We start from the raw sequence: 230,686 nt of genomic DNA, 5'->3' as shown, positions 1-230,686 counted from the left end.
CCTGATCCAGTAGCTAAGAACGCTTGTCTTAATTGATAGCCTTGCGCATCATATTTGTATGGCGCTAACCAGCCATAGAAGCGATTTAGTTGATATTCTTGTAAAATGTGTGCTTTAAAGAATTTTGTATGAGTAAAAAAAATATAGGTTAATGTAACGCCAACTGCAAAAATACCAGAAACTAACCCGAAAATAAAACGCCAACGTATACCAGAAACTAATATCATTGCTGCGAGCATAGCTGAAATTACCATTGTGTTTCCTAAATCAGGTTCTTTTGCAATAAGTAGTAGTGGCGGCAAACTTGTTGCGCATATTTTTCCGAGTAATAGAAAATCGTCTTGTATTGTTCGGTAAAAATATTTCTCATTATGATTAGCTATAATTCGTCCGATGACGATAATTAAAAACAATTTCATAATTTCGGAAGGTTGGAAATTTCCGATGCCTGGGAGCCTGTACCAAGCGGTCGCACCTTTAATTGTAACGGCACCTGGTACTTGAAATTCTAGTCCAATAAGTAGTACCAATGCAAAGCTATATAAATACCAAGCAATTTTTTGATAACGATCGAAATCGATAATCATAATGATACCAATGGCTATGAATCCAATGAAGTACCACTGGATTTGCTTTAATACAAAATTTACATGTTGTAAAAATGGTGGTAAAGAGGCTTGTGCACTTGCAATTGCAAAACAACTAACAATCCCAATGGCAAATAAAATGAATAGCAATACGTAGTCTATTTGATATTGAGAATTTGAATCTTTCAATGTGTGTATTCCTTTCTATCGCCTAGTAAGTATATGGATCATGTCATGATAAAAATAATATACAAGCAGACTATGCATACATTTATTCCACTATTTGTGGGAAGTCATACATCACACGGAAGGAGTAGTGCCTACCGTGTGATGGACTATATGGCACGGAGTTCTTTTGTAATGATATTTAAACAATGGGAGAGACGGGCATGTGTATCGGAAGTTGGAATGAGATCTGGGAATAATCGGTAAAAATTCGCAGCATCATCGTGCCATTCACAAGCTTTTAACAGACTCGATTTATAATGGGTGCTATCTTGTAAGAAACCATATTTTTTGGAGGTTAAAACGAGATGTGAAAAATCTTCACAGCCTTCAAGGAATTTGTGATGTACTTGCTGTCCCGTATGAAGGCGGAATGAACTTAAGGGCTCCGTTATATACATCGCATCACCTTTTGACAGTAAACTGATCCAAGAGGCCATATCAACACTACAACCATATTTTCTACCATTTAAAGTGCCGAAAGGTTCTGCTAATAGATGTTTTCGAAAGAGTACAGTCGTAGGTTCACCAATAATGTTTTGTCCCAATATAAGCATATGGTTTCCAAAATCTGTCCCGTTTAGTAGAGTATCTTCATCATATAACCTTTTCATGGAGGGATGTTGTTCAATAATCTCTCCATCATCATTAATCCAAGTCCGATAAGATGTAATAAGCGCGAGATTTTGATCTAAGTCTTTTTGGAAATAAAACATCATTTTTTCAATTTTATTATTATAAAATATATCATCGTCCATTAAGAAATTTATGTACTCTCCATTTGATTGTTCTAAAAGCATAAGGGCGTTATGAAATTGTCCTAAAGTAGAGGGGTTTCGAATGTACGTTATATGTTTATGCTTATGTAAATAATCTCTGTATATTAATTTTTCTGTTTCATTATTTGTACTATCGTCTCCTACAATGATTTCAATATTGGAATACGTTTGTGCTAATGCACTTTCTAGAGCAATTTTAAAATAATGTGGTCGATTATAGGTGGGAATAAGGATGGAAACGAGCGGCAGATTTTTTATATTATTCATATACAACTACCTTTCAGAAATTTTCTGTGTAAGAATCATATCTTGATAACTTGTATGTTCAGTTCTGCCACACCATGAGCCATAATGGGGGGGAGTCTGTATTTCTAGTCCATACTTATTTAATAGGGTAAGAATATCTTTCTCAAGATAGGCAACTGCGAAATTCGGGATATCTTTATTTAGAACATAACAATTGTCAATTTGATGGTAAAAACCTAACGGACTTAGTCCTGCATTTAAGTAATAGGAAGATTCAGGATTAATTAAAAAGAAAGTAATAAAACATCTCCCATCCTTTTTTAAAACTCGAGAAATTTCACTTAAGTAATGTTCCAATTCTTTCGGAAGGAGGTGGGTAAATATAGACGTTAAAAAAATAAAATCAAATGATTCATCTTCATATGGAAACTTGTATTGGGAAGCATCTTCTTTTCCATCAGGATTATAGAATTGATTATATATATCGACATGTTCAAAATGGAAATTGTTACGTCGTGTTGAAATGTTGTTTTTGCACCATGTAATTCCCTTATTGAATAAGTCAAATCCATAATAAGTACCATCATCGCTTAAATACTCCATTAATGGAACCGCCATCCGGCCAATACCGCAACCTATATCTAACACTGTTTCATTTGGTTTTACATTTCCAATTTCAATAAAATACTGCATAAACTCTTTTCCAACTTCTTCAAAGTCACCACCTACATATTGAACGAGTTCTGGAGGTGGAATTAATGTGAATTTTTTCTCATTTTCGCTCATACATTCACTCCGTCCTTATAGTAAAGTAGGGGATTTCTATTGTATATAAGTTCATCAGTTATAGTGAGGGGAACTTTACACAATTGGTTCTTATGAATAAGTAGTGTAAAGTTCCTCTCAAAAAAATAAACTTGTATTCTATTCTTTTCGCCAATAAATACCAAAATCATCAATTTTAGTAATAGGAGCTTGTAAGTTTCTTTCATTTCTGAAATCTGTTACAGCTTCTGCGCATGTTACTAATCCGTAGTCATCAATAATAATAAAGCCACCTGTTGACACTTTATCGTATAGGTTTACAAGACTATCCATCGTTGATTCATACATATCGCCATCAAGACGAGCAATTGCAATTTTTTCTACCGGTGCTGAAGGCAATGTATCTTTAAACCAACCCTTTAAAAATTTCACTTGATCATTTAATAAATCATATTTTCTAAAGTTCTCTTGCACTGTTTCTAAAGAAACCCGTAAGTAATCGAATGTATGCAAATAATCACCGTAATCTTTCGGGTATTGTTCTAAGTTAGGTGCTGGTAGACCTTCAAACGAATCGGCAACCCACACAGTACGATCTGTAATGTTGTTTGCTTGTAAAAAACCATTCATAAAAATGCACGATCCTCCGCGCCATACACCAGTTTCAATAAAATCACCTTCTATATTTTCACGGACAACAGTTTCCATAGCTTCGTGTAATTGATTCATACGTTTTCGGCCAATCATACTATGTGCTGCCCTTGGCCAATCTTTGCCACCTTGACGCTCACTTTCTGAAACGTTAGGGTCAACGATTTTTAAATTGTGATTTTCTACGTACTGCTTAAGAAATAAAGGAAGCGGAACAGTAACTGGTTCATATGATAGCTCTTTAGATATATGTAACGAAGCAGGTAAATATGGTTCGTACTCTAACCATATTTCAAATAAAATTGTTTTCTTTAATAATTCAAGATAAAGCTGAACAGCTGATTTATTTTCCATATAAGTGCCTCCTGCGGAATGTCATACAACATTATGACTATGTAGAAAAGAGAGATTTAATGATTGAATTTACAAATGAAAAAGCAGTAAGACTAATATCAGTCTTACTGCTAAGTACAAAATTAAGCGATTTTCTCAATAATAATTGATGCACTTGTACCAAGAGCTAGTGATAATCCAATTCCTGTAACAATTGCTTCAACGAGTGATGGAGTTGTCGTAATTTGTGTAATGGCTTGGATAACGATAGGAGCTCCAAGTGAAATTAAGCTCGTGCCTGTACCTGGTACAGTATTACCATTAACTTGAATTGCAAGACTTCCTAATAAACCTACTGCCGCTGTATAAGCAATAACAGTAATTTTATAGAACCCAGTCTCACTAATTACGAAAGTATCAGGATCCATTTGAGAAATTGCTGTACCAAACTGAGATCCAACAGTATTAAATGGTACTGGATCGTTAACGCCAAGAGCTAAAGAAACTGTAGCTGAGTTAAAGGCATACAACCCTGCTGGAAGTCCTAATCCAGAAGGTCCAGTCGGCCCAGTCGGTCCAGTAGTACCAGTCGGCCCAGTAGTACCAGTTGGCCCAGTAGCACTAGTAGCGCCAGTCGCACCAGTCGGTCCCGTTGGCCCAGTCGGTCCGGTCGCACCAGTCGCACCAGTCGCACCAGTCGCACCAGTCGCACCAGTCGCACCAGTCGCACTAGTCGCACCAGTCGGCCCAGTTGGTCCAGTCGGCCCAGTCGGCCCAGTTGGTCCAGTCGGCCCAGTCGGCCCAGTCGGTCCTGTTGGTGCAGTCGGCCCAGTTGGTGCAGTTGGCCCAGTTGGTCCAGTCGGTCCCGTTGGTCCGGTAGGAAGGGTAAACGGCGGTATTGGTGGTAATGTTGGTCCTACAAGATTAGGGTCAAATGCACTAGCTGATAAAGATTCATCGGGATTTAATCCATCTGAATAATTATTATTTGACATAAATTCACCTCCATAAAGCGTTCATTATATAGTAGATGCAAAACCGGAAGAAAATGACACGGACATTTGAATTATTGAAAAGAAATCTTAAACTGCTTGTGCAAGTTAAAAAAATGGAAAGTTTATTGTATGTATAACATATGATTGATTTGGAAGAGGGTGATTATGTTGAACAAGCAAGGAATTACAATTAGTTTATGTATGATTGTTCGAGATGAGGAAGATACAATCGGTCGATGTTTAGACTCAGTAGAAAAAATTGTTGATGAAATTATTATAGTGGATACAGGTTCCATTGATCGAACGAAAGAAATTGTAGCTCAATATACCTCTAACATATATGACTTTCCGTGGATTAATGATTTTGCGGCAGCTAGAAATTTTTCTTTTTCGAAAGCAACGCAAGAATATATATTATGGTTAGATGCTGATGATGTGTTATTAGAAGATGCTCAAGAGGCATTGAACTTATTAAAAAGAGAATTAGATCCTAATGTGGATGCTGTTTCGATGCCTTATCATCTTGTAATGGATTCTAATGGTAAACCTTTATACTGTACAAAAAGATATCGGCTTGTAAAGCGTGAAAAACAATTTCAATGGTTTGGAAAGGTGCATGAGTATTTAGCTATTTTTGGTGAGATTTTTAATAGTAATGTTGCGATTACGCATAAAAAAGAAAAGAAAGTAACGAACCGCAATTTAAAAATTTTTCAAGATGCTGTAGCAGCTGGAGAAGAATTGAGCCCGAGAGATTTGTTTTATTACGCGAATGAATCTATGGATAATCAAAAATATGATGATGCAGTTCTACTATATGAAACATTTCTTAATCAGGACGAAGGTTGGTATGAAGAGAAAATTTATGCATGTGGTAAATTAGGAGATTGCTATGCAAAGCTTGGATCATGGGAAAAGGCAATTGAATCTTGCGTGAAGTCGTTTCGATATGATGTTCCTAGAGGAGAGAATTGTACAAGAATAGGATATATATATATGGAACAGCAAAAGTATAACGAAGCGATATTTTGGTTTAAACTTGCAACGGAAGTACCAATGGCGACGGAGAGTCCGTTTCATAGCCCAGCGAGCTATACATGGCTTCCTTATTTACAAATGTGTATTTGTTATAGCAAGTTAGGTGAGCAAGATAAAGCTTATTATTACAATGAATTAGCAGCTTCTTATGTTCCGAATAATGCTGCAATTGAATATAACCGCAAATATTTTCGGAGTGTTTTTGATAAACAATATAAATCGTTATAGGCAGCTTTTTTTTAGAAATGGCTCATCGCGATTCTAACTCTAATAGATTAGCTATATAGTAAAGTATCGGCAATGTAACTAGTACTGGTTACATCTATAGAACTTCATATGAGGTGTATATTTCAAATTCAATTTGCATAAGGAGTGTGTAAAATGAATTCCCCAAAAAATTCTTTATACGAAGAAAAGTCTGGGCATTATTATAATGCAGTGAATCCGAATTTATTAAAGCACATAAAAAAAGAATGGAAAGAAGTTCTTGATATCGGTTGTTCGAGTGGTGCACTTGGAGCTGCCATAAAAGAAAATGGCACACGTGTATCTGGAATTGAGGCATTCCCAGAGGCAGCAGAACAAGCAAAAGAAAAACTAGATCATGTTGTTTTAGGCGATATAGAAACAATGGATATGCCGTATGAGGAGGAGCAATTTGATTGCGTTATATTTGGTGACGTATTAGAGCATTTATTTGATCCGTGGGCGGTAATAGAAAAAGTAAAACCGTATATAAAGCAAAATGGTGTGATTTTGGCTAGTATACCGAATGTTTCACACATTTCAGTATTAGCTCCCTTACTTGCTGGAAATTGGACGTATACAGAATATGGTTTATTAGATAAAACACATATTCGCTTCTTTACATTTAATGAAATGTTACGAATGTTTTTAAAAGCAGGCTATTCAATTAGTAAAGTAGATCGTGTATATGTTGATCATAAAATGTATGAACCGCTTATTGAGGAATTATATGGCATTTGTAAAAAATATCGTCTTGGAAGTGGCTTCATGGCTGAGACGGTTGTATTTCAATACATTATTGAAGCAGAAAAATCACAATTATGAGTGCAGCAGATAAAACAATATTATTTGTTACGTGTATAAATGATCGGAAAATGTATGCACAATGTGCACGACATATATTACAATTGCCAGTTCCTCCAGGATACACGATACAGTTTATGCCGATTCGGAATGCGAAAAGTATGACGAGCGGATATAATCAAGCAATTTCGCATCCGGCAAAATATAAAGTGTATATACATCAAGATGTTTTCATTGTAAATGTAGGTTTTTTATATGGATTACTTCAATTGTTTCAAGAACATGAACATCTTGGAATGATTGGTATGGTTGGAGCCCAATATGTTCCTCCAAATGGAATATGGAATGTAGGCAGAGGAGTTGTTGGAAAAGTCATTGGTTATATGAATGATTTATTTTATATGGCAAGTCAAGAAAAGCCGTATCATGACTCAAAAACATTTATGCCTGTAGAATGTATTGATGGTTTATTAATGGCAACACAATACGATATTCCATGGCGGGAAGACTTGTTTGATGGGTTTGACTATTATGATGTGTCTCAATCGTTTGAATTTAGAAAAGCGGGCTATACAGTTGGGGTTCCTGTACAGCGTGATGCGTGGTGCATTCACTATCATATCGATGTGGATATGACCAACTATGAAAAGTATAGAAAGATATTTGTAGAGCACTATATGTCAGATGTAAATCAAGACGAATAGAGGAGCTACAAAATGAAAGAACATACAATATTAGTCGTTGTTTGTATAAATAATGAAGAGCTATTTGAACAATGCGAGAGACAAATAAGAAACCTTTTTGTTCCCCCTGGTTATGTCGTACAAATTTTTCCGATACGAGATGCGAAAAGTATGGCGAGTGCATATAACCGAGCACTTTCATATCCCGCGAAGTATAAGGTTTATATACATCAAGATACTTATCTTATTAATCGAGAGATGTTTTATACACTCATTTCTCTTTTTAAAGATAACGAAAAACTAGGTTTAATTGGAGTGGCTGGTGCTCAGTTTTTGCCGAGCAACGGGATATGGTGGGAAGGGAAAAATTTAGTAGGGAAAGTGATTGAGTACAGGAGACAGAATTATCAATTATTAAATTTAGATCAAGTTTTTTATGGGAATCAACCATTTTTGTCAGTTCAGGCAATTGATGGTTTATTGATGGCAACGCAATATGATATTCCATGGCGAGAAGACTTATTTCAAGGATTCCACTTTTATGATGTGTCGCAGTCTTTAGAGTTTCAAAAGGCTGGTTATTTAATTGGTATCCCTAATCAAGCAAATGTATGGTGTATTCACTACAACGGGGATGAGTTTGATGCGGATACATATGAGAAGGATCGGAAAGTGTTTGTAGAACATTACAAAGATATATTATCTCCATCATAAGGGAGAGATGCAGGGTGAAAGGAATTATTTTAGCAGGTGGAACTGGGTCGAGATTATATCCCATAACGAAAGTAACGAATAAACATTTGCTTCCTGTTGGACGTTATCCAATGATTTATCATGCGGTATATAAGCTAAAACAATGCGAGATTACAGACATTATGATTATTACAGGTAAAGAGCATATGGGAGATGTTGTTAGTTTTTTAGGAAGCGGTCAAGAGTTTGGCGTGTCCTTTACGTATCGTGTGCAAGATAAGGCTGGCGGAATTGCGCAAGCATTAGGGCTTTGTGAAGATTTCGTTGGGAATGATCGCATGGTAGTTATATTAGGAGATAATATCTTTTCTGATGATATTCGTCCGTATGTTGAAGAGTTTGCAAATCAAAAAGAGGGTGCGAAAGTACTGCTGCAATCTGTAGATGATCCGGAGAGATTTGGCGTAGCGCATATTCAAAACGACAAAATAATTGAAATTGAAGAAAAGCCGAAAGAGCCGAAAAGTTCCTATGCAGTCACAGGAATTTATTTGTATGATTCGAAAGTCTTTTCTTATATAAAAGAATTAAAACCTTCCGCAAGGGGAGAACTTGAAATTACAGATATTAATAATTGGTATTTAAAACGAGGGGTACTTACTTATAATGAAATGAGCGGTTGGTGGACTGATGCGGGAACTCATGTTTCTCTTCAAAGAGCGAATGCGTTAGCACGGGATATAAACTTTGGTAAACAGTTTAACGGAGAATAGGTGAAAATATGAAAGTTATAGAAACAAACTTTACCGACGCAAAATTGTTGGAACCGAGGTTATTTGGAGATGATCGTGGCTTTTTTACTGAAAGTTATAATAAGAAGGTGCTAGAAACATTAGGGGTTACGCATTCATTTGTACAGGATAATGTTTCGTATTCAGCGGAAGCGGGAACGATTCGCGGATTACACTTTCAAAAAAATCCGAAAGCACAAACGAAACTTATTCAAGTTATGCAAGGAGCAATCTATGACGTTATCGTCGATTTGCGAAAAGATTCCCCAACGTTTAGGCAGTGGAGAGGATATATTTTAAGCGCGGATAATCATCGGCAATTATTAGTGCCAAAAGGATTTGCACACGGTTTTTGTACACTTGTTTCGCATACGATTGTTATGTATAAAGTAGATGAGTATTATAGTGCTAATCATGATTCAGGGGTACTTTGGAGTGATAAAGAATTAGCAATTCCATGGCCGGTAACAAGTCCTATTCTGTCTGACAAAGATCGAATATTGCCATCGCTTCAGGAATGTGAAGATAGTTTTTGAGTAGGAGAGTTGTTTATGAATATATTAGTAACAGGTGGAGCTGGATTTATTGGAAGTAATTTTGTGCATTATATGTTACAAAGCTATGAAACATATAAAATTATTAATTTCGATGCATTAACATATAGTGGAAATTTAAATAATGTAAAGTCTATTCAAGATTATCCGAATTACTATTTTGTAAAAGGGGAAATTCAAAATGGAGAGCTGCTGGAGCATGTTATTCAGGAACGTGATGTGCAAGTCATTGTCAATTTCGCAGCTGAATCACATGTGGACCGTAGTATTGAAAATCCGATCCCTTTTTATGATACAAATGTAATTGGGACAGTCACCTTATTAGAATTAGTAAAAAAATATCCGCATATTAAACTCGTGCAAGTATCAACGGATGAGGTGTATGGATCTTTAGGAAAAACAGGGCGATTTACCGAGGAAACCCCGTTAGCTCCAAATAGTCCATATTCTTCAAGCAAAGCGAGCGCTGATATGATAGCTTTATCTTATTATAAAACATATCAATTACCAGTTATCGTAACGCGTTGTTCCAATAACTATGGGCCGTATCAATATCCTGAAAAATTAATTCCGTTAATGGTTACGAATGCGCTCGAAGGAAAAAAATTACCGTTATATGGCGATGGATTAAATGTAAGAGATTGGCTACATGTAACGGATCATTGTCGTGCGATTGACGTTGTTTTGCATAAGGGACGTATAGGAGAAGTATATAATATAGGTGGAAATAATGAAAAAACAAATATAGATGTTGTGGAACAAATTATTACTCTCTTAGGAAAAACGGAAAAGGATATTGAATATGTGACAGATCGTTTAGGACACGACCGCCGTTATGCGATTGATGCAGAGAAAATGAAGAATGAATTTGATTGGGAACCGAAGTATACGTTTGAGCAAGGGTTACAAGAAACGGTGCAATGGTATGAGAAGAATGAGGAATGGTGGAAACCATTAAAAAAGTAAGGGGCATATAAATGAGAGAACGGATTATCATAACAGGAGCAAATGGTCAATTGGGAAAGCAACTACAAGAAGAGTTAAATCCTGAAGAATATGACATATATCCATTTGATAAAAAGTTACTAGATATCACAAATATATCCAAAGTGCAGCAAGTAGTACAAGAAATAAGTCCACATATCATTATTCATTGTGCAGCGTATACGAAGGTTGATCAAGCTGAGAAAGAACGAGATCTTGCTTATAGAATAAATGCAATAGGAGCTCGAAATGTAGCAGTTGCCTCACAATTAGTAGGGGCAAAGTTAGTTTATATTAGTACGGATTATGTATTTCAAGGTGATAGACCGGAAGGGTACGATGAATTTCATAATCCGGCGCCGATAAATATATACGGGGCTTCTAAATATGCGGGAGAGCAGTTCGTCAAAGAGTTACATAATAAATACTTTATCGTTCGTACGTCATGGTTGTATGGTAAGTATGGCAATAATTTTGTGAAAACGATGATGCGGTTAGGGAAAGAAAAAGATGAAATATCAGTTGTAGCGGATCAAGTTGGCTCTCCTACGTATGTGGCAGATTTAAATACGATGATTAATAAGCTTATTCACACTTCTCTATACGGTACGTATCACGTATCCAATAGAGGTTCATGCTCTTGGTTTGAATTTGCAAAGAAAATATTTTCGTATGCAAATATGAAAGTGAATGTGCTACCTGTTTCAACCGAAGAATTTGGGGCTGCAGCAGCAAGGCCGAAATATTCTATTTTCCAACACAACATGCTACGATTAAATGGTTTTTTACAAATGCCTTCTTGGGAAGAAGGATTAGAACGTTTTTTTATAGAAACAAAAAGTCATTAACAATTTTCAGTTAATGACTTTTTTGTTTGCCTTTAAGAGGTTTTATGTTACTATAATTATAGTATCAGGTACTAATAACAAGTATAAGTATTTCTGGGAGGATATATCATGGAACTATTACAAGGGAAAACATTTGTTGTTATGGGCGTTGCGAACCAAAGAAGTATTGCATGGGGAATTGCTCGCTCTTTGCATAATGCAGGTGCAAAATTAATCTTCACATATGCAGGAGAACGTTTAGAGAGAAATGTTCGTGAATTAGCGGATACATTAGAAGGACAAGAATCACTTGTATTACCTTGTGATGTAACAAATGATGAAGAACTTACAGCTTGTTTTGAAACAATCAAGCAAGAAGTTGGTACAATTCACGGTGTTGCACACTGTATTGCTTTTGCAAATCGTGACGACTTAAAAGGTGAATTTGTAGATACTTCTCGCGACGGATTTTTACTTGCACAAAATATTAGTGCATTCTCTTTAACAGCTGTAGCAAGAGAAGCGAAGAAAGTAATGACAGAAGGCGGAAATATTTTAACGTTAACATATCTTGGCGGCGAGCGCGTTGTGAAAAACTATAACGTTATGGGTGTTGCGAAAGCTTCATTAGAAGCGAGCGTGAAATATTTAGCGAACGATTTAGGCCAACATGGCATTCGCGTTAACGCTATTTCTGCAGGTCCAATTCGTACGTTATCTGCAAAAGGTGTAGGCGACTTTAACTCAATCTTAAGAGAAATTGAGGAGCGCGCACCACTTCGTCGTACAACAACGCAAGAAGAAGTTGGGGATACAGCAGTATTCTTATTCAGTGATTTAGCACGCGGCGTAACAGGAGAAAACATTCACGTTGATTCAGGGTATCATATCTTAGGATAATTATAATATGAACTGTTAAAGGACAATCTCTACATGTTGAGATTGTCCTTTTTATTTGTTCCTGGAAAGAACGATTTTTAACGAAAGTTCTTACCATGTGATGAATATAACTATAATAGTACACGATTTATTCAGCTACGTATGGAAGTGGGAGGGACGAGTGTGAAGAATAAAAATAAAAGTTCAACAGTTGGAAAACCGTTGTTATATATTGCGCAAGTAAATTTGGAACTTGCTGCACCGAAAATAAAAAGAATTATTTTAACAAACTTTGAAAATGAGGATCAAAAAGAGGAAAGTAATAGAAACGAAAATGTTGTAAGTAGTGCGGTGGAAGAGGTAATAGAAGAACAAGAAGAGCAACAAGAGCAAAAAGAGCAACAAGTAGAAGAGAAAATAGAAGAAGAAGAGGGACTGGAACAGAAACAGAAAGAACCAGTGAGAACTGTCCCGTATAATAAATCATTTAAGGATATGAATAATGAAGAGAAAATTCATTTTTTATTAAATCGCCCTCATTATATTCCGAAAGTAAGGTGCAGAATAAAAACAGCTACAGTCTCATATGTTGGATCAATCATATCGTATCGTAATGGAATTGTAGCGATTATGCCGCCAAATAGTATGCGAGATATTAAATTATCTATAGAGGATATCCAATCAATTAGTATGGCCGGCTTTTAAATATGTAAAGGTGGTAGAAATCTTCTACCACCCCAATAGTTTTTTAGTTTACTTCACTTATTAGATAGAAACGTCGCGTAAGCATTGAATAGCACAGAAACAGCTTAAATCAACAGTAATACAAGTAGATGTCGATACTAGTCTTGCATTTGGTACAGCTAAAAACGTACAAATTGGGTCATCAGTAGGTGGTACAGGAGAGCTATCACCTAATACTACACTTAATACACGTAGTACAGCACAGCTATCATCATCTACACTTTCCACACGGAAAATTGGAGATCGGCAGCTAGTAAGGCTTGCGGATGGCGCGAATGCTTCAAATGGTGCTCCAGCTTTTGTGTATAAAATAAAAGGACGTGTATTTGCTACTGATGCAGTGTTGTGTGCACCTAAAAATGGAATTTCACAACCAGATCCACACGTAGTAGTAGAACAATCTTGTAGTTCATTGATGAATTTTACAACGTCAACTACACAATGAGAAGAGCTATGGTGTTTATTTTCGTTACAACTCATTAATGTCACTCCTTATCTTCTTGTTTGTATTTACATTAATAAGATATTGGAGTCGAGGAGATTTGGTCACAATCTCAAGACCTTTTTTTTTAAATAGGCGAAAGAAGATAAGGGAAGGTGGAATTATGCTGTTTACAAGTTGGCTTTTATTTTTTATTTTCGCGTTAGCTGCTTTTAGGCTCACCCGTTTAATTGTTTATGATAAAATTACAGCTTTTTTGCGAAGACCGTTTATTGACGAATTAGAGATTACAGAGCCGGATGGAAGTGTATCAACTTTTACAAAAGTAAAAGGTAAAGGATTAAGAAAGTGGATTGGCGAATTATTAAGCTGTTATTGGTGTACAGGTGTATGGGTTAGTGCTTTTTTATTAGTGTTATATAATTGGATCCCTATCGTTGCAGAACCGTTACTTGCGTTATTAGCTATTGCAGGAGCAGCAGCAATCATTGAAACGATTACAGGATATTTTATGGGAGAATAATATATTTTCATACTAAGAGAAAAAGCGGAGTTTAAAAGAATGAGGGAACGGAAATAAAGAGTTGTTCATATAGTAAATAGACAGAATTGACAGTAGAGGAGATGTTTGCTGTGAGCAATAATCCAAGGCAAAATTCATATGACCTGCAGCAATGGTATAATATACAGCAACAGCACCATGCACAACAACAGGCATATCAAGAACAATTGCAACAACAAGGGTTTGTGAAGAAAAAGGGATGTAATTGTGGGAAAAAGAAGAATACAATAAAACACTATGAAGAATGAAACACTCATGTTACTGTGAGTGTTTTTTATTATACATAAAAAGCGGTATTTCAAAGGTGAAATACCGCTTTTTACTAGCTAATTTGTGCAACCGTTAATGCTGCAGCACGAACGTCTACAGTTCCTATTAACTCAACTGGTACAATTCGAATTAAGTCACCAGGGTTTAAGTTAATAAGAATAACACCGCTGGATACGTCTACTTCGCCAGTACCAATAACGTTAGAACGAACTGCTGTACCTGATCCAGGAATAATGTTAGCTGGCGTACCTAATGATAAGAAGAAACGACCAGCTTCTGGTGCAGTAGGTACATTATCAAGACTAATTGTTAATGTATAACTGATTTGATAAATACCAGCTCGTAGAATTCGAATGCCATCTCCGACACTTACCGTATCATTTATTACAGGAACAGTAATATTTGGGTTTGGACTGACGCTAGGTAATAGTAGTGGTGTAAATAGTGAAGCGAACTGAGGTGCAGACGCGTTGAAAGCAAAACCGAATGCAGGTAGTGTACTAGCTGGTTTCGCCTCACAATCGATTTTCGTAAATTCGCAATCAGAAGAGAACATGTTTTTCACTCCTTTATCTGTTTCTACTTTCAGTTAATGAAAGGGACAGGTTCTATGTTCTAGACAAGTTCCCAATTTTATGAAAAATACATAATAATACCTTTTAAGCATGGATTGGGTGGCAGATAATTCTGCCACCCAATCCATGCTTAACTCATTATTTAGTTTTAAATCGTAACATCACGCAAGCATTGAATAGCACAGAAGCAACTTAAATCAACAGTAAGACAAGTGTTAGTCGATATTAATCTTGCATTTGGTACAGCTAGGAATGTACAGATTGGATCGTCGGTAGGTGGTACAGGAGAAGTATCACCTAATACTACACTTAATACACGCAATACAGCGCAATCATCATCATCTATACTCTCGACACGGAAAATTGGAGATCGGCAGCTAGTAAGGTTTGCAGAAGGTGCAAATGCTTCAAAAGGTGCTCCAGCTTTTGTGTATAAAATAAAAGGACGCGTATTTGCTACGGATGCGCTATTATGTGCTCCTAAAAATGGAACCTCGCAACCAGATCCGCATGTTGTCGTTGCACATTCTTGTAGTTCATGTATAAAACGAACGACATTAGATACACAGTTGAAATCAAAATCATGTTGATGATCTTCGTTACAATTGCAGCTCATTATGTTCACTCCTTCTCGTGAGTTCTGACATACACTATTACAATATGAGTGGGATATGGTTGATATTACGTTAATTCTTATGATAAAAAGAGGGAATTTATATAGGAGGGATGTACATATTGCAATATAAAAAAAGACATCCTTATTTCGTGGATGTCTTTTCAGGTAAATCTTTTCGCACAGTATACAAAAAGCGAGATATATCTAATTTTTTTCCTCTAAAAAATTGCGGAGAGGAAATGTACAATTCTTCTTTCGCACGTGTAATTGCGACATAAAGTAGTCGGCGTTCTTCTTCTAAAGCTTCAGAAGTCTCTGTAACACGATCATTTGCATCTTTTAAAGAAGAAGTATGAGGCAGAATACCATCGCTCGCCCCGAGTAAAAAGACACATGGAAATTCAAGGCCTTTTGCGTTATGAATAGACATAAGCGAAACAGCATCTTTTTGCGGCATTGTTTTTAATGCTTCCATTTCTTTTTGCCCTTGAATGGCTTCATCAATAAATTGTAAATAAGCTGGAATGTCGGTGAAACGAGTTGCAGACTCCATTAATTCTTCTAACATTTCTTCTTGTATATCTTTATGCATCGTAAAGGAAGAACGATCGTTACTTTGTAAGTACTCTAAATATTTTCCTTTACCATGAATAATTTCTTTTAATGCTTTTTTCGGTTCTAATTCTTTTATAAATTTAATAAAATCGATACGCTCATTTACCTTTTTCACTTGAAAAGGTTTTAAGTTCGGATTTAATAATAAGAAATGAAGAAGAGAAGGGAAACGGCCTTCACCATATTTCCATTGTTCACGTTCAATAAATGAAATACAATCATCACGCCCGATATACATCGTTGGCAATATGTTTGAAAGTGATTCTAATCGAAATGGTTCAATTACGAGTCGTAAATGATCCAATACAGGCTTAATTAACGAATGTTCATAAAATGACTGACTCGCACCGTGTTTAATAAACGGGATTTTATGAATGGTAAGCTGATCAAGTAACGAACGGCTTACAGAATGTGTGCGATACAGCAAACAAAAATCTTTATAGCTTCGTTCACTGCTATCAACCTTTTCTTGAATGAGCTGCAAAATTTGATTTGCTTCATCAAGAGTTGTAGCCGGTCTTGCATAAAAAGGTTGTACGCCTTCTTCACGAACAGAATATAGTTCTTTATCAAACCGTTCTTGATTTAGTTTGATAACTTCATTTCCAAGTCCGACAATAAAAGGATTGGATCGATAATTCGTATTAAGGGCAATAATCGTAGTATTATCAAATTCTTTTGGAAAAGATAAAATAATTTGGTGACTTGCCCCTCGCCAGCCGTATATCGCTTGATCGTCATCACCTGCGATAAATAAATTATTTCTTGGCGAAGCTAACAATTTTACAATTTCATATTGAGCATACGATGTATCTTGGAACTCATCTACTTCAATATAGTGGAAACGTTGTTGTAATTGGGTAAGCAAAGGAGCGTTATTTTCTAACATATAATATGTTTCTAATAAGATGTCATCGAAATCAATATAATTATATTGTTGTTTCACTTCTTCAAAACGCTCGTATACTTCTTTAAATTCTTGTTCAACGGGTGTTTTTGCTTTTACATCTTTCGGACGATTTAATTTGTTTTTCTCAAGTGAAATCATCGCGAGCATCGTTTCAGCATCATAATCGTCTTTTAAACGCAATTCTTTTAAAATTTTCTTTATCATAATTTGTTTATGTTTTTCGTTTGCTAAAATTTGCTGATTATATCCTTGACTACGAAGCAATTTTAAAAAGACAGAGTGGAACGTACCGGCAACAACGTAGCTACTTGCCGCATGATTCATACCCGGTAAATTTGCTACACGATTTCGGATTTCTTCAGCCGCTTTTTGTGTAAATGTAAGTAATAAAATATTTCTCGGATGAACTTGTTTTACATTTACTAAATAACCTACGCGAGTTGTTAAAACAGATGTTTTCCCGCTTCCAGCACCAGCCAGTGTAAGAACAGGGCCTTCTGTCGTTCGTACGGCTTCTAATTGTTTTTCGTTTAAAAATACATTTTGCTGTTCGAGAGCGCGAAAATACGCTGCATCTGCATCTTCTTCCATAATTAAATGGGTAGATGTTTTTGGAATATGATATGTTGCACGTGGAATATCAGCGTGCGTTAATGATTTTTGTGAAAATTTTTCTTGTGTCATATATTCACCTTCAAAACTATAGCATCAACATTTAACTTTAGCGGAAGAAAAAGAAAATAGCAATGTAAAAAACAGGAGGGGATACCTCCTGTTTTCAAATTACAATTCTTTTATCATAACGATGTGAGGAATATTTGCTTCCATAAATACATCAGAACTCGTTACATATCCAAGTTTCTTATAGAAATCTTCTGCATGTGTTTGGGCATGCAGCTTCAATTTTGGTAGCGAGTTTTCCTTCGCATACGCTTCAAGTGCATCCATAACAATTTTTCCAATGCCTTTTTTACGATGGGAAGCTAGTACGCAAATGCGTTCCATTTTTCCTATTCCATCAATGGTGCGAAAACGTCCAGCACCAACGGGAACATCATTATCATATATAACAACGTGTATGGAAGTTTCTTCAAACTCATCATACTCTTCTTCGGCAGAAACTTGCTGTTCCTTCACAAATACTTGCTTACGTACAGAGAATGCATCTCTTAGTTGTTCGTCCGTTTGTACGATCTGTGCATGCAAATTAGTTGTTCCCCTTTCCAAGGCGGAATGTTTCGTGTACAGTCCATGTTCCGTTTTCTAATTGATATAGAAGGTGGAAGCGGTCAATTGGTTGTTCGTAATAGAAATCTTTCATACGTAATCGACCTAGTACATCAGCATGCTCTGCATCTGATAAGCCTTGTCCAATTGTTAAATGAGGTACAAAAGCGTATTCGCGTTCTTGTGTGAACAATCCGCTATGCATTTCCTCATTTAAGAAAGTAAGTTCAGGTGTTTTTTCTACTTTAAAGTAAAGAACATTATTAACAGGTGCGAATGAACCAACTTTTCCAACATGAAGGGTGAAAGGGTTCGTTTTACTTGCGATTGTATGTAACTCGTTTACAATCGATTCTAATTGTTCATCTTGCGTCTCAAAGGGTGTTTTCAATGTAATATGTGGCGGAACTAATGCGTAGTGCGGATCATAACGTTTACGCAATCCGTTCGCTTTATCTTGAATCATTTTAGATGGAAAAATTACAATGCCTAATTTCATGTTCCAATTCCTCCCTTTGTAAGTCTAGTTAGATTTTGAGAAAATAACTCTCTTAATCTATTATATCAAATTATTCTGAATACTGCTCTCTATTATTTCATTGATAGTATATGAGAGAAAGCTTTCGGTAAATCAGTTTGCCAATATTTCCAAGTATGATTCCCTTCAAACTCCTCGTAATGCGTGATGAAATTTCTATCTGTCAGAAGCGTATTTAGCTCACGGTTCGGCCCTACGAAATCAGATACTTGCCCATCAGTGCGTTTTACAGCTGTTTCTTCTGTCCCAATGACATGATAAAGCTCTAGCGCCTCTGGATTTTTGAATTCTTTTGCTAAGTTCATCACTGTTTCATCCACAAATGGTGATTGCATAACAACTTTACCAAATGTATGCGGATACATAAGTGCAGTCATAAAGGAAACTGTTCCGCCAAGAGAATCACCAATTAACACGCGACCTTTACCCATTTGATATGTTGGATAGTTTTCATCAATATATGGAGCAAGTTCATGAGCAAGGAAACGAATATAAGCAGCGTTTTTTACTTCGTTTGGGAAATATTTTTCTTTACGATCGTGTACATTTTTATATGGAATACCGACAATAATTGTACGGTCAATTTCTTCAGTTTCACGAAGGCGCTCAATTACACGGTGTGCTTTCCCAAGCTGAAAATAATCTCTGCCATCTTGTGCAATGACAACTGTATGTTTGTGCAGCGGTGTGTAATTTACCGGTAAGTAAACGAGAAGTGTAACATCTTCTTGAAGTGATGCACTATAAAATGAAATCTCTTCAATTCTCCCAATTGTTTGATTCATGTAGATCCCCCTAAATAAAAATTTACTGTAATAATTGTAAGAGCGACGCTTGTAGTGAAAAAGAAAGAAATATTCACTAATAGGTGCTTTCATTTCTATTTTACCATAATGGTACGAAGAATCTAAAAAATTAGTATTTAAGTTAGGGAAGAAAACGGATATAATGAAGTGGGATTTTTGACAGGTGAGAGGGGAGACGGAATTTGAAACAAGAAAGGTCAATCGCGCTACCATTAGCTATTTCCATTATAGCCATTTCATTCGCAGCAGTTTTTGTAAAGATGTCCTCGGCACCATCTTCCATATTAAGTATGTATCGATTATGGATTATCGTACTTCTTATGCTGCCTATCGTTTGGAAAAAACGGGAAGAGTTTAGTAAGATTCAAATAAAAGATTGGGGATTTTTAATTGGATCTGGTTTCTTTTTAGCACTTCATTTTCTTTTATGGTTTGAATCTTTAAAGCATACAACAGTTGCGAGTTCGACGATTATTTTAGCGCTTCAACCAATCGTATCTTTAGTTGGTGGTTTTTTCTTATTTAAAGAAAGAACAACATACTCAGCCATTGCGACAATGGGAATTGCGATATTAGGTGTAGTGTGTATTGGTTGGGGAGATTTAGGACTAAGTGAACAAGCAATTTATGGAGATATATTATCCTTTTTAAGTGTAATAGCAGTTGTCGGTTATTTATTTATCGGCCAAACGACAGTAAAGAAAGTATCACACTGGATTTACAGCTTTACAGTTTTTGCATTCGCAGGTATTTTTATGGGAATGTATAATATAGTACTGCAAGTGCCTTTTACAGGTTATACGAAGTGGGATTGGACCGTTTTTCTTTTACTTGCGGTCGTGCCGACAGTGTCACATGTCATTAATAATTGGTTATTAAACTACGTAAATGCAACAACAATATCGATGAGTATTTTAGGGGAACCAGTTGGAGCATCTATACTAGCGTTCTTCTTACTTGGGGAAAGATTAAATGTAATGCAAATAATCGGTAGCATACTCGTATTGTTTGGTGTATCTGTTTTCTTATTGCAGCAACAAAAAAGAACAGCAAAAAATGTCGTAAACGAGCCTGTTTATACACAGGAATTATAATGTTAAGAGAGAAAAGAGAAGTTGTGATACTTCTCTTTTTGTTTTATAGAAATACGGGCGTAGAAGGGGGAGGGAAATGGAGTTTCCATCAAAAAAAGATACATGGTTATATCCGATTTTTTTCGTTGTCATGGGAGCGTGTTTTGCTCCAATTTTGTAGACTTTATTCATAGTAAATTCCTCCTTAAAGTAAAAAAAGGACAAACCTCGCCCGAGTTAACTGGGCGTAAGGTTTGTCCTTCACGCTACGTACAATAGAGTATAAACAATGGAAACAAATTTTCTATCTATATTCTAACATATAATCCATATAAAATACTATACAAATTTCAAACTGCATAGCAAAAAACAACAAGACATATTTAAAATTTCACGCACCGAATGATTATTAAAAAACATACATAAAACAAAGACATAGGGGCTTTTTAGTTTTTTAAGTATTGTTATTATTTGTCTCTGAAAGGTCCAAGAATTATGAGTATGTGCAAGGGCATATTCTTTTTATAGGGGGCTCGACGCATCATCCAAGCTAAGGTTTTAGAGTACCTTATACATACAAACTCTGTTCTCTAAAGGTAGTTAATTAAAGAAATTAGTACAAAAATTAGTTTTGGAGATTTGTTTTCATCTTTTCGGGGGCAGTGGAGATACGTGTAAAAATGGGTCATAAACTTACTTTTATTTCCGGTAGAGGACCCGTTTTATTTTTAAACAGGGATATGCAATACCTTAAATTCACTATTTAAAATCCAAATTTTGGTATATTTTTATTAGAATTATGATAGAAATAAAATGTAGTATAAAACTTTTGGATAGGGATGCAAAATTATAGTTGATAATTTTTTTTAACAACACTTTCCTCTATGTCATTTGCAATTACTGAGTGTTCAGCGGTTATGTAATCTCTCAACAAGTCCTAATTATTACCAAGATTAACAAACCCACCTTAATGATATTTCTACCTAAATACTTTTAACAGTTAAAGTTAAACTCAAATTCTATAACATTAACCAACCCAGTTTAGAAATTTTAGATAAAACATATAAGGTAGTAATTAGGGCTTAATTCCATGATAGAGGTGAGGTGAAGAACGATAATATTTTTATTCAACTTCTAAAAAGGAGAGGAAGAATTTGAAAGTTCTAAAAATTAATACGTTACTTTGTACGGTTCTGTTATTAATTGCTTCGACGGTATATTCATCCAAAATAGTGGCTGCCAAAGGGGATCAAAAAGAAGTGGTTGTATTTGAAAAAAAAGAAATAAGTGATGAAGAAGTTCTACTTTCAAGGGCATCAGAAGGAATTACTGATAATGCTCAGATTGAAAAGAGATTAGAATCATTAGTTACTATAACAAATGAGAGCGGAACCATGATTCCGTTATCCAATTCAGATTTTAAAAGTACTACTGAAAGCCTTAAAAGCATTGTAAATGCTAACGGTGAAGTAGTGGATAGTTATGTAACTACATTTTTTGGAGAAGTATCAATTATTCCAAACGCAAGTGAGGTGCGTAACTTTGCTGATCATGGAGGGGGTGAATTAGACTCCACTTTATCAGTTTATTCGCATTCTCGTCTATATTATGACATTACCACAATTAATGGGAAGCAACATTATGATTTAACTAAAGTAACAGGTTATTGGACATTACAAGATGCTACAACTGGGATTAAAAATACAAAGGTTAGAATTGGGCAAACAGGATTATCTGAAGCTGGAGGCAATATAAATAGTGGTCAATATAAGGATTATTCAACAGGAACTTCCTTTTCTATAATTCCCCCACAAACCTGGTTGCCAATATTCCAAGGGAAAGGTAACAAAATAGGTGCATACCAAACATGTACAATTACGGAGGGTTCTCAATCATGGAATGTAGGTTTTTCTCATACTTTGTGGTAACTGTTTACAAAGAATAAGTTATTGGAAAAATGACTTATTCTTTTCAGTATATTTTGTTACCTCGGATTCACAAATTTTACCACAAGCTATGACGAAGAGGTGATACGATGAAATCGTCAAAATTCATTGGATTATTATTTTGTATTTCTACTTTTATGTTATTGGTTGGATGCAATCAAAAAGTCCTCAGTTTTAAAGGGGAAAGCGAAAATTGGATTGTTTCGTACAAAACACAGATTTTAGAGGATAGCGAAGATGGTGCTTATGTTGTGAAATACAAAGGAGAAAATCCAGAGAAAATAAAAGTATTAAATATTGTAATTAATGATGGAGAAAGCGATTTTAATGGTGATGGAAAGGCATTAGATGAAAATAATGCACTATCTATTCCAAAAAAATGTACTGATTGTTTAACAACAAGAGAAGACAAGGAAATGATAATTGACATAAAGTGGGATGGTCATCATGAAAATATTACTCTGAAAAAAAAGAATTAATATAGCTTTCTAAACAAATTCCATGTATATGGTATAACATTCAAAGGAATATAATAGTAAAATCTTTTGAAATCTGGGGGGGATAAAAATGTATAAAAAAGTAAAGTTATCTGTCCTAAGTATTATTATAGCACTATGTACATTTGTTCCATCAACTTTTGCTGCTGGAGGTTCTGAGTTAGAAAATAAAGAGGTAATTATTTTTGAAGCGCAAGAAATTAAAGATAATAACGCTCTTCTTTCAAGAGCGAAAGAAGGAGTTACTGATAATCTTGAATTAGATAAAAATATGAACACCCTAATGGAAGTTAAAGATAAGAATGGGAAAAAGGCTAATTTCTCCAAAAAGGATGTCCAAATTACATCACAAAAGCTTAAGGCTGTAAAAAAAGGAACAAAAGTTGTAGAAAGTTATGTTACAACAGTTTTTAGTGAGGCTACGTTTGAAAAGTCAAATGAAAGTATTTCCAATTTAGGTTATGATACAGGAAAAGGAGCACTAGATTCAACTCTTTCAGTTTACTCTTATTCGAGGGTTTATTATGAGATCGTAAAAGGTGGATCGGGAAATATTAATCACTATGATATAACGAAGGCAACTGGATATTGGACATTACAAGATGCTACAACAGGTATCAAAAATACAAATGTAACTCTCCAACAATGGGGGACGTCAACTATCGGCGGAAACCATTATGTTAACCATTCTAAGAAATTTGATGTGGGCACTTCTTTTAGTGTTGTAGCCGATGCTAATTGGGAACCAGTAATAAAGGCGACAGGATCAGTAGTTAATGCAGTCATGCGCTGTACTATAACGGAGGGATCTAGTTCATGGAATGTAATTTTTGTAAATGGTGTTATTTAAATGAAAAAGTAGGTCCGGCACGATAAATCAAATAACTTCTTGTTTAATGATGAAAATGAAATTAAAGAAAAGTGTGAGCTGAAAAATGTCTTAGCAATATCCGAGTTTTTCCAGCTGAGCCCTAAAACATAAAACAGGTCGTAACTAGAAATAAAAGTAAGTCTGTGGCCGTTTTTACACGTATCTCGGCTGTACCCCATTTATATCAATATAAAATCATTGTAGTAGGGTTTAGAAGCTCCCAATGCATTTTTGACAGACTATTGGGAGAACTACCTAGATGTAAATATCCCTGGTGAGGAGTTACCTGACTTGGACATAATGCAAATCTTTTCAGATTACACTCCAAATTTTGATAAAAAGAATTATCTAGAATGCGAAAAATTATTCACTAATATCGCTCCATATTTTAATGCAAAAGACAAGAATGACTCTACGGATATCGGTTATTTAGCAATGTTTATTGATGAAATTAGCAGAGCTTTAAATGTGAAATTTAATTTGGATCAAAACGTGGATGAGTTTGTGTGCGATTATATTGTTCAATCTATTAAAAAAGCAGTTTAGTATTCCATTGTTTAACGTGGGGAGCAAAGTGTTGGCGGCACCCCGTTTTGTGAAGACTTCTTATAAAATATACAACTAGATTAGTGTTTATTGGAACTGCTAAACAAGGAGCAACAGAAGTAATGCAATTTGCATTATATATGCAAGGAAAGAGAGAAATCATCATTACATTAATGAAAAGGAGTATACGGATTGGGATATTTTAACCCCGAATTAATGAAAAATAATCTAGACCAGGAAGAAGCAATACAAATTGTAAAAGACTATTTAAAGAGATTAGCAGAAACATATGAAGATAAAGAGTATGCAGCAGAAATTATTGAACGTATTTACAATGAGGATACTACTTGCGAGGATATTGACTTTATTTTGGAATGTAAAAAGTTAAAATAGGTGTACTATTTCCCGAAAAGAGATAACTTTAATAATATTTTTCGTTAATACCATTGCAGAATCAAAAAAAGAAGCGAGAAATATTGACTGGTGCTCAGGTGGCATCGATAAAAATGACTAAATATAAGTTGTAGTCAATGTATTCATCTAGAAACGTAAAAAAAGACACTATGGAAAGTGCATAGCCATCAACTTAAGAAAATGAATAAAATAATAAAATTAGGGCACCCTTTCATGCAGTACTGCATGAAAGGGTGTTTTAATTTATGGTTATAAACAATGACACACCAGTTGAGGAACTACGCATGCTTGGTGAAGAATTTCGAAATAAATTTTCTATTCATCACTTACAGGAACTTGCGTATCAAACAGGTATGATTCAACGAAAACGAAAATTTCAGGTACAAAACCTTGTATCACTCTGTGTGTTTTTAGGACAAACAATCAGTTCCGAGTCTTTAGTTAGTCTTTGCACAAAATTAAATGAGGCCACCGGTACTTGCATCTCAGCGGAAGCACTCAATAAGCGTTGGAATGAGAAAACGGTAACTTTTCTAAAAGAGTTATTTCTATATGCCTTCCGGCAAAAAATTTGTCCCACACAATCGCTAGCCAGTCGTTTTGCACGAATTCGCATTTTGGATTCAACATCTTTTCAGCTTACTTCTTCCTATGCCGAAGTTTTTAAAGGATTTGGCGGTGGAGGGTCCGAATCAGGTGTAAAAATTCAATTGGAATACGAACTACTGTCAGGAGAATTTTTAGGACTGACCGCAGACCACGCAACTAGCAACGATGCAAAATTTGGACAAGAACGCACGAAAACTTTACAAGCTGAAGACCTCGTACTTCGCGATCTTGGGTATTATGATATTGGTGACTTAGAGAATATTGCACAGTGCAAAGCTTACTATATATCTAGGATTCGTTGGAACACGCAAGTGTACCAAAAAGGGGAAGATGGAAATTGGATTTTATTAAATATAGAATCCTTAACGAAGAATTTAGGCGAAGGAGAAACGCTAGAATTGCCAGAGGTATACATCGGATTAAAGTGCAAGCACCGAACTCGCCTTATCTTATATCGTTTAAAGCAGAATGAATGGGAGAAATGCTTAGAACATCATAAAAAAATGAAAAAGAAAATGCCAAAGTCTGCGAGTAAAGTAAATCTATTAGTTACCAACACTTCGTCAGAGAAACTGCCAGCCACAGAGGTGTATGCTTTTTATTCATTACGATGGCAAGTAGAAATTTTATTTAAAACATGGAAATCTATATTTCGTATTCATGTAAGTAAAAGAATGAAACTAGAACGATTTCAATGTCATTTGTATGGTCAACTCTTGCGCTTATGTTTAGTTGCAAGCATTACTTATCAAATGCGAAGGCTTTTATGGGAGAAACAAGGAAAAGAAATGAGTGAGTTAAAATGTGCTTATATGGTGCAGATTTATCTAAAAAAAATACACACCGCACTTTTTTATCCTGTCTAACATACTGTTTCAGTGCTCAGCAGGCTCTTTCAAGATATCAGTAAAAATGGGAGAAAAGCACGGCGGTATAAAAAAGAACACCGTTTGAGATCCTAGGCTTAATAGGTAAATCAACGGATCAACTTCCAATGGCTTCATAAAAAAATAGATACCATAGGAAGTTCTATTTGAGTATGTCCAAAATACAGGATTTTATTCAAAGATTGCACAAAGAAGTGCCTCCGATGCTAAAAGCATCAGAGGCACTTCTTTAAAGTTGATGGCTATGGGCTTCGTAGCCACTCTTTTACTTTGGGTTTGTCATATAAGGTTGTACGTGAATGATACATAGATCACGGAACTTTCCTTCAGCAGTTGTAACAATTACGACTGCCCTACCTGCACTTTTTCCAGTAATCGTTACTGTGTCACCTTTTGGATACAGTGTGATAACATCAGCATTCATATTCGTCCAAATAAGTTCTTTATTCGTTGCCTGCATTGGCAAAACGGAAGCTGATAACTCAGTGCTTTGGCCAGTTCTTACTTTTAACTTATTTTTCTCCATATGAACACCGATGACTGAAATAACAGAAGGAGCAATTGAAATTTTAGGTGGATTAGGTTGTATGTTCAAACAAGACGCAGAAGTATTGGTGATAGGTGAAAATTTTCGTGTTTGTTGTTGCTGGAAAGCTGCTAACATGTTGGAGTCCCCTTTCTGTATAAGTGCTGATAGTACTACTATAAAGGAGTAGTGTTACGTTTAATTTAACGAAACATAAAGAAATTGTTAAATTCGAGCAGAAGATTGTCGAACATTGATAAATTGCAAATTTAATTAGTTCTTACCAATCGGGCAGTTATTTCCCACCTAACGCCTTCGTATTCGCCGAATTTTGAGGTGTGGGTCTTATTGCCAACAAATAGCGGGATAAAAAGAAAGCTCTGCTATCATAACAGCAGAGCTTTTTCTTTATAGATTATCACTATGTTGTTTTTCGAAATCCTCAAATTGCTCTTCAATTTCTTTTGAAGGCTGTGTTAGTAAACTAACAATTACGATTACTAGTAAACTAATAGTGAAACCAGGAATCATTTCATATAAGGATTCTTTTAAGAATTTGAATTGAGTCCAAATAATGACTGTAGCGGCACCAGAAATCATACCAGCAAGTGCGCCCCACTTCGTCATACGTTTCCAATATAAGCTTAATAAAATAGCAGGTCCGAATGAAGAGCCAAATCCAGCCCAAGCGTATCCAACAAGAGCTAAAATCGTATCATTTTGTTTAAACGCTAATGCACATCCAACTAATGCAATAACAAGTACAGCCATACGGCCGACAAATACAAGCTCTTTATCAGAAGCAGAACGTTTAAAGAAAGTACGATATAAGTCTTCAGTTATAGCACTAGAAGTAACGAGTAACTGAGATGAGATTGTACTCATAATCGCTGCTAAAATAGCGGCTAATAAAAATCCAGTAATAAGCGGGTGGAATAAAATTTTTCCCAGTTCAAGGAAAATTGTCTCTGGATTGGATAGTTTTAATCCTTTGTCTGAGTAGTATGCAATACCGATAAGACCAGTAAACATAGCTCCGACAACAGAGAAAATCATCCAGCTCATACCAATTCGTCTTGCACTTTTAATTTCTTTTACAGAAGAAATCGCCATAAAGCGTACGATAATATGTGGTTGTCCAACATAACCAAGGCCCCATGCGAATAATGAAATAATACCTAATACAGAAGTGCCTTTAAAAATGTCTAATAATGTTGGATCAATTGATTTAATTGTGCTAAATGCTGGACCAAGCCCATTTACATTCATAATTGTAACAGTAGGAACAAGAATAAGAGCAATTACCATAATGATTCCTTGCACGAAGTCTGTCCAACTTACTGCTAAGAAACCACCAAATAACGTGTAAGCTACAACAACGCCTGCAACAATGAATAATCCAACATGGTAGTTCATACCAAATGAATTTTCAAATAATACAGCGCCTGAAACTAATCCTGAAGCTACATAAAAAGTAAAGAAAATCATAATAACAAGTCCAGATACTAAGCGTAGCATATGGGATTTGTCTTGGAAGCGATGTTCCAAAAATTCTGGGATAGTAATAGAGTTGTTTGCAATTTCTGAGTAGGTACGTAAGCGAGGAGCGACATATAGCCAGTTTGCGTATGCGCCTAGTGTTAGGCCGATCGCAATCCAACTACTACTTAATCCAACGCTAAACATTGCACCGGGTAAGCCCATTAAAAGCCAACCACTCATATCGGATGCTCCAGCACTTAATGCCGTTACTGCAGGGCCTAGTGTACGCCCGCCAAGCATATAATCTGTTAAGTTGGACGTTCGTTTATAGGCAAAATAGCCAATTACTAACATCCCGAGCATGTAAATAGAGATAGAAGTTAAAGTTAACATCTGCGTACTCATGTAGTTCCCCTTCCTTTTGTCATGTCTTTTGATGCGTTATGCATATTTATCCCGCATTAACGGGCAGTAAAACTCCCACCTTAAAATCGGCTGGGCAAGGAAGTTAGGTGGGAGATCAACTGCCCGTAAATGCCCGATTGGTTCAACTAATAATCAGTGGGGGATGAACAAAATCCCCACTGATTAAAGTTTCACTTTATAATCTATCATGATTATTCTGAAAAATCCATACAGAAATATGAATTTTCAGAAATGTAAGCGTTTTTTGATGTCATTTTACTTTTTTGATATATAATATTCATACAAAAAACCTTATTTTTAATAGAGTATTTATTATATTTACATAAAAAGAGGTTGTTTTGTCAATATAATATTGAAAGGAGAGAAAAATAAAATTTTTTAAAAAGTATTGACTTGTGAAAAAAGTTAGGTCTATAATGAGTGCAACTTAAAAAAATGCAAGCGTTGATGAAGAAGAGTACACATGATGAACATGTCAGAGAGCTGATGGTTGGTGCGAATCAGTATGGAATTGATGTGGAATGGGCTTCGGAGCTTCCAAACCGAAACGAAAGAAGTAGGCTTTGGCGACATGATCTCATCGATACAAGAGACACGTATTGTTTTTGATACGGTAAAGTGCGTTACGTTCGTAACGAATTAAGGTGGCACCACGGGAGTACCCGTCCTTTCTATAGGATGAGTACTCCCTTTTTGTGTATAAAAAATTAAATAGATGAAATCGTTTAAGTAAGAAGAGTACGTATATTGGAGACGTTACAGAGAGCCGGGGATAGGTGGGAGCCCGGTGCGGTGCTATATACGGAATGGGCTTACGAGAGGTATGCTGAACAATTATTTTCAGTAGGCAACCCGGGTTCCGCCGTTACAAGGATAAGGTATATATTTTGTACCTGAACAAAGCGGGATGCTTTTGCGTCCAACATGAGGTGGTACCACGGTAAATTTATCGTCCTCTACATATTTTCGATATGTAGAGGACTTTTTTATTTTTCAGGATGAGGTGAAAGGCATGATGACAAAAGAGGAATTTATAAAACAGAAAGAACAAAGAAAAACATTTTTAGTAATCGCTGAAGAAGAAGGAGATAGCATTACGCCAATTTCTTTATATAGACGTATGAAAGGTAAAAAGAAATTTTTATTAGAAAGCTCACAGCTTCATCAAGATAAAGGGCGTTATTCTTACTTAGGTTGTAATCCATATGGAGAAGTGAAAAGCGTTGGTACGGAAGTGGAACGAACCATTTACGGCAGGGCAGAAAAGTTGCAAAGTAACGTACTACAAGTGTTAGAAGAAATAATCGCCCCCTCACAAGTAGACAGTCCATTTCCATTTTGCGGAGGAGCAGTTGGTTATATTGGCTATGACGTCATTCGGCAATATGAAAACATTGGAGCAGATTTACATGATCCATTGAATATTCCAGAAGTACACCTTTTACTGTACCGTGAGTTTATCGTGTATGACCACTTACGCCAAAAGTTGTCGTTTGTATATGTATGCAGGGAAGATGATTCAGCAGATTATGAAGAAGTATACGAAAGGCTGCGAGTATACAAAGAGGAAGTGCTACAGGGAGAAGAATCTGAAGTAACTGAAATAAGATCAACATTATCATTCACTTCTTCTATAACGGAAAGAGAATTTTGCGTGATGGTAGAAACGGCGAAAGAACACATCGGGGCCGGGGACATATTTCAAGTTGTATTATCTCAGCGTTTGCAAAGTGAATGTATTGGTGATCCATTCGCGTTATATCGAAAACTTCGAATTGCCAATCCATCACCATATATGTTTTATATCGATTTTCAAGATTATGTTGTACTCGGTTCTTCGCCAGAAAGTTTGTTATCAGTAAGAGAGGATAAAGTGATGACGAATCCAATTGCCGGTACGAGACCGAGAGGGAAAACGAAGCAGGAGGATACGGAAATTGAAAAAGAACTGTTAGAAAATGAGAAAGAGCGAGCGGAGCATATGATGCTTGTAGATCTTGGGCGAAATGATATTGGTAGGGTGAGTGAAATCGGCTCAGTTACGATAGATAAATATATGAAAGTAGAAAAATATTCTCATGTTATGCACATTGTATCTGAAGTTTACGGAACATTGCGAAAACGAATGAGCGGATTTGATGCATTAGCGTATTGCTTACCAGCGGGGACGGTATCAGGTGCTCCGAAAATTAGAGCGATGGAAATTATAAATGAGCTAGAGAATGAAAAAAGAAATGTGTACGCCGGTGCAGTTGGATATGTTAGTTTTTCAGGAGATCTTGATATGGCGCTCGCCATTCGAACGATGGTCGTAAAGGATGAAAAAGCATACGTTCAGGCAGGAGCGGGTATCGTTTACGATTCAGATCCAGTAGCTGAATATGAAGAAACATTAAATAAAGCGAGAGCGCTATTGGAGGTAATGAAATGATTGTCCTGATCGATAATTATGATTCATTCACATATAACTTGTATCAACTATTAGGCGAATACGAAGAAGAAATTGTTGTCGTAAGAAATGATCAAATAACGATAGAACAATTAGAAGAAATGAACCCAAAAGGAATTGTGCTTTCACCAGGACCAGGAAAACCAGAGGATGCTGGGATTTGTATTGATGTCATCCGTCATTTTTATAAGAACGTTCCTATATTAGGTATTTGCCTTGGTCATCAAGCGATTATATCAGCATTTGGAGGAGAGATTGTAAGAGCAGAACGCATTAAACACGGAAAAACATCGCGTGTGAAACATAACGGAACGTCAATCTTTTCATATGTGACGCAGCCGCTAACAGCGATGCGCTACCATTCTCTTGTTGCAGCACAAACGAGCTTGCCACAGTGTTTTGACATATTAGCGACAGCGATGGACGATGGAGAAATAATGGCAGTTCGTCACAATTATTATCCGCTCTTCGGATTACAGTTTCATCCGGAATCAATCGCAACAGAAGAAGGCGGAAAGTTAATACGTGCCTTTTTAGGCGAAGTGAAAGAGGAGGAAAGAGTATGAATAACTATCTTCGTAAATTGGTGGAGGGACAACATTTAACAGAAGAGGAAATGTATAAAGCAGGGCTCCTTTTATTAAATGAAAACATATTGGAAAGTGAAATTGCAGCTTTCTTAGTCTTACTGAAAGCGAAAGGTGAAACGGCAGAAGAAATATACGGTCTCGTTCGAGCTCTTCGCGAAAAGGCATTACCGTTTTCAAATCATATACAAGGCGCGATGGACAATTGCGGGACGGGTGGTGACGGTGCCCAAACGTTTAATATTAGTACAACATCGGCATTTGTACTGGCAGGAGCTGGCGTAAAGGTTGCAAAACATGGGAATCGTGCTGTTTCTAGTAAAACAGGAAGTGCAGATTTATTAGAAGAACTCGGTGTAAATATTAGTAGTACGCCAAACGAAATTGATTATTTATTAGAGCATGTCGGAATCGCATTTTTATTCGCACCAGCGATGCATCCAGCATTAAAGCGCATTATGAAAATAAGAAAAGAATTAAACGTTCCGACGATCTTTAACTTAATTGGACCGTTAACGAATCCGGTGAATTTAGAAACACAATTTGTCGGCATTTATAAACGAGATATGTTACTACCAGTTGCGCAAGTACTACAGAAACTAGGAAGAAAACAAGCACTTGTCGTAAACGGAAGTGGGTTTTTAGATGAAGCATCATTGCAAGGAGAAAATCACGTAGTCCTTTTAAAAGATAATGAAATAGTAGAAATGAGTATTGATCCAGAAAAGTATGGTTTTTCAAGAGTGAAAAATGAAGAGATTAGAGGAGGGAATTCAAAAGAAAATGCAAAGATTACGGTCGGCGTATTGAGCGGAGAAAAGAGTGTTTATCGCGATACCGTTTTATTAAATGCAGGTCTAGCTCTTTTCGCAAATGGAAAAGCAAAGACGATTGAAGAAGGAATAACACTCGCAGCACATAGCATTGACTCTGGAAAAGCATTAGCGAAACTAAACTTATTAATTGCAGCAAGTAACGAAAAATTAGAAAGGGTGAATTAAAGTGGGGACTATTTTAGACAAAATTGTAGATCAAAAGAAAAAGGAAGTTGCGGCATTATATGAAACATATACACCAGTAAAAGAAAAAAGAAAAACGCGCTCACTTGTAAAGGCTCTAGAGCAATTTACTGTCATTGCAGAAGTAAAGCGAGCATCACCATCAAAAGGAGATATTAATTTACATGTTGATGTACGAAAACAAGTGAAGACATATGAAGAATGCGGCGCTGGTGCAGTTTCTGTTTTAACAGACGGTCAATTTTTTAAAGGGTCATTTTATGATTTACAAACGGCAAGAGAAGAAAGCAGCATTCCGCTTTTATGTAAAGATTTCATAATCGATAAGATTCAAATTGATAGAGCGTATGAAGCTGGTGCAGATATTATTTTACTAATCGTAGCGGCGTTAACGAAAGAGAAATTAAAAGAGTTGTATAGCTACGTACTAAAAAAAGGATTAGAAGCGATTGTTGAAGTTCATGATGAACATGAATTAGAAATTGCAATTCAATTAAATCCGCACGTTATCGGTATTAACAACCGTAATTTAAAAACATTCGAAGTTGATTTAAGTCAAACAGAAAAGCTTGGAAAACGATTAAATGAGGAGAAATTACTTTGGATTAGTGAGAGCGGGATTCATTCAAAAGAAGACATGATCCGCGTTAAACGAGCGGGGGCAAAAGGTGTACTAGTTGGAGAAGCGCTTATGATATCGTCTTCTATTCATACCTTTTTTGAAGATTGTAAGGTGAACATATGAAAGTGAAAATTTGCGGGATCACTGATATGGAAACAGCAAAACGTGCTTGCGAATACGGAGCTGATGCAATCGGATTTGTTTTTGCAGAAAGTAAGCGGAAAATTACTCCAGGGCTAGCGAAAGAAATCATTCAGGAACTTCCAGCCAACGTGTTAAAAATCGGTGTTTTCGTAAATGAATCAGTAGAAATAATCCAGATAATTGCAGATGAATGCGGGTTAACACATGTACAACTACACGGGGATGAAGATAATCATCAGATTAGAAGATTGAATATTCCGTCTATAAAAGCGCTCGGAGTAACTTCAGAGGCTGATATGAGAAATGCTCAAGCATATGAAACGGATTATATATTATTTGATAGTCCGAAAGAAAAGTTTCACGGAGGAAATGGAAAGACATTTTCATGGGAACTACTTGGGCATATGCCAAAAGAATTGCGAAAGAAAACGATATTAGCTGGTGGATTAAACGCTCTTAATATAGAAGAAGCAATTCGAACTGTTCGGCCATACATGGTCGATGTGAGCAGCGGAGTAGAGACAGAAGGAAAGAAAGATGTAGAGAAAATAAAACAATTTATTATAAAAGCGAAGGAGTGTTCCAAATGAACTACGCATATCCAGATGAAAAAGGACATTACGGTATATACGGAGGACGATATGTTCCAGAAACGTTAATGCAATCTGTACTAGAACTAGAAGAAGCATATAAAGAAGCGATGCAAGATGAAGCATTTCAAAAGGAATTAAATCATTATTTAAAAACGTACGTCGGAAGAGAAACACCGCTATATTATGCTGAAAATATGACGAAGTATTGCGGTGGTGCAAAGATTTATTTAAAACGTGAAGATTTGAATCATACAGGAGCTCATAAAATTAACAATACAATCGGTCAGGCACTACTTGCAGTGCGAATGGGCAAGAAAAAAGTTGTCGCTGAAACAGGAGCTGGACAACACGGAGTTGCAACAGCTACTGTATGTGCTCTTCTCGGATTAGAATGCGTCATTTTTATGGGAGAAGAAGATGTAAGACGTCAAAAATTAAATGTGTTCCGAATGGAATTACTCGGAGCGAAAGTAGAAAGTGTAGCGGCAGGTAGCGGTACATTAAAAGATGCGGTAAACGAGGCGCTTCGTTACTGGGTTTCACATGTGCATGATACGCACTACATTATGGGATCTGTTCTCGGACCACATCCATTCCCGCAAATTGTCCGTGATTTCCAAAGTGTAATTGGAAATGAAACGAAAAAACAATATGAGGCGTTAGAAGGAAAGTTACCAGAAGCAGTCGTTGCTTGTATTGGCGGTGGTAGTAATGCGATGGGGATGTTTTATCCGTTCGTACACGATGAAGAAGTTGCTCTTTACGGCGTAGAAGCAGCTGGAAAAGGCGTTCATACAGAAAAGCATGCAGCAACTTTAACGAAAGGAAGCGTTGGCGTTCTCCACGGATCAATGATGTATCTTCTGCAAAACGAAGAAGGACAAATTCAAGAAGCACACTCTATTTCAGCAGGACTTGATTATCCAGGTGTTGGTCCAGAACATAGCTTGCTCAAAGATATTGGCCGCGTTTCTTATCATTCCATTACTGATGATGAAGCGTTAGAAGCATTTCAATTATTAACGAAAAAAGAAGGGATTATCCCGGCGCTAGAAAGCTCGCATGCTGTCGCATACGCATTAAAATTAGCACCGCAAATGAAGGAAGACGAAGGACTTGTCATTTGTTTATCTGGCCGCGGTGATAAAGATGTAGAGAGTATAAAACGTTATATGGAAGAGGTGTAAAAAATGGGAGTAGAAAAAATGAAAGCAGCATTTGAAAATGGTAAGAAAGCATTTATTCCGTACGTAATGGGCGGAGATGGTGGCCTTGAGAAGTTAAAAGAAAGAATTCGTTTTCTAGACGAAGCGGGAGCAAGCATCGTTGAAATTGGTATCCCGTTTTCAGATCCAGTCGCAGATGGCCCAACGATTCAAAGAGCAGGGAAACGAGCGCTAGATGGCGGTGTAACATTAAAGGGCATTTTTCAAGCGTTAGCAGAAGTAAGAAAAGAAGTACAAATTCCTTTTGTACTCATGACATACTTAAATCCAGTACTTGCATTCGGAAAAGAACACTTCATTGAGAGATGCTTAGAAGCAGGTGTGGACGGTATTATCGTTCCAGACTTACCGTATGAAGAACAAGATATTATTGCACCGCTTCTCCGAACTGCAAATATCGCTTTAATCCCACTCGTTACCGTTACGAGCCCAATTGAGCGAATCGAGAAAATTACGAGTGAATCAGAAGGGTTCGTCTACGCTGTTACAGTAGCAGGCGTAACAGGCGTACGTCAAAACTTTAAAGAGGAGATTCATAGTTACTTAGAAAAAGTAAAATCACATACGCATTTACCGGTAGTGGCAGGGTTCGGTATTTCAACGAAGGAACATGTAGAAGAAATGATTACAATATGTGACGGGGTTGTCGTTGGAAGTAAAATTATTGAACTGTTAGAAAATGAAAAACGAGAAGAAATATGTGAATTCATACAGGCAACAAAACAAAAAGAAGAGGCATAAGTCTCTTCTTTTTGTTTTCCATAATAAATGTTAAAATATACAGAAAATACATATAATTTAGAGGGTGAGAAAGCATGCTAAGACGGAAACTATTATATCTACTTCTAACTGTACCACTATACGCTTGGCTCATTAGCATGACAAAAATAGAATTGATGGCTTTATTTTTAGGATATGTATTCATCTTTTCCAACTTAAATCGCATTCAAGAGCAATCTATTTTAGAAATATGTATATTTTCGATTAGTATAGAATTATTTAGTATCGTTTCGATTGTATTGTTAAATGAATTATTCCGATGGATCCACTCATTTGAATTAATGAAATTTGGGAATGTTGTATTGCAAGTCATATGTGCTTATATTGTGTTTGTTGTGTTAGACAAAATAATTGGGCAGCAGACAGTTTTTCAGGATAATAGAAAATGGGAGTGATTAAAAAAGGAGCCGTTCGGTTCCCTTTTTTGTATCTGTTGCAAAAACAATTGAAAAAAATCATATCTGTTATATAATAGTTAAAAATTGTATTTTAAACGAAAAGAGATGATAACATGGCCATATTGTTGGCACTTATCCCAATTATGATGATTTTCATTTGTTTATTTTTATTGAAACAAACGTCATTAAGGTCTTCTTTAATTGCTTACGTTGTATCTGTTGGAATCGTTTTACTTTCGCCAACATTTCAATTAGGGATAAGTGAAACTGTGCATGCAACGATTAAAGGTTGGTTAATTTGTTTTATTGTCGGGTACGTTTTATTTTTCGGTATTTTTTTATTTCACCTCATGAACAAAATGGGGTACATCGACCAAGTAGCGCGTTTTTTAGAAGAAGTGACGCAAGATCGTTTATTACAAATGCTTCTTATGTGCTTTGGTATTTGCCCACTAATTGAATCGGTAAGTGGATTCGGAATTGGTTTTATGGTTGCAGCACCTATTTTTCTTTCATTAGGTTATAAACCGTTCCAAGCTGTACTGCTCTCGTTTATCGGCTTACTAGCTAGTTCATGGGGGGCAATGGCAACTGGTACGATTATCGGTTCGCAACTTATCAATATGCCGCTTACAACACTCGGTACAAATACAGCGCTATTAAGTATCCCGATGTTTGCTTATTTCGTCATTCTTTCTTTACACGTTGTTGGCGGCTGGCAGGCGGTTATTGAAAAGTGGAAGGAAGGATTCGGTTTCTTTCTATTATTTTCTCTCGGAATCTATCTTTCTAACGCATACGTAAGTGTTGAACTAGCAGGTATACTAAGTTCTATCATTACGATTACATTTGGCTTTCTTATCATTAAATTAAAAGGAAAAAGTGGGCAAAATCTTATAACAGAGCATGCGGCTGCAACGGAGAGAGAAGTATCTATTATAAAAATTATTAGCCCTTATATATTTCTAACAGTTTGTATTTTACTTTCTCGCCTCGTTCCAGCATTACATGATTTGTTCAGATCATATGCGGTTCTTGATTTGAAATCATACTCTTACAAACTAGAGTTACTATATTCACCAGGATTTTGGCTCGGTATGACTTGCTTATTTACTATTATTTTCTTCCGCATCCCGTCTAATATTATTAAACAATCACTCTCACAAACGATCAAACAATGGATTCCTTTTGCGATTACGACGACAATGTTTATCGCCATTTCAGAATTAATGGGTGCATCTGGCATGCATTCATTACTTGCAAAAACGGCTGGTGAAACATTTGGAACATTTTTCGTTTTCGTTGCTCCGTTCATCGGTGGTATCGGTGGCTTTTTAACAGGTAGTAATGCAGGCTCAAATGCGATGTTCATAAAACTACAAATGCAAACGGCGCAAAATGTAGCACTCCCGTGGCAATACGTCACAACATTGCAAAACACCGCATCATCAGTAGCGACGATCGCTTGCCCGTCACGGATTACACTAGGTGCGTACTTATGTAATATCCCGTATCGCGAAAATGAACTATTAAAGAAGACGACGTTAATGATCTTTGGTGCGGTGTTGCTTATAGTGGTAGAGGTTGTTGTTTGGTATATGTTGAAAAATTAAAAATCCTCCTGACATAGGAGGATTTTTGTTATGAGTGGATAATGTTTTAAATATGAAAAGCTTCTACTAAATGAATAGGAGATGAAATGTATGCCCCTAAAAAACTACGGCGTGTTAAAAGGTACAGTTATACAATCTAAAATCGGAAAAGGGAAAACTCCTCATTATCAAGTTCATTTACAAGGTGAAGCAGAAGTAGATTATCGTATTGCAATTAACGTAAAGTCGCAAAGTTATCCGTCAGAAGTTTTATATTTTGCAAGCGACAATATTCGGTCAGAAGCGATTCATATTTTACCAACATTACCATTTGGTTTTACAGAAATAAAAAACAATGAACCGAAAGTAGCTTTAGACTACGTAAGAGGTAATTTATTTGATTCCAAGCAAATGATTCCTTTACCTGCTGAAAAAGCAGGAGTGGATAATGATTTAAATGAAAAAATAGAACGTTATATAAAACAAGCAATAGAAGAAAAAGCAATTATTTACGCGTTCGGTGAAAGATGGGGACCAGAAGAAAATACACCCGATTCTTACTTTCATTTCGAACCAGGAAACGGGATACACGATATTCACATGAATCAAGGGAATGTAGAAAAATGGAAAGGTGATAATGGTATATGGCAAGACGGAGGAATACTCATTCACTTTGAAAAGGAAGAAGAATGGATTGGTATCTTTCTTGCATTCCAATCACAGTCATGGTGTACCGATGAAGAAGGGCATGCTCGTGTGCCTGTTGAGCATTGTGATTATAAGGGAAATAACTGATGAAAAGAGCTAGTTCGATATGAACTGGCTCTTTTCGTTGTAAATAAGATATATGGCAACCAGTATTTTATCTTATAATATTAAACCATTCTTTATAAGATGTTTCACTGTGCGCTCCCTCAATTCTATTTTTTTCTTTCCCGTTTCTATACTCAACGATTGTAGGGACTGCTTCTATCCTAAAATTATCCCATTCCTCTATAGGGTATTCCCCTAAATTTATTACTTTCATTGGGATATTTTTATCTTTTGCCATTGGTACAATAATTGGGCTAACTTGCTCACAGTATAGGCAACCTTCCTTATAAAAATATATAACATGCTTTTCATTATTAATTAGGTCTGCCTTTAGTTGTTTAATTGAAATCGAATTTTGATAATAATTCCCGTCCTGTATCTTACTAACTTCAAGTTCCTGATTTTTATTCCCTTTTTGCACAAAAAATATACCAGACAGAATTGAAATGATTACAAGACTAAACAGTATCATTTTTTTCATCGTTACACCACTCTTGCTAAATATATTGATTCCTTTTGAAAAATGAAGAGCCACCCATAAGTGAATTTCTAGGAAGCTCCTCATTTATTAATCATATATCATACATTCACTCACTTGTTCTATTTTTGAATATATAAAATAAAACATTTAAAACACCCAAAATAAATATAGTAAATATCATATATAAGCTTGTTCCATCTATCTCAACTTGGTATTCATCTACTATAAATCCAGACATTACATATAAGAGACCCGCTATCAATATACAAATCCCAGAAATACTAAATACATATAGAGTATTGATTTTTTTACAATTTATCAAAATTAAATACGAAAGAGCTATTAAGATACCAATCAGCACCTTAAATACGGGTCTTAATTCTGTGAAAATTTGAATATCCAAGTATATTCCTCCTAAAATAATATAGATTTAACTTGGATTGCAGGCTGCTAAAAGCGTCTGTGGATAACTTACATTTGGCCTACTTGGTTCAATATTCCAAGGGTTTTTCTTACTACCAATGGTATCATGATGACAATCATACTGTTTCTTTAATCCTGATTCATTCTTCCATTTACTATTTCCAGAATGAACAGCTTTTAACTTAACCCAACTATCATGCCTTCTAGAAAGAACTTCTGCATTGTTTTTTCCAGATGTTAAATATGGTTTATGCGTAATGCTTAGTGATATCATACCATCGCGCGTTATCCACTTAGCACCTGAGAAATAATCTTTGTAATATTTTACACTTGCTTTCATAGCCACTGTAACTGGTTCCTTTGCTTCACTAGCTTCCACATGTAACTGCAACACATTCCCTTTAGAAACTTCTGCATGGATTGTAGCACCTAGTTCAGATTTTATTTGTGGCGTATATAATAAAGCAATTGATTCATTTTCTTTATTATAAACGTTACCAGCCCCATTGAAGTTGCCATATTCATCTTTAATAAGTTGAATATACTCTCCATCTTGGAAGTCAAATGGAATTTCAATAGTAGCGTTCGTATCTTCAGGCGCTAAAGTAATTGTTTGCTCAATACTATTACCCTTCTTTTCGATCTTATAATCTAGTGTATCACCTTTAGAATAAGTATTTACTGATTTTGGTTGCAAACTAGGCCTTCCTACTCCAAATACATTTCCTTCCTCAGCTACTAATTGGTTTTCTCCAACCCATTTATCAATAGATTCTATATCGATAAATTTCTGATTTGTATTTTGTACTCCTGCATTTACTTCATTATTAAATGTTGCAAATGAAGTAGCCAATACAACACCTGTTGTAAAAACTTTTAAACTTTTCATACAATCACCTTCTCTTTTCTTTTTTAGTTACATTTGTATATTATAATTAATGGATTTTAATTACAAGTCTAGTTATTTGTGCGTTTTTTCGATATAATTTTATTGTAAACATTTAGAAATTTAATGAGGTTTATAATTAGTTATATTTAAATAAGTGGTAAAACGAATATAGAGCGGAAGGCACCTTAGGGTGTCTTTATTTGCATAAAAACCCTCATCATCCTATGGGAATGACGAGGTCTTTAATATATATCCAATCTCTTCAATAATTTGTATTTTGAAATTCAAGAAAGATATTGATGTGCTTTTACGTAAGTAAATAGTTTTCTCTTGAGCTTATTATTGGTGTATAGAATAGTATTTGAAAGGAAGAATTTAATATTTCCATTAGGTGAACAGCCCGTTTATTCTTAAGAATTTAGTTGGAATAGTTGCTCATGTACAAAAGCTAGTTATTAGTGGTGAAATAAAGAATATAGGAGAAAAATTCATTAATCATCTTGAGAGAATAAGAAGAGGGCGTTCAAAAAGAACGCCCTCTTCTTATTTTATAAAACGAAAAACTAACGAGTGTAGAAAGACAAGAGAACAGCAGTGCCACACTAGAAAACGCAATGAGATACATATTATATTTCATAACCTGTCCAATTAGCTGATTACTGTCGTATTGAAACAGTCCTGCTATTATGTTGAATAAAAATAACACGATAAACATGACGACAACACCGTCTATTGATCCTTTAATGTCTGGTTTACTTAAAGCGATATGTGCGGAAATGCAAATGGCGATAAATAAAAATAACCAAAAGGAAGGATTCAATAAATTGCCGATTGTAAATAAGCTTTTCAATAATACAAACGTCGACAAGAGCATGTTTTGAATCATTTCTACATTAATAGAAGTAGAAGCAATCGTTTTTTCGAGAGTTGTATGAAATAAAAAATATGATTCTGGTACGAAATAGCGCATTAAAAGGATTAATGCAGTAATACCAGAAATAATAGGCCCAATGCCGATAAAGAAATTCCCAATTCGTTGATACACACTTTTTTGATTGTATTGATGTTGTATATAACCTAAGGCCCCTTGACTTGTATCTGTTGGGAAGAACTGAGTCGCCACAATTTTATGACGGAACAGTACGCACATAATGGCATGTCCAAGTTCGTGAATCGGAACACCGATCCAAGCCGTTAATAGGAATCCTTTTCTTCCAAAAGCTCTCGACCAATACATGCGTGTGAGAGATTCTAAATAGCCTAATAGAAATCCAATTACAATGATAACGCCAATTAAAGATAATAATTGGATTACGCTTGTAAGGAGTATTTGAAAAATTGAGTTTACCAATTCCATTGCCAGTCATCCAATCTGTTAGAAACATTATTTATCCGACTTTAATGGGCAGTAAGACCCCCACCTCAAAATTCAGCGAAAGCAAAGAAGTTAGGTAGGGGATCAACTGCCCATAAAAGTCCGATTGGTTCAACTAATAATCAGTGGGGGATGAAGAAAACCCCCACTGATTAAAGTTTCACTTTATTCTGTTTCATAATAGCATTTTTTTTCAAGATTGCTAGCACATATATTTTCTTTCGGAAGGAGGATTTCAGAATCTTTTTCTTGTAGTCATGTTTTATGTACAAAGTCATATATTGAATTTGTAACACCCTATATGGTATCTGCTTAAGGGGGGAATGCGAGAATGAAATGTCTGGCGTGTCATACAGAAAATAGAGCAGAGGCAAAGTTTTGCGGGAATTGTGGACATTCGTTAACGGAGGGGGCAGTAGCGAGTAGTTCACAGGAAGAAGGTGAGCAACAAGTACGCATAGCACAAGCGAAGGAAACTCGTCCGAATGAAACGGTAGAGAAAGCGAAGCGATTTGTGGGTGGGTATTTTCAGTTTTTTAAACATGCTTTCAAAGCACCGACAGCGATTATGAAAAGCGGCGCTATTGAAGTGCGAAATGGAATTGTAAGTCTTGTTCTTATTTGTTTTTTAGGAGCATGTATTTTTTATAGAATGATGAGTGCAGCATCAGCAGTTACGAGAACATTTGCACCAGATATATCTACTCCCACGTTTTTTGGAGAATCTATAACGGTCTTTTTCTTTTTATTAATTTTAACTTTATTTGTCGGATTTATTATTTTTGTAAGTGGTAAGATGATGAAATCATCTTTTTCGTTTCTTGAAGTATTTGGTATATGGGGAACGATAGCGACGCCGGCTATTGTCATATTAGTTCTTTCTTTTCTGTTTAGCTTTTTATTAATCTTTTTCTTACCAATCTTATTAGGGCTGGCTACAACGTATATGTCAATTAGTATAATTGTCGCTATAGTAAAGCTAGATAACGGCGGATTAGACCTTATTTATACACTTCTTATCGCAAATGTTTTAATTGGAATTGCAACATTCATTGTACTGTGGTCTTACATTAGCACGATCATTCAAACCTTTACACAGGGATTCACTGGCTTCTAACGAAAAGGTGGTTGAATGTATGTACAAAGTATGGAACTTAGTTTGAAGATGGTTTGCAATTTTATCAAAACCTCGGTATGTATATAATGGTTTCATCTTTCCTGATAGTGATATCCGAAAATTAACGAGTGGGGACTTAACATACTTATCGAAAGAACAATTGAAAATAGAGAGAAACGAAATATACGCAAGGCATGGACATATTTTTCAAAACAGTCTTGGTATAGAGAAAACAAATATTATACAGGAAAGTTAACGGATATTGAATCTTATAATGTTGAACTCATTAAATCAAGAGAATAGAACACGATAAAAAGGTACAGTGCATAACTGTACCTTTTTATCGTTATTTATCTGAACCAGGATCCCTTGAGAAAAAGATGTGAAAGAGAAATGTGACTTTACTGGATCCTCCTGATGTACTAGCCTGTATATGTGATAAAGGACCAGACGTTAGGGCTGCCTCGGAATGGGGTGGTACGACTATTTTGAGCGCATGATCTGATTCTGGTGAAGCAATAACAGTAATTGTATCATCAGAGAAGTTTATAATTTTAACAGAACCGACTGGAAAGATGGACTTGCCAGCATGTGATGCTGAAGCGAATTGGGTAGCTTTCCAAATATCTTGCGCAAATGTATCATCGTTAGATAACCAAGCACGAGCGCTATATATTGTTGCATTAATGGAAAATTCTTGGTCAAGTGAGACGGCGGGTTTCGGTTCTTTTGGTTCTTGCGGTTCATCTGGAAGCTGGGCGAGAAGGCCGGCGCACATATATTTCACCTACTTTCAATAGTAACTGTTATAGCATATTAAACATGTTGTTTATAAGGCACGACAGTTACCTATTTAGGCATAGGTTTGTGCACCAAATTTGAAGATGAAATTCTCTTTCTTTACAATGGAAGTAGGTGTTATTTCTATAAAATATGGAAAACGTAAAGAGTATGTAAAAAAGAAGGAGTGGTAAAGTGAACTATGTCATTATTGGCGGAGATGCAGCTGGTATGAGTGCAGCTATGCAAATTGTTAGAAACGATGAAAATGCAAATGTTGTAACTTTAGAAAAAGGTGAAATTTATTCATACGCTCAGTGTGGATTACCGTATGTCATTAGTGGTGCTATCGCTTCAACTGAAAAGTTAATCGCGCGCAACGTAAAGACGTTTCGTGAGAAATATGGAATTGATGCGAAAGTGCGTCATGAAGTAACGAAAGTAGATACGGAAAAGAAAATGGTGTACGCAGAGCATACGAAGACGAAGGATGTCTTTGAATTTCCATATGATCGATTATTAATTGCGACTGGAGTGCGTCCTGTTATGCCAGAATGGGAAGGACGGGAATTACAAGGCGTTCATCTTTTAAAAACAATTCCTGATGCTGAGCGCATATTAAAAACGCTAGAAACGAATAAAGTTGAAGATGTAACGATTATTGGCGGTGGTGCCATTGGACTTGAGATGGCAGAAACATTCGTCGAACTTGGTAAGAAAGTAAGAATGATTGAGCGAAATGATCATATAGGTACAATTTACGATGCAGATATGGCGGAATATATACATAAAGAAGCAGATAAGCATCATATTGAAATTTTAACGAATGAAAATGTAAAAGCATTTAAAGGAAATGAACGAGTAGAAGCAATCGAAACGGATAAAGGTACGTATAAAGCAGATCTTGTTTTAGTGTCGGTTGGAGTGAAGCCAAATACTGATTTTCTTAAAGGGACAAATATACGTAAGAATCATAAAGGAGCAATCGAAGTAAATGCATATATGCAAACAAATGTGCAAGACGTATATGCAGCCGGTGATTGCGCAACACATTACCACGTTATAAAGGAAATTCATGATCATATCCCGCTCGGAACGACTGCCAATAAGCAAGGGCGACTTGCTGGACTGAATATGCTTGATAAACGAAGAGCTTTTAAAGGTACGTTAGGCACAGGCATTATTAAATTTATGGATTTGACACTCGCAAGAACAGGGTTAAATGAAAAAGAAGCAAAAGGGCTACACATTCCGTATAAAACGGTCAAAGTAGATTCTACAAATATGGCGGGCTATTATCCAAATGCAAAACCACTTTACTTGAAATTACTATACCGTTCTGACACGAAACAATTATTAGGTGGACAAGTAATTGGAGAAGAAGGTGTAGATAAACGGATTGATGTGATCGCAATGGCACTCTTCAATAAAATGAGCATTCACGATTTAGAAGATGTGGACTTAAGTTATGCACCACCATATAACAGCGTTTGGGATCCAATTCAGCAAGCGGCAAGACGAGCGGAATAGCACTTTTTAAGTGCTATTTTTTTGCAAAGGGAGGTACACTTTTTTAGCGAATATTAAAGAGGGAGAAACAGTTATATATGGGAAAGGGGATCATTAAAAATGTTTGCAACACTTCAAACTGTTCAAGAATCAGAAAAAGAAATATTGCGTAATTTATATGCACTATATCTGCATGACCTCTCTAAGTTCACACCCAATATAACAATTGAAGCAAATGGATTTTTTGAATACGAAGATTTACATATGTTTTGGGGAAATGATGGAATCACTCCGTATTTTATTAAAAGTGATAATGAGATTGTAGGATTTTTATTACTACTGGAACGTCCATTCTTAAAGAAGGAAAATGACTTTAGTATTCATGACATTTTCATATTGAATCAATACAAGGGGAAAGGAATCGGTAAACAAGTTATTAAAAATGTATTAAAAGAGAAACGAGGGCAATATTTCGTTATCGAACTTGTGAAAAATGTACCAGCCGTTTCTTTTTGGAAGAAAGTATATAGGGAGCTAAACATCGAATTTGATGAGAAAATACAGTTAATCGATGATGAAGAATGCCTCGTGCAAACGTTTAAAATACAATGAGATTGGTGCTCCTAGTATATTACTTTGAAATTTAACTTTATTTTGAATATACCGTTCACCCTTGAAAACATAGTACGTATCGCTTATATTGTCATATAGTATTTAGTTTTTAAACAAAGCAATGAACGAACCAGGGGGCACAGTATGGCAATTAACATGAAAACAATCGAAGAATGGATTGCTGAATCAAACGCAAGACATGAAGAAGACTTTGGACACGTTATTGAAGAGATGAAAGAAGTATGCGTCGGACTTGATAATGCGACATTAATTTATACGAAAAATGTATTTTGTTTCGGTAAGAAAGTAGAAGTATTGTTCTTCTTCCAAGACCATGTCGTGATTGGACAAGAAAAAGAAGAGTATATTGAGATTGAAAAATTAAAGTATGATGCTATTACACATAGTAACTTAAAAACAAACGATAAAAATACAACGTTAGAATTAAAGTTTGCTAACGGACAAACTATCCATTTAGATAGTTTAAATGATAACTACGGTACGAAAAATTGGTTATTTGCGAGACAAATTAAGAGTATTTTTAAGTTAATCTAGTAAAAAAGCAGGCCTCAAAGGGTCTGTTTTTTTACTTGGTCCCTATTACACAAAGGTATCCTCTTTCTTCATAACATTTCACGCTTGTAAATCCTGTTTTATAAAATTGGTTTACTAATTCTTCATTCGTTTTGCATTTCTCCATATGATATTGAATTTTGAAAGTTTCAGCCACTAATAAAAAGGATCCGTTTGGCTGTAGGACGCGGAATACTTCTTTTATATCTTGTTCCACATCAGGCCAGAAGTAGTGTGTTTGAAAAGCGGTAATGAGATCGAAGAAGTTCGTATGATAGGGAATAGAAGAAACGCTTGCTTGTTGAACAATGACTTTTTGTTTTTGAACATCCTTTATATTCGTCTGTATCGAATTTTTTACAGCTTGATAGGAGTAATCAATCCCGTATATTTTTCCAAGTGGAGTTCGTTTTGAAAGAGTGTGTATCGTTTTACCGCCGCCACAACCAATATCTAATATAATTGCCTCTTTCTTTATATATACTTTTTGTAATGCCCAATTGGTTAGTCTCGTATGTGCACTGTTCATAATACAAAGCATGGAAGAACCAATTGTCCCCCGAGGATTTTTTGCTTACTGGATTAATCGTTGTAAAATGTTCAAGTTAAACTCTCCTTTTATGTAAGAATATATACTCACTTCTCTTTTTATTAAGTAAGTCCTTTAAAAAAAGCACGCCGATGAGCGGCGTGCTTCTAAATACGCAAATCCCCTTTTAACCAATTCCTCGCTCGATACGCTCCAACAGGAATTTGAATAAGTGACGTTTCATTCCCAGCATCTATTCCGTACAACTGATCACATGAATTTGTATCAAAACTAAGTAAAGGATGCCCGCCCATCCCCATTGCGGTCGCTGCAAAAACGAGTTTGTGAACGAGTATACCTGCCTCCATTTGATGAATACGGTACCCTCTATAGCCTAATGCATTTGTATAGTAATCTTTCTTTCCGACTACATGTAAGCAAAGTGGTACTTGAAAAAGGTTTACGTTATCCATCGTCATACTAGATTGAAGGGGATAACGAAGGTCCCCATATCGAAGTGATTGTATGGAATGTGTTTTACTGTTATAAGTGTAAGCGCCGTTTTCTATATCTTTTACGTTATAGAAACATCCATATAATGAGACGCGCACATTTTCATTTACATACGTACCATCAATGTCGTTGTAATAAGGGAAGGAGAGGCTCGCTTCTTGTAGTAAAGTAGCGAGCTCGGCTGCATCCCATTTTGTAAAAATAAAGTCAGCATCAGGGGAATACCGTTTTCGGCAAAGTTGTAAGAAATCATAAGATAAACGCTCTACTTTCGGCAGTTGTACAGCGTGCGCATGATGTTGATAGTGCTCTTCATGAGCTAGTGTTTGGAACTGTGCTGTCGATTCGATCATAGAAGCTTCATTTATTTTTGTTATCATCGGATACTCATTTACATGCTTTGAGCGAACGAAATGTTCATGTGCTAAAGGCGGAATTTGTTGTAATAGCTCATGAGAAGTAATTGTTTTATGTTCACGGTAATCATTGTGAAACCAATTCGTTTGTGGTTCTGTACTGAAAGGAACGACAGCATACACGCTTTCTTCTCCTTCTGACAGTCCGAGTAAATGATTGATTGCACGGTCTAGAAACTGAAAATATACACCATTTGTGTAACCAAATTGTTTGGCACATTCCAGTAATTGGCCGATGAGAACACCGCTATCTAATCCTTGAAGCCGATACGAAAAGTTATTGTATTTAAAGTAGTTTTTCCAAAACATAGTGGATACGAATGCAGCACCAAAACAAGATTGTATGTTACAACGATTGCCGAGTGCTTCTGTAATATAAGAATCGAAATTTCCTTCGCGAAGTAAAATAAGTCGGTGATGCGCGGCGTCGTAATGGTAAATGCCGTCTGGATAATCGTCAATTTTTAAATATATATACAATTCATTTGGATACAAAGCGCCGCCGGAAGGGATAGATCTTCGAAATAAAATTTTCTCGCTATTTAGCTGACATAACTGGGTTAAACCAAATGAACACCAAAGATAATGACCAATCTCTTTCAAAGTAGGTGTAGTAGAAGAGTTAGGTAAAGATAATGGGATTTCTAAAGAGAGAGGGATAATAGGTAAGTTTCGATATAATTTATAAGGAAGCGGTGCATCTTCCCAGTCTATTTCATGATTTGGCATAATTTCATCGATAGAGAAATGGAGATGATGTAAAAAAGTATCTAGTTGCATGAAATCCCCTCCTTTACTATGGAAACGGGTGCGGATGTGGATTTAATTGTTCAGTCGTTAAAGGTTCGTCTGTATATCCAAGTGTCATCGGTACGGTATATACTCGATCTAGCCCTGTAAGTCGAGTGAGATGGTGACCAAATGTCATCGGTAGCATGCCTGGAATAATGACTTTTACACAATGTAATCCGTTTTTTTCTATAAGAGGTACTGTTTGATCGACAACGATTACTTCAAGTCCAGATTGCTGCAGGCGGTTTAAAAGTTGATTAAGATCGGATGTTAAATCCAGATCAACTGATTGTAATCCGTTCATTTCTTGGAACGATTGCACCGGAGCATCCCCGCGTAAAAGAAAGTGAAGACGTTCTTCTGCTTCTTTCAATCCGTACAGCATACTATGGTCTTCCATTTTATTTACGAGATAAGGGTCTTGTAAGCAATTTTCGTAGTGCTCTCTTTTTTGTTCGAGTTCATCGTCTGTTATAAGTAACATACCTGCTATTTCGTGAATGGCACTCTTTAAAGCACGGACTGGGTCCAAATGAGAGCCTCCAGCACAAACGACATTCATTCCATTTTCACGCGTATTTTTCGCAATTACCCATAAGCTCGGGATACCGTGTTCCATCGTTGCGTTAAAAGCATGCAATTCATAACCGGTAATCGTGTACAGCCGCTGAATCATTAATTGTAATTCTGTATCATTTGCTGAACTAAGATCAAGGCGGGGAAGAGGTAATTCGGCATACCAAGTGAGCAAAAAGGCGTCACGCTCTACAATTTCTAAAATGCCGTGAAAAATTGCTTCTTCTAAACTACCACCAATGGCACAGCCATTTGATGTTTCATATACGTAAGCATCTCGATGACCGAGGCTATAATAAGCGATTGATTCAGGAACTAAAATTGGCCGGTTTTGTGACAATGAATATCCCCATACCCAGTTTTGTTCATAGTCAGGATCAAACGGTTTAAATGGAAAACCATCACGATTATAGTGTTCATTTGTATGTACACCGAGCGTAAGGGGATTTAGTGCATGATCCTCTACATCATGAAAACTACCATGCACATTTGTCTTTTTCCCTCGAGGTGACATACCACAATATCGCTCTAAACCTTCTAAAATAGCAGTTGCTTCACTTATTGCAAATGAAAGAGTTCGGCCTGCAACCCCTTCATTTCCAAACATTAATGGCATGTTTATAATAACGTCAGCAAATGGTAATAAAGAATGCTGCATTTTTCCGTTCAACATACCGACTCGGTAATCTAAATAGTCCTTCGTTAAAAATGTGTTTAGTTCATGAATGGAACGACAGCGATATGTTGCATCACTTGTTTTTAAGCTCGGTTGTAATGAAATCGCTGCTGCATCTGCCGTGTCATCAGGCAAATTACTACATACAGGACAGAGCGGATCTGGAAGAAAAGAATGCCGCGTACATTGCAGTGTTTGTAAGTTTAGTAAAATGAGTTCATTTTCTAAAGAAGAATGAGTATGAGTTAATATTTTCTCTGTTTCTGCGCAAATAAGATGGCACATTTGCAGAATGCCATTTTGGGTGGCACGTACATCACGCCTCGTTACGTTTTCTTCTTTTACCACATATTTTCGTTGTAACTCCCACATTTCTTTTTGATCAAATCCAGCGATAAAGCGTCGTCCATCGGCACAATGAGTGCATCCCGCTGCAGGAGGGTGAATATAAGGCCCGATAATCCCTTCACCAAATGAAGTAAAACCACGTAGCCACGGAATATGATTTGACCGGAAAGTTAGCTCAGCGTCATGATGAATAGTAGAAGGAGAGCCGTCGTGTAATACGAGAGCGAGGTCGATATTTTCAGGGAGTTCGTCTGCAATTGTATGTTGGCGAATGATGGAATATTGTTTGTATAATTGATCATGTACATAGTCTGCAAGAATGCCATCCCCTATAAGTAATATATTTTGAGTCATAGACCGTCCTCCTTTGCAATTAATACCCCGTACACACCATCTAAGTTTTCTTTCAAAAATGATTCAATCGCTAAATCAAACACGAATGGATAAAAATGATGTTCTTCTAAATGTTGCAGGGCAAGCTGTAATGATTGCACACCTGGAATTTCTTTTTCCGCTTGTATTTCCACTCTAAAAGAATCCGTGTCATATAAAATAATAGAGGATTCAGGCAAAATATTAGTGCTGTAAGGAGTCTCTTCATTTTGAATATGAAGAAGCGATAGTTGTAGTGCGTTTCGTAACGCTAACGTCATATTAATATTAGATGCACCGTACCATCGATCATGTATACCAACCCAAACGACTGGAAAGCTGAGAATATCTTCACCCATTGCGATTTTAGGTGTTTCATGAATGGTAGCGAGGGCATCGTAATAAAATCTACAATGTTTATCATGAATTTCGGTTAAGTCGACCGTCGTAATTTCTTCTAGCATATGTGATTGTCGTTCATACAATTTGTGATTTAAATGTTGTTGTAGTGCCCGGTATACACCCTCTGTCATCGTTTCTCCAGCGCCAATACCGATATCGTTATGTTCAGGGATAAGGCGGTGCATAATTTCTGCTACGTATGTTTCAATTCCTACTAAACCAGCTTCTCGGCGTGCTTCGTTATGAGTCAAGCCACTGCAAGTTATAAGAGGCAGGAGAGAAGCTGGGCCATCTGATAGCGGTGTAGCTACTTGAATATTACATTGTGATAATGGTAACTGATATAAATCTTCTTCATCCCATACATGGAATATACCAGTTTCTTTAGAAGTTAATGAATCGAAAAAACGGAATAAATCAGTTGAGGTATGTTGGTTAGACCGATGCTCAAGTTTTTCAGAAAGGTTTTCTATCGTATCAATTGTAAAACTTTCATCAGTGGCGAGAGGATGTTTTATAAAAGGATGCCATGTTCCTTCAAGTGTTTCATAATTTAATAAAAAGAATTGCGGATTCTTTTCTCGATGTGAATCATCAGCAACATGTTTAAATAATTCAAAAACGATTATATTTGCTAGCATGGCGGATGTAATAGGAGAGAAGGCGGCTGATGAATGTTCATTTTGTAAAGTCGTTTCATGTAGCCGATGCCATGCGGACTCCCAGCATTCTTCACGATTAGTTGTTACGACAGGACCAGCTAAACCAACTGTTGATAAACAGACAGCAGGTATGAAGTTCTTTCCTATTTCCTTGCAAATCGCATGAACTGCTCTTAGTCCTTCGATATCTCCATTTTGCGAAACGTATAAAATCCAGTCGAAAGGCTCGAACACTTCATGCAGGGGACGATCAATTGTTGTATCTATTTCTTGAACAAGTACGGCATCATCTACTTCATGCGCAAGTTCTACTAGCTCGTGAATACGGTCGTAATTCGTTTCTTCATAATCTGTCACAAGGTAATGAAAGGTAGGTAATCCGGATTCTAATAAAGAAGAAACTAAGGAAGTAAGCATATCTCCAGAGCCGATTATAAGTACATTTGCATTGCGGTACGTTTCAAATTTTAAAGCGCCTGAATGAGAATCTGCTTCTAGAAATTCAATTTGCGAAGCATATCTATCAAGTAACGCACTGTTTAATTCATGAGGTGCATCTTGACTTACATCACGGACAAACCCATTTGTATATAAAATCTCTCCAATTTCAAATACACGATTTTGATAGGGGAGAGGGAGACCATCCGTTATTTCTGCTAAAGAATAATTACCGTTAAACATTGGCATTAATTTTTCAATCCAGTTATAAATTCCGTCACCGTCCATACGAAATGAACTGGCGTTATTTCGAAAATAGACACCCCCGTTTGAGTCGGGGAGGAAGAAAGTATCTTTATTTGCTTTTAGTTTTGCATGTGCTGGAAGGTTACTCATTTTAATCCTCCTTACTTTTTAGGCATACATTATTACCTTATGTCATGCGATTTGTCCCGTATGAATGCAATAAAAAAAGCTGTAGAATGATATATTCTACAGCCTGTAATAGATTATAAATCTATCAACCTTCTAATAATAATGATTTTGGATCTTCAAGCATATCTTTAACAGCAACAAGGAAGCTAACCGCTTCTTTACCATCAACAATACGGTGATCGTAAGATAAAGCGATGTACATCATTGGGCGGTTTTCCATACGTTCGTTATCGATTGCAACTGGACGTACTTGGATTTTGTGCATTCCTAAAATACCAACTTGTGGGCTGTTTAGGATCGGTGTTGACATTAGAGAACCGAACACACCACCGTTTGTAATTGTAAATGTACCACCTTGTAGTTCTTTTAATGAAAGTTTGTTATCACGTGCTTTTTTACCTAATTCACGAATTTCGCTTTCGATTTCAGCGAAGTTTAATTGGTTCGCATCGCGTACAACTGGAACAACTAATCCATCTGGAGCTGCTACTGCAATACCGATATCATAGAATTTTTTAATGATAAGCTCGTCGCCTTGAATTTCAGCATTTAATAATGGGAATTGTTTTAATGCTGCAACAACTGCTTTTGTGAAGAATGACATGAAACCAAGACGTACATCATGTTTTTTCTCGAAAGCATCTTTACGCTCTTTACGTAATTCCATGATTGCAGTCATATCAACTTCGTTAAATGTTGTTAACATTGCAGATGTTTGTTGAACTTCTACAAGACGTTTTGCAATTGTTTGACGGCGGCGGGACATTTTCACGCGCTCAACTGGTTTTTCGAATTCAGTTTTTGCAACTGGAGCAGGAGCTGGACTTTTTGGAGCAGCTGGTGCTTCTTTTGGTGCTGCAGCATGAGCTTGTACATCGTGTGGTCTCACACGTCCAAGTGGATCTGTGCTACGTACGTCGTTTAAGTCGATTCCTAATTCACGAGCCATTTTTCTAGCAGCTGGTGATGCGATAGGACGGTTTGTATTTGGTAAACCTTGTAAAGTTGCAGTTTGTTCAGCACTTGGTGCCGCAGCTTTTGGTGCTTCAGTTGTTTCTTGTTTTGGTTGCTCAGCCAACGGTGCAGGTGTACTTACTGCAACTGGTGCTCCGTTTGCGTCTAAAATTGCGATAGTTGCGCCAACTTCAACTGTATCCCCAGGTTCGCCTAGTAACTTCGATACAATACCTGAATCTTCTGCAATGATTTCTACATTGACTTTATCAGTTTCAAGCTCAACAACGCTGCCACCTTTCTCAACTTTGTCGCCTACGTTGATAAGCCATTGTGAGATAGTTCCTTCAGTAATAGATTCTGCAAGCTCAGGTACTTTAATTTCGATCATTTTAAATGTCCTCCCCTTATTTGCCTAACGGTGTGTTTTTTCTTCTTTTGTCTTCGGTAATCTCCATTTGTTAGCCTGACCTTGGGCAGAATATCTGCCCAAGGAACAAGCTAGAAATCTTCATTGTTACTTTTTAGTTGCTGAAAACTTCAATTTCTAGTTTATCTTGACGGAAGTTATACTTCACGTCTAAAGCGTGTGAAACAATTAGTTCTTGCTCAGCTTTGTGAGCGAATGGATCGCCGCCAGATGGGCTAGAGCGATCTGGGCGTCCAATATAACCTGTTTTCACTTTATCTCCAGCTAGTTCGAACAGAATTGGAGCCATGTAATGCCATGCGCCCATATTACGAGGTTCTTCTTGAACCCAAATAATTTCTTCTAAGTTTTTAAAGCGTTTAATAATAGATTGAACTTTCTCAGCAGGGAATGGGTACAGCTGTTCAATACGAACGACATGAACTTCATCTAAGTTGTACTCATGTTTACCAGACTCAATTTCTGCCGCTAAGTCAATCGCCATTTTACCTGTGCTTAAAACAAGACGTTTTACTTTGTTTGGTTTTGTGCCAAGGTTTTCTTGTTCTAAAGCAGGTTGGAAACGTCCTTCGCTTAACTGACTAGCAGTTGAAAGCGTAAGTGGGTGACGTAATAAACTCTTTGGCGTCATCAATACTAATGGTCGAACAGCTTCTGTTCCTAAGATAGATGCTTGACGACGTAAAATATGGAAGTATTGTGCCGCGCTCGTTAAGTTTGCAACTGTCCAGTTGTTTTCAGCAGCTAACTGTAAGAAACGTTCAGGACGCGCACTAGAGTGCTCTGGTCCTTGACCTTCATAACCGTGTGGTAATAGAAGAACTAAACCAGATTTTTGACCCCATTTCGCTCTTCCAGCTGAAACATATTGATCAAATAATGCTTGCGCAGTATTTGAGAAGTCACCATATTGCGCTTCCCACATAACAAGTGTTTCTGGTGCGAATACGTTATAACCATACTCGTAACCAACAACAGCAGCTTCTGATAACGGACTGTTATGAACAGAGAATGAAGCGTTGATGTTTGGTAAGCGATGTAATGGTGAATATGTTTCATTTGTATCAGTATCGTGTAATACGATGTGACGATGCGCGAATGTACCACGCTGTGAATCTTGACCAGTTAAACGAATTGGCGTACCTTCTTGTAAAATAGAAGCGAATGCTAATGACTCAGCAAGTGCCCATTCAATTTTACCGTTCTCTTCAAGAGCGTCTTTACGGCGCTCAAGAATTTTCTTCACTTTCGGATATACGTTAAAGCCTTCTGGCCAAGAGAGTAGACCTTCATTAATTGCACGAAGTGAGTCAAGCTCAACACCAGTATCAATTGGCTGAATACCTTTTGCAACGACATCTGGCACTTTAACGTGAATTGTTGCATCGCTCGTATCAGCTGGCGGTACTTGTGCATAGTCAGATTTTAATTGCTCTTGCGTAAACTGTGTAATTGTTTCAATTTCATCTGCATTTAGAACACCAGCAGCTTGTAATTGATCTGCATAAATTGCTCTTACAGTTGGGTGATTTTTAATCTTTTTGTACACTTGTGGTTGTGTAACTGCTGGGTCATCCATTTCGTTATGACCGTAGCGGCGGTAACCAATTAAATCGATTAAGAAATCTTTTTTGAACAACATGCGATATTGAATCGCAAGATTAGCAGCAGCAAGACAAGCTTCCGGATCATCAGCATTGACGTGAACAATCGGAATATCGAAACCTTTTGCAAGGTCACTTGAATATTTCGTAGAACGAGAATCATAGCTATCAGTCGTAAAACCAACTGCATTGTTTGCGATAACATGAATTGTTCCGCCTGTTTGATATGCATTCAATCTGCTTAAGTTGAGTGTCTCAGATACAATACCTTGACCAGGGAATGCAGCATCACCGTGAACTAAAATTACGAATGATTTTGAAGTATCTTGTTCTGGAAGACCAGATTTTTTACGATTTTCTTGAGCCGCACGTGCGAAACCTTCTACAACAGGATTCACGAACTCAAGGTGACTTGGATTATTTGCTAATGTAACGCGAGTACTAACTTCTTCGTTACTAACGACTTGTTCTCTACCTAAATGATATTTTACGTCGCCAGTCCAACCAGAGTTTGCTACTGCGCCTTCTATTTTTGCATGTTTGAACTCAGCAAACATGTGACTATATGGTTTTTCTAATACGTGTGCAAGTACGCTTAGGCGACCGCGGTGAGCCATACCAATCATGACATCTTCTACGCCGTTTTTAGCACCTTCTAGCACAATTTCATCTAGAACGGGTACAAGCATATCAACGCCCTCGATAGAGAAACGCTTTTGCCCAACGAATGTTTTATGCAAGAATTGCTCGAAACCTTCAACAGCTGTTAAACGTTTTAAAAGAGCAGTTCGTTTTTGATTTGATAGTGGTTGACGCAATGAATTTGATTCCACCATTTGATGCAACCACGCGCGTTCTTCACTATCTTGTATATGAGAAAATTCATAAGCTAAAGTTTGTGTATACACTTCTTTTAATCTATGAATTACATCAAGTGCAGTGTGAATACCTTCTGGTGCATCTTGCCATACTGTTTTTGCTGGAATCGCTTTCAAATCAGCGTCGCTCAGTTCGTTCATTGCTTTCTCAAGAAGAGATTGTCCATTTGCAGCATCTTCCATCGGATTGATGTGAGCCAACGTATGCCCGAAAGAACGAATCTGTTCAACAAGCTGAACGACTTTAAGAATTTTTTCAATGTTCCCTGTGTTTTGAGGAGAAAAATGTGTTGCTGTGTTGTCCCCTGTTACGACATCATCTTGAAACGAAGGAGCTCCAAAAATTTCAAAAAGCTCTTGTAATTCCGGATCAACAGAACCTGCTCCAGTTACGTAAAGATCATACTGTTCAATAACATAACCAAGGTTCGGACCGTGGAACTTGGCCCAAGGGTTTGTCGTTGTATTCTTCCTCGTCATTTGTTTAAACCTCCCAATGCATATAATCCTTTTTCCATACAAAAAGGTGCATTTTGCTCTTTTCAATAATTGATGAACCAATAATCAATGTAAATGTTTTTCTTTACTCTTATGTTATTACAATAATTTACATAATACCAAACACTATTACTTATCTGTTTTGTAAAAAAACATTCACAATAACTTATCACCCAAGTTAATCTTTCATGTTATAAAGTAATTTTACAGAAAAATAGGGTGGATATATTTGGTATACCTATACAAATAACTAAAATTGTTGCATGTAAATATAAGTATAATAGTTAGAATGTTTCGATAAAAATAAGTTCGAATTATGTATATTGAAATAATAAGCGCTTTCATTGATATTATACAACAATATAACGGAATATAGTATAAAAAATAAAAAATTATGAATTTATCGTAAACTTTATTTAGATAGTGTTAAATATTGAAAGGAAAGTGAAGGATTTCTACAAAAAAAGTTGCTAAACATAAAAAATGCTTTATAAACAGTTAGTTTCTATAAATATGACGAAAAACACCGTAAAACCAATAACACATTTCGCCGAATAAAGGGATAAATGAAATATTTTAAAAGGATAAAACAAATATGGAGATATTAAATTTTAAAAAAAGAGAGGAGGAGATATAGTAACTGTTAGTTACAGTGTTCCGTATTTTGTTTCAAAATAGACGTGCTGAAATTAAAAAGTTTCTTCTATATAAATAGAACGAAAAATAAACAAAAGATGTAAAGGAAGCTTGGCGTAAAGTTTGCTTTACGTATATACTCGTTATAAGGAAGGAGGGAGAAATTTCCTTGGAAAATAAAATGGTCGAATACCGAAAAAAATTTGGACTATCTCAAGAAAAATTGGCTGAGAAACTTGGCGTTTCCAGACAAACCATCATTTCAATTGAAAAGGGAAAATACGATCCGTCACTTCCGTTAGCATTTGAAATCGCGAAAACATTTCAGACAACGATAGAACATGTATTTATTTATGAAGGAAAAGAAGGGGAGGAATAAAGATGAACTATTCACAAAAGTACTTCGTTATTATGGGAATTATTTTTCTATTCATGAGTGGATTTATGATATTAACAGGTATAATGACGCATTCCGCACCGCCAGAAGCAACTTATCCATTACTTGGTATGATGATTATGTGTTTTTGCTTAAGTTATTTACACCCACAATTTAAAGAAAAAGACGAACGTATGAAACTCATTCGTTATAAAGGGATGTTCGTGACCTTTTTTGCGTTAACAGCATATTATCTTCTTTTCTCTATCGGCTTAAACTTAAAAATACTTACACTATCTGCTACTGAACTATTGAATATACTTATGGCACTCACGATGAGTACCGTCTTTATCTCATTTGTTGTTTTGGCCAAAAGATATTAAGATGGAAAAGAGAAAGGAAGATTAACAGATGCAAATGATGTATGCTTTTGGCATTGGGCTTGTATTATTTTTAGCCGTATTCTTATTTATTCGGAAAGACGTGCAAGGCGGGACGTTAACGAAAAGAGGCTTTTATAAAATGATCGGCTGTTTAGTTGTTATGTTTATAGCGATTATCGTAATGATCGTTTTAATAAATCGGTCACTATAGAATGTAAAAATGTAACCTTACTTGAGTAAGGTTTTTCTTTCTAATTTAAAATCTGAAAATTCCTACTAAATCTATTTACTACATATAATTGATATTATATAATTTAATAAAATGATAGATAGGGAGAATAGTATATGAATAAAAAAACTATCTTCTTTTTATTAACATGTCTATTACTTGTAGCTAGTACTACTTATATAATATGTAACAAACGAGAACAAGTGCCACCTATGTTAGTATGGGAGGGACAGGAATACTACGTAACGCATGAACCTGCCAAAGCAGAAGAAGTTGGGCAAAGGCTAGGCGAAGTAACAAAGAAAATTGAGATAAGTAAAAAGTCTACTAAAAACAGTGAATCGAACACACTACAAGAAAAAACAGAAGTATTCACAATGATAGAAGAAGAAAAAGGTCCTCACTCACCTTTAATCATAAAGGAGCCTGATGGTGAGGGATATAGAATTGTGAGGCCAATGTTAAAAGTACTATAAAGTGAAAAGGAGATTCCTATGCAGACAGTAACTTCATATCCATGGTCGTTAAGAAAAATGTTTGTCTTTTTCCTTTGTTTTATCCTTCCTCCTATCGGTGCGATTTACATTGTAATGAATAGAGGGGCGCTACAAAAAAGAGACTTCATTTTATATGTATTATTTGCTGCTATTAATATATCACTTTGGTTGTCGCTTATGATCTTTGATCGGAGTATGTGGATGGTAGTAGGGCATTATGTGCTTGGGGCAATTGTGATTGTTTTTTCAAATATAAATAAGAGATAACCCAGCAATCTTAAAGTTGCTGGGTTTTATTTTGCTATTTATAATGAAGAAACAAATTTTTAATAGAGAGTAGTGAGCGTTATGAGATGGAAAGAGGGAACGTTTGAAAAAATAGAAACAAATGAATCAGCTATTGAGAAAATTTTAAACACGTTTAAGGAACAAAACTTAAATGGTGGCGCAATAATAAGCTGTTTTAAAGTACATAACGAAAATCTTTTCAAAGAAATACCACATTTGAAAGATGGATACGATCACTTCTTTAGAAGAATCTTCAACTCTTTAGATATAATGCATAACTTAGAAGAGTTAAAAATACATACGTCAGAAAAATATAAGTTTCAATTTCAATATAGAAGCGCAGTAATGCTTGATGGGAGTATTGCATTTCAAATCATAAGAGGAGGAGCATATAAGTGCTTTCCGGATAGAATGGTAATGGCGAAGCAATTAGCGAGCGATGTATGTCAATGCATGTTCCAAGATCGTTATGAGGATATTATAGTGTTCGAAAGTCATGCTCCTTGGACAGATTGGTTTTATGATGTTGCGTGGGATGTTACTTGGATGGTGTTAGATAGTAAGGAGTGTAAAATGTGGCTCATTTGTGCTACGGATACGGATTGATAGAAGAGGGGCCTTGTAGGAAAGCTGCAAGGCTCTTAATATTTTGGGGATAAATAGAAAATAAATCATATAAATGCTATACTAAAAAATGTTTGTAATGTCAGTTTCATACTATTGTATAATGCTGACTTACTAGAAAAGATAAGAGGAGAATGAGCGTGCAAAAGATAAAGAAACTATTACTGTTAATGATGGTAGTAGGATTAACAGTAGGTGTTTTAGCAGGGTGTGCAAATCCGAAAGATACGACAGAAGAATTTTTAACAGCGATACAAAAAGGTGATATAGAAAAGGCTCGTACATTTGTTGAGAGTGACAAGGAATTTAACAAACTAAATGAAAAAACAGATGATGCTGAGGCAAAAGCAATGCTAAGTGCAATTACAAAAAACTTTAAATTTGAAAAGCTAGAAGAAGTATCGAAAAAGGATGACAAAGCAGAAGTGCAAGTGGAAATTACATCTGCTGATCTATCCGTTGCTGTAACAAAAGCAGTGGGAGAAGTTATGCCAATGGCTTTCGCTAGCGCATTTAGTGAAGACAAAGAACAATCTGAAAAAGCAATCGAAAAAACAATGACATCAACTATCGTCAAAAACTTAGCGGATAAAGATGCAGCAATGGCAACTCGCAAAGTTACATTGAACTTAAAGAAAGACAAAGATGGTGACTATAAAATCGTTGCAGATGATAACTTGAAAGAAGTATTATTTGCTAATACGAAGTCGTTGGAGAAGATGTTTGGTGGGAAGTGATTGACTTACATAAAAAGAGAAACCATATCACGTAGAAGGTTGATATGGTTTCTCTTTTTATGACCCCGGAGAGGCTCGAACTCACGACCTCCACCCTGTCAAGGTGGCGCTCTCCCTGCTGAGCTACGGGAAAAACGTTGATTTAAAGGCATTTTCACGGGTTTGTATAAATGGAATTCTATTAAAAAAGCAATGGTTATTGTAAATTCTGTGACCATTTGTGACCACAAAATTTATGTTCTTAACTATCTGTATAATGGTAAAGGGAATGAGGTAACTCATTCCTTTTTTTGGGTAGTGGGGGCTATTTTTCACATTTTACAGCCCTCTTATTAAAGAAGGGATATATAGCCCCCTAATTCACACGATATTATGTATAATTCATATTCGATACGAATGAATTTTGAAATTGGGAGCTTGTTATAAAAAGTCTTTAATGAAATCTAAAAGAAGATAAAATAATTCTCTATTCTTCTTTTGAACTCTTAAGCATTATATAATAAGGATATAAACATAAATTTCATAATTAAAAAGAAAAGGAGGGGAAGAAGTGAAGCATAAATCAAAATCAGTCGGTTATATGTTAGCTTTCTTTCTAGGGGGACTGGGTGCGCATGCATTTTATTACAAGAAATATATCAGAGGAACTTTATATCTCCTTTTTTGTTGGACGTATATCCCTGTTTTCTTAGGGTGGTTTGATATGTTTTTTATAAAAAAATGGCATAAACAACTAGAAGATAATCAAGATATAAGTAGTAACACAGAGCTTTCGCCAACTTTATCAGAAGTGATAGAACAAGAGGTGACACAAGCAATAAAACCAGTGATTGATAATGCTAGAAATAATTTAATATTTTACAATGAAGAAGATATTGTACTCCCTAAATATAGGCACCTGCAGACCTCAAAAGAAATTTTGGCGGATATCGAACGGATAAAACATCCAAAGAGAGAGGTTCATTCAAGAAATGGAATTTCTATCGAAGTCACTTTTTCTCATTCTCGTGAAAGTTTTGTGCAGGATTCATTAAGATATGCAGGAGAGAGTGGGGGGATATGTCAGGAAGTCCCATTGCAAGCGTATTGGACGACATTTGATATGCTCAATTCAAAACAAAGAGACTGGTATTTTTACTGGAGGGACCAAGTATTAAAAGGGAATTACATAGAGGTTGACTTAAGTTATGTGTTTTTGTTTACCTATGAATTATTAAACTATTCATTTAACCCAAATGCGTCATTTAATGTCAGTATGTTGGTGAGGCTTTATGAAAATTATGTAGAAAGACTTCCGAAATTAGAACGTTATTTAAAACAGTGGATAGCAGACATGTTATATGAGTTGGGAGAACAAGCATTAGCTGAAGAGTGGTCTGTAGAAAGAGGGGATATTCCCCCGTTATATAACCAATTAAAAGAAAAAGCAGACCAACTTTCAAAAATATCGATTACATCATGGAAGCCGTATGTTAGAAACTATAGAGAAACTGTCTTTTATAAAGAACATAAAAATAAAGTATTCAAGATATTTAAAGAAAGTATACCTTTACTTCAACGAATATATAAAGAAGAAAGGAACGATTTAATTAGCCGATGGTTTCAAACAAAAAAGGAAAGAGAAATTAGACGTTTATTTTCTTCTGCTGTAGTAGGACGTGGCTATAATGAAATTCATATTGGTGTGGAGCGAATAAGACCAACTGAAGAACTATATAATGAAGTAACGGCTTTGTTCCGTCTATCTGAAAATGTAGCGAGAATTTTGAATGGTGAGAAGCGGGAGATAAAAGTTGAAGAGGGATTTCTGCCGGAAGGGTTTAAAAATATGATGATGGAGCATTTTTCTAGAGCAGCTAAAGAGACTAATAAGAGATTCAAGGTGGTCCAAAATGCCGAACATCAAGAGGAAGATGGTGAGATACCATTACCTCCTCAGGAGACGGTTGAAAAACAAGTAGAATCGACTAAACCTACAATAGAATTTAATGTAGAGAAAATCATACAACTACAAAATGAAACAGACGAACTTATTAATACAATCGATTCAAGAAATGAAACAGAGGATGAGCCAATAAAAGGGGTTATGGAATCTGAAACGAAAGAAGCGGTTCGGTTGGACACGGAATGTGATTTGGATGTACAGGTAATTGCAGAGAAGGATGAATCTAGTTTGGAGACAAATTTATTGTCGGCACTAGGAGGAAACATTGATGTTGAGGGGGAAGATGAATTCATCGAATCCCTAACGGATATTGAAATTGAGTTTTTAAGTCGATTTGAAAATGGTCAATATCGACATGAAGAAGCGATACAGTTTCTAAAGCAAAGAGGTATCATGATTGGAATGTTCCTAAACGAACTTAACGAAAAAGCAAATGAATATTTAGGTGACAATTTTCTTGAAAATCAAGGTGATGAAATTGTTGTTTACGAAGAATACGAGCATATTATGGAAAAGGTAAAGGAGTTACAAGTACATGAATATTAAAAAAAGAGACTCCTCGGCAATTTTAAACTCTCTTGCAGGCGGGGTTGTTCCAAGTCGGGGATTACAATATATTATGGTAGGGCGCTCTGATGAAGCGAAACAAATCCTTAGTGATTTAGATAATATAAAAAAAGGGTCATCTTTCATGAAAATATTTATTGGACCGTTCGGAAGTGGGAAAAGCTTTATTCAAGCGCTCATTCAACAAATTGCTTTTAATGAAAAGTTTGTTGTAGCGAAAGCAGATTTCACACCAGAAAGAAGGTTATATGGAAGTGAAGGAAAAGCAGTAGCAACTTACACCGAATTGATGAAGAATTTAGCTACTTCCACTGTTCCAGAGGGCGGAGCTTTACCAACTATTTTAGATAAGTGGATTAGTGAGGTTCAAATGAGTGTAGTAAAAGAGAACGGTTATGGCTCTATTGAATTTGATAATCCAAGCTTCATCAAAGATGTAGAAAAAAAAATTACAAGTGTTGTTTCAAAAATGGATGAATTAGTGGGAGGTTACGATTTCGCTAGGGTGTTATCGTTATACTTCAAAGGATTCGTTGAAGATAATAGCGAGCTTCAACGTTGTGCCCTGCGGTGGCTTCGAGGTGAATACAATACAAAAACAGAGGCTCGTTCTGATTTAGGGGTTCGTGATATCATATCCGATGGCAATTACTACGAATATATTAAAGTGTTGTCGCAATTTGTAAAGCAAATTGGCTATGCTGGCCTAGTTATTAATCTGGATGAGGCTATTAATTTATACAAAATTACACATCCTCAAACAAGAGATAAAAACTATGAAACTATTTTAAAAATTTACAATGACACGTTACAAGGAAATGTGGAAGGATTATATATTACTCTTGGTGGAACACCCGAGTTTCTAGAGGATGAGCGTCGGGGATTATTTAGTTATGGTGCATTGAAACGGAGACTTCAACCAAATCGTTTTGAAACAATAGAGCACCGTGATTTATCACAACCTGTAATTAGATTAACACCATTAAAGCATGATGAAACGTTTGTATTATTGCAAAAAACGAGGGATATACATGCTGTTCATTATGGGTATGAGAGTGATATAACAGATAATGAAATCATGAATTTTATTCGGGAAGAGTACGCTAGACCTGGTGCGGAAGAACATCTGACTGTTGGTGATGTCATTAAGAACTTTATTAGTGCCCTAAATATTCTTCATCAAAATCCGGGATTCAATCGAGCAGAATTATTCGGTGAAAAGGAAGCAGAAAAGCCGTTAACAGATGTTCGTTCTCGATTTTCTAGAGTGGAAGGGTAGGTAAAGGGAATGAGTAGTTCATTTCAAATGCTTTCTAAAACCATGCAAAAAAAAATTTGGGACATGAAATGGGAAAAGTTCACACCTGTTCAAAACAAAACTATTCCTGCCATTATGGAAAGTACAAAAGATGTAATTGTTTCATCTGGGACTGCTTCTGGTAAAACAGAAGCAGCTTTTTTACCTATTCTTTCTTTAATAGAAGAAGGGGCAGAGACGCAGTTGAAGGTGCTTTATATCTCACCCTTAAAAGCTCTTATCAATAATCAATTTGAACGTATTGAAAAGCTGTGTGAACATAGCCATATTCCAATCCACAAGTGGCATGGAGATGTTAGTCAAAGTCGAAAAAATAAATTTATTAAGAACCCTGGGGGCATCTTGCAAATTACGCCAGAATCGGTTGAAAGTTTATTTATTAATCGTACTGAACATATCAGACATTTGTTCAAAGGACTGGAATTCATTGTAATTGATGAGATTCATTCATTTATAGATACGGAGCGGGGAGTTCAACTACGTTCACTAATGTCTCGTATAGAACAATACACAGAACAAAGACCGAGAATCATTGGACTGTCAGCTACAATAGATAATTTCAATTTAGTTAAACAGTGGGTGAATTATAAGGATAGTGATAATGTAGAAATTATTGAGGTAAAGGGGAATAGTAAGGAGCTTCTCTATTATCTAATGCACTTTCAAACAGAGGAGGACCGCAAGAAACCTGTTGAATTGTTTGAAGATATAAGAGAGTTAACGAAAAACCAAAAAGCAATTATATTTTGTAATAGTAGGGGAGAGGTAGAAGAAGCAACTGTTTTTCTAAATCGTTTAGCTGAGAGAGACGGCATGGGGGAAACCTATTATGCTCATCACTCATCAATTGATAAAAAAGAGCGGGAATATGTTGAAAAAAAAATGATTGAATCAAACATACCGAAAAGCATAATTGCAACAAGCTCACTTGAACTTGGAATTGATATTGGTGATGTAGATATAGTCATTCAGATTGATAGCACATTTACGGTATCCTCCTTAAAACAACGATTAGGTCGTTCTGGTAGAAAAAAAGATGCCAATCAAATGCTTCAACTGTATTCTACTGAAACGGATAGTTTAATTCAATCCCTAGCCGTAATGGAACTTATATTGGATAAATGGATTGAACCAGCCAAAGGATACTCAGCCCTGTATGATATTTTGTTTCATCAAATTATCTCCATTTGCCAAGAGACCAATGGAATTACGTTAGAAAGCCTCATTGCCAAGATTAAAGCAAACCATGTATTTCACAGTATTGAGGAATATATAACAGAAAAAATCATTCTTCATATGATTGAGCATGAGCATCTTGAAAGGATAAAAGGAAGAAATGAACTAATTGTTGGAATTGAAGGAGAGAGAATTCTTAGAAGTAAAGACTTTTACGCTGTATTTTTGACCCCAGAAGAATTTACTGTTTTAGAAGGAATTAAAAAAATAGGTATGCTAGATAAAATGATGGTGGTAAATGTAGGAGATAATATTATACTGGCAGGTAAGTTATGGACTATTAAAGATGTTGATTTTGATAAAAACAAGATATATGTACAAAAGGCTGTAAACGGGAAACCTCCTAGATATTCGGGCGGAGGGATTAAAATACATAAACGGATTGGCGAAAAAATGATGGAGATTTTATGTGCCAATAATGAATTTAGTTATGTAAATGAAGATGCATATGAGACGATTTCTGATGTCAGAAAGCCTTATCATGCATATAAAATTCATCCAAACGAGCGAGTAATTTGGGATAGTAGCGGGGAAATTGTGTTTGAAACTTATACAAGTTCTAATATTTCTCGAAACTTAGTTTGGGCACTTCGTTCGTTAGGTCTGCCTGTTAAATCAATGGATGGAGTGGGAAGAATCACTATTGAAGGGTTTTTTTGTGATTTTAATGAGGTAATCAATCAAGTTAAGGAAATGAAATGGACTGCTGAAAAATTGATGGATGCTACACTTGAACAAGAGTTCTTTGTATCAAAATATTCTCCGTATCTGCCTCGGGATTTACAGAGTGAATTACATATCGCTAATGAAATTGACATTGCAGGGATGATGGAGTACTTGCAGTCACATTCTTTTAAAGTTATACGTTTGTAATTAGAAGTAAGGTAATAATAGAGACATTGACAAACACTTATTTTCACAAAGGAAGACAAATGCCTATAAGATGAGCATCTGTCTTCTTTTTATTTACTGTATTATGTGCTTTGAAACATAGGTATTCAATTTTTCAACAACTGTATATAGTGGCTCTTTTTTGCTTTGAAGAAAAACATATGGCAAAGTGTCTTGGTTCATACTGCATAGAATATTCTTGGTGTATTTTGATGGATGTTTATTTTAATAAATTAATTACGAGTATTCTGGAAAGCTATGAAAAGAATAGTGTCATTTTAACCGACGGAAAAAGAGGAAACCAAAATGTAGCAGTTGTTAACGAAAGCGGTATTTACTCGTAAATACTGACAAACCAATAACCACAAACAAAAACATTTAAGAAGTGGATTACTAATAGAGTACTTTAGTTTATAACAAAAGATATCTGTGAAGTGTTGGGAATCAAAACTACAACTGTTGCTATTAAAAATTAGATGCAGATGAGGTGACTAAGTTGAACTTAGGTCGTCAAGAATAGTTGAGATGTTACGAACAAGCAAGTTAGAGGAGAGTGATTCCTAGCAACTGATGATGTGGAAAACAACTCAAGATAGGAAATGACTTGATTAGGGAGGAACTTCATACTATAAAGGGGGTAGTTTTAATCGGCACCCTTGGAAGAAATCAACGATATTATTAATGAGATTGCTTTTATCTACTAGTGATAGGGATTAAAAAGACAGAGTTGGACTAATTAAAGACAAGAACTGACTAGTTTAGATGGTAACAAAAAAGTTGATGTCACTATTAATGACGGTAACCAATTCCGCTTAAAGTACGGGATTGGAGAGATTATAAAGTCATTTTCTAGATTGGAAAAGGATGAGTTTACTAATAGTAAACTCACAGATACTACGGGTTAGAAATCAAGGTATACCTATCGTTAACGAGAGTGGTCTGTACTCACTGATGATGGAAAGTGCAAAGTATAGAAGAAACCAACTTTGGATAGGTAATGATTCAATAGATTTGACCTGCAGCATACATTAGACGTAGCAGTTCAAAATTGTGAGATTACATTAATTAATGAGTCTGGTTTATATGCTTTAATCTTGGAAGGTAAATTGCAAAGCGCTAAGAGCTAAGAGCATTTAAGAAATGGGTAACTTCAGAAGTATTGCCGAGGAGTTACAAAACTGGACAGTAACGAAAAGGGTGTCATTTCAAATGATACCCTTGGAAGAAGGTAGAAAGTGTTACACATTAACGAGTATGGTCTTTACAGGATAGTCTTCATATCGACGTATCCTCAAGCAAAAGCGTTTAAGAAGTAGGCTATAAATGAGGTACTACCTTCTATCAGAAAACACAGGAGCTTCTACATGAACGAATTACAAGTATTTAATAATGAGGAGTTCGGAGAAGTTCGAACGGTCACGATAGAGAAGGAAGCTTGGTTTGTAGCAAAAGATGTATGCGACATTCTAGATATTAAGAACCCTAGGACATCTACAGCCTTGCTAGATGATGACGAAAAGGGAGTACATACTATGGACACCCTTGGAGGAAGCCAAGAATTTGCAGTCATTAACGAATCTGGATTGTATTCGCTAGTTCTAAAGAGTCGCAAACCACAAGCGAAAGCATTCAAAAAATGGATCACATCAGAAGTGTTGCCGATGATTCGCAAGACTGGCGGTTACTTAAATAACGATGAGATGTTCGTCAACACATATCTGGCTCATGCAGATGAAATGACAAAGACATTATTCAAATCAACATTAGAAACGGTGCGTAAGCAAAACGAAAAGATTGCGGTGCTTCAGCCAAAAGCTGAATATCACGACAATGTACTTGATAGTACAAATACATTTACCATTACAGAGATTGCTCATGATTTGAACATGACAGCTCGTAAATTAAATTTCTTACTCAACCAATTAAAGGTGTAACGAAAAATTGGAAGTACATGTGGATTGTATGCGGCCCACCAAGATAAAGTGATTGCTAAGCCAGTAGAAGAAGAGAAAGAGGTTCGAAATAAATATATCGAAACATTAAACAAGAAGGGTATACATTTAAGAGGGGTTGAGAAAATACCTCTACTGATTAGCTGAGATAGTCCCTCGTTTCAATTAAGTAATCTATTGATGCATTATAAATACATTAACCATACTAAAAAAATCGTGCCGGGTTAGCGCCCTAATCCACATAATACACCTCCTCAAATATTTCCGATACGAGACGTATTTTCATCTATTAGTGAAAGCTTCTTAGACAAATAATTTACTGACCAACTACACTACTTACTTTCAACAATCTAAGAAACAGTTTACTACTTTCCGCTTAGTAATAATAGTGTTTGTACGACTGTAATTCGAGTGATAAATTTTTTTAAAAAAATACTTGACATGACATTTCTGATTTTACATTAAGAAACGTCAGCTTTTTATTAACCAATCAAGCCATAAAAGTGCAAATTCTTGATTTGTTACACTTATCTTATATAACAAATCAAATACAGAAAGAGAGGGTTGGGTAGTAAGGAATAAATAATATAGAGAGAGTGAGAGAGAGATTAGATTATTCGCTACTCCTATATGCAATGAAAGAAAAAACAAATAAGAAAGCTTTTATGATTAGATTTACAGAGATTAAGAAAAATCGTCAGGTGTTAGAAAAAGCGAGTGGATTGTATTGCTATCATGTGAATAAGAAATTGAAATATGTGGGGATTAGTAATAATCTATGGCACAGGTTTGAGGATGGATATCTTAAAGAAGATAGTGCACAACACCGTAATTCTAAGCTGATGCAACTAATTGAATCTAACCCTAATGATGTTGAGGTAGCGTTTAAATTCATAGATGGGAATTCTTTAAAGGAAGAGGAGACAAAATTCATTCAAGAGTGGATTCCTGAATACAATGTGAGAGAGAATCCACGTTGTGAAATAAGTCCTATTCAAAAGATGATAGGCAAATATGTTCATGAAGTGAATCGTGAAGTAACTTTTTCGGAAGTACGAGAATACCTATTTAATAAGTGGCGTGGAGAAGTATCTTATGAAAGAATTGATGAAGCACTCAGAGATGAAAAGAGAAACCTTAGTAAATATTGTAGTAAGAAACGAGGGAAACAAATAGTTACGCCTAAGAAGAATTTAACATAAGCAAATAATATAATTATATAGGGGTGATACCTTTAGTGAATGCCCCACTAATCAGTTTACTGAAGTGAGATTAAAGTCGATTAACTTTACATATTACGTCTCGCTTACTTTTTTAAAAAAGGCATCTAAAATATAGGTGTAGTTAATCTGTGTATGAGTAAAGTACACTCGAAATCCAGGTGTGATGATAATAAAATGCACCTGAAAAATAGGTATCCCCCAACATCTAAAAACACTAGTGTTTTATAGAGTATTTAGGCAACATTGGAAGGGGAATAGATAGAAGATTACTAGATAGAAGACAATATAATAGATATAAATAAAGGTGAGGGGCGCCAAATTGCGCCCTTCTCCCCTTAAATTATTAATATATTTAAGTAGAAACAATAAAATATAATCGAAAGGAAGATATAAAGTGAATACTGAAACAATATCGACAACAAAATTAGAAAGGTTAGAATCATTTATCAAGATTTCTAAATCATTAATGGAAGCCAAGAATCTAGGCAAAAATGGGGAATTAGATGTTTATCATTTAGCAATCATTAAATCATTGGCAAACAACTTTCAAGGGGCAGCTCATACTGGAGTTACTCATATGATGAGATTCATTGGTATGAGTACGGAACAAAGTTCAACAAAATCAAGAACAAAAGAATCCTTACTCAGATTGCAAGAGATGGGACATATCGAGATTTATGAAGATATAGGAATGAACAATGTAGTGAACGATTTAAAACCTGCTAATAATTACTTTATTAAGCCAACAGGAAAGGATGAAGAATGGGGATTTGCCAAAGTGTTTAACAAAGATATTCAAAAAATAGTTGCGATGAAAAGTGATTATAAACCCAAGGTGTTTGCAACGTATCTTAATGTAATTGGTAACATGTTTTACGATAGTACAGGCAATAATAAGAATGTTCCAGTGTCATTCATTGCTATTGATACAATTGTAAAGAATACTGGGATAAACAGAAAGTCAGTTGTAGAATATCTTAAAGCGTTGTTTGAAGAGGGAGTTTTATACTTTATATACTTTCAAATCAATAATTCAACTACAAAGAATTATTGTACAAGATGGATTCATAAAGAGAACACTGCTAAATGGGCTGTTCCGCTTGCCGAATTTCATTACAAGACTGATAGAAACAAATTTAAAGGAGGAGGAATCGGAGTATCAGAAGAATGAGGGTCTCTTAATTGAAGCTCTTCTTTTTCATATATTGGAGAAGTTGATTGGACATGGTGTTGGAGTTCACCACATTGGTTACATAACAATTAATAAAACCCGTCTTTTATTGTTTGCTAGAATAAGCGATATTGATTGTAATGTAATTAAACTAAAGGAGCAGTGTAGTGGAAGAAGGAAAAGTATCATATAACATAGAAGTAATTGATACTATTTTATATAACATATATGAACTTGATAAGCATGATTTATTAAGTGATTAAAGGTCTACAATAGACAAAGTAAATGGTATTCATCCTAAAGAAAGAATGTCTGAAGATAGAGATGAAATGCAAATAGCACTTGGAGAAATTGAAATTGCTCTAAGAGGAATTCAAGTATTACCAAATTTATTTCAATAATACTAAAGTTGAAAGTGAAGTATAAATATCATGAATTAGATAAAAAACATCATGATATATACATGCAAGGGGGAATGTGGATTGAAGTGGACAGATATAAAAAATATTATAGCTAGGGAAATTGCTGAGAATTCAGTTCATAATGACATTGAGGAGAGATGTAAAAAATTTGGTCTTGATATTTCTTATATGACTAAACATCAATTTAACGATTCAAAAGAAAAGTATGTATTAAATGTTATAGGGGCTCAGAGTGATGGACGATATAGTGAAGAGGCTTTATTAGAAATATGTAAAACCATGTTTTGTGCAGAATTTCCCAAGGTAAGTCCTAAGTTGGAAAAACTAGTGTATAGAGAAGAAAATATAGATTATTTTATGGAAGTAAGGTCTTTGATTATTACGTTTTTGCAAGAAAAAGGATATACTCAAAAAAAGCAACTTATTGATGAAGGTTGGGTTGATGACCTATGTAATATAGGCTTCATATCTCGTGATGAGTTTGCGAACGATATAATAAAGTTTGATAATCTTGAAATATTTGTGAAAAGAATTATCGGCAAATATAATCCTGAAGACTTAAAAACAAGATTCTTGGAATTAATAAGTTGGTTTTCACAAAAGGTAAATGATAAAAAGTTTGATGAAAAAATTACATCATATAATCTGGATTTTTCAAGAAGAAAACTAGGTAATTGGATAATCTTCGCATCTAAGAAGTGGGACACTGATTTTCAAATAATTGATTTTCTTCATAATGAAATTGAAATCGTTAAACACAAGGATGATTGTTTAGTAATGGAGGGTGACTTTGTAAAAAGTAAAGGGTTAAGTTGGAAAGATTTATTTGATTGGTGGGAGCAAAAAATTGGAGGGACGAAGGAAGAATTAATTGTAAGACTTTATAAGGAATGTCAAAGTACTCCAGAAAAACTCATGTTCAAGACATATTTGAAATATACTAAAACTAACTTAAATCTCCCAGCTCTTCTACCACAGGTCACAATCAAATATGACCCATTTAATAAAAAGAGTAGACAACAAAAGGGTGGAGAAATACTACATAGACAAAAAGCAGACTTTGTTATGTTTGCCCCTCACTATAAAATGGCTATTATTGAAATAGATGGTAAAGAACATTATAGTCAAAAAAATAATCAAGGTATATATGTTGCTTCACCAGAATTATATGCTCACCAAGTAAAAAGTGATAGGGAATTTATGTTGAAAAATTATCTTATTTTCCGTTTTGGTGGACATGAATTTACAGATACAAATATAACTGAACATCTAAAGTCATTCTTTGAATCATTGCATAAATTTTTCATAACATTTTAGTTATTGTTTATGTATCGAGGGGCCATATGTGCTTGATACTTTTTTGATTTTATCTATTTAAATCTAATGAAATTTTGATTTTATCACGGTAGAAGGAAAAGAGTAGCAACTAAATGTTATTGCTCTTTTTTGTTGGTAATGAGTACCTCAGAAACAATTACAGTATTTGCTAATGATTGTGTATTTAAGAATAGAATTAAAGCCTAGGTAATCCTCGTTATAATGCAATTTATCTATATCGAAAAAGTCAGAGGTGCACATAGCTTTGGAAAGCTGTAAAAAATAGTATACAAAACTAGTAGAAACTGGGAAACCCAATATAGAGATGCAGTAAATACTTTTGTTCTAGGTATTTAAGAGAATCAAGCAAAGACTCTCTTGTATTTTCTTCTCTTTGCTTGATAATCATTCCATCCATCAATATAGATATAATCCCAAGTATTCCCTTGAGCGATGCTGCCTACTGTACTAATGGGTAAACCAAAACTTTGTGCTATATCTCTTTGCTGGTCGCCTTGAATAAGCATCTTTTTTATTTCCATTACCTTTTCTTTGCTTAACTTAGCCATCCCATTGTTTGAACCTTTGTTATCCTTTATTCTTCCCTTACTTCTTTCTGCTTGATATTCGCTCCAACCTTCAACTTTAACGTGTATCCAGCTTTTGTTGGTGGCGATGTCATATATAGGGCTCTTGCTCACATTAAACTCCTTTGCAATAGAATCCATAGAAAGCTTATTCATAAGTTTTTGCTTAATAACAACAACCTGTTCCTCTGTAAGCTTGGCATTTACATGCCTAGAACCTTTTTCTCTTTGCAGATAATTGGGAGGGATAAACTCTCCACGAGCCTTTAGGTCTTGCCATTCTTTCCATCCATCTACTTCAATGTGAGTCCAGTTCTTATTAGTGGCAATACAGTTGATGTTAGTTTGTCTAACTCCATATTTTTTCGCCAGTACTAGTTGAGACACACCTTTAGTTAGAGCGACTTTGATTTTTCTAACATCTTCCCCCGTAAGCTTTGCTTGACCATGCTTTTCTCCCACAATTCCACTAGAACCTTCTCCACCAAGAGTCATGTTGTAACCATTTTTAAACGAGTCGTAAAAGGAAATCCAAAATTTTTCTTTTTCCTCTAATTCTTCTTTACTATCTGCCCTATCTATAATCTCCCATTTGAAACTATTCCAACTATACTTTCTTATTGCTTTGTAAAATTTGCAATCATAGTGTTTAACAGATGGAAGGAATGCACTTGATTTGTGAGAATTATATCTCTTTCTAAATGTTTTAGTAGTTAGTCCAATGTACACTTTTCCATTGATAGAATTGGTGAATTTATAAATAACATTCTTTTGATTTTTCGTTTGCTTTATAGCCAAAGGTAACGCCCCTTATGTTTTTATGTCTCAGTTTAACCAAGCGGCTTTATCTCATACCTTTTTTCTTTCTCAACCACATCTTTCAATCCATCAGGTTACAAAAACTAAATCAGCGAAAAGCCTATTTCAAACAACAATGTATCAGCTTCAATCATGGCTATATTTAATGAGGGGGAGTTTATGCACTATGGAACAAAGATAACAAGCTTCTCTATATCGGATATGCCTCCATGTTTGGAAAACGATTTCCACACCATTATGAATATCTTAAACCAATAGTTCATAGTATCTCTATCTATCCGACGGACCAATATCGTTTACTTGAATATACATTAATCCAGAGAATGTATCCTCTATACAATAGACATCGGAGTTGGAATGAAATTACCAGGGGACAATACGGACCAAATCCTTATCTGATTGATGAATACTCTTATTGGGGGCACAAATTTTTTAGGAAAAGTGAATATCCTTTAAATTCAATAGCACAGAGGAATACGAATATTATGAGGGCTTAATAAAACTTGTCGATGAATTAAAAAGTTTTAGCAAGCGGACTATTTAAAGGTATTTTTTTTATTATTTGAATAATCTTTATTCCTTCTGTGTTTTTTAATAATTTTTCTATAAAGTATGCAAAATGAGTAGAGCAGAATAAAAATATTGAAGATTCGTTCAAATGATGTGCAGAGACTAAATGTAATATGAGTATCTTTGATATTAAAATAAATATTACATGATAAAGTATTTTGTAGTTATATCTTTTCTCCTTGTCTAATTATTAGGTAAAATAAGGATATGTATAAAATTTTACCAGAAAGGTTGGGAGAGATTATCAATTCAAATGCTATTATCACTGCATATACTGATTTAAAAGCTATTCAAAGGCTTATCTTAAATTTACGCAAGAACGAAGAATGTAAGAGTACGCATGTATATTCTCTATTAAGAGATATGTGCCTAATAATAGATGAAGTTATTGATGCTTTTTTTAAAGATTCTATAGATGTCGATGAACGAGTAAGTAAAATTAGAAATCATGTTCATCTTTACGGGAAAAAAAGAGGTCAAAATCAAAAGATGTATCGAAAAATTTTAGATTATCATATTGATGCTTATGGAGATGATGTTAATAACATAGGATTTTATCTGAATAGTGATGGTGAAGTTGTTGGGAGTACTCTCTATGCAGCATACATTTTATTGGACACAGACAATTTACCATTCCCTTTGAGAGAAAAATCTGCACATGTTGCAGAGAGTAACTTTTTATTTGCAAAATATATAGGAGAACTAAGCGATATTTTAGCAAATGTGATAGAAAAAGAACTTGTGCTACAGGCAACTGAAAATATTGATATTATGGAAGAAATTTATAATGAAAAAACGTACGATTGTAAAGATATACATCATAAGGATTTGTTTGTTTCAGAGAGTGATTTAGCCAATACATTTATTTTTAGGTTAATCTTAAGCTTACAGGAAATAAGTGATGTAATTTGGCTTAGAGATAGGTATATAGAGAAGCTAACTCAAGTTTCATTTGTAGATTTGTATATAATGTTAAGATTAACAACCCTAAAAACGGATGAAATTATGGATAATTTATTAAATATAAAGCAACATTCAAAGAAATTTTTTTATGAATGGAATAAAAAAAGGAATAGAGAAGTAGAAAGCCTTTTAAGAAAATATGAGCAAGAAATGAAAGAAGAATGTAGCACGATGAGAAATATGATACATTATGACATTGAATCCCAAGATGTAGAAAGCAATTTTATCGGATATTTAAATAATAAAATTAATCAGGAATCAAATTACCTAGTTAGTACAATAAATAAAATAATTGATTTATATCTCAGACCTTTAAGATGTGAAATTCTAAATTACCTTAAAATTGAAGAAATTAGGTCTTTATCTGATTGGGAAATGATAATAAATCGTCTTTCTAAAATATAGTTATTGAATCGTATTATAAAGGAGAAAGGGTTAAAATAGGTATCTATGAATATGAGATAGGAGAAAAACTATGAATTAAATGCCTTATGAAATTATAGAAGAAATGATGCAGTACTTTGGGAGATATTTTCATTATAAAGACCCAGTTGCATCTTTTATGAGTTTGTCAGATGTCCCAGTTGTATTAATTGATAAACATAGGGATAATCCAAAATTTTTTTGAGTGAGGATAGTGTTGGAGGAATTATCGTATACAGAGGATATTATTATTCAAAGAAGAATACTTACGAACTTGTGTGACCTAAGAGATTTATCTGACAAGGAATTTTGTGATAGATACACAGGTATTGAATCCTTGAGAAGATTAAAAAAATTAGTGGAATTATTCCTAAAAGTCAATTGAATGGGCAGCATGATAAAATTAAAAAGTAGAGGGATGATAAGTTTGGAAATTGTACGCCAGTTTCGTGTTAATGATATAACATATTGTGAGGGATACGAACGTTTTGCAGATAGGAAGGGATTTTATCTTTTTAGACTTAAAGTAAATCACTCTTTTAATAGGGTAATAGATGAGCCAGTATTACAAAATGGTATCGAAGGTGATTTTGTTAAAGCTACAATCAATGACTTGGATAGAAAGGTTGTACTCCAAAGGTTTAGAGCAATTTTTAGAGATACACCTTTTGATAAAAACAAGCATAGCGAAGAGACTTTTATTAGATTCCTTGGACCTAGTTTTCACCCAATTATTGCGTTAGCATATGAATTACAGGATGATTTACGGGTTGATATTATCACAAATCTTGCTATAAATTTGCTTGAAAAAGAGATAAACAATGACCGAAACCTTATCGTCTATATTTGTGAGTATTTATGGGAATTGGTTAATAGTAATTATCATTTTGAGTATACAGAATATTATAATTCCGTTATTATTCAAGAGTATGCTCAAGCACAGACACTAAATATGATAATGGCTTTTGAGGAGTTTAATTTGGAGGTTTACGAACAGTACCCTCCTCAATTTCGATACCCAAACAAAAAAGTACATAATAAATTATGGGCAATGAATTATTTAAGTGCAAACAAACGGGATGGAGTACTTAGGGAAACTCATAATGGACCACATGATTATCATATACATTATCTTGTTAAAGTTAAGGATGAACCTAAAAGAACCAATAAATTATTGACATTTGACCGAGAAAAAGAGACAAATGAACTTTATTGGGAAAACCATAATGAAGGTGGAATAAATGTAGAATTACCTAAACCAGAGAGAAAAAGGAAGAAAATATATGAAAAGTGTTACAACTGTTTAGTGAAAATAAAAAAGGAACATTTTAGAAAGCCTAGTAAAGAGGAAGCTATAATTTATTATCCTTAAAGAAATATCTTGGTAAGGTAAGTAATGTGTATATAGTAAATGAAACCTAGGATAGATTGTATATATACTTAATATAAACAAATTTGTAATAATAGTGATTATATTTTAGGAGGAATATTAATGACTTCAACTCATTTTAAAGCAATAAGATTTGAAAATCTAATTGATAGAGCAGATGCAGCATTAAAACAAGATTTTTGTATTGAAGCATCAACTATTTATTATGCAATTATTGAGGAAAGATTTCATTCTATATTTGATAAAATAAATGTTCAAGTTAATAAAAATGCTTGTAAGATGTATCATAGTATTAAAAGAATACTAAATATAATTGACAATGGACACTTTTGCGAGAATGAAACTAATAATAGTTTGGGTAATAAACTTGATGAGGAATTAAGGAATTTAATAATTCAAGAGTATGATAGAGCTTTGTTGTTAAGATTGGATAGCTGGAGATATAAAAGAAATGATATTATTCATGATTTTGCAAAGGTAGATATGAATTATGATGAAGTGCGTCAATGGGCTAGTGAAGGAAAAGTTCTCTTAAGAGCATTATTAAGTAGTACACAAAGATTAAAGAGAAAATTAGCTGTTGAATATGTTGAATAAAGTGGTATAATTTACTTGAAGAGGGATATTGGCTCATAGGTTCGATGCCTATAGTTGATATTTCCTCTTTTTTATGGTGTAAAAACATTCTTCCATTATTTTTTTATGGAAGATAGTATTTTTTCGGGGTTTTACTAACAAATTTGAGACTGTTCATTACCAAATTAAGGGAGTTTAGTGAGTGATAATTGTATATTTGTTTATGTTAATTTAATGACATTAATAATCGAGTTTGCTTACAATTAACTACCATGATTGCAGTTATAAAAATCACTAACAAACCTTGATATATCAGCATTCAATGCTATTATGGGGAATTCACCTTTTTTAATCCAAATGCTATTGCTACTTGGTAGCTGGGGTTCTTCCTGTAAAGCGGAGAATTGAGGTAATCCATACACTTTAGACCGAGCATTTAACCTAGATATGGTTAGATGCTTTTTTATGGAGTAAAGTAGATGATTATAATTAATGAAATATCGATTTTATTAATTTGTTTTTATTTAGAATTTCTTTATATGATAAGTATTAAAATTGAATGAGGTATATTTAACCTATGATTACTATAAAAGAGATTCAAGCTATTGCAATTGAACGAGGCGGTAAATGTTTATCTGAATCGTTTGATGGCTGGAAATATAAGCTTAAATGGGAATGTGAACTTGGGCATATATGGGAAGCTACGTTAAGTAATGTTAAGTATGGTAAATGGTGTCCTATATGTGGAAGAAAAAATAGAGGATTGAAACGAAGAGATACACTTGAAAATATGCAAGCTTTAGCAGTGAAAAATGGTGGAGAATGCATTTCTAAGAGTTATCAGGGCAATAACAAATATTTAGAGTGGAAATGCCAAGGGAATCATATCTGGCAGGCTACTCCTAATACTATTAAAGCGGGTAAATGGTGTCCAATTTGTGGTAGAGAAAAAGCGGGTAAAAAAAGAAGGAAAACAATTGAAGATATGCAAAAATTAGCTGAATTGAAAGATGGAAAATGTCTTTCTAAGGTCTACTTTAATATGAATACTCGCTTAGAATGGGAATGCCAAGAAGGTCATAGATGGTCTGCTCTACCAAGTAATATTAGTAATGGTAAATGGTGTCCTTATTGCAAAGGAAAGTATAGAACGCTAGAAGATATGCAAGAATTAGCTGAATTAAAAGGTGGAAAATGTCTTTCTTTAGAATTTAAATCTATGACGAAAAAGCTACTTTGGGAGTGTTCGGAAGGTCATAGATGGGAGAGCACACCTAACTCATTATTTAATAGCAACACATGGTGTCCAATTTGTGTAGGGAATGCTCAAAAAGATTTAGCTTATTGTCAAAGTCTAGCTCGTGAAAAAGGTGGAAAATGTCTAAGCAAAAATTATAAAAGTGTCGATAGAAAAATACTATGGGAATGTTCGAACGGTCATAAATTTAAAATAACTCCATACTCAGTTAGTAAAGGAGTGTGGTGTTCAATATGTAGTAAAAATATAAATAATCTACATGAGGAGAAATGTAGATTTATATTTGAATCTATATTTATGAAGCCTTTTTACAAAGAAAGAAAAGTTTTAAAAGGAAATTTAGAGTTAGATGGATATAATACCGAATTAAATTTAGCTTTTGAATATAACGGTATTCAACACTATGAATTTAATGATTATTTTCATGAAAATTTCATAGATTTTGAATCTCAACTTGAAAGAGATAAGAAAAAGAAGTTACTTTGTGAAGAGGAAGGTATAACTTTAATTACAATTCCTTATAAAATTGAATCAGATAAGAATAAAGAACGATTTATTAAAGATGAATTATCTAGAAAAGGGATAATAATAAGCAATGCAGAAATTGATTGGACACTATTCTATAGAGGCTATGAGCCTTTAAAAGAGTTAATTGAAATCGCAAAGCGTAAAAATGGAGAATGTTTGTCACTTGCTTACAATGGTGTAGATGGAAAACTTGTTTGGCAATGTGAGCAGGGGCATGTTTGGGAAAGTTCACCTTATCAAATTAAGCAAGGTTCGTGGTGTCCAAGATGTAGTGGAAGACAAAAGACGATTGAAGACATGCAAAAACTAGCTGAATTAAAAGGTGGTATATGTTTATCTACAGAGTATATTAATAACTCAACCAAGCTACGTTGGCAATGTAGTAAGGGACATATATGGGATGCAATACCTGCTTCTGTTCAAAAGGGAACTTGGTGTCCAAGCTGTAACGGAAATAAACAATACAGTTTAGTAGATATGATAAATATAGCTATAGATAGAAATGGAGAATGTATCTCTACAGAATATAAGAATTTTGCTAGTAAGTTGAAATGGCGATGTAACCGAGGACATGTATGGGAAACAACACTAGCAAGTATTGTTGCTGGTTCTTGGTGTAAAGAATGTTTAAAACCTTCCATAGAAGATGCAATGAAAATTGCAAGAGAGTATGGTGGAGAATGCCTATCAAACAGTTATATTGATTCAACATCTAAATTGAAATGGCGATGTGAATCTGGACATGTTTGGGAATCTATTCTTGGAAATATTAAAAGAGGGAGATGGTGTCCTGCATGTAATAGTTTAAAGAATAAACAGAAAAAATTAAAGAAATTAGTAGAACTACAACGAATAGCTCAGGATAGAAATGGCAAGTGTTTAAGTAAGGTTTATGAAAACGTAGATGCAAAGATGCTTTGGGAATGTAGCGAAGGGCACAGATGGGAAAGCTCTGCTTATAGTATTAAAAATGGAGCATGGTGTAGTAAATGTGCAACTAAAAGAAATGCTGATAAACGAAGGGGAACGATTGAAGAGATGTATTTAATCGCAAATGAGCGTGGTGGTAAATGTCTAAGTGACAATTATATTAATAATCATACTCCTTTAGAATGGGAATGTTCCAAAGGTCATCGTTGGATGAGTACGGCTAATACTATTAAGAATGGTTCGTGGTGCAGAAAATGCAATGTTAAAAAGAATGCAGATAGACAGCGAAAGAGTATTGAAGATATGCAAAAGCTTGCTGCTAAAAAAAACGGTGAATGTTTAGCTGATGCATATGTAAATGCTCATACAAAATTGAAATGGAAATGCTCAGAGGGACATATATGGGAAGCTAAGCCTAATAATATACAGCAAGGCAAATGGTGTCCTATCTGTCGAAAAAAGAAAAAATAAAAGGTCTTCCATTTTAAAAGTCCTTTTTAATACCAAATAACTTTACAATTTTTTGAAATTTAATAAATCGTTGAGCATATTGTTCAGCTATATCATAGCTAATCATTGTATTGAAATTTTCATGATTGTATTGTACTTTTGGTTCAGTTATAAGAATCGTTAATTAAGCATTCTCTATAATTTTTTAAGGAAGCGTTTATATATGAGCGTTTCCTTTTTGCTGTTGTAATATCTTTGTTATATAAAACTTTAGCTAATAGTCAATAAAATGAAAGAATATTAGTTATAATAAAATTACCATATACAGCACAGTTAAGGACTCCAAGGAGGTTCTTAACGATGAAAGGAAGCGTTAAAAAAGATAAGAAAACAGGTCAGTATTTTTATATTGTAGATATCGGTATAGACCCTTTAACAGGTAAAAGAAAGCAAAAAAAGAAAAGAGGATTCATTACTAAAAAAGAAGCGGAAAATGCTTTAACAAAGCTGCTCTCAGAAGTTCATACTGGAACATATGTAGAACCTAGTAAGCTACTTTATGGTGAATATCTTGAAAGCTGGTTTAATACAAAGAAACACAGTGTTGGTATTCAAACAGCCAAGGTATTGAAAGGGTACTTAAACAGTCGCATCATTCCTTCTCTAGGCAATATCAAATTAGCCAAGTTAACATCATTACATATGCAGAACTACGTTAATTCACTGCGAGACGATGGTTTAAAGCGAGGAACAATTGAGAAGATAATCAAAATCATTAGGAACTCTCTTGAACATGCAATAGATTTAGAGTTAATTACTAAAAATGTTGCAGCAAAAACGAAGTTGCCTAAAGCTGATAAGGAAGAATTAACGGTGTGGAATGAGCAGGAAGTACAATTATTCTTAAAAGCTGCACAAGACAGTAGATATTCTATTGTCTTTCATATCGCTCTTGTAACTGGAATGCGACAGGGTGAATTGTTAGGTTTGCGGTGGAAAGATGTTGATTTAGAAAAAGGGCATTTAACCATTAGCCAAACGTTAAGTCATGACGGGAAGACATTCTTGGTTGGAGGAAAGACTAAATCAAGTTTAAGAAAGATACTATTACCTGCATCAACAGTAGCAAAGCTAAAGAAACATAGAGCATTCGTATTAAAAGAGAAGCTGAGTCAAGGTGAAGAGTACCAAGACAATGACTTAGTTATGTGTACTCCTTCTGGAACACCAATCAATCCTGCTAATGTTAGAAGAAGTTTAAACGCTTTGATTAAGAAAGCGGCTGTGCCAAAGATTCGCTTTCATGATTTACGTCATACACATGCTACTCTGCTATTGGCTAAAGGTGTAAATGTCAAAGTGATTTCTGAACGGTTAGGTCATAGTAATATCAAAATCACATTAGACACTTATTCGCATGTATTGCCAACAATGCAAGAAGATGCAGTTAACAAAATAGAAGAGATTTTATAGGTAATGTGACCAATTCTGTGACCACTGGCTTTTTAGGATATGAAAGTAAATAAATAAAAACCGCATCAAACGTTAATTTGACACGGTTTCTACAACTATGACCCCGGAGAGGCTCGAACTCACGACCTCCACCCTGTCAAGGTGGCGCTCTCCCTGCTGAGCTACGGGATCTTCAAAAATACTTATGTAACAGCATCTTTACTCATTATGTTAAAACAATTATATATAATTAACTGAAATTTTACAATATTTTTATAGTAATCTTTTGAACAGGAAGAATTTGGAGTCAATTTAGTAGTGTATTAAGGAATATATAGGTAGAGAATGTAATGAAAAGTGGGTTAAAATAGAGCGGTTATATTATTTTTTTCGATACCAATCCAAAGGACCTTCATCACTCAAATGAACAAGAAAAGGAAATACGAAGTGTAAAGGTAGGCTTATAAGTTCTGGCATAGCGTTTATTGTTCTCTTTGATAGGTATTGCCTTCCGAAACAATACGTACAATCTTTTTCAAATGTCATGAGTATCGACCATACATCTTTTACTTTCCATTTCGTTTTACAATACGTACAACGTGCCATTGAATTCCTCCTCAATTTAAATTATTTTCTAATATATTCCATTTCATTGTACTAAAGTCAAGTGTATTTGATGTGATAAAATGTGAGTTTTTTGTAAAAAGATAATAGAGCTATCACCTAAAACAAACATAACCCCGTTCTGAATTTAGGACGGGGTTAAAATAGAGTTGTGTAATTTTTGATATAGTGTACTCAACATATAACAATAAAGCTAAGGTTTATTCAATGATCGTGCCCGATTGTTGAGGGCTAATTAAAGTTTCACTGTATGTCCAGCTATTTAGACATTGCCCAAATAACTTCGCGTTAAGTTTGGGAGAATAATTTTTCCATTCTTACTGTATTTGTCGAATAACTCTGATAGGAGAAGAACAAAGCTTTTATACTCTTCGTCATTTTCTTTCGGAGCATAGGACGCTGATAAATTCCTTCCTAAAAAGCCTTCATAATCAAAAAGTAAATCATTTTGATATTCTTTAAACTCGTATTTACCATCTTTAAAAAAGCTGTTAAACATTTCTGGAGTTTCATCTATTCCACCGCTAAAGCCTTTAAAGGTTGGACAGGTTTTCTGGCAAATTTCTGCGTTCTCTTTAATAAGTGGACTAGTTCCATCTCTACTATTCCAAACAAGAGCAACGTGTGCTTTTTGTTTCAAAATTCGTTGGCATTCGATTTTGAAAGCCTCTTTATCAAACCAATGAAACGCTTGGGCAACGGTCACTAAATCTACACTATTTTCTTTTAAAGTGGTATTTTCAGCAGTTGCTTTTATAGATTGAAAACGAGGATATTGGTTTAACGATTGTTCTGCCATTTTTCTCATGTCATCATTTGGCTCCACTCCAATAACATGTAAACCACTTTCAAGCAGCTGGTGGCTAAATATCCCTGTACCTGAACCAATATCGGCCACAATTTGATTCTCATTTAGTTCGTTAGCCGAAAGCAAATAATCAATATATTCATTAGGATAACTAGGGCGATATTTCGCATATATATCGGCCTTGTCAGTAAAATTTTCTGCTGTTTTCACCGTACTACCTTCTTTCCAAAGATATTATGTATAGAAATAGGAACCAAATAGTAATTTTCGCATCGGTCTCTAAGTCTACAACGAAAGAGTCCAGCTAAATAGAGCTACCTTAGTTCTCTTGTTCAAATTATACTATTTTGCATGATATCTTCCAAAAGACCATGATTTCTTATTCATCTAAAGGGTTTAATTATTGAATAATATGACCATTTGTATATGGAACGAGAGGTATGTAGGATAAGCGATTTCCATTTTTAATATCTAAATTGGCCAATATATCCTTTTTACAATTTACTTAAAATCATGTATAACAGAGATACAAGATTATTTTATAAATATTCAAAAGCAAAGGGAGAATTATCGTAATGGTAAGGAAGACGTTCAAGATGCGCGTATCTAGAAATAGAACGATTTCAATTAATGGCTCAATTCTTGATGTGGATGTTACACATGATGAGTTTTTACAAGAGTTTGTTGAGTGGGTCGATTCTAAAGGTTGGTCGTTTATGGGGATGACAGATGAGATTACACCGGAGGAAGCTAGTCAAAATTTAATAGATTCATTGATTGATGAGAAGGATAAGAAAGAATAATTCTTTCTTATTTTTTATTGTATATTTATGTTCTTCATCGTAAAAGTATGATATAGTAAAAAACAGTGAATGTTCTTCCAATTTAATACAAATTACATATAGATTGGTAGATTCAGTTTGTAAGCTGTGAGAGTATAGTGAAAAGGGAGAGTCATATGGTAAATTTTAAGAAAATTTTGGCTTTTATTACCGTTATTTGTTTATTTTTATTGACACCTATGACGTTGCGTGCTGAGACGAATATTGGAGTGAATCCAGAACAAGTGGCACCACCACCGAAGGAAGGGCCAAATGTTTTTAGTCAGTTTGCAACTACAATTGATGCGAAAACTGGAGATGTTTTGTATGACAAAAACGCACATCATCGTGCATTTCCGGCTAGTATGACGAAAGTGTTAACGGCGATTTTACTTATGGAGCATACGAAGCCAGAGGATCAATTTACGTTTTCACAATTAGCACTAGATCAAGAGAAGAGTAATTATCAAATTGAGTTTCAACCTGGTGAGACAATTAATAGAAATACTGCACTGATGATTTTAATGGTGTTGAGTGCAAATGATGTGTCGTATGCGATTGCGGAGCGTATTGGCGGAAGTGTTGAGAATTTCGCTAATATGATGAATGAGAGAGCGAAGCAATTAGGGGCTACCGATAGTCATTTTGTAACACCAAATGGATTGCACGATCCGAACCATTATACTACGCCATTTGATATGGCTATGATTACGAGAGGTGTGCAAAAGTACCCTGAGATTTTGCAAGCGATGAATACGAAAAGGACGACAGTTACGACATCTAGGCAGACTGTGTCTATTTTTAATAAATCTACTTATTTTGAAAATCCATTTAGTATTGGTGGTAAGACAGGTTTTACAAATGAAGCGCGTAATACACTCGTTTTATTAAATGAGAAGGATGGAAATCGTATTATAAACGTAGTAATGGCTTCTCAAAGACCTGAAATTTATGAAGATTTAAAGCAGATGGCGGACTATTCTTTCGGTCAATTTGTGAAGCAAACTGTACTGGATAAACATAGTTGGCATCAAAAGACAACGTATTTAAATAAAGATATTGATAGCGAGCTTGAAAAAAGTGCAGAAGTGATGCTTAAGAAAGATGAAGGAAAAAATGTGAGGACGATTTTCCGTGCGGCTTCATTAGATAAAGATTCTTTGTATCATAAAGGAATTCATCGTGGTGAGGTAGTTGGGGCAGTTGATATCACAAAGAATAATCAAACAATTGCGACGATTAATGTTCTTTCTAAAGAAGATGTTACTTTTGCAATGCCTAAAAAAGATACGATCGAGCCTGAAGTAAACGAATCAAACGTGAAAATAATAAGCATTGGGATAGGTGCTGCCATATTATTTGGAGTCATTTTATTTGTAGTGCTACGCCGAAATACAAAAGGAATGAAAGCAGAAGAAAAATAAATTACTAGTTTAAAGGGCTGTGAAGAGAATTTGTCACAGTCCTTTTTTTATATTGTAAATAACTAATAATTGTAAATTTTCTTATTGCATTTCTAATATGTTCGTTATATTATTTAGTTGTGTTCTTGTTAAAGAACGAGAATGGATATTGCATACTTCAAATAATATAAAACAACGGAGAGGAAGAGAAACGATGAAATTAATTTGGAAGGTGATTAGCAACGTTATCTCATTTGTTTTATTTGCATTAATGATTTGCTTAGCTTTTGTAGTTATTTCTTCAAAAGCGAGCGGTGGTGATCCAACGGTGATGGGATATCAATTTAAGAGCGTTCTTTCAGGATCGATGGAACCAACATTTTTAACAGGATCAATCATTGCGATAGAGCCGACGAAAGATGGTTCTAAATATCAAAAAGGTGATGTTATTACCTTTAAAGAGAAAGATGAAAAAATTATCACTCACCGTATTATCGGTGTAAAAGATACAAATGGAAAAGTAATGTATGAAACAAAAGGAGATAACAACAACGGGCCAGATTTAGAACCGGTACTTGCGGAGAATGTTATTGGGAAATATGCAGATATTACAGTTCCTTATGCAGGGTATGCATTAAATTATGCAAATTCAAAAGCGGGAGCAGCTTTGCTTCTTATTATTCCAGGAGTCTTTTTACTAGGTTATTCCGCGATTACTATCTTTAGTGCGATTCGTAGCATCGATGGAGAAAAGAAAGAGAAAAAAGTAGAACAATCCGTCTAGTTATTTTGGTTATAGTTTCCTATTAGGAAATTAACAAATATATATTAAGGGGATATGGACATGACTTTAAAGAAAAAATTAGGAATGGGTATCGCATCAGCAGTATTAGGGGCTGCATTAGTTGGCGGAGGAACATTTGCATACTTTAGCGATAAAGAAGTGTCAAATAATACATTTGCGTCTGGGACACTTGACTTAGCGCTGAACCCTTCAACAATTGTGAAAGTAGATAATTTAAAACCAGGTGATACAATTGAAAAAGAATTTAAATTAGAGAATAAAGGTACATTAGATATTAAAAAAGTATTATTAACTACAGAATATGATGTAGAAGATGTGAAGAAGGATAATAAGAAAGACTTTGGTGAAGACATTGAAGTAGTTTTCTTAAAAAATATTGATAAAAAAGATCAAGTAATTAAGAGAACGACATTAAAAGATTTGACGGATAAAAAAGTGACTGCTGCAGAAAATGATTTAGTAAGTTGGTTATGGCCTGAGAAAGGTATTAAAGCGGGAACTAATGATTCATTTAAAGTGAAATTCCACTTTATTGAAAGAAATGAATCTCAAAATGAATTCCAAGGAGACAAACTTCAATTAAAATGGACATTTGAAGCGCAACAAGGTGATGGAGTGGAGAAAAAATAAGCAGAAAAAGAGACTATCAAAAACGATAGTCTCTTTTTCTGCTAAAAGTGAAATGTAAAAAGAAACATAATTTTTATATCATTTTGTAATTCACTTTATTATAATAAAGATATAGTTCTTGATAAAGAACGAGTTGTTCGATAGGAGAGATTAAAATGCTGAAGCCACCTCGTAAATTCAAAAAGATGCTTATATTGCCATGTTTGTGTTCTATTACTTTTTATTTAGGCTCTCAAATGATGACTTATACAGAAGCAGCTTTCATTCATGAAACGAAAGTAGCGGCTACTATTTCTACAGCAAGTATTTTTCCAAAAACAGTTGATCAATTAATAGAACAAGCTAAGCAGCATAAGGAAGTTATTTTGCATGAGTATAAAGAGATGAAATCAAAATTAAATGTTAGATCCACTCAGGAGATAGAACAGGCGCTTGTTATATGGAAGCAAGGACGCGAGAAGATAGCTGCTGAGAGAGAATCGTTACAAAAAGTATATAAATCAATAGAAGAACCTTATAATCAAGTACAAGAAGAGTTAAAAGGACATACAACTGAATCGAATAAGCAAGTATTCTCGTATGTGAATGCTGGCTTCCATATAGTAAAAGAAAACTGTGAGTATATTGATAAAGAAGTTAATTTACAAGTGATTGATAAACAAATTCAAGATTTTGAGAAGTTACTAGTAGATGAAACAGCAAAACAAGTGAGTGAGGCTGAGAAGCAAAAAGAACTAGAAGAGAAGAAACAAGAAGAAGCAAAAAAACTAGAAGAGAAGAAACAAGAAGAAGCAAAAAAACTAGAAGAGAAGAAACAAGAGGAAGCGAAAAAGCTAGAAGAGAAGAAACAAGAGGAAGCGAAAAAGCTAGAAGAGAAGAAACAAGAAGAAGCAAAAAAACTAGAAGAGAAGAAACAAGAGGAAGCGAAAAAGCTAGAAGAGAAGAAACAAGAGGAAACGAAAAAACTAGAAGAAAAGAAGAAACAAGAGGAAGCAAAAAATCAAGAAGAGAGTAAGAAACAAGAATAGCAAGTAAAATACAGCGACATATAGAGAGAATAGCGGTTATAAAGCCGAATAGGTGAGAGAATATTGCGACTCACCTATTCGGCGTGTCTTCTTTATTTTAACAATCTACGTCAAAAAACAGATATGAGAAAAATAATTGGCAATATGATGGTGAAGATTAATAATTAGTATAGATAGGGAATATTAATTAAAGTTTTTCTCTATATATTGTTTATTCTGAAATTTCAGAATAATATTGAGAAATAAAAATAACTGAAAATATTAATAAATATGTGTTGTATTTCTATAGTTATGTTCGTTATAATGAACATAAGGTTTTTAAAAAAGAACACATATTAGCTAAGCTAATATAGTTTTAGTTACATCTCTTATTTTAAATAAGAGATAGCAATAAAAAATATAAAAAACAGCTAGGGGGAATTGATTGTGAGTCTGAAAAAGAAATTAGGTATGGGAGTTGCATCAGCGGCATTGGGGTTATCTTTAATTGGTGGAGGAACATTCGCTTACTTTAGCGATAAAGAAGTATCAAATAACACATTTGCGGCTGGAACGTTAGATCTTACATTAGACCCTACAACGCTTGTAGATATTAAAGATTTAAAACCAGGGGATAAAGTAAAGAAAGAGTTCTTATTAAAGAATAGCGGTTCATTAGCAATTAAAGACGTACAATTAGCGACAAAGTATACTGTGAATGATTTTAAAAATGATAACGCTGGTGAAGACTTTGGTCAGCACATTAAGGTGAATTTCATTTGGAATTGGGATAAACAGAGTGAGCCTGTATACGAAACAACATTAGCTGATTTACAAAAAGAAAATCCAGATGTTTTAGCTAAAGCAATCTTTGCTCCTGAATGGGGAGAAAATGGTGGTTTAGCAGCTGGTACTGAAGATTACTTATGGGTAGAATTTGAATTTGAAGATAAAGGTGATCAAAATAAATTCCAAGGTGATTCATTGAACTTAGAATGGACATTCAATGCTCATCAAGGAGAAGGCGAAGCAAAAGAATAAACCCAAAAGCGGGGATTTCCCGCTTTTTTATAAAGAAAAAAGAAGTGCTGGTTGTAAGCACTTCTTTCTATTTATTATTTTTGATCTTGCTTCCATTTTGTAAATTCAAGAAATTCACGAAATTGTTCTTTGGAGACACCTGAGCTCATTGCATCTTTAACGAGTTGTGTCCATTCAGAGTCTAAGTGATTTTCCATTGTTGTTTCATCATGAAGTAAAGTATCAACTGGAATTTGTAGAACTGCTGCGATCTTTTCAAGAAATTGAATGGAAGGGTTTTTTTGTAAATTTCGTTCTATAGAACTAATGTAAGATTTAGCAACACCGGCTTTTTCGGCAAGTTCAGTTAATGAAATGCCTTTTTGTAAACGCAGGCGTTTTATACGTTCTCCAATCATATTTGCGCACCTTTCTATCAATATGTCGTCGTCTTATGATGTCATTATTATAACATAAACTTCGCTAAAAAGAACAAACCTATTGAGCCTGGCTTGATGGTCTCATACGTTGGAAAAAATGTTCGATATCTTGCAAGGCGATACCAGCGTCTAGAGCTTCAAGTATTAAATCAATCCATTCTTGATCCAATGTGTCAGTCTTATCTTTGTACAAATGTAATTCCTCCCTAATTATCGGTCATAACTGCTGCTACAGAATACGTGATAATGCAATCGGATTTTGTATTTATGTAGTGAATTATCAAATATTTTGTAGATAAAACAAAGATAAAATCCCCATTAAATTCCCTCTATGGCGATTATAAAGTTTCTGACAAATATTTTCAATATTTTCAGAAAACATTGTTGAATTGTGATATACTCGTATGCTAACTATGAAATTTTTACAAATATATTAAAAACATTACATAATATGACTAAATATTGAAAAAATATTGAATTTTTAATAAAATTCAATTTGTAATACATATTATTTATTAGGGGAGGAAATAAGGGATGAACAAGAAACCGTTCAAAGTTTTATCATCAATTGCTTTGACAGCTGTATTAGGTCTTTCGTTCGGAGCTGGTACTCAATCTGCATATGCTGAAATGCCTGTTAATAAGACAGCTACGAGCCCAGTTGATGATCATTTAATTCCGGAAGAACGTTTAGCAGATGCGCTAAAAAAACGTGGGGTAATTGATTCGAAGGCTTCAGAGACAGAAACAAAGAGAGCTGTCGAAAAATACGTAGAGAACAAAAAGGGTGAAAATCCTGGGAAAGAAGTATCAAATGGGGACCCACTTACGAAAGAAGCATCGGACTTTTTAAAGAAAGTGAAAGATGCAAAAGCAGATACGAAAGAAAAGTTAGATAAACCTGCGACAGGAACACCTGCAGCGACAGGACCAGTTAAGGGTGGTCTAAATGGTAAAGTACCAACTTCTCCAGCAAAGGGAAAAGAATATAACGGTGAAGTTCGTAAAGATAAAGTACTCGTTTTACTTGTAGAGTACGCTGACTTTAAACATAACAATATTGATAAAGAACCTGGTTATATGTATACTGATGATTTTAACAAAGAACATTATGAAAAAATGTTATTTGGTAATGAGCCATTCGCATTAGAAGATGGTAGCAAAATTGAAACGTTTAAACAATATTACGAAGAGCAATCTGGCGGTAGTTATACAGTAGACGGAACAGTTACAAAATGGTTAACAGTTCCTGGTAAAGCTGCTGATTACGGTGCAGATGCTGGTACAGGTCATGATAATAAAGGACCAAAAGGACCACGTGATTTAGTAAAAGATGCATTAAAAGCAGCTGTAGATAGCGGTATTGATTTATCAGAGTTTGACCAATTCGATCAATACGATGTAAATGGTGATGGAAATCAAAAACAACCGGATGGTTTAATCGATCATTTAATGATTATTCATGCGGGTGTTGGACAAGAAGCAGGCGGTGGTAAATTAGGTGACGATGCAATCTGGTCACATCGCTGGACTGTTGGACCAAAACCATTCCCAATTGAAGGCACACAAGCGAAAGTTCCATATTGGGGTGGAAAGATCGCAGCATTCGACTACACAATTGAACCGGAAGATGGCGCGGTTGGTGTATTCGCGCATGAATACGGTCATGATTTAGGTCTTCCAGATGAGTATGATACAGACTATACCGGTCATGGTGAGCCAATTCAAGCTTGGTCTGTTATGAGTGGCGGAAGCTGGGCTGGTAAGATTGCGGGAACAACGCCAACGAGTTTCTCACCACAAAATAAAGAGTTTTTCCAAAAAACAATTGGTGGTAACTGGGCAAATATCGTAGAAGTAGATTACGAGAAATTAAATAAAGGTATCGGTCTAGCAACATATTTAGACCAAAGTGTTACAAAATCGGCAAGACCAGGTATGATTCGTGTGAACTTACCTGATAAAGATATAAAAACGATTGCTCCAGCGTTTGGTAAGCAGTATTACTACAGCACAAAAGGTGACAATCTGCATACAACGTTAGAAACACCATTGTTCGATTTAACGAATGCAACGAATGCGAAATTTGATTTCAAATCGTTATATGAAATCGAAGCGGAATATGATTTCCTTGAAGTACATGCTGTAACAGAAGATGGTCAAAAAACGCTAATTGAAAAACTTGGTGAGAAAGCAAATAGTGGAAATGCCGATTCGACAAATGGAAAATGGATTGATAAATCATATGATTTAAGCCAATTCAAAGGTAAGAAAGTAAAATTAACATTTGAGTACATTACAGATGGTGGCTTAGCATTAAACGGTTTCTTACTTGATAATGCTTCATTAACAGTAGATGGTAAAGTAGTATTCTCTGATGATGCAGAAGGTACACCACAATTTAAATTAGATGGTTTTGCAGTTTCTAACGGAACTGAGAAGAAAAAACATAACTACTATGTAGAGTGGAGAAATCATACTGGATCAGATAGCGCATTGAAATTTGCTCGCGGTCCAGAATATAACTCTGGTATGGTTGTATGGTATGCAGACTCAGCTTACACAGATAACTGGGTTGGTTTACATCCAGGGCATGGTTTCCTTGGTGTAGTGGATTCTCATCCAGAAGCAATTGTAGGAACTTTAAATGGTAAACCGACAATTGAAAGTAGTACACGATTCCAAATCGCTGATGCGGCGTTCTCATTTGATAAAACGCCAGCATGGAAAGTTGTATCTCCAACGCGTGGAACGTATACGTATAATGGCTTAGCGGGTGTACCGAAGTTTGATGATTCGAAAACGTATATTAACCAACAGATTCCAGATGCAGGACGTATTTTGCCGAAGCTTGGTTTGAAATTTGAAGTAGTAGGACAAGCTGATGATAATTCTGCAGGTGCTGTTCGTTTATATCGTTAATACAGTAAAACTACCGAGAGATTTTCTTTCGGTAGTTTTTTTGTGAGCAATGAATTTTATATACAAAAAGAAATTATATATAATGTAACTTTACGAATAGAAATTTATTATATATGAAGTCTATATAAATAATGAAAGAATTGGATAAAAATAGTGGGAGAAGGTGAATGAATGAGTGTTTCTTCTATTGTAAATAAACAAAAGGAATATTTTTATAATGGCCATACGAGAAGTGTAGAAGTGAGAAAGAATAATTTGAAGAAGCTCTATGAAGGCATTCAGCGTTTTGAAGAAGAAATATTTCAGGCGTTAAAATTAGATTTAAATAAGTCAGTTCATGAGTCATTTACAACGGAAGTGGGATATGTATTAAAAGAAATCTCTTTTCAATTGAAGCATATTTCATCGTGGAGTAAACCAAAGCGTGTTCGAACAGCACTCACTCATTTTGGATCAAAGGGGAAAGTAGTGCCTGAACCGTACGGTGTGACACTTATTATTGCACCGTGGAACTATCCGTTTCAATTAGCAATTGCACCGCTTGTAGGAGCTCTAGCAGCTGGAAATACAATCGTTTTAAAACCGTCGGAGTTAACGCCAAACGTTTCCAAAGTGATTACAAGGATGTTAGAGGATTTATTCCAAGAAGAGCTTGTAGTGGTAGTAGAAGGCGGCGTTGAAGAGAGTACAGCTTTGCTGAAAGAACCATTTGATTATATTTTCTTCACAGGTAGTGTGGGCGTTGGGAAAGTTGTCATGGAAGCAGCAGCAAAACAGTTGACGCCGCTTACGTTAGAACTTGGCGGGAAAAGTCCATGTATTGTACATAAAGATGCGAAAATAGATGTAACGGCAAGAAGGATTGTGTGGGGAAAGTTTTTAAATGCAGGGCAAACATGTGTAGCGCCTGATTATATGTATGTGCATGCTTCCGTGAAAGAACAGTTAATTGAAGCGTTGCGACATGAAATTGAGGAGCAGTATGGAAAAGAGCCACTGCACAATGATAATTATGTAAGAATTGTGAGTGAGCGTCATTTTGAACGTTTATGTACGTTTTTGAAAGATGGTAAAACTGTAATTGGCGGGAACTATAAAAAAGAGACTTTACATATAGAACCAACAGTGTTAACTAATGTTACATGGAAAAGTTCCGTTATGGAAGATGAAATCTTTGGTCCGATTTTACCAATCATAGAGTACGACAATATAGAAGATGTAATTGGCACAATCCAGCAACATCCGAAGCCGTTAGCGTTATATGTATTCTCTGAAGATAAAGAAGTACAGAAGAAAGTAACGAGTAATATTTCGTATGGCGGAGGCTGTATTAATGATGTTGTCTATCATCTTGCAACACCGTATTTACCTTTTGGGGGCGTCGGAAGTAGTGGATTAGGGAGTTATCATGGGGAAGAAAGTTTTCGGACTTTTTCACATTATAAAAGCATTTTAGCCCAATCTACGGCATTCGATATGAAAATTCGTTACTCTTCTACAAAAAGTGCTTTAAAATTCATACGAAAGTTGTTAAAATGATGATGGTGTTTATCAGTAGGCGTAGCCGTATGATAATAGCCCCTTCGCAATGGAAGGGGTTTTTCTGTTCGACATTATGTATCATGCGAAAATGAATCAAACATACTACATAAAGAATAGAAGTGAACGTTTGCTAAATAACCATTTTTGTTTGGATCGAAACAAAAAATAGTCTATAGAACATAAATATGTATTCATGAATATAAAAATTTAAATTTGAGGTAGATAGGACGGGAAAATGAAAAAGATTATTAAAGTTGAAGCAGTAGAAAAACATTTTGGAAATCAAGTGATTATCCCACCGCTTTCTTTAGATATTAAAGAAGGGGAATTTTTAACGATTTTAGGGCCGAGTGGTTGCGGGAAAACGACGTTACTTCGTATGATCGCAGGATTTGAAACTCCAACTAAAGGGAATCTTTTATTAGATGATGAAAAGATTAACGATTTGCCACCATATAAGCGTCATATGAACCTAGTGTTCCAACATTATGCGCTATTCCCACATATGAATGTGGAGAAAAATATTTGTTTCGGTATGAAAATGCAGAAAGTACCGGCAGCAGAGCAGAAAGAGCGTGCTGAAGAGGCAATGCGTTTAACGCAGTTACTTGAGTTCCGTAATCGTAAACCTGCGAAGCTTTCTGGTGGACAGCAGCAGCGTGTAGCAATTGCGAGAGCGATTGTAAATAACCCGCGTGTATTATTACTAGACGAGCCACTTGGAGCATTAGACTTTAAGTTAAGAAAAGACTTGCAACGTGAATTGAAAAACTTACAACGTAATTTAGGAATTACGTTCATATACGTAACGCACGACCAAGAAGAAGCGATGAGTATGAGTGATCGTATCGTTGTTATGAATAAAGGCCATATTGAACAAATCGGAACGCCGAAAGAAATTTATAATAAGCCGAAAACGTTGTTCGTTGCGACATTTATCGGTGAAAATAATATTGTGAAAAACGGGGAAGGCTATGTAGCAATTCGCCCTGAAAATGTAAAAGTGCGTTCGGTTGAAGAGCAGATTTTAAAAGAATACCACCTTGGACATATTGAAGACATTGAGTTTGTTGGAAATATGGAAAAGCTTTATGTACGTGATGAGAAAACATCAGAATTACTAATGGCATATCAAACTGCTGAAGAAGCAGCGCAGTGGAGCATTGGAGATAATGTATACGTAGGCTGGGAGCAAGAGGACGAGGTGACCTTAAATTGAAAAAAGGGAAATTACTCGCACTACCTACAGTCGCATGGCTGTTAATCTTCTTCCTAATTCCCCTTCTGTTTGTATTGGCATTTGCCTTCATGCAGCGCGGAGCATATGGGACAGTGGAAATGCAATTTACATTAGAGAACATAGCACGTGTATTTGACCCATTATATATGGGGACGTTATGGGAAACAGTGAAAATTGCGGTTATTACGACAGTAATATGTTTACTAATTGGTTATCCATTTGCGTATACAATTACAATTGTTGATCGTAAATATCGTTCCATTCTTTTATTATTGGCAACGATCCCGTTTTGGATTAACTTCCTTGTTCGTTCTTACGCATGGATTGTTATTTTACGTTCACAAGGTCTTGTAAACACATTGTTATTGAAGCTAGGCATTATTAGTGAACCGTTAAATTTACTATACAATACACCTTCTGTAATACTTGGGATGGTATATTCTTTATTACCATTTATGATTTTACCGGTGTATGCAGCGATTGAGCAGCTTGATAAGCGTAAGCTAGAAGCAGCTTATGATTTAGGGGCAACACCAGTAAAAGCATTTTGGAATGTTACAGTACCAATGACGATGTCAGGGATTGCTACCGGTTCTATTTTAGTGTTTGTTTCTTCTATCGGAATGTTTGTTGTATCAGACGTTATGGGTGGATCGAAAGTAGCATTAATCGGAAACGTAATTCAAAATCAATTCTTAGGAGCGCGTGATTGGCCGTTTGGATCTGCGTTATCTATGATTGTTGTTCTATTCTCTGTTCTGTTAATTTACTTATATTATCGTGCAACGAAAGTATATAAATATGATGGGAACGGAGGGGAATAGGCAAAGATGAAGAAGTTTTTAGTTTCTTATTCTTGGTTAATTTTATTGTTCTTGTATTTTCCAATGATGGTTTTAATGGTATATTCCTTCAATGATTCTCGCATTAATGCGGAATGGGAAGGATTCACATTCCATTGGTATACAGATTTATTTCAAAAACAAGATGTTATTGATGCGTTTGTAAATAGTATGACGATTGCGGTCGTAACGACGATTGTAACGACTGTTCTTGGTGTGATTTTCGCAATTGCATTACATCGTTATAAATATCGTTATGAAGGGGCTATTAATGGTCTTGTGTATTTACCAATTTTAATTCCTGATATTTTAATGGGGTTATCTTTACTTATTTTATTTAGTCAATTAGGTATGGAACTTGGTAAAACAACAATTATTATTGCGCACATTACATTTAGTATTTCATTTGTTGTCGTTATTTTAGCAGCACGCCTTTCTGGTATGGGACGTGATTTAGAAGAGGCTGCGAACGATCTAGGAGCAACGCCGTGGCAAACGTTTCGTTATGTAACGTTCCCAGCAATTGCACCAGGAGTTATTTCAGCCGCATTATTAACATTCACATTATCAATTGATGATTTTGTAATTAGTTTCTTCGTATCAGGACCAGGATCAACAACATTGCCATTATACATTTACAGTATGGTTAAGCGCGGAGTATCACCAGAAATTAATGCACTTTCTACAATTTTAATTGTAGCTATCGTAGGATTAATGGTTCTATCTGAAATCTTCCGTAACAAAGGTGCAGATGGTGAAGAAAACTCTGGAGGACACCTTCCTTTATAATACGAACGATATAGAAAGTACGAGGAGGTAATAAAACCGATGAAATTAATGAAAAGATTAGCCGGCGCAGCAATTAGCTTTAGCCTTGTTGCTGGTGTACTTGCTGGTTGTGGTGAAAAAAAAGAAGAGTTAAACATTTATAGCTGGGCTGACAATTTTGATGAGCAAGTGCTAAGAGATTTTGAAAAGAAATATAACGTGAAAATTAACTATGATAAGTATGCAAGTAATGAAGAAATGTTTGCGAAATTACAAGCAGGCGGCGCGAAGTATGATTTAATTCAGCCGTCGGATTACATGGTTAAAACGATGGCGAAAATGGATTTATTAGCGCCGTTAGATAAAAAGAATATCCCAAATATCGAAAACATGGTTTCTAATTTCAAAACACCTGCGTTTGATCCAGAGAATAAATATTCTTTAGTATATACTTGGGGCGTAACAGGTATTGCATATAATAAAAAGTATGTGAAGGAAGCACCTACAAGCTGGGCTGACTTATGGAATGAGAAATATAAAGGGCATGTAACTTTATTAAATGATTCTCGTGAAGTGTTAGGAATGGGTCTTAAGAAGCATGGATTCTCAAACAGTACGAAAGACGATGCACAGTTAAAGACAGCAGCAACTGATTTACAGAAGCTACTTCCAAACTTATTAGCATTTGATACAGATAATATTAAACAAAAATTCATTACAGAAGATGCTTGGATCGGAACAGTTTGGTCTGGAGATGCAGCATTTATCGCAAAAGATAATAAAGATGTAGAGTACGTTGTACCAAAAGAAGGCGGCACAATTTGGGCTGATACGTTAGCAATTCCAAAAGGTGCAAAAAACAAAGAGCTTGCAGAGAAGTTTATGAACTACTTATTAGATGAAAAAGTAAGTGTGAAAAACTACGAGTCAATTGGATACAGTAATCCAAATGAAAAAGCTCACCCTCTTCATAGTAAAGAATATCGTGATAACCACATGATCTTCTTAACGAAAGAAGAATTAGATCGTACAGAATGGCTTGTTGATGTAGACGATAAGCTAAAAGACTACGACCGTTACTGGACAGAGTTAAAAACAAAAGGTAAATAAGTAAGAAAATGCGGTTTCTACAGTAGAAATCGCATTTTTTCATAGTAGGAGGAAATCGTTTGAAGAAGTTGCATCAATATGAGGTAATGTGTATCGGTTTATTATTTGCTGTATTTGGCATTGTTGCTTGGCGAGTACATGCTGGCGGCGTTACAGTGATGGATACATATGTCCGAGGGGTAGTAAAAGGGTTACAAACAGAAAGTTCGCTTACATTTTTCTCACACTATACAAAATTAGGTTCTGCCATTGGGATTGTAACTGTACTTATTATAAGTTTACTTGTTTTTTGGAGAAAACGTTATTATGCTGCGATGATCGTATATCCAATGGGCATTTTAACAACACATCTTGTGAATAAAGGGATAAAAGAAATTATGAAAAGGGATCGTCCGTCGTTAAATGAAACGTTGGATGCGCTTGGATATAGTTTCCCTAGTGGGCATGCAATGTTATCTATTATGACATTTGGATTTCTTACTTATATCATTGTGGCAAATTTGAAGAGTGTAACGGGAAAATATGTTATAACGATTTTGATAGGAGTAGTAATTATATCGATTGGATTAAGTAGAGTCATTTTAAATGTACATTATCCAACTGATATTTTAGCAGGTTATTGCGTAGGTGGTATTTTGTTAATTATGGCGATTTATTGCCATCGTTTACTTACCGAGAGATTGGGACTTAATAAAGAGAGATAAAAAACGTCTGGAAAAACTATCATTATAGTGTTTCCAGACGTTTTTTGTTTGCATGAAGATGTGATACATTATAAGTAACAATTGAATGATGTAAAGTAGGTGAAAATGTGTGAAAACAAATGTACATAAAGTAGATAAGTGGGGAAAATTAGGAGCTTTTTTGTATCAGTTTCGTTATACAGTAATTGTAGCATTATTATTGCTTGCGATAGCACTCGGTATTTTCGCTCCAAAGCTACCGGGAGTATTAGGTGGTGACGGTTTCCAAACAGAAGGAGACTATCAAAAAACGAAAGAAATTTTAGATGAAGATTTTAAGAGGTCTCAAGATACGCTGTTACTCGTTTTTGAAAAAAATAAAGGCGTTTCAAATGAAGAATTTCAAAAGCAAGTAGAGGGAATTGTAAAAAATGTACAAGAGACAGAGACATATGAATCTTTCCATCATCCAGTGCAAAATAAAGAAATGTTACAAGATGATATCGGTTATGCGACAATTTTATTTTCCGGGAAAACAAATAAAGAACGAATGGAAAAGACATTACAATTTGCTGATAAAATTGAAAAGGAAAGTAATGAGGCATTAAAAGTAACGCCTACAGGGTTTCCGAAAATTAACAAAGAGATTAATGAAAGAACGCAAAATGATTTAAAAGTAGCAGAGATGATTGGGTTACCGATTGCATTTCTCGTATTACTATTTTCATTCGGTAGCCTTTTGGCATCTATTTTACCAATTGTAAATGGGGCACTTAGTGTTATTAGTACGATGGGCATATTATACTTTGTAGGTAGCGATAAGGAACTATCTATCTTTGTGTTAAATGTTGCACCGATGATCGGGCTTGCGTTATCTATTGATTTTGCACTATTATTTGTAAATCGTTTTCGAGAGGAAGTTGCAAAGCGAACGGTAAAAGAAGCAATAGCAATTACATATCAGACAGCAGGGCGGGCAATCGTATTTTCAGGATTATGTGTATTCGTTGGCCTATCCGGTTTGTTTTTCTTTAAAATCGATTATATTCAGTCTGTCGCAATTAGCGGAATGATTGTTGTAATTATGAGTATTTTATTCTCACTCACACTTCTTCCAGCGTTATTATCATTAATTGGTAAACGAATATTAAAAAAGAATCAAGTAGCACATACGCCAGCAAAGGCATGGCGTACATTTGCACAATTTGTAATGAAACATCCAATTGCGATGATTATTGTTGTTACAACATTTATTGTGATTTGCTTATTACCATTACGTACAGCTAATTTGCAGTTTCCTGACGTGGAAGCTCTACCTAAACAAAGTGATACAAGAATTGCATATGAAAAGTACGAAGAGACATTTAATGAAACTGCAAAAACACATGCTGATGTTACGTTAGTGGTAGAGACGAAAAAAAATATGAAAGAAAAAGAAAGTTTACAAAAGGTAGAAGAAGTCGTTCAAAAGTTAAAAGGTGATAAGAAAGTATATGAAGTAAGAAGTTTATACGACAGTTTAAATGGAATGAAATCAGATCAAGTAGCTGGGATGTTACAGTCGCCAGAATCCGCTAAAATAGCTCCGGTATTTGAAGCGTATACGAAAGGAAATAAGACAATAATCGAAGTCTTTTTACATACAAAACCACGTACAGAAATTGCGAAACAATGGGCTCGTGATTTTAAACAAAATTATAAAGAAACGAATGTTACGTATTATCTAGGCGGAATGACGACGTTCCAACAAGAGTTAGAAGATGAAATTAAAGATAAAGTTGCAATTGGTATGTCTGTTATATTTGGGTCGACCTTTGTTATATTATTATTTGCATTCCGATCTATACTCATTCCAATTAAGGCGATTATTATGAATATACTTAGTTTAAGTGCGACAATTGGAATTGTTGTTTGGTTATTTGAAGGTGGGCATTTTGGTTTAGAAGCAAGTCCTGTTTTATTTGTCTTACCAATTTTCATTTTCGGCCTCGTATTTGGACTTAGCATGGATTATGAAGTCTTTCTTATTTCGCGTATCCATGAACTGTATGAAGAAACAGGGGATAACGATCAAGCGACGTTAGAAGGACTTGTTTCAACAAGTAGAATTATTACATCAGCTGCATTAATTATGATTGTTGTAACTGGTGCTTTCGCCTTTACTGATATTTTACCAGTACGGCAAATGGGTCTTGGTGTTGCATTAGCGATATTTCTTGATGCAACAATTATTCGTCTTATGCTCGTACCAAGTTTAATGAAATTGTTTGGAGACTGGAATTGGTGGTTACCATTTCGAAAGAAGAGAGAAAAATCATCATAAAAAAATACTCATCTATAAGATGAGTATTTTTTTATGAATAGCAAGACCTACATTTTGCAAATAGTATGTGATAAGAACATTACATATAAGTAGGTGAAGACAATGTTTCGTTATTTTAAATTTAAGCTAAATGATACAGTACAGTTTGCAGAAAACGATGGGCATATGTATCGCATTGTCGGTTATCGGTTAGAAAAAGGGTTTTACCCAAAAGATGAATGGACTCATATTATTTATGAATTGCTTAGAGATTTTGATGGGTATACGATGGATGCGGAAGAAGAGGAACTTGTAAAGGTGATTCAAGTAGAGGATGAGTATTACAAAATACAAGAAGTATCGGGCTATCGTTATCCGGTAAAAATGAAGCAAAAACAACAAGTGATGAAAGGAGAAAAGATGGATGACTTATTAGATACGTATAACGACTATAAGCGATTGGCGGATTTCTTTAAAGATTTATCATATGAACAAAAAGCGGAAGAAGTGTTGCAGGAAATGAGAAGGCGTAGAGCGTGAAGGGCAGTCTATTATAAGACTGTCCTCTATTTTTGACGGTGCATCAAAGTGTATTTTCCGTTACAATGAGAGAATCAATAGAAATAAGGTGATACAGTATGGAAACGAAGAAAAAGGGCGAATGGTGCGAAATGACTGTTCCAGCGAAATGGAATGGCATCAGTATTGATTCGTTATTAAAAATAGAATGGGAAATACCGAAAAAGTTGTTGCATCAGCTTCGTATGGAGAAAGGCGTTACCGTTAATGGAGAACAAAGAAGATGGAATGAGCTTTTAAAAGAAGGCGATAAGTTGCAAGTTCATATGTTTATGGAGGAAGAATACGGTGTAGAGCCTGAATATGGTGAATTACATGTAGTATATGAAGACGATCATGTACTCATTGTCAATAAGCCTGAGAAGATGGATACGCATCCTTCTGAAAAAGGCGGGATGGGAACACTTGCAAACCTTGTTGCCTTTCATTTTCAAATGCAAGGTTTAGAGACGAAGGTTCGTCATATTCATCGGTTAGATAAAGATACGACAGGTGGTGTCGTGTTTGCGAAGCATAGAATTGCTGGTGCAATTATGGATCGTTTATTAATGGAACGAAAAATTAAAAGAACGTATGCGGCGCTTGTGGAAGGAAAAGTAAAAAAGAAGCAAGGAACAATTGACGCAGCTATCGGAAGAGATCGCCATCATGCTACGAGACGACGTGTTTCTCCAAAGGGAGATCAAGCTATAACATATTATAAAGTAGAGAAGTATTTTAAAAATCAAAATGTTACGCTCGTAATGTTACAATTGGAAACAGGTCGAACTCATCAAATTCGTGTTCATATGAGCTATAACGGCAATCCATTAGTTGGGGATGTATTATATGGTGGACAAACAAAATATATGTCTAGGCAGGCGTTACATGCAATGAAGATAAACTTCTTACATCCAATTACGAAAGAAGAGATTGAAGTTGATGTACCATTTCCTACAAAATTAAATGATACAATGAAAGAATTTCAAAGAATGAATGCATAAAGTGGAAGTTTAAATTTGAGAAAAGTAGATTTTTGCAGGAATTTCTCTAAAAGAAGCGAAGCCGTTAAGAGAAAAGAGGGGTGAGAATCACTTGATCAAATATAAATATATACTAGGAATATTTTTCGCTTGTCTTTTAGTTACTCTATGTCTCTATCCATATTTACCAGAGCATTTGGCGGTACATTGGGATGGAAATGGCCGGCCAAACGAGTTCATGAGTAAACAAGTTGTTATAGCACTTATTCCTTGTCTTATTATTTTCTTACATGGATTGATGTATATTATTTCACATAATATATATAAGTTTAATGAAGACGAGCATGTCATTATAAGTGGATTTCTAAAGACGATTACTTTATTTATGTTGTTTATCCATATGCTCATTCTTTTTATTAATTTTGGAAGCATGATATCCTTTCAAACAGGACTAACAATTGGGATTAGTATGTTTCTTTTCATGCTTAGTAAGGCGTTTAAAAAAGTTCAGAGTACGGAAAAAGACTCAATCAAATTAAAAAAGATCCGTTTAGTGAGTAGACGGATTTTTCAAGTGATGGCATGTAGTATATTGTTTTCATTGTTTTTGAACTTGAAATGGGGATTTTATGTGTTACTTAGCGTAATAAGTGGTGGTTCTATTTTGTTTATGTTCTACGCTTTATACTCATACATAATAGAAAGTTATGAAACGTAAAAAAGAGTCTTCTCATTATGAGAAGACTCTTTTAATCTATTTACTTCGTAATAAATTGTTGTGTCCAGTAGTTGCCGCTTTCTACATAACCAACACCGATGTGAGTGAAGCCATTATTTAAGATGTTTGCACGGTGTCCAGCACTATTCATCCAAGCTTGTACTACTTCTTCAGGTGTACGTTGGCCTTGGGCGATGTTTTCACCTGCAGATGTATAAGAAATACCAAATTTCTTCATCATGTCAAACGGAGACCCGTATGTAGGGCTGTTATGATCAAAGTAGTTATTTTTTTGCATATCTTCAGATTTAATGCGTGCTACTTTGCTTAATTCAGTGTCGATTTTTAAAGCTGGTAAACCTTGTTTTGCACGCTCAGCGTTTGTTAATTCAACAACACGTTGTTCGAACTCGCTTAAAGATTTTGCTTCTTCAGCAGGCTTTTGCTCAGCCGGTTTTTGTTCAGCTGGTTTTTGAGTATTATTGTTTTCAGCAGGCTTTTGAGCTTCTGGTTTTTGAACTTCTTCAGCAGGCTTTTGCTCGGCCGGTTTTTGCTCAGCAGGCTTTTGAGTTTCTGGCTTAGCTGTTGGTTGCTCAGTTACAACATTTTCAGTAGGTTGTTGACCAGGAATAATGCAATTTGGTTGGAAGTTTCCTTGTTGCCATTGTGCTAATGACTCAACGCCCATAGATTGTAAGAATGCTTGTAATTCTTGTTGGCTCATTTGCTTCATCATCACTTTTGAATGCTGAATATTTTGAACCTTTATGTTAGATGGTTGTACTGTTGCAGCTTGTGCATCTAGAGAAGATACTCCTAAAGTAAGAGCCGTTGCAGCAGCTACAGATAATAAAACACGCTTTTTCATGATGTGTGTCCCCCTATATAAAGTTTTAATTTGTTTTCACACGATTTGTTTTTGACAGCCTGTCTGACTGACAAATTCATCGTAGCATAGATTTTGTGAGAAAAAAGATGGAAAAAAATTCATAGACTTAAAATTTACCTAATTTATCCTAAGAGGGGAAAGGGGAAAAAATAAGAGAAACATAGAGTATAAAAGGAATTTTCAGCATTTTTATACTTGGTTATAAGACGCGTTTTTTGGATAAATGTACCTATATTGAAAATGAAGAATCCTATTGTATCAATGGTTTGAGCGTTTTTTTGAGGAATATACTGGATTGATTTTTACAAAACTGTAATGTTTCTGTTGTTCTTTTTTATAATAAAGTAACATATTTTTAATGTTGTAGCGGACAAAAAAGCGGCTATCTCTTTACATAGACGAAGGAGATAGCCGTTTTCCTATTATTACGTATGTTACGAGTTATTACGAGTTGGTTTCAATTGCTTCTAATAATAAATCAACGATGTGAATTCCTCTCATTTTATGAGAAAGACCTTCTCGTTCAACGCCTAATTTCATTTGTAATAAACAACCTGGATTTGCAGTAACAATGGTTGCTGCTTCTGTTTCATGCACACGGTCCATTTTGTAATCTAGAAATTCCATAGATAGTTCTGAATGAACAATGTTATAAATACCAGCAGAACCACAGCAGCGATCCGCATCTTTCATTTCACGGTATGTTGCGCCTTGAATTGCTTCTAGTAACATACGAGGTTCTGAAGATGTTCGCATAACATTGCGTAAATGACAAGAGTCTTGATACGTAATAACTTGCGGCGTGAGTCGTAAGTCAGTTCGCTTATGGAAGTCTAGTTCTACTAGTATAGCAGTAATATCTTTAATCTTAGAAACAAACTGCTTAGCACGTTCAGCCCAATCCGGATCATCCTTTAAAAGATAATCATAGTCTACGAGGTAAGCTCCGCAACCTCCTGCATTCGTAATAATATAGTCGATGTTTAAATCTTCGAATGCTTTTATATTGCGTTTTGCTAATTCTTTTGCCCCATTTTTCTCACCAGCATGCCCATGTAATGCCCCGCAGCAACTTTGTGCTTTCGGAATAACGATATCACAACCAGCTAACTGAAGCAGTTTCATCGTTGCGTTATTTGTTTCTAAAAACATTGTATCCATTAAACAACCTGTGAAGAATGCAACTTGTTTCTTCTTCGTACTTTCAGCATGTAAAAATTCAGGACGATCTTTCATTGCTTTCATTTTAGGGACCTTAGGCAAAACGAGATCCATTGTTGCAAGTGTTTCAGGGAATAACTTCATAATTCCTGTTTTATGTGTTAGCGTTTGTAAACCGGAACGTTGGTAAAATCCGATTAATCCTGTTAATGTTCTCATTCGATTTTGATGCGGGAAAAGTCCTTCAAAAACGACTTTACGAACAGCTCTCACTGGCATTGAAAATTTTTTGTTTTGATTTATAATATCACGAGCTTCTTCTAATAAATGTCCATAATTCACACCAGATGGACAAACAGGTTCACAAGCACGGCAGCCGAGGCAAACATTTAATGTGTTTTCAACATCTTCATCTGGCTCAATTAAGCCGTCAACGACCGCTTTCATTAATGCGATACGTCCACGCGGGGAATGTGATTCTTTATATCCAGATTGAATGTAAGTAGGGCAAGTTGGTAAGCAGAAACCGCATCGCATGCAGTTTAGTAGTTCATCTTCACTTAATCGTTCTTTAAATTCTTTTTGAATGTTTTCTTTATTTAATGTTGTCATCTCTCAACCACCACTCTTTTACGAGTGTCCTTCGCGAACATCTTTCCTGGATTCATAATGTTATTTGGATCGAAGGCTTGTTTAATTCCTTGCATAGCAGCAATACCTTCTTTACCTAACTTCATTTCTAAATACGGAGCCTTCATCGCACCAACACCATGTTCACCAGTAATCGTGCCACCAAGTTCAATTGCTTTCGCAAATATTTCAGCAAAAGCTTGTTCAGCTCGGCGCATTTCTTCTTCGTTGCGAGCATCTGTCATACAAGTTGGGTGTAGGTTGCCATCGCCAGCATGGCCAAACGTACAAATAGGAATATTATATTTTTTGGCAATGGCATTAATAGCTTCAACCATCGGAGCAATCTGTGAGCGTGGTACCGTTGCATCTTCTAATATTGTAGTAGGTTTTAATCTTGCCAGTGCTGACAGTGCACTACGGCGAGCTGTTCGAAGCGCATCTGCTTCCGCTTCATCTTTTGCGACGCGAACATCAACTGCATTCATGGAACGACAAACGTTAGCCATTTTTTCAATATCTCGATTAACAACTTCAGGCGGACCGTCTTGTTCAATTAATAAAATTGCTTTTACGTCAGTTGGTAAACCGATTTGAGCAAACTCTTCTACTACTTCAATTGTCGGCTGGTCTAAAAACTCAAGTGTCGCTGGAATGATTTTATTTGCAATAATAGAAGAAACAGCACGTGCAGCTTCGTTAATATCTTCATATAGTGCAAGCATCGTTTTCTTCGTTTCAGGCATAGGAACAAGTTTTAATATTGCTTCTGTTACGACGCCAAGTGTTCCTTCAGAACCGATAAATAAACGAGTTAAATCGTAACCAGCTACATCTTTTGCTAATTTACCACCAGTGCGAATCATATCACCATTTGGTAAGACAAGTTCAAGCCCCATCACATAATCACGTGTTACGCCATATTTTAATCCACGTAATCCACCCGAGTTTTCATTAATGTTACCGCCAATTGTAGAAATTTTCATTGAGCTTGGATCTGGTGGATAAAATAAACCTTTTTCTTCTACTGCTTTAATAATATCAAGCGTAATAACACCAGCTTGTACAGTAATTGTTAAATTTTCTTCATCAATTTCTAAAATGTTATTCATATGACGGAAGATAAGGACGATACCGCCTTCAAGTGGACATGTCCCTGCGCAAAGATTTGTTCCAGACCCACGAACATATACAGGGATTTTGTGAGTGTTACATACTTTTAATACTTCAGCTACTTCATTTGTATTACGAGGAGCAATGACTGCATCAGGCATTGCTTGGAAGTTTGGAGTGGCATCATAACTATACGTTAAACGCCCCATATTGGATGTATCTACATTATCTTCGCCAACAATGGATACGAATGAATCAATAATTTGTTTTTCTAACATTGGAAATCCCCCTCAAACTGTTAACGTAATGAGTCATAATAAAAAACGTTGTCACAGTGCTTTCATTATAATGATAAAAAAGTCGGGGGATTCTTTCTATGTATAATCATCTAAAGATTAATCTATTTTATCATTCTTTTTTGTTTGATTATCTAATAAGAGGAGCGAGAAATATAAAATATTTAAGTCTTTGAATTGTTTCGGATCAAGTCCTGTATACTCCTCAATTTTTTTAAGTCTATAATGCAATGTGTTAATGTGTATATGTAATTGCTCCGCTGTTTGTTTATAGGATTGGTTATAATCAATAAATAAACGTAAAGTGTGCATAAGTTCAGGCGATGATAGTAAGTTTTCGATGGTGCGCTTTAGAAATTGTTCCCGCGTTTCCGCAGAAATATCTTGTAAGCACATTTCTAAACGTAAATCTTCATTAAATACAATGTTTTTCGTTGCAAGTGATACGGAAAGAGCTTGTAATGCTTGTTCGTACGATAAATTCATATTGCTTGGCGTAACGGATTGGCCAATCCCGATATATAAAGGAATAGAAAACAAAGTTTCACAGTCTTGTTTTAATCGTTTTAAAAATTGATATGTTTGCTCTTTGGAGTTCGTGGCTGTAAATAAAATGAATCGATCATTTCCCCAGCGAATAAATAAATGCTCCTTTGTTAATAGATTGCGTACGTGTTGCCAAATCTTACGCTGAAGCATCGTGTCATTTTGATCGATAGAGAACAAAATAAGTTGTTTTTTCTTATATAAATCAATACCAAGTGTTTTGGCGCGATCGAGAAAGCTTGGAGACCAGTCTGTATTTTGAAGCCAATCAAAGACAAATGCTTCGTAAGAACGGTGTTCAAGTTCTAGCTGTTCTAAAAAGTAGTTTTCGTGAATGAGTAGTTCGGTCATTTTACGTAATATTTCTCCGTATTGGGAAATGTTTTCAGGTTCGCCTGTAATTCCAATGACACCAATTACTTCGTCATGGAATAGTAAAGGGAGATTCATACCCGCTTTTACGCCATGCAAACGTCGTTCATCCTCTTTTGTAATAATGACAGTTTTCTTTTGTTTTGCGCAGCGGAGTGCGCCTTCATGAAATTGGCCGATTCTTTCTATATCTGTACTTGCGATAATAACGCCTTGTATATTAATGATAATAATATTTTCTTTAATTAGCCTGCGTACTTCTCGTACAATTTTATTCGCTAAATCAGGAAAAAGCATAATTGGCACACCTCAAATTCTATTTGTTGTACATTATATATGTAAATGAAGTAGGAAAGGGAAATTTCACACTTTCCACACATTTATTTGTTATTTTACAATTATAACGAAATCATCCGAAGATGGAGGGAATCTTTTGAGAAAGTCTGTTTTTCTTATTTGTTTTTTATTTCTATTAGTAGGGTGTCAAAGAAGTTCATATACACCGATTGCTAAAGATAAAAGTGTTATTATAACAACGAATATAAAAGAAGGCAGTATTAGTTTTGTCGATAAGCAAACTAAAAAGTTAATTACGACATGGGAACTTAACGAGCCGATGGCAGGAACCCTACTACTTCCAAATGGTGAAGACATACTTGTATATGGTAAGCAGTTAGAGTACATGTATGTATATTCACTAGTTGAAGGAAGACAAGTGGAGAAATATAAAACTGGAAAAGGTATTGTAAATGTAATCGTATCCGAAGATAAAAAACAATTATTTGCTGCCGATCAAAATGCCCAAAAGGTAAGGTTCTTTACGATAAAAGGCAAAGAGACAGGAAGTGTGTCAACTGGAAAAGGGCCAATAACGATGGTAGAGTACCATAACCAGTTATCTGTATTAAACTTTTATGATACGAAGCTAACGACAATTGATACAAAGAAAAAAGAATTGATACAAACCTTTATGATTCCACCAGCGTCAACGGGGGCGACAATTAGTCCAGATGGGAAAGAAATATGGATTGGCGGACATGGTGATGGAAATCAGGTAAATGAGAAAGTATTAGTGTATTCTTTGCAGAGCGGAGAAATGGTACGTTCTTTACACGCTCCGTTTATGCCTGTGAATATTACGAAGGATCATAAGTACGTATATGCATTAAGTCACGGTTCGAATACGCTTAGAAAGTTTGATGTTAGCACGTATAAAGAGGTGGCTTCTGTAGAAGTAGGATCAAACCCATTTGCATTTTTGAAGAGCGGAGCAGAAGGATACGTAGCAAGCTATGATAGTGATGAAGTTTGCGTCATGGATATGAAGAATTTGAAAATAAAACAAACAATTAAAGTCGGAAAAGGACCGTTTCAACTCATAGAGAGAGAAGGGAAGGACAATGAGTAAATATAGGGTGCTAGTTGTAGATGATGAAAGTGATATGAGGCAACTTGTTGGAATGTACTTAGATAATTTCGGATACGAGTGGGAAGAAGCTGAAAATGGAAAAGAAGCTCTAAAAAAATTAGAGACAAATCATTATGATTTCGTTGTACTAGATATTATGATGCCAGAGATGGATGGACTTTCAGTTTGTAAAGAAATTAGAAAAACGTCAGATGTACCAATAATATTTTTAACAGCAAAAGGTGAAGAGTGGAATAGGGTGAACGGCTTACGTATGGGAGCAGATGATTATATTGTAAAGCCATTTAGTCCTGGTGAATTAATTGCTCGTATGGAAGCTGTGTTAAGACGTTATACAAAGCAAGAGCAACAAGAGGAGATTCAGTTTGGCCCGATCCTTATTAATGAAAAAAGTAGGAAGATTGAGGCTGATGGTGAGCCGATTTCTCTTACAGTAAAAGAGTTTGATTTACTCTATTTTCTTTGCCAACATACGGGACAAGTATTTAGCCGGGAACAATTGCTGGAAAAGGTATGGGGATATGATTATGCGGGAAGTACAAGAACAGTAGATACGCACGTGAAAACGATGCGTTTGAAGCTTGGAGAAAGTGGAAACTACATTCAAACTGTTTGGGGTGTAGGCTATAAATTTGAGGTGTAACGTATGTTTACGATGGTACAGAAGCTTTGGCTGACAGTAGTATGTGCAGTATTTGTAACAGTTTCCTTTCTTTACTTTGTATCTTTATATTCGTATGAAAAACTATACGTTGATAATTTAAAAGATTCATTAGTAATGGAAGGGAAGCGTCTTGCTGCGCAATATGATAAGCGCGAAGGAATATCAATTTTTGAAGAGAAAGTAAGAGCATTTGATCAAATATCTAGTTCAGACGTTCTTTTCGTATCGAACCCACGTGATTTAAGTGCATGTTTACCATTTGATGTGCACCATCATTCTCTTATAAGTGAAGGGGACAGGCAAGCATTATTAGATGGAAAAACTGTGACAAAGATAGGATACGAGGAACATTTTGACCGTAATATTATGGGGGTTGTCATCCCTGTTTTAGAAAATAAAAAATTAGTTGGTATTGTATATTCTTATATTCCTTTAAAAAGTATAAAAGACTTAATATATGATATGGGTCTTATTTTAGCACCGTTAGCACTTGCTATAACTTTACTGACAATATGGATTGGTAGAAAAATTATTATTGCTATTACGAAACCACTTTCGCAAATGGAACGAGTTGCCAATCATTTGGCTACGGGAGATTTCTCAGAACGAATTACAATTTCTTCTGAAGATGAAATTGGACGATTAGGAAAAGCATTTAATAAGATGGCAAATTCTTTAGAGACAGAAGACGTAAAGCGTAAGGAGTTTTTAGCTAACGTTTCGCATGAACTAAGAACACCGCTTAGTTATATAAAAGGGTATAGCGAGGCTATTTTAGATGGTGTAGCGAAGGGACCACAGCAGGAAAAAGTAACACAGCTCATTCATAAAGAAGCAGATCGTATGCAACGTCTCGTTCATGATTTATTAGATTTAGCACAACTAGAAGGGGAACATTTCCCTTTAAAGAAACAACCTATCGTTTTTTCACAACTAATTGAAGATGTGTTAGATACGTATGAGATTAAGTTTATAGAAAAGAAAATTCGTATTTCAACAAATTTAAATCCAGAAATTATTGTAATGATTGATGAGGATCGTATGCAGCAAGTGCTTCATAACGTGTTAGATAATGCGATACGGTATACAAATCAAAACGGGGATATCATAATAACTTTAGAGCAAATCGATGATTACTGTGAATTGAAAATAAAAGATACAGGAATTGGTATTGATCTAGAGCATTTAGAAAATCTGGGTGAGCGTTTTTATCGAGTTGATAAAGCGAGAAGTCGTCAACATGGTGGAACAGGTTTAGGCCTTGCTATTGTAAGACAAATTGTTCATATACATGACGGACAGTGGCGAATTGAAAGTAAAAAAGATAAGGGAACGACGGTTAGTATTAAATTGAAAGTACAGGATGAGGAGAGCATGTTCTAATTTTTAGGGCATGCTCTTTTTTAGAAAACAGTTATACGTAAAAGTATTAATTAATATGTAATAAATATCTAAATTTTGACGATTTTATGAACAAAACATTTGTACTTCTTACCAATTCGTTCTAAAATGGTTATGATGCAAAGTTCTTATAAATCGTTTCAATTGTTGTTTGGAAGATACTGAGGTGATTTAACTGGAGTACAAATCTATTAAACCGAAAAAAATTTACGAAGAAGTATCTGAAGCTATTTTAACAATGATTAAAAATGGTACGTTAAAACCTGGTGACAAACTACTTCCTGTACATCAATTAGCTGAGCAGTTTCAAGTTGGCAGATCTGCTGTTCGTGAAGCGCTAAGTGCGCTAAGAGCGATGGGCTTAATTGAGATGAAACAAGGAGAAGGTACATATGTGAAGAATTTTGATTCTTCTTCATTAACAAAATCATTAAACAATAGATTATTGATGAAGAAAGAAGATATTTTGAATTTATTAGAAGTACGAAAGGTGCTTGAAGTGGGGGCAGTTCGAGCAGCTGCGGCAAAACGTACGGAAGATAATTTGCAAAATATGAAGCATTGGTTAGATGAAATGGCAAAGAGCATTGGAGATGAAAAGGCTGGTGAAAAAGCAGATTTTCAGTTCCATATGGGAATTGCGGAATCTTCGCATAACAACATTTTGCTTGAACTCATGAATCATGTTTCAGAGATGATTGCTGAAACGATTGGTGAATCAAGACGCATTATTTTATATGGTGAACAAACAACATCAGAACGACTTATAGAAGAGCATCAAGTTATATATGATGCGGTGTTAAAGCAAGATGTAGAATTAGCGCAGCAAGCAATGCTAGATCATTTAACAAATGTAGAACATATTGTCACAGGTAGAAACGATATAAATTCTTAATTTAATCTTTTAAAAATCTAATTTTCTGATAAAATAGAGAGAGATTAAGTAAGCGTTTTCTTTAGAAGAGGGAGAGGATAGGCCATGGTTGAGCCTATTTCTTCTCTCCTTAGTCATCTGATGACCATATGTTTGTTGGTGGAGTTGTAAAAAGGGGGAGTAATAATTATGAAAGTTACTTTATTTGTTACTTGTTTAGTCGATATGTTTGAAACAAATGTCGGCAAAGCAACAGTTGAGGTGTTGGAGCGTTTAGGTTGTGAAATTGAATTTCCAGAAGCACAAGTTTGTTGCGGTCAGCCTGCTTATAATAGCGGCCATGTAGAAGCTGCAAAAGAAGCGATGAAACATATGATTGAAACTTTTGAAGATGCAGAATATATCGTTACGCCATCTGGTTCTTGTGCGACAATGTTTCATGAGTATCCGCATGTTTTTAAAGATGATCCGAAGTGGGCTAAACGTGCACAAAAAGTTGCTGATAAAACATATGAATTTACACAATTTATTGTAGACGTTTTAAAGGTTACTGATGTTGGTGCAAGTTTACCAGGGATTGCTACTATTCATAAATCATGTCATATGACACGTATGCTTGGAGTAACAGAGGCACCAGGAATTTTATTATCAAATGTAAAAGGGTTAACTGTGAGAGAGTTACCAAATGTGCAAAATTGTTGCGGGTTTGGGGGAACGTTTTCAGTGAAGATGACTCCAATTTCTGAGCAAATGGTAGATGAAAAGGTAGATAGTGCAATGGAAACAGGCGCTGATTATTTAATCGGTGCAGATTGTGGGTGTTTGTTAAACATTGGCGGACGTATTGAGCGTTTAGGAAAAGAAATAAAAGTAATGCATATTGCTGAGGTACTGAATAGTCGCTCATGAAGGGGGAACATAAGCTATGTCTATGAAAATCAGTGAGAAAAAATTTAATGATCGCGTTGGCGATGGAATTCAAGATTCGTTTATGCGCGGAGCAGTATCTTCTGCACAAACACGCTTATATACGAATCGTTTAAAAGCAGCAGATGAATTAGGAAACTGGGAAGAATGGCGTGAACTCGGTGAAGAAATTCGTCAACATACGTTAGAAAATCTTGATTATTACTTAATGCAGTTAAGTGAAAATGTATCCAAAAGAGGCGGACATGTGTACTTTGCGAAAACGAAAGAGGAAGCAGCAAAGTATATTCAAGACGTTGCAAAAAAGAAGCAGGCAAAAAAGGTAGTAAAATCAAAGTCAATGGTAACAGAAGAAATTAGTATGAACCATGCGCTTGAAGAAATCGGTTGTGAAGTGTTAGAAAGTGATCTAGGAGAGTATATTCTGCAAGTAGATAACGATCCACCTTCACATATTATTGCGCCTGCTCTTCATAAAAATAGAACGCAAATTCGTGACGTATTTAAAGAAAAGCTTGGCTATGAAAATTCTGATGATCCATACGAAATGACAAAGTTTGTTCGTAAACAACTTCGTGAAAAATTTATGGATGCTGAAATTGGTGTGACAGGTTGTAACTTCGCTGTTGCAAATACTGGCTCTCTTTGTTTAGTAACAAATGAAGGTAATGCCGACCTTGTTATGTCGATTCCAAAAACACAAATTGCGGTTATGGGTATGGAACGTATGGTTCCGACAATGGAAGAATTAGATGTTTTAGTTGGTTTACTATGTCGTAGTGCAGTAGGTCAAAAGTTAACAAGTTATGTAACGGTAGCGGGACCAATTCAAGAAGAGGAAGTAGATGGCCCAGAAGAATTCCACTTAGTTGTGGTTGATAATGGTCGTTCTCAAATTCTCGGATCTGAATTCCGTCAAGTGTTGCAATGTATTCGTTGTGCTGCTTGTGTGAACGTATGCCCTGTATATCGACATGTTGGTGGACATTCATATGGTTCTATATACTCAGGACCAATTGGGGCGGTATTAACACCACTTTTAGGTGGATATGATGATTACAAAGAGCTTCCTTATGCTTCTAGTTTATGCGGAGCGTGTACAGAAGCTTGTCCAGTAAAAATTCCATTGCATGATTTATTATTAAAACATCGTCAAGTTATCGTTGAGCAAGAAGGGCGTGCTCCACTTGCAGAAAAATTAGCAATGAAAATGTTTAGTATGGGTGCATCTTCAGCAGCTTTATATAAAATGGGATCAAAGATGGCGCCAGCAGCAATGAGTCCATTTACATCTGGTAACCGTGTATCAAAAGGTGTTGGGCCACTTAAAAACTGGACAGATATTCGTGAATTCCCGGCTCCAAGTAAAGAACGATTCCGTGATTGGTATAAAGATCATAAGAAAGGCGGGGACAAATAATGACAGGATTAATTCAAAACCGTGAGTCCTTTCTAGAAAATATTGCAAAAGAACTTGGACGCACGCGTAAAACGGATGGTGTAAAACGTCCAGTATGGAAAAACAATGTGAATAAAGAAACGTTAAAAAATTATTCACAAGAAGAATTGTTAGAAGTATTTAAAAATCAATGTACAAACATTCATACAACTGTTGTGGAAACGACAAATGACCGTTTACGTGAAGATATTCAAAAAGTAATCGTTGAAAACGGCGGGGGACCTATTATGTTATCGGCAGATGAACGTTTTGATTTTTATGGATTGACTTCTTTATTTAAAGAAGAACTTCCAAAGCAAAATGTTGAAGTGAACGTATGGGATCCTGAGAAAAAAGAAGAGAATATGCGTATCGCGGAAAGAGCGAATATTGGAATTGCATTTAGTGATTATACTTTAGCCGAATCTGGTACGATCGTTGTACAAAGTCATAAAGGCCAAGGCCGTTCTTTACACTTTTTACCGACTGTATACCTTGCTATTATTCCACGTGAAACACTTGTACCTCGTATTACACAAGCAGTTGAGGATATGAACAAGCGTGTAGAAAATGGCGAGACAGTGGCATCTTGTATTAACTTTATTACAGGACCTAGTAACTCGGCAGATATAGAAATGAATCTTGTGGTCGGAGTACATGGACCATTAAAAGCAGTATATTTCATCGTATAAAATAGGGGAAAGCAGGCCAGAAAATGGCCTGCTTTTTTAATAGAATAGAGATAATATGAAGTAGAAGTTCTCTCCTTTTTTTGCTATGTTCTTCTGGAAAGGAGAGGAAGGGATGTTCACTTATGTATATGCATTGTTAGCGGGGATGGTGTTTGGTTCTTTTTTTATGGTAATTGCGATGAGAGTTCCGCTAGGGGAGTCTATCATAACCCCGCGTTCATATTGTCATTATTGTAAGTATGTGCTAAAGCCAAAAGAATTGATTCCAATCATTTCTTTTTGTATGCAAAGAGGGCGTTGTACGAATTGTAAGAGAAAAATTTCAATTTTGTACGTAGTATTTGAACTTGTAACTGGAATGATATGCCTTCTTACTGTATATATGATTGGGGTGGAACGAGAGCTTATTATCGTTTTATCACTTTTTTCGTTACTTCTTATTATTTCAGTTACAGATTACATATATATGTTAATTCCAAATCGTATTTTAGCTTGGTTTGCTTGTTTACTCATTTTAGAATGTGCTTTTATACCGTTAGTCACCTGGATAGATAGTATAGTTGGTAGTTGCGTTATATTCATTTTGTTATACTGCATGCAAAAGATATATCCAGAAGGGCTTGGGGGAGGGGATATAAAATTACTTTCGTTACTTGGATTTATAGTGGGACTGAAAGGGATTTTTATCGTTTTATTTTTAGCATCTTGCTTTAGTCTTTGTTTCTTTGGAGCTGGTCTCGTATTAAAACGTATGAAAATGAGGACTCAAATACCGTTTGGTCCTTTTATTAGTCTTGGGGCAATATGTTACATGTTGGTCACGTATGCAAAATAGAGAGGGGATAGAAAATGAATGTATATATGGATGATCAAAGAAGTTGTCCGTACGGTTACGTGCTCGCAACTACAGTAGAATGTGCTTTGCAAATGGTACGAGATTATGAGGTGAATGTTCTTTCCCTTGATTTCAATATGGGATGGGGAGAAAAAAGTGGATTAGATTTTGTCGAAGCTTTTTGTAAAGAGGGTTTATATGTAAATGAAATACACTTTCATACGAATGATGTCATCGGTATGCATAAGATGAAACAGAGAATGAATAAGGGAAAGGAAGAAGGAGAGATTAATCCTAATCTTGTTGTTAAATATGTGGGGAGCTAAAAACTCCAAAGTAAAACTTTGGAGTTTTTAATGTTTCATATGCGCTTGCAACGGAATGATTTCTTCTTGTTGAGCTGCTCCTAATTCAGTTTCTTCTTGTTTCACGTCAGGTACTTTCTTTGTTAAGTAATGGTATACCATACCGACAAATACAGACCCACCAATAATGTTACCGATTGTAACTGGAATTAAGTTATGAATAGCACCTGCAAAAGAAATTGTCTCAGGATGCGGTGAAATTAAAGATAAAGCAAACAGTGATAAGTTTGCGATGCTATGCTCGTAACCAGATAAGAAGAATGTGAAAACGAGCATCATCATCATCATAATTTTTGCTGTATCACCTTTAACTTGAGAAGGTAAGAAACAAGCAAGACATACAAGCCAGTTACATAAAATTGCTTTAAAGAATAGTTGCATTGTAGGTGTATTCATTTTTCCTTCTACTACTTTATTCATGAAATGACCGTGATCAATTGCTTCAAAAATGCCAGTTGCGTAAAATAGTAAGGCAAAGAATAAAGCACCCGCTAAGTTACCTGCATAACAAGCAACCCAGTTACGAAGTGTATCAGATAGTGTTGTTTCTTTTCTTAATGTTGCTACAGTGAAGTACATTGTGTTTCCAGTAAACAATTCAGCACCACCATATATAATAAGTACGAGAGCAATTCCGAAAAACATAGAAGCAGCTAAATAAGTTGCTGGTGAATCTGCAATGTGAAAAAAGTTACCTAATTTAAAGCATAGAACAATAATAAAACCGATATAAATACCCGCAAGTGCTGCACGAATGAAATATTGCATCGGGTTTGTATCTAACATTTGTTTTTTGCTCTTAGCCAGTTTGACAACATAATCTAATCCTTGTTCTAGCATGAGTAATACGCTCCTTTAGTACATCATCTATAAATACTCCTTATATGAATAAAGTACATGGATTCTTTTATAGTTTCAATAAGTTTGTGCAATGTTTCACAAAAAGGACATACATATATTAAGAAAGCGTTTACAGGAGATAGTATAATAGAATTTTTCTGGACATAGAGAGGGGACAAGGAAAAAAGAAAAAGCACTGTAATTACAGCGCTTTTTCGTCTAAATTCTTTTCTACTTTTGTTTCTACTTCTTTTGAGAAGAACCAACCACCAGCTGCGATTCCAACTAATACAATCCAGAATGTAAGCTTCCATGGTGTAGATTCTGGGAATGAGTGCGGAATTACATTTAATGCAGGGTGTGCTAACGTATAAACTGCTAGTTTCACACCAACCCAACCTACAATTAAGAATGCCGCAGTTTCAAGTCCTGGTTTACGTTTTAAAATTTGTACGAAAGCAGTTGCCGCAAATCGCATAATGATTAATCCGATAAGTCCACCTACAAAGATAACAACGAATTGTCCAGTATCAAGACTACCAATTGTACCTAATCCTGTTTTTGGTAAAGTCATTGCTAATGCAACAGCAGCTAAAATAGAATCAACTGCGAAGGCGATATCTGCAACTTCAACTTTAAATACAGTCCACCAAAAGTTCTCTTGTTTTTTCTTTGCTTCTTTTTCTTCTGTTTCTTCATCTGTATTCTTTTTAACATACGTTTTAAATAAGTGATTACCAGCGATAAACATAAGGTAAATGGCACCGATTGCTTGCACTTGCCATACGTCCACTAGGAACGAAATCATAAATAACGATCCGAAACGGAAAACAAATGCCCCTGCTAATCCATAAAATAGTGCTTTCTTTCTTTTTTCTTCTGGTAAATGTTTTACCATAATTGCAAGAACAAGAGCGTTGTCAGCCGCTAAAATCCCCTCTAGTGCAATTAGGATGAGTAATACCCAACCATACTCCAATAATAATGATACATCCATGTACATTCTCCTCTCATTTCTATAAGTACTAAATAAGTGAAGAATTTCCCCACTATTTAGTTTCCCCATACTCCTGCCTATTAACTTTGGAAGAATTTGGTAATGAATGCAAAAAAGACCTCTGCCGTTAATAGGCAAAGGTCTTGCTAGACATATGTAATGAAAATGCCAACAAAGCCGGAAGAACTAAGTTCTACGTAATGACGACTTTGTTTCCAAGAAATATTCTTGGACGCTACTCCCCTTTGGAGATATGCTATTGTACTCTCATTATATGGATAATTTATACGGTTGTCAACCTGTTAAAATGTCTTCATTCGGATATTTTATTTTCCGGTTCTTTTTACGTGCAAATGAAAAAGCTAATGTTAAAGGCCCCATCTTCCCAAAAAACATCATAAAGATAATAATAGCTTTTCCAATCATCGTTAAGTGTGGTGTGAAATTCATACTGAGACCGACAGTCCCAAATGCTGAAAATACTTCAAAAGCACTCATCAATAGAGGAACTCGCTCAGTAATGCTTAAAATTAAAATAGCAAAAAAAATAAATGAAATAGAAATAATAGCAATGGTTAATGATTTGACAATGAGAGTATCTTTAATGGATTTTTTAAACACGACAATATCATCTTGCTCTTGTAAAAATTTAAATACTCCAAAAAACATGATTAAAAAGGTTGTTAATTTAATCCCACCGCCAGTTGAAGCACTACCGGCTCCGATAAACATTAGAAGCATCATTAATAAAAGGGAAGGCTTTGATAATGCGGAAATATCAACTGTATTAAACCCGGCAGTACGCGTTGAAATAGCTTGGAAATAAGCAGCCATGCCTTCTTCAAATGGGGTAAAGCCTCTCATAGAAAGAGAATTGTGAAACTCGAATATAAAAATAAAAACAGTCGCAATAATATTGATGATTAGAGTAGAAGAGAGCATAAGTTTTGAGTGTAATGTAAGGTTTTTAAAATTTTTCTTTCTTTTTATATCTACGATTACTGTAAAACCAATCCCACCTAAAATAATGAGGGAGGAAATGACGAGATTGACAAGAATGCTGTGAGAGTGGGACATTAAATTATCGCTCCAAACAGAAAAACCTGCATTGTTAAAAGCAGAGATGGAATGAAAAAAGCTATAATAGATCCCTTTAGCAATCCCATATTTCGGTACCCATTCAAAAGAAAGAATGAAAGCAGCGATACATTCGACTGTAAAAGAGAATAAAAATAATGCTTTGGCAAGACGAATGACACCGCCTATATTCGTTTGATTTAATGCTTGTTGCAGTAAAATTCGGTTTTGAAGGCCAATTTTTCTGCCAAGCATAATCGCAATTAAAACGGCAAAGCTCATAATGCCAAGTCCGCCCACTTGTATAAGTGTTAAAATGACACATTGGCCAAATAAGGTAAATACTTTCCCAGTGTCCACAACACCAAGCCCTGTAACCGTACAAGCAGAAACGGTTGTAAATAAAGCATCGAGCCATGAAATAGACGTCGTTGTAGCAATTGGCAATTTTAATAAGCATGTACCGATAATTGATAACATAATAAAAGACAAAGTAAGAACACGGGGAGGACTCATGTGAATGTTAATCCGTTTCATGTTACATATCGTTCCTTTCAGTTTGCTTTTACTAGTATGTGAAAAAGCACCATTATGTATGTTAAAAATAGAAAGAGGCAGAGAATATCTGCCTCTAAGCCATATGTTATATTGTTATCCACGTAATTGTTGTTGAGCTAAAGAAACAAGACGTTTTGTTACTTCACCGCCAACTGATCCGTTAGAACGTGATGCAGTATTAGACCCTAAGCTTACGCCGAATTCTTGTGCAATTTCATATTTAAATTGATCAAGTGCTTGTTCAGCACCTGGAACTAGTAATTTGTTTGTTTTTGCCATGATGATACACATCCTTATGAGTAATCCAGTTCAGCTAAGTATGTATCTGAACTGGTACCGTTATTTTATGTGGAACCGGCGTGCTCATACGCGGAAGTAATCGGTGTGATTAGAAGTTATTGGATAGAAAAAAGAGTAGCAATTTTTGCTACTCTTTTTTTAGTATTGTCGCTGTACCTTCCACGACAATATCATCCGATTGATTATATATATTTGTTTGCAACGTAATGATTTTTTTATCGTCACGTTTTTTGATGACCTCTGCCACAACGCGAAGTGTATCGCCGATTTTGACAGGAGCGCGGAATGAAACGTTTTGAGATAAATAAATCGTATTTTTACCCGGGAGTTTCGTTCCAAGGATGGTAGAAATAAAACTTGAAACGAGCATACCATGAGCAATACGTTCTTTAAACATTGTTGTTTTTGCAAAAGAATCTAAAATATGAATAGGATTCACATCTCCAGTCAATTTTGCAAAATTGATAACGTCCTCATCCGTAATCGTTTTTGTAAGTGATGCTTGATCACCGACTTGAATCTCATCATAACGAAGCTCCGGGACGGTTTGTGCTTCTTGAAATGGATTCATTTTGTCCTCCTTCTTTTCCATATCGAAAAATGCTAGCCATCTTGATGTAGTAGGAGGAAGAAAGAGTTTTGTTTGTGCTGCAGTTAGCTCCCACATTTTTCTTACTTGATGGAAGTAAATAGATTTTTTGAGTTTTCCTCGAACTTTTTTGCGAGTTCCAACTGTTTTGTCTTGAAATCTTCCAAAAAACCTTCTAACTGTTTTTGAGCCTCTTCACGTTGTAATTGTTGTTGTTCAATAAATTGCTTCGTTGTTTCTTCAAATTGACCGCTTGTTTGAGTAAGGATAGACAAAGATGTTTTTGTAGGAGAAACAGTTAGCTGTTGCATATGAGCAGAAAGCTCTTTCCATTTGTCTTGCCACTCATTAATTTGATCATTTAAGGAGTTTCCAGTTAATTGCTTCACGTAATCTGTATACTGATTATTGAATTGAGTAGTAAATTGTTGCAGTTCTTTTTCTAGTTCATCTACTCCTGATGTTAATTTATGCAAAGCATCTTGTTGTTGTTTTAATGTTTCTAAAGTAAGTTGCTCTAATTGTTTCCCAGCTGAAGAGAAAAGGGAAAGTGATTGAGACCAGTTTTTCCAAAATGCATCGACTAATTCGTATGGTTTAGTTTCCATTGTTTGACCCCCAAATGTTTTTTTACATATTGTGAACGCAGATTACTCTGCTGTATCACCAGGTGAAGATGAAGAATCTTTTTCATCCTTTTCTGGAGAAGTAGAAAATGGAAAGAATGCATTGGTGTATAACGTGAAAAACGTCCGCAACATATTTTGATAATGCTCAAAAGAAGTCGCACATGTTGTTAAATATTGCTCTCCATATTCAGTTAAAGAATAAATTCTTTTGGCTGGCCCTCCGTCGCTTGTATCCCAAGTAGAAGAAATAAGGTTTTCTTTTTCTAATTTGCGTAGTGTTCTGTACACATTACCTTGGTCAACAGAAGAAAAGCCGATATCCATTAGCATTTGAATAAGTTTGTAACCATGAAGACTCCAGTCTTTAAGACAGAGAAGTAAGAAGGGAACTAAGAAGTTTTTTGGCATGGAGTTTGGTTGTTTTGCTTGGTTGTTCTCCAAACTTTCGCGTTGTTCTGGTTCATTATGTAGCATGATTGTGCATCACCTCATGAATCAGTTAGATGGAATTTTTTGCTTATAAGTGCAATTTACACCTATCTGTTTTTAAAGTCAATACATTTGTTAGAAAATAGAAAAAAATAAAATATAGACTTGAAGTTTTATTCAGAATATTAGAAAATAATGAATAGGTTGAATTGTTTCAAAAACGAAAAAGGGAGTGTAGGTAAAGTGATTGATCAAAAATTCGATCCACTACAAGCATGGAAAAATGCTTATGAACAAACCGAAACATTTTGGGGAAAAGCGCTCAATGAAACAATTAAAACAGAAGAATATTCTGCTTGGATGGGCAGCGTTCTAGATTTGAATTTGTTTTATCAAAAAGCATTAAATGATACGACAAAAAATTATTTAGAGCAGGTAAATGTGCCTACGAAAGAGGATATTGCTAGAGTGGCTACGCTTGTTATTAACTTAGAAAATAAAGTGGATAACATTGAGGAGTTTCTAGAAGATAAGGTAGAGTCAGTAGGACAAGCTCCTACATTAAAGCGCGATGTTACGAAAGTAAAACAAGATATTCGCACATTAGAAACGAAAGTTGATCAAATTTTAGAATTGCTAGAAAAGCAAAATGCAGTACTAGCAAAACTACAAGAACCTGTAAAAGAAGAAGTAAAACCTACGAATAAGCCAGAAAATAAAAAGTGATAATAGCGCTTGTTTATAACATATGAAAGAGAAAGGGAGAATCTCTTTTCTATGTATAAACAGCGAAACATAATTATATAGGGACTCCATAGTATGAGTACCAAAATGATTCATAATAGTCGTTCACAAATTCATTTAAGGGGGAAAAGAAATGGTTCAATTAAATGGCAAAGTAGCAATCGTAACAGGTGGGGCAAAAGGGATTGGAAAAGCAATCACAGTAGCGTTAGCACAAGAGGGCGCAAAAGTTGTTATTAACTATAACAGCAGTAAAGAAGCAGCTGAAAACTTAGTAAATGAACTAGGAAAAGAAGGACATGACGTTTATGCAGTTCAAGCAGATGTTTCTAAAGTAGAAGACGCAAACCGACTTGTAGAAGAAGCAGTGAATCATTTTGGTAAAGTTGATATTCTTGTTAATAATGCTGGTATTACAAGAGATCGTACATTCAAAAAGTTAAATCGTGAAGATTGGGAACGCGTAATTGACGTGAACTTAAGCAGTGTGTTTAATACGACAAGCGCGGTACTTCCATACATAACGGAAGCGGAAGAAGGTAGAATTATTAGCATTTCTTCTATTATTGGTCAAGCGGGTGGATTTGGACAAACAAACTACTCAGCAGCGAAAGCAGGTATGCTAGGATTTACAAAATCATTAGCATTAGAGCTTGCAAAAACAAATGTAACTGTAAACGCTATTTGCCCAGGGTTTATTGATACTGAAATGGTAGCAGAAGTACCAGAAGAAGTACGCCAAAAAATCGTTGCGAAAATCCCGAAAAAACGTTTTGGTCAAGCTGATGAAATTGCAAAAGGTGTAGTATACCTATGCCGTGACGGTGCTTATATCACAGGTCAGCAATTAAACATTAACGGCGGATTATATATGTAATGAAGTAAGAAAAAAGTGCATATCCATAGCAGGAATGCACTTCTTTTTTTAGAAGGAAATTGACCAAAAAGGAGATAGAAAAATGACTACATTCGCAACAGAATGGGAAAAGCAATTAGAGCTATACCCAGAAGAGTACCGAAAAGCATATCGCCGAGTGAAAAGGGCGAGTGAAATTTTATTACGTGAACCAGAGCCACAAGTAGGATTAACGCCGAAAGAGGTTATTTGGACGAAGAATAAGACGAAGCTTTATCGCTACATTCCAAAACAAGAAAAAACACAAAGAGTCCCAATTCTATTAATATATGCTCTTATTAATAAACCATATATTATGGATTTAACTCCTGGAAATAGTTTAGTGGAATATTTAGTGGACCGTGGTTTTGATGTGTATATGCTTGATTGGGGCACATTTGGTTTAGAAGATAGTCATTTGAAATTTGATGATTTTGTGTTTGATTATATTGCAAAAGCAGTGAAAAAAGTAATGCGAACTGCAAAATCGGACGAGATTTCTTTACTTGGTTATTGCATGGGGGGAACGCTAACTTCTATTTATGCGGCACTTCATCCGCACATGCCAATTCGTAACCTAATCTTTATGACAAGTCCTTTTGATTTCTCTGAAACAGGATTATATGGTCCTTTATTAGATGAGAAATACTTCAATCTAGATAAAGCGGTTGATACATTTGGAAATATTCCGCCAGAAATGATTGATTTCGGAAACAAAATGTTAAAACCAATTACGAACTTTGTTGGTCCATATGTTGCTTTAGTAGATCGTTCAGAGAATGAGCGCTTCGTTGAAAGCTGGAGGTTAGTTCAAAAGTGGGTTGGCGATGGCATTCCGTTCCCAGGTGAATCATACAGACAGTGGATTCGTGATTTTTATCAAAATAATAAATTGGTTAAGGGTGAACTCGTTATTCGCGGACAAAAGGTAGACCTTGCAAATATTAAGGCGAATGTCTTAAATATTTCAGGGAAACGTGATCATATCGCCCTGCCGTGCCAAGTAGAAGCGTTGCTAGATCATATTTCTAGCACAGATAAACAATATGTATGTTTACCAACGGGACATATGTCGATTGTTTACGGTGGAACAGCGGTAAAACAAACGTATCCGACGATTGGAGACTGGCTTGACGAGCGCTCTAAGTAAAAATAAAAAATCCAACTAGCATATGTTAGTTGGATTTTTTTATGTAAAATAACAAAACATAGAAAGGAGAAATTTATATTTTAGGAGTATAATTATGAAGCTTATGATTGGTAAGTTGTTTTGGGATACAGGAGCTTCTATGCCTTGTTATCCATCGTTAGAAAATGATATGATATGTGATGTGCTTGTAGTTGGAAGTGGCGAAGCGGGTGCTCAAATAGCGTATTCGTTAGCGAAAATGGGAATGTGCGTTACACTTATTGAAAAAAATATGATTTCATGTGGCAGCACAGCTGCTAATACAGGGTTATTACAATTTCTTCATGATAAATCGTTAACCTCACTTATCCATACATTTGGCGAAGAAAAAGGGGTGCGAGCATATAAGCTTTGTTACGAAGCGTTACGAACAATGGAGAAAGTTGTACCGACTCTCGATATCGATCCCCAGTTTATTCCGCGAAACAGTTTATATTATGCAAGTAAAAGTGAAGATGTCTCATTTTTACAAGAGGAATACAAAACGTTACAGAATTATGAGTTTCCAGTTGAGTATTTTACAGCATCTGATATTAAGGAACGGTATCCTTTTACAAAACAAGCGGCATTATATACACACGGTGATGCTGAGGTAAATCCGTATTTATTAGCGCATAGCCTTTTGCATAAAGCAAATCAAATGGGTGCTACTATATATGAACATACAGAGGCCATACATATAAAAAAACGTCAAAATGATTTAATTTGTTATACGAAAACAGGAAATCAAATTGTAGCAAAGAATATTATTATGGCGACGGGTTATGAAGCACTTTTTGGAAAGAAAGAAAAAAATACAATAGTAGAAACTTCTTATGCAATTGTAACAAATGAAATAGATCAGTTTGAAGGTTGGTATGAGCGATCATTAATTTGGGAAACAGCACGGCCGTATTTATATTTTCGAACGTATAAAAACCGTATTATTGTAGGCGGATTAGATGAAGCAATGCAAATTCAAACAATCGGTGATACGAAATTATTGCATAAGCGTGATGTCCTTATTAACATTATAAAAGAGATGTTCCCGCAGTATAAAGATATACAGGCAGACTACTATTGGGCGGCAGCATTTGGCGGTAGTCATGATGGTCTCCCTATTTTAAAAGAAGATAATAAGATACATAATTTATTTTATGCATTGCCATATGGAGGTAATGGAACTGTGTATGGAATGGTATTTGCTAAAATATTTGAGCAGTTATTTACAAATAAAGAAAGTAAAGATTTTTCTTTATTTAATCGATAGAAAAAAGGTAGCGAAGTGATGGAATGAGAGATATAAAAAAGTTTTTACAAAAATTACGCCCTGTACAACTCATTGTTCTGTTTTATTTATTAGCGGTAGTTGTATCGGTGATATTGCTTAGTTTACCGTTTGTTACGAAGCCTGGTGTCAAATGGACATTTATAGATGCACTTTTTACATCGGTTAGTGCGGTAAGTGTTACGGGCCTGTCTGTTGTTACGATTTCAGATACATTTACTACGGCAGGAATTATTATTTTAGCCCTTATTTTACAATTGGGCGGTTTAGGAATTATGGCGTTAGGTACATTCGTTTGGATTATAACAGGAAAAAAGATTGGTTTGCAGAGAAGAAGACTCATTATGGCAGACCATAATCAAGGGAATTTATCAGGTCTTGTAGAATTGATGCGTTCTATTTTAATTGTAATTATTTCAATAGAGCTTATTGGAGCAATATTATTAGGTACAAGATTCTTACTTTACTTTCCAACTTGGCAAGAAGCTTATTTTCACGGTTTTTTTGCAGCTGTTAGTGCAACTACGAACGGCGGATTTGATTTAACAGGACAATCGCTAATTCCGTATAAAAAAGATTACATTGTTCAAATGATTCATATGTTACTTATTATTTTAGGAGCAATCGGCTTCCCTGTATTAATGGAAGTGAAACAATTCCTTAGTAAAAGGAGACAGCAACTATTTCGTTTTTCGCTATTTACAAAATTGACGACAACAACATTTTTTGCGCTCGTGGTCGTTGGAACGATTATGATTTTTTTACTAGAACGAAATCATTTTTTAGCAGGAAAGTCATGGCATGAAACAGTTTTCTATACACTATTCCAATCTGTGACGACGCGAAGCGGGGGACTTGCTACAATGGATATACTTGAATTGTCACAACCGACGCTTTTATTTATGAGTATATTAATGTTTATAGGAGCATCTCCAAGTTCGGTTGGGGGCGGGATACGTACAACGACATTTGCTGTTAGTATATTGTCACTATACACTTTTGCAAGAGGCGGGAGAACGGTTAGAGTCTTCAAACGTCAGCTACATGAAGAGGACGTGCTGAAAGCATCTGTTGTTATGACAATGGGGATTTTATTATGTGCCACAGCACTATTTATTTTATCTATTACGGAAAATGTACCGCTTATGAGTTTAATTGTTGAAGTCTGTTCTGCTTTCGGGACGACAGGACTATCGACAGGTATTACGCCAGATTTAACAACTGTTGGTAAACTTGTACTCATTGTACTTATGTTTATCGGGCGTGTCGGTATTTTAACATTTATACTAGCTAGTGGCGGAAGAGAACAGCCACCTCGCTATAAATATCCGAAAGAGAGAATTATTATTGGATAGTATGAAACCATTCTACCTAACATAGGTAGAATGGTTTTTTAGTCATTAATGCCAAATTGCGGATGCATAAAAGTATCCTTCTTATTATCTCCTTCTTTTTTTAGTAACTCTTGATTTTCTTCTGAAATCCAACCAATATCATTTGTAGGATGGATCCATTCTTCTCCAGCCATAATGGCAGGATCTACATCATCACTCCAATTGTGAAGTGGACTGTTCTCGGAATCATATTTACTGTCTCCGATTACGACGTCATATTGATTTATGAAAGGTTGTTGCATCTTCTTTCCTGTTCCTTTAAAAGATGGGAAATTCATTTGATGCGGGAGCGTTTCATCTAAAATGGGTGACTGGATTTTATCTTTCTTCTTCAAAATAAGAGCTCCTTTTTATTATGATTTTTTCATATGTAGTATTTCCATCTAGCAGTTCTTATGTACTTGTTAACACTTGCCAGTAATAATTATTTTAGCTTGCTTCAAACTAGAGTAGAAAGTGAATTTTTGAGAGCAGGTGAATGTATTGGTAAAAAGAAAAGTGAAACAAAATGCGGCAATCAACAATAATAAAACTCCGAAAGAAAGCTTACCAGATGCAGAATTTGCATTAGAGTATGAAGGAGAAAATAGCGCGAAGTATGCAAATCGTAATTCAAAAAAAGGTAAACAAAAGTGAGGCGTTTTTTACAAACGCCTCATTTTTTTGTGGGATTATAAAGGTTTTTTTAATTATTTGTAAATTTAGTGTTCATTATTAGCAGAAAAATGCGAAAAAACATAGAAGTAGCAACGTATTACACAAAAACAAACAACAAACAAAAGATTAATGTTGGTTTAATACTGCTTTTACACTAGTTGTTTATATTTGAGTTGTACATAAGATTTGTAAAAGGAGAGAGAGACAGTGAAAAAAACAATCTTTAAAGCTGTAGCAACTGGAATGGTATTTTCGTTATTAATGGGGTGTGGTGCAAAGAAAGAAGAAAGTGCTGGGGCAAAAGTAAAAGATGATAAATTATCTGGATCATTAACTGTTTACACAGCAATTGAAGAAGAACTTGTACCAATTTATCTTGATTCTTTTAAAAAGAAATATCCAGATGTGAAGCTGAATATTGTTCGTGATTCAACTGGAGTTATTACAGCAAAATTGCTAGCTGAAGGAAAAAATACACAAGCAGATGTTGTATGGGGAACTGCAGCTTCAAGTCTATTAGCTTTAGATAAAAAAGATATGTTAAAAGGATACTCTCCAAAAGGAGCGGATCGCGTTTTACCGCAATTTAAAGATGATAAACAACCAGAAAAATGGGTAGGAAATACTGCATTTATGACGGGGATTGCTATAAATAAAGAAGAATTAAAGAAGAAAAATTTACCGATGCCAGAATCATACGAAGACTTAACGAAACCAGAGTATAAAGGAACGCTTGTTATGCCGCATCCAGCATCTTCTGGAACAGGATTTTTAACAGTTTCTGCATGGTTACAAATTATGGGTGAAGATAAAGGCTGGGATTACATGAAGAAACTTCATGATAATATGGCAACTTATACTCATTCAGGTTCAAAACCAGCGAAATTAGCGGGGGCGGGTGAATATCCAGTTGGTGTATCGATGGTTTATAGTGCTTTGAAAGAGAAACAAAAAGGTGCACCAGTTGAAGTTGTATTGCCAAAAGAAGGATTAGGTTGGGAAGTAGAAGCGAACGCACTTATTAAAAAAGATAATGAAAAAAATGAAAAATTAGCGCAAGCATTTTTAGATTGGGCAATTACTGATGATGTAATGAAGTTATACTTCGAGAAAAATGGATTTGCGACAATTAAAAATGATTATAAACTTCCAGACGGATTCCCTAAAGATGTGACGGAAAAGTTATACAAAAAGAACGACTTTAAGTGGGCAGCAGAAAATCGTGACAAAATTTTAGAAAAATGGGAAAAAGAGTTTGGCCAAAAAGCAGAACCGAAAAAGTAAGTGAGTGGGAGAGAGGAAAAATGAGCGAATATTTATCAATTCAACACATTCAAAAACAGTTTGATGCATTTACAGCGTTAAAAGATATTTCTTTTACTGTGAAAAAAAATGAGTTTGTATGTTTATTAGGCCCAAGTGGTTGTGGGAAAACAACATTGCTTCGAATTTTAGCAGGGCTAGAAGAGGCGACAACAGGTAGTATAGCTGTGAATGGAAAAGATATTACAGCATTACCTCCTGGAAAGAGGAATTTCGGAATGGTGTTTCAATCCTATGCGTTATTTCCGAATTTAACAGCACTTGAAAACATTGAATACGGCTTAAAGACAAAAAAGTATGGAAAAGCAGAAGTAAAAGAGAAGGCGCTATCGGCGTTAGAACTAGTTGATTTACTGAATGTAAAAGATAAATATCCTGCTCAAATGTCTGGTGGACAACAGCAGCGAGTAGCACTTGCACGTGCACTCGCTCTGTCTCCGGATATTTTGTTACTCGATGAGCCGTTATCTGCTTTAGATGCAAAAGTACGTGAAAAGTTACGTAGAGAAATGCGTGATTTGCAAGAAAAAGTAGGAGTGACAACTATTATGGTCACGCATGATCAAGAAGAGGCATTAACGATGGCTGATAAAATTGTTGTAATGAATCATGCGGAAATTATGCAGATTGGCACACCAGAGGAGATTTACCAAAGACCAGCCAATCCGTTTGTGGCAGATTTTATTGGTTCTATTAATTTCTTTTCGAAAAATAACGAAGAACATGCAATTCGTCCGGAACATGTAACAGTCGTACAAAATAATGGTATGAAAACAATTGTAGAAAGCATGGAGTTTCGCGGATCTGTATACCGGACAGAAGTGCGCGTTATAGATGAGAAAACGCATCTATATAATGAGAAAATCGTTGTAGATATATTGGCATCAGAAGTAGAAAAAACAGCTATTAGGAAAGGAAAGCCAATTCAAATCTCTTTCTCAGAAAATCATATGTTGTCATATGGAAAGAAGGTTGTTGTATAGATGGAGATGTTAGAAAATTTAAAGGTAGAAAGTACGAAAAAAAAGATTAAGAGACGTATCGGTAAAGAAGAATGGGTACAAAGACTATTAATTATTGGTATGATTCTTGCTTTTTTGATTATGCTTGTATTGCCACTATTACAATTGTTTACACAAGCTTTTTATGATAAAGATGGAGCTTTCATTGGTGTTGCGAATTTCAGTAAATATTTCACAACCCCAACATTAGTTCAATCATTACAAAATACGATATGGATTTCGGGCGCGACAACAATTATTGCAGTGACACTTGCTTTCGCTTACGCCTATGCGATCGCTCGTACGAATGTATTTGGAAAGCGTGTATTTCAATATGTCGCGTTGTTACCATTATTCGCACCAACGATGATGCATGGTATCGCACTTACATATTTATTTGGTAATCAAGGATTAGTAACGAAAGGGATGTTTGGTTTATTTGAAGGTATACAAATCCCTTTATATGGACCAGTAGGAATTGTAATGGCTGAAGTCATGTATACATTTCCGCAAGCATTTCTTATATTATTAATTGCTTTCCAAGGTTCTGATTATCGTTTATACGAAGCTTCTAATATGTTGGGAGCGAGTAAAACAAAGCAATTTCTCACTGTTACTTTACCTAGTGTAAAGTATGGATTAATTAGTGCGATGTTTGTTGTGTTTACACTTAGTTTTACTGATTTTGGCGCACCAAAAATTGTTGGTGGGCAATATAATGTACTTGCTACTGATGTATACAAACAAGTAATTGGGCAACAAAATATGCCGATGGGTGCAACTGTCGGAATGATTTTATTAATCCCGGCTATATTTGCGTTTGCAGTTGATCGTATTACGCAAAGAAAGCAGGCGAATTTCTTATCTTCAAAAGCGGTGCCATATAGAATAACTGCTAATAAGAAAAGAGATGTAGTCTCATTCATATATTGTAGTGTGATTACACTTATGATTATTCTTTTATTTGTGGCAGTTGGTATTGCGGCAAGTGTGAAGGTATGGCCATATAATATGAGTTTTACATTTGAGCATTTTAATTTTTCGAGTTTAACAGGTGATGGACTTGAAGCATTTAAAAATAGTGTAATTGTCTCAGCAGTTACAGCAGTTATTGGGGCAATTTTAACATTTATGTTCGCATATGCGATTGAAAAAATAGATCAGCTAAAGTTTTTCCGAAAAACAGGCTACTTTTTCTCAATCGTACCCTTAGCAATCCCAGGTTTAGTACTTGGATTGGGATACGTCTCTTTCTTTAGTCAACCAACGATTCAAATACTTGGACTTTCAGTAACGAATCCGTTTCATTCTTTATATGGAACAATCGCTGTGTTAGTACTAGTAAACATCATTCATTTTTATTCGGTAACATTCGTTACCGCAACGACTGCTTTAAAGAAATTGGACCGAGAGTTTGAGCTTGTTTCGCAGTCGATGGGTATTCCGTTTTATAAAACATTCTTTAGAGTAACAGTACCAATGTGTTTACCAGCAATTTTAGAAATGGTCATGTACTATTTCGTAAATTCGATGGTAACTGTGTCAGCGGTTGTATTCTTATACGCAGCTGATTTTAAACTAGCGGCCGTATCAATCGTAAATATGGATGATGCAGGAAATGTAGCGCCAGCAGCTGCAATGAGTGTACTTATTGTTGTTACAAATATTGTAGTAAGAGTTGTATATGAATGGGGAACGAAAGCACTTCGTAACCGAACTTCACAATGGCAAAAAAGATAAGTGAGAAGGGTGATGGATTGAATGAAAATAGAAGCAGTTATTTTTGATTGGGCAGGTACGACAGTTGATTACGGATGTTTTGCACCACTGGAAGTATTCATAAAAATTTTTCGTAAACGTGGTGTTAAAATTACAGATGAAGAAGCCCGTAAACCGATGGGATTATTAAAGATCGATCATGTAAGGGCACTAACAGAAATGCCTCGTATTGCGAATGAGTGGGAGCGTGTTTTTGGACATTTACCAACAGAAGCAGACATTCACGAGATGTATGAAGAGTTTGAAGAAATACTCTTTACTATTTTGCCACACTATGCCACGCCAATTGATGGGGTGAAAGAAGTGGTTGCTTCATTACGTAAAAGAGGCCTTAAAATTGGCTCAACAACTGGTTATACGAGAGAAATGATGGACATCGTTGCAAAAGAAGCAGAAATACAAGGATATAAACCTGATGTTCTTGTGACGCCAGATGATGTTTCAGCAGGCCGTCCGTACCCTTGGATGTGTTATAAAAATGCGATGGAACTTGGTGTGTATCCGATGAATCATATGATAAAAGTCGGGGACACAGTGTCAGATATGAAAGAGGGCAGAAATGCTGGTATGTGGACTGTGGGTGTAATTCTCGGTAGTAGTGAGCTCGGCTTAAGCGAGTGGGCAGCTGAAACTATGGATCCGGTAGAACTTCGTGAAAAAATGGAAGTAGTTCGAAAGCGTTTCGTTGAAAACGGGGCTCATTTTACAATTGAAACGATGCAGGGACTCGAAAACGTAATTGAACAGATCGAGAAACAAGAATTTATTATTTCATAAAAGGGGAATAGGATCATGACTGAAAATCACTACTTATTATTAACGCCAGGACCATTAACGACAACAAAATCAGTAAAAGAAGTTATGCTATACGATTGGTGTACGTGGGATGTTGAATATAATACGATGGTGCAAGAAGTAAGAGCTAAACTTGTATCGTTAGCGACGAAGGAAGAAGAGAGATATACAACAGTGTTAATGCAAGGAAGCGGTACGTTTTCAGTTGAAGCAGTAATTGGTTCTGTTATTCCGGCAAATGGGAAGCTGCTCGTTTGTACAAATGGTGCGTACGGTAAGCGAATTGTACAAATGGCAGAGATGTTACATATAGATGTGGTGGTCAGTCAAACAGAAGAGTGGGAGCCTACTAATATTGTAGAAGTAGAAAAGATATTACAACAAGATAAAGATATTACACATATTGCAGTTGTTCATTGTGAAACAACAACAGGCATTATTAATCCAATTGTAGACGTATGTAAATTAGGGAAGCAATACGGAAAAGTAACACTAGTTGATGCAATGAGTAGTTTTGGTGGTATTGAAATAGATATCGCTGAGTTGCAAATTGACTTTCTAATTAGTAGTGCGAATAAATGTATTCAAGGGGTTCCAGGGTTCGGATTTGTTATCGCAAAGCGCGATGAATTGTTGAAATGTAAAGGGCAGGCACGTTCATTATCTTTAGATTTATACGATCAATGGGAAACGATGGAAAATCAAAATGGAAAATGGCGTTTTACATCACCTACACATGTTGTACACGCTTTTTATCAAGCACTACTTGAATTAGAAAAAGAGGGCGGAGTAAGAGCGCGTTACAATCGATATGATAACAATCAAAAACTATTAGTGAATCGAATGAGAGAAATCGGATTTAAGCCACTAGTAGATGAAAAATATCAATCGCCTATTATTACATCTTTCATTTATCCAGAAGAATGGTTTGATTTTGAGCAATTATACAATGAATTAAAGCGGGATGGATTTGTTATTTATCCTGGGAAAATTTCAAAAGTAGATACATTCCGCATTGGAAATATCGGTGATGTACATGAGGCAGATATTCATCGCTTAGTTGATAGTATCGCTAAAGGAGTTGTTATAGGTTGAAAGTATTTTGCTTAGGTGGAGCAGGTAAAATTTGTCGTGAAGCAATTTTAGATTTAGTGCAATTTTCATCTTTTGAGACGATTACAGTAGCAGATTTTAACGAAGAAGAGGGGCTTAAAGTAGTAGAATGGCTCAACGATCCTCGCGTTGATTTTGTGAAAGTAGATGTAACGAATCATGAGGATACGGTTGCAAAAATGAAGGGCTATGACATTGTAATGGATGGTACAACAATTAAGTTAAATGGATTATCTACTCGATGTATTGCAGAAGCAGGTTGTCACGGTGTGAATTTAAATGGATTTGGTGAAGAAAATGATTCGCATTCTATATTTGTTCAAAACGGAAAAACATGTTTACCTGGGTTTGGTATGACGCCAGGTGTAACGCAAATGATGGCGATGCATGCAGCAAATCAGTTACATACTGTAGAGTCAGTTCGTGTAAGTCATGGTTCGTATCGTCCTATTGCTTTTTCTGCATCCATTACAGAAACAACGACATATGAATATGATCCACATTTGCCATCGCGTACAGTGTATGAAGATGGTGAGTTTAAGCAAGTGCCTCCGTTTGCGCGTCCAAGAGAAATTGAATTACCGGCGCCTTATGGTAAGACAACGCAGTATATCATACCGCATTCTGAAACGATTACGTTAGCAAAAGCATTAGAAAATAAAGGCGTTAAACTAATAGAGACGAGAGGAACTTGGCCAAAGCAAAATATGCAGCTCGTACATGCATTGTATGATTACGGTATATTGCGTAATGATCCAGTTGAAATAAATGGAAAAGAAATCGGCATAATGGATTGTATTGCGAAGTATTTATTGCAATCGAAAGAAGGACAAGAAACAGAGATTTACGGTTATGCACTTCATGTAGAAGTAATAGGTATGAAAAATAATGAGAAACTAAGACGTGTATTATATCATACACACCCGTTATCTGATGGATCTGTTGTAGGATGGGAAAAATTAAGAGCTTATACGAGAAACGTCGGTATTCCATTTGGGATTGCTACAGAGCTAATCGCAAATGGGAATGTAAATAAAGTTGGTGTTGTGACACCCGAGGAAGCTTTTGTCAAACCACAAATTATTTTTGATGAACTAAAAAAGCGTGGTATTCATATTCACGAGGAAGTTTTCGTTGAAAAGGAAAGTTATAACTTTGTATAAGTAAGGCAGTGTATGAGGTAGAAATCAATGGGGTGAGGTTATGTCTGTAGTAGGTGAAGAAAGAAAGCGAACCATTCTTGAGAAGGTAGAGTTTAAAGGGAAGGTAAAAGTTTCAGAATTAGCGAGAGAGTTTGCTGTATCAACAGAGACGATTCGTCGTTATTTAGAAGAATTGGATCGTGAAAAGAAGTTGAAGAAAGTGTATGGTGGAGCCGTCCAACTTCCGGGAGCTGGAATAGAGGCACCAATGTTAGAACGAGAGATGCTACATATAGAAGAGAAGAAGCGAATTGGGTATAAAGCAGCAACATTTGTAGAAGATGGAGATGTTATTGCGATTGATGACGGAAGTACACCACTTCAAATGGTACCATATCTTGTACATCGCAAAAATTTAACGATTGTAACAAGTTCATTTCCAGTAGCGACACAATTAATTTCTTCTATTAATAAAAAGATGTTTCACGGTGAAGTTTTATTTATTGGTGGAAAAGTATCTCCAAAACATTCACGCGTATCAGGATCTATTTCGCAGCAAGTAATCCAGCAATTTCATTTTCATAAAGCATTTGTTTCGATTGATGGATTATTACCTGGTTTTGGAGTTTCTAGTTTTGAATTAGAAAAGGCGAAACTGTCAGAAGCGATGATGAAATTAGCGGAAAAAACATATATTCTATGTGATCATACAAAGGTAGGCGTAAAAGGGAATTATCGAATAGCAGCATTTTCCCGTATTCAGCATGTTATTTGTGATAAAAAAATGCCCTATAGTTTTGAAGAGGAAGTTAAAAAACATAATATTCAATGGACAATTTGCTAAATACGTAGAACTCCCACCTGATTGTGAGGTGGGAGTTTTACTGCCTGCAAATAGCGGGATAAAAGATTTGTATTTATGCAAAAAAAGTGGACACATTTTCCCATCTCTTTCATATAATTTACCAATACAAAAAAAGTTGGTCGAAGGAAAGAAGGGGAAGTATGTCAGAACGGATATATAATAAACTTGTATTGTATGCAAATATTTTGCAAAAAATTGGTGTCATCAATGAGAAGGAGAAAAATGAAATTCTTCATACGATAGGTAAAAAAGCTCTTTGAATAAAGGGCTTTTATATTTTTTTCCTTTAAAAATATAAATTTAATGTAATATTCTCGTTGACATCGATAATGATATTCATTATCATTTATTTATGAGTAATTGATAATGTTTATCAATTATAAAGATTATATATGATAGGGGATATTATTTTGAAAAAAAATTATATGAAGGCGCTAGTAGTAGCGACAACATTAGCAATTCCATTTGCTGCATACTCTACTCCAGCGTTAGCAGCAATAAAAATTGAAGCAAACCAATCGGTAGCGGCAGCTAGTGAACGTACATACGATACTGAGATTAAAATATATAAGGATCAAAAAGACGAGCCATCTATGGTTTCTCAATATATAAAAGATCCTAAAGTAACGATTGCGGATGGGAAAAAAATTGTAACTGTAACAATGCAAGATAGCGATTATTTTCAATACCTTAGAATAGAGGATAAAAACCAACCTGGCGTATTTCATGATGTGAAAGTTTTGTCAGAAGATAAGAGGAAGAATGGAACGAAAGTAGTTCAATTTGAAATTGGCGAGTTTGAGAAGAAGCACAATATGCAAATGCATATACTTATTCCGGCTATTGGATATGATCACAAATATCAAGTTCAATTTGAAATTAAAGATCCAACTGTAGGTGACAAAGAAACAGAGAAACGAGATGATAACTCTAATTCAGGCAATACGGAAACGGATCATCCAATTGATAATCAAAATATGATAACAGATAACAAATTAAGAGAGCTTGTTAATAAAAAAGTATTTAATAGAAAAGATTTAAATACACCAATCACGAAAGAAGAGTTATTACAAGTAAAGGACTTGTTTTTAAATACGAATGAGATACTGGATTATAGTGCATTAAAATATATGCCAAATTTAAAATCTTTAACAGTTGCGAATGCGAAGATAAAAGATCCATCATTCTTTACGAGCTTAAAACAATTGAAACATTTAGCTTTACGTGGTAATGAATTTTCAGATGTAACACCACTTGTTAAGATGGATAATTTAGATTCTCTTGATTTAAGTAATAATAAAATTACGAACGTTGCACCACTAATTGAGATGAAAAATGTAAAAAGTTTATATTTATCAGGTAACCAAATAGAAGATGTAACAGCATTAGCGAAAATGGAACAACTAGATTACTTGAATTTAGCAAATAATAAAATTACGAATGTTGCGCCATTAAGCGCGTTGAAAAATGTAACATATTTAACTTTAGCAGGTAATCAAATTGAAGATATTAAACCGTTATATTCATTACCTTTAAAAGACTTAGTATTAACACGTAATAAAGTAAAAGATTTATCCGGTATTGAGCAAATGAAGCAATTAGAAGAATTGTGGATCGGGAAAAATGAAATAAAAGATGTTACTCCTCTAAGTAAGATGACACAGTTAAAACAATTACACTTACCTAACAATGAGTTAAAGGATATTACTCCATTATCAAGTCTAGTAAGCTTACAAAAGCTTGATTTAGAAGCGAATTATATTTCAGACTTAACACCAGCTAGCAATTTGAAAAAGTTAGTATTCTTAAGTTTTGTTGCAAATGAAATTCGTGATGTTCGACCAGTTATAGAACTAAGTAAAACAGCCTATATCAATGTTCAAAATCAAAAAGTATTTTTAGAGGAAACAGAAGTAAATAAAGAAGTAAAAGTACCTATATACGAGAAAGATGGTAAAATCTCTACAAAAATTCGTTTAAAGAGCGAAGGTGGTACGTATAGTAATGATGCAGTTAAGTGGAGTACACCAGGTGAGAAAGTATATGAATTTGGTGTAAAAGATCCATTTGCGGATACAGGAATCTTCTTCACAGGATCTGTGATTCAAAATGTGGTAGAAAGTAAAGAAGATAACACTTCTAAAGAAGACAATAATTCTAAAGAAGATGAAAAAGTAGGAGTAGTAGAATTTAAAGATGTACCAAAAGGACATTGGTCAGAGGAAGCAATTCATTATTTAGCGAAAGAAAATATTTTTAAGGGATATGGAAATGGACAATTTGGATTTGGGGATCGTATTACTCGTGGACAAGTTGCGTCTTTAGTACAAAGGTATTTGAAATTAGAACATAAAGTAGAGCAGAAAGAGAGATTTACAGATACGAAGGGACATATGTTTGAGCAAGATATTGCTACAGTTGCGCAAGCTGGAATTATGCAAGGAGATGGTACTGGGGAGTTTCGTCCAGATGGAGTATTAACTCGATACGAAATGTCTGTAGTATTATATAAAGTATTTCAGCTAAAAGAAGATGAAAATAATAAAGTGAACTTTAATGATGTACCAACTGGTCATTGGGCAGAAGAATATGTGAAAGCGTTAGCGGACAATAACATATCAAAAGGTGATGGAAAAGGAAACTTTTTAGGTGATGATTTTGTAACACGTGAACAATATGCACAGTTCTTGTATAACGCAATAATGAAATAAAAGATGAGAAAATACGTTATTCTTTGATTGAAAAAGAATAACGTATTTTTTATGTATAAAATGAAATAGTCAATATACAGGAGTATAGACATATGAATAGCCCTTTTTAAAGAAGAGACGTGAAACTATATTGACAAAAAGGCGTTCTCATGTGATAATTCAATTAAATTTTTAGAATAATCAAAAAAATACTCCTTTTACATAGAAAGGATTCGAACATTATATGAATATTACGCCGGGGGTGACGAAATGTTATTTTTTCTAAAGAAATGGAATGAATTAAAAGATGTGAAATCTGAACTAGCACTTCGTGATTGGTTTTATGGTACAAAAATTAGCTTATCACTTTGTACGTCAAAAGAGCCGTTAACTTTTTTAGTAAACGTTGAAGGAAGAGATAAAGGGTTATTTTCAGAAGAAGATTTTATTGTTGTAAACTGTATGTGTGAACCAGTATTTGAAAATGAAGAAAAACCAGCTGCGGAATCATTTATGCATGCAGATATTTATAAAAAAAGTAGTGCAGAATGTATTTTACAAGTACAGACTGTAGATAGTCATTTAATATCAGAGTTGTATGGAGAAAAAGGGGAAGTAACATTCGATAAACGTAGCGTGGAACGTGTTTTTGGAAAAGAAGGTATAACAGAAATGACAATTCCCATTGTAGAAGATGAGAAAAAATTCGCAGATTTATTAGAGAATAATGTGCCGAATTTTATTGAAGGTGGAGGAGTAGTTCTCGTTCATAATTATGGCATGATTGTGTGGGGAAAAACTCCAGAATACGCGAAAAAATGGTTGGAGGGTATAGAATATTTAATGAACTACCATGTAAAATTGTTAATGATAAAAGGTGCAAAGAGCTCTGTTATATGAAATGTTTGTGATGTCGTTACAAGTCAATGAGTAAATGAAAGCGTTTTAAAAATAATTTTACTCATAAAATATAGGTCTCCTTATTATATATAGATTACATGTTGACATGTAAGGAGGAACATATTTTGCGAGTTAAATATCATTTTCTGCCAAAACAGCAAGTAACATTTTGCAAAATGAACGATTCAGGTAAGAAGGCTCTGCAAATTATGAATGAAACGGGATTTCGAGCAATCCCTGTATTAGCAGAAGATGAAAAGAAATTCATGGGGATTATTTATAAAGTGGATCTTTTAGAAAAGAAGTGTAATGGTGGATTAGAGGAATTAAGTACGGAACATATGCTGGAAGATTCCACTGCATTTATTTTTGAAAAGGACTCTTTTTTCAGAGCATTTTATGTTATTCGTCGTTTGCCGTTTTTAGCTGTATTAAATGATTATAATGAATTTGTTGGCATCTTAACTCATTCCAATATATTTGATGTTATTGAGGATTCATTTGGTATGCGGACGGGTGGTTATATATTAACAATTGCAACACAAGATTGTAAGGGAACGATTAAAGAACTTGGGACATTGTTGAAAGCATTTCATATCGGTGGACTATTTACGCTAGATAACGGCGATCAATATATTCGCCGCGTTATTGTCAATATAACAGATGAGTTAAATGAAAAAAGATTAAAGCAATTAATCGAAAAAATAGAGAAAAAAGGATTCAGGGTGAGTCATGTAGATTATATTTAAGATGAAAAGGAAAGGGAGCAATTTGCTATATGCAGATTGCTCTCTTTTTTAGTTTGAGTCATGAATCTTATTTTGAAACAGGAGGCGGAGATAATGCCAAATCGGATAAAAAAATAAAATCTGCATGTTCACGAATTTTAGGAATAGAGGTTTCTATAACACGTGATGTAATTTCACCTGGAGGCCCAACATGTCCGATAGCTACCATAATCGGTTTTTCTTGAAGTTTTTTAATGAGTAATTGGGCTTGTTTTGAAATATGTGCCGCTGTGTACACGTCATCAAAAAATAATTGATTTTCAATAATTGGTACTCCTAATTCTTTCCCGATTTTTGGGACGACACTCTTAGGATTTGTTTTGCTATCTAAATAAAATAAACCGTGTTTTTTACAAGCTGCAAGTATAAGTCGTACAATTCTTTCGTCTGCAGTCACCTTTGATCCCATATGATTATTCATCCCAATTGCATGTGGTACTTCTTGAATCGCTTGTTCGAGTCGATTATTTATTTCTTCGTCGCTTAAATCAGTTGTAATTGCTTTTGGTCCAAGCCATTCTTTTTTACCTTTAATCGGTTCCATTGGCATATGTATAATAACTTCGTGTCCTTTCTTATGAGCCGCTATCGCATCTTCCTTTGTGGAAGGAAGAAAAGGCATAACAGCAACAGTTAGTGGAATAGGAAGTGATAACATTTTATCAGTTCCTTTCATATTATTGCCGAAGTCATCAATGACAATAGCTACTTTATTTGTATGGGCCTTGGCCTCAATAGGAAACAAGAAGGCTGGTAAAAACATAGTCAAAATAAGCAATGCAATCGTATATTTGCGCATATAACTATTTCCTTTCTATATTATCAATCACCATTATGGTTTGCGTTTTTATATAAATTAAACAAAAAATGTCGAAGAAAAGTATATGGAAAATAGGGAATCCGCTATTTAATTGGTGTTTGTAAAAAAAGGAGATAAAAAAATTGTCTATTATTGCGAATGTATTTACAAAGATAGAATAATTTGTAATAATTCTCAAAGTGAGGGTAAAGATTTGTAAATTACAGGGAGAAAATGTTTAATTTTCTGATTCTTCAAATTCAAATATGATAAACAGTTAAAAGTTCAATGGAGAAGTGAAGTAGAGAGCATGGAAGTATAATAAGGGGGATATGAATGTTTACTGTAAAAAGGAAGTACACATTAGAAAAGCTTTCACGTGATATTCATATGAAACGTGAAGAGATGATTCAATTAGGTTTAACGAGTGGGTTAAATAGTACGGAGACGATTCAAGTTAGTCAAGAATTGGACAAGCTTATTTTACAGTACCAGTGTTATAAAGAAAAACAAACACCAAAATGGTTATCAATTATAAAGGTACCTATTTTTCAAATTGGGTATGAAGGGAAATCAAGTAATTTTTGGCGAATGCTTGTGGCTGGTTTTATGAAATAAGTATAATTACCCTTTAGGGATAAGGATAATTATACTATGTGTAACGGAATTTCGATATGAACTGTCGTTCCTTCGTTTTCTATACTGTTAATAAAAATATGCCCGTTGTACATCTCTATAATTCGTTTACATATGACAAGTCCAAGACCTGTTCCAGTATCTTTATTAGTAAAGAACGGATGAAAGAGGTGTTTTTGAATATGTTTTGGAATTCCTTTTCCAGTATCTATAATTTGCAATTGTGCGTGTGTTTCATTGTTTGTTACGAAAATAGTTAGTGTATCGCCAAAAGTCATAGCTTCAATTGCATTTTTTGTAATGTTTAAAACCACTTGTTTCATATGGTCTTTCGAGCATCGGATATGAACAGGACGGTCTGGCAAATGTAAATGGAATACAATATTATGTAGATTCGCCTCAGATTGAATAATTAATGCTACCTCATTTAGAATGGTTCTCACATCATATGTTTGTTCAATGATTGCAGTTGGCTTTCCAAGAATAAGAAATTCACTTACAATTTCATTAATTCGTTCTATTTCTTGTTCGATGATGGAAAAATAGAACTGATCTTGTTCATCTTTATATTTCTCTTTTAATAGAGCGACGAGCCCTTTAATTCCGGTAAGTGGATTACGGATTTCGTGGGCGGTACTAGCTGCAAAAGTTCCAACTAATTCAATTTTTTGTAGTTCATTTTGTTGTCTTTCTAGTTTTGTTTGTCGTTTTAACAACATATATTGAGCGAGTAAAAATAAAATTGACATTAAAAATAAAGTAGCTATACATTCTACGGCAACCCACTGGTTTAAAGTTTTTTGATGAATAGGTAACGGAGAAACAGAGACCTTCCAATCTAATCTTTGGAGTGGAGTAGTAAGCATATTAGAATGTGCATCACTTGTTTCGTTATTATCATCGGTTAGAAAAACTACATCATACTTATCAGTTACTTCAAAATGGTATTGTGGCTTAATGGCATTTAAAGATGATGAAATGTAGTCAAAGCGTAAACTTGCTAACAATAAGCCTGAGAGCTCCTTCTGTTTATTAAAAATGGGGGAAGCAATCATAATAGCTTGATGGCCAAGAACACGATCTGTAATGACGGATGATACAGTTGTTTTCTTAGTTTGTAATGCGTTTTGAATATATTTACGATCTGAGACATCAACAGGTGGTTGGTCACCTTCCGATGCGATTGTAATGATACCTTCTGGTGTAGCGTAATATAGACCAGAAAAACGTGCATCGTTTCCATCTGTATCATGTACAATTTCTTTCATCCCATTAATATTTCCAGTCTCGGTTCCTACGACCTTTGCGAGCATTTCTAGGGCAGAAATTGCTTCGCCAAGGTGGTGATCTAAATAGTCTCTATATAAAAAGAGAACCGTATGGGCAACTTGTTTATTTTCTTGTTTCATTTTATACGAATGATATGAATAAAATGTAGCACCAATCCCTGTTGTTGGTAGGATAACAAGCAATATATATAAAACTATGCTGTGGAATTTGAATTTCAAATTTGGTACTCCTTCTTTTTTATTATCATTATATATAAACTATGTTAAAATTGTCATGTTTTTATTCAAGAATCATTCATAATATATTTGGGGAGAGGTAATGAATGAGTGAATACTCATTCGGAATTTATATGAAGTACTATTTTGTTCTTTTTATTACTGAGAATTTAAATGAAGGGTTGAAAGTTGTATGACATCAAATAATGAACGAGAAGATATTTCTCAATCTTTAAAAGTATTTATTGCATTATCTCGTGTACATCGTTCTGTTATGGATACGACAAATAAGTCTATACAAAGTAACGGTTTAAATCCAACTGAGTTTGCTGTATTAGAACTGCTATATCATAAAGGCGGTCAACCACTTCAGCAAATTGGTGAGCGTATTTTAATAGCTAGTGGCAGCATTACATATGTTGTAGATAAGTTAGAGAAAAAGGGACTAGTAAAGAGAATTCCATGCCCGAATGACCGACGTGTTATTTATGCACAATTAACTGAATCTGGAGAGAACTTTATTTCTTCTATTTTTCCAGGGCATGAGCAAGTTATTCATCAGTCTTTTGAAATGTTAACGAAAGAGGAAAAGGACGAATTACTGGATTTATTAAAAAAGATTGGAAAGTATGAAAAGTAATAATATGTTCCAAAGGAGCTTTGGATAAAGAAATCCAAAGCTTTTTTGTTTACATGTAATGATGGCAGTATATGCCGTATTTTGTTGAAGAATAAGAGGAGATTTGGAAGTAAGTATTGAATTATAGTAAAAGGATGCATTTAATGGAGAGGAGGCTCGTTCATGTCATTTAAAGACTATGAATATAAAAGGCCAAATATTGAAGAATTAAAAGAGAAGTTTACAGCTGCTTTAGAGAGGTTTGATAACGCAAAAACTGTAGAGGAACAAAAACAAGTCATTCATTCAATTAACGAAATTCGTAACGATTTTGGTACAATGGGGAATCTTTGTTACATTCGTCATTCTGTTGATACAACAGATGCTTTTTATAAGAAAGAGCAAGATTTCTTTGATGAATTCTCTCCAGTTGTACAAGGATATGGTACAAAATATTATAATGCGTTAATTCATTCTCCATTCCGTGAAGAATTAGAAGCGTATTATGGGAAGCAATTATTTGCTCTTGCGGAGTGTGATTTAAAAACATATTCTGATGAAGTCGTGAAGGATTTACAATTAGAGAATAAATTGTCTTCACAATATACACAATTATTAGCATCTGCAAAAATTGATTTTGCAGGAGAAGAAAGAACTTTATCACAGCTTATTCCATTTATGCAAGGGAAAGAGAGAAGTGAACGTAAAGCAGCAAGTGAGGCGTATTACGGATTTTTAGCTGAGAATGAAGAAGAGTTAGATCGTATTTATGACGAGCTTGTTAAAGTGAGAACGAAAATCGCCAAATCTTTAGGTTTCAAAAACTTTGTTGAACTTGGATATGCAAGAATGTACCGTACAGATTATAATGCGGAAATGGTAGCAAATTATCGTCAGCAAGTGCTAGATTATATCGTTCCCGTTACAACGGAATTAAGAAAACGTCAACAAGCACGTATCGGTGTAGAGAAGTTAGCATATTACGACGAAAACTTTGAATTCCCTACAGGTAACCCAACTCCAAAAGGAGATGCGGATTGGATTGTTAATCATGGAAAAACGATGTATAAAGAGTTATCGGCTGAAACAGATGAATTTTTCAATTTCATGTTAGATAATGATTTATTAGATTTAGTTGCGAAAAAAGGAAAAGCTGGCGGTGGATATTGTACATATATTGAGAATTATAAAGCGCCGTTTATCTTCTCGAATTTTAACGGAACGTCTGGTGATATTGACGTATTAACACATGAAGCAGGCCATGCTTTCCAAGTATACGAAAGTCGTAAATTTGAAATTCCAGAATATAATTGGCCAACATATGAAGCGTGTGAAATTCACTCTATGAGTATGGAATTCTTCACATGGCCATGGATGAAGTTATTCTTTGAAGAAGATGCAGATAAATATTACTTCTCTCACTTAAGTTCAGCACTTCTGTTTTTACCGTATGGTGTATCTGTTGATGAATATCAACATTATGTATATGAAAACCCTGAAGCATCACCAGAAGATCGTAAGACAGCATGGCGTAATATAGAGAAAAAGTATTTACCGCATCGTGATTATGAAGATAATGATTATTTAGAGCGCGGTGGATTCTGGCAACGTCAAGGACATATTTATAGCTCGCCGTTCTACTATATTGACTACACGTTAGCACAAATTTGTGCACTGCAATTTTGGAAACGTGCAAGAGATAATAGACAAGAGGCGTGGGAAGATTATGTGAATCTGTGCCAACAAGGTGGAAGTAAATCATTCTTGGAATTGGTAGAGGTTGCCAATTTAACATCGCCATTTGCTGAAGGCTGTGTGAAAAGTGTTATTACAGAAATCGAAGCATGGCTACAAGCAATTGACGACACAAAATTGTAAAAAACATGCGCTTTTTTTCACATGTTTAACATCGACATAATGAGAAAATGATGAGATAATAAAAGAAAATTCAGAATACTAAAGAGGTGTTTCTAATAAGGAGCGCCTCTTTTCACCAACAAAAGGGGGGAAAGAAGTATGCTTCAATCTAATATGGATGTGAGTTTAGAAAGTTTAGTGAACTCATTACAGTCTACCCGAAGCACGCTATTGTCAGAAATTGAAATGTTAAATGATACAGAAGTGAATGTAAAGCCACGTCGTGATAAATGGAGTATTATTCAAATTTTGCATCACTTGCATTTAGTTGAACAATCTGTCACGTCTGCCCTTGTATATGCCTTACAAAAAAATGAAAGAAACACGACTCCATTTAAAGACCTCCAACTTACGCTGGATCGCACACATAAACGAGAAGCTCCTCAGCAAATGAAACCAACAGAAACGCTAATGAAAAAACAGCAAGGAATCCAATTACTAGAACATTCACGACAAGAACTATTACATGCGCTTCATAGCGTTATAGATGAAAAAGACCTATTTGAAAATGGGTTAAAGCATCCTGTTTTTAATGATCTGAATTTATATCAGTGGGTTCAATTTCTTGATTTGCATGAACAAAGACATCTTACGCAGTTAAAAGAAGCGAAACACGCAATTTTACAGCGATAATTAGGAAGAAGTGGGAGACCACTTCTTTTTCATATGTGCATAGTTTTTCTTCTTATTTTGGAATACTACAGAGAGAAAGAAAAGAAGGAGTTGAAAAGTATGTCCAATAAAAAGAAAGAAGAAGAGCGCGCTTGGAAAGCACGTAAAGAAAATCAAAAACCACATGGAAAAGTGAAAGCTTTTGCTGAATTAGTTGAAGGAACAGAAAAAACGTGATGAGTATTTCATCACGTTTTTTGTATGAGTGGAAAAGTTAATAAGAAAGTTGTACCTGTACCTTTTTCACTTATAATATCAATTTTTCCGTTCATAGCTTGCACAACACTGAATACGACCATCATTCCAAGACCAGTACCTTTTTCTTTTGTTGAATAGAAAGGGGATCCAAGACGTTTTACTTGTTCTTGATCCATACCAACTCCTGTATCTTTTATATATAATTGAATATGCTTATGATCAGGAACTAATGTGAAATAAAGATCACCGCCTTTTGGCATGGCCTCAATGCAGTTTTTTAAAATATTTAACAAACATTGATTTAGTTTTTGTTTTTCTCCCGCGATAAAAAAAGAAGTACTTTGCTTTATATAATGTGTACGCACATTTGTTAAATTAGCAAGCGGTGTAATTAACGATAATGCATGCAGTAGTTCTTCTTCTAACTGTAATATTTGTTCTTTTTCAATACTTGGTTTTGCAAAGGTTAAATAATCTGTAAGAACGTGATTTGCTTGTTCGATTCCGTTGATGGCTATGTCAATATATAATTTTCGCTCTTGCTCAGTGCATGTACCTGACTGCAAAAGTTGTAAAAATCCTTTTGTTGAAGTTAACGGATTGCGAATCTCATGAGAGATGGATGCTGCCATTTCGCCAATTAAATGAAATTTTTCAGCATTCATAAGTTCGTTTTGGAGACGAACTTGAGTTTGTAATATGTGTAGTAAATATAAAATAAGAATCGTACCAAGTATCGTACATAACTCATACACAATAATATGTGGTATATAATCAGCCTTATTTGTAACCTTTGAAAGGAAGAAAGGTATCCAACTCAATCCGTATGTGAGACTGTATATAATAGCGAGTATTATTTTTATACGATTAGAAGTTCGATTGAAAAATTTATATGTAAATAGTAGAACAATAAATAGAAGGATAGAACCGATAAGCGATGGGAAAACACCTATTCCTCCTAATAAGAAGCGATATATATTTAATACAACTAATATTGATCCACCAGCAATAGGACCTCCGGTTAATGTACCGACAACTAATACGATATGACGCATATCAAATTGAAATCCATAATTTGTTTTTGCTGCGAAAGTGATACATAGTATAGTAACGAGGCAGCATAATACAATAAATATAGCTGAATTTAATTTAGGAGAGCGTTTCCCTTTTTGATTCCAAAATAAATGGTATACGAGCATTGTAACAAGGATGAATAATATATTTAGAAAGAGATAAATAATAAAGGATTTCAGTGGGATGCCTCCTCTCTTCTTATAGTAAATTAATCATACTATAAAATGAAAGAAATGAAATGAGAAATAGCGGAAAAATCAGAAATTTTTTCTGGTAGTATACAATATGTTACAATAAGCTTTGTCAATGAAAGAAGGAATTCCGTGCAATGCACGGGAGAGGTTCGCGAACTCCCTCTATAAAAAACTATGGAAACAACAATATCTTTAGGTATTGTTTTGTTTTTTTATTGTGACAGTTCAAGAACGTTCTTTCTTCTTATTCGTAGTAGAGAAGGAGAATGAGTGAAATGAAAAAAGAAAAGGCAGTTGTTGTTTTTAGTGGAGGACAAGATAGTACGACATGTTTATTTTGGGCAATGGAGCAGTTTGCAGAAGTAGAGGCTGTAACGTTTAATTACAATCAACGTCATAAGTTAGAAATTGATTGTGCAGCGGAAATTGCAAAAGAGCTAGGAATTAAACATACAGTACTAGATATGAGTCTATTAAATCAACTTGCTCCAAATGCGTTAACGAGAACGGATATGGAGATTACACATGAAGAAGGGGAATTACCATCGACGTTTGTAGATGGACGAAATTTACTATTCTTATCATTTGCTGCTGTATTAGCAAAACAAGTTGGAGCACGTCATATTGTAACGGGTGTATGTGAAACTGATTTTAGTGGTTATCCAGATTGCCGTGACGTGTTTGTGAAATCGTTAAACGTTACTTTAAATTTATCCATGGATTATCCGTTTGTGATTCATACACCACTTATGTGGATTGATAAAGCGGAAACATGGAAATTATCAGATGAACTTGGAGCATTCGAGTTTGTTCGAGAAAAAACATTAACATGTTATAACGGAATCATTGGTGATGGTTGCGGTGAATGTCCAGCATGTCAACTTCGTAAAGCAGGATTAGATACGTACCTACAAGAACGCGAAGGAGCGAGTAACTAATGGATAATTTCTTTGGATTTCGCATCGTAGAAAATTTGCAAAAAATGGACAAGGATATTCAGCGTAAACAGCTCAAATATCATAATAAACGAGTAATGGTCAGCAAGGAATTTACATTTGATGCAGCACACCATTTACACTGTTATGAAGGGAAATGTAAAAACTTACATGGTCACACATATAAAGTTGTATTTGGGATTAGTGGATATGTAAATGAAATCGGTCTTGCAATTGACTTTGGAGATATAAAAGAAATTTGGAAGAATGAAATAGAAATTTATTTAGATCATCGTTATTTAAACGAAACGTTACCAGCGATGAATACAACTGCTGAAAATATGGTCGTTTGGATTTATGAAAAGATGGCAGAAGCGTTAACAAAAGATAATCGTGTGAATGAATATAAAGGAGCTCGTGTTGAATTTGTTCGTCTATTTGAGACTCCGACTAGTTATGCAGAAGTAAGACGGGAGTGGATGCTCGATGAGTAAAATCCCTGTCTTAGAAATATTTGGTCCGACTATTCAAGGTGAAGGAATGGTTGTAGGACAAAAGACGATGTTTATCCGTACAGCTGGCTGTGATTATAGCTGCGCTTGGTGTGATTCTGCTTTTACGTGGGATGGATCTGCTAAAGATCAAATTAGACAGATGACAGCAGAAGACGTTTGGAATGAGCTTGTAGAAATTGGCGGCGAAAATTTTTCTCATGTTACGATTTCAGGTGGAAATCCGGTATTGTTGAAAAATATTGAGTTTCTTCTTTCTATATTAAAAGAGAATGGAATGCGAACGGCAATCGAAACGCAAGGGAGCAAATGGCAAGATTGGTTACTTGAAATTGATGAAATAACGATTTCTCCGAAGCCGCCAAGCTCGACGATGAATACTGATTTTCAGAAGTTAGATGATGTAATTCAGAAGCTAGCAGGAAAAGATATTAGCTTAAAGGTAGTAGTATTTGACGATTATGATTTTGAGTATGCAGTTAAGATGCACGAACGTTATCCAGATGTACCATTTTTCTTACAAGTAGGAAATGATGATACAAAAACTGTGGATGATGCGATGTTGATTAAAAAGCTATTAGATAAGTATGAGTGGCTTATTGAAAAAGCGGTTAACTGCAAAGAAATGAATAATGCAAAAGTATTGCCGCAGCTTCATGCGTTAGTATGGGGAAATAAACGCGGAGTATAATGAGAAGGGATGTTTAAAATGGCAGGAAGATTAGATGAAGATTTAAAAGATGTAACATTATTAGGAAATCAAAATACAAAATATTTATTTGAATATAGCCCAGAAATTTTAGAGGTTTTTGATAATAATCATCCAAACCGTGATTATTTTGTAAAATTCAATTGTCCTGAATTTACAAGCTTATGTCCGAAAACAGGCCAACCAGATTTTGCGACAATTTATATTAGCTACATTCCAGAACAAAGAATGGTAGAGAGTAAATCTTTAAAACTATATTTATTTAGTTTCCGCAATCATGGTGACTTCCACGAAGATTGTATGAACGTTATTATGAATGACTTAATTAAATTAATGGATCCACGTTACATCGAGGTATGGGGTAAATTCACACCACGTGGAGGGATTTCAATTGATCCTTACTGTAACTACGGTCGCCCAGGAACGAAGTATGAACAAATGGCTGACTACCGCATGATGAACCATGATTTATATCCAGAAACAATTGATAATCGTTAATATATAATAGAAAGAAAGGATCTGTATGTTATACAGATCCTTTCTTTCTATTATATTATGCATTTTGATTAATGACAGTATAGTTTTTATGACTAACAACTGTAAGAGGTTCCATATCTAGTTCTCTAAAATTCTCCATAATTGTTATATCTACAATAACAGAGTTTTGATTTACTTTTTGAACACGGCCTTGCATTCCACCTTTAAATTCAATGATATCTCCAGTTTCTGCGATCTGCATAAGCAACTCTCCTTGTTACAGTTTTTCCAAAAAAGAATAATTTGGGATTTTTTATTTTCCTTTATTTTGAACTATGTTTCCTGTTTTGTAAATGTTTTCAAAGTAAAAATTCGAAAAATATTCACTTTTTGTAAGAAAATATGTAGAAAAGCCATGTTTTTTGAGAAAAAAAAGGAGAAATGAAAAAATCTTTATATAGAGTTATAATAAAGAAATACAATAACCTATTAAAGTGGGAGAAATTAGAGGCGGTAAAATGATGTTTGAATTTGTGGGGAGTGTTATAGCATTAATTTTATTTGTATTTTCTTATATACATTTAAAAAAGATTCGTCATCATGAAACGACTACATATTTTGATGGGATGGATGGTATACATGCTGGGGTCACACATGAGAGTGGCGGGGATATGTAAAGGTGTATAACTTTCTTTTTTTGCGTGGTATGATATGTAAAAATAGTACATAATAGAGTTCGTAAGTGATGAATGGAGAGTGGAAAGAATGAAGATTTCTTTTATTCGTCATGGTCGCTTAGATCGTACTATAGAACCAATGACGGTTACATCCTTTCATGAATGGATGAAAGGATATGACTTACATACTATAACAAAAAAAGTACCAATACCTACGGAAACAAGGGAAGCGGTTGAAGCGGCAAAATTGATTGTAACGAGTGATCAAAAGTGCGCTGTACAGTCAGCAGCTGAATTAATGGATTCTTTATCGTTTATACAAAATTCTCTCTTTAGAGAAGCTACAGTTCCGACGAGCTTTTATGCTCCAAAATGGTTGAAGTGTAAACCTAACGTATGGATGTTTATCGGACGAACATTATGGATACTTGGTTACCATAAAGATGTTGAGTCTTATAAGGAAGCAAGAGAAAGGGCAAAGCAGGCGGCTTACGTATTACACCGTTACGCTCTCGTACATGGAAGTATTGCTCTTGTAGGTCATAATTATATGAATGGAATGATTGGTGCCGAACTGAGAGCGATGGGATGGTCTGGTTCTCCTATCTTGCACAGAGAGCCATGGGGATGTACAACATATACGTTTCATGAGGCGATGAATGGAAATGTATTAAATACGAATTTAACATAAAAGCACACGATTTATATAAATCGTGTGCTTTTTTTAAGATATAGAAATTTTGATGTGTAATGGTTTTACGAGATGTGCATAAGGTTCGCCTACAAGCATAACGATTTGATCTTTTTTATAACCTAGTTTTTCGTATAGTGAATAGGCACGTTTGTTTTCTAAATTAACAAGTAATGCGATTTTTTCATACTCCTTTTCAGTTGCATGTATTTCAGCAGCTTCAATTAATTTAGAACCAATTCCTTTTCCGCCATATACACTTGAAACGGATAAAGTATCAATGTAATATTCATCAAGCTCGGCTTCTTTTTCTAACGTAATCGATTCATCTTTATGTAATTCTCTTAAGTGATGTACGATTGGTGCATCAAGCATTGTTGCTTCACTACCGTGATAAGCGACAATAACTCCAACTGCATCCCCGTCTTGTTCATATACAAAACAGTTTTCATAGCTCAGTCGATTTTTCTCTTTTGAGAACCATGTTTCAAGTCCTAGTAATACTTCTGTCTCAACTGTGCTACCTGTGATTTTTTCAGCAATTTCGTGCAGAGCGTTATACAATAAAGGTGCTACCAGTTTCGCATCTGTCTTTTTTGCTTTCCGAATCATAGTATCCCTCCTAGTTCTATTCATATATTGTAGCATAGCGGTGTGAAACTTTGCATAATTGAATGTCGAAATGTTTGATATAGAGAAGTAGCTATGTTAATATATGATATTTAGTGGACATATAATTAAGAGATATCTTTTGAAAAATAATGAAAATGAAATGAAGGTATAGCATCTGGATAATTTTACAGTTGTTGACCTATAGAATATAAGTTAAAATAAAATATTGCATAGAGGTGAAATACATGGATAAAGAATTAGCAAATACAATTTTGGATCAGCTGAAAAATGGTGAAATAAAGGAGTATGTTGTTACGAAAGATGTATTTTATACGTTCAGAGAAGTTTTAGTAAATCGAGAAGACTTTAAACATTTCATTGGTAACGCACAGCGCGGCGGACAAGTCATTTATACATACTCAGAAACGCCACGTTCGTAACTAGAAGAATATAGGGAGGAGACTTATGGGCGATTTTAAACAAGGCATATTACCGCATTGGGATTATATGTGGAAAGATAGAGCCGGCAACCGATTTATGGGAATGGTCATGTATCCAGAGAAAAGAAAGTGTTCGACAAAAATGCTTCAGAAAATAAAAAGAGCATATGAAGAGGCTGTAGAAATTAAAGTAACTGTACAAGTTCAACATACATGTCAGTACGTTGAAGGAATGATTGTGTACTTTGATGAAGAAGCTCCTGTATGTACAATGATTGATAAAGATGAAAATCCACATCATATATTTGTAAAAGATATTTTGCGTATTGAGCACTCTGCATAATCTTTTCATAAATAAGTTGAATTTCCATAATAATAATCTTTTTCTATAATAGTTATCTTTTAGTATGTAACGCGAATCGAAAGTATATGTATAATATTTAATAAAGTAAAGTTGATAAATGTAATCGTTTTTTAGAACAGATTATCGTTTCATATCTGTTCTTTTTTGCGTGATGCTGGAGAAATATATTCCTCCAGCATTTGCCGTTTTATGACAAAATATATTGTTAACTTTTTTAAAAATAAGGTTAAATTCGTTGACAACTTTTTTGAAAAGCACTTTATTGACATGAGTTTTAGAATGTTGTTTCATAGTCATTGTATTGAAAAAAATCGACGGTCTTGTCGAAAAGTAAAAGTTAAAAAAAGAAAGAATTTATACATATATCTTGTGTCTTATTTTGAAACGTAATACAATATATAGAGAAATCAAGAAACAACATACAGAGAGTATAGATTGAAAAGGGAGGGTCGGAAATGTTAGTTGCATATGATTCTATGACAGGAAACGTGAAGCGTTTCATCCACAAATTAAATATGCCGGCCGTTCAAATTGGTGAAGATCTAGTAATAGATGAAGACTTTATTTTAATTACGTATACAACAGGTTTTGGCAATGTACCAGAACGTGTTTTAGAATTTTTAGAGCGCAATAATGAAAAATTAAAAGGCGTATCTGCAAGCGGCAATCGTAACTGGGGAGACATGTTCGGTGCAAGTGCTGACAAAATTTCTGCTAAATATGAAGTGCCTATTGTATCAAAATTTGAGTTATCAGGAACAAATAACGATGTAGAATATTTTAAGGAAAGGGTGCGGGAGATTGCGACACATTGAACTGAATAATGAAATCACGCAAATGCAGGACGGTTTTTATCAGCTTCATAAAGATAAAGAGGCATTAGAAGTCTTTATGGAAGAAGCTAGAGAGAATACCGTTCATTTTAATAGCGTGGCAGAGCGAATGGAGTATATGAAAGAACATGATTACTATTACAACGTTCTGGACGAGTATAACTTGGAGGAAGTAGAAGAGGTATATAACATCGCTTATGGTGAAAACTTCGAGTTCCAATCTTATATGGCAGCATCTAAGTTCTATAAAGATTATGCGTTAAAAACAAATGATCAAAAACAATACTTAGAAAGCTATGAAGATCGTGTAGCAATTGTGTCATTATACTTAGGACGCGGTGATGTTGCGAAGGCAAAACAATTCGCAAGCATGATTGTCAAACAAAACTACCAACCAGCGACACCAACCTTTTTAAATGCGGGAAGAAGCAGAAGAGGAGAAATGGTGTCTTGTTTCTTGTTAGAGATGGATGATAGCTTAAATTCAATCGGCTTTAACATTAATACTGCAATGCAATTATCAAAAATCGGTGGTGGAGTAGCTTTAAACTTATCTAAGCTACGCGCACGCGGTGAGCAAATTAAAGGTATCGACAACGCTGCAAGTGGTGTAGTACCTGTTATGAAGTTACTTGAAGATTCGTTTTCATATGCGAATCAGCTTGGCCAACGAAAAGGTGCTGGCGCAGTATACTTAAACATTTTCCATTGGGACATTATTGAATTCCTTGATACAAAAAAAATAAATGCCGATGAGAAGAGCCGTATTCAGTCTCTATCAATCGGAATTATCGTTCCAAGTAAGTTCTTTGAGCTTGCTGAGAAAAACGAACCTTTCCATGTTTTTGCGCCTTATACGGTGTATAAAGAATACGGAAAGCATTTAGATGATATTGATATCGATGAAATGTACGATGAATTAATGAGCAATCCGAAAGTGAAGAAGAAGCCGCTAGATATTAGTGCACGTGATATGCTTATTAAAATTGCTATGATTCAGCTTGAGTCGGGTTATCCATACTTAATGTTTAAATCAAATGCAAATAATCAACATCCACTGAAGGATATTGGAACTGTGAAGATGTCGAACTTGTGTTAAATATGTAGCACCTTCTAGTAGAAATGCTAGTCGAAAACTCCGTTAAACGGGGAAAGCCTCAAATTTGAGGTAACCTACCGTGCTAAATCTTATCTTAGAATGAAAATATAAAAGTTCAGAATGTATCTTATTATTTTGTATAGCAGAGTTATGGGACAACATAAAGTAATAAGAGACTTTCTGAAAGATTAAGATAAGTAAAAGCCTAACGACTATCCCTTATGGGAGTAGAGCGCAAGCGATTGGCGTTCGAAAAGCGGAGCACCTAATCAGGTAATGCTGTAGGTGATGATATAGTCTGTCCTGTATGGTGACATACAGCAGTTGCATGAGCAACGGACTGAGGAATAGCGAACTCGGTTGAACATTCGAGACAGAAATCTTCCAGCTTCAAGAAACTTCTGAAATAAATGATTATGGTACAGATGACATTATCCGTCGTGATATTAACTGTAACTTAGGATCGTTAAATATCGTAAATGTAATGGAAAATAAAGAAATTCGTGAAGCAGTTCATGCGGGAATGGAAGCTTTAACAGCTGTTTCTGATATGACGATTATTCCGAATGCACCAACTGTGAAAAAAGCAAATGATGAGCTTCATTCAGTTGGGCTTGGCGCAATGAACTTACACGGATATTTAGCAAAAAATAAAATCGCTTATGAAAGTGCAGAAGCGAAAGAGTTCGCTCGTACATTCTTTATGATGTTAAATTACTACTCTATTGAGAAAAGTATGGAAATCGCTAAAGAAAAAGGCGAAACATTTAAAGACTTCGATAAATCTGATTATGCGAATGGGACATACTTTAAAAAGTATGAAACGACAGATTACAGCCCAGTAACTGAAAAAGTTCAGCAATTATTTGAAGGAGTTCATATTCCAACAAAAGAAGATTGGACAAGTTTAAAAGAGCAAGTGCAGAAGAATGGTTTATATAACTCATATCGTCTTGCCATCGCTCCTACGCAATCGATCAGTTACGTTCAAAATGCAACTTCAAGCGTAATGCCGATCGTAAGTCAAATCGAATCAAGAACGTATGCGAATGCGACAACATATTATCCAATGCCGTATTTATCAAAAGATACGTTCTGGTACTATAAATCTTCTTACGATATGAATCAGTTTAAATTAATTGATTTAATCGCAGAAATTCAAGAACATATTGACCAAGGTATTAGTACAATTCTTTACGTTAATAGTGATATTTCAACACGTGAATTAGCACGTTACTACATCTATGCACATAAAAAAGGCTTAAAGAGTCTGTATTATACGAGAACACGTAAATTAAGCGTGGAAGAGTGTGTGGCTTGTACCGTTTAATGGCATATTGCCATACTAAATGAATAACCCAAAAGTATGAGCAGGGTTATGAACCCTGCTCATACTTGGTTTGTTCTACTAAACGGTTAGCTTTTCATTATTAGATGGAAATTTAACCGTTCAGTAGAACAATAATAGATATAGGGGTGATTCAATGCGCGCTGTTAACTGGAATAAAAAAGAAGACGATTTCAGTTTAATGTTTTGGAAGCAAAACATCGCTCAGTTTTGGACAGAAGAAGAAATTGCGGTTTCGTCTGACAAAAATACTTGGGTGCAATTATCGAAAGAAGAGCAAATTGCTTATAAGCGTGTATTAGGTGGTTTAACACTTTTAGATACGAAACAAGGTGGCGAAGGAATGCCTCTTGTACTTGTTCATCTTGAAAATTTACAAGCAAAAAGTGTATTAGCTTTCATGGGTGCTATGGAAGAAGTACATGCGAAGAGTTACAGTCATATTTTCACAACGTTAGCTACTGAAGAAGAAATCGATGATATTTTCGAATGGGTAGACAACCATCCGTTACTTGAGAAAAAGGCTGGTATTATTACAAGTTACTATCGTCGTTTATTAAAGCCTGAAGTAACGAAAAAAGAGTTATACATGGCAATGGTAGCAAGTGTGTTCTTAGAAAGTTACCTATTCTATAGTGGATTCTTCTATCCACTTTACTTAGCTGGTCAAGGAAAACTAACAGCAAGTGGTGAGATTATTAACCTTATTATCCGTTAACTAATAGCGGCTTTTGGTAGAGATACCAATTGAAAAACCCTTTTAATTGCTGGGAACCCCTATTGTAAATTTATCTGTTATATTATTGATGAATACATACATTCAGGTTATTCTCTAACTATCAATGGATGGAAAGGAGAATAGCTGATAGGGCAATCAGCAGCGAAGCCTTTATCTAGCGATAACATGTACGGAATTTACTATTTGAAAATCAATGGGAAGTATTATATTGGTAAAGATGTGCAAGTTTCGAATTTAAAACGAATTAAGGAACATATGTGGATGTTAAAGAGTGGCACACATTATAATAGGTATTTACAAGCAGCATACTGTAAATATGAATTCACCTTAGAATATGGAGTTCTAGAGGAGATAGAATGTTCATTGGAAGAATTGAGTGAGATTGAACAACAGTATATTTGGCAGTATGATTCTTATAATAATGGCTATAATTTAACTTTAGGTGGAGAAGGATTGGGTGGAATTAAATTCACTGAAGAACAATTAGAAAAGAAAAGACAACGTGTTATAGGTGAAAAAAATCCACAATCCAAAATTACAGATGCGCAATTTTTTGAGATTGTAGAATTATTAAAGGACGGCAAGACAAACCCAGAAATTGCTGAAATATATAATCTTCATCCTAATTATGTGTCTTTAATTCGACATAAGAAACGTTTTAAACATCTTTGGGAAAAAGTGCGAAATTATATTCCGGTAAAATCTGAGCACCAACTGAAAACAAGGGGACGTGTTACTCTTGAAATGTTTTTGGACATTGTTCAGATGTTACAAGCCGGTGAATCAAATGCATCCATTGAAAGAAAACATGGGTTATCGAGCGGCACAGGAAGCCGTATCAGACACCGAAAGCTGTATAAACAGTGGTGGGTGCGATACGTAGATAAAGGAACGTTCAACGACTATCCCAATGGCGGTGAAATTCCGCAATAGGAGTAGGGCCAAGCGGTGGGTGAGAATCCCTTAAATCGAAATGGAGGGCTACCTGAGAAGGTAGATGATATAGTCTCTTCTTACAGGAAACTGTAAGCTGTATAAACGGCATAGGAGTAGCGAATCTATGTGAAGGTAAAGGATGAGTCAATTCACGGCGTATTCGTCGGTATTTTAGCACAACAAATCTTCGCGGAACTTTCTGCAGAAGATCAACAAGAAGTGCAAAAAGAAACGCAAGAGTTATTAATGGAACTATATGAAATTGAAATGGCATACACAGAAGAAATTTACACTTCTATTGGCCTTGTAGAGGATGTAAATCGTTTCGTTCGTTACAATGCGAATAAAGGACTTATGAACTTAGGACTTGAGCCAAAGTTTGAAGAAGAAGAAATTAACCCAATCGTTTTAAATGGTTTGCGTACAGATACGAAAAACCATGATTTCTTCTCTGTAAAAGGAAATGGTTACGTAAAAGCGACGAACGTTGAAAAGTTATCTGATGATGACTTCGTGTTTAATTTTTAATATATGATCATAAAGAAAAGCTGTCTTATTCATTGATAAGACAGCTTTTCTTTATGGTTTTGTTTACATAACACTATTATTTTCATATAACGATTTCTGTTGAAAAATTCTATCCAGCTAACGGATAGAATTTTTTTGTAAGTAAATGGGTATTTACAATCCTTTTGTATCGGTGTATTATTTAACTAGTACACCGATACAAAAGGAGGGAAGAAATGAAAATAGAGTTTTCTCCAAATACACCAATTTACATTCAGGTAATGGAATACATAAAAAAAGAAATCGTAACAGGACATTTATTGCCTGGTGATAAAATTCCCTCTGTACGTGAATTAGCGAGTGAATTACAAGTAAATCCAAATACGATCCAGCGTACATTTCAAGAGCTAGAACGAGATGGGGTTGTTGTAACACGTAGGGGAATGGGACGATATGTAACGAATGAAGGGGAGAAAATTATGGAGCTGCGAAAAGAGATGGCGAAAGAATTACTTCATTCTTTTATAGATGGAATGGACAATTTAGGTTTTTCAGAAGAAGAAATTCTTACAATCCTTCGTTCTTCATTACATGAGAAAAGGGAGGAGAGCGAATGACAGAGCTATTAAAAATAGAAAACTTATGGAAGAGATACGGATTAAAAGCAGTGATTCGTGAATTAAACATAGAGATTACCGAAGGAAAAATTGTTGGACTTGTTGGAGATAACGGGAGCGGGAAAACGACGTTATTGAAAATGATTGCTGGTCTGCAGCATCCATCGCAAGGTAGTATTACAGTAGCTGGTAAAAAGGTAGGATTAGAAACGAAAGAAATTGTTTCTTTTATGTCTGATAAGTCAGTATTTGATGAGTGGATGACTGTAAAAGATTCTTTGTTTTTCTACCGAGACTTTTATAAAGACTTTGATATTCAAAAAGCGGTAGATACGATAGTAGAATTTAAAATACCACTGGAAGAGAGAATTACAGCATTATCAAAAGGGATGGTTGAAAAACTTCAAATCATTTTAACGTTTTCTCGGAGGGCGAAATTATATGTACTAGATGAGCCGCTTGGAGGGATTGACCTCGTTTCTAGAGAACATGTATTAGATTTAATATTACAATTTTATAGAGAAGATTGTACAATGTTAATTTCCACTCATCTAATAAATGAAATTGAAAATATCTTTGATGAAGTGATCTTTTTAAAAGATGGAGAAATTGTACTATATGAGAATGTAGAAGACCTTCGTTTTCAGAGAGGAAAAGCAGTTCATGAATTGTTTAAGGAGGTGTTTAGTAAGTGAAGTCGTTACTTTCTTATTTATGGAATGTGAATAAGAAAAAATATATTGTTACTTTTTTAATTTTTGTGTTAATTGAAGCGATTTTATTTTCACAAATGATTGTAAAAAAGAGTGAGACAGCTGTTGTGAAACAAGAAGCGATATTCGGATTTATTATTATGATCTTCATGTTTTATGTGTTGTATATGTTTTTACAAACGATGAAGTCATGTTCACGTTTACTAACAAATCCATTGTTACGGGTTGCGGCGATATCTGGGAAACAATATGTTTTTTCTATCCTCACCTTCTTTTTTATTGTAATGGCTATATGTTATGGCATATGTGGAATTCTTTTCTATGTAGGTTATGTATTAGCATTTCCTACGACGTATGTATATATAGATGCACAAGAAATTATGCAAGTAGGTATAGTAAAGAATTTAATATATACAATGAGTGATTTGTTTGAATTTTTATTTGCGGTGTTACAAATTTTCTTAGTAGTTGCTCTGGTTAAATTGCTTACTAAGAAGAAAAAGATACAAAAAATATTAATTGTTATTATTTCTCTAATTGTAAGTATAGCGATTACTTTAGTGACAACATTGCTAGGGAAATTAGCCCCAGCTTTCCAAGGATTGCGAAGAGAAGAATATCGTAGTGAAAGTAAAGGTCTATTTATTGATATGTTTCAAGAAAATGGATTAAACATTTTTAATATAAGTTTTATGGTGATTGTTAGTGCTCTAATCGTATATGTAATTGCTTATATAATCGATAAAAAACTAGAAGTCTAAAGGAGGAATCAGCATTGGGAAACGTAGTAGTAAAATTAGAAAATGTTCGAAAAAGGATTGGTGGAACGGAAATTATTCGTGGTTTATCATTTGAAGTTCGTGAAGGGGAAGTATACGGGTTCCTTGGACCAAACGGTAGCGGTAAGACAACGACGATCCGTATGATGACAGGTCTTATTTCAATGACAGAGGGTGATATTACAATTTGCGGTCATAGTATTCGCACGGAGCGTGAAAAGGCGCTAGAGCAAATTGGAGCGATTGTAGAAAATCCTGAACTATATGATTATATGACAGGAATGCAAAACTTAAAGCATTTTGCGAACATGGCAATTACAACAATTAGTAAAGAGCGCATTGCTGAAATTGTAAAATTGGTTGAATTAGAGCATGCGATTCATAAAAAGGTGAAAACATATTCACTTGGTATGAAACAACGTTTAGGAATTGCACAGGCATTACTTCATCAGCCGAAAATTTTAATTTTAGATGAACCGACAAATGGATTAGATCCAGCTGGTATTCGTCAAATTCGTGATTATTTACAACGTTTAGCGAAAGAAGAGAATATTGCTGTAATCGTATCAAGTCACTTATTAAGTGAAATTGAACTCATGTGTGATCGCGTCGTTATTATTAAGCAAGGTGAGTTTGTACAAGAGTACAACTTACATGAACAAGCAAAACATGATGAGACAGTAGTTGTAGCGTTTGAAGTAGATCAAGTACAGAAAGCAAATGAAATCGTTCAAGGTAAGGCGCAAGGAAATGTCATTGTAGTATCTGTAACGAAAGAAGAAATTCCGCAACTTGTAAAGAAACTTGTGAATGACGATGTGCTTGTATACGGAGTTACTGTTCAAAATAAAACGTTAGAGGATGAGTTCTTAGCGATTACAGGGGGAGTGAAAGCGTAATGTTTAAATTAATTCAAAATGAATTTTTAAAGCTGCATGCGAAAAAAGGAATGTATATTTTAATTGGTGTTATTGCAGTATTGGAGATTTTGGGAGTTTTAGCGATGCTGAAATGGGGAGATGGAAGTGAATTTAAAGGATCCTATTTAGATTTTGCAAGTTCAGAGATTGGTTTAATTACTTTGTTTGCAACAATTTTTGGCATTACGATTGCTTCTCGTATGATTACGGATGAGTTCCAAAAAGGTACAATTAAGCAGTTATTAATCCGTCCAAGAAAACGAATGACAGTTTTATTCTCTAAATATATTACAGTGTTACTTACTATAGTATTTATCATATTTGCTAGTACGTTAATTGCTATGATTATTGGATTAATTGTAATGGATGGTAGTAAAACAGAATTAACGTTAGGAATCGTAATGAAATCTACTTTATACCAAGTACTTTCACCCCTCTTCTTTGCGACGCTTGCATTTTTCTTAGCAAACGTATTTAGAAAATCTGTATTACCATTAATTATTACGATGTTCCTGTTCTTCTTACAAGGAGCAATTAATATGGTATTAATGATGTTTGCAAAAGGCGTAGCGAAGTTTATAGTATTCTTCCATTTGGATTTAAGAGCTTACGATGGCAATAAATTAATTAGTGGCGGAGTAGAACCTACATTCACAGAATTTACGTTTACAACTTCATTATTACTTGTAGCTGCATACTTTGTTGTATTGCTTGTAGCATCAAGTGCATTATTCCAAAAACGTGACGTATTATAATAAAAGAAATCCCCGCTTGTAAAAACGGGGATTTTTATTACATAACTTGCTCAGGTAGTGCAACTTGAAGAGCAGTAATATAGTATTTTAATAGATATGTTGTTTGAAATTAATTGAGAAAAATAGGAAGAGTTCAACTATATTCATATTATAATGTAGTTATCCGCCCATTTACTTTTACTAACTTTGGAGGTGTTCTATATGCATTATGCATTTTCACGTATAAGGCTACGTAGCTTTTTTGGATGGATGATTATAGGGCTGTTCCTTACGATGATCCCATTAGGTCTATCAAATGTTTCTGAGAATACAACGGAGGTTATTTCACAAATAACTGTGTTTTTTGTATTTCCGTTATTTTGGTTATACGTAAAAACCAATAAAAATAATGTTGTATTTAATAGTTTTTTTGATAAGCCAGGACGTTTACCGTGGGGATTAATTGTATTAGCAACGATAATGGGAATGATTTTTTCAGTCGGTATATCTCATATTCAATTTTACATATTAGCACATACGTTACCGAATTTCTTAGTTACTATGTTAGAAGACGGAACTGTTATTAATACGAGTAACATATATATGACGATATTTACTTTCGTTTCAGCATGTGTATTAGCACCAATTATGGAAGAGGTTATTTTTAGGGGCTTCTTTTTACAGCGAATGGCTTATAAATGGGGGATTAAAAAAGCTGTCATTATATCTTCCATTATTTTTGGCTTAGGACATTTTGATGTTATTGGTGCGTTCATGTTTGGTGTTGTTATGTGTGTTTTATACATAAAGACACAAAATATATGGACGAATATCGCTGTACACGCTCTAAATAATTTAATTGCAACAAGTATGCAATTTGTTGGCGGAGAAGAGAGTAGCGCAATTTCAATTCCTGAATTACAAGCGCAAAGTAATTTATGGATCGGTATCGGTCTTACAGTTGTTGGATTACTTTGGTTAATTCCTTACGTTTGGAAACAATGGCGTACGGTAAAAGAAGTGGGTGTGCCACCAGTGCGCTTCATAAATGAGGAAAAAGTAGTGAGTGCATCACAAGAAAATGAAGTGTATAGTCAAGTGATTGTAACAGATAGATTGATGGCTGTAGAGCTACCAGATGAGGCTGTAAATAAGCTCGGGTTAGAAGAAAATGATTATGTAACAGTATCTGTAGAAGACGATAAAATCGTTATAAAGAAAGCGCATGATAGATAAGTAAAAAGTAGCTCCTTGTGAGCTACTTTTTACTTTGTAATAATTTCCACACGAAAATTATTGCCGTTCTTTACATATTTAATATCTGTAACAGTGCGCACTGCTTTTAAAATCTCAACTTTTTCACCAATTCGAGGGATAGTCGGAACATTGTCCCAAATGCCAAGCAAGTCATCTAATTGTGCCGTTTTTTCATAAAACCAGATTTTCAATGTAAAACCCCTTTCTCGAACTATATGTATTTTAATACATAATATATTATTTTTATTCTTATTGTAAGGGGTTTTTATATATTTTATGAATAAAAATTAATTAATCTTCTGGAAAGATATGTTCAATATCAGGAGTAAGAGATATTTCTGATAATACGATATGAGAAACAGTCGTTGCATATGAAGAAACATCATTGATAAATTCTTCAAGTTCAACAAGTGAAGGAACAGAAATTTTTACAATGTAGCATAAGCTTCCTGTTACTCGGTAACAAAAACTTGCGGACGGATAAGACTGGATAAACTGTTGCATACGTGTTGTATCACCATTTTTTAAAGTGATTTCTAAAATGCAATCTAAAACAAGTCCTGCTTTTTTATAATCGATATCGATTGTGTACTTTTGAATCACGCCTTCACTTTCGAGTTTACGAACACGTTCTGCAGTAGACGGAGCAGATAAGTTTACTCGTTTCGCCAATTCGCGCATGGAAAGGCGACTATCATTATATAATTCATTTAAAATTTTTCGATCAACACGATCTAGTTGCATGTGTAAATATACCTCCAGTAAAATGATAATTTTTGTAAAGGAAAAATATAAATTAAGATTCATATGAAATGTAAAGAGAACTTTATTTATTTTACAATAAAACTGAAAGGAATAGGAGGTAAAATAATGGAGAGAATTTCATTATCAAACGTAGGAGATACAAAGTTTCAAAAATTATTAGGCCATAATCCGGAAATATTATATTCGTGGAGTACATTAGAAAATACACTGTACAATAAAGGAACTCTTTCAGCAGAGTTAAAGGAACAAGTGAGAAGAACATTAGCGTACGGGAATGAATGTCCATACTGTATGGCAAAGGGAAGACCTGATCATATGCAAAAGGTAGAAGAAATAAGTGTAGCCGTTACTTTTGCACATACTTTTGTTTATGATAAGCAAGCGATAGATGATACTATGTTTCATGTATTGAAACAATACTGGACGGAAAAAGAAATTGTAGAGCTTTGCGCTTATATTTGTTTTATTACTGCGTCACAACAACTTGGTTTTCTATTTCAATTGCAGCCGAATGAAGGAGGAAATGATGAATAATCAAATAGCACTTATTATAATTGATGTACAAAAGGCGTTTCAATTACCATATTGGGGTGAGAGAAATAATCTTTTTGCTGAAGAAAATATGAGAATCTTATTAGAAGAATGGAGAAAAAGGAAGCGACCAGTTTTTCATATTCAACATGTAAATAAAGAAAATGCGCAGTCGATGTTTTATGAGGGAGTGGAAACTGTAAACTTTAAAGAAGAAGTGCAACCACTACCAGGTGAAGTGGTTATTCAGAAATCTGTTAACAGCGCCTTCATTGGGACGAATTTAGCAGAACAATTAAGAAAGAACAAATGCAATGCAGTAGTGATTGTAGGATTAACGACAAATCACTGTGTGGAGACTACGACACGAATGGCAGGGAATTTAGGATTTACAACATATTTAGTGAGTGATGCGACGGCTACTTTTAACCGTAAAGGTCTAGATGGTAAAGAGTATAGTGCAGAAGATATTCATAATATGACACTTGTAAATTTACATGAAGAGTTTGCTACAATTATGACGACAAAAGAAGTATTAAAATTATTTTAAGAAAATAATTGCGAATTATGTAGAAAAAAATAAGAATATTTCGTATAATCTAAGTACAATCATTTTAAAAATAGGGGTGGCATCATATGGAGCAAATTCCGGTAAAGAGAATAGAAGAAGTACTTGTTGTAGCAGGGGATGACAAACAAAAGCAAAAGGAATTTTATGAATTGCTCTTATCTACTGAGTTTTATGTTGCTGGCTCATTAGAAGCAGAGGAAGGTGCAACAGAAGGGATACTTCGTTTGCGTCATTTCCAAGGAGAGGGTAGATGGATCGTTCCGTTCTTTACACAAATGGAATTTGTAAAAGATGTGTTGCCAGAAGGAACACCCCTTATTACGATACGTGGGAAAGAATTATTTGGTAGCATTGAGAAAGATGCTACAGCAGTATTAAATGTCGGTACTGATATAAGTAAAACATTTATTCCAGAAGAAATTGCAGATATCGCATCTGGACGAATTTTTAATTATTATAAATAAAAGGAAAAGCTGAATTGCTTTTCCTTTTTAATTTGAACACGGAGTAGCTATGCCAGAAGAAATAGAGAGTGTTTTATTATTTGTATTTATTGTCGCTGTAGCTCCAAGAGGGATTCCGATGTTTGGGCTTATATGTCCAATCGGTAAACCGAATAGGACAGGTATAGCATATGAAGTGAAATATTCATATAGTATTGTTTGCAATGATTGAGATGGTTTAGAAGGAGTGCAGTCATGACAACTTGTAAAAATAACACCACTACATTCATGAAACTTTCCAGATAAAAGTAGCTGATTTAACATACGATCAACGCGATACGGTTCTTCCCCAATGTCTTCAAGCAATAAAAGTTTATTGGCTGTATTTATCTCGTAGGAGGAGCCAATGATACTCGTTAACACCGCTAAATTGCCTCCAACTAACTGACCTGTAACTGTACGGGAAGAGCTAGGTACGATACATTCTGAAGCAGATAAGATGGTTGAATACGGATGAAATAGTTGGTTGAAAGAAGATAAAGAAAGAGAATCTACACCTTTCCCTAATTCTTCAACCATTGGGCCATGAAAAGTAATAAGCTTTGCATAACGTGAAAAGGCAGTATGTAAAGCTGTAATATCGCTATATCCCCAAAAGATTTTTGGATTTTGCCGAATGATTTCATATTGAATGTGAGGGAGGAGACGAGCGCTACCGTAACCACCTCGTGCACAGAAAACGGCCTTTACCTCATGATTTGAAAATGCTTCATGTATATCATCAAGCCGGACTTGATCCCTTCCAGCTAAATATCCATATTTCTCATAAACACTCTTCCCGATTACTACAGATAAACCCATTTCTTGTAATACCTTTACACCTTTTAATACATTTTCAATTGTTGGTGGCCCGGACGGTGCAATAATCATTACTGTATCACCTTGTTGTAATGCATTTGGATATATCATTGTTTTCAGCCTCCTTCACTTTCAATATATTCGCTTCATAGGAAGTTCAATCCTTGTAAAAGAAGGGAAAAGTTTGTCAAATAAAGAAGATATAAAGAGAATAGGAGGAGAAACAATGTTTACAAGTCGAGTCATAGATACATTACAAATTAAGTATCCCATCATTCAAGCCGGTATGGCGGGTGCGATTACGACGCCAGAACTCGTTGCAGCTGTGAGTAATAGCGGAGGATTAGGAACGCTTGGAGCAGGCTATATGAGCCCAGAACAAATTCGTGAAGCAATTTATACAATAAGGGAGCTAACAGATAAGCCCTTCGGTGTTAATTTACTTTTAACAAAAGAGATAGAGATAGAAGAAGAGAAGATAAACTTGGCAAAGAGATTACTTAGCGGAGTGAATAGAGAATTCGGTATAGAGGAAGAAGAGCAGGTAAAGCTTCCAAAAAGTTATAAAGAACAATTACAAGTGTTAGTAGAAGAAAAAGTACCAGTCGTTAGCTTTGCGTTTCAAACGTTAGAAAAAGAAGAGATAAATGATTTGAAAAGAAGTGGAATAAAAGTCATCGGCACAGCTACTCATGTGGCAGAGGCGAAAGTGCTTGCTGAATTAGGAGTAGACATTATTGTCGGTCAAGGTAGCGAGGCAGGAGGGCATAGAGGAACGTTTATCGGGAAAGAACAGGACGCTATGATTGGTACGTTTGCATTAATTCCGCAGCTAGTAGCAGCAGTTCCGCATATCCCGATTGTTGCAGCAGGTGGTGTAATGAACGGGCAAGGGCTTGTTGCGGCATTTACACTGGGAGCAGAAGCTGTTCAAATGGGATCAGCCTTTTTAACGAGTGAAGAGAGTATTACGCATGACGTGTATAAAAAAGCGGTTTTACGTAGTACAGATACGAGTACAACTGTGACTCGTGCGTTTTCCGGGAAATATGCACGAGGTATTCGTAATGAATTTATAGAGAAGCATGAAGGGAAAGAAGAAGACCTTCCGATGTATCCGGTGCAAAATGTATTAACCTCTAAAATACGCCAACAAGCAGCAAAGCAAAATAATGGAGAATATATGTCACTTTGGGCAGGACAAGCGTCATCATTAGCACGAATAGAATCAGCTCAGCATGTAGTGGAGAGAGTGATGAAAGAAGCAGATAACACAATTGAACAATTGCAAAATGTATATAGAAAAAGACCACTTGAATAATTCAAGCGGTCTTTTCATTAGTTTGCTTTATAAAATTGTTGGATGGCCTCATCGATATAAACCCAGCCTTTCCAACCTAAGTGCATGTGATCTTTTAAGAAGTATTTATCATACTCATGATTTGAGAAGTCAGCAATTGGATAGCCAGCTTTCTCAATTTGCTCATGAACTTTCTTATAGTACAATTCTCGGCGTTCTTTCGGGAAGCCAGCGTAATCGTACCAAGGACCTTTTACAGGAACAGAAATGAAGAGTGGTTTTGCACCAGATTGTTTTAATAAATCAAGTGCAATTTGTAAATCTTCATATTCTGGCGATTGATCATAAGCATCATTTTTTAAGTAGCCTTCACGTTGCTTTAATTTCTTCTTGATTTTGCTGTTGAAGTAACCATCTTCAATACCGTAATTGTTAGATCCAGATTCTGCTGCACCTGTTTGATCTGCATGTTTACGAGCCTCTTCCCAGCTCATTTGTTTTAATGAAGGGTCAAGTTTTTCTTTATGCGGTTTAATATTAAACATAGCTGTAAATAAATCTTTACGATCTAAAATGTTACGATAAATATAAGCGAAAGGTTTAGCAGCAAGTGCTTTTACTTTATGCTTTGTATCATCGTAAACGATACCTTCAAGCGAAATTTTTAATAAAGTTTCTTTCTTAACGATCTCAAAGTTTAATAAACGCTTTGCAATTTGCTTTTTCATTTCAGGTTTTACATCATCGTTGAAAATGAAGTGGTAACCTTGTTGCTTTGAAAAGTTAGGTGCAAAGTGTGTTTCATCAATACCTTGTGGTACAAACCATTGCGGAGAAAGAACGAATACCATTTTCTTATCTTTCAATTGATCCATTGTAGATGCAAAGTTTAATACATGTACAAGGTCTTGTGTTCCGCCACGTCCAAGTAGGAATGGTGTGAATCCTTCAGGCTTTACTTTGAAATAATTTGATGGATGGTAAGCATCCATACGTGCGAATTCCGATGAACCATACATCGGAAGGTATTTCGAGTCTGCTAACATCTTTTGCTGTAAAATCATACTTTGAATCTTTTCTTCTTTTAAAGAAGTTGCAGCTTGTTCTACTTTTTCGTCACTTAAAAGCGGGAGTAGAAAGCGCGTCGGAATAAGTAGGAATACAGCAAAAAGGGCCAATGCTAAAAGCATCGGACCAAATTTTGCTTTGTTCATCGGATTTCTTCCAACTTCTTAATAACCATGTTTGGAGTAGCCCACTCGTCACGATCAAAATCAGAAATAGAAACTTCAATATCTAAACGCTCTTGGAATTCAACTAATAAAGATACTACAGCGAAAGAATCAAGAATACCTTCTTCAAATAATTGAACATCTAAGTTTTCTTTTACAATATCGTTCTCACATACTTCTTCTAAAATATCTAATACTTGCTCTTTGAATTCTGCCATTTTTAAAATCTCCTTTATATCCGAAATATATTATATGTGCAACTTCTTAATGGTATAAGAAGGGTGCATTAAAAGTATCTGTTAAGGTGTCCAGAGAAAATTAGGAAACCGAAACATACAACGTGGAACGTAATTACGATCGCAAGGACGTGTGTGAATTTGTTGTTTGGCCAAAACTTATGCTTTTTGTTTTTTCGTTCGAAAATATCGAATAGAATAAACAGTGCGGCATGATAAAGACCATAAATAATGTATTGATACACATGCTCACCAGTAATATGCCAAATTCCCATAATGAAGAAGTTTAAAAACGCCCCGATATACGAAATAGTGTAACGGTTCTTAATTAACTTTTTCTTCGTTGCAAAAAAGACGAAACGCATGTAAATAAAATCACGGAACCAGAATGATAAACTCATGTGCCAGCGGTTCCAGAAGTCTTTAATATTACGACTAATGAACGGTTTATTAAAGTTTTCTGGCGTTTTAATACCCATCATATAACTCACACCAATTACAAATGAGCTATAACCAGCAAAGTCGAAGAATAAATATAAGCTATAGCTATACATGTAAATCATATTTGATAGGATTGTATCTTGCTGTGCAAATGCCGGATCCATAAAATATTGCTTTATTAAGTAAGCGATAATAAATTTATACAAGAAACCTTGGAAAATACGGTTTAATCCAGTATATAGTAAATTTTGATATTCTTCTGCACTAGGTGGCTTTTGAATATCTTTTTGGAATCTACGGTAACGATCGATAGGTCCCGTTGAAATTGCTGGGAAGAATAAAACGAATTCCCAAAAATTAAAGAAGGATAGTTCTTTAATTAAACCATCACGAACTTCAAATACCATTTGTACTGCCCTAAATGTTACATAAGACATACCTAAAAATACAATAAACTTTAGGTCAGGTGCAAATGGTGCGATTTTTGCCAAAATAAGTGGCAAAATTGATAAAATAACAGCTATACAAAACGTGAATGTACTATTATTTTGTTTTCTTAAAAGTAAATAGCCTTTAATTAGGGCATATTGCCAAATAATAAATGCGGCTAACATAATCGCTTGCTTCGGTTTATCTGAGAAGATAATAGCAAGCATGACTAATGTTAAAACGGCATTATATTTACGCAACATTTTACCTTTTAGTCCAGCTATGATAGTAGGTATTAATAAAATGCCCACTATAGCGAAAAAATAAAATGATCCATATGCGGTCATGCTGTAACCTCACTCAATAATTTTTTGCGATCTACCTTTCCATTTGGTGTCATTGGAATAGAAGATTGATACATGAATTTACGTGGAATCATGTAGTTTGGTAATCGCTCATTGAGTTCTTTTTTGATTGCAGATGTTAATTTGAATTCTTTTTCAAATGAATGTTCTCCAGGAACAACAACCGCTAATAAATAATCGTATTTCTCACCTTTTTTAATTGGAACGATAACTGCTCCTTCTACGTAAGAACACGCACGAAGGTGATGCTCAATTTCTTCTAATTCCATTCGATAACCATGCAGCTTAATTTGGAAATCAAGACGACCATTATAGAATAGAAGACCATTTTCAACATAGCCAGCATCGCCTGTTTTATAGGCGCGCTCACCGTCAATCATAGTAAATGCTTTTTCTGTTAATTCAGGGCTTCCTAAATATCCAACGCTTACGCTTGGACCAACAATTACGATTTCACCTTTTTCACCATCAGGCGCAATCGTACCATCTTCTTTCATAATAAGAAGGCGGCAGTCTGATTTACAGTAGCCAACTGGAAGTGATTTGTATTGATCAAGCACTTCTTCTGTAACGTGAATACCTGTTACAGCGACAGTAGCTTCAGTTGGACCGTACGTATTCATAATTGTTGCTTTCGGGAAACGCTCAATTAATTTTCTAGCTACTTCATTTGGTAACACTTCACCGCAGAATAAGAATGTTTTCATGTTTGGTAGCATACTCTCAGAGAAAGATGCTTCCATTAAACACATTTCTGCGAAAGATGGTGTGGAAGTCCATACTTGTATATCCGATTGCTCTAAAGAAGCAAACAAGTCTTTTGGACGTGCAATCATATCTTTATCAATTGCCCAAAGTGTACCACCTGTTACTAATGATGGGTAAATATCCATGACAGATAAATCAAATGAGAAAGGTGCTTGGTTTAAGAATACTTGTCCCGTTTGTAAGTTGAAATCTTCTACAGCCCATTTTGTAAAACTTACAAGGCAGTTATAAGTAATCTGAACCCCTTTCGGATTACCTGTGCTTCCTGATGTGTAAATAATGTAGAAGTTTTCATCACCTTTTACCGCATGTTCAGGATTTGGAGTTTTCCCTTTATGAGTAAAGAAAATATCTTTTAAGTTGTCCTCACTTACAATGCGAACTGGTAAATCAGTTACAGTTACTTCAGTTCCTGATAAAAGTAGTTTCGCACCAGAATTTTCAGCGATACGTTGTACACGATCAGCTGGGATAGATAAATCTACAGGAATATAAGCATGTCCAGCTTTTACACATCCTAAAAAGTTAATAATCATTTCAGGTTGCATATGGCCATACACCATAATTGGTGAACGATCATCTGGATACTCAGAAGAAATCCAATGTGCTAACGCATCAGAATCTTCCTTTAATTGTTTGTACGTAATTTTCGCATCTCGCCAAACAAAAGCAGTTTGATCAGGCGTTTCAATAGCCCACTTTTCAATTTGTTCTAATAACTTCATAACGTTCCCACCCTAGAATTCATTGTAAATAAATGTACTTGTGTTTGTATCATGGAATCCATACAACCAAAGTAATGCAAATAAAATTGCAAGGTAATAAACCGTCTTTGCAACCCATTGTGTGAGTGGTCGAGACCATATCTCTTTTAATCTTTCCATGTCTTTCCCTCTCTTAATGAAATAATAGCTCTTTGTAGGTATCATGTCCTACATTATTGTGAAAAAAACAAAATTCCACATTTTAGGTAAAAATAAGTCAAAAGGCTCTTTTCTGATATTAGCACTAAATACTAAAAAAGAAAATCCCTAACTTAGCAATTATATTACATTCAGCATCAATTTGTAATGGATTTGATATGTAAATAGGAAGTGGATTGTGTGAATACATAAAAGTGGACTATAAGAATGCGAAAAAATAGAGTATTTGTTTTTATTAATCACTCGAGACAGAGTAAAGTTTACAATTTCTATCTCTTTTGAAAAGGAGGAAATTATCATGAATAGAGTGTGGAAGAGTTTAATTGCGGAAGAAAATATCGTGAAATGGAGAAGACATTTTCATAAGTATCCGGAATTATCGTTTCATGAGAAAGAAACTTCACAATTTATATATGATACATTATGCACATTTTCTTCTTTTGAAGTAACGAGACCGACGAAGTATAGTGTACTAGCAATTAAAAGAGGAACGGAACAAGGGAAAGTAGTTGCGATTCGAGCTGATATAGATGCTCTGCCAATTCAAGAGGAGACGAGTAAATCTTATACGTCTGTGAATAAAGGAATGATGCATGCATGTGGACATGATGCTCACGCAGCTATTTTGTTGGGGACAGCAGAAGTACTGTCAAATATAAAGGAAGATTTTGCAGGGGAGATTCGTCTATTCTTTCAGCATGCAGAAGAGGTGTATCCTGGCGGGGGACAAGAAATGGTTGAAGCAGGCGTAATGGATGGTGTTGATTATGTAATAGGTTTACATGTTATGTCAGGACTTGAGAGCGGGAAGATAGGCATTGCGTATGGGCCGATGATGGCTGCACCAGACGTATTTACAGTTGAAATTCAAGGGAAAGGAGGGCACGCGGCGAGGCCAGAAGAAACGATAGATCCTATTGCTATCGGAGCGCAGATTATTACAAATCTACAACATATTGTATCAAGAAATACAAGTGCTTTTATGCAAAGAGTCGTTTCAGTTACGCAGTTTCATGGGGGAATGGCTGATAATATTATTCCTAGTGCAGCAACTTTAATGGGCACTGTTCGTTCATTTAATCAAGCATTAAGGTTGGAAGCAGAAGAGAAAATTGAGAAAATCGTGAAAGGAATTACAGAAGCACATGGAGGGTCGTATACATATGCGTATCGATATGGATATGATCCGGTTATTAATGATGAATATATTACGAAAGTAGTAGAAGAAAGTGCACTACATTTGTTTGGAAATGAGCGTGTTGTGAAGCTTGAACCTTCTATGGGAGGAGAAGATTTTTCGGCATATTTAAGAAAAGCACCTGGTTGTTTTATTAAATTAGGGACTGGTAATAAAAAGATAGATACTTGCTACCCGCATCATCATCCAAAATTTGATGTAGATGAATCAGCTCTCATTTATGGAGTGGAATTATTTTTAGAAACAACAATGAGATTATTGAAATCATAGAAAAGTATAAAGTGCAACTTTAATCAGTGGGGGTTTTACTGCCCATTAAAGTGGGATAAAAAAAGGCAACTGCGCTCTATCGCAGTTGCTTTTATTTCTTTCCGTCAGAGAGGGCTGAGAAAGAACTATGCTCATTTATAGTATATGAATAGCTAACGGACAAGCTTGTACATTTTAATCATTTTTTAAAAAAAGTTGTTGACAGTGATAATCAATATCAATTAATCTAAAAATAGTTGAAATTGATAATTATTATCAATAGGATGGATGCGACATGTTAATGAGAAAAAAATTTCACCTTCTACGGAGGGGATTAAAAGATAAAAATAAAGAAGTTGATCAGCATATGGAATGGCAACGAAATGTAATTCGTTCTGAATATGTAGATGAGAAGAAGAGCATTCAAACAGAAAAAGAGATACAAAGTAAGGGGAGAGGTTCAGTTGAGTAAGTTAGTAATGATTTTTGCAAGTATGAGTGGAAATACAGAGGAAATGGCTGATCATATTGCCGGCGTGATTCGTGAAACTGAAAATGAAATTGAAGTGATTGATATTATGGATTCACCAGAAGCTTCTATATTAGAACAGTATGATGGAATTATTTTAGGTGCATACACTTGGGGAGATGGTGACCTTCCGGATGATTTCTTAGATTTTTATGACGCAATGGATTCTATTGATTTAACTGGGAAAAAAGCGGCAGTATTCGGATCATGTGATTCGGCTTATCCAAAATATGGCGTGGCAGTTGACATTTTAATAGAAAAGCTAAAAGAACGCGGGGCAGAAGTTGTGTTAGAAGGATTAAAAGTAGAATTAACGCCAGAAGATGAAGATGTAGAAAAATGTTTACAGTTTGGAGCTGAATTTGTAAAACACCTTTCTTAATGGCAGAAGGGAGATGAAGAGCAAGTGCATGAGAAAATCGCAATTAAAACGATGACAGATTATCATTTGTATGATTTTATGCGTTGTCCACATAAATTTTATTTTCGTCATATCAAAAGAAGAGAACCTTCTTCGTTTGAATGGCAACAAATCGCACAAATGATTGTGAATCGAATTATTAACGAATATTACACATTACCGGCAGGCCAACAAACGAAAATTGTACTTTTAATATTAATAGAAAAGTATTGGAAAAAAGTAAGGGTGAATATGTTTGCTTCGAAGATGGAGTATTACATTGTGTTAGCGAAGCTAACGGATCACTTATTACAGTTTGTTGAAAGAGATGATAGTCAGACACCACCGTTATTTTTATATGAAAAATTTCAAACATATATGGAAGAGTTAGGTGTCCACATGTCATTGACATTAGAAGTTGGTGAGTGGAGTACTGAGTCGTTTGTAATTAAAAAGTATGTTGTCGATGCGGATGAGGAAATGCTTGCTCTTTGTCAAAAGCTAATGACAGTATTTAGTTATAAAGCTTTCGGCATTCTTCCAGGGAAAATTGAAGTTATTAATTTAATAGAAGGAACTAAGTATGACTACACTCCGAAACAGGAAGATATTATAACTGGAATGGCTCATTTATCTAGAATGAAAGAAATGTTACAGCAACCTGAGCATTATACAGAGCGTCATTTTCGTTCTGAGTGTATAAGTTGTGCATTTCGTAGTGAATGCCAAGGGGAAGAAGTAAAGAAAGAAGCGAAACAGAAGAAAAATATCGTACATTAAAGGATGCAAATTTGCATCCTTTTTTGTTGTTGACATGAAAAGCTTTTCATCATGTACCGTATATTTGTAGCAGATTTTAATAAAGGGAGGAATAATCAATGAAAGATGAAACGAAAGTATTTCAATGGTTAAAAGAACAGAATGCCCCTTTTGGAATTCAACTGCAAATTTTACAAGCATTTCAACTATATAAAGTCATTATTGAAATGGATAAAAAGTTAATGATGTATGAGGAGAGGGAATATAGGGAGAGAATGTAATCTCATCCCTGCAGTATTACTTTCAGTTGTTCTATACTTGCTAGAAATTCAAGTTCATTCTTTGTTTCAAAGTTATAAATTATATTATGTAGTAAAGGACTGTATTGATAAAAACTCGTGATGCGGTGAATGAGTAATGGATCATGGTGTGAAGTAAGTATACAGTATTGTTCATATACTGATGTAGTAAATTCATGTCCGAAATCATCATATAGCCCAGCAAAGTCAAAGGCAGGATCTCCAATTTGAGCATCACCAAAATCAATGATTCCTGAAATGGTTTTATTTTGTTTATCAAATAAAATGTGATGATGTGTAAAATCAGCGTGAATGATTGTATTTTGAAATTTGGATGTAGCTAGACAGGCAAAGAAATTCTCGAATAAACGGTTTAAGGTTGATTTCTGGAACGAAGTTAGACTGTTAGTAACATACTCATTTAATTTAGTTTGTAGCTCTTTCCAGTAGGTAAGTGTTTTTTCGGTAGGGAACCCTAACGCTGTAACACTTTTTAGAGGAATGCTATGTAGAGCCGCAAGGAAAGTAGCTAATTGTGTAATAATTATTTTTCGTTCTTTTTCATCTAAGTTCGCAACTATTTCTGTTTTTAACGGTTCACCATGAATGAGAGTATAGTAGCTACAAAGAGGAACCTCATCAGATTCATTTGTATAAATTAGGTGATATTGTGGAACTTCAATTTCTTGTAGTGATTGAGTGAGAATTGTGCACAGTTCTTTTTCTAACGGAATTCGCATTGCATATTCCTGTTTTCGCGGGAAACGAAACAGTAGCTCATCATTTACTATAATCGCTACATTATCCCATCCTTCTTCATTTTGTTTATAGGAATGTATAGAAAGATTAGGCAAAGCTTCTTTTATATATTGTTTGTAAGAGTCCATAATTGTTCCTCGTTTCTAAGTTATTCCACTTTATGATATCAGAATTTTCTTTCTAAATGTTAAAATATAATTATCATTATGAAGAGGGGCGGGAGTGTTATAAAGAAAAGACTATTAATCACTTCTCTATGTATCGCTTTTGGATTGTTTTGGTCATATAAAGAAGAGGTTTTTGCGGGCTATAAACCGATTGATCAGTACGGATTAAATAAGGAATTAAAAAACAAAGGTATAGAAACTTTAACTCATAATGAAATGAAAAAGGTAGGAGAACATTTTGTGACCGAGCAACTATCAGTTTTTGAGTTTACTAATAAAGAAGATGTGAAACGAAAAGGTGAAGAACTATTTTTAAATAGAGGGTATGAACAATTAATGAAAAATTATTATCCAAATCGTTTTCAGGATTTAGAGTATAAATTTATAAACGAGGAGATACGTGAAGTGACGGATGGAAGTTTTCTCTATCAAACTGTAGCGTACGTGGCGGGTACTGAAAATGGTAAGAGAAGCGAAATGAAATTGAATTATGAAATAAAAATTGTAAAGGTTAATCATACATTTAAGGTATTAGAACAAAAACAGTACGTACAATAAAGAGAAATATGAACCAGTACCATAAATAGCGGTATAAAAAATCCCCCAGTTCTTTGAGGGATTTTAAAGATTTTCATTTTGTTGACCAAGTTCTTTTTGAGCAATATATAAATTTCCTTGCTCGACTTGTTTCTGAGTAAGAACCGAATCACCTGCATACCCTTTTTCTGTTTTCACAATTCTTTTTGAACGATTGGAATTTTGTTTCTTCATATAATAAATCACCTTCCATCAAAAATAAACGAAAATGATAAGCACAAGCAATACAGCGGCAAAAATGGTAATCCCCATTAAAAACGAAGTGTTTTTATATTTAGGTGGCTTATGTACATCTTGCCGATATCCAGGTGAAATTTCAGGGGCGAATTCTTCGTCGAATGATTGCTTTTTTTCTTTTTCGTCCATATGTATCCACCTTTCTTTTTCATTATGTTATACGTTACAAGAAAAAATATGCATAAAGAAAACAACCGCTATATTATGAGCGGCTGTTTTGCGTTGTATATTTTCTCTGAACTTGAAAGAGACGGATAAGGAGGAAGGTTGCTCCAAATGCTAGACCGATAATAAGACCGATCCAATATCCTTTTGCTGCCCAATCAGTATAGGTTGCTAATATGTAACCGAGAGGGAGACCAATTACCCAATAGGCGATTAATGTCATAATTAAGGCGACATTTACATCTTTATAACCACGTAGTGCCCCTTGTACAGGGGTTGCAATTGCATCCGAAATTTGAAATAAAATCGCAAATATAAGAAATTCTTTTGCTAAATGATGAACTTGTATATCTGTCGTATAAATAGAAGCAATTTCATCATCAAAGAAGTAAAGAAGAATGGAATATAATAGGGCGAATGCAAGTGCTAAGCCAATCCCGATAAATCCATATTGTTTTGCGTTATTATATCGTTTCGCCCCAACTTCGAATCCAACAGAGATGGTCATGGCCATTGCTAAACTTAAAGGCGTCATATATAGCAAGGAAGCGAAGTTCATAGCTGCTTGATGAGCTGCGATTGTTGTCGTACTAAAATTACTCATCATAAGTGTTACTGCAGCGAAAATACTCGTTTCAAAAAAGATAGCAAATCCGATAGGGACGCCAAGTTTTAAGAATTCTTTCCAACTCGAAAGAGAAGGGCGATATAATTGTTTAAAGATATGGAAAGATGCAAAAGGCTCTTTCGTACGAATAATCATAACGGTAATAATTAAAATGCACCAATAGGTTGCTGCAGAAGCAATTGCTGCTCCGACACCACCGAGTTTTGGAAAACCGAAATGCCCAAAAATTAATGCATAATTTAATATTACGTTAATAGGTAATGATAGTAACGTAATAATCATCGTTGTGCGAGTTTTTCCTAATGCATCAATAAATCCACGTAAAACAGTGTAAGTAAATAAAGGAATAATTCCCATTGCAATAATACTTAAAAATTGTGCTGCAATACGTTCTACCGGTTCTTCTAATCGCATGCCATTTAAAATGGGTGTAACAGCGAAAAATCCAATAAGCATAACGACGAAGCTAGCGCAAATTGCTAAATAGACTGCTTGTATGACGACTTGGGGAACATCTTCTTTTTTCTTGGATCCAACGAGTTGCGCAACAATTGGAGTTGTAGCCATCAAAATACCTGTTAATCCCGTACTAACTGGAATCCATATACTCGTTCCGATAGCAACCCCTGCTAAATCAATAGGGCTTGCATGTCCTGACATTGTTGTATCAAAAAAGCTCATTGCAAATAATGACATTTGTGTAACAAAAATCGGGAAAAATAGTAATACAAATTGCTTTAATTTTTGTGAGAATGTACTAGTTTCTTTCATAAAATCCCCTTTCTACGTAAAAAAGAAAACTCTTACTATCATACAATTTAATCAAAAAATAGAAAAGGAATAAGCTTATTAAAACTACGGTTTGACTATAAAAAAGGATGCACTTTGAAAGGGGATAAGGTATTATGGTAAGGTATGAAAAAATTACATATTATTAGTTATTAAGGAGGCACTACTCGTGGCTGATTGGTTAATTGGAATAATCATGGGTGCTGTTGAAGGTTTAACAGAGTTTTTACCAGTTTCATCAACAGGGCATATGATTTTAACAGGTCATTTACTTGGATTTGACGATGAGAGAGCGAAAGTTTTCGAAGTTGTTATTCAATTGGGATCGATTTTAGCAGTTGTAGTTATATTTTGGAAGCGTCTATGGTCTTTAGTAGGTATAGGGAAAGTAACAGACGGACCATCGTTAAATTTATTACATATTATTATCGGAATGATTCCTGCCGGCGTACTTGGCGTATTGTTCCATAGTGCGATTAAAGAAGTTTTATTTGGGCCAGGCCCAGTTGTCATTAGCTTAGTGGCTGGTGGTATTTTAATGATTGTTGCTGAGAAGTTTTCAAAACCAAGTACAGCAAGAACATTAGATGAAATCACATATAAGCAAGCATTTACAATCGGAATGTTCCAATGTTTAGCACTTTGGCCAGGATTTTCTCGTTCTGGTTCTACAATAAGTGGTGGTTTATTAGCTCGCGTGTCACATACAGCGGCAGCTGAATATACATTCATTTTAGCAGTACCAATGATGGTAGCCGCAAGTGGCTTAGATTTAATTAAAAGCTGGGATATATTAAGTGCGGCTGATATACCGCTATTTGCAACGGGATTTATTACGGCGTTCGTTGTTGCAATGCTTGCAATTGTTTCATTCTTAAAATTATTATCTCGTGTAAAACTAACACCGTTTGCTTACTACCGCTTCATTTTAGCTGCGGTATTCTATTTCTTCATTATGTAATAAAAAAACTGCCGAGTTCGGCAGTTTTTTTATTTTACTACTTTTTCCATCATGCTTTCCATTACATGTTCCCAAAGAGAAGTGTCATCAGCTAATGTGGCACGGAAATTAGCGTACATTTCTTTTTGTTTCTCTTCGAATGTTGGATCTTCTTTTTCAGGCAATGTAGCGCGCATTGAAGTTACTAACTCTTGTACTTTTGGAGCACGTGGTCCCCAAACGGCTTGTTCGTTTCCATCTTTATCAATGAAAATAAAGATTGGAATCGCACGTGCTGTTCCGTTTGTTAAATATTGATCCATTAATTCTAAGTTTTCATCGCGAATTAATAATGACATATCAATATTTGCAACTTCAGAAATTCGTTTCATAACAGGCACGCATAAAAGAGCATCGCCACACCAATCAGCTGTTAATACGATAACACGCCAGCCATCATTTTGACGTTCTTCTAATACAGGAAGTAATTCATTTGGAATTAAAAAGTTATTGTAAATGTGCAGTAGCTCGTATTGATTTACTTTCATTTCATTCACATATGTATCAAAGGACATACCTTTATCAGCCCATTTTTGTAAGTTCATAAGTAACACCTCTTTAGTATGATTTGTTTTCATTGTACCAATTTTTATATAGAAAAGCTTGTATTCTTACTCTTTCTTGTCACTTAATAATTTACTTAATAGGAAAAAGAATAGTACGACACATAATTCAGCTATGTTGGACATTTGTACGCTTTCTATCCAATCATCAGCAGTATGAATGACGAACCAATCTAGTGTAATTTCAATGCATGAGAAAAGCGTAATAGAAATCCAATTTTGCATGTTTTGTGTCAGTGGATATAGCAGTGCTTTGAAGAAGCTGAAGATGAAAAATGTAATACCGTCTAAGAAAGTGATTAATAAAAAAAAGAGAAGTAAAGCAGTACGTGAATTGTACTCTATACCTGTAATTTGAAAGATTCCTACATATACAAAAAATATAAATGCAAAAACTATAATGAGAAAAAAAGCAATAATACTAATGATAATGGTCTTATCTTTTAGGCTGAGATTTGAGAACTTCTCCTCCTCATGCATTAAAATACCCCCTTTTTCTGGAAGTTAACTTCATTTTATCATAAAATACATATTGAAAAACTACGAATTATGGGAAAATAAGGTGACAAAAAGTAAGATTTCATGTAGAATTATTAATAAGGTTTTTATTTAACTAAATGAAATAAAAGGGGCTGTCAAAGTTGTCTCAAAATCGAGAGCAATTAATGGAAGAACTATCGACAAATGTTTTTGCTATGTTCCGCACGTTGCGTAATGATATTGGAAAAATATTTGGTGGTTACATACCGTGGAATGAGTTCATCGTCCTTAGAATATTGAATCGTACGAATAAAGAAATGGTATCACGTGTAGCGAATGAATTAAATGTGTCGAATAGTCATATTACAGCTGTTACAGAAAAATTAATTAATAAAGGTTTTGTAACTCGTTCACGTTCTACGTCAGATCGCCGAGTTGTATATTTGGAGATTACAGAGCAAGGAAAAAATTTAGTTGCGAAAATGGAAGATGCGAAAAAACAATATTTACAAGAAAGATTTTCTACGCTTTCAGAAGAAGAAATGAATATAATGATATCTATTTCTAAAAAACTTATTTAAGTTATTACAAGTAAGAAAACGCTTACGCTTCGGAAAAGAAGACTTTCCTTATATGAGGAAGGTCTTTTTTCGTATGTAAAAGATTATAAAAAAGAAAATATGTAACATACTACTAATAAAGGAAGGGGGCAGAAATATGACAAATCGAAATGGTAGTAAAGGGAGCGGAAATCAAGGCTCACCGAAATCAGGGCAATTTCAACAAGAGTTTAGTGCAGAATTTGAAACTGGTAACGATAATAAAGGAAAAGAATATCGTTCGAAAAAGGGAAGTAAATCAAAAAAGGAGTGAATCATTTCACTCCTTTTTTGATTTAAGATGCGGCAGATTGATCTGTATTATATTTTTCTTCTGATTTTGCGACAATCATTGCGCAAATTGCATCACCAGAAATATTTACAGCTGTTCTTGACATATCTAGAATGCGGTCAATACCGATAATTAAGGCAATACCTTCTACCGGTAGATTTACTTGATTTAAAACCATCGTCAGCATTACAAGCCCAACACCTGGTACACCAGCAGTGCCGATACTAGCTAGTACAGCAGTTAATACGACTACAGCTAGTTGGGAAATAGTAAGTTCAACGCCGTATACTTGAGCGATAAATACAGTTGCTACACCTTGCATAATGGCAGTACCATCCATATTAATTGTTGCACCTAGTGGTTGTACAAAAGAGCTAATTGCTTTTGGAACACCAAGCTTCTCTTGTGCGGTTTTCATTGCAAATGGAAGAGATGCATTAGAGCTAGATGTACTAAATCCAATCGCCATTACTGGTCCGAAATGTTTAAAGAAACGGACAATGCTTTCTTTTGCCAATACTTTTAATAAGCCACCATATACGAAGACACCGTGAATAATAAGTACTAGCATAACGACAATCATATACTTGAACATCGCAGCGACGCCTGCAAGACCCATTTTACCAACGGATGAAGCAAGCAACCCAAATGTTCCGATTGGAGCTAATTTCATAACGAGATTAACGAGATACATCATTAATTCGTTGCCCTGTTCAAGTAATGAATGAATACCTTGGACACGTTTTCCTAAAATAGCTATACCAAGTCCAATTAATACGGCAAAGGCAATAATTTGTAACATGTTTCCATCAGCCATCGCTTTTGCTGGATTATCTGGTACGATATTTAGCAATGTATCGACGAAAGATGTTTCGGTTTTTGCACCTTCATATTTAAGCCCTTCGGTTTTAAAATTACCACCAGATCCTGGTTGTATAATCAGTGCAAATGTAACTGCAATAGAGATGGCAACGGCTGTAGTTACAAGAAAGAATGAAATTGATTTTAAACCAATTCTTCCAAGTTGCTTCGGATCTCCAAGACCAGCAGCTCCAAGTACGATAGAAATGAATACAACAGGGACAACTAGCATTTTAATGAGGCGAATAAACAATTGACCAAGTGGATTGAACACATATTGATTTAATGGTTCAAAAATGGATGGTGCAGCTAAATTTAAAGTGAGTCCGACAACTAAACCGAGAAATAATGCAATTAAGATTGCTTTTGTTTGTTTCAATAAAATCCCCCCTTATTTTTTGTAAAATAGCTTTCTACATTAATTGTACCGAAAAAATACCTATTTTGACAATATTTTCTGAATATTTTGTACAAAAATATTTATCCCGCTTTAATGGGCAGTAAGACCCCCACCTCAAGATTCAGCGAAAGCAAAGAAGTTAGGTGGGGGTCGGGCTGCCCATTAAAGTCCGATTGGTGAGGGCTGATAATCAGTGGGGGATGAAAAACTCCCCACTGATTATTAGTTTCACTTTATTTTAATGTAGAGAGGATTACATTTTGTATTTGAAAAACAAATTAGGCCATCACATTGGATGACCTAGGGAAGGGGACAATTTATGTCAATTTAATTAGGGATGGAAGTTGTTCAAGACACTGGGGAATGTCTTATAAATTAGGGAGGAACAACTTCGATACATATACTATAAAAGATGGATGTGACCGGGGTGTGAACATAGAGTGAAAGAGAGAGGGAGTTTTAAATAGAAGATAGAAAGACAAAAAATAAGACCATCACATATGATGGCCTAAGGAAGGGGACAATTTATGTCAATTTAATTAGGGATGGAAGTTGTTCAAGACACTGGGGAATGTCTTATAAATTAGGGAGGAACAGCTCCGATACATATACTATAAAAGATAGATGTGACCGGGGTGTGAACATAGAGTGAAAGAGAGAGGGAGTTTTAAATAGAAGATAAAAAGACAAAAAATAAGACCATCACATATGATGGCCTAAGGAAGGGGACAATTTATGTCAATTTAATTAGGGATGGAAAGCTGTTCAAGACACTGGGGAATGTCTTATAAATTAGGGAGGAACAGCTCCGATACATATACTATAAAAGATAGATGTGACCCCTATGTGAACATAGAGTGAAAGGTATGAGGATTTAAGCAATGATACATATAAAATGATTGTTGTGAGAGTTATAGAGTAAGGGTATTTATAATAGAAAGAGTCTTTTCATAAATGAAGTGAAGTTCGAGTATAAATAAAAGTTGAAAACTATGAAAAAAAGGATTATGCTCAACTATATTATAAGAATATAAGGTTTATCCTGCTATTTAAGGTTTTTTATAAGCCTTTAGTTATGAGGGGAAAAAGGGAGCTAGTGAATATGGAAGTAACAAAAAGACAAAGGCTGTATAATCGTATTATACGATTAAATCCACCACAAATATTAGCATTAGGTTTTTTCTGCTTAATTGTGGTTGGCGGTTTGTTATTAAAGTTACCATTCGCAACGAAAGTACATATTAGTTGGGTAGATGCTTTCTTTACGGCAACATCAGCAGCAACTGTAACGGGATTGGGAGTAGTAGATACTGCAAGTACGTTTACGATGTTTGGCGAAATTGTAATTATGTTTTTAATTCAAACGGGCGGTTTAGGTCTTATGACAATTGCCATTTTAATTGTTTGGGTATTAGGTAAAAAAATCGGATTACGTCATCGCTTATTAATTGGAGAGGCATTTAATCAGACAAATATAGGTGGTCTCGTAAAATTAGTAAAACGTGTCTTTATATTTTCAATTTGTATTGAGTTTATTGGAGTCATCTTTTTATCATTTCGTTTTATTCCAGAGTTTGGCTTTGGAAAAGGTGTATACTATAGTATTTTTCACGTGATCGCATCTTATAATAATGCTGGATTTGCTCTATGGCCGGATAATTTAACAAGGTATGTAGGCGATCCGATTATTAATATTGGGATTTGCTCTTTAATCGTAATAGGCGGTCTCGGATTTACCGTACTAATTGATATATGGTATAGCCGGAGTTTTCGAAAACTATCGCTTCATTCCAAAATCATGATTATTGGAACGGTAGCGCTAAATGTGATAGCGATGATTGTGATTTTTGTATTGGAATATAATAATGTGAAGACGTTAGGGAATTTACCGTTAAATGAAAAGTTATGGGCTTCTTTTTTCCAAGGGATTACTCCTCGTACGGCTGGATTTAATACAGTTGACTACGGGGGAATGGAAGAATCATCTATATTATTTACGATGGTTTTAATGTTTATTGGTGCAGGAAGTGTATCAACAGGTGGAGGGATTAAATTAACAACGTTTGTTATTTTAGTTACATCTGTTCTTTCTTTCTTTAGAAAGAAAGAGGAAATCGTATTATTTCAGCGCACAATTAAAATGTCGACAGTAACGAGAGCATTAGCAATTGCCGTTGCTAGTCAAATCCTTATTTTTGCAGCAGTATTTATGTTAATGCTTACAGAAGACTTCAGTTTTATTCAGTTACTATTTGAAACAATTTCAGCGTTTGGAACAGTAGGATTAACGATGGGAATTACTGCAAAGTTATCAGCGTTTGGAAAATGTATGATTATGTTTGTTATGTTTTGTGGATTAATCGGACCGTTAACACTTGTATTTTCTTTAGCGCGACCAGCAAAACAAAAAATTAAATATCCGTCAGAAGATGTATTTACAGGATAAGGTATCCCGCATAAGCGAGATACCTTTTTCTTTTTAAAAGAGGGAGAACAATAAGCCGATAAGCGCTACTCGGAATAAAATTGCAATGAGTGCTGCAATTCCACCGACAATCGCAGCGATACCACCAGTTACAGTAGCTCCGCGGTTATAAGCGTAAATACCTAGTAGTACAGAAACAAGACCGAATAATGTTGGGAAGGTGAAAAGTGATAAGATAGATAAGGCAAGAGCGATAAAGCCAGCCGTTGATCCAGCAGCGGACGATCTTACATCATCTTTATGTTCCTTCTCATCGTAATCATAATCAATGCGCTGTGGTGCAACCTCAGCTGCATATTCTTCTTTATAGTCACTATAATCACTATCTATTCTATCTCTTTTTTTATACTCATCAAATTTCTCAGTCAAAGTCATGACTCCTTTCATAACAAGGTTCAATAGTAGTATGTATCTCTTTTTCCTTTTTATCCGAGTATGTACAGGGAGTAATATCCATTTAAAAGGTGAAGATTGTTTTTTTGAAATAGGAAAAGTTAGTATGACTTCCTCTATTTTGGAAAGTATAAAAAAGAATAATGAGGAAAGGGTGCAATACATAATGGAACATCCAATTGAAAATTTAATGAAAACAGCAATGACAAATTTAAAAGAGATGGTAGATGTAAATACGATTGTTGGAAGTCCAGTTTCAACAGCTGACGGAAATGTAGTATTAACAGTATCTCAAGTGGCCTTTGGTTTTGGAGCTGGAGGAAGTGACTTTAAAGGTGAATTTATTTCCGAAAAACATAATAATGGACAAGGGCAGCATAAAGAGAATAAGCAAAGTCATCCATTTGGAGGCGGAAGCGGGGCTGGGGTTTCTATTAGCCCAGTTGCTTTTTTAGTAGTTGGTTCTAACGGTGTGCAAGTATTGCATCTCAATAGTAGTACACATTTAATTGAAAAAGCTTTAAATACCGTACCAAGCACTGTAGATAAATTTGTAAATGGTCGCTAAAGGTGAACTTGCATTTTTTAGGAATTATGATATATTAGAAAAAGTGCGCTTTAGGATGATCGGAATAATTGAACTGTAAATATATATGATGTGTGGAATAAGGGAGAGGAATTTATGATTAATATCAAAAACTTAGTAGTTGGCTTATGTATGTTAGTAAGCGGTTTTGTTGTATATGTAATAAAAGAAAAAGCTCCATTCTAAAACAGACAAACCGTTATTGTCTGTTTTAAATTTGTGAAAAATGTTGACAAGTTGCTATATTGATGTTAAAATTTTAATTCGTGTCTCGGTTACAGCTAGTGTAAAGTAAATAAATCTTATAAATATAATACGAAAAGTTTGCGAAAGATCGGGTAGTTTTACCAACAACTTTTGTGAACAAACCCTATAAATTATAATTATAGGCTTTATAGGTATACTAGTGAATCAAGGAGCGGTCAGTGGAACCGTAATGATGAGAGAGAGGTAGGGCTTTCATCCAGTATATGTTACTTTCCCGTTAGGTGAATATAAAAAAGAGGACTCCTTTTCAAAAGGGGTCCTCTTTCTTTTTTGTATTGAATTTAAATGCGGCTCTCAACTTGCTGGCAAATTTCATCTGTTGTTAAACCGTGGGCGTTAATTACCGATCCTTTTATTGATGTATCTGCAATACCCATCATATTAGAATCTTGCCCAGTTACAACGCAACAGTCGCATCCTTGTGCGTCATGTTCCGAGTTAATTGTAATGACTTCATGCCCCTGTTGCTGAAGAGCTTGTTGGACATCTGTTAACGAATTTTCAACACCAATTTTAGCCATAATTCTCACCTCCTACCATCTAGTTGTTAGTATGCTCAAGTTCATCGTATATATTTATATAAAGACGGTAGGAAGCATATATTTATCTGTTATTTACGGGTAGCCTGATTAAAGTACGACTTTATTTAGTCGTTATATACACCAGTAAGCATTTGACTTACGAATTGATCGTTTAGAGTATCTTGGGCGGAAGAAGTATTTGAATGAATGTCGATTGAAGCAATAAAATTGTTATGTTTTTTATTATTTGGTTCTACCTCTACATAATTATCGAATTTACAAAAACCTTTCGTATCCATTAGATCAAATAGTTGAAGCATTTCTACTACCTCTTGTCTCGTTCCTTTAATTTGTACACACGCCATATTGATTTCCTCCTTCATTTTGACAAATTGTTTTTTAAAAATAGGATTATGATTCCGAAATGAAAAATATGAATGTTATTTTTAGACAGCGTTATTTTTATTATTTTCCCCCTTTTTCAGCAAAAGTCGTTGTATATTCCCGAATTTATAAAAACGGACATCCGTTTATTGAATACAATAGATTCGTATCAATTGACGAAAATCCTTCTTTTAAACAAATATTTTTTTAATGGAAATTGACGAAAAAAATTTTTTGACTTTTTGTAAACGTTAACAATGTTGTTAAATCAATATAATTAAAGATGTACGTACGAATAAAAATTATAAATTTTCTAAAAATTCACTTGATTTATTTAGAAAGGAGAGTAAACTAGGAAACAATAAAAAATTCATAGAACATAGGAGGCGCTTTCCAGTGAACGAGCAATGGATTTTCTTAAATGGAGAATTTGTTCCAAAAGACGAGGCAAAAGTATCAGTATATGATCATGGTTATTTATATGGAGATGGAGTATTTGAAGGAATTAGAGTTTATAGCGGTAATGTTTTCCGTTTGAGAGAGCATCTTGTCCGGTTATATGAATCAGCAAAATCCATCATGTTAGAAATTCCATATTCTTTAGATGAAGTAACGAATATTGTTGTTGAGACGATTCGACAAAATAAATTATCTAATGGATACATTCGCCTAGTTGTATCGAGAGGAGCAGGAAATCTTGGGTTAGATCCTGATTCTTGTAAAAAACCGAATGTAGTAGTAATTGCAGAACAACTATCTTTATTCCCACAAGAATATTATGAAAAAGGGATTCCAGTTGTAACAGTTGCAACGCGCCGAAACCGTCCAGATGTATTGTCGCCTCAAGTAAAATCTTTAAATTACTTAAACAATATTTTAGTTCGCATCGAAGCGAAATTGGCTGGAGTACAAGAAGCGCTTATGTTAAATGATCAAGGATACGTAGCTGAAGGCTCAGGGGATAACGTATTTATTGTAAAAGGAAATAAATTAATTACACCACCAAGTTCTGCTGGAGCGTTAGAAGGCATTACACGAAATGCTATTTTAGAAATTGGTGAAAAACTTGGATATGACGTTAGAGAAGAGTTATTTACAAGACATGACGTATATGTAGCTGATGAAGTATTTTTAACAGGAACAGCAGCGGAAGTAATTGCTGTTACGACAGTAGATGGTAGAACGATTGGTTTAGGGCAAACGGGTCCACATACGAATCGTTTATTAGAAGAATTCCGAAAGTTAGTTATAGAAGATGGAGAGAAAATTTACGAAGAAAATAAAGCTGGATAACAACTTTTTATAACATAAGAAAGCGTTGATAGGGAGGAGTAGTTGATTGTGAAGCCTCACAGAGAGTCGGTGGTTGCTGGAAACCGATGGTTCACGTCGACGAACATCGCCCTTGAGTGCTAAGCTGAAGCATTTGTCTAGGCTTAGACGGTAGCTCCGTTATTAGCTAGACTCATTTTATGGGTCACTGAGGCAAGAGTATTCTTGCAAAGAAGGGTGGTACCGCGAAATCTTTCGTCCCTTCAGCACATAGCTGGAGTGTGGACGTAGGATTTTTTTTATTGATAAAAGTTTTTAAAAGGGGGCTTATAAGAACAATGTCTTCAAAAACGGAAGAGAAACTGGCAACTGGTGCACAGCTATTGTTAGAAGCGCTAGAAAAGGAAGGAGTAGAAGTGATTTTTGGTTATCCTGGTGGTGCTGTTTTACCTCTTTATGATGCACTCTATGACTGTGAAATTCCGCATATTTTAACAAGGCATGAACAAGGTGCTATTCACGCTGCTGAAGGATATGCCAGAATTACTGGCAATCCAGGGGTTGTCATTGCAACGAGTGGACCGGGTGCTACAAATGTGATTACTGGTCTAGCAGATGCGATGATTGATTCGTTACCACTTGTTGTATTTACAGGGCAAGTAGCGACAACGTTAATTGGAAGTGATGCTTTCCAAGAAGCCGATATTATGGGACTTACGATGCCGGTGACAAAACATAATTATCAAGTGCGAAAGGCTTCAGATTTACCTCGAATTATTAAAGAAGCATTTCATATTGCTAGAACAGGAAGACCAGGCCCAGTCGTTATTGACCTTCCGAAAGATATGGTAGTAGAGCAAGGCGAACGATGTAGTGATGTGCAAATGGATTTACCAGGATACAACCCTAATTATGAACCGAATCTACTGCAAATAAACAAATTATTACAAGCAATTCAGATTGCAAACAAGCCATTAATTTTAGCTGGAGCAGGTGTATTGCATGCGAAAGCTTCAAAGGAATTAACAAGTTTTGCTCGTAAATATGAAATTCCTGTTGTGCATACATTACTTGGTCTTGGTGGCTTTCCGCCAGATGATGAACTTTTTCTAGGGATGGGAGGAATGCATGGTTCTTACACAGCTAATATGGCGTTATATGAATGCGACTTACTCATTAATATAGGTGCGAGATTCGATGATCGTCTTACTGGAAATTTAGCTTATTTTGCGAAAGAGGCGACTGTCGCGCATATTGATATTGATCCAGCAGAAATCGGAAAAAATGTGCCGACTGAAATTCCTATTGTTGCAAGTGCTAAGCAAGCGCTCCAAGTATTACTTCAACCAGAAGGAAGGAAAGAAAATCATCATGAGTGGATCTCTTTATTAAAGAATAGAAAAGAAAAGTATCCATTCTCCTATAAACGAAATTCTGAAAGTATTAAACCTCAATATGCAATTGATATGCTATATGAAATTACGAAAGGAGAAGCGATTGTAACAACAGATGTGGGGCAACATCAAATGTGGGCAGCCCAATATTATCCGCTGAAAACTCCAGATAAATGGGTAACTTCAGGAGGACTAGGAACGATGGGCTTCGGATTTCCAGCAGCAATTGGTGCCCAAATTGCAAAGCCTGATGAATTAGTTATTGCAATTGTTGGTGACGCTGGATTTCAAATGACTCTGCAAGAATTAAGTGTGTTAAAAGAACACTCTTTACCTGTTAAAGTATTTATTTTAAATAATGAAGCTTTAGGAATGGTAAGACAATGGCAAGATGAATTTTATAACAAAAGATATTCGCACTCTTTACTATCGTGTCAACCAGATTTCGTTGCTCTTGCGAATGCGTATGGCATAAAAGGGGTTCGCATAGATGATCCACTTCTTGCAAAGAAACAATTGCAGCATGCAATTCAATTACAAGAGCCAGTTGTAATTGATTGCCGTGTACTTCAATCAGAAAAGGTAATGCCGATGGTTGCGCCAGGGAAAGGTGTTCACCAAATGGAGGGAGTGGAAAAAAGGTGAAGAGAATTGTTACAGCAACAGTTCGAAATCAAAGTGGTGTGTTAAACCGAATTACAGGTGTTATGACACGAAGACATTTTAATATTGAAAGTATTTCAGTAGGTCATACGGAATCGTCGGACATATCGCGTATGACGATTGTTGTACACGTTGAAAATGAACAGCAAGTTGAGCAGTTAATTAAACAACTCCATAAGCAAATTGATGTTTTGAAAGTATCAGATATTACAGAAGAAGCGATGATCGCAAGAGAACTTGCACTTATTAAAGTAGCAACTTCAGTAGCGAGGGCGGAATTATATAGTTTAATTGAACCGTTTCGAGCCGCTGTAATAGATGTTGGGAAGGATTCCATAGTGGTACAGGTAACAGGTACGCAGGAGAAAGTAGAAGCGTTAATTGAATTGCTTCGTCCATACGGTTTGAAAGAAATTGCAAGAACAGGGGTAACAGCCTTTACGCGTAGTATGAAAAAACAAGATAAGCAAGTTATGTTAATTCAATAATCATTTAAATATAGGGGGAAATGAAAATGGCTAAAGTTTATTATGAGAAAGATGTAACGGTAAATGTATTAAAGGAAAAGAAAGTAGCAATCATTGGATATGGCTCGCAAGGTCATGCGCATGCGCAAAATTTACGTGATAACGGATTTGATGTAGTAGTAGGGCTGAGAAAAGGGAAGTCTTGGGATAAAGCGAAAGAAGATGGATTTTCTGTATATGCAGTAGCAGAAGCAGCAAAGCAGGCTGATGTAGTAATGATTTTGCTACCGGATGAACTGCAACCAGAAGTATATGAAGCGGAAATTGCGCCAAATTTACAGGCAGGAAATTCTCTCGTTTTTGCACACGGATTTAATGTTCACTTTGATCAAGTGAAACCACCAGCGAATGTAGATGTATTTCTAGTAGCGCCAAAAGGTCCAGGACATCTTGTACGCCGTACATTTGTTGAAGGCGGAGCTGTTCCTGCATTATTTGCAGTATACCAAGATGCAACAGGAGTTGCGACTGAAAAGGCACTTTCTTATGCTGATGGAATTGGAGCGACGAGAGCTGGTGTATTAGAAACGACATTTAAAGAAGAAACGGAAACAGATTTATTTGGAGAGCAAGCTGTACTTTGCGGCGGAGTAACTGCGCTGGTGAAAGCTGGATTTGAAACGTTAGTTGATGCCGGATATCAGCCGGAACTTGCATATTTTGAATGTTTACATGAACTGAAACTTATTGTTGACCTTATGTATGAAGGTGGACTTGAAAATATGAGATATTCAGTTTCAGATACAGCGCAGTGGGGCGACTTCGTATCAGGACCACGTGTTGTAACGGAAGATACGAAGAAAGCGATGGGTACAGTACTAGCAGAAATTCAAGATGGTACATTTGCAAGAGGTTGGATTGCAGAGCATAAAGCAGGAAGACCGAATTTCCATGCGACAAATGAGAAAGAAAATGAACATGAAATCGAAGTAGTTGGACGTAAATTACGTGAAATGATGCCTTTCGTACAGCCACGAGTAAAGGTAGGGATGAAATAATATGAAGCAGATTTTGTTCATGGATACGACGCTACGTGATGGCGAACAATCACCAGGAGTGAATTTAAATGAACAAGAGAAATTGCAAATTGCGAAACAATTAGAGAGACTTGGTATTAACGTAATGGAAGCTGGCTTTGCAGCAGCTTCCGAAGGGGATTTTCAATCGGTAAAACGCATCGCGAATACAATTCAAAATGCTACAGTTATGAGTTTAGCTAGAGCGAAAGAAAGCGACATTCGAAGAGCATATGAAGCTGTGAAAGGTGCGGTATCTCCTCGTTTACACGTATTTTTAGCTACGAGTGATATTCATATGAAATATAAACTTTGTATGTCAAAAGAGGATGTGTTAGATAGTATTCATCGTTCTGTTACACTTGGAAAATCATTATTTCCAACAGTACAATTTTCTGCAGAAGATGCGACAAGAACAGCAAGAGATTTTTTAGCTGAGGCAGTAGAAGTTGCGATTCGTGCAGGAGCCAATGTAATTAACATTCCAGATACAGTTGGATATACGAATCCAGAAGAATATTATTCTCTTTTTAAGTACTTACAAGAATCCGTTCCTTCATATGAAAAAGCAATTTTCTCTTGTCATTGTCACGATGACCTTGGAATGGCTGTAGCAAATTCGTTAGCTGCAGTTGAAGGGGGAGCATTGCAAGTAGAAGGAACAATTAATGGAATTGGAGAGAGAGCAGGGAATGCGGCATTAGAAGAAGTCGCAGTTGCTCTTCATATTAGAAAAGATTTCTATCAAGCAGAGCCTTCTATGACGCTAAAAGAAATTAAAGCGACAAGTACATTAGTAAGCAGATTAACAGGTATGGTTGTACCGAAAAATAAAGCAATCGTGGGAGCGAATGCATTCGCTCATGAATCCGGAATTCATCAAGACGGCGTTCTAAAAGAAGTGACAACGTATGAAATTATTGAACCAGAGTTAGTAGGCGAATCTCAAAATCTATTTGTACTTGGAAAACATTCTGGACGTCACGCGTTTACAGAAAAAATGAAAGAGCTTGGCTATGAATTTACAACGGAAGAACGAGATGCAGTGTTTGAAGCGTTTAAAAAATTAGCTGATCGTAAGAAGGAAATTACGGAGGAAGATTTACGAGCACTTATGCTTGGTGAAGCAGCATTTGCGGCTCAGCAATTTAATATTACGCAACTGCAAGTACATTTCGTATCAAATAGTACACAATGTGCGACAGTTGTACTAAAAGATGAGGAAGGAAATGTATTCGAAGATGCAGCTACTGGCTCTGGTAGTATTGAAGCAATTTATAATGCAATCCAAAGAATTTTAGGATTAGAATGTGAATTGGCGGATTATCGCATACAATCTATTACACAAGGTCAAGATGCACTGGCTCATGTTCATGTTGAATTAAAAGAAGGAACACATCAAGTATCAGGTTTTGGTGTTGCGCAAGACGTATTGGAAGCGTCGGCGAGAGCATATGTCCACGCAGCGGGGAAATTGAAATCTTTTATCCAGCTTGTGAAATAAGTGTTTGATAGGTGAGAGGGGCTATTCTCACCTATCGAATTAAAGTTCTGAAAATTCAGTTAAAAGGAGTGTTGAAATTGGAAAAACGTATCGTTTGTTTAGCTGGTGATGGGGTTGGACCGGAAGTTATGGAAAGTGCGAAGGAAGTATTGCATATGGTAGAAAGGTTATATGGTCATCATTTTCATTTGCAAGATGAGTACTTCGGCGGGAGTGCTATCGATTTAAATGGGCAACCATTACCACAACGAACGCTTGCCGCTTGTTTAGCAAGTGATGCGGTTTTACTAGGAGCAGTTGGTGGACCAAGGTGGGATAGTGCGAAAGAAAGACCAGAGAAAGGATTATTAGCTTTAAGAAAAGGGCTCGGTGTATTTGCGAACGTTCGCCCTGTAACGGTAGAAAGTGCAACGGCACATTTATCGCCATTAAAAAAGGCTGATGAAATTGATTTCGTTGTCGTTCGTGAATTAACAGGTGGGATTTATTTTTCTTATCCGAAAGAACGAACCGACGAAGTAGCAACGGATACACTTACGTATCATCGCCATGAAATTGAACGTATCGTTTCTTATGCTTTTCAATTAGCGAGTAAACGGAAGAAAAAAGTAACATCTATTGATAAGGCGAATGTTTTAGAATCTAGTAAACTATGGAGAACTGTAACAGAAGAAGTAGCACTTCGTTATCCAGATGTTGAACTAGAACATATTTTAGTAGATGCAGCTGCTATGGAGTTAATTCGGAATCCAGGACGGTTTGATGTAATTGTAACAGAAAATTTATTTGGGGATATTTTAAGTGACGAAGCTTCCGTATTAGCTGGATCATTAGGAATGCTTCCGTCAGCAAGTCACGCGGAAAAGGGTCCTTCATTATACGAGCCTATTCACGGATCGGCACCGGATATTGCCGGGAAAAATAAGGCGAATCCAATTGCGATGATGCGCTCTGTTGCCATGATGCTTGGACAATCGTTCGGATTAACGAGAGAAGGGTGTGCAATTGAAGAAGCGATTTCAGCAGTCCTTAAATTAGGAAAATGTACAGCAGATATCGGGGGGACTGAAACGACAACTTCATTTACGAAGGCAGTAATGCAAGAAATGGAAGAGCAAGCGCTAGTAGGGAGAGGAAGATAATGGGGAAAAGGTTGCTAGATAAACTTTGGGAAAGACACGTAGTTGCGACAAATGAAAATGGATTAGATTTATTATATATCGATCTGCACCTTGTTCATGAAGTAACGTCACCGCAAGCCTTTGAAGGCTTGCGGCTTACAAATCGAACGGTACGCAGACCAGATTTAACATTCGCAACGATGGATCATAATATTCCAACGAAAGATGTTTGGAATATTACCGATCGCATTGCGAAGCAGCAATTAGATACACTTCGGGAAAATTGTAAACAATTTCAGGTGCCGTTAGCAGATATCGGAGATGAAGAGCAAGGGATCGTTCATGTTATCGGACCAGAACTTGGGCTCACGCAGCCAGGAAAAACAATTGTTTGTGGTGATAGTCATACAGCAACGCACGGTGCGTTTGGCGCGCTAGCATTTGGTATTGGTACGAGTGAAGTGGAACATGTATTGGCAACGCAAACGTTATGGCAAAGAAAACCGAAAGCGATGGGAATTGAGTTAAAAGGAAAATTACAGAAAGGCGTTTATGCAAAAGATATTATTTTGCATCTCCTTTCAAAGTACGGTGTAGCAGTTGGAACTGGATACGTAATGGAATTTTACGGAGAGACGATTCAGGCTATGGAGATGGAAGAGAGAATGACGCTTTGTAATATGGCGATTGAAGGAGGAGCAAAAGCGGGTATTATCGCGCCGGATGAAAAAACAGTTGCTTATGTAAAAGGACGTAAATATGCACCGAGAGACTATGAAACTTTCGAGAAGAAATGGTTTGAACTTTATACAGATGCAGATGCAATTTATGATTTACATATTTCGATAGATGTTACAGATTTAGCGCCATACGTTACGTGGGGAACAAATCCGAGTATGGGAGTTCGTATTGATGAGAAATTGCCAGAAAAACATGATGTAAATGACGAAAGAGCATTTTCTTATATGGGATTAAGCCCTGGACAAAGTACGTATGATATTCCAGTTCAGCATGTTTTCATTGGATCTTGTACAAATTCCAGGCTCTCTGATTTAGAAATTGCTGCAGCTGTTGTGAAAGGGAGAAAGGTAAAAGAAGGTGTGCGAGCACTCGTTGTGCCTGGATCGAAAAGAGTAAGGGACGCGGCGATGCAAAAAGGACTACATCACATATTTGAAGAAGCGGGATTTGAATGGAGAGAACCTGGATGTTCCATGTGTCTTGGAATGAATCCAGATCAAGTACCTGAGGGAGAGCATTGCGCTTCCACTTCAAATCGTAATTTTGAAGGAAGACAAGGAAAAGGAGCAAGAACACATTTAGTTAGCCCAGCAATGGCGGCAGCAGCTGCGTTATATGGTCATTTTGTTGATACTAGAAAGGAGAGTTATGATGGAGCCATTTCGTATTCATAAAGGTACTGCCGCAGTACTTATGAATGATAACATTGATACAGATCAAATTATTCCGAAGCAATATTTAAAGAGAATTGAAAGAACTGGGTTTGGAAAGTTTTTATTTGATGAGTGGCGATATGATAATGAACGACACGAAAACCCTAATTTCCCACTAAATGCACCAGATAGAAAAGGAGCAAGTATATTAATTACAGGTGATAATTTTGGATGTGGTTCTTCAAGAGAACACGCACCGTGGGCACTTGCTGATTATGGTTTCCGCGTAATTATCGCGGGAGGGTTTGCAGATATTTTTTATATGAATTGTATGAAGAATGGTATGTTACCAATTGTAATGGATAAAGAAATGCGAGAAAAGCTTGCCAAAACGGATGCAAGAGAACAAATAGAAGTAGATTTAGAGAATGAAGTAATTACAACAAGTACGCACAGGTTTCATTTTACAATCGAGAAAATGTGGAAAGAGAAATTATTAAATGGTTTAGATGAAATTAGTATTACAATGCAATATGAACAAGAAATAAAAGAGTATGAAAGAAGGATAGCTGTATATTAAAAGATAACGGAATATTTAAAATGTATTTACATTCAGAATTAAGTATTATATACTATGTAAAAATTAGAGGAGAAAGGGAGTAAGTATTATGAAAACAATGCAATCTATTAAAATGCTTACACAACTACATCATCATACATAAAGCCCTTGAACCTAGCGTGAAAACGTGTAGGTGCAAGGGTTATTCCCGTTGTACCTACACGCTACTAAAGAGCCTTGTAGGTATATTTTATCTACAAGGCTCTTTTTATTTTCGGTTTAGGTGCATGAAATAAGCATACATTAGAAAGGGAAAGGTGTGAGAATTTCGATGACAAAATGGAAACGGGCAAATCCAAATGGAACGAGAGATTATTTATTCGAAGAATGTATGTTAATTGAAGAAGTGGAGCAAAAATTAAGGCGTACTTTTTTAGAGAGAGGTTATGAAGAAATAAGGACACCAACAATTGAATTTTATGATGTGTTCGCCTTTCAAAGCAGGCCGATAGATGAAGAAAAGATGTATAAATTTTTTGATGAAAAGGGAAGGATTATCGTATTGCGTCCAGATATGACAATTCCTTTAGCGAGAGTGATCGGAACGCAGAGGTGTGATACACCACTTAAAGTGACGTATAGCGGAAATGTATTTCGAGCGAATGAGTCCCTTACTGGAAAATATAATGAGATCGTGCAAAGTGGTATTGAAATTATCGGTATTGATAATGTAAGAGCTGAAATTGAATGTGTTATAAGCGTCATTCAATCACTTCAAAAGTTGAAGGTGCAATCTTTTACAATAGAGATTGGGCAAGTACAGTTATATAAATGTATTGTCAAAAAGCTCTCCATTCATGAGGAAGAAGAGAAAGTTCTTAGAACATATATTGAAAGTAAAAATTATGCCGCTTTATCCAATTTTATTAGAGATAAGAAATTAGATCGATGTGATGAAACAGTAAAGTTACTGGAGAAATTACCGAGGTTATTTGGGAATTTAGAAGTGATTGAGGAAGCAGAAAAACTCGCCTCAAGTAATGAAATGAAAATGGCTATTACAAGAGTGAAAGAAATATATGAAGCAATTGAAAAACTAGGCTATGGATCTTACATATCAATTGATTTAGGAATGATTCAACATTTGGACTATTATACAGGTGTTATTTTCAAAGGGTATATATATGAAATTGGAGAAGAAATTGTTAGTGGAGGAAGATATGATGAGTTAATTGGAAATTTTGGAGAAATGTTACCGGCTGTTGGACTCGCGGTGCAAGTTAATCAAATTGTAAAGGCGCTGCAAGAGCAGCAAGAGCCATATGAACGAAAGAGAATAGATATTATGATTCATTACGAGTTAAATAGATTAGCAGAAGCGGAACGATTACGAAATTTACTTCAAAAGGACGGGAAAAAAGTAGCGCTATCTTTATTCTCTAATTTAAATGATACTTTTCAATTTGCTAGAAAAAATCAAATTGTAACGGTCGTTGAGGCAAAGAACGAATCATTAGTGGAATATGTATGGAAAGAGAAATGGATCGTCCAGAAAGAAGGAGAAACTTCATGCGTAACATTCAAATTGCGTTAACGAAAGGGAGATTAGAAAAACATGTAATTCCGCTCTTTGAGCAGATTGGAATTGATTGTTCAGAGCTCAAAAATAAAGGAAGAAAACTTGTCTTTCAAAGTAAAAATACGGATATCTCATTTATTTTAGTGAAAGCAGTAGATGTTGCTACTTATGTAGAACATGGAGTAGCGGATATCGGAGTCGTTGGAAAAGATATTTTAATGGAAAACGAGAAAGATATTTATGAAATGCTAGATTTAGGAGTAGGCGTGTGTAAGTTTTGTGTCGCTTCTATTCCTACTTATAATCCGAAGAGCTACCGGAAGAAATGCATTGCGACGAAATATCCACATATTACTTCTAACTATTTTCATGATAAAGGAGAGGATGTAGAAATTATTAAAATAGAAGGTTCTGTAGAAATTGCTCCTATTCTTGGATTGGCAGATGCGATTGTTGATATTGTTGAAACAGGAAAAACATTACAAGAAAATGGACTCATTGTATTTGAGGAAATGTATTCTATATCTGCTCGAATGATTGTAAATAAGGCTGCATTAAAAACTAAAAAAGACGAAATATTCAGTATTATAAATATGATGGAGCAAGAAATTTTGTCAGGAAAATAGGGGGACTTGTAATGGAGATCGTTTTTGAAGATTTTCAAAAGGCGTTATCGAAAATAAAATTGCTACGAGAAAACGCTAATATAATAGAAGAAACTGTTCAAAGAAATGTAAGTGAAATCGTTCAAAATGTAAGGGAGAGTAGGGATGAGGCCTTATCTTTTTATACAAAAAAGTTTGATGGTGTAAAGATGAAAGAGTTTCGTGTAAGTGAAGAAGAAATAAAACGAGCGAGTATGTTTGTAGAGAATTCATTTTTAGAAGCGTTACAAGAGGCGAAGAAAAACATTATTTCGTACCATGAAAAGCAAAAAAGACAATCGATGTTCGATTGCGCGAGTAAAGGCATCATTAGAGGACAAATCATTCGGCCATTAGAGAATGTAGGCGTATATGTGCCAGGCGGAACTGCTTCGTATCCTTCGTCAGTATTAATGAATGTATTGCCAGCAAAACTCGCTGGTGTGAAAAAGATTGTAATGGCAACACCGCCAAGAGAAGGAGGAATTGATCCACATATTTTAGTTGCTGCAAGTCTTGCAGGAGTAGATGAAATTTATACGATAGGTGGTGCGCAAGCAATTGCTGCTTTAGCATACGGGACGGAATCGATTCCGAAAGTGGATAAAATAGTTGGACCAGGAAATTTGTACGTCGCTCTAGCGAAACGAGAAGTATATGGAATAGTAAATATTGATATGATTGCTGGACCGTCAGAAATTGTAGTTATTGCAGATGAAACCGGCAATGCAAAATATATTGCTGCTGATTTATTATCACAAGCAGAACATGACGAGAGAGCGACAGCAATTTGTATTACAACAAATATAGAGTTAGCAAAAGAAGTAGAAAAAGAGATAGAAAGGCAGTTAGAAACATTACCAAGAAGCGAAATTGCACGTGAATCAATAAAGAGAAATGGGGCCATTTTTATCGTTCCTTCTTTAGATGAGGCGCTAAATTTATCGAATGAAATTGCCCCGGAACATTTAGAGTTACATATAAAAGAACCGATGAATGCTCTAGCTTATGTGAAACATGCAGGATCTATCTTTCTTGGACCATATGCACCAGAACCGCTCGGGGATTATTTAGCAGGACCGAATCACGTGTTACCGACAAGTGGAACGGCAAGGTTTTTCTCACCGTTATCAGTCGATGATTTTGTGAAAAAATCAAGCTTTCTGTCTTATACAGAGGAAGCATTAAGAGATGTAAAACATCATATTGTAGAGCTTGCCGATAAAGAAGGGTTACATGCGCATGCGAGAGCAATTCAAATAAGATTTGAGGAGGAAGAATAATGCGTGAGTCTAGTCAAATACGTGAGACGACAGAGACAAAAATAAAATTAAGTTTACAGCTTGATGATGGGAAGAACGTTTCTGTACGAACGGGAGTTGGTTTTTTTGATCATATGCTAACTTTATTTGCAAGGCATGGAAGATTCGGTTTGCAAGTGGAGGCAGAAGGGGATGTATTCGTTGATGCACATCATACAGTTGAAGATGTTGGGATTGTACTCGGAAATTGTTTGAAAGAAGCATTGCACAGTAAAGAGGGGATTAACAGGTACGGCTCAGCATATGTACCGATGGATGAGTCTTTAGGCTTTGTTGCAATTGATATAAGTGGACGCTCATATATTGTATTTCAAGGAGAATTAACGAATCCGAAGCTTGGGGATTTTGATACAGAACTAACGGAAGAATTTTTTAGAGCAGTTGCTCATGCTGCCAATATTACATTACATGCTCGTATTTTATACGGAAGCAATACACATCACAAAATTGAAGCGTTATTTAAAGCGTTTGGTAGAGCGCTTAGAGAAGCAGTCGAAAGAAATGCCAACATTACTGGTGTAAATTCAACGAAAGGGATGTTGTAATTGATTGCCATTATAGATTATGGAATGGGAAATATTCGTAGTGTAGAACAAGCATTAAAGTATATTGGAGCAGCGTATATCGTAACGAGTGATAAAGAAGAGATTTTTAAAAGTGATGGAGTGATTTTACCAGGAGTAGGTGCATTTCCAAAAGCGATGGATGTATTGGAAGAAAAAGATTTAGTGCGTGTGTTACAAGAAATCGGGCGTTTCAGAAAACCACTTCTAGGTATTTGCCTAGGAATGCAGCTTTTATTTGAAAAAAGTGAGGAACTACAAGACTGTAATGGGCTAAGTTTATTGCCAGGCGTTATTCGAAAGTTAAAGGTTCCTTATAAGATTCCACATATGGGATGGAATGAGTTAAAGAAAGAGGGAGAAATAGCACTTTGGAATGGAGTAGAGGACGGTTCTTTCGTATATTATGTCCACTCTTATTACGCAGATTGTCCAAATGAAATTGTGTATGGAATAAGTGATTATGGAGTGAAAGTACCTGGTTTTGTAGCAAAAGGAAATATATACGGTGCGCAGTTTCATCCTGAAAAAAGTGGTGACATTGGCATGCAAATGTTGAAAAATTTTAAAGGAGTGGTAGAAACATGGAAATCTTCCCAGCTATCGATTTAAAAGAAGGGCGATGCGTTAGACTGTATCAAGGAGAATTTAGTAAAGAAACGGTAATGAATGAAGACCCAGTTGCACAAGCGATTATATTTGAAACATTTGGAGCGAAACGGTTACACATTGTTGATTTAGATGGTGCAGTTGCTGGTGAGTCGTTAAACTTGTCCGTCATTGAAAGAATTTGCAAGGCAGTACGTATTCCAGTGCAAGTTGGCGGAGGAATTCGATCACTTGTATCCGTAGAGAAATTATTTTCAGTAGGGGTAGATAAAGTGATTTTAGGAACAGCCGCTCTTTATGATAAGCCATTTTTAGAAGAGACAGTTCGTCTATATAAAGAAAAAATCATCGTCGGAATTGATGCGAAAAATGGTTTCGTAGCAACGAGAGGTTGGCTTGATGTGTCTGAAATTTCTTACATTTATTTAGCAAAACAAATGGAGAAGATAGGTGTTCAAACAATTGTGTTTACAGACATTTCGAAAGACGGAACACTTGCAGGACCGAATGTAGAGCAATTGGAGTTACTACAAAAAAGTGTTTCTACTCGACTTATTGCTTCTGGAGGAGTTGCATCTATTCAAGATGTGAAGAAATTAAATGATATGAATATATACGGCGTCATAATTGGTAAGGCTCTTTACGAGAAAACGATTGATTTAGAAGAAGTGCTAGAGGTAACAAAGTTATGTTAGCAAAACGCATTATTCCATGTCTAGATGTGAAAGAAGGGCGAGTGGTAAAGGGTGTGAATTTTATAGGGTTACAAGATGTCGGTGATCCTGTTGAAATAGCAGCTTTATATAATGATGCAGGAGCAGATGAAATAGTATTTTTAGATATTACGGCAACGCATGAAGGACGAAAAACAATTATAGATGTTGTAGAAAAAACGGCTTCAAAAGTATTTATTCCTCTTACAGTTGGAGGAGGAATTTCAAGTGTGAAAGATATGTACAATTTACTAAGAGCTGGAGCAGATAAAGTTTCAATTAACTCAGCAGCAGTGCGAAATTCAAAATTAATCGAAGAAGGGGCAGAGCATTTTGGCTCACAATGTATTGTTGTAGCAATTGATGCTAGAAAAGTAGCAGAGGATAAGTGGAATGTATATGTGAACGGCGGAAGAGTTGATACGGGAATGGATGCAATCGGGTGGGCAAAGCGCGTTACAGAGCTAGGCGCAGGCGAAATTTTATTAACGAGTATGGATGCAGACGGAACGAAAAACGGATATGACCTTCGTTTAACAGAAGAAATTTCAAAAAGTGTTTCCGTACCAGTCATCGCGTCAGGTGGATGTGGTCATGCTGATCACATTATAGAAGTGTTTCAAAAGACAACAGTTGATGCAGCGTTAGCGGCATCAATCTTTCATTACGGTGAGGCGACAATAGGGGACGTAAAGAGAAAGTTAAGAAATGCAAACGTCGAGGTGCGGCTATGAAACCTAACTTTTCAAAAGGACTATTACCAGCAGTTGTAATTGAAGAAGGTACAAAAGAAGTTTTAATGCTAGCTTATATGAATGAAGAAGCATATGAAAAAACGCTAAAAACGAAAAGAACATGGTTTTATTCTCGTTCAAGAAGGTCGTTATGGAATAAAGGAGAAACATCAGGTAATGTCCAACATGTGCAATCTCTTTATTTAGATTGTGATCAAGATGCAATCGTTGTTGTCGTAAAGCAAGTAGGGCCTGCATGTCATACGGGAGAAAAAACATGTTTTCATTACAAAATTATATAGGGGGATACATATGAAAAACGCCTTTACATTACTATTCGAAACAATTAAAGAACGAAAGAGAAATCCACTTTCTGAATCATATACAAATTACTTGTTTTCAAAAGGAGAAGATAAAATTTTAAAGAAAATTGGTGAGGAATGTACGGAAGTAATTATTGCATCCAAAAATAATGATAACGAAGAGCTAGTGAAAGAAATGGTTGATGTAATGTATCACTGCTTCGTTTTATTAGCCGAAAAAAATATATCATTAGAAGATATTATGGAGGAAGTGACAGAAAGAAATGGGAAGCTTTCGAGAGTAGGGGACAGAAGAGAAATAGATACATTATAGGGGGAATATGTATGAAGGTGGATTATCACATTCATTTAGAAGAAGGGCCATATTCAATAGGATGGCTAGCTAAAATAAATGAATCATTACAACATTATGAACCGCTAAAAGAAGAAAAACATTCTATGGAATGGCTTGTGAAAACACAAGAACGCCTGCAAAGACGTGTGAATGAAGGGCCATTTACAATAAAATGGATTGATTTATATTTAGAAGAAGCTTTGCGAAAAGGGATAAAAGAAGTTGGTATTGTCGATCATTTATACCGTTTTTATGAAGCGAAAGAATACTATGAAACATATGTTGATATTAGTGATTCGGGGCTTGGACGTTTACAAAAGGAATGGTTAGACCAAGTAAGGGTAGCTTCACTACATGATTTTACAAAGGCAATTGAAGAGGCGAAAGAACGGTGGAGTAAAAGAGGTGTTACGCTTAAACTTGGAATTGAAGCAGATTATTTTATTGGTGGTGAACAACAATTACAATCTTTACTCGCATTAGGAGATTTTGATTATGTAATTGGTTCTGTTCATTTTTTAAATGGCTGGGGATTTGATAATCCAGATACGAAAGAATATTTTAAGGAACATGACTTATATGCTTTATATGATACGTTTTTCAAAACGGTTGAGTGCGCAGTTCGTTCTGAGTTATTTGATATTATTGCTCATCTTGACAACATAAAAGTATTTAATTATCGATTAAATGAGAATGAACAACTTTCTTATTATAAGAAAATTGCGCGTGCATTAGTAGAAACAAATACAGCAACGGAAATAAATGCGGGATTGTACTATCGCTATCCTGTGCGCGAAATGTGTCCGAGTCCGCTATATTTACAAGTATTAGCTAAACACGAAGTTCCGATCACACTCTCTTCAGATGCTCATTATCCGAATGATTTAGGAAAATATGTGGAAGAGAATATAAAGACGTTACGTAATCATGATATTGCTCACTTAGCTACATTTACGAAACGAGTTAGAACGATGAGATTACTAGAAGAAGTAACAATTTCAAAATGATCACGATTTTTTGATGAAAACCCATCTTTTTGTTCAAAATAAGAAAGAATAAAAAGGAGGGTAAGAAATGTCGAAACAGCAAAATAAACAAAATGTACAAGGTGCACAGCAACAAGCGTATACTTCTGAAACGAATGCTACATCTCAATCCGTTATTGAGGAACAAATTAGTGATACGGTTGCAGAAGGAACGATCGATGTGAAGCTTGGAAAACAATCGCAAGAAAAAGCATAAGAAGAGGGGGAGACTTGCATCTCCTCTTTTTTTGTGGAAAAGTGTCGATTTTCAAAACTATAATCAAATTCCTTGGTTTTTATATGTGGATTTCTTACAATGAAAGATAAGAGAGATCTTATTTTCTATAGAAGAGGTGTTAGTAGTGGCAAAAATATTAGTAGCAGGGAAAATTCCAGCAATCGGATTAGAACTATTAAAGGATCATGATGTAGAAATGTACGATAAAGAGGAGTTAATTTCTTTAGATGAATTAACAGAGCGTGTAAAAGACAAAGATGCATTGTTAAGCCTACTTTCTACAAAGGTGACAAAAGAAGTGATTGATGCGGCACCTAATTTGAAGATTGTTGCAAACTACGGTGCTGGTTACGATAATATTGATTACTCATATGCCGAAAAAAAGGGGATTGCGGTAACGAATACACCGAAAGTATCAACGGAAGCTACTGCAGAACTAACATTTGCACTTCTTTTAGCAGCGGCACGTAGAATTCCTGAAGGTGATACGCTATGTCGTACAACTGGATTTAACGGATGGGCACCGTTATTTTTCTTAGGCCGCGAAGTACATGGTAAGACAATTGGAATTATCGGCCTTGGAGAAATCGGAAAGGCAGTTGCAAAGCGTGCGAAAGCGTTTGGAATGAATGTTTTATATACAGGACCAAATCGAAAGCCTGAAGCTGAAAGTGAACTGGAAGCAACATATGTAACATTGGAAGAATTATTACAAACCGCAGACTTTATTACAGTTAACTGTGCGTATAATCCGAAATTGCACCATATGATTGATGAAGAACAGTTCAAAATGATGAAGAAAACAGCGTATATTATAAATGCTTCACGTGGACCAATTATGCATGAAGCGGCACTTGCTCATGCTTTAAAAACAAATGAAATTGAAGGGGCAGCTCTTGACGTGTTTGAATTTGAGCCGAAAATTACTGAAGAGCTAAAAGGATTAAAGAATGTGGTACTTGCTCCTCACGTAGGAAATGCAACATTCGAAACGCGTGATGCGATGGCCGAAACGGCGGTAAGAAATATTTTAGCTGTATTAAATGGTGAAGAACCTGTAACACCTATAAATCAAAAAGTATTCGTTACAAAATAAAAAGAAACCTTCCGGAATCGGAAGGTTTTTTTATTTGTCTTTATTTGCTCTTTTAGATGGTCTTTGTCTAAGGAATTGAGATAGCATATACAAAATATATAGTGGAATAGCAATGAATAAGAAAACAGAAAAATTACCGAACCCTGTTTGGTACATTGTAATAATGATTCCCACTAAAAATAGTGTAATAATGATGCTATATCGTGGAATTGGTACATCTTTTAAACTTGGGATACGAATGCGGCTTACCATTAAAAATGCGAACGTTACAAATACTGTAATAAGAACGATTTTTGGAATGGTATGTGAAAATAATGTTAAGAAAGCAACAAGCCCTCCCGCTGCTGTAATCGGTACCCCAGTGAAATATTTCATTGAAGTAGAAGATGGTGTTACGTTAAATCGTGCTAAACGATATGCTCCGAAAAGAGGGAATAGCCCCGCTATGTATAGTCCGATGATTCCATAATTAGAGAAAGATGTGTAATACATGAGAACAGCAGGTGCTGCACCAAATGTTACGACATCTGCAAGCGAGTCAAGCTCTTTTCCCATTTGTGAATCAACACGTAATAAACGAGCAACGCGCCCATCAAGACTATCTAACATCATCCCGATAAGTACTAAAATAGCAGCTGATTTATAATATCCTAAAGATGCATAGCCGATTGACAAGAATCCACTATATAAATTTCCGAGCGTAAATAAGTTTGGAATAGCTGCTCTATACAAAATCTGATCCCTTGCTTTCTGTAATAAATTCTTAATTAGTGTATGAAAGTTTACTTATTTTATCATACCATAAATTTATTCCTCATACGAAAAAAATTCCCAATTTGTGAAAGATTTCATGGAAGAATGATTTGAAAAATAAGTGAAAAAAGAAGCAACTTTATAAAGTTGCTTCTTGTACTATTCAAATTTTGTTGTCATAGTTCCAGTTTTATACCGATTGTTAGGATCGAAACGTAATAAATCTCCATAAATGAGTTTGTCGGAAAGTTTTAATTCAGTTTTTGCTTTTTCAATATTCGGTTGACATAATGAAATGTCTGCTTCTTCACCTGTATTTCGTTTATAGCACATGTTTTTCGTATACACATAATCTTCCGAAACGAAGCTACCATCACGCATTACCATAAGTGGGTCTTCTTCTTTAATAAATAGATCAGTTCCAAATTCAACTGATTGATTTGTTTTAATACCAAGTAAATGGAGTAGCGTTGGTTTAATATCAATTTGACCAGATACTTTAGAAATGACTTTTCCTTCTTGACCAGGTACATGAATAATGAGAGGGACGCGTTGTAATTGCATAGAATCAAACGGTGTAATAGCGTCTTTCCCAAGGAACTGAGCCATAGCTGCGTTATGGTTTTCAGAAATACCGTAATGATCTCCATAAATGACAATAACTGAATTGTCATACAGTCCTTCATCTTTTAATTGTTTAATGAATAGTTTAAGAGCTTCATCCGTGTAACGAACAGTTGGGAAGTAACGGTTTACAACGCCACTTTCCGAATTAAACTCATCAACATATTGATCTTCTGGATTTAGAAGAAATGGAAAATGGTTTGTTAAAGTAATGAACTTTGTATAGAACGGCTGTGGTAAAGATTTTAGCTTTGGAATAGATTGTTCAAAGAACTCTTTATCTTTTAATCCCCAACCGACAGACATTTGTTCTGTGCCTACGTAATCATTCAAATTAAAGTAACGATCATATCCAAGTGCAGGATACATTACATCACGATTCCAAAACGCTTTATCGTTTGAATGGAAGACAGCAGAAGAATATCCGTATTTTTTTAATTGTTCGGGTGTCGCTGTATATTCATTTGTTGCGTGAGTAAAGAATACAGAACCGCGATCTAACGGATAAAGTGAATTTTCAACGATAAATTCAGCATCAGAAGTTTTACCTTGTCCTGTTTGATGATAGAAGTTATCGAAATAAAAACTATCTTTAATAAATTCGTTTAAAAATGGAGTAATTTCTTTTCCATTTATTTTTTTATTAATAACAAAACTTTGTGTAGATTCCATTGAAATCAAAATGATATTTTTACCTTTTGCAGCTCCAAATAAACCCTTATCAACTTGCTTATCTTTTGAGTCTGTATAGTTTTTAATTTCAGAGAACCCATCCCCACTTGCAAATACACGTTCAGCTGAAGATTTTGATTGAAGTGTAATATCGAATAGATGATATGTGTATAAACCTAAATTTTTCACGACAGTTTGACGATCGAATGAGCGTGAGAACATTTGTGGTTTATAAATAACAGAAACAACAATTTGTAGTGCTAATAGAGCTGTTACACCGCTAAAGAAAGTTCTCTTCTCAGAGCGAGAAAGCGGCGTTTTGTCGCAAAATGATGGGAATTTACGCGAAAGAAACATTAAGATGATCGCATCTGCGAATAACAGTAATGTTTTATACGTAAAGAGTTCTTTTATACTCGTCCCTAAATCAGCCATATTATTTGTTTGAAATAATACTGGGAACGTAACGAAATCGTTATAAAACCCATAAAACATTGCATTTCCAAATAAAATGAATGACAGTATAAAACTAATTCCAACTATAATGCGATTTCGGTGTTTAGATGCAAATAATGCAAAACCGAAAAATAAAAGTAAAGCAGCTAGTGGATTCATAAAAAGCATAAATTCTTCAAAGAAATTATCAATTTTAATATCAAACGCTAGCTTGTACACAATATATGTTTTTATCCATAATAAAACGACTGCAACGAGTGCGAATCGCAGTTTTGGAAACAGACGTTGTAGCATAATATACTCCTCTCCTAAAAAGCATGACGGTTCTTGTGGGCCTATTTGATTAGCGCCTCATTTTATATATACGAACAGTCCTTTATTATTATGTTTATTATACTATGAGTATCATTATACGAAAATAAAAGAGAGTTGTGGACTTTTTTATAACAATTGAGTAGAAAAAGGGCAGTAGGAGACAATAAAATGGAGTGTCTATGTATGATTATTATCGTGCGCGGAAAGAATCGTGTAACAATACGGAGGTTATAATGCGAAAATTATTATATTTTATAGTATGCAGTAGTGTTATACTTTTTGCTTCACCAAGTGTGTCGGTAGCAGAGTATGATGCACCTCTTATGGAAGATGCCCTTTATTCTGTGTTATTTCCGAAAATAAATAAAGCAATCGAAAAACAATATGGGAGCTTGAAGCCTTATCAATGCCCGAAAATTATTAGTTTAAAAAAAGTGTATAGCGGTACATATTTATTTCAAGCGAGTATTGAAGTGACTAAGTATGAACGTGTTGCAGGGAAAATTGCGCCACCATTTGAGAAGGTAACGATTACATTTAATAACGAAGAAGGTGAATGGGAAGTGACAAAGGTTTCAGTAAAGCGCTTACCAAACGATACGAAACTAAACTGTAAAAAAACAATATAAAAAATTGTTTGACAAATAAAATGGTCCTTTGGTATTGTTAATAGCAACAATTAGATGTTTGAAAATTAAATAGACTTACCTCATCTACTCTCAAAGGTAGAGGCCGCGATAGGAAAGAGTAAGCTATGGGAGATTTAATGGAATCTGTGATCATAGGTTGAAAGGGACTATTGCCGAAATATAAGAATAACCATCTTATTCATATATTGGGACTGCATTGAATAAATGTAGTACTGTCATAAGATTTATTTTATGGAGAGCTATTTGGAGATGTTGATGCGGTTTCTTATTTTGAGGAGATAACAACTCGTTTATTTTTTCAATATATATTTTTCCTAATAAGAAACGCGTGTGAACATTGTTCCGCGCGTTTTTTGTCTATCTAAAAGCGTGCTGCAATGAATAGAAGATTGGGGTTATGAGTTTTAGAGGAAATAAGGGAGGAATTCAAATGTATTTACACGGCACAAGCCGAATCAATGGGCAAGGACACTTAGAAATTGGAGGGTGCGACACGACGCAGCTAGCAAAACAATATGGAACACCACTTTATGTATACGATGAAGAGTCAATTCGAGGAAAGTGCCGCGCGTTTCATCGTGCTTTTAAAGAAAGTGGGTTCTCTTATCAAGTAGCATATGCAAGCAAGGCGTTCTTGTGCATGGAGATGTGCCGAGTAGCTCGTGAAGAGAATATGTCATTAGATGTTGTTTCTGGAGGAGAATTATATACTGCACTACAAGCAGGATTTCCTGCATCGCGCATTCATTTTCATGGCAATAACAAAACAGATGAAGAAATTGTGATGGCTCTTCAGGCGAATATTGGTTGTTTTGTCGTAGATAACTTCTTAGAATTAGAAATTTTGCATGATTTAGCAGTGCAACATGGGAAATTTGTGAACATATTAATTCGTGTAACGCCCGGAGTAGAGGCGCACACACATGAATATATTACAACAGGTCAAGATGATTCAAAATTTGGATTTGGCGTGTCAAATGGTCAAGCGATGCAGGCAATTGAGCTTGCTTTACAAAAATCAAATTATAACGTGTTAGGAATTCATTCACATATCGGATCACAAATATTTGAAACGGCCGGATTTGTGCGAGCGATTGAAGTTCTTCGTCAATTTTTAGAAGAAGTGAGAGAGCGAACAAACTATGTAGTAAAAGTGCTAAATGTGGGGGGAGGATTCGGAATACGCTACACAGAGTCCGATACACCATTAACTCTTGAGACATATGTGCGAGCTGTAACAAGTGCGGTGAGAGAACAATTTACAGTATGTGAATATCCACTACCGGAAATATGGGTTGAACCAGGTCGTAGCATTGTAGGTGATGCTGGAACGACACTTTATACAGTCGGATCTGTGAAGGACATTCCAGGTATTCGGAAATATGTATCAGTGGATGGTGGGATGACTGATAATTTAAGACCTGCTTTATATAACGCTCGTTATGAAGCAATGTTAGCCAATCGAGGGAATGATGAGAACGAGGAAGTTGTTTCGATTGCAGGGAAATGCTGTGAGAGTGGAGATATGTTAATTTGGGATATTACTTTACCGAAAGTTGCCTCTGCCGATTTACTAGCGATTTCTTGTACAGGGGCATATGGGTACTCGATGGCGAATAATTATAATCGGATTCGTAGACCAGCTGTCGTCTTCGTGAAAGGCGGTACATCACAAATTGTTGTAGAGCGCGAAACATATGAAAATATTATTGGGAACGATCGCATACGTATTAAAGAACTTGTTTAAATGAGGAAAAAGGAGTTGTTCGGATGGGCAATTCCTTTTTTGTAAAATAAAATAATTAAAATATATCGGAAAACTAGGATTGAAAAAAATCAGAATTGTGATAAAATACAAATACAAAGCTTATCAAGAGAAGCGGAGGGAACTGGCCCGGCGAAGCTCGGCAACCTGCTTATAGAAAGCAAGGTGCTAAATCCAGCAAAATGGAATCCATTTTGAAAGATAAGGTAAAATATATTACCGAACAGTCTTTTCGAAATGGGAAAGATTTTTTTTATGAATAAAAAGGGGGGGCTGTTCGCGTGAGCGTACGGGAACATTTTGAGGAAGTATCTGAGAAAATTGAAGCGATGCTTGCTGATATGAAATATGGTTCAATTACAATTGTTGTGCAAGATGGAAAAGTCATTCAATTAGAGAAAAGTGAAAAAGTACGTTTAAAGTAAAAAGCGCTGACTAGAAAAACTAGAGGCGGTTTTAACCTATTTCATTAGGTTAAAACCGTCTTTTTGCTTTTACAGGGGGAAAAAACATGTTGACGTATGAAACGTGGGAAGAAAATGATGTTTTATTTTCAGAAGAAGATGAAACGAAAGGCGCGTTATCTGTATTGAGTTGGGCTTATAAAGAATATAAAAGTGAAATTGTATACGCATGTAGCTTCGGAGTGGAAGGGATGGTACTACTGCATCTTATTAACCAAGTAAATCCATCTGCTAAAGTTGTATTTTTGGATACAAATGTTCATTTTCAAGAAACGTATGAATTAATTCAAAAAGTGCGGGAACGATTTCCTTCATTAAATATTATAGAAAAACAGCCAAAACTTACACTTGATGAACAAGCTAACTTGCATGGTAACAAGCTATGGGAAAGCAATCCTAATCTTTGTTGTAAGATTAGGAAAATTTTACCGTTAGAAGAATCATTAGCGAATGAAAAAGCGTGGATATCGGGATTGAGGAGAGAACAATCAGAAACGCGTAAGCATACAAAGTTTATAAATCAAGATCATCGCTTTCAATCTATTAAAGTTTGTCCGCTCATTCATTGGACGTGGAAAGAGGTATGGCGATATGTATACAAGTATAGCTTGCCGTATAACCCATTACATGATATTGGATATCCAAGTATTGGGTGTGAGAAGTGTACGTTGCCTGTAGGAGAGGGTGGCGATTCAAGAGATGGTAGATGGGCTGGGAAAGTGAAAACTGAATGTGGTCTTCATTATCAATAAGATGAATCTTGAAATAAAACTAAGAGGGGATATAGAACATGAGTACAGTAAACGAATTAGTAAACCGTGTAGACGAGACATATGACGTATTACAAATTGAAAAAGAAATTGGGCTAGATAACATTGCGTTAAGTGATTTAGAACTATTAGCGACAGGGGGATATAGCCCGCTTACTGGTTTTTTAGGAAAGAAAGATTATGATTCGGTTGTAGAAACGCTTCGTTTAGCTAATGGGAGCGTTTGGAGTATACCCATTACATTACCAGTAACAGAAGAAGTAGCAGAGACGCTAAAAGTTGGAGAGGAAGTAAAACTTGTTAACGGTGGAAACGTATATGGTGTCATTCAAATAGAAGATATTTTTGTGCCTGATAAGGAAAAAGAAGCGTTACTAGTATATAAAACGACGGATGAGGCTCATCCGGGAGTGAAAAAATTATACGAAAGACCGAACGTTTACGTCGGAGGAGCTATTGTTCTGACGAAACGCTTTGAAAATAATCCGTTTCCTTCTTATCATTTAGACCCAATTGAAACGAGAGAAGAATTTAAAAAACGTGGTTGGAAAACAGTAGTAGGATTTCAAACGAGGAACCCGGTGCATCGTGCCCATGAATACATTCAAAAATCTGCTCTTGAAATTGTAGATGGACTCTTTTTAAATCCGCTCGTTGGGGAAACAAAATCGGACGATATTCCAGCTGATGTAAGGATGGAAAGCTATGAAGTATTACTTCAAAACTATTATCCGAAAGATCGTGTCTTTTTAAGTGTATTCCCTGCGGCAATGCGTTACGCAGGACCGAGGGAAGCAATATTCCATGCATTAGTTAGAAAGAATTTTGGATGTACCCACTTTATCGTAGGGCGCGATCATGCTGGGGTAGGAGATTATTACGGAACTTATGAAGCACAAGAAATTTTTACAAACTTTACAGTGGAAGAGTTAGGGATTACACCGTTATTTTTTGAACATAGTTTTTACTGTACGAAATGTGAAGCGATGGCTTCGACGAAAACATGCCCGCACGGAAAAGAAGATCATGTTATTTTATCGGGTACGAAAGTAAGAGAACTATTAAGAAACGGTGAGATTCCGCCAAGTACATTTAGTCGTAAAGAGGTAGTAGAGGTACTAATTAAAGGTTTGAAAAAAGAAGTAGTAACAGAATAGGGAGAGAATGAGATGGATACGAATATTACTTGGCATACAACTTCTGTTTCAAAAGATGAGAGAAGAGTGAAGAATGGGCATCATAGTTTTGTAATTTGGTTTACTGGTTTATCAGCTTCGGGTAAATCTACAGTAGCGAACGCGGTTGCTCGTAAACTATTTGAAAAGAATATTGGAAACTATGTACTTGATGGAGATAATATACGCCACGGTTTAAATAAAGACTTAGGCTTTTCTGAAAGTGATCGTATGGAAAATATAAGACGGATTGGCGAAGTGGCGAAGTTATTTGTAGATCAAGGGACTGTTGTTCTTACAGCGTTTATTTCACCGTTTCGAGTAGACCGAAAACAAGTTAGAGATCTATTAGCTGCAGATGAATTTATAGAAGTGTTTGTAAAATGTCCAATTGAAGAGTGTGAGAAACGTGATCCGAAAGGGCTTTATAAAAAAGCAAGAAAAGGTGATATTAAAGACTTTACAGGTATCGATTCACCGTATGAGGAACCAGAAAAAGCGGAATTAATTGTAGAAACGAATAAGTATTCTATTGAAGAATGTGCAGAACAAATCGTGAAATACTTACAAGAGCGTAGTTTTATATAGGGGGATAAAAAATGAGTTATGAAAAAGTATGGGCTAACAATGAAAAATTAAATCAAACTGAGAAAAATAAATTAAAAAAAGATGGATTGGAAATCTTTAATGATATTCCTTACTATGCAGAGAATGGCTTCGAATCTATTCCGAAAGAAGAGTGGGACGCATTCAAATGGGCAGGGTTGTATTTACAAAGACCGAAAGAAGCGGGTTATTTTATGATGCGCGTAAATATTCCTTCTGGAATTATTACGAATGCACAGGCAGAAGTGCTTGCTTCTATCGCTGAGGATTATGGACGTGACGTAATCGATATTACGACAAGACAGGCGATTCAGTTTCATTGGTTAGAAATTCATCAAATTCCAGATATTTTTAAAAGATTAGCAAGAGTTGGGTTATCTTCAGCTGGGGCGTGTGGTGATATAACGCGTAATATTACGGGAAATCCACTTGCTGGCATTGATGCAAATGAATTATTTGATACAACGCATATTGTGAAAGAGGTATATGACTACTTCCAACATAATGAAGAGTTTTCTAACTTACCACGTAAATTTAAAATGTCTATTAGTTCTAACATTTATAATTCAGCAAACGCAGAGATTAACTGTGTTGCATTTACACCTGCTACGAAAGAAATAGATGGTGAGAAAAAAGTTGGTTTTCATATAAAAGTAGGCGGTGGGTTATCGGCTCGTCCATATTTAGCTGATGAATTAGATGTATTCGTTTTGCCAGAAGAAGTGAAGGCGGTAGCGATTGCAATTGCTACGATATTCCGTGATTTTGGATATCGTGAAAAACGTCATTTAGCTCGTTTGAAATTTCTTGTTGCAGACTGGGGAGCAGAGAAGTTTAAAGAGAAACTAATAGAATATACAGGACCATTACAAAGTAAAGGAGAAAGTGCTCTTAAAGGCTGGAATGCGGGATACTTTTATGGTGTCCAAGACCAAAAACAAGAGGGACTAAAATATGTAGGTTTTAATGTGCCGGTAGGACGCCTACATGCAGAAGAAATGTTTGAGATTGCAAGAATTGCTAAACAATATGGAAATGGACAAATTCGTACATGCAATTCACAAAATTTCATTATTCCGAATGTTCCGCCAGAAAATGTAACTGGCTTACTAAATGAGCCGTTGTTTGAAGCGATATCAGCAAATCCGAAATCGTTTATTGGTCACGCGGTTTCTTGTACTGGTATTGAATATTGCAATCTTGCATTAGTAGAAACGAAAGAAAGATTACGAAAAATTGCCGAATACTTAGATACACAAATTGCACTCGATGTTCCGGTTCGTATTCATATGGTAGGATGCCCGAATTCATGTGGTCAACGTCAAATTGCTGACATTGGATTACAAGGTGTAAAAATGAAAACGAAGGAAAAAGGAATTGTTGAAGCCTTTGAAATATATGTAGGTGGAACGCTGTTAGATGGTGGTGCTTATAATCAAAAGTTAAAAGGAAAAATAGATGGCGAGGATCTACCTGATGTACTCGCATCATTTATAAGTTATTTCAAAGAAAATAAATTACCAGCTGAAACGTTTTATGATTTTGTAGGCCGTGTTGGTGTAGAGACATTACAAACAGCGTTAAATAACGTGTTAGAAGAAGTAATAGCGTCTTAGGAGGGGCAATATGGATTTATATCGATTTGAAGCGGTATTAGGGAATAGTATTGTTCCAATTGTTGTTGTTGCTGAAAGTGAAGAAAAGGCATTTAAGATGGCGGAGATTGAGCTTGAAAAACATTTTTTACCGTTACCAGAAGTAAAGGAGATTGCTTTATTTGAAAAAAAGAAGATTCGAAAAAGCGCAGCCTTTGTTATTCATGAGTAAGGAACATTGAAATATGAAGAAATGAAAACTTCCATTCCTATATAAGGATGGAAGTTTCACTTTAATAGTAGAAATGAGGAGAGATGATGGGAAAAGTATATATCGTTGGAGCGGGCCCTGGTGATCCAGATTTAATTACTGTAAGAGGATTGAAATGCATTGAGAAAGCAGATGTTATTTTATACGACCGTCTCGTGAATAAAGAATTGCTTTCTTATGCAAAGCCTGAAGCGGATTTAATTTATTGCGGAAAACTACCAAATTATCACACGATGAAGCAAGAGACAATTAACACGTTTCTTATCAAATATGCGAAAAAAGGAAAAGTTGTAACGAGGCTAAAAGGTGGGGATCCATTTGTATTTGGTAGAGGAGGAGAAGAAGCTGAAGCGTTAGCAAAGCAAGGTGTACCGTTTGAAATCGTTCCTGGTATTTCAGCTGGAATAGCTGCTCCTGCTTATGCTGGTATCCCAGTGACACATCGTGATGCAAGTGCAAGTTTTGCTATTGTGACAGGGCATAGAAAAGAAGATGCTGAAGAGGAAGTGAAGTGGGAAAATTTAGCGAAAGGTGTAGAGACTTTAGCTGTATATATGGGGGTTAGCAATTTACCCTACATATGTGAACAACTGATAAAGCATGGAAAAGATAAAAGTACGCCTGCTGCTATTATTGAGCGGGGAACGACATCTATGCAGCGCACAGTTGTTGGGACGTTAGGAACAATTGTAGATGTTGCGAAAAAAGAACAAATTCAAAATCCAAGCATGATTGTAATTGGAGAAGTCGTCCGTTTTAGAGAAAAAATTCATTGGTTTGAGAAACAGACAGAAAGTACGTATCAAGTAAGTGGAGTGTTATAAAATGAAAGCCATCTTATATATATGTCATGGAAGTCGCTTGAAAGCAGCGAAAGAAGAAGCGGTTGCATTTATTACGTCATGTATGAACCGTGTAGAGGCAAGTATTCAAGAAATTTGTTTTTTAGAGTTAGCGAGTCCAACTATTGATGAAGGGTTCCGTACATGTGTGAAGCGTGGTGCTACAGAGATTATTGTTATTCCAGTTTTTTTATTAGCGGCAGGTCATGTGAAAAAAGATATCCCGTTTGAATTGGAAAAGTTAACTAATCAATTTTTGAATGTTAAAGTGACCTATGGTAATCCGTTTGGTGTATCAGAAACACTTGTTAAATCGGTGTATAGCGGAAGTGGCATTGAACAGGAAGATAAGAATGAAGTGACGTTACTTCTCGTTGCAAGAGGGAGCAGTGATCCTGAAGTACTAAAAGATATAAACTGGATCGCTTCTTTATTTCAAACGGAAGAGAAAATTAAAAAAGTAGAAGTTTGTTATTTAGCAGCTGCCGAGCCGAAATTTGAGGAGAAGTTAAAGGAAGTTGTAGAACGAAAAGAAAAGAATATCGTTGTACTGCCTTACTTGTTATTTACAGGTTTGCTTATGAAGCATATTGAAAAAGAAGTACGCCAATATGAGCTAGATGAGATAAAAATAAGTCCATATTTAGGGAAGAATGAAGCGTTTCAGTATATGTTAATTCAGAAAACGAAGAAATTATTGAAGGGAGATCAATATGTATCCACTTACAGTGCGAGTTGAGAAGAAACGTGTTGTTGTCATTGGTGGAGGGAAAGTCGCGGGATTCAAAATTATTCCTTTACTCAAACAAGGTGCAGATATAGTCGTGGTAAGTCCTGAATTGGATGCAAATTTAGTGAAACTTGTAGAAGAAAAGAAAATTCGTTGGTATCAAAGGGAGTATGAAAAAAGTGATATTAAAGACGCCTTTTTAGTTGTTGCAGCGAGTAGTGATGCTGTATTGAATGAACAAATTGCTGAAGATGTCGCAGAGAATCAATTAGTAAATGTTATTACGAATCCGGAAAGTGGTAATGTTCATTTTCCGGCAGCGATTCATCGTGGATTACTGAATGTGGCTGTTTCTACTGGCGGAGCGAGCCCAAAACTTGCAAAAAAAATTCGAGATGATATCGCAAATAAATATGATGAGACGTATGAATCGTATCTTGATTTTTTATACGAAGTTAGAATAAAGGTGAAAGAATTACAAATAGAGAAAAGAGAGAAAAATATATTGTTGCAAGAGGTATTGAAGTCGATATATGTTCAAAATGAACAAAAAAGAGAATTGTTTTTACAAGAATTAGAGAGAAGAGTTCATATAGGATAATGAGTAAATTGTACTTTACAACTATAAAAATATAATTTATAATCACAAGTAACTTCAATAGATGAAATCGATGAGCAAGAAGAGTATGTATATTTGATACGTTCAGAGAGCTGGGGTAAGGTGTGAGCCCGGTACGATAAGATATACAGAATGGGCTTGCGAGAGGTATGTTGAACATTGTAGTAGGCAACCCGGGTTCCGCCGTTAAAAGGATAGAGTATCGGAGTTTTTCCTGTACTTGAACAAGTGGGATTTATCAATCCAATTGAGGTGGTACCACGGTATTAACATTACATATATCGTCCTCTACATGCATATTTGCGTGTAGGGGACTTTTTTATTTTCTAAAGGAGGTGTGCGAGTATGAAATGAAAGTGTATAATTGATAAAAGTTTAAATATTCAGAAAAGGGGAATTTATGATGAAAGAAACACAGCAATGGACGTCGAAAATAGGCTTTGTACTCGCAGCAGCCGGAGCCGCAGTAGGTCTTGGTGCAATATGGAAATTTCCATATGTTGCAGGTAATGGCGGGGGAGGCGCATTCTTCCTTGTATTTTTACTATTAACTTTATTTATAGGTATGCCACTCCTTTTAGCTGAATTTGTTATTGGACGTAGTACGCAAAAAGAGGCAGTTACAGCGTATAAAGTATTGGTGCCAAATAGCAAGTTATATCCTTGGATTGGTCGTATGGGAGTTGTTACTTGTTTTAGTGTACTATCTTTTTATAGTGTTGTAGGTGGATGGATTTTACTTTACTTATACTATAGTGTGACAGGAAGTTTCTGGAATGGAGTGACTGATTATGGGCAATTATTCGGTGAGACGATTTCAAATCCAGTAAGCGCGATTGGAGCGCAATTTGTCTTTATGCTTTGTACGATTTTTGTTGTAAGTAAAGGTGTAGAGAAAGGGATAGAAAAAGCAAGTAAGTATATGATGCCGCTATTATTTATTTTGTTTATTGCAATTATTGTTCGTGCGTTAACACTGGATGGTGCTTTTGCTGGGGTAGAGTTCTTCTTAAAACCAGATTTTTCAAAGCTGACAGCAGATACGATTTTATACGCGATGGGACAATCATTCTTCTCGCTAACAGTTGGGGCCTCGGTAATGGTCACGTATAGTTCTTATTTGAAGAAAGAAGAACATTTAGCAAAATCAGCAACATCTATTGTAAGTTTAACTGTTTTTATTACAGTACTTGCAGGATTAGCAATTTTTCCAGCGATTTTCGCATTAGGTGTTAAGCCGACTGAAGGACCGGGGTTACTATTTATCGTCCTTCCAGCGGTATTTGCGAAAATACCATTTGGACAATTTTTCTTCATTATGTTTTTGGTGTTATTCTTCTTTGCAACGCTAACATCTGCGATTTCCATGCTTGAAATTGTAGTAGCATCTGTTGCGAAAGATAATGAGAAAAAGCGTCCGTCAGCATCATTATTAATTGGCATTCTAATTTTTGCGGTTGGAATTCCGTCAGCGTTATCGTTTGGTATTATGAGTGATGTGAAAATATTTGGGAAAACATTCTTTGACTTAGTCGACTTCTCAGTAAGTAACGTATTGCTGCCGTTAGGGGTACTAGCTATTTCGCTATTCGTACCAAATAAAATGAGTAAAGAAATGTTAATGAAAGAATTAGAAGTTACGGAAACGAAAGGGAAAACATTATTTAATATTTGGTTCTTCTTACTTCGTTATGTTATTCCAGTAACTGTAATTATTGTATTTTTAAATGTGATAGGTGTATTTAAAATGTTTGCATAATAAAAAGACGGAGAAATCTCCGTCTTTTTATTATGTTGTAGGTGTATTTAGTAAGCGATTATATGCTTTGTAGGCTGTGATGACTGCGAGGAATGATCCGATTAAAAATAAAACTGAGCCACCAAATGTAAATATCCGGCCAATAAAAGTCTCTTTAGCTTCTTGTATTTCTTGCTGTAATTGTGTATTCATATAATTCACCTCGTAAACTATAGGCATTTAGTTATAGTCTATGTAGAATGCCTATAGTGTGTGAAGTGGAAATAAAAGAACTCGGTATGCACCGAGTTTTTTTATAATCCGATATAAGGAGATGGATCAACTGCGTTTGTCTTGCCGACATTCCATTCTCCCAGATGAAGTTCGAAGTGTAAATGTTGTCCGTATGATTGGCCAGTATTCCCCATAAATCCAAGTTGAGTTCCTTGTTTTACAGTTTGTCCATTTGATACAGAACGGCTACTCATATGAGCATATACTGTTGTATATGTTTTTCCGTTAATACGGTGAGATAAGTACACAACATTTCCGTAACTAGATGATAATTCTGAGCGAATAACAACGCCATCTGCAGCGGCAATAATTGGAACAGTTCCTGAAGCAGCGATATCGATTCCTTTATGGTTATCTATAGAGCGTACGCCAAAACCAGAAGTTTTTGATCCAGCTGCTGGTTTAATAAATCCTCCGATGTTTGTATCGTGTGGTGTTGGGGCCGCTTGAGCTGTTTGAGCAGATGTAGCAGCTTGTTTACGAGCTTCTTCCGCCTTGCGAGCTTCCTCAGCTTTACGAGCTTCTTCTGCGCGTTTTTCTTCTTCAATTGCCTTTTGAACAGCTTGACGCTGATTTTCTAAAATGCCTTTAGATTCTTCTAATCCTTCAATCTCTGAATCTACTTTTGCTACTTTCGTATGTAGATCGCTAATAAGAGTTTGTTGCTGTTGTTGGTTGTTTTGTAATTCTTGTTGTTTTTGTTCTAATTTTTGCTCGGATTCTTTCAGTTGTTGCTCTTTTTTCTCAACAGCCTCTTTTTCTTTCGTCACAGCATCTTGGTCATTTGTTTGTTTTTTCACAATATCAGTATCATTATTTAAAATTAAACTGACAGAGTACATATTATCAACAAGATCAGCAATGTTTGCAGAATTTGTTAATACTTCCGTAATGATATTTGTGCGAGGTTTTTCTTGCATAGATTGCAGTCGTTGCTTAATAACTTCCTGACGCGTATCTATATTTGTTTGTAATTGCTCTATATGTTTCTTTTTTTCAGTAATTACTTGTTGTGTTTTACTAATTTCTTTTTTTGTATCGTTTAATTCAGCTTCGTTTTTATTAATAGAAGTAGTTAAATCGTCAATTTTCTTTTGTAATTCTTGAATTTCCTTTTCTATTTGTTCTTTCTCGGCTGATTTATTTTGTAAGTCACTTTGTTTTCCTTCTAATTCAGATTGAATATTAGATAATTTATCTTGATTTGTTTCAGCGTATGCGGGTGAAAGTAGTGGAGAAACAAAAATCGTTCCTGCTGCTAAAACACTAAACGCTGCAAATTTCTTTTTCATTGTTGTCTAGCTCCTTTCCCTATGAATGTTATATATCATAAGAAGAAGAGTGTCTATCGTTGTAACCATAATGTAAAGAAAATTTTATAAAATTGCTAAGTTTTGTCGGAATTTATCATTTTTTTACGGTAATTGTAATGGTGATTCTCTTTCTTAATTTGTGTAACAAAGGTGTGTTCTGGATTGCGTTTTGTTAAATAAAGGAATAAACAGGTCTATTTTATGTAGTGAAATTTAATTTGGAAACTTAATAAAATACTAGTAAGGAATCGTTCTCATGTTAGGTTTTCTGACATGGGTTTTATTTTTGTCAAGAAAATTATTTGCGTTCGGGCAAACTTATTTTGTTGTCAGATTTTAAATTTTGATTTATGATTTTTAACAGGGACAAAATGTAGTGAATTGTCGAATAATATGTAATACTCTTAATTTCAAGTTTTATAGATATAGAATGAGAGGTAGAGTGACACATCGAAGAGGGGGTTACAACAAATATGAAAAGAATAGGACTTGCATGGCAAATATTAATAGGACTTGCGTTAGGTATTGCAGTTGGGGCGATTTTCTTTGATAATCCAGCTGTTGTGAAGTACTTACAACCAATTGGTGATATTTTCATCCGATTAATTAAAATGATCGTTGTACCGATTGTTGTAGCAAGTATTGTTGTTGGGGTTGCTGGTGTTGGCGATGTTAAAAAATTAGGTCGACTAGGCGGAAAAACAATTCTTTACTTTGAAATTATTACAACAATTGCAATTATTGTCGGTCTATTAATTGCGAATATTTTCCAACCAGGAAAAGGCGTAAATATGGAGCAGTTAACAAAGACAGATATTTCGAAATATACACATACGACAGAGCAAGTACAAAGTCATTCATTTGCAGATACATTTGTAAATATTGTTCCAACAAACATTGTGAAGTCATTAGCTGACGGAGATATGCTTGCTATTATCTTCTTCTCTGTATTATTTGGTTTAGGTGTAGCAGCAATTGGTGAAAGAGGAAGACCGGTTCTTCAATTTTTCCAAGGTGTAGCTGATGCAATGTTTTACGTAACAAATCAAGTTATGAAATTTGCGCCATTTGGTGTGTTTGCGCTAATTGGAGTTACAGTTTCTACATTTGGTCTCGCTTCGTTAATTCCATTAGGGAAATTATTAATTGTAGTATACGGAGCAATGATTTTCTTCGTTGTAGTCGTATTAGGGATTACAGCAAAAATATTTGGAATTAACATTTTCCAATTCTTTAAGATTTTAAAAGACGAGCTGATCTTAGCATATTCTACAGCTAGTTCAGAAACAGTTTTACCGAAAATCATGGAGAAGATGGAGAAGTTCGGTTGTCCGAAAGCAATTACATCTTTCGTTATTCCGACAGGTTATTCATTTAACTTAGATGGATCAACTTTATATCAAGCAATTGCGGCTATTTTCTTAGCGCAAATGTACGGTATTGATTTATCCATTACACAACAAATCACATTATTACTTGTATTGATGGTTACATCAAAAGGTATCGCGGGTGTACCGGGCGTATCGTTCGTTGTATTATTAGCGACACTTGGTACAGTAGGTATTCCACCTGAAGGTTTAGCGTTTATTGCAGGTATTGACCGTATTCTAGATATGGCTCGTACAGCAGTTAACGTTGTAGGTAACTCTTTAGCAGCTGTAGTTATGTCTAAATGGGAAGGTCAATATGACGCTGAAAAAGGACAAGCCTATTTGAAAGAAATTTCTAATAAGCAAGCAGCTTAATTATAATTTGAACAAGCTCTCACATAATATGTGGGGGCTTTTCTATATAGAAGGGAAGCGGACGTAGTGAAACGTAAATATGGTGACGGTTCTTCGTGGAAGCGATTAATAGAAAAAGATTATACGGTTAAGCAAATAGAAGAGGGAATGCTAGGAATACTGGAAATAAAAAAGGTGAGAGAACCTAGTTGTAAAGAATATGACGGTAAAGAGCTATGTATTGCTGGCAATCAGTATACGTGGATTCAATATTTCATAGACGAGAAAAACTTTGCGATTACCGCTATGTTAGATGATCAAAAGGAATTAGTGCAATATTATATCGATGTGGCGAAAGACTATGAAATAGACGAGCGTGGTTTACCGTATTTTGATGATTTATATTTAGATGTAGTATTATTACCGAATGGTAAAATCTATGTATTGGATGAAGATGAGTTAGAGGATGCTTATAAAAGTGGCGATGTTACAAAAGAAGAGTATGAGTTAGCTTGGTACACTACAAAGTGGATTATAGCTGCAATAAAAAATAGTGAATTTTATTGGATTTCAATATTGGAAGAAGAAATCAAAAAGTTAAAATGATTATTGTATTCAAATTTTTGTATAATTACCAAAAAAATCTATACAAAAAATAATTGACTTTTGTTTTGTAAGCGAGTAAAGTTAGGGAAGAAATTATTATTAAAAAATAAATATGAAACCTTCTTATAAAGAGAGGCGGAGGGACTGGCCCTACGATGCCTCGGCAGCGGACTCGATTTTAGAGTGCTGTGCCAAATCCAGCAAGCATGTGCTTGAAAGATGAGAAGAGCGTTTCTTATAGATGTATAAGACCTCTTCTCGTTGGAAGAGGTCTTTTGTTATTCATTAGAAAAAAGGTTGAAACTAGGGAGAGATGGTACTTTGAAAGAAACGAGAGGAAATGGTTTAGCTTTATTACCACTTGGGATATTTTTGGCGCTATTTATAGGTTCTGGAATTATTACAGGTGATTTTTATAAATTGCCGATACTTGTAGCGATTTCCATTGCTGTAGGAGTCGCTTTAGCGATGAATCGTAAAGAAAGCTTTCATGTAAAAGTAGAAAGATTTGCTAAAGGTGCAGGAAACCCAGATATTATGATTATGGTTCTAATCTTTGTACTTGCAGGAGCATTTTCTGAAACGGCAAAAGGGATGGGCGGCGTTGATTCTACAGTTAACTTAGCGTTATCAATTTTACCGCAAGGATTTATTATAGCTGGAATTTTTGTTATAGGGGCATTTATTTCATTAGCAATGGGAACTTCAATGGGAACAATTGCCGCATTAGCACCGATTGCTGTAGGTATTAGTGGGCAAACTGATATCTCCATTGCGCTTGCAATGGCTACCGTTGTTGGCGGGGCGATGTTTGGTGATAATTTATCATTTATTTCAGATACAACAATCGCAGCTGTACGTTCACAAGGAACAGAAATGAAAGATAAGTTTAAAACGAACTTTTTAATTGTATTACCAGCGGCTATTATTACAATTGTACTATTAGTAATTCTTACTTTAGGAAGCGACACGCAAGTTAAAGCGCATAGCTTTGACTTGATAAAGATTTTACCGTATGCAGGAGTACTTATTACAGCGCTACTTGGTTGGAATGTACTTATTGTATTAACTGGTGGAACTGTACTATCTGGGGTTATCGGTCTTTTAGATGGAAGTTACACGTTAGAGAGCTTCTTTAAAAGTGTAACGACTGGAATGGGCGGCATGATGGAGTTAGTATTACTCGCTATTTTAATTGGCGGTATGGTTGAATTGATCCAATATAATGGTGGTATTCAATATTTAATGAATCTTTTAACGCGTAACATTCGTTCTAAAAAAGGAGCAGAGTTCGGTATCGCTGGTTTAGTAGGGATGACGAATATGTGTACAGCAAATAATACAATTTCTATTATCTTTACAGGTCCACTTGCAAAAAACATTGCAGATCAATATGAAATTGATCCTCGTAAATCAGCGAGTGTATTAGATCTTTTCTCATGCTGTGTGCAAGGATTAATTCCGTATGGTGCACAAATGTTAACGGCAGCAGGATTTGCGGCGTTATCTCCAATTGAATTGTTACCATATGCGTTTTATCCGATTTTAGTTGGAGTATGTGGAATCATTTCTATATTAATTGGTTTCCCGAGGTTTTCTAAAGTAGCGGAAAAGAAAGAGTATCATAAAACAGCATAATAAAAATGAAGTGTATGAAAAGTAACGAAAGCCGTACAGAGAATGTTCTCTGTACGGCTTTTTATGTGCGGGAAAAGAGTGAATGATCCCATGTTACCGTATGTTTTTACAAAAGGCTGAATGCAACTCGGTCTTAAGTCTGAGTTAAAAACGGTTCTTAAGCTCGTTATGGAAAAAAGAAAAAATAGTTAAGATAAGAGTATCAAATCGAAGGGAGGCAAGCACAAGATGAAACAATTTCTAGCGTTTATCGCGGCTGGTATTTTAGCTTTAATTGCTCTTGGTAGTCTTGCTGGTATTGTAGGATTCGCAATCGGAGCAGGAGTTGTGTACTGGAGCTATAAATCATTTGTGCGAGCACAATCATTTTTTGGAAAGTTAGCTTGGGGTATTGTTGGTTTGATCGGCTTGTCCATCGCCCTTTCTCATTCCCCAGCATTAATTGGTATTGCAGCATTAGTAGTTTTATACTACGGATACCGTGAGTGGAAAAAAGAAAAAGATGTAGTTGTTGATTCTGCTCCAGAAAGTTCTAAACCATATAGCAACTTTGAAGATGAGTGGAACAAGTTAATGAAAAACTAATATAAAATCAATCAAATTTATAAAGTAGAAGAGAGGAAGATTATAATGAAACAATCTTTATTCGGACGTGTACGCGATGCAATTTTAGCAGATTTTCATAATGTGTTAGATGAGAAAGAAAGAAAAAATCCAATTGCTATGTTAAACCAATATTTACGTGATAGTGAGCGTGAAATAACAAAAATTGAGAAGTTAATTCAGCGTCATAAAACATTAAAATCTAACTTTGCCCGTGAGCTTGAGCAAGCTCGTTATTTCGTAAATAAAAGATCAAAGCAAGCGCTTATCGCGCAAGAAGCAGGCGAATTACAACTACATGAGCGTGCATTAGAAGAAGTAGCTTACTATGAAGGGCAAGTAACTCGATTAGAAGAAATGTATGCAGGTGTTGTAGAGCAAATCGATGAGTTAGAGCGTCGTCTTTCTGAAATGAAAAATAAATTAAAAGAAATGCACGCAAAACGTATGGAATTAATGGCACGTGAAAATATGGCACATGCAAATCGTCGTATGAATACTGCGATGCATAAAATGGATGAAAATAATCCATTCTTACGCTTTGAGGAAATTGAAGAGCATATTCGTGACTTAGAAACTCGTATGAATGAGGAGCATGAACGTGACACATTTGATATGAAAATTGCAAAGCTTGAGCGTGAAATGAAAGAAAAGAATGATGTATCGTTAACGAAAGAGTTAACAAAATAATAGTAGTATATTATAAAACAGGCTTATGATATAGTGATAGGAGAAAAGGTGTTGGAAAGCAATGCCTTTTCTTCTATGTATATGTGACAAGAAGGGGGGAGCTGAAATGAAGAAACATTTTTCAAAGACACAATTAATGGGGATGCTCCTCATCATATTTGGATTCGGTCTTTTTCTTGATATGATACTTGGACATTTTGAACCAGGTGGTCTCATTTTTGCATTTATTATGCTTATGTTTGGAAGACATTATCGTAAAAAGAATCGTTATGTACGGGGAAATGTATTTTTATTTATTGGTGGTATCGTATTTTTATTCTTCTTATTTTCATCAGCAGCATTTGTTCTTGTCGTATTTGCTTGTTTAGCTTTAATTGGTTATCAATTGATTCAACAAGGACATAAGCAAAAGGCAATGAAGGTTGAAATTAAAGAAAAAGGGATTATAGACGAAGAGAAGCAAATATATCGTACAGAACCATATTTGAAAAATATGTTTGTAGGCAATGTACGAATGATGGATCATATTTATGAACTTGAGGATATAAATGTTCAATATGGTGCTTGTGATGTGGAAATAGATTTAACAACTGCCATGATTCCAGAAGGAGAAACGGTAATTGTTATTCGGGGTGTCGTTGGTAATATTCGTTTATATGTGCCATATGATATTGAACTGTCTTTAAATCATTCTGTTATTGTCGGACGTGTGCTCTTGCCAGGTCATGAGGAGACAGGGTTTAACCGCAATGTTACATTTAGAACAGAGCAGTATAAAGAGGCTCCTCGTCGTATTAAAATTATTTCTTCGCTTGTCGTAGGCGATACGGAAGTGAGGAAAGTATAATGAAGAAACAAAAAAATATTTCGTGGATGTATATTCGTTATTCTATGTTGTCCTCAGTTAGTATCGCACTCATTTGTACAATTGTATATGTATGGAAAAGTGAGCAACAAGTATATGATTTATTATGGAAGGAATCCATCGCTTCTGTTCCAATTGGCTTGTTTATTATGACTACAAGTTTACTTATCGGGGGAATTGTAGGATATGCAATCGGTTACTATATAGAGCAGCGTATACAAGGGTTAAATACGTTTCTATTTGAAGTGGAGCGAGGGAATTTTCCAAGCGATGTTTCGTTTACTGCAGATGATGAATTTCATGAAGTGGAACGAAAAGTAATCGGTCTGGCTCGTCGATTAGAGGAGCAAGCTGGACTCTTTCAAAAAGTAACGAATGAACGAGCTCATTGGAATGAAGAGATGAGACAAGAAGCGATTTCCCAAGAAAGGCATCGATTGGCGAGGGAGCTGCATGATTCTGTAAGTCAGCAGCTTTTTGCAATGTCGATGATGATGTCGGCTATTAATGAACAAGTAGCTGAATTTCCAGAAACGACGAAAAAGCAGTTAC

General features: G+C 35.4%; 240 protein-coding genes, 1 tRNA gene, 6 pseudogenes, 5 riboswitches and 4 other annotated features (2 of these 256 only partly in view). Of the genes and pseudogenes, 177 read left to right on the top strand and 70 right to left on the bottom strand.

Translation table 11 applies throughout. The annotated features are described in order from the left end of the window. From ACTFNE_RS17020 to ACTFNE_RS17000, 5 genes are all read right to left on the bottom strand, one after another. Positions 1 to 776, bottom strand: the 5' portion of a protein-coding gene (locus ACTFNE_RS17020; protein WP_046198591.1) for an FtsW/RodA/SpoVE family cell cycle protein. The gene continues 385 nt to the left of window position 1, outside the view; only the first 776 of its 1,161 coding nucleotides appear in the window; its start codon is at positions 774 to 776; its stop codon lies off the left edge, out of view. Positions 777 to 922: 146 nt separating this feature from the next. Further along, positions 923 to 1,858 carry a glycosyltransferase family 2 protein gene (locus ACTFNE_RS17015; protein ID WP_270706025.1) on the bottom strand — a complete coding sequence of 312 codons (936 nt, stop codon included), beginning with the start codon at positions 1,856 to 1,858 and terminating at the stop codon, positions 923 to 925. A gap of 6 nt (positions 1,859 to 1,864) precedes the next feature. Continuing rightward, positions 1,865 to 2,623 carry a class I SAM-dependent methyltransferase gene (locus tag ACTFNE_RS17010; RefSeq protein WP_046198589.1) on the bottom strand — a complete coding sequence of 253 codons (759 nt, stop codon included), beginning with the start codon at positions 2,621 to 2,623 and terminating at the stop codon, positions 1,865 to 1,867. Between the two features lie 138 nt (positions 2,624 to 2,761). Then, positions 2,762 to 3,607 carry a TylF/MycF family methyltransferase gene (locus ACTFNE_RS17005; RefSeq protein WP_046198588.1) on the bottom strand — a complete coding sequence of 282 codons (846 nt, stop codon included), beginning with the start codon at positions 3,605 to 3,607 and terminating at the stop codon, positions 2,762 to 2,764. A gap of 122 nt (positions 3,608 to 3,729) precedes the next feature. Next, positions 3,730 to 4,581 carry a BclA C-terminal domain-containing protein gene (locus ACTFNE_RS17000; protein ID WP_270706026.1) on the bottom strand — a complete coding sequence of 284 codons (852 nt, stop codon included), beginning with the start codon at positions 4,579 to 4,581 and terminating at the stop codon, positions 3,730 to 3,732. 165 nt (positions 4,582 to 4,746) lie between these two features. Between ACTFNE_RS17000 and ACTFNE_RS16995 the strand changes: the two genes are divergently transcribed. From ACTFNE_RS16995 to ACTFNE_RS16950, 10 genes are all read left to right on the top strand, one after another. Beyond that, positions 4,747 to 5,847 (top strand): glycosyltransferase, encoded by a 1,101-nt coding sequence (locus ACTFNE_RS16995; RefSeq protein WP_000932905.1) that lies wholly within the window; start codon positions 4,747 to 4,749, stop codon positions 5,845 to 5,847. 153 nt (positions 5,848 to 6,000) lie between these two features. Next, on the top strand, positions 6,001 to 6,690 hold the full coding sequence (locus tag ACTFNE_RS16990) for a class I SAM-dependent methyltransferase (protein ID WP_001087864.1): 690 nt from the start codon (positions 6,001 to 6,003) through the stop codon (positions 6,688 to 6,690). Then, complete coding sequence (locus tag ACTFNE_RS16985) at positions 6,687 to 7,373, top strand: glycosyltransferase family protein (RefSeq protein ID WP_001271197.1); 687 nt, start codon at positions 6,687 to 6,689, stop codon at positions 7,371 to 7,373. Before ACTFNE_RS16990 ends, ACTFNE_RS16985 begins: the two co-directional genes overlap by 4 nt. Positions 7,374 to 7,385: 12 nt before the next feature. Beyond that, positions 7,386 to 8,066: a glycosyltransferase family protein gene (locus ACTFNE_RS16980; RefSeq protein ID WP_046198585.1), complete on the top strand. Its 681-nt coding sequence runs from the start codon at positions 7,386 to 7,388 to the stop codon at positions 8,064 to 8,066. A gap of 14 nt (positions 8,067 to 8,080) precedes the next feature. After that, positions 8,081 to 8,818 carry a sugar phosphate nucleotidyltransferase gene (locus tag ACTFNE_RS16975; RefSeq protein WP_270706027.1) on the top strand — a complete coding sequence of 246 codons (738 nt, stop codon included), beginning with the start codon at positions 8,081 to 8,083 and terminating at the stop codon, positions 8,816 to 8,818. Positions 8,819 to 8,826: 8 nt separating this feature from the next. Further along, a complete protein-coding gene (gene rfbC, locus ACTFNE_RS16970; protein WP_046198583.1) occupies positions 8,827 to 9,372 on the top strand; it encodes a dTDP-4-dehydrorhamnose 3,5-epimerase in 546 nt (181 codons plus the stop codon). Positions 9,373 to 9,387: 15 nt separating this feature from the next. After that, positions 9,388 to 10,356: a dTDP-glucose 4,6-dehydratase gene (gene rfbB, locus ACTFNE_RS16965; RefSeq protein WP_046198582.1), complete on the top strand. Its 969-nt coding sequence runs from the start codon at positions 9,388 to 9,390 to the stop codon at positions 10,354 to 10,356. An 11-nt stretch (positions 10,357 to 10,367) separates the two neighbouring features. Then, positions 10,368 to 11,222, top strand: a complete 855-nt coding sequence (rfbD, locus tag ACTFNE_RS16960; RefSeq protein ID WP_046198581.1) for a dTDP-4-dehydrorhamnose reductase — start codon at positions 10,368 to 10,370, stop codon at positions 11,220 to 11,222. Positions 11,223 to 11,330: 108 nt separating this feature from the next. Next, positions 11,331 to 12,101, top strand: coding sequence for an enoyl-ACP reductase FabI (gene fabI, locus ACTFNE_RS16955; protein ID WP_000421886.1), 771 nt, complete (start codon positions 11,331 to 11,333; stop codon positions 12,099 to 12,101). Between the two features lie 141 nt (positions 12,102 to 12,242). Further along, complete coding sequence (locus tag ACTFNE_RS16950; RefSeq protein ID WP_270706192.1) at positions 12,243 to 12,785, top strand: spore coat CotO family protein; 543 nt, start codon at positions 12,243 to 12,245, stop codon at positions 12,783 to 12,785. A gap of 60 nt (positions 12,786 to 12,845) precedes the next feature. Here ACTFNE_RS16950 and exsY read toward each other — a convergent pair whose 3' ends face one another. Then, on the bottom strand, positions 12,846 to 13,304 hold the full coding sequence (exsY, locus tag ACTFNE_RS16945; RefSeq protein ID WP_046198579.1) for an exosporium assembly protein ExsY: 459 nt from the start codon (positions 13,302 to 13,304) through the stop codon (positions 12,846 to 12,848). Positions 13,305 to 13,429: 125 nt separating this feature from the next. Here exsY and ACTFNE_RS16940 point away from each other — a divergent pair, with 125 nt between their 5' ends. Together ACTFNE_RS16940 and ACTFNE_RS16935 are read left to right on the top strand one after the other, a co-directional pair. Continuing rightward, positions 13,430 to 13,789, top strand: a complete 360-nt coding sequence (locus ACTFNE_RS16940) for a DUF1360 domain-containing protein (protein WP_000899662.1) — start codon at positions 13,430 to 13,432, stop codon at positions 13,787 to 13,789. Between the two features lie 101 nt (positions 13,790 to 13,890). Continuing rightward, the gene (locus tag ACTFNE_RS16935) at positions 13,891 to 14,076 is read left to right on the top strand and encodes a hypothetical protein (RefSeq protein ID WP_003266501.1); all 186 of its coding nucleotides are present in this window, start codon (positions 13,891 to 13,893) and stop codon (positions 14,074 to 14,076) included. A gap of 74 nt (positions 14,077 to 14,150) precedes the next feature. Here the strand turns inward: ACTFNE_RS16935 and exsF are convergent, their stop codons facing one another. From exsF to ACTFNE_RS16905, 6 genes are all read right to left on the bottom strand, one after another. Further along, positions 14,151 to 14,654, bottom strand: coding sequence for an exosporium protein ExsF (exsF, locus tag ACTFNE_RS16930; protein ID WP_000492941.1), 504 nt, complete (start codon positions 14,652 to 14,654; stop codon positions 14,151 to 14,153). A 167-nt stretch (positions 14,655 to 14,821) separates the two neighbouring features. Continuing rightward, on the bottom strand, positions 14,822 to 15,289 hold the full coding sequence (gene cotY / locus ACTFNE_RS16925) for a spore coat protein CotY (RefSeq protein WP_001277713.1): 468 nt from the start codon (positions 15,287 to 15,289) through the stop codon (positions 14,822 to 14,824). A 142-nt stretch (positions 15,290 to 15,431) separates the two neighbouring features. Beyond that, positions 15,432 to 17,498 carry an ATP-dependent helicase gene (locus ACTFNE_RS16920; protein WP_046198578.1) on the bottom strand — a complete coding sequence of 689 codons (2,067 nt, stop codon included), beginning with the start codon at positions 17,496 to 17,498 and terminating at the stop codon, positions 15,432 to 15,434. Positions 17,499 to 17,597: 99 nt separating this feature from the next. Then, positions 17,598 to 18,020 carry a GNAT family N-acetyltransferase gene (locus ACTFNE_RS16915; protein WP_000543275.1) on the bottom strand — a complete coding sequence of 141 codons (423 nt, stop codon included), beginning with the start codon at positions 18,018 to 18,020 and terminating at the stop codon, positions 17,598 to 17,600. Position 18,021: 1 nt separating this feature from the next. Beyond that, a complete protein-coding gene (locus tag ACTFNE_RS16910) occupies positions 18,022 to 18,540 on the bottom strand; it encodes a YjcG family protein (protein WP_046198577.1) in 519 nt (172 codons plus the stop codon). Positions 18,541 to 18,632: 92 nt separating this feature from the next. Then, positions 18,633 to 19,364 (bottom strand): alpha/beta hydrolase, encoded by a 732-nt coding sequence (locus ACTFNE_RS16905; RefSeq protein ID WP_046198576.1) that lies wholly within the window; start codon positions 19,362 to 19,364, stop codon positions 18,633 to 18,635. A gap of 203 nt (positions 19,365 to 19,567) precedes the next feature. On the opposite strand from ACTFNE_RS16905, the gene ACTFNE_RS16900 reads away from it, so the two are divergent. The 8 genes and pseudogenes from ACTFNE_RS16900 (at position 19,568) to ACTFNE_RS16865 (ending at position 26,207) form a co-directional block, all read left to right on the top strand. Next, entirely contained in the window at positions 19,568 to 20,479 is a 912-nt protein-coding gene (locus tag ACTFNE_RS16900) for a DMT family transporter (RefSeq protein ID WP_270706188.1), read from the top strand. A 76-nt stretch (positions 20,480 to 20,555) separates the two neighbouring features. Then, positions 20,556 to 20,633: pseudogene (locus tag ACTFNE_RS16895) on the top strand (PH domain-containing protein); the annotation flags it as partial. Positions 20,634 to 21,612: 979 nt separating this feature from the next. Beyond that, positions 21,613 to 22,386: a hypothetical protein gene (locus ACTFNE_RS16890; protein WP_046198574.1), complete on the top strand. Its 774-nt coding sequence runs from the start codon at positions 21,613 to 21,615 to the stop codon at positions 22,384 to 22,386. A 107-nt stretch (positions 22,387 to 22,493) separates the two neighbouring features. After that, positions 22,494 to 22,883 carry a hypothetical protein gene (locus tag ACTFNE_RS16885; protein WP_052737341.1) on the top strand — a complete coding sequence of 130 codons (390 nt, stop codon included), beginning with the start codon at positions 22,494 to 22,496 and terminating at the stop codon, positions 22,881 to 22,883. An 88-nt stretch (positions 22,884 to 22,971) separates the two neighbouring features. Continuing rightward, on the top strand, positions 22,972 to 23,751 hold the full coding sequence (locus ACTFNE_RS16880) for a hypothetical protein (protein WP_046198573.1): 780 nt from the start codon (positions 22,972 to 22,974) through the stop codon (positions 23,749 to 23,751). 312 nt (positions 23,752 to 24,063) lie between these two features. Further along, positions 24,064 to 24,318, top strand: coding sequence for a hypothetical protein (locus ACTFNE_RS16875; RefSeq protein ID WP_046198572.1), 255 nt, complete (start codon positions 24,064 to 24,066; stop codon positions 24,316 to 24,318). A 192-nt stretch (positions 24,319 to 24,510) separates the two neighbouring features. Then, positions 24,511 to 24,711 carry a hypothetical protein gene (locus tag ACTFNE_RS16870; protein ID WP_046198571.1) on the top strand — a complete coding sequence of 67 codons (201 nt, stop codon included), beginning with the start codon at positions 24,511 to 24,513 and terminating at the stop codon, positions 24,709 to 24,711. 266 nt (positions 24,712 to 24,977) lie between these two features. Further along, complete coding sequence (locus tag ACTFNE_RS16865; protein WP_231587817.1) at positions 24,978 to 26,207, top strand: IS4 family transposase; 1,230 nt, start codon at positions 24,978 to 24,980, stop codon at positions 26,205 to 26,207. A 286-nt stretch (positions 26,208 to 26,493) separates the two neighbouring features. Here ACTFNE_RS16865 and ACTFNE_RS16860 read toward each other — a convergent pair whose 3' ends face one another. Continuing rightward, the gene (locus tag ACTFNE_RS16860; RefSeq protein WP_000878722.1) at positions 26,494 to 26,892 is read right to left on the bottom strand and encodes an Ig-like domain-containing protein; all 399 of its coding nucleotides are present in this window, start codon (positions 26,890 to 26,892) and stop codon (positions 26,494 to 26,496) included. A gap of 270 nt (positions 26,893 to 27,162) precedes the next feature. Further along, positions 27,163 to 28,641, bottom strand: a complete 1,479-nt coding sequence (gene putP / locus ACTFNE_RS16855) for a sodium/proline symporter PutP (RefSeq protein WP_046198570.1) — start codon at positions 28,639 to 28,641, stop codon at positions 27,163 to 27,165. 456 nt (positions 28,642 to 29,097) lie between these two features. Further along, positions 29,098 to 29,335, top strand: a binding site (T-box leader). Positions 29,336 to 29,377: 42 nt separating this feature from the next. Further along, positions 29,378 to 29,622 (top strand) — a binding site (T-box leader). A gap of 52 nt (positions 29,623 to 29,674) precedes the next feature. On the opposite strand from putP, the gene trpE reads away from it, so the two are divergent. From trpE to ACTFNE_RS16805, 10 genes are all read left to right on the top strand, one after another. Continuing rightward, on the top strand, positions 29,675 to 31,093 hold the full coding sequence (gene trpE / locus ACTFNE_RS16850; protein WP_046198569.1) for an anthranilate synthase component I: 1,419 nt from the start codon (positions 29,675 to 29,677) through the stop codon (positions 31,091 to 31,093). Then, on the top strand, positions 31,090 to 31,677 hold the full coding sequence (locus ACTFNE_RS16845; protein ID WP_046198568.1) for an aminodeoxychorismate/anthranilate synthase component II: 588 nt from the start codon (positions 31,090 to 31,092) through the stop codon (positions 31,675 to 31,677). The genes trpE and ACTFNE_RS16845 overlap by 4 nt, the downstream gene beginning before the upstream one ends. Beyond that, the gene (gene trpD, locus ACTFNE_RS16840; RefSeq protein WP_046198567.1) at positions 31,674 to 32,699 is read left to right on the top strand and encodes an anthranilate phosphoribosyltransferase; all 1,026 of its coding nucleotides are present in this window, start codon (positions 31,674 to 31,676) and stop codon (positions 32,697 to 32,699) included. The genes ACTFNE_RS16845 and trpD overlap by 4 nt, the downstream gene beginning before the upstream one ends. Before the next feature lies 1 nt (position 32,700). Continuing rightward, a complete protein-coding gene (gene trpC, locus ACTFNE_RS16835) occupies positions 32,701 to 33,462 on the top strand; it encodes an indole-3-glycerol phosphate synthase TrpC (RefSeq protein ID WP_046198566.1) in 762 nt (253 codons plus the stop codon). Next, on the top strand, positions 33,459 to 34,073 hold the full coding sequence (locus tag ACTFNE_RS16830; protein WP_046198565.1) for a phosphoribosylanthranilate isomerase: 615 nt from the start codon (positions 33,459 to 33,461) through the stop codon (positions 34,071 to 34,073). Before trpC ends, ACTFNE_RS16830 begins: the two co-directional genes overlap by 4 nt. Next, positions 34,070 to 35,263, top strand: coding sequence for a tryptophan synthase subunit beta (gene trpB, locus ACTFNE_RS16825; RefSeq protein WP_046198564.1), 1,194 nt, complete (start codon positions 34,070 to 34,072; stop codon positions 35,261 to 35,263). Before ACTFNE_RS16830 ends, trpB begins: the two co-directional genes overlap by 4 nt. Before the next feature lie 3 nt (positions 35,264 to 35,266). Beyond that, entirely contained in the window at positions 35,267 to 36,043 is a 777-nt protein-coding gene (trpA, locus tag ACTFNE_RS16820; protein WP_000537853.1) for a tryptophan synthase subunit alpha, read from the top strand. Between the two features lie 74 nt (positions 36,044 to 36,117). Then, positions 36,118 to 36,477, top strand: coding sequence for a DUF4029 domain-containing protein (locus ACTFNE_RS16815; RefSeq protein WP_046198563.1), 360 nt, complete (start codon positions 36,118 to 36,120; stop codon positions 36,475 to 36,477). A 116-nt stretch (positions 36,478 to 36,593) separates the two neighbouring features. Continuing rightward, on the top strand, positions 36,594 to 38,093 hold the full coding sequence (locus ACTFNE_RS16810) for an L-lactate permease (protein ID WP_270706182.1): 1,500 nt from the start codon (positions 36,594 to 36,596) through the stop codon (positions 38,091 to 38,093). Positions 38,094 to 38,183: 90 nt separating this feature from the next. Beyond that, entirely contained in the window at positions 38,184 to 38,867 is a 684-nt protein-coding gene (locus ACTFNE_RS16805; protein ID WP_001128585.1) for a DUF2278 family protein, read from the top strand. A gap of 67 nt (positions 38,868 to 38,934) precedes the next feature. On the opposite strand, the gene ACTFNE_RS16800 is transcribed toward ACTFNE_RS16805, so the two are convergent. The 4 genes from ACTFNE_RS16800 to ACTFNE_RS16785 form a co-directional block, all read right to left on the bottom strand. Next, the gene (locus tag ACTFNE_RS16800) at positions 38,935 to 39,366 is read right to left on the bottom strand and encodes a thioredoxin family protein (RefSeq protein ID WP_000738240.1); all 432 of its coding nucleotides are present in this window, start codon (positions 39,364 to 39,366) and stop codon (positions 38,935 to 38,937) included. 106 nt (positions 39,367 to 39,472) lie between these two features. Further along, the gene (locus ACTFNE_RS16795; protein ID WP_000354355.1) at positions 39,473 to 39,769 is read right to left on the bottom strand and encodes a hypothetical protein; all 297 of its coding nucleotides are present in this window, start codon (positions 39,767 to 39,769) and stop codon (positions 39,473 to 39,475) included. Positions 39,770 to 39,796: 27 nt separating this feature from the next. Next, positions 39,797 to 40,678 carry a DUF2599 domain-containing protein gene (locus ACTFNE_RS16790; protein ID WP_046198561.1) on the bottom strand — a complete coding sequence of 294 codons (882 nt, stop codon included), beginning with the start codon at positions 40,676 to 40,678 and terminating at the stop codon, positions 39,797 to 39,799. 523 nt (positions 40,679 to 41,201) lie between these two features. Next, entirely contained in the window at positions 41,202 to 42,035 is an 834-nt protein-coding gene (locus ACTFNE_RS16785) for a hypothetical protein (RefSeq protein ID WP_046198560.1), read from the bottom strand. Between the two features lie 349 nt (positions 42,036 to 42,384). Here ACTFNE_RS16785 and ACTFNE_RS16780 point away from each other — a divergent pair, with 349 nt between their 5' ends. Further along, on the top strand, positions 42,385 to 43,170 hold the full coding sequence (locus ACTFNE_RS16780) for a zinc ribbon domain-containing protein (RefSeq protein WP_046198559.1): 786 nt from the start codon (positions 42,385 to 42,387) through the stop codon (positions 43,168 to 43,170). A gap of 76 nt (positions 43,171 to 43,246) precedes the next feature. Next, positions 43,247 to 43,473: pseudogene (locus ACTFNE_RS16775) on the top strand (YARHG domain-containing protein); the annotation flags it as partial. Between the two features lie 43 nt (positions 43,474 to 43,516). On the opposite strand, the gene ACTFNE_RS16770 reads toward ACTFNE_RS16775, so the two are convergent. Beyond that, entirely contained in the window at positions 43,517 to 43,948 is a 432-nt protein-coding gene (locus ACTFNE_RS16770; protein WP_000332405.1) for a hypothetical protein, read from the bottom strand. A 197-nt stretch (positions 43,949 to 44,145) separates the two neighbouring features. Between ACTFNE_RS16770 and ACTFNE_RS16765 the strand changes: the two genes are divergently transcribed. From ACTFNE_RS16765 to ACTFNE_RS16755, 3 genes are all read left to right on the top strand, one after another. Continuing rightward, positions 44,146 to 45,480 (top strand): CoA-disulfide reductase, encoded by a 1,335-nt coding sequence (locus ACTFNE_RS16765; RefSeq protein WP_270706179.1) that lies wholly within the window; start codon positions 44,146 to 44,148, stop codon positions 45,478 to 45,480. 99 nt (positions 45,481 to 45,579) lie between these two features. Then, positions 45,580 to 46,071 carry a GNAT family N-acetyltransferase gene (locus tag ACTFNE_RS16760; protein WP_270706177.1) on the top strand — a complete coding sequence of 164 codons (492 nt, stop codon included), beginning with the start codon at positions 45,580 to 45,582 and terminating at the stop codon, positions 46,069 to 46,071. 144 nt (positions 46,072 to 46,215) lie between these two features. Then, positions 46,216 to 46,626 (top strand): DUF3908 family protein, encoded by a 411-nt coding sequence (locus ACTFNE_RS16755; RefSeq protein WP_046198557.1) that lies wholly within the window; start codon positions 46,216 to 46,218, stop codon positions 46,624 to 46,626. A gap of 31 nt (positions 46,627 to 46,657) precedes the next feature. On the opposite strand, the gene ACTFNE_RS16750 is transcribed toward ACTFNE_RS16755, so the two are convergent. The 6 genes from ACTFNE_RS16750 to odhA form a co-directional block, all read right to left on the bottom strand. After that, positions 46,658 to 47,197: a class I SAM-dependent methyltransferase gene (locus ACTFNE_RS16750; protein ID WP_270706193.1), complete on the bottom strand. Its 540-nt coding sequence runs from the start codon at positions 47,195 to 47,197 to the stop codon at positions 46,658 to 46,660. Between the two features lie 143 nt (positions 47,198 to 47,340). Further along, positions 47,341 to 48,882 carry a SagB family peptide dehydrogenase gene (locus ACTFNE_RS16745; RefSeq protein WP_270706175.1) on the bottom strand — a complete coding sequence of 514 codons (1,542 nt, stop codon included), beginning with the start codon at positions 48,880 to 48,882 and terminating at the stop codon, positions 47,341 to 47,343. A gap of 16 nt (positions 48,883 to 48,898) precedes the next feature. Then, positions 48,899 to 50,848, bottom strand: a complete 1,950-nt coding sequence (locus ACTFNE_RS16740; RefSeq protein WP_270706173.1) for a TOMM precursor leader peptide-binding protein — start codon at positions 50,846 to 50,848, stop codon at positions 48,899 to 48,901. After that, entirely contained in the window at positions 50,845 to 52,764 is a 1,920-nt protein-coding gene (locus ACTFNE_RS16735) for a putative thiazole-containing bacteriocin maturation protein (protein WP_270706171.1), read from the bottom strand. Before ACTFNE_RS16735 ends, ACTFNE_RS16740 begins: the two co-directional genes overlap by 4 nt. A gap of 124 nt (positions 52,765 to 52,888) precedes the next feature. Beyond that, on the bottom strand, positions 52,889 to 54,148 hold the full coding sequence (odhB, locus tag ACTFNE_RS16730) for a 2-oxoglutarate dehydrogenase complex dihydrolipoyllysine-residue succinyltransferase (protein ID WP_000569916.1): 1,260 nt from the start codon (positions 54,146 to 54,148) through the stop codon (positions 52,889 to 52,891). Positions 54,149 to 54,281: 133 nt separating this feature from the next. Further along, on the bottom strand, positions 54,282 to 57,149 hold the full coding sequence (gene odhA, locus ACTFNE_RS16725) for a 2-oxoglutarate dehydrogenase E1 component (protein WP_046198552.1): 2,868 nt from the start codon (positions 57,147 to 57,149) through the stop codon (positions 54,282 to 54,284). Positions 57,150 to 57,972: 823 nt separating this feature from the next. On the opposite strand from odhA, the gene ACTFNE_RS16720 reads away from it, so the two are divergent. From ACTFNE_RS16720 to ACTFNE_RS16655, 14 genes are all read left to right on the top strand, one after another. Beyond that, complete coding sequence (locus ACTFNE_RS16720; RefSeq protein ID WP_000428510.1) at positions 57,973 to 58,182, top strand: helix-turn-helix transcriptional regulator; 210 nt, start codon at positions 57,973 to 57,975, stop codon at positions 58,180 to 58,182. A 2-nt stretch (positions 58,183 to 58,184) separates the two neighbouring features. Continuing rightward, positions 58,185 to 58,562, top strand: a complete 378-nt coding sequence (locus ACTFNE_RS16715) for a permease (RefSeq protein ID WP_098265442.1) — start codon at positions 58,185 to 58,187, stop codon at positions 58,560 to 58,562. Positions 58,563 to 58,590: 28 nt separating this feature from the next. After that, positions 58,591 to 58,773, top strand: coding sequence for a DUF3976 domain-containing protein (locus tag ACTFNE_RS16710; protein WP_001178301.1), 183 nt, complete (start codon positions 58,591 to 58,593; stop codon positions 58,771 to 58,773). Positions 58,774 to 58,907: 134 nt separating this feature from the next. Next, the gene (locus ACTFNE_RS16705) at positions 58,908 to 59,267 is read left to right on the top strand and encodes a hypothetical protein (protein ID WP_046198551.1); all 360 of its coding nucleotides are present in this window, start codon (positions 58,908 to 58,910) and stop codon (positions 59,265 to 59,267) included. An 18-nt stretch (positions 59,268 to 59,285) separates the two neighbouring features. Further along, positions 59,286 to 59,555 carry a hypothetical protein gene (locus tag ACTFNE_RS16700; RefSeq protein ID WP_001195382.1) on the top strand — a complete coding sequence of 90 codons (270 nt, stop codon included), beginning with the start codon at positions 59,286 to 59,288 and terminating at the stop codon, positions 59,553 to 59,555. Positions 59,556 to 59,636: 81 nt separating this feature from the next. Continuing rightward, positions 59,637 to 60,182, top strand: coding sequence for a hypothetical protein (locus ACTFNE_RS16695; protein ID WP_270706167.1), 546 nt, complete (start codon positions 59,637 to 59,639; stop codon positions 60,180 to 60,182). A 158-nt stretch (positions 60,183 to 60,340) separates the two neighbouring features. Continuing rightward, positions 60,341 to 60,937 carry a hypothetical protein gene (locus ACTFNE_RS16690; protein WP_270706166.1) on the top strand — a complete coding sequence of 199 codons (597 nt, stop codon included), beginning with the start codon at positions 60,341 to 60,343 and terminating at the stop codon, positions 60,935 to 60,937. 550 nt (positions 60,938 to 61,487) lie between these two features. After that, entirely contained in the window at positions 61,488 to 63,428 is a 1,941-nt protein-coding gene (locus ACTFNE_RS16685; RefSeq protein WP_270706164.1) for a TerB N-terminal domain-containing protein, read from the top strand. Further along, the gene (locus ACTFNE_RS16680; protein ID WP_098130654.1) at positions 63,418 to 64,728 is read left to right on the top strand and encodes an ATP-binding protein; all 1,311 of its coding nucleotides are present in this window, start codon (positions 63,418 to 63,420) and stop codon (positions 64,726 to 64,728) included. Before ACTFNE_RS16685 ends, ACTFNE_RS16680 begins: the two co-directional genes overlap by 11 nt. A gap of 9 nt (positions 64,729 to 64,737) precedes the next feature. Further along, a complete protein-coding gene (locus ACTFNE_RS16675) occupies positions 64,738 to 66,876 on the top strand; it encodes a DEAD/DEAH box helicase (protein WP_270706162.1) in 2,139 nt (712 codons plus the stop codon). A 1,382-nt stretch (positions 66,877 to 68,258) separates the two neighbouring features. Beyond that, entirely contained in the window at positions 68,259 to 68,828 is a 570-nt protein-coding gene (locus ACTFNE_RS16670; RefSeq protein ID WP_270706160.1) for a BRO family protein, read from the top strand. A 653-nt stretch (positions 68,829 to 69,481) separates the two neighbouring features. Continuing rightward, positions 69,482 to 70,048: a hypothetical protein gene (locus tag ACTFNE_RS16665; RefSeq protein ID WP_270706158.1), complete on the top strand. Its 567-nt coding sequence runs from the start codon at positions 69,482 to 69,484 to the stop codon at positions 70,046 to 70,048. 415 nt (positions 70,049 to 70,463) lie between these two features. Beyond that, positions 70,464 to 71,240: a hypothetical protein gene (locus ACTFNE_RS16660; protein WP_098130649.1), complete on the top strand. Its 777-nt coding sequence runs from the start codon at positions 70,464 to 70,466 to the stop codon at positions 71,238 to 71,240. Positions 71,241 to 71,722: 482 nt separating this feature from the next. After that, positions 71,723 to 72,979 carry a hypothetical protein gene (locus ACTFNE_RS16655; protein ID WP_270706156.1) on the top strand — a complete coding sequence of 419 codons (1,257 nt, stop codon included), beginning with the start codon at positions 71,723 to 71,725 and terminating at the stop codon, positions 72,977 to 72,979. Between the two features lie 362 nt (positions 72,980 to 73,341). On the opposite strand, the gene ACTFNE_RS16650 is transcribed toward ACTFNE_RS16655, so the two are convergent. Beyond that, a complete protein-coding gene (locus tag ACTFNE_RS16650; protein ID WP_270706154.1) occupies positions 73,342 to 74,364 on the bottom strand; it encodes a GIY-YIG nuclease family protein in 1,023 nt (340 codons plus the stop codon). 182 nt (positions 74,365 to 74,546) lie between these two features. Between ACTFNE_RS16650 and ACTFNE_RS16645 the strand changes: the two are divergent. The 6 genes and pseudogenes from ACTFNE_RS16645 to ACTFNE_RS16620 all read left to right on the top strand — a co-directional run. Beyond that, a pseudogene (locus ACTFNE_RS16645) lies at positions 74,547 to 74,882 on the top strand (hypothetical protein); the annotation flags it as partial. A 280-nt stretch (positions 74,883 to 75,162) separates the two neighbouring features. Then, positions 75,163 to 76,323 (top strand): hypothetical protein, encoded by a 1,161-nt coding sequence (locus ACTFNE_RS16640; protein ID WP_270706152.1) that lies wholly within the window; start codon positions 75,163 to 75,165, stop codon positions 76,321 to 76,323. 445 nt (positions 76,324 to 76,768) lie between these two features. Beyond that, positions 76,769 to 77,713: a hypothetical protein gene (locus ACTFNE_RS16635; RefSeq protein ID WP_098322885.1), complete on the top strand. Its 945-nt coding sequence runs from the start codon at positions 76,769 to 76,771 to the stop codon at positions 77,711 to 77,713. A 120-nt stretch (positions 77,714 to 77,833) separates the two neighbouring features. After that, complete coding sequence (locus ACTFNE_RS16630; protein ID WP_098130643.1) at positions 77,834 to 78,328, top strand: hypothetical protein; 495 nt, start codon at positions 77,834 to 77,836, stop codon at positions 78,326 to 78,328. A 556-nt stretch (positions 78,329 to 78,884) separates the two neighbouring features. After that, positions 78,885 to 81,494 (top strand): zinc-ribbon domain-containing protein, encoded by a 2,610-nt coding sequence (locus tag ACTFNE_RS16625; protein WP_270706146.1) that lies wholly within the window; start codon positions 78,885 to 78,887, stop codon positions 81,492 to 81,494. A gap of 339 nt (positions 81,495 to 81,833) precedes the next feature. Beyond that, on the top strand, positions 81,834 to 82,946 hold the full coding sequence (locus tag ACTFNE_RS16620) for a tyrosine-type recombinase/integrase (protein ID WP_270706145.1): 1,113 nt from the start codon (positions 81,834 to 81,836) through the stop codon (positions 82,944 to 82,946). 98 nt (positions 82,947 to 83,044) lie between these two features. On the opposite strand, the gene ACTFNE_RS16615 is transcribed toward ACTFNE_RS16620, so the two are convergent. From ACTFNE_RS16615 to ACTFNE_RS16605, 3 genes are all read right to left on the bottom strand, one after another. Continuing rightward, positions 83,045 to 83,117 (bottom strand) — tRNA-Val (locus tag ACTFNE_RS16615). 189 nt (positions 83,118 to 83,306) lie between these two features. Beyond that, positions 83,307 to 83,531, bottom strand: a complete 225-nt coding sequence (locus ACTFNE_RS16610) for a hypothetical protein (RefSeq protein WP_270706143.1) — start codon at positions 83,529 to 83,531, stop codon at positions 83,307 to 83,309. 280 nt (positions 83,532 to 83,811) lie between these two features. Next, the gene (locus ACTFNE_RS16605) at positions 83,812 to 84,567 is read right to left on the bottom strand and encodes a class I SAM-dependent methyltransferase (protein ID WP_270706140.1); all 756 of its coding nucleotides are present in this window, start codon (positions 84,565 to 84,567) and stop codon (positions 83,812 to 83,814) included. 365 nt (positions 84,568 to 84,932) lie between these two features. Here ACTFNE_RS16605 and ACTFNE_RS16600 point away from each other — a divergent pair, with 365 nt between their 5' ends. The 6 genes from ACTFNE_RS16600 (at position 84,933) to calY (ending at position 90,064) form a co-directional block, all read left to right on the top strand. Next, on the top strand, positions 84,933 to 85,160 hold the full coding sequence (locus ACTFNE_RS16600; RefSeq protein ID WP_000251865.1) for a hypothetical protein: 228 nt from the start codon (positions 84,933 to 84,935) through the stop codon (positions 85,158 to 85,160). A gap of 155 nt (positions 85,161 to 85,315) precedes the next feature. After that, on the top strand, positions 85,316 to 86,602 hold the full coding sequence (locus ACTFNE_RS16595; protein ID WP_270706139.1) for a D-alanyl-D-alanine carboxypeptidase family protein: 1,287 nt from the start codon (positions 85,316 to 85,318) through the stop codon (positions 86,600 to 86,602). Positions 86,603 to 86,795: 193 nt separating this feature from the next. Further along, positions 86,796 to 87,365 carry a signal peptidase I SipW gene (gene sipW, locus ACTFNE_RS16590; RefSeq protein ID WP_000767808.1) on the top strand — a complete coding sequence of 190 codons (570 nt, stop codon included), beginning with the start codon at positions 86,796 to 86,798 and terminating at the stop codon, positions 87,363 to 87,365. A 60-nt stretch (positions 87,366 to 87,425) separates the two neighbouring features. After that, positions 87,426 to 88,016: a TasA family protein gene (locus ACTFNE_RS16585; protein ID WP_000172842.1), complete on the top strand. Its 591-nt coding sequence runs from the start codon at positions 87,426 to 87,428 to the stop codon at positions 88,014 to 88,016. A 155-nt stretch (positions 88,017 to 88,171) separates the two neighbouring features. Continuing rightward, positions 88,172 to 89,044 carry a DUF4047 domain-containing protein gene (locus ACTFNE_RS16580; protein ID WP_230673595.1) on the top strand — a complete coding sequence of 291 codons (873 nt, stop codon included), beginning with the start codon at positions 88,172 to 88,174 and terminating at the stop codon, positions 89,042 to 89,044. A 426-nt stretch (positions 89,045 to 89,470) separates the two neighbouring features. Further along, complete coding sequence (gene calY, locus ACTFNE_RS16575) at positions 89,471 to 90,064, top strand: biofilm matrix protein CalY (RefSeq protein WP_000053738.1); 594 nt, start codon at positions 89,471 to 89,473, stop codon at positions 90,062 to 90,064. Positions 90,065 to 90,138: 74 nt separating this feature from the next. On the opposite strand, the gene ACTFNE_RS16570 is transcribed toward calY, so the two are convergent. Continuing rightward, on the bottom strand, positions 90,139 to 90,462 hold the full coding sequence (locus ACTFNE_RS16570) for a helix-turn-helix domain-containing protein (RefSeq protein WP_000578886.1): 324 nt from the start codon (positions 90,460 to 90,462) through the stop codon (positions 90,139 to 90,141). A 79-nt stretch (positions 90,463 to 90,541) separates the two neighbouring features. Further along, on the bottom strand, positions 90,542 to 90,676 hold the full coding sequence (locus ACTFNE_RS16565; RefSeq protein WP_000276223.1) for an anti-repressor SinI family protein: 135 nt from the start codon (positions 90,674 to 90,676) through the stop codon (positions 90,542 to 90,544). Between the two features lie 341 nt (positions 90,677 to 91,017). On the opposite strand from ACTFNE_RS16565, the gene inhA1 reads away from it, so the two are divergent. From inhA1 to ACTFNE_RS16510, 11 genes are all read left to right on the top strand, one after another. Next, a complete protein-coding gene (gene inhA1 / locus ACTFNE_RS16560; RefSeq protein ID WP_270706068.1) occupies positions 91,018 to 93,405 on the top strand; it encodes a M6 family metalloprotease immune inhibitor InhA1 in 2,388 nt (795 codons plus the stop codon). Positions 93,406 to 93,576: 171 nt separating this feature from the next. Next, on the top strand, positions 93,577 to 94,944 hold the full coding sequence (locus ACTFNE_RS16555) for an aldehyde dehydrogenase (RefSeq protein WP_270706067.1): 1,368 nt from the start codon (positions 93,577 to 93,579) through the stop codon (positions 94,942 to 94,944). Positions 94,945 to 95,182: 238 nt separating this feature from the next. Beyond that, positions 95,183 to 96,166 carry a spermidine/putrescine ABC transporter ATP-binding protein PotA gene (gene potA, locus ACTFNE_RS16550; protein WP_000720320.1) on the top strand — a complete coding sequence of 328 codons (984 nt, stop codon included), beginning with the start codon at positions 95,183 to 95,185 and terminating at the stop codon, positions 96,164 to 96,166. Beyond that, positions 96,163 to 97,011: a spermidine/putrescine ABC transporter permease PotB gene (gene potB, locus ACTFNE_RS16545; protein WP_000715494.1), complete on the top strand. Its 849-nt coding sequence runs from the start codon at positions 96,163 to 96,165 to the stop codon at positions 97,009 to 97,011. Before potA ends, potB begins: the two co-directional genes overlap by 4 nt. Positions 97,012 to 97,017: 6 nt before the next feature. Further along, positions 97,018 to 97,818 (top strand): spermidine/putrescine ABC transporter permease PotC, encoded by an 801-nt coding sequence (gene potC, locus ACTFNE_RS16540; RefSeq protein ID WP_000714205.1) that lies wholly within the window; start codon positions 97,018 to 97,020, stop codon positions 97,816 to 97,818. Positions 97,819 to 97,857: 39 nt separating this feature from the next. Further along, complete coding sequence (gene potD, locus ACTFNE_RS16535; protein WP_046197195.1) at positions 97,858 to 98,907, top strand: spermidine/putrescine ABC transporter substrate-binding protein PotD; 1,050 nt, start codon at positions 97,858 to 97,860, stop codon at positions 98,905 to 98,907. Positions 98,908 to 98,993: 86 nt separating this feature from the next. After that, positions 98,994 to 99,611 carry a phosphatase PAP2 family protein gene (locus ACTFNE_RS16530; protein WP_171484234.1) on the top strand — a complete coding sequence of 206 codons (618 nt, stop codon included), beginning with the start codon at positions 98,994 to 98,996 and terminating at the stop codon, positions 99,609 to 99,611. Between the two features lie 109 nt (positions 99,612 to 99,720). Further along, positions 99,721 to 101,913 carry an MMPL family transporter gene (locus tag ACTFNE_RS16525; protein ID WP_270706066.1) on the top strand — a complete coding sequence of 731 codons (2,193 nt, stop codon included), beginning with the start codon at positions 99,721 to 99,723 and terminating at the stop codon, positions 101,911 to 101,913. Positions 101,914 to 102,015: 102 nt separating this feature from the next. Continuing rightward, positions 102,016 to 102,432: a hypothetical protein gene (locus tag ACTFNE_RS16520; protein ID WP_000490291.1), complete on the top strand. Its 417-nt coding sequence runs from the start codon at positions 102,016 to 102,018 to the stop codon at positions 102,430 to 102,432. A 98-nt stretch (positions 102,433 to 102,530) separates the two neighbouring features. After that, the gene (locus ACTFNE_RS16515) at positions 102,531 to 103,454 is read left to right on the top strand and encodes an RluA family pseudouridine synthase (protein ID WP_046197197.1); all 924 of its coding nucleotides are present in this window, start codon (positions 102,531 to 102,533) and stop codon (positions 103,452 to 103,454) included. Positions 103,455 to 103,545: 91 nt separating this feature from the next. Then, positions 103,546 to 104,151 (top strand): DUF1648 domain-containing protein, encoded by a 606-nt coding sequence (locus tag ACTFNE_RS16510; protein WP_000598989.1) that lies wholly within the window; start codon positions 103,546 to 103,548, stop codon positions 104,149 to 104,151. 40 nt (positions 104,152 to 104,191) lie between these two features. On the opposite strand, the gene ACTFNE_RS16505 is transcribed toward ACTFNE_RS16510, so the two are convergent. The 4 genes from ACTFNE_RS16505 to ACTFNE_RS16490 all read right to left on the bottom strand — a co-directional run bounded on the left by ACTFNE_RS16505 (position 104,192) and on the right by ACTFNE_RS16490 (position 109,455). Continuing rightward, positions 104,192 to 105,019, bottom strand: a complete 828-nt coding sequence (locus tag ACTFNE_RS16505) for a CAP domain-containing protein (RefSeq protein WP_000747582.1) — start codon at positions 105,017 to 105,019, stop codon at positions 104,192 to 104,194. Positions 105,020 to 105,484: 465 nt separating this feature from the next. Further along, positions 105,485 to 106,813, bottom strand: a complete 1,329-nt coding sequence (locus ACTFNE_RS16500) for a (Fe-S)-binding protein (RefSeq protein ID WP_270706065.1) — start codon at positions 106,811 to 106,813, stop codon at positions 105,485 to 105,487. Further along, positions 106,810 to 108,222, bottom strand: a complete 1,413-nt coding sequence (glcD, locus tag ACTFNE_RS16495) for a glycolate oxidase subunit GlcD (RefSeq protein ID WP_270706064.1) — start codon at positions 108,220 to 108,222, stop codon at positions 106,810 to 106,812. Before glcD ends, ACTFNE_RS16500 begins: the two co-directional genes overlap by 4 nt. Positions 108,223 to 108,339: 117 nt before the next feature. Continuing rightward, positions 108,340 to 109,455 carry a CdaR family transcriptional regulator gene (locus tag ACTFNE_RS16490; protein ID WP_046197199.1) on the bottom strand — a complete coding sequence of 372 codons (1,116 nt, stop codon included), beginning with the start codon at positions 109,453 to 109,455 and terminating at the stop codon, positions 108,340 to 108,342. Between the two features lie 136 nt (positions 109,456 to 109,591). Between ACTFNE_RS16490 and ACTFNE_RS16485 the strand changes: the two genes are divergently transcribed. The 9 genes from ACTFNE_RS16485 to ACTFNE_RS16445 all read left to right on the top strand — a co-directional run bounded on the left by ACTFNE_RS16485 (position 109,592) and on the right by ACTFNE_RS16445 (position 117,744). Continuing rightward, the gene (locus ACTFNE_RS16485) at positions 109,592 to 110,566 is read left to right on the top strand and encodes a YncE family protein (RefSeq protein ID WP_046197200.1); all 975 of its coding nucleotides are present in this window, start codon (positions 109,592 to 109,594) and stop codon (positions 110,564 to 110,566) included. Beyond that, the gene (locus ACTFNE_RS16480) at positions 110,559 to 111,230 is read left to right on the top strand and encodes a response regulator transcription factor (RefSeq protein WP_046197201.1); all 672 of its coding nucleotides are present in this window, start codon (positions 110,559 to 110,561) and stop codon (positions 111,228 to 111,230) included. Before ACTFNE_RS16485 ends, ACTFNE_RS16480 begins: the two co-directional genes overlap by 8 nt. Before the next feature lie 3 nt (positions 111,231 to 111,233). Continuing rightward, entirely contained in the window at positions 111,234 to 112,634 is a 1,401-nt protein-coding gene (locus tag ACTFNE_RS16475; RefSeq protein ID WP_046197202.1) for a sensor histidine kinase, read from the top strand. A 223-nt stretch (positions 112,635 to 112,857) separates the two neighbouring features. Then, on the top strand, positions 112,858 to 113,547 hold the full coding sequence (locus ACTFNE_RS16470; RefSeq protein WP_269430685.1) for a FadR/GntR family transcriptional regulator: 690 nt from the start codon (positions 112,858 to 112,860) through the stop codon (positions 113,545 to 113,547). Between the two features lie 168 nt (positions 113,548 to 113,715). Then, positions 113,716 to 114,435, top strand: coding sequence for a (Fe-S)-binding protein (locus tag ACTFNE_RS16465; protein ID WP_000869149.1), 720 nt, complete (start codon positions 113,716 to 113,718; stop codon positions 114,433 to 114,435). A 16-nt stretch (positions 114,436 to 114,451) separates the two neighbouring features. Next, positions 114,452 to 115,873, top strand: coding sequence for a LutB/LldF family L-lactate oxidation iron-sulfur protein (locus ACTFNE_RS16460; RefSeq protein ID WP_000061914.1), 1,422 nt, complete (start codon positions 114,452 to 114,454; stop codon positions 115,871 to 115,873). Then, positions 115,873 to 116,583 carry a LutC/YkgG family protein gene (locus ACTFNE_RS16455; RefSeq protein ID WP_270706063.1) on the top strand — a complete coding sequence of 237 codons (711 nt, stop codon included), beginning with the start codon at positions 115,873 to 115,875 and terminating at the stop codon, positions 116,581 to 116,583. Before ACTFNE_RS16460 ends, ACTFNE_RS16455 begins: the two co-directional genes overlap by 1 nt. Positions 116,584 to 116,695: 112 nt before the next feature. Beyond that, positions 116,696 to 117,418, top strand: coding sequence for a prepilin peptidase (locus tag ACTFNE_RS16450; protein ID WP_000495748.1), 723 nt, complete (start codon positions 116,696 to 116,698; stop codon positions 117,416 to 117,418). Positions 117,419 to 117,432: 14 nt separating this feature from the next. After that, positions 117,433 to 117,744, top strand: a complete 312-nt coding sequence (locus ACTFNE_RS16445) for a cyclic-phosphate processing receiver domain-containing protein (RefSeq protein WP_001103780.1) — start codon at positions 117,433 to 117,435, stop codon at positions 117,742 to 117,744. A gap of 27 nt (positions 117,745 to 117,771) precedes the next feature. Here the strand turns inward: ACTFNE_RS16445 and ACTFNE_RS16440 are convergent, their stop codons facing one another. The 7 genes from ACTFNE_RS16440 to phaQ form a co-directional block, all read right to left on the bottom strand. Beyond that, on the bottom strand, positions 117,772 to 118,623 hold the full coding sequence (locus tag ACTFNE_RS16440) for a formate/nitrite transporter family protein (protein ID WP_000893050.1): 852 nt from the start codon (positions 118,621 to 118,623) through the stop codon (positions 117,772 to 117,774). A 202-nt stretch (positions 118,624 to 118,825) separates the two neighbouring features. Beyond that, entirely contained in the window at positions 118,826 to 119,620 is a 795-nt protein-coding gene (locus ACTFNE_RS16435; RefSeq protein ID WP_000383322.1) for a TerC family protein, read from the bottom strand. Between the two features lie 90 nt (positions 119,621 to 119,710). After that, a riboswitch (yybP-ykoY riboswitch) is annotated at positions 119,711 to 119,876 on the bottom strand. Positions 119,877 to 119,914: 38 nt separating this feature from the next. Next, the gene (locus ACTFNE_RS16430; RefSeq protein ID WP_000822320.1) at positions 119,915 to 121,234 is read right to left on the bottom strand and encodes a TrkH family potassium uptake protein; all 1,320 of its coding nucleotides are present in this window, start codon (positions 121,232 to 121,234) and stop codon (positions 119,915 to 119,917) included. A 114-nt stretch (positions 121,235 to 121,348) separates the two neighbouring features. Then, entirely contained in the window at positions 121,349 to 121,534 is a 186-nt protein-coding gene (locus tag ACTFNE_RS16425) for an alpha/beta-type small acid-soluble spore protein (protein ID WP_001140707.1), read from the bottom strand. Between the two features lie 148 nt (positions 121,535 to 121,682). Next, the gene (locus ACTFNE_RS16420) at positions 121,683 to 122,126 is read right to left on the bottom strand and encodes a MaoC family dehydratase (RefSeq protein WP_001067916.1); all 444 of its coding nucleotides are present in this window, start codon (positions 122,124 to 122,126) and stop codon (positions 121,683 to 121,685) included. Between the two features lie 101 nt (positions 122,127 to 122,227). Continuing rightward, positions 122,228 to 122,752, bottom strand: coding sequence for a polyhydroxyalkanoic acid inclusion protein PhaP (phaP, locus tag ACTFNE_RS16415; RefSeq protein WP_000448589.1), 525 nt, complete (start codon positions 122,750 to 122,752; stop codon positions 122,228 to 122,230). Positions 122,753 to 122,794: 42 nt separating this feature from the next. Beyond that, positions 122,795 to 123,247: a poly-beta-hydroxybutyrate-responsive repressor gene (gene phaQ / locus ACTFNE_RS16410; RefSeq protein WP_000903020.1), complete on the bottom strand. Its 453-nt coding sequence runs from the start codon at positions 123,245 to 123,247 to the stop codon at positions 122,795 to 122,797. A gap of 198 nt (positions 123,248 to 123,445) precedes the next feature. Between phaQ and phaR the strand changes: the two genes are divergently transcribed. From phaR to ACTFNE_RS16385, 5 genes are all read left to right on the top strand, one after another. Next, positions 123,446 to 123,928 carry a polyhydroxyalkanoic acid synthase subunit PhaR gene (gene phaR, locus ACTFNE_RS16405; protein ID WP_000566940.1) on the top strand — a complete coding sequence of 161 codons (483 nt, stop codon included), beginning with the start codon at positions 123,446 to 123,448 and terminating at the stop codon, positions 123,926 to 123,928. A gap of 151 nt (positions 123,929 to 124,079) precedes the next feature. Then, on the top strand, positions 124,080 to 124,823 hold the full coding sequence (locus ACTFNE_RS16400; RefSeq protein ID WP_000250412.1) for an acetoacetyl-CoA reductase: 744 nt from the start codon (positions 124,080 to 124,082) through the stop codon (positions 124,821 to 124,823). Positions 124,824 to 124,905: 82 nt separating this feature from the next. Next, positions 124,906 to 125,991 carry a class III poly(R)-hydroxyalkanoic acid synthase subunit PhaC gene (phaC, locus tag ACTFNE_RS16395; protein ID WP_000206335.1) on the top strand — a complete coding sequence of 362 codons (1,086 nt, stop codon included), beginning with the start codon at positions 124,906 to 124,908 and terminating at the stop codon, positions 125,989 to 125,991. Positions 125,992 to 126,085: 94 nt separating this feature from the next. Further along, entirely contained in the window at positions 126,086 to 127,279 is a 1,194-nt protein-coding gene (locus ACTFNE_RS16390; RefSeq protein WP_000772470.1) for an NAD(P)/FAD-dependent oxidoreductase, read from the top strand. Between the two features lie 23 nt (positions 127,280 to 127,302). Next, positions 127,303 to 128,652, top strand: a complete 1,350-nt coding sequence (locus tag ACTFNE_RS16385; RefSeq protein WP_001204709.1) for a TrkH family potassium uptake protein — start codon at positions 127,303 to 127,305, stop codon at positions 128,650 to 128,652. 38 nt (positions 128,653 to 128,690) lie between these two features. On the opposite strand, the gene ACTFNE_RS16380 is transcribed toward ACTFNE_RS16385, so the two are convergent. After that, the gene (locus tag ACTFNE_RS16380) at positions 128,691 to 129,026 is read right to left on the bottom strand and encodes a DUF3905 domain-containing protein (protein WP_000725962.1); all 336 of its coding nucleotides are present in this window, start codon (positions 129,024 to 129,026) and stop codon (positions 128,691 to 128,693) included. A gap of 148 nt (positions 129,027 to 129,174) precedes the next feature. On the opposite strand from ACTFNE_RS16380, the gene ACTFNE_RS16375 reads away from it, so the two are divergent. The 11 genes from ACTFNE_RS16375 (at position 129,175) to cbpA (ending at position 141,705) form a co-directional block, all read left to right on the top strand. Beyond that, positions 129,175 to 129,327 (top strand): hypothetical protein, encoded by a 153-nt coding sequence (locus tag ACTFNE_RS16375; RefSeq protein ID WP_000240799.1) that lies wholly within the window; start codon positions 129,175 to 129,177, stop codon positions 129,325 to 129,327. A gap of 228 nt (positions 129,328 to 129,555) precedes the next feature. Beyond that, complete coding sequence (locus tag ACTFNE_RS16370) at positions 129,556 to 130,632, top strand: putative 2-aminoethylphosphonate ABC transporter substrate-binding protein (protein WP_000750888.1); 1,077 nt, start codon at positions 129,556 to 129,558, stop codon at positions 130,630 to 130,632. A gap of 20 nt (positions 130,633 to 130,652) precedes the next feature. After that, the gene (locus tag ACTFNE_RS16365; protein ID WP_000006186.1) at positions 130,653 to 131,654 is read left to right on the top strand and encodes a putative 2-aminoethylphosphonate ABC transporter ATP-binding protein; all 1,002 of its coding nucleotides are present in this window, start codon (positions 130,653 to 130,655) and stop codon (positions 131,652 to 131,654) included. Further along, positions 131,655 to 133,412 (top strand): putative 2-aminoethylphosphonate ABC transporter permease subunit, encoded by a 1,758-nt coding sequence (locus ACTFNE_RS16360; RefSeq protein WP_439998184.1) that lies wholly within the window; start codon positions 131,655 to 131,657, stop codon positions 133,410 to 133,412. 21 nt (positions 133,413 to 133,433) lie between these two features. Next, positions 133,434 to 134,228 (top strand): phosphonoacetaldehyde hydrolase, encoded by a 795-nt coding sequence (gene phnX, locus ACTFNE_RS16355; RefSeq protein WP_000687359.1) that lies wholly within the window; start codon positions 133,434 to 133,436, stop codon positions 134,226 to 134,228. Between the two features lie 15 nt (positions 134,229 to 134,243). Continuing rightward, positions 134,244 to 135,341 (top strand): 2-aminoethylphosphonate--pyruvate transaminase, encoded by a 1,098-nt coding sequence (gene phnW, locus ACTFNE_RS16350; protein ID WP_270706061.1) that lies wholly within the window; start codon positions 134,244 to 134,246, stop codon positions 135,339 to 135,341. Continuing rightward, on the top strand, positions 135,338 to 136,522 hold the full coding sequence (locus tag ACTFNE_RS16345; protein WP_270706060.1) for a saccharopine dehydrogenase family protein: 1,185 nt from the start codon (positions 135,338 to 135,340) through the stop codon (positions 136,520 to 136,522). Before phnW ends, ACTFNE_RS16345 begins: the two co-directional genes overlap by 4 nt. Positions 136,523 to 136,562: 40 nt before the next feature. Then, the gene (locus tag ACTFNE_RS16340) at positions 136,563 to 137,345 is read left to right on the top strand and encodes a DeoR/GlpR family DNA-binding transcription regulator (protein ID WP_000117661.1); all 783 of its coding nucleotides are present in this window, start codon (positions 136,563 to 136,565) and stop codon (positions 137,343 to 137,345) included. Positions 137,346 to 137,758: 413 nt separating this feature from the next. Beyond that, positions 137,759 to 140,077 carry an NEAT domain-containing leucine-rich repeat protein gene (locus tag ACTFNE_RS16335; RefSeq protein ID WP_270706059.1) on the top strand — a complete coding sequence of 773 codons (2,319 nt, stop codon included), beginning with the start codon at positions 137,759 to 137,761 and terminating at the stop codon, positions 140,075 to 140,077. A gap of 249 nt (positions 140,078 to 140,326) precedes the next feature. Beyond that, on the top strand, positions 140,327 to 140,956 hold the full coding sequence (locus ACTFNE_RS16330; RefSeq protein ID WP_000895995.1) for a class II aldolase/adducin family protein: 630 nt from the start codon (positions 140,327 to 140,329) through the stop codon (positions 140,954 to 140,956). A gap of 125 nt (positions 140,957 to 141,081) precedes the next feature. Continuing rightward, entirely contained in the window at positions 141,082 to 141,705 is a 624-nt protein-coding gene (gene cbpA, locus ACTFNE_RS16325) for a cyclic di-AMP binding protein CbpA (protein ID WP_001264219.1), read from the top strand. 67 nt (positions 141,706 to 141,772) lie between these two features. Here the strand turns inward: cbpA and ACTFNE_RS16320 are convergent, their stop codons facing one another. Continuing rightward, positions 141,773 to 142,543: a divergent polysaccharide deacetylase family protein gene (locus ACTFNE_RS16320; RefSeq protein WP_001234121.1), complete on the bottom strand. Its 771-nt coding sequence runs from the start codon at positions 142,541 to 142,543 to the stop codon at positions 141,773 to 141,775. 336 nt (positions 142,544 to 142,879) lie between these two features. Between ACTFNE_RS16320 and ACTFNE_RS16315 the strand changes: the two genes are divergently transcribed. Beyond that, positions 142,880 to 143,161, top strand: a complete 282-nt coding sequence (locus ACTFNE_RS16315) for an aspartyl-phosphate phosphatase Spo0E family protein (RefSeq protein WP_000495540.1) — start codon at positions 142,880 to 142,882, stop codon at positions 143,159 to 143,161. Positions 143,162 to 143,190: 29 nt separating this feature from the next. Here the strand turns inward: ACTFNE_RS16315 and ACTFNE_RS16310 are convergent, their stop codons facing one another. Further along, positions 143,191 to 144,687, bottom strand: coding sequence for a DUF3149 domain-containing protein (locus tag ACTFNE_RS16310; RefSeq protein ID WP_076874032.1), 1,497 nt, complete (start codon positions 144,685 to 144,687; stop codon positions 143,191 to 143,193). Positions 144,688 to 144,877: 190 nt separating this feature from the next. On the opposite strand from ACTFNE_RS16310, the gene ACTFNE_RS16305 reads away from it, so the two are divergent. The 4 genes from ACTFNE_RS16305 to ACTFNE_RS16290 all read left to right on the top strand — a co-directional run bounded on the left by ACTFNE_RS16305 (position 144,878) and on the right by ACTFNE_RS16290 (position 148,069). Further along, positions 144,878 to 145,324 (top strand): MarR family winged helix-turn-helix transcriptional regulator, encoded by a 447-nt coding sequence (locus tag ACTFNE_RS16305; protein WP_000203341.1) that lies wholly within the window; start codon positions 144,878 to 144,880, stop codon positions 145,322 to 145,324. A 162-nt stretch (positions 145,325 to 145,486) separates the two neighbouring features. Further along, positions 145,487 to 147,181, top strand: a complete 1,695-nt coding sequence (locus ACTFNE_RS16300; protein ID WP_000008562.1) for a M3 family oligoendopeptidase — start codon at positions 145,487 to 145,489, stop codon at positions 147,179 to 147,181. A 138-nt stretch (positions 147,182 to 147,319) separates the two neighbouring features. After that, a complete protein-coding gene (locus tag ACTFNE_RS16295; protein WP_000941973.1) occupies positions 147,320 to 147,853 on the top strand; it encodes a DinB family protein in 534 nt (177 codons plus the stop codon). Positions 147,854 to 147,952: 99 nt separating this feature from the next. Continuing rightward, the gene (locus ACTFNE_RS16290) at positions 147,953 to 148,069 is read left to right on the top strand and encodes a DUF6254 family protein (protein ID WP_000066280.1); all 117 of its coding nucleotides are present in this window, start codon (positions 147,953 to 147,955) and stop codon (positions 148,067 to 148,069) included. A gap of 11 nt (positions 148,070 to 148,080) precedes the next feature. Here ACTFNE_RS16290 and kinB read toward each other — a convergent pair whose 3' ends face one another. After that, the gene (gene kinB, locus ACTFNE_RS16285) at positions 148,081 to 149,289 is read right to left on the bottom strand and encodes a sporulation sensor histidine kinase KinB (protein ID WP_270706058.1); all 1,209 of its coding nucleotides are present in this window, start codon (positions 149,287 to 149,289) and stop codon (positions 148,081 to 148,083) included. 207 nt (positions 149,290 to 149,496) lie between these two features. After that, positions 149,497 to 149,540: riboswitch (PreQ1 riboswitch) on the top strand. A gap of 93 nt (positions 149,541 to 149,633) precedes the next feature. On the opposite strand from kinB, the gene queC reads away from it, so the two are divergent. Genes queC through queF form a run of 4 tightly spaced genes read left to right on the top strand, consistent with a single transcriptional unit; the run spans position 149,634 to position 152,012 of the window. Further along, positions 149,634 to 150,296 carry a 7-cyano-7-deazaguanine synthase QueC gene (queC, locus tag ACTFNE_RS16280; RefSeq protein ID WP_000711607.1) on the top strand — a complete coding sequence of 221 codons (663 nt, stop codon included), beginning with the start codon at positions 149,634 to 149,636 and terminating at the stop codon, positions 150,294 to 150,296. Then, positions 150,296 to 150,787, top strand: a complete 492-nt coding sequence (gene queD, locus ACTFNE_RS16275; protein WP_000368413.1) for a 6-carboxytetrahydropterin synthase QueD — start codon at positions 150,296 to 150,298, stop codon at positions 150,785 to 150,787. The genes queC and queD overlap by 1 nt, the downstream gene beginning before the upstream one ends. Beyond that, positions 150,780 to 151,496, top strand: coding sequence for a 7-carboxy-7-deazaguanine synthase QueE (queE, locus tag ACTFNE_RS16270; RefSeq protein ID WP_000036283.1), 717 nt, complete (start codon positions 150,780 to 150,782; stop codon positions 151,494 to 151,496). Before queD ends, queE begins: the two co-directional genes overlap by 8 nt. An 18-nt stretch (positions 151,497 to 151,514) precedes the next feature. Continuing rightward, on the top strand, positions 151,515 to 152,012 hold the full coding sequence (queF, locus tag ACTFNE_RS16265; RefSeq protein WP_000918895.1) for a preQ(1) synthase: 498 nt from the start codon (positions 151,515 to 151,517) through the stop codon (positions 152,010 to 152,012). Between the two features lie 55 nt (positions 152,013 to 152,067). Here queF and ACTFNE_RS16260 read toward each other — a convergent pair whose 3' ends face one another. Further along, on the bottom strand, positions 152,068 to 152,253 hold the full coding sequence (locus ACTFNE_RS16260; RefSeq protein WP_001165081.1) for a YkvS family protein: 186 nt from the start codon (positions 152,251 to 152,253) through the stop codon (positions 152,068 to 152,070). A 232-nt stretch (positions 152,254 to 152,485) separates the two neighbouring features. Here ACTFNE_RS16260 and ACTFNE_RS16255 point away from each other — a divergent pair, with 232 nt between their 5' ends. Beyond that, the gene (locus ACTFNE_RS16255) at positions 152,486 to 152,668 is read left to right on the top strand and encodes a hypothetical protein (protein ID WP_001997014.1); all 183 of its coding nucleotides are present in this window, start codon (positions 152,486 to 152,488) and stop codon (positions 152,666 to 152,668) included. A gap of 88 nt (positions 152,669 to 152,756) precedes the next feature. After that, the gene (locus ACTFNE_RS16250) at positions 152,757 to 153,359 is read left to right on the top strand and encodes a histidine phosphatase family protein (protein ID WP_270706057.1); all 603 of its coding nucleotides are present in this window, start codon (positions 152,757 to 152,759) and stop codon (positions 153,357 to 153,359) included. 33 nt (positions 153,360 to 153,392) lie between these two features. Here ACTFNE_RS16250 and ACTFNE_RS16245 read toward each other — a convergent pair whose 3' ends face one another. After that, entirely contained in the window at positions 153,393 to 153,971 is a 579-nt protein-coding gene (locus ACTFNE_RS16245) for a GNAT family N-acetyltransferase (protein WP_270706056.1), read from the bottom strand. Positions 153,972 to 154,216: 245 nt separating this feature from the next. Between ACTFNE_RS16245 and ACTFNE_RS16240 the strand changes: the two genes are divergently transcribed. The 14 genes and pseudogenes from ACTFNE_RS16240 (at position 154,217) to ACTFNE_RS16175 (ending at position 165,236) form a co-directional block, all read left to right on the top strand. Further along, positions 154,217 to 154,411 carry a hypothetical protein gene (locus ACTFNE_RS16240; protein ID WP_000356683.1) on the top strand — a complete coding sequence of 65 codons (195 nt, stop codon included), beginning with the start codon at positions 154,217 to 154,219 and terminating at the stop codon, positions 154,409 to 154,411. 25 nt (positions 154,412 to 154,436) lie between these two features. Beyond that, entirely contained in the window at positions 154,437 to 154,754 is a 318-nt protein-coding gene (locus ACTFNE_RS16235; RefSeq protein ID WP_000502211.1) for a hypothetical protein, read from the top strand. Positions 154,755 to 155,230: 476 nt separating this feature from the next. Beyond that, the gene (gene nrdI, locus ACTFNE_RS16230) at positions 155,231 to 155,590 is read left to right on the top strand and encodes a class Ib ribonucleoside-diphosphate reductase assembly flavoprotein NrdI (RefSeq protein ID WP_000959450.1); all 360 of its coding nucleotides are present in this window, start codon (positions 155,231 to 155,233) and stop codon (positions 155,588 to 155,590) included. After that, positions 155,577 to 156,704: pseudogene (locus ACTFNE_RS16225) on the top strand (ribonucleotide reductase N-terminal alpha domain-containing protein); the annotation flags it as partial. The gene nrdI and the pseudogene ACTFNE_RS16225, both read left to right, overlap by 14 nt. A 382-nt stretch (positions 156,705 to 157,086) precedes the next feature. Then, a complete protein-coding gene (locus ACTFNE_RS16220; RefSeq protein WP_333563705.1) occupies positions 157,087 to 158,037 on the top strand; it encodes a ribonucleotide reductase in 951 nt (316 codons plus the stop codon). Positions 158,038 to 158,191: 154 nt separating this feature from the next. After that, a pseudogene (locus ACTFNE_RS16215) lies at positions 158,192 to 158,770 on the top strand (ribonucleotide-diphosphate reductase subunit beta); the annotation flags it as partial. Between the two features lie 189 nt (positions 158,771 to 158,959). Continuing rightward, positions 158,960 to 159,727: a nuclease gene (locus tag ACTFNE_RS16210; protein WP_001997017.1), complete on the top strand. Its 768-nt coding sequence runs from the start codon at positions 158,960 to 158,962 to the stop codon at positions 159,725 to 159,727. 135 nt (positions 159,728 to 159,862) lie between these two features. Beyond that, positions 159,863 to 160,258, top strand: a pseudogene (locus tag ACTFNE_RS16205) (ribonucleotide-diphosphate reductase subunit beta); the annotation flags it as partial. A 215-nt stretch (positions 160,259 to 160,473) separates the two neighbouring features. After that, the gene (locus ACTFNE_RS16200; protein ID WP_000687513.1) at positions 160,474 to 160,854 is read left to right on the top strand and encodes a GntR family transcriptional regulator; all 381 of its coding nucleotides are present in this window, start codon (positions 160,474 to 160,476) and stop codon (positions 160,852 to 160,854) included. Further along, positions 160,851 to 161,549: an ABC transporter ATP-binding protein gene (locus ACTFNE_RS16195; protein ID WP_046197214.1), complete on the top strand. Its 699-nt coding sequence runs from the start codon at positions 160,851 to 160,853 to the stop codon at positions 161,547 to 161,549. Before ACTFNE_RS16200 ends, ACTFNE_RS16195 begins: the two co-directional genes overlap by 4 nt. Continuing rightward, entirely contained in the window at positions 161,546 to 162,328 is a 783-nt protein-coding gene (locus tag ACTFNE_RS16190; protein ID WP_270706055.1) for an ABC transporter permease, read from the top strand. The genes ACTFNE_RS16195 and ACTFNE_RS16190 overlap by 4 nt, the downstream gene beginning before the upstream one ends. Positions 162,329 to 162,342: 14 nt before the next feature. After that, positions 162,343 to 163,245, top strand: a complete 903-nt coding sequence (locus tag ACTFNE_RS16185) for an ABC transporter ATP-binding protein (protein ID WP_270706054.1) — start codon at positions 162,343 to 162,345, stop codon at positions 163,243 to 163,245. After that, on the top strand, positions 163,245 to 164,021 hold the full coding sequence (locus ACTFNE_RS16180) for an ABC transporter permease (protein ID WP_000475445.1): 777 nt from the start codon (positions 163,245 to 163,247) through the stop codon (positions 164,019 to 164,021). The genes ACTFNE_RS16185 and ACTFNE_RS16180 overlap by 1 nt, the downstream gene beginning before the upstream one ends. A 201-nt stretch (positions 164,022 to 164,222) precedes the next feature. Beyond that, positions 164,223 to 165,236 carry a CPBP family intramembrane glutamic endopeptidase gene (locus ACTFNE_RS16175; RefSeq protein ID WP_270706053.1) on the top strand — a complete coding sequence of 338 codons (1,014 nt, stop codon included), beginning with the start codon at positions 164,223 to 164,225 and terminating at the stop codon, positions 165,234 to 165,236. Between the two features lie 29 nt (positions 165,237 to 165,265). Here the strand turns inward: ACTFNE_RS16175 and ACTFNE_RS16170 are convergent, their stop codons facing one another. Together ACTFNE_RS16170 and ACTFNE_RS16165 are read right to left on the bottom strand one after the other, a co-directional pair. Continuing rightward, entirely contained in the window at positions 165,266 to 165,448 is a 183-nt protein-coding gene (locus tag ACTFNE_RS16170; protein ID WP_000707103.1) for a DUF3913 family protein, read from the bottom strand. Positions 165,449 to 165,548: 100 nt separating this feature from the next. Then, positions 165,549 to 166,001 carry an Lrp/AsnC family transcriptional regulator gene (locus ACTFNE_RS16165; protein ID WP_001175495.1) on the bottom strand — a complete coding sequence of 151 codons (453 nt, stop codon included), beginning with the start codon at positions 165,999 to 166,001 and terminating at the stop codon, positions 165,549 to 165,551. A 63-nt stretch (positions 166,002 to 166,064) separates the two neighbouring features. Here ACTFNE_RS16165 and ACTFNE_RS16160 point away from each other — a divergent pair, with 63 nt between their 5' ends. The 3 genes from ACTFNE_RS16160 to ACTFNE_RS16150 all read left to right on the top strand — a co-directional run bounded on the left by ACTFNE_RS16160 (position 166,065) and on the right by ACTFNE_RS16150 (position 167,588). Continuing rightward, the gene (locus ACTFNE_RS16160) at positions 166,065 to 166,556 is read left to right on the top strand and encodes a carboxymuconolactone decarboxylase family protein (RefSeq protein WP_270706052.1); all 492 of its coding nucleotides are present in this window, start codon (positions 166,065 to 166,067) and stop codon (positions 166,554 to 166,556) included. Further along, a complete protein-coding gene (locus ACTFNE_RS16155; RefSeq protein WP_270706069.1) occupies positions 166,549 to 167,103 on the top strand; it encodes a cysteine hydrolase family protein in 555 nt (184 codons plus the stop codon). Before ACTFNE_RS16160 ends, ACTFNE_RS16155 begins: the two co-directional genes overlap by 8 nt. Before the next feature lie 86 nt (positions 167,104 to 167,189). Further along, positions 167,190 to 167,588: an SseB family protein gene (locus tag ACTFNE_RS16150; RefSeq protein ID WP_000435208.1), complete on the top strand. Its 399-nt coding sequence runs from the start codon at positions 167,190 to 167,192 to the stop codon at positions 167,586 to 167,588. A 27-nt stretch (positions 167,589 to 167,615) separates the two neighbouring features. Here the strand turns inward: ACTFNE_RS16150 and ACTFNE_RS16145 are convergent, their stop codons facing one another. Continuing rightward, positions 167,616 to 168,536, bottom strand: coding sequence for a S66 peptidase family protein (locus ACTFNE_RS16145; RefSeq protein ID WP_000640088.1), 921 nt, complete (start codon positions 168,534 to 168,536; stop codon positions 167,616 to 167,618). A 115-nt stretch (positions 168,537 to 168,651) separates the two neighbouring features. Here ACTFNE_RS16145 and ACTFNE_RS16140 point away from each other — a divergent pair, with 115 nt between their 5' ends. Further along, positions 168,652 to 169,746 (top strand): NAD(P)H-dependent flavin oxidoreductase, encoded by a 1,095-nt coding sequence (locus ACTFNE_RS16140; protein ID WP_270706051.1) that lies wholly within the window; start codon positions 168,652 to 168,654, stop codon positions 169,744 to 169,746. Positions 169,747 to 169,763: 17 nt separating this feature from the next. Here the strand turns inward: ACTFNE_RS16140 and dltD are convergent, their stop codons facing one another. The 5 genes from dltD to ACTFNE_RS16115 all read right to left on the bottom strand — a co-directional run bounded on the left by dltD (position 169,764) and on the right by ACTFNE_RS16115 (position 174,080). Continuing rightward, entirely contained in the window at positions 169,764 to 170,939 is a 1,176-nt protein-coding gene (gene dltD / locus ACTFNE_RS16135) for a D-alanyl-lipoteichoic acid biosynthesis protein DltD (RefSeq protein ID WP_001030285.1), read from the bottom strand. Next, positions 170,936 to 171,175: a D-alanine--poly(phosphoribitol) ligase subunit DltC gene (dltC, locus tag ACTFNE_RS16130; protein WP_000807310.1), complete on the bottom strand. Its 240-nt coding sequence runs from the start codon at positions 171,173 to 171,175 to the stop codon at positions 170,936 to 170,938. The genes dltD and dltC overlap by 4 nt, the downstream gene beginning before the upstream one ends. A 68-nt stretch (positions 171,176 to 171,243) precedes the next feature. Then, positions 171,244 to 172,410 carry a D-alanyl-lipoteichoic acid biosynthesis protein DltB gene (dltB, locus tag ACTFNE_RS16125; RefSeq protein ID WP_000127947.1) on the bottom strand — a complete coding sequence of 389 codons (1,167 nt, stop codon included), beginning with the start codon at positions 172,408 to 172,410 and terminating at the stop codon, positions 171,244 to 171,246. Then, a complete protein-coding gene (gene dltA / locus ACTFNE_RS16120; RefSeq protein WP_000770523.1) occupies positions 172,407 to 173,921 on the bottom strand; it encodes a D-alanine--poly(phosphoribitol) ligase subunit DltA in 1,515 nt (504 codons plus the stop codon). Before dltA ends, dltB begins: the two co-directional genes overlap by 4 nt. Positions 173,922 to 173,933: 12 nt before the next feature. After that, complete coding sequence (locus tag ACTFNE_RS16115) at positions 173,934 to 174,080, bottom strand: teichoic acid D-Ala incorporation-associated protein DltX (RefSeq protein WP_000440293.1); 147 nt, start codon at positions 174,078 to 174,080, stop codon at positions 173,934 to 173,936. Positions 174,081 to 174,417: 337 nt separating this feature from the next. On the opposite strand from ACTFNE_RS16115, the gene amaA reads away from it, so the two are divergent. The 5 genes from amaA (at position 174,418) to ACTFNE_RS16090 (ending at position 177,535) form a co-directional block, all read left to right on the top strand. Then, a complete protein-coding gene (amaA, locus tag ACTFNE_RS16110; protein WP_270706050.1) occupies positions 174,418 to 175,587 on the top strand; it encodes an N-acyl-aliphatic-L-amino acid amidohydrolase in 1,170 nt (389 codons plus the stop codon). A gap of 274 nt (positions 175,588 to 175,861) precedes the next feature. Then, the gene (locus ACTFNE_RS16105; RefSeq protein WP_000929012.1) at positions 175,862 to 176,038 is read left to right on the top strand and encodes a hypothetical protein; all 177 of its coding nucleotides are present in this window, start codon (positions 175,862 to 175,864) and stop codon (positions 176,036 to 176,038) included. Then, a complete protein-coding gene (locus ACTFNE_RS16100; protein ID WP_000041150.1) occupies positions 176,031 to 176,477 on the top strand; it encodes a flavodoxin in 447 nt (148 codons plus the stop codon). Before ACTFNE_RS16105 ends, ACTFNE_RS16100 begins: the two co-directional genes overlap by 8 nt. Before the next feature lie 24 nt (positions 176,478 to 176,501). Further along, the gene (locus ACTFNE_RS16095; protein ID WP_000544556.1) at positions 176,502 to 177,275 is read left to right on the top strand and encodes a hypothetical protein; all 774 of its coding nucleotides are present in this window, start codon (positions 176,502 to 176,504) and stop codon (positions 177,273 to 177,275) included. Between the two features lie 98 nt (positions 177,276 to 177,373). Beyond that, a complete protein-coding gene (locus tag ACTFNE_RS16090) occupies positions 177,374 to 177,535 on the top strand; it encodes a hypothetical protein (protein ID WP_000651087.1) in 162 nt (53 codons plus the stop codon). A gap of 2 nt (positions 177,536 to 177,537) precedes the next feature. Here the strand turns inward: ACTFNE_RS16090 and ACTFNE_RS16085 are convergent, their stop codons facing one another. Beyond that, a complete protein-coding gene (locus ACTFNE_RS16085) occupies positions 177,538 to 178,440 on the bottom strand; it encodes an aminoglycoside phosphotransferase family protein (protein ID WP_046197223.1) in 903 nt (300 codons plus the stop codon). 78 nt (positions 178,441 to 178,518) lie between these two features. Between ACTFNE_RS16085 and ACTFNE_RS16080 the strand changes: the two genes are divergently transcribed. Beyond that, on the top strand, positions 178,519 to 179,037 hold the full coding sequence (locus ACTFNE_RS16080) for a hypothetical protein (protein ID WP_046197224.1): 519 nt from the start codon (positions 178,519 to 178,521) through the stop codon (positions 179,035 to 179,037). A 63-nt stretch (positions 179,038 to 179,100) separates the two neighbouring features. Here ACTFNE_RS16080 and ACTFNE_RS16075 read toward each other — a convergent pair whose 3' ends face one another. From ACTFNE_RS16075 to ACTFNE_RS16065, 3 genes are all read right to left on the bottom strand, one after another. Beyond that, on the bottom strand, positions 179,101 to 179,250 hold the full coding sequence (locus ACTFNE_RS16075; RefSeq protein WP_000744620.1) for a hypothetical protein: 150 nt from the start codon (positions 179,248 to 179,250) through the stop codon (positions 179,101 to 179,103). A gap of 18 nt (positions 179,251 to 179,268) precedes the next feature. Then, positions 179,269 to 179,442 (bottom strand): hypothetical protein, encoded by a 174-nt coding sequence (locus ACTFNE_RS16070; RefSeq protein ID WP_000343559.1) that lies wholly within the window; start codon positions 179,440 to 179,442, stop codon positions 179,269 to 179,271. A 73-nt stretch (positions 179,443 to 179,515) separates the two neighbouring features. Beyond that, entirely contained in the window at positions 179,516 to 180,877 is a 1,362-nt protein-coding gene (locus ACTFNE_RS16065; protein ID WP_000665528.1) for an MATE family efflux transporter, read from the bottom strand. Positions 180,878 to 181,064: 187 nt separating this feature from the next. On the opposite strand from ACTFNE_RS16065, the gene uppP reads away from it, so the two are divergent. Beyond that, positions 181,065 to 181,856 (top strand): bacitracin resistance undecaprenyl-diphosphatase, encoded by a 792-nt coding sequence (uppP, locus tag ACTFNE_RS16060; protein WP_000796248.1) that lies wholly within the window; start codon positions 181,065 to 181,067, stop codon positions 181,854 to 181,856. 29 nt (positions 181,857 to 181,885) lie between these two features. On the opposite strand, the gene ACTFNE_RS16055 is transcribed toward uppP, so the two are convergent. Both ACTFNE_RS16055 and ACTFNE_RS16050 read right to left on the bottom strand, forming a co-directional pair. Then, positions 181,886 to 182,473, bottom strand: a complete 588-nt coding sequence (locus ACTFNE_RS16055) for a thioredoxin family protein (RefSeq protein WP_001997033.1) — start codon at positions 182,471 to 182,473, stop codon at positions 181,886 to 181,888. 33 nt (positions 182,474 to 182,506) lie between these two features. Next, complete coding sequence (locus ACTFNE_RS16050; protein WP_046197226.1) at positions 182,507 to 182,938, bottom strand: regulatory YrvL family protein; 432 nt, start codon at positions 182,936 to 182,938, stop codon at positions 182,507 to 182,509. Positions 182,939 to 183,099: 161 nt separating this feature from the next. Between ACTFNE_RS16050 and ACTFNE_RS16045 the strand changes: the two genes are divergently transcribed. Both ACTFNE_RS16045 and ACTFNE_RS16040 read left to right on the top strand, forming a co-directional pair. Then, complete coding sequence (locus ACTFNE_RS16045; protein ID WP_000081447.1) at positions 183,100 to 183,519, top strand: MarR family winged helix-turn-helix transcriptional regulator; 420 nt, start codon at positions 183,100 to 183,102, stop codon at positions 183,517 to 183,519. Between the two features lie 136 nt (positions 183,520 to 183,655). Further along, positions 183,656 to 183,811 carry a hypothetical protein gene (locus tag ACTFNE_RS16040; protein WP_000184931.1) on the top strand — a complete coding sequence of 52 codons (156 nt, stop codon included), beginning with the start codon at positions 183,656 to 183,658 and terminating at the stop codon, positions 183,809 to 183,811. 22 nt (positions 183,812 to 183,833) lie between these two features. Here the strand turns inward: ACTFNE_RS16040 and ACTFNE_RS16035 are convergent, their stop codons facing one another. Further along, a complete protein-coding gene (locus ACTFNE_RS16035; RefSeq protein WP_000814817.1) occupies positions 183,834 to 185,069 on the bottom strand; it encodes a dicarboxylate/amino acid:cation symporter in 1,236 nt (411 codons plus the stop codon). Between the two features lie 1,123 nt (positions 185,070 to 186,192). Here ACTFNE_RS16035 and ACTFNE_RS16030 point away from each other — a divergent pair. Next, on the top strand, positions 186,193 to 187,536 hold the full coding sequence (locus ACTFNE_RS16030) for a TrkH family potassium uptake protein (protein ID WP_000454133.1): 1,344 nt from the start codon (positions 186,193 to 186,195) through the stop codon (positions 187,534 to 187,536). A 33-nt stretch (positions 187,537 to 187,569) separates the two neighbouring features. On the opposite strand, the gene ACTFNE_RS16025 is transcribed toward ACTFNE_RS16030, so the two are convergent. Next, entirely contained in the window at positions 187,570 to 187,962 is a 393-nt protein-coding gene (locus ACTFNE_RS16025) for an imidazole glycerol phosphate synthase (RefSeq protein ID WP_001997037.1), read from the bottom strand. Between the two features lie 112 nt (positions 187,963 to 188,074). Here ACTFNE_RS16025 and ytfJ point away from each other — a divergent pair, with 112 nt between their 5' ends. Then, positions 188,075 to 188,536, top strand: a complete 462-nt coding sequence (ytfJ, locus tag ACTFNE_RS16020) for a GerW family sporulation protein (RefSeq protein ID WP_001997038.1) — start codon at positions 188,075 to 188,077, stop codon at positions 188,534 to 188,536. Between the two features lie 114 nt (positions 188,537 to 188,650). Continuing rightward, the gene (locus tag ACTFNE_RS16015; protein WP_000608225.1) at positions 188,651 to 188,740 is read left to right on the top strand and encodes a hypothetical protein; all 90 of its coding nucleotides are present in this window, start codon (positions 188,651 to 188,653) and stop codon (positions 188,738 to 188,740) included. A gap of 362 nt (positions 188,741 to 189,102) precedes the next feature. Here ACTFNE_RS16015 and ACTFNE_RS16010 read toward each other — a convergent pair whose 3' ends face one another. Beyond that, positions 189,103 to 189,342: a YkuS family protein gene (locus ACTFNE_RS16010; protein ID WP_001062580.1), complete on the bottom strand. Its 240-nt coding sequence runs from the start codon at positions 189,340 to 189,342 to the stop codon at positions 189,103 to 189,105. A 125-nt stretch (positions 189,343 to 189,467) separates the two neighbouring features. After that, the gene (locus tag ACTFNE_RS16005; protein WP_000752509.1) at positions 189,468 to 189,707 is read right to left on the bottom strand and encodes a DUF3911 family protein; all 240 of its coding nucleotides are present in this window, start codon (positions 189,705 to 189,707) and stop codon (positions 189,468 to 189,470) included. Between the two features lie 415 nt (positions 189,708 to 190,122). Here ACTFNE_RS16005 and ilvE point away from each other — a divergent pair, with 415 nt between their 5' ends. The 20 genes from ilvE (at position 190,123) to ACTFNE_RS15905 (ending at position 208,356) form a co-directional block, all read left to right on the top strand. Further along, a complete protein-coding gene (ilvE, locus tag ACTFNE_RS16000) occupies positions 190,123 to 191,019 on the top strand; it encodes a branched-chain-amino-acid transaminase (protein ID WP_270706236.1) in 897 nt (298 codons plus the stop codon). Between the two features lie 16 nt (positions 191,020 to 191,035). After that, positions 191,036 to 191,264, top strand: a binding site (T-box leader). 72 nt (positions 191,265 to 191,336) lie between these two features. Then, complete coding sequence (gene ilvB, locus ACTFNE_RS15995) at positions 191,337 to 193,037, top strand: acetolactate synthase large subunit (RefSeq protein WP_000095851.1); 1,701 nt, start codon at positions 191,337 to 191,339, stop codon at positions 193,035 to 193,037. After that, positions 193,034 to 193,543, top strand: a complete 510-nt coding sequence (ilvN, locus tag ACTFNE_RS15990) for an acetolactate synthase small subunit (protein ID WP_000822948.1) — start codon at positions 193,034 to 193,036, stop codon at positions 193,541 to 193,543. Before ilvB ends, ilvN begins: the two co-directional genes overlap by 4 nt. Before the next feature lie 26 nt (positions 193,544 to 193,569). Then, the gene (ilvC, locus tag ACTFNE_RS15985; protein ID WP_001151724.1) at positions 193,570 to 194,580 is read left to right on the top strand and encodes a ketol-acid reductoisomerase; all 1,011 of its coding nucleotides are present in this window, start codon (positions 193,570 to 193,572) and stop codon (positions 194,578 to 194,580) included. A 1-nt stretch (position 194,581) separates the two neighbouring features. Then, positions 194,582 to 196,102, top strand: coding sequence for a 2-isopropylmalate synthase (gene leuA / locus ACTFNE_RS15980; protein WP_074543507.1), 1,521 nt, complete (start codon positions 194,582 to 194,584; stop codon positions 196,100 to 196,102). Positions 196,103 to 196,179: 77 nt separating this feature from the next. Further along, positions 196,180 to 197,244, top strand: coding sequence for a 3-isopropylmalate dehydrogenase (gene leuB / locus ACTFNE_RS15975; protein WP_000415369.1), 1,065 nt, complete (start codon positions 196,180 to 196,182; stop codon positions 197,242 to 197,244). Then, positions 197,244 to 198,638: a 3-isopropylmalate dehydratase large subunit gene (leuC, locus tag ACTFNE_RS15970; RefSeq protein ID WP_000518108.1), complete on the top strand. Its 1,395-nt coding sequence runs from the start codon at positions 197,244 to 197,246 to the stop codon at positions 198,636 to 198,638. Before leuB ends, leuC begins: the two co-directional genes overlap by 1 nt. Further along, positions 198,616 to 199,197 (top strand): 3-isopropylmalate dehydratase small subunit, encoded by a 582-nt coding sequence (gene leuD, locus ACTFNE_RS15965; protein ID WP_270706239.1) that lies wholly within the window; start codon positions 198,616 to 198,618, stop codon positions 199,195 to 199,197. The genes leuC and leuD overlap by 23 nt, the downstream gene beginning before the upstream one ends. Before the next feature lie 310 nt (positions 199,198 to 199,507). Then, complete coding sequence (gene hisZ / locus ACTFNE_RS15960) at positions 199,508 to 200,770, top strand: ATP phosphoribosyltransferase regulatory subunit (protein ID WP_270706233.1); 1,263 nt, start codon at positions 199,508 to 199,510, stop codon at positions 200,768 to 200,770. Then, positions 200,746 to 201,381 carry an ATP phosphoribosyltransferase gene (hisG, locus tag ACTFNE_RS15955; protein WP_001244470.1) on the top strand — a complete coding sequence of 212 codons (636 nt, stop codon included), beginning with the start codon at positions 200,746 to 200,748 and terminating at the stop codon, positions 201,379 to 201,381. The genes hisZ and hisG overlap by 25 nt, the downstream gene beginning before the upstream one ends. 11 nt (positions 201,382 to 201,392) lie before the next feature. Continuing rightward, on the top strand, positions 201,393 to 202,682 hold the full coding sequence (hisD, locus tag ACTFNE_RS15950; protein WP_046197232.1) for a histidinol dehydrogenase: 1,290 nt from the start codon (positions 201,393 to 201,395) through the stop codon (positions 202,680 to 202,682). Next, positions 202,682 to 203,266: an imidazoleglycerol-phosphate dehydratase HisB gene (gene hisB, locus ACTFNE_RS15945; RefSeq protein ID WP_001209290.1), complete on the top strand. Its 585-nt coding sequence runs from the start codon at positions 202,682 to 202,684 to the stop codon at positions 203,264 to 203,266. The genes hisD and hisB overlap by 1 nt, the downstream gene beginning before the upstream one ends. Then, positions 203,267 to 203,896, top strand: coding sequence for an imidazole glycerol phosphate synthase subunit HisH (gene hisH, locus ACTFNE_RS15940; RefSeq protein WP_046197233.1), 630 nt, complete (start codon positions 203,267 to 203,269; stop codon positions 203,894 to 203,896). Continuing rightward, positions 203,869 to 204,588 (top strand): 1-(5-phosphoribosyl)-5-[(5-phosphoribosylamino)methylideneamino]imidazole-4-carboxamide isomerase, encoded by a 720-nt coding sequence (gene hisA / locus ACTFNE_RS15935; RefSeq protein WP_046197234.1) that lies wholly within the window; start codon positions 203,869 to 203,871, stop codon positions 204,586 to 204,588. The genes hisH and hisA overlap by 28 nt, the downstream gene beginning before the upstream one ends. Next, positions 204,582 to 205,340 carry an imidazoleglycerol phosphate synthase cyclase subunit gene (gene hisF / locus ACTFNE_RS15930; RefSeq protein ID WP_000880092.1) on the top strand — a complete coding sequence of 253 codons (759 nt, stop codon included), beginning with the start codon at positions 204,582 to 204,584 and terminating at the stop codon, positions 205,338 to 205,340. The genes hisA and hisF overlap by 7 nt, the downstream gene beginning before the upstream one ends. Then, entirely contained in the window at positions 205,337 to 205,642 is a 306-nt protein-coding gene (hisI, locus tag ACTFNE_RS15925) for a phosphoribosyl-AMP cyclohydrolase (protein WP_046197235.1), read from the top strand. Before hisF ends, hisI begins: the two co-directional genes overlap by 4 nt. Positions 205,643 to 205,652: 10 nt before the next feature. Further along, positions 205,653 to 205,976, top strand: a complete 324-nt coding sequence (gene hisE, locus ACTFNE_RS15920; protein WP_000786132.1) for a phosphoribosyl-ATP diphosphatase — start codon at positions 205,653 to 205,655, stop codon at positions 205,974 to 205,976. Between the two features lie 11 nt (positions 205,977 to 205,987). Next, the gene (locus tag ACTFNE_RS15915) at positions 205,988 to 207,004 is read left to right on the top strand and encodes a histidinol phosphate phosphatase domain-containing protein (RefSeq protein ID WP_270706232.1); all 1,017 of its coding nucleotides are present in this window, start codon (positions 205,988 to 205,990) and stop codon (positions 207,002 to 207,004) included. 67 nt (positions 207,005 to 207,071) lie between these two features. Continuing rightward, positions 207,072 to 207,239 carry a YozQ family protein gene (locus ACTFNE_RS15910; RefSeq protein ID WP_000043572.1) on the top strand — a complete coding sequence of 56 codons (168 nt, stop codon included), beginning with the start codon at positions 207,072 to 207,074 and terminating at the stop codon, positions 207,237 to 207,239. A gap of 145 nt (positions 207,240 to 207,384) precedes the next feature. Further along, positions 207,385 to 208,356, top strand: a complete 972-nt coding sequence (locus ACTFNE_RS15905) for an NAD(P)-dependent oxidoreductase (protein ID WP_052737298.1) — start codon at positions 207,385 to 207,387, stop codon at positions 208,354 to 208,356. 30 nt (positions 208,357 to 208,386) lie between these two features. Here the strand turns inward: ACTFNE_RS15905 and pssA are convergent, their stop codons facing one another. Continuing rightward, positions 208,387 to 209,088, bottom strand: a complete 702-nt coding sequence (gene pssA, locus ACTFNE_RS15900; RefSeq protein ID WP_000285421.1) for a CDP-diacylglycerol--serine O-phosphatidyltransferase — start codon at positions 209,086 to 209,088, stop codon at positions 208,387 to 208,389. A 180-nt stretch (positions 209,089 to 209,268) separates the two neighbouring features. Continuing rightward, the gene (locus tag ACTFNE_RS15895; RefSeq protein WP_270706231.1) at positions 209,269 to 211,155 is read right to left on the bottom strand and encodes an LTA synthase family protein; all 1,887 of its coding nucleotides are present in this window, start codon (positions 211,153 to 211,155) and stop codon (positions 209,269 to 209,271) included. Between the two features lie 200 nt (positions 211,156 to 211,355). Here ACTFNE_RS15895 and ACTFNE_RS15890 point away from each other — a divergent pair, with 200 nt between their 5' ends. From ACTFNE_RS15890 to ACTFNE_RS15835, 12 genes are all read left to right on the top strand, one after another. Beyond that, positions 211,356 to 211,805 (top strand): DUF3888 domain-containing protein, encoded by a 450-nt coding sequence (locus tag ACTFNE_RS15890; RefSeq protein WP_270706229.1) that lies wholly within the window; start codon positions 211,356 to 211,358, stop codon positions 211,803 to 211,805. An 89-nt stretch (positions 211,806 to 211,894) separates the two neighbouring features. After that, positions 211,895 to 212,076: riboswitch (Lysine riboswitch) on the top strand. 180 nt (positions 212,077 to 212,256) lie between these two features. After that, entirely contained in the window at positions 212,257 to 213,573 is a 1,317-nt protein-coding gene (gene lysA, locus ACTFNE_RS15885; RefSeq protein WP_046197239.1) for a diaminopimelate decarboxylase, read from the top strand. A 117-nt stretch (positions 213,574 to 213,690) separates the two neighbouring features. Then, positions 213,691 to 213,799, top strand: a riboswitch (SAM riboswitch). Positions 213,800 to 213,872: 73 nt separating this feature from the next. Next, positions 213,873 to 214,016: a YezD family protein gene (locus tag ACTFNE_RS15880; RefSeq protein ID WP_000116161.1), complete on the top strand. Its 144-nt coding sequence runs from the start codon at positions 213,873 to 213,875 to the stop codon at positions 214,014 to 214,016. 86 nt (positions 214,017 to 214,102) lie between these two features. Beyond that, positions 214,103 to 214,807 (top strand): phosphoadenylyl-sulfate reductase, encoded by a 705-nt coding sequence (cysH, locus tag ACTFNE_RS15875; RefSeq protein ID WP_046197240.1) that lies wholly within the window; start codon positions 214,103 to 214,105, stop codon positions 214,805 to 214,807. Between the two features lie 38 nt (positions 214,808 to 214,845). After that, positions 214,846 to 215,982, top strand: a complete 1,137-nt coding sequence (gene sat, locus ACTFNE_RS15870; protein ID WP_000108788.1) for a sulfate adenylyltransferase — start codon at positions 214,846 to 214,848, stop codon at positions 215,980 to 215,982. A gap of 12 nt (positions 215,983 to 215,994) precedes the next feature. After that, a complete protein-coding gene (cysC, locus tag ACTFNE_RS15865; RefSeq protein ID WP_000380525.1) occupies positions 215,995 to 216,588 on the top strand; it encodes an adenylyl-sulfate kinase in 594 nt (197 codons plus the stop codon). Between the two features lie 11 nt (positions 216,589 to 216,599). Beyond that, a complete protein-coding gene (locus ACTFNE_RS15860) occupies positions 216,600 to 218,222 on the top strand; it encodes a nitrite/sulfite reductase (protein WP_270706227.1) in 1,623 nt (540 codons plus the stop codon). 10 nt (positions 218,223 to 218,232) lie between these two features. After that, a complete protein-coding gene (locus ACTFNE_RS15855; protein ID WP_046197242.1) occupies positions 218,233 to 218,433 on the top strand; it encodes a DUF3906 family protein in 201 nt (66 codons plus the stop codon). An 86-nt stretch (positions 218,434 to 218,519) separates the two neighbouring features. Next, positions 218,520 to 219,296: a uroporphyrinogen-III C-methyltransferase gene (gene cobA, locus ACTFNE_RS15850; protein ID WP_270706238.1), complete on the top strand. Its 777-nt coding sequence runs from the start codon at positions 218,520 to 218,522 to the stop codon at positions 219,294 to 219,296. A 1-nt stretch (position 219,297) separates the two neighbouring features. Continuing rightward, positions 219,298 to 220,053, top strand: coding sequence for a sirohydrochlorin chelatase (locus tag ACTFNE_RS15845; protein WP_000644366.1), 756 nt, complete (start codon positions 219,298 to 219,300; stop codon positions 220,051 to 220,053). After that, a complete protein-coding gene (locus ACTFNE_RS15840) occupies positions 220,028 to 220,645 on the top strand; it encodes an NAD(P)-binding protein (RefSeq protein WP_000283343.1) in 618 nt (205 codons plus the stop codon). The genes ACTFNE_RS15845 and ACTFNE_RS15840 overlap by 26 nt, the downstream gene beginning before the upstream one ends. A gap of 61 nt (positions 220,646 to 220,706) precedes the next feature. Beyond that, positions 220,707 to 220,955, top strand: a binding site (T-box leader). Positions 220,956 to 221,066: 111 nt separating this feature from the next. Then, entirely contained in the window at positions 221,067 to 222,422 is a 1,356-nt protein-coding gene (locus tag ACTFNE_RS15835; protein WP_000665448.1) for a sodium-dependent transporter, read from the top strand. Positions 222,423 to 222,452: 30 nt separating this feature from the next. Here ACTFNE_RS15835 and ACTFNE_RS15830 read toward each other — a convergent pair whose 3' ends face one another. Beyond that, positions 222,453 to 222,614: a hypothetical protein gene (locus ACTFNE_RS15830; protein ID WP_175543867.1), complete on the bottom strand. Its 162-nt coding sequence runs from the start codon at positions 222,612 to 222,614 to the stop codon at positions 222,453 to 222,455. Positions 222,615 to 222,715: 101 nt separating this feature from the next. Further along, entirely contained in the window at positions 222,716 to 223,987 is a 1,272-nt protein-coding gene (locus ACTFNE_RS15825; protein ID WP_074564876.1) for a murein hydrolase activator EnvC family protein, read from the bottom strand. 494 nt (positions 223,988 to 224,481) lie between these two features. On the opposite strand from ACTFNE_RS15825, the gene gltP reads away from it, so the two are divergent. From gltP to ACTFNE_RS15790, 7 genes are all read left to right on the top strand, one after another. Then, a complete protein-coding gene (gltP, locus tag ACTFNE_RS15820) occupies positions 224,482 to 225,753 on the top strand; it encodes a glutamate/aspartate:proton symporter GltP (RefSeq protein WP_048553726.1) in 1,272 nt (423 codons plus the stop codon). 66 nt (positions 225,754 to 225,819) lie between these two features. After that, a complete protein-coding gene (locus ACTFNE_RS15815) occupies positions 225,820 to 226,338 on the top strand; it encodes a DUF402 domain-containing protein (protein WP_270706226.1) in 519 nt (172 codons plus the stop codon). Positions 226,339 to 226,458: 120 nt separating this feature from the next. Then, positions 226,459 to 226,564: riboswitch (SAM riboswitch) on the top strand. 95 nt (positions 226,565 to 226,659) lie between these two features. Next, on the top strand, positions 226,660 to 227,976 hold the full coding sequence (locus ACTFNE_RS15810; protein ID WP_074609402.1) for a Na+/H+ antiporter NhaC family protein: 1,317 nt from the start codon (positions 226,660 to 226,662) through the stop codon (positions 227,974 to 227,976). A 228-nt stretch (positions 227,977 to 228,204) separates the two neighbouring features. Beyond that, the gene (locus ACTFNE_RS15805; RefSeq protein ID WP_000808648.1) at positions 228,205 to 228,561 is read left to right on the top strand and encodes a lmo0954 family membrane protein; all 357 of its coding nucleotides are present in this window, start codon (positions 228,205 to 228,207) and stop codon (positions 228,559 to 228,561) included. Between the two features lie 45 nt (positions 228,562 to 228,606). Continuing rightward, the gene (locus ACTFNE_RS15800) at positions 228,607 to 229,269 is read left to right on the top strand and encodes a PspA/IM30 family protein (RefSeq protein WP_000814146.1); all 663 of its coding nucleotides are present in this window, start codon (positions 228,607 to 228,609) and stop codon (positions 229,267 to 229,269) included. Between the two features lie 106 nt (positions 229,270 to 229,375). Further along, positions 229,376 to 230,116 (top strand): cell wall-active antibiotics response protein LiaF, encoded by a 741-nt coding sequence (gene liaF, locus ACTFNE_RS15795; RefSeq protein ID WP_000716087.1) that lies wholly within the window; start codon positions 229,376 to 229,378, stop codon positions 230,114 to 230,116. Next, a protein-coding gene (locus ACTFNE_RS15790; RefSeq protein ID WP_000744320.1) for a sensor histidine kinase crosses the window boundary here: on the top strand, positions 230,116 to 230,686 show its 5' portion. 485 nt of this gene lie beyond the right edge of the window; 571 of the gene's 1,056 nt are visible here — the first part of the coding sequence; its start codon is at positions 230,116 to 230,118; its stop codon lies off the right edge, out of view. The genes liaF and ACTFNE_RS15790 overlap by 1 nt, the downstream gene beginning before the upstream one ends.

Source organism: Bacillus cereus group sp. MYBKT111-2, assembly GCF_051915205.1.
Classification (GTDB): Bacteria; Bacillota; Bacilli; order Bacillales; family Bacillaceae_G; genus Bacillus_A; species Bacillus_A paranthracis.
This window is presented reverse-complemented; position numbering and strand designations above follow the sequence as displayed.

Bases quoted from the DNA above. Each gene is read 5' to 3' on its own strand.
- ACTFNE_RS17015 (WP_270706025.1), bottom strand. From the start codon at position 1,858: ATGAATAATATAAAAAATCTGCCGCTCGTTTCCATCCTTATTCCCACC.
- ACTFNE_RS17010 (WP_046198589.1), bottom strand. From the start codon at position 2,623: ATGAGCGAAAATGAGAAAAAATTCACATTAATTCCACCTCCAGAACTC.
- ACTFNE_RS17005 (WP_046198588.1), bottom strand. From the start codon at position 3,607: ATGGAAAATAAATCAGCTGTTCAGCTTTATCTTGAATTATTAAAGAAA.
- ACTFNE_RS17000 (WP_270706026.1), bottom strand. From the start codon at position 4,581: ATGTCAAATAATAATTATTCAGATGGATTAAATCCCGATGAATCTTTA.
- ACTFNE_RS16995 (WP_000932905.1), top strand. From the start codon at position 4,747: ATGTTGAACAAGCAAGGAATTACAATTAGTTTATGTATGATTGTTCGA.
- ACTFNE_RS16990 (WP_001087864.1), top strand. From the start codon at position 6,001: ATGAATTCCCCAAAAAATTCTTTATACGAAGAAAAGTCTGGGCATTAT.
- ACTFNE_RS16985 (WP_001271197.1), top strand. From the start codon at position 6,687: ATGAGTGCAGCAGATAAAACAATATTATTTGTTACGTGTATAAATGAT.
- ACTFNE_RS16980 (WP_046198585.1), top strand. From the start codon at position 7,386: ATGAAAGAACATACAATATTAGTCGTTGTTTGTATAAATAATGAAGAG.
- rfbC (WP_046198583.1), top strand. From the start codon at position 8,827: ATGAAAGTTATAGAAACAAACTTTACCGACGCAAAATTGTTGGAACCG.
- rfbB (WP_046198582.1), top strand. From the start codon at position 9,388: ATGAATATATTAGTAACAGGTGGAGCTGGATTTATTGGAAGTAATTTT.
- rfbD (WP_046198581.1), top strand. From the start codon at position 10,368: ATGAGAGAACGGATTATCATAACAGGAGCAAATGGTCAATTGGGAAAG.
- fabI (WP_000421886.1), top strand. From the start codon at position 11,331: ATGGAACTATTACAAGGGAAAACATTTGTTGTTATGGGCGTTGCGAAC.
- ACTFNE_RS16950 (WP_270706192.1), top strand. From the start codon at position 12,243: ATGGAAGTGGGAGGGACGAGTGTGAAGAATAAAAATAAAAGTTCAACA.
- exsY (WP_046198579.1), bottom strand. From the start codon at position 13,304: ATGAGTTGTAACGAAAATAAACACCATAGCTCTTCTCATTGTGTAGTT.
- ACTFNE_RS16940 (WP_000899662.1), top strand. From the start codon at position 13,430: ATGCTGTTTACAAGTTGGCTTTTATTTTTTATTTTCGCGTTAGCTGCT.
- ACTFNE_RS16935 (WP_003266501.1), top strand. From the start codon at position 13,891: ATGTTTGCTGTGAGCAATAATCCAAGGCAAAATTCATATGACCTGCAG.
- exsF (WP_000492941.1), bottom strand. From the start codon at position 14,654: ATGTTCTCTTCTGATTGCGAATTTACGAAAATCGATTGTGAGGCGAAA.
- cotY (WP_001277713.1), bottom strand. From the start codon at position 15,289: ATGAGCTGCAATTGTAACGAAGATCATCAACATGATTTTGATTTCAAC.
- ACTFNE_RS16920 (WP_046198578.1), bottom strand. From the start codon at position 17,498: ATGACACAAGAAAAATTTTCACAAAAATCATTAACGCACGCTGATATT.
- ACTFNE_RS16910 (WP_046198577.1), bottom strand. From the start codon at position 18,540: ATGAAATTAGGCATTGTAATTTTTCCATCTAAAATGATTCAAGATAAA.
- ACTFNE_RS16905 (WP_046198576.1), bottom strand. From the start codon at position 19,364: ATGAATCAAACAATTGGGAGAATTGAAGAGATTTCATTTTATAGTGCA.
- ACTFNE_RS16885 (WP_052737341.1), top strand. From the start codon at position 22,494: ATGAAATCGTCAAAATTCATTGGATTATTATTTTGTATTTCTACTTTT.
- ACTFNE_RS16880 (WP_046198573.1), top strand. From the start codon at position 22,972: ATGTATAAAAAAGTAAAGTTATCTGTCCTAAGTATTATTATAGCACTA.
- ACTFNE_RS16865 (WP_231587817.1), top strand. From the start codon at position 24,978: ATGGTTATAAACAATGACACACCAGTTGAGGAACTACGCATGCTTGGT.
- ACTFNE_RS16860 (WP_000878722.1), bottom strand. From the start codon at position 26,892: ATGTTAGCAGCTTTCCAGCAACAACAAACACGAAAATTTTCACCTATC.
- putP (WP_046198570.1), bottom strand. From the start codon at position 28,641: ATGAGTACGCAGATGTTAACTTTAACTTCTATCTCTATTTACATGCTC.
- trpE (WP_046198569.1), top strand. From the start codon at position 29,675: ATGATGACAAAAGAGGAATTTATAAAACAGAAAGAACAAAGAAAAACA.
- ACTFNE_RS16845 (WP_046198568.1), top strand. From the start codon at position 31,090: ATGATTGTCCTGATCGATAATTATGATTCATTCACATATAACTTGTAT.
- trpD (WP_046198567.1), top strand. From the start codon at position 31,674: ATGAATAACTATCTTCGTAAATTGGTGGAGGGACAACATTTAACAGAA.
- ACTFNE_RS16830 (WP_046198565.1), top strand. From the start codon at position 33,459: ATGAAAGTGAAAATTTGCGGGATCACTGATATGGAAACAGCAAAACGT.
- trpB (WP_046198564.1), top strand. From the start codon at position 34,070: ATGAACTACGCATATCCAGATGAAAAAGGACATTACGGTATATACGGA.
- trpA (WP_000537853.1), top strand. From the start codon at position 35,267: ATGGGAGTAGAAAAAATGAAAGCAGCATTTGAAAATGGTAAGAAAGCA.
- ACTFNE_RS16815 (WP_046198563.1), top strand. From the start codon at position 36,118: ATGCTAAGACGGAAACTATTATATCTACTTCTAACTGTACCACTATAC.
- ACTFNE_RS16810 (WP_270706182.1), top strand. From the start codon at position 36,594: ATGGCCATATTGTTGGCACTTATCCCAATTATGATGATTTTCATTTGT.
- ACTFNE_RS16805 (WP_001128585.1), top strand. From the start codon at position 38,184: ATGCCCCTAAAAAACTACGGCGTGTTAAAAGGTACAGTTATACAATCT.
- ACTFNE_RS16800 (WP_000738240.1), bottom strand. From the start codon at position 39,366: ATGAAAAAAATGATACTGTTTAGTCTTGTAATCATTTCAATTCTGTCT.
- ACTFNE_RS16790 (WP_046198561.1), bottom strand. From the start codon at position 40,678: ATGAAAAGTTTAAAAGTTTTTACAACAGGTGTTGTATTGGCTACTTCA.
- ACTFNE_RS16785 (WP_046198560.1), bottom strand. From the start codon at position 42,035: ATGGAATTGGTAAACTCAATTTTTCAAATACTCCTTACAAGCGTAATC.
- ACTFNE_RS16780 (WP_046198559.1), top strand. From the start codon at position 42,385: ATGAAATGTCTGGCGTGTCATACAGAAAATAGAGCAGAGGCAAAGTTT.
- ACTFNE_RS16770 (WP_000332405.1), bottom strand. From the start codon at position 43,948: ATGTGCGCCGGCCTTCTCGCCCAGCTTCCAGATGAACCGCAAGAACCA.
- ACTFNE_RS16760 (WP_270706177.1), top strand. From the start codon at position 45,580: ATGTTTGCAACACTTCAAACTGTTCAAGAATCAGAAAAAGAAATATTG.
- ACTFNE_RS16755 (WP_046198557.1), top strand. From the start codon at position 46,216: ATGGCAATTAACATGAAAACAATCGAAGAATGGATTGCTGAATCAAAC.
- ACTFNE_RS16745 (WP_270706175.1), bottom strand. From the start codon at position 48,882: ATGCAACTAGATACTTTTTTACATCATCTCCATTTCTCTATCGATGAA.
- ACTFNE_RS16740 (WP_270706173.1), bottom strand. From the start codon at position 50,848: ATGACTCAAAATATATTACTTATAGGGGATGGCATTCTTGCAGACTAT.
- ACTFNE_RS16735 (WP_270706171.1), bottom strand. From the start codon at position 52,764: ATGAGTAACCTTCCAGCACATGCAAAACTAAAAGCAAATAAAGATACT.
- odhB (WP_000569916.1), bottom strand. From the start codon at position 54,148: ATGATCGAAATTAAAGTACCTGAGCTTGCAGAATCTATTACTGAAGGA.
- odhA (WP_046198552.1), bottom strand. From the start codon at position 57,149: ATGACGAGGAAGAATACAACGACAAACCCTTGGGCCAAGTTCCACGGT.
- ACTFNE_RS16715 (WP_098265442.1), top strand. From the start codon at position 58,185: ATGAACTATTCACAAAAGTACTTCGTTATTATGGGAATTATTTTTCTA.
- ACTFNE_RS16710 (WP_001178301.1), top strand. From the start codon at position 58,591: ATGCAAATGATGTATGCTTTTGGCATTGGGCTTGTATTATTTTTAGCC.
- ACTFNE_RS16705 (WP_046198551.1), top strand. From the start codon at position 58,908: ATGAATAAAAAAACTATCTTCTTTTTATTAACATGTCTATTACTTGTA.
- ACTFNE_RS16700 (WP_001195382.1), top strand. From the start codon at position 59,286: ATGCAGACAGTAACTTCATATCCATGGTCGTTAAGAAAAATGTTTGTC.
- ACTFNE_RS16695 (WP_270706167.1), top strand. From the start codon at position 59,637: ATGAGATGGAAAGAGGGAACGTTTGAAAAAATAGAAACAAATGAATCA.
- ACTFNE_RS16680 (WP_098130654.1), top strand. From the start codon at position 63,418: ATGAATATTAAAAAAAGAGACTCCTCGGCAATTTTAAACTCTCTTGCA.
- ACTFNE_RS16675 (WP_270706162.1), top strand. From the start codon at position 64,738: ATGAGTAGTTCATTTCAAATGCTTTCTAAAACCATGCAAAAAAAAATT.
- ACTFNE_RS16670 (WP_270706160.1), top strand. From the start codon at position 68,259: ATGAACGAATTACAAGTATTTAATAATGAGGAGTTCGGAGAAGTTCGA.
- ACTFNE_RS16665 (WP_270706158.1), top strand. From the start codon at position 69,482: ATGAAAGAAAAAACAAATAAGAAAGCTTTTATGATTAGATTTACAGAG.
- ACTFNE_RS16640 (WP_270706152.1), top strand. From the start codon at position 75,163: ATGTATAAAATTTTACCAGAAAGGTTGGGAGAGATTATCAATTCAAAT.
- ACTFNE_RS16630 (WP_098130643.1), top strand. From the start codon at position 77,834: ATGACTTCAACTCATTTTAAAGCAATAAGATTTGAAAATCTAATTGAT.
- ACTFNE_RS16625 (WP_270706146.1), top strand. From the start codon at position 78,885: ATGATTACTATAAAAGAGATTCAAGCTATTGCAATTGAACGAGGCGGT.
- ACTFNE_RS16620 (WP_270706145.1), top strand. From the start codon at position 81,834: ATGAAAGGAAGCGTTAAAAAAGATAAGAAAACAGGTCAGTATTTTTAT.
- ACTFNE_RS16610 (WP_270706143.1), bottom strand. From the start codon at position 83,531: ATGGCACGTTGTACGTATTGTAAAACGAAATGGAAAGTAAAAGATGTA.
- ACTFNE_RS16600 (WP_000251865.1), top strand. From the start codon at position 84,933: ATGGTAAGGAAGACGTTCAAGATGCGCGTATCTAGAAATAGAACGATT.
- ACTFNE_RS16595 (WP_270706139.1), top strand. From the start codon at position 85,316: ATGGTAAATTTTAAGAAAATTTTGGCTTTTATTACCGTTATTTGTTTA.
- sipW (WP_000767808.1), top strand. From the start codon at position 86,796: ATGAAATTAATTTGGAAGGTGATTAGCAACGTTATCTCATTTGTTTTA.
- ACTFNE_RS16585 (WP_000172842.1), top strand. From the start codon at position 87,426: ATGACTTTAAAGAAAAAATTAGGAATGGGTATCGCATCAGCAGTATTA.
- ACTFNE_RS16580 (WP_230673595.1), top strand. From the start codon at position 88,172: ATGCTGAAGCCACCTCGTAAATTCAAAAAGATGCTTATATTGCCATGT.
- ACTFNE_RS16570 (WP_000578886.1), bottom strand. From the start codon at position 90,462: ATGATTGGAGAACGTATAAAACGCCTGCGTTTACAAAAAGGCATTTCA.
- inhA1 (WP_270706068.1), top strand. From the start codon at position 91,018: ATGAACAAGAAACCGTTCAAAGTTTTATCATCAATTGCTTTGACAGCT.
- ACTFNE_RS16555 (WP_270706067.1), top strand. From the start codon at position 93,577: ATGAGTGTTTCTTCTATTGTAAATAAACAAAAGGAATATTTTTATAAT.
- potA (WP_000720320.1), top strand. From the start codon at position 95,183: ATGAAAAAGATTATTAAAGTTGAAGCAGTAGAAAAACATTTTGGAAAT.
- potC (WP_000714205.1), top strand. From the start codon at position 97,018: ATGAAGAAGTTTTTAGTTTCTTATTCTTGGTTAATTTTATTGTTCTTG.
- potD (WP_046197195.1), top strand. From the start codon at position 97,858: ATGAAATTAATGAAAAGATTAGCCGGCGCAGCAATTAGCTTTAGCCTT.
- ACTFNE_RS16530 (WP_171484234.1), top strand. From the start codon at position 98,994: ATGTGTATCGGTTTATTATTTGCTGTATTTGGCATTGTTGCTTGGCGA.
- ACTFNE_RS16520 (WP_000490291.1), top strand. From the start codon at position 102,016: ATGTTTCGTTATTTTAAATTTAAGCTAAATGATACAGTACAGTTTGCA.
- ACTFNE_RS16515 (WP_046197197.1), top strand. From the start codon at position 102,531: ATGGAAACGAAGAAAAAGGGCGAATGGTGCGAAATGACTGTTCCAGCG.
- ACTFNE_RS16505 (WP_000747582.1), bottom strand. From the start codon at position 105,019: ATGAAAAAGCGTGTTTTATTATCTGTAGCTGCTGCAACGGCTCTTACT.
- ACTFNE_RS16500 (WP_270706065.1), bottom strand. From the start codon at position 106,813: ATGACAACATTAAATAAAGAAAACATTCAAAAAGAATTTAAAGAACGA.
- glcD (WP_270706064.1), bottom strand. From the start codon at position 108,222: ATGTTAGAAAAACAAATTATTGATTCATTCGTATCCATTGTTGGCGAA.
- ACTFNE_RS16490 (WP_046197199.1), bottom strand. From the start codon at position 109,455: ATGCTTTTTCCTGATTTAGCGAATAAAATTGTACGAGAAGTACGCAGG.
- ACTFNE_RS16480 (WP_046197201.1), top strand. From the start codon at position 110,559: ATGAGTAAATATAGGGTGCTAGTTGTAGATGATGAAAGTGATATGAGG.
- ACTFNE_RS16475 (WP_046197202.1), top strand. From the start codon at position 111,234: ATGTTTACGATGGTACAGAAGCTTTGGCTGACAGTAGTATGTGCAGTA.
- ACTFNE_RS16465 (WP_000869149.1), top strand. From the start codon at position 113,716: ATGAAAGTTACTTTATTTGTTACTTGTTTAGTCGATATGTTTGAAACA.
- ACTFNE_RS16460 (WP_000061914.1), top strand. From the start codon at position 114,452: ATGTCTATGAAAATCAGTGAGAAAAAATTTAATGATCGCGTTGGCGAT.
- ACTFNE_RS16455 (WP_270706063.1), top strand. From the start codon at position 115,873: ATGACAGGATTAATTCAAAACCGTGAGTCCTTTCTAGAAAATATTGCA.
- ACTFNE_RS16450 (WP_000495748.1), top strand. From the start codon at position 116,696: ATGTTCACTTATGTATATGCATTGTTAGCGGGGATGGTGTTTGGTTCT.
- ACTFNE_RS16445 (WP_001103780.1), top strand. From the start codon at position 117,433: ATGAATGTATATATGGATGATCAAAGAAGTTGTCCGTACGGTTACGTG.
- ACTFNE_RS16440 (WP_000893050.1), bottom strand. From the start codon at position 118,623: ATGCTAGAACAAGGATTAGATTATGTTGTCAAACTGGCTAAGAGCAAA.
- ACTFNE_RS16435 (WP_000383322.1), bottom strand. From the start codon at position 119,620: ATGGATGTATCATTATTATTGGAGTATGGTTGGGTATTACTCATCCTA.
- ACTFNE_RS16430 (WP_000822320.1), bottom strand. From the start codon at position 121,234: ATGAAACGGATTAACATTCACATGAGTCCTCCCCGTGTTCTTACTTTG.
- ACTFNE_RS16425 (WP_001140707.1), bottom strand. From the start codon at position 121,534: ATGGCAAAAACAAACAAATTACTAGTTCCAGGTGCTGAACAAGCACTT.
- ACTFNE_RS16420 (WP_001067916.1), bottom strand. From the start codon at position 122,126: ATGAATCCATTTCAAGAAGCACAAACCGTCCCGGAGCTTCGTTATGAT.
- phaP (WP_000448589.1), bottom strand. From the start codon at position 122,752: ATGGAAACTAAACCATACGAATTAGTCGATGCATTTTGGAAAAACTGG.
- phaQ (WP_000903020.1), bottom strand. From the start codon at position 123,247: ATGCTACATAATGAACCAGAACAACGCGAAAGTTTGGAGAACAACCAA.
- ACTFNE_RS16400 (WP_000250412.1), top strand. From the start codon at position 124,080: ATGGTTCAATTAAATGGCAAAGTAGCAATCGTAACAGGTGGGGCAAAA.
- phaC (WP_000206335.1), top strand. From the start codon at position 124,906: ATGACTACATTCGCAACAGAATGGGAAAAGCAATTAGAGCTATACCCA.
- ACTFNE_RS16390 (WP_000772470.1), top strand. From the start codon at position 126,086: ATGAAGCTTATGATTGGTAAGTTGTTTTGGGATACAGGAGCTTCTATG.
- ACTFNE_RS16385 (WP_001204709.1), top strand. From the start codon at position 127,303: ATGAGAGATATAAAAAAGTTTTTACAAAAATTACGCCCTGTACAACTC.
- ACTFNE_RS16365 (WP_000006186.1), top strand. From the start codon at position 130,653: ATGAGCGAATATTTATCAATTCAACACATTCAAAAACAGTTTGATGCA.
- ACTFNE_RS16360 (WP_439998184.1), top strand. From the start codon at position 131,655: ATGGAGATGTTAGAAAATTTAAAGGTAGAAAGTACGAAAAAAAAGATT.
- phnX (WP_000687359.1), top strand. From the start codon at position 133,434: ATGAAAATAGAAGCAGTTATTTTTGATTGGGCAGGTACGACAGTTGAT.
- phnW (WP_270706061.1), top strand. From the start codon at position 134,244: ATGACTGAAAATCACTACTTATTATTAACGCCAGGACCATTAACGACA.
- ACTFNE_RS16340 (WP_000117661.1), top strand. From the start codon at position 136,563: ATGTCTGTAGTAGGTGAAGAAAGAAAGCGAACCATTCTTGAGAAGGTA.
- ACTFNE_RS16335 (WP_270706059.1), top strand. From the start codon at position 137,759: ATGATAGGGGATATTATTTTGAAAAAAAATTATATGAAGGCGCTAGTA.
- ACTFNE_RS16330 (WP_000895995.1), top strand. From the start codon at position 140,327: ATGTTATTTTTTCTAAAGAAATGGAATGAATTAAAAGATGTGAAATCT.
- ACTFNE_RS16320 (WP_001234121.1), bottom strand. From the start codon at position 142,543: ATGCGCAAATATACGATTGCATTGCTTATTTTGACTATGTTTTTACCA.
- ACTFNE_RS16315 (WP_000495540.1), top strand. From the start codon at position 142,880: ATGTTTACTGTAAAAAGGAAGTACACATTAGAAAAGCTTTCACGTGAT.
- ACTFNE_RS16305 (WP_000203341.1), top strand. From the start codon at position 144,878: ATGACATCAAATAATGAACGAGAAGATATTTCTCAATCTTTAAAAGTA.
- ACTFNE_RS16300 (WP_000008562.1), top strand. From the start codon at position 145,487: ATGTCATTTAAAGACTATGAATATAAAAGGCCAAATATTGAAGAATTA.
- ACTFNE_RS16295 (WP_000941973.1), top strand. From the start codon at position 147,320: ATGCTTCAATCTAATATGGATGTGAGTTTAGAAAGTTTAGTGAACTCA.
- ACTFNE_RS16290 (WP_000066280.1), top strand. From the start codon at position 147,953: ATGTCCAATAAAAAGAAAGAAGAAGAGCGCGCTTGGAAAGCACGTAAA.
- kinB (WP_270706058.1), bottom strand. From the start codon at position 149,289: ATGCTCGTATACCATTTATTTTGGAATCAAAAAGGGAAACGCTCTCCT.
- queC (WP_000711607.1), top strand. From the start codon at position 149,634: ATGAAAAAAGAAAAGGCAGTTGTTGTTTTTAGTGGAGGACAAGATAGT.
- queD (WP_000368413.1), top strand. From the start codon at position 150,296: ATGGATAATTTCTTTGGATTTCGCATCGTAGAAAATTTGCAAAAAATG.
- queE (WP_000036283.1), top strand. From the start codon at position 150,780: ATGAGTAAAATCCCTGTCTTAGAAATATTTGGTCCGACTATTCAAGGT.
- queF (WP_000918895.1), top strand. From the start codon at position 151,515: ATGGCAGGAAGATTAGATGAAGATTTAAAAGATGTAACATTATTAGGA.
- ACTFNE_RS16260 (WP_001165081.1), bottom strand. From the start codon at position 152,253: ATGCAGATCGCAGAAACTGGAGATATCATTGAATTTAAAGGTGGAATG.
- ACTFNE_RS16250 (WP_270706057.1), top strand. From the start codon at position 152,757: ATGAAGATTTCTTTTATTCGTCATGGTCGCTTAGATCGTACTATAGAA.
- ACTFNE_RS16245 (WP_270706056.1), bottom strand. From the start codon at position 153,971: ATGATTCGGAAAGCAAAAAAGACAGATGCGAAACTGGTAGCACCTTTA.
- ACTFNE_RS16240 (WP_000356683.1), top strand. From the start codon at position 154,217: ATGGATAAAGAATTAGCAAATACAATTTTGGATCAGCTGAAAAATGGT.
- ACTFNE_RS16235 (WP_000502211.1), top strand. From the start codon at position 154,437: ATGGGCGATTTTAAACAAGGCATATTACCGCATTGGGATTATATGTGG.
- nrdI (WP_000959450.1), top strand. From the start codon at position 155,231: ATGTTAGTTGCATATGATTCTATGACAGGAAACGTGAAGCGTTTCATC.
- ACTFNE_RS16210 (WP_001997017.1), top strand. From the start codon at position 158,960: ATGTACGGAATTTACTATTTGAAAATCAATGGGAAGTATTATATTGGT.
- ACTFNE_RS16200 (WP_000687513.1), top strand. From the start codon at position 160,474: ATGAAAATAGAGTTTTCTCCAAATACACCAATTTACATTCAGGTAATG.
- ACTFNE_RS16195 (WP_046197214.1), top strand. From the start codon at position 160,851: ATGACAGAGCTATTAAAAATAGAAAACTTATGGAAGAGATACGGATTA.
- ACTFNE_RS16180 (WP_000475445.1), top strand. From the start codon at position 163,245: ATGTTTAAATTAATTCAAAATGAATTTTTAAAGCTGCATGCGAAAAAA.
- ACTFNE_RS16175 (WP_270706053.1), top strand. From the start codon at position 164,223: ATGCATTATGCATTTTCACGTATAAGGCTACGTAGCTTTTTTGGATGG.
- ACTFNE_RS16165 (WP_001175495.1), bottom strand. From the start codon at position 166,001: ATGCAACTAGATCGTGTTGATCGAAAAATTTTAAATGAATTATATAAT.
- ACTFNE_RS16160 (WP_270706052.1), top strand. From the start codon at position 166,065: ATGAAATGTAAAGAGAACTTTATTTATTTTACAATAAAACTGAAAGGA.
- ACTFNE_RS16155 (WP_270706069.1), top strand. From the start codon at position 166,549: ATGAATAATCAAATAGCACTTATTATAATTGATGTACAAAAGGCGTTT.
- ACTFNE_RS16150 (WP_000435208.1), top strand. From the start codon at position 167,190: ATGGAGCAAATTCCGGTAAAGAGAATAGAAGAAGTACTTGTTGTAGCA.
- ACTFNE_RS16145 (WP_000640088.1), bottom strand. From the start codon at position 168,536: ATGATATATCCAAATGCATTACAACAAGGTGATACAGTAATGATTATT.
- ACTFNE_RS16140 (WP_270706051.1), top strand. From the start codon at position 168,652: ATGTTTACAAGTCGAGTCATAGATACATTACAAATTAAGTATCCCATC.
- dltD (WP_001030285.1), bottom strand. From the start codon at position 170,939: ATGAACAAAGCAAAATTTGGTCCGATGCTTTTAGCATTGGCCCTTTTT.
- dltC (WP_000807310.1), bottom strand. From the start codon at position 171,175: ATGGCAGAATTCAAAGAGCAAGTATTAGATATTTTAGAAGAAGTATGT.
- dltB (WP_000127947.1), bottom strand. From the start codon at position 172,410: ATGACCGCATATGGATCATTTTATTTTTTCGCTATAGTGGGCATTTTA.
- dltA (WP_000770523.1), bottom strand. From the start codon at position 173,921: ATGAAGTTATTAGAACAAATTGAAAAGTGGGCTATTGAAACGCCTGAT.
- ACTFNE_RS16115 (WP_000440293.1), bottom strand. From the start codon at position 174,080: ATGGAAAGATTAAAAGAGATATGGTCTCGACCACTCACACAATGGGTT.
- amaA (WP_270706050.1), top strand. From the start codon at position 174,418: ATGAATAGAGTGTGGAAGAGTTTAATTGCGGAAGAAAATATCGTGAAA.
- ACTFNE_RS16105 (WP_000929012.1), top strand. From the start codon at position 175,862: ATGTTAATGAGAAAAAAATTTCACCTTCTACGGAGGGGATTAAAAGAT.
- ACTFNE_RS16090 (WP_000651087.1), top strand. From the start codon at position 177,374: ATGAAAGATGAAACGAAAGTATTTCAATGGTTAAAAGAACAGAATGCC.
- ACTFNE_RS16085 (WP_046197223.1), bottom strand. From the start codon at position 178,440: ATGGACTCTTACAAACAATATATAAAAGAAGCTTTGCCTAATCTTTCT.
- ACTFNE_RS16080 (WP_046197224.1), top strand. From the start codon at position 178,519: ATGAAGAGGGGCGGGAGTGTTATAAAGAAAAGACTATTAATCACTTCT.
- ACTFNE_RS16075 (WP_000744620.1), bottom strand. From the start codon at position 179,250: ATGAAGAAACAAAATTCCAATCGTTCAAAAAGAATTGTGAAAACAGAA.
- ACTFNE_RS16070 (WP_000343559.1), bottom strand. From the start codon at position 179,442: ATGGACGAAAAAGAAAAAAAGCAATCATTCGACGAAGAATTCGCCCCT.
- ACTFNE_RS16065 (WP_000665528.1), bottom strand. From the start codon at position 180,877: ATGAAAGAAACTAGTACATTCTCACAAAAATTAAAGCAATTTGTATTA.
- ACTFNE_RS16055 (WP_001997033.1), bottom strand. From the start codon at position 182,473: ATGAAAACAAATCATACTAAAGAGGTGTTACTTATGAACTTACAAAAA.
- ACTFNE_RS16050 (WP_046197226.1), bottom strand. From the start codon at position 182,938: ATGCATGAGGAGGAGAAGTTCTCAAATCTCAGCCTAAAAGATAAGACC.
- ACTFNE_RS16040 (WP_000184931.1), top strand. From the start codon at position 183,656: ATGACAAATCGAAATGGTAGTAAAGGGAGCGGAAATCAAGGCTCACCG.
- ACTFNE_RS16030 (WP_000454133.1), top strand. From the start codon at position 186,193: ATGGAAGTAACAAAAAGACAAAGGCTGTATAATCGTATTATACGATTA.
- ACTFNE_RS16025 (WP_001997037.1), bottom strand. From the start codon at position 187,962: ATGAAAGGAGTCATGACTTTGACTGAGAAATTTGATGAGTATAAAAAA.
- ytfJ (WP_001997038.1), top strand. From the start codon at position 188,075: ATGACTTCCTCTATTTTGGAAAGTATAAAAAAGAATAATGAGGAAAGG.
- ACTFNE_RS16015 (WP_000608225.1), top strand. From the start codon at position 188,651: ATGATTAATATCAAAAACTTAGTAGTTGGCTTATGTATGTTAGTAAGC.
- ACTFNE_RS16010 (WP_001062580.1), bottom strand. From the start codon at position 189,342: ATGGCTAAAATTGGTGTTGAAAATTCGTTAACAGATGTCCAACAAGCT.
- ACTFNE_RS16005 (WP_000752509.1), bottom strand. From the start codon at position 189,707: ATGGCGTGTGTACAAATTAAAGGAACGAGACAAGAGGTAGTAGAAATG.
- ilvB (WP_000095851.1), top strand. From the start codon at position 191,337: ATGTCTTCAAAAACGGAAGAGAAACTGGCAACTGGTGCACAGCTATTG.
- ilvC (WP_001151724.1), top strand. From the start codon at position 193,570: ATGGCTAAAGTTTATTATGAGAAAGATGTAACGGTAAATGTATTAAAG.
- leuA (WP_074543507.1), top strand. From the start codon at position 194,582: ATGAAGCAGATTTTGTTCATGGATACGACGCTACGTGATGGCGAACAA.
- leuC (WP_000518108.1), top strand. From the start codon at position 197,244: ATGGGGAAAAGGTTGCTAGATAAACTTTGGGAAAGACACGTAGTTGCG.
- leuD (WP_270706239.1), top strand. From the start codon at position 198,616: ATGGAGCCATTTCGTATTCATAAAGGTACTGCCGCAGTACTTATGAAT.
- hisZ (WP_270706233.1), top strand. From the start codon at position 199,508: ATGACAAAATGGAAACGGGCAAATCCAAATGGAACGAGAGATTATTTA.
- hisG (WP_001244470.1), top strand. From the start codon at position 200,746: ATGCGTAACATTCAAATTGCGTTAACGAAAGGGAGATTAGAAAAACAT.
- hisD (WP_046197232.1), top strand. From the start codon at position 201,393: ATGGAGATCGTTTTTGAAGATTTTCAAAAGGCGTTATCGAAAATAAAA.
- hisB (WP_001209290.1), top strand. From the start codon at position 202,682: ATGCGTGAGTCTAGTCAAATACGTGAGACGACAGAGACAAAAATAAAA.
- hisA (WP_046197234.1), top strand. From the start codon at position 203,869: ATGGAAATCTTCCCAGCTATCGATTTAAAAGAAGGGCGATGCGTTAGA.
- hisF (WP_000880092.1), top strand. From the start codon at position 204,582: ATGTTAGCAAAACGCATTATTCCATGTCTAGATGTGAAAGAAGGGCGA.
- hisI (WP_046197235.1), top strand. From the start codon at position 205,337: ATGAAACCTAACTTTTCAAAAGGACTATTACCAGCAGTTGTAATTGAA.
- hisE (WP_000786132.1), top strand. From the start codon at position 205,653: ATGAAAAACGCCTTTACATTACTATTCGAAACAATTAAAGAACGAAAG.
- ACTFNE_RS15915 (WP_270706232.1), top strand. From the start codon at position 205,988: ATGAAGGTGGATTATCACATTCATTTAGAAGAAGGGCCATATTCAATA.
- ACTFNE_RS15910 (WP_000043572.1), top strand. From the start codon at position 207,072: ATGTCGAAACAGCAAAATAAACAAAATGTACAAGGTGCACAGCAACAA.
- ACTFNE_RS15895 (WP_270706231.1), bottom strand. From the start codon at position 211,155: ATGCTACAACGTCTGTTTCCAAAACTGCGATTCGCACTCGTTGCAGTC.
- ACTFNE_RS15890 (WP_270706229.1), top strand. From the start codon at position 211,356: ATGTATGATTATTATCGTGCGCGGAAAGAATCGTGTAACAATACGGAG.
- lysA (WP_046197239.1), top strand. From the start codon at position 212,257: ATGTATTTACACGGCACAAGCCGAATCAATGGGCAAGGACACTTAGAA.
- cysH (WP_046197240.1), top strand. From the start codon at position 214,103: ATGTTGACGTATGAAACGTGGGAAGAAAATGATGTTTTATTTTCAGAA.
- sat (WP_000108788.1), top strand. From the start codon at position 214,846: ATGAGTACAGTAAACGAATTAGTAAACCGTGTAGACGAGACATATGAC.
- cysC (WP_000380525.1), top strand. From the start codon at position 215,995: ATGGATACGAATATTACTTGGCATACAACTTCTGTTTCAAAAGATGAG.
- ACTFNE_RS15860 (WP_270706227.1), top strand. From the start codon at position 216,600: ATGAGTTATGAAAAAGTATGGGCTAACAATGAAAAATTAAATCAAACT.
- ACTFNE_RS15855 (WP_046197242.1), top strand. From the start codon at position 218,233: ATGGATTTATATCGATTTGAAGCGGTATTAGGGAATAGTATTGTTCCA.
- cobA (WP_270706238.1), top strand. From the start codon at position 218,520: ATGGGAAAAGTATATATCGTTGGAGCGGGCCCTGGTGATCCAGATTTA.
- ACTFNE_RS15845 (WP_000644366.1), top strand. From the start codon at position 219,298: ATGAAAGCCATCTTATATATATGTCATGGAAGTCGCTTGAAAGCAGCG.
- ACTFNE_RS15840 (WP_000283343.1), top strand. From the start codon at position 220,028: ATGTATCCACTTACAGTGCGAGTTGAGAAGAAACGTGTTGTTGTCATT.
- ACTFNE_RS15835 (WP_000665448.1), top strand. From the start codon at position 221,067: ATGAAAGAAACACAGCAATGGACGTCGAAAATAGGCTTTGTACTCGCA.
- ACTFNE_RS15830 (WP_175543867.1), bottom strand. From the start codon at position 222,614: ATGAATACACAATTACAGCAAGAAATACAAGAAGCTAAAGAGACTTTT.
- ACTFNE_RS15825 (WP_074564876.1), bottom strand. From the start codon at position 223,987: ATGAAAAAGAAATTTGCAGCGTTTAGTGTTTTAGCAGCAGGAACGATT.
- gltP (WP_048553726.1), top strand. From the start codon at position 224,482: ATGAAAAGAATAGGACTTGCATGGCAAATATTAATAGGACTTGCGTTA.
- ACTFNE_RS15805 (WP_000808648.1), top strand. From the start codon at position 228,205: ATGAAACAATTTCTAGCGTTTATCGCGGCTGGTATTTTAGCTTTAATT.
- ACTFNE_RS15800 (WP_000814146.1), top strand. From the start codon at position 228,607: ATGAAACAATCTTTATTCGGACGTGTACGCGATGCAATTTTAGCAGAT.
- liaF (WP_000716087.1), top strand. From the start codon at position 229,376: ATGAAGAAACATTTTTCAAAGACACAATTAATGGGGATGCTCCTCATC.